The following is a 174657-nucleotide window of genomic DNA, read 5'->3' as shown; positions in this document are numbered from 1 at the left end:
CCCCCCCCCCCCCCCCCCCCCCCTCCTCCTTCCCCCCCCCCCCCCCCTCCCCCCCCCCCCCCTCCCCTCCCCCCCCCCCCCCCCACCAACAGCAGCTGGAATTCACCGCCTTTTACGCGCACAAGACGCTGTTCCACCCGATCTTCCAGGTGATCGACCAGAACAGCGACGACAGCGGCGTCGAGCTGCGCTGGATCAACGGCGCAGCGCTGTTCGGCCGGCCGAACCGGCTGGTGTTCGGCGTGGCGCCGAGCTGGGGACGTCTCGACAACCGCAACTCGGTGAACAACGGCGGCCAGCGCGGCGCGCTGCTCGACGCCGGCCTGCAGAAGGCCGGTAACCTGAACGTCTATCTGGACGATGAATATACCGTGCTGCCCGGCTGGCGCGCGATCGCCGGGGCGCAGTGGAGCAAGGCCAGCCGTCAGCTGGTCGACCGCTTTGTGCCGGCCGGCCAGGCCGACGCCAGTTTCGACCAGAACTACTACGGCTTCAGCCCCAAGCTCGGCGTGCTGACCGAGCTCGCCAACGGCGTGCAGTTCTACGCCAACTGGTCGGGCAGCTTCGAGCCGCCGAGCTTCGCCGAGATGAGCAATCTGGTGATCAACGCCGGCCTCAAGGCGCAGACCGCCAAGACCATCGAGGTCGGCTCGCGCGGCCGCCTCGACGGGCCGCTGCCGCTCGAGTGGGACACCAGCGTGTACGATGCACGGGTGCGCAACGAGCTGCTGTCGCAGACGCTGCCGAACAACGCCACCGCCACGTTCAACGTGCCGCACACGCGCCACCAGGGGCTGGAGCTCGGCTTCACTGTCGAACCGCTGCAGGGGCTGTCCTGGCGCAACTCGCTGCTGCTCAACCGCTTCCGCTTCGACAACGACCCGGTCTATGGCGACAACACGCTGGCCGGCGTGCCCAAGTCCTTCATCAAGACCGAGCTGACCCAGCGTTTCGGCGCCGGCTACTATGTGTCGGCCAACCTGGAGATCTCGCCGCAGGCCTACCCGGTCGACCTGGCGAATTCCTTGTCCGCCGACCGTTATACGCTGGTCGGCGTGAAGCTGGGGCAAGAGGTGCAGAAGGGCCTCGGCTGGTATCTGGAGGGGCGCAACCTGACCAACCGGAAGTACGCCGCGACCACCGGGGTGATCCTCGACGCGAAAGGGCGCGATTCGGCGCAGTTCCTGCCGGGTGACGGGCGGGCTTTCTACGCCGGGCTGGAGTGGCGGCGCTAGGCCCAAGGTTGGCCGAAGCGGTGGCGCAATGAAAACCCCGGACCAAGAGGTCCGGGGTTTTTGCTGGATGGAGCAAGTGGCCAGGCTCAGTGCGCTGCATCGACCTCGCCGCCGCCGGCCGGGCGGAACGGTGGCTTGGCGAACCACACCAGGCCGATCATCATCACGAACAATACTGCCGCGGCAAGGAAGATCTCATTGGCGCCGATGAAGTAGCCCTGCCGGGTCACCTCGCGGGCAAACAGGCCGAGCGTCGACCCCTGGTCGATGCCGGCTTGCGCGAGGCCGTGCAGCGTCTGCTGGGTCACCCCGTCGTACGGGGTGATGTGCTCGACCAGCTGGGTGTGGTGCAACGCCTCGCGGCGGTCCCAGGTGGCGCTGAACAACGAGGCGCCGATCGAACCGGCCAGCGTGCGCAGGAAGTTCGACAGGCTCGACGCGCTCGCCACCTGGTCGGCGCGCAAGCCGGACAGCGACATCGTGGTCAGCGGCATGAAGAAGCACGCCACCGCGATCCCCTGCACGAACTGCGGCATCGCCGCATAGGTGAAGTCCATGCCCGGTTCGAAGGTGGTTCGCCACAGGAAGGTCAGCGCAAACACGAAGAAGCTGATCGTCACCAGCCAGCGCAGGTCGAGACGGTGCGCGTTCTTGCCAATGATCGGCGACAGGATCACCGGCAGGATGCCGACCGGCGCGGTCGCCAGCCCGGCCTGCGTGGCGGTGTAGCCCATCTGCGTCTGCAGCAACAGCGGCATCAGCACCACCGCGCCGAAGTACAGGAAGTAACCGACGCTGATCGACACCACTCCGACGGTGAAATTGCGGCTCTTGAACAGCGACAGGTCGACCACCGGGTGCTTGTCGTACAGTTCCCAGATCACCAGATAGGTCAGCGCGATCACCGCGATCAGGCCCAGCACCACCACCTCGGTCGAATTGAACCAGTCGAGCTCCTTGCCGCGGTCGAGCATCAGCTGCAGCGAACCGACCCCGACCACCAGCAGCGACAGGCCGACCCGATCGATCGGCAGGTGGAGCAGCGGGGTTTCCCTATGCCGCAAGAACTTCCAGACAATGCCGGCGGCGAGGAAGCCGACCGGGATATTGATGTAGAAGATCCAGCTCCAGTGCCAGTTGTCCGAGATCCAGCCGCCCAGGATCGGGCCGAAGATCGGCGCGACGATCACCGTCATCGCCCATAGCGACATCGCCATCGCTTTCTTGTCGTCCGGGTAACTGGCCAAGAGCAGACTCTGCGACAGCGGAATCATCGGGCCGGCCAGCGCGCCCTGCAGCACGCGGAACACGACCAGCAGTTCCAGGTTCGGCGCGAGGCCGCACAACCACGACGAGGCGACGAAGCCGAGCGTGGCGATCAGGAACAGCTTCACCTCGCCCAGGCGCTTGGCCAGCCAACCGGTGATCGGCACCGCGATCGCGTTGGCCACCCCGAACGAGGTGATCACCCAGGTGCCTTGCGAGGTCGACGCGCCGAGGTTGCCCGAAATGGTCGGGATCGCGACGTTGGCGATGGTGGTGTCCAAGACCTGCATGAACACCGCCAGCGACAGGCCCAGCGTCACCCAGGCGCGGGCCGAGCCTTCAAGCGGTTTATGCGCCATGGAACTCTCCGGGCTTAGTGTGTATCACGTTGGTTGGCCGCAATGATGTCGGCGACGACTTTGTCGGCATCCTTCAGCTGAGCCTGGTACACGTCGGACTGCAGCACCGGGGTGGTGCGGGCGGTCTTGGCGAGGATGGCGCCGCCCTGGTTGGCGGTGTCGACGTTCACGGTCATCGACAGGCCCAGACGCAGCGGATGGTCGGCGACCTGTTTGGCATCGAGCTCGATCCGCACCGGTACGCGTTGCACCACCTTGATCCAGTTGCCGGTGGCGTTCTGCGCCGGCAGCAGAGAGAACACGCCGCCGGTGCCGGCCGCGAGGCCGGCGACCTTGCCCCGGTACTTCACCGAGCCGCCGTAGACGTCGGCGGTCAGCTCGACCGGCTGGCCGATGTGCATGTCTGCCAGCTGGCTTTCCTTGAAGTTGGCGTCGACCCACAGGTGATCGAGCGGCACCACGGTCATCAGCGGCGTGCCGGCCTGGATGCGGCCGCCCAGCTGCACGCTACGCTTGGCGACCTGGCCGTTCACCGGCGCGATCACTTCGGTCCGCTTCAGTGCCAGCCAGCTCTCGCGCACCGCGGAGGCGGCCTGCGCCACCGCCGGGTGCTTGGCGGTGGTGTCGGACAGCACCAGCTCGCGGTTGGCGTTCAGCTGTTCCTGCGCCGCGGTAAGGGCGGCGCTGGCGGTGGTGACCGCATCACGGGCGTGTTGCAGTTCCTCGACGCCGATGCCGCCATCGCGGGCGGCGGCTTCGCGACGCGACAGGTCACCCTGTGCCTTGGCGAGCTCGGCCTTGCGGGCGTCTACATTGGCCGCCAGCTGTTTGCCGTTGGTGACGATGGTCGCCGTCTGGCGCACCGCTTGCGCCAGTTGGGCACGGGTGCGGTCGAAGGCGAGCTGGGCGTCGCTCTGGTCGAGCTTGACCAGGAGCTGGCCGGCGTTCACCCGATCGGTTTCATCGGCGACGATGGTGGTCACCGTGCCGCCGACCTGGCTGGTGATGTTGACGATGTTGCCGCCGACGTAGGCGTCGTCGGTTTCCTGGTGGTGACGCAGTACGAAGAACCAGTACAGCAGCGCCAGCACGGCGATCAGGATGATGATCAGCGTCACCCGCACCATCACCTTGCGGCGCGCCTGGCTTTTCTCGGTCAATTGTTTGGTTTCGTCCATCGTTATCGTTCTCTGCTTCAGGCCTTAGGCGTGGGTTCAGCCGCGCCGCCAAGGGCGCGGATCAGGGCAATCTGGGCGGCGATGCGCGCGGCGTGCGCCTCGCTTTCGGCCAACTTGGCGCTGTTGAGCGACTGCTGGCTCTGCAGCAGCGCGTCGCGGCGCACTAGGCCGTTGTTGAAGCGGCTTTGCACGCTCTGGTGGCGGCGCGCCTCGGCCTCGCTGGCGTGCTGCGCGTCGATCTCGGCTTGCTTGGCGGCGTTGAGGTCGGACAGTCGGTCGGCGGCGTCGCGGGCGGCGTCCAGCAGCGTCTGGTTGTAACTGGCCACCGCGGCGTCGTAGTCGGCGGCGCGGCCGGCCAGGTTGGCGTTGAGCGCGCCGGCGTGGAAGATCGGCAGGGTGAACACCGGGCTGAACGCCATCTGGCGCGCGGCGCGGGTGAACAGGTCGCCGACGTTCTGCGCCTCCAGGCCGATGATCGTCGACAGGCTGATGTCCGGATAGAACTCGGCGCGCGCCGCCTTCACCTGCGACGCGGCGGCCTCGGCGCGCCAGCGGCTGGCCAGCACGTCGCCGCGCTGCGCCAACAGACGGGTGCTCAGGCTGCCGGTCGGCAGCGACCACTGCGGCACCGGCTGGACGGTCAGCTTCAGCTGGTTCGGGCCGTGGCCGGTCAGCGCGGCCAGCGCGTGTTCGGCGCGCTCGACGCGGGCGGTGGCCTGGCTCTCGCGCTGGCGCAGGTTCGCCAGGCGCGAATCGGCGTTGGCGCGCACGTCCGGCGCGTTCAGGCCGGCCTGCTGCTGCGCGGCGGCGAGTCGGGCCAGCTGCTGCGCCTGCAGACGGTTGTCGGCGGCGATCTGTTCGGCCGTCTTGGCGGTCTGCCATTCCAGGTACTGGGTGGCGATCGCGGCCTCGAGGAGGTTGCGGGCGTCGCGCTGTTCGGCGATCGCGGCGCGCTGCTGGCCGATCGCCGCTTCGACGTGGCTCTTGGTCTTTCCCCAGAAGTCGAAGCTGTAGCCGGCGTTCAGGCCGATGTCGGTCAGACTGATCCAGCTGCCGCCGATCGGCGGCGGGAACAGGCCGAACTGCGAGAAGCGTTCGCGGGTGAATGAGGCGTTGGCGTCGACGTGCGGGCCGTCGGCCGATTCGGCCAGGCCCTGCGCCGCTTCGGCGGCGCGGATGCGCGCGGCGGCCACCGCCAGCGACGGGCTGTTGGCCAGGCCGTCCTGCATCAGCTGGTTCAGTTGCGCGTCGTTCAGCGCGGTCCACCACTGCGCCGGCGCGGCGACGTCGGCCGAACCGGCCGGCAGGCCGAGCGATTCCGGATTCAGCTGGGTGACCCTGGCGGCGCCGTCCTGCTGGTTGGCGCAGCCGGTCAGGGCGGCGAACGCCGCCGCCAGCGCCAACCAGGTCAGCGCACACCGCGGATGACGATTGAGAGTATTTTGCATGTTATGGTCACCTTGGTGACTATGTCCGACAAAAAACACCCGCTCGGTCGCGGGTGCCGTAAACCAGGGAGCCATACGCCGGCTCCCGCCTCGTGTTGTTGGAAATCAGCCGCCCAGATGGCCCAGCAGCTTGCGCAGCAGGCGCTCGAAGGTGTCCTTCTCGTCCGAGCTGAAGTCATCCCACAGGGTGCGCATCTGGCGATGGCGCTCCGGCAGGATGGAGATGATGAACTGGCGGCCGGTGTCGGTCAGCGCCAGCCGGGTCTTGCGTCGGTCAACCGGGCAGGGGATGCGTTCCACCCAGCCCTGTTCGACCAGGTCGTCGACCACGCGCGTCGCGTTGGTGCGCGAGAACGACAGCGCCTCGGACAGATCGGACGGGAAGATCGTCTCGTTGTCGCGGGTATACAGCACCATCAGCGCCATCCAGATGGTCTCGTTCAGGCCATGCTGTTTCAGCTCGGCGTTGAAGTAGTCGCTCAGGTAGCCCAGCACATGGTAGTACAGCCGCGTGATGATGATTTCTTGACGCGGCAGGTGCGGCAGCTGGCGGGCGATGCGATCGAGCGCTTGCTCGCTGCGGCTGAACGATTCGTTGATGATCGGGGCGTTGAGGTGTTTTTCCATTTTGAAACTATAACGTCGGTTACCACTTCAGTCAACGAGAAGCCATCACGAAGTCGATAGGCGGCGTTGCCAGGTGTCGACCGCGCGGCAGGCCGGTGTGAGCAGGTCGCTATCCTGACAGTTGATCGGCAAGAGCTCGGCCATGCTGCGCATCCAGGTGAGCTGACGCTTGGCCAGCTGCCGCGTCGCGGCCACGCCCTTGTCGAAGAACGCCGCCTCGTCGAGCTCGCCGTCGAGGTACTGCCAGGCCTGCCGGTAGCCGACGCAGCGCATCGACGGCAGCTCCAGCGACAGGCTCGGGTACTTGGCGCGCAGCGCGCGCACCTCGTCGACGAAGCCGGCCTCCAGCATCAGCCGAAAGCGCAGCGCGATCCGTTCGTGCAGCCAGGCGCGGTCGTCGGGCAGCAGCGCCAGTTTCAGCAGGTTCAGCGCCGGCTTGCTGTCGTGTTCGCGCGCCAGCAGTGTCGACATCGGCTCGCCGGACAGCCGGTACACCTCGAGCGCGCGCTGGATGCGCTGCGAGTCGTTCGGTGCCAGCCGCGCCGCGGTGATCGGGTCCACTTCGGCCAACCTCGCGTGCAGCGCCGGCCAGCCGAGTTCGGCTGCCTCGGCATCGAGCGCGGCGCGGGTCGCCGGGTCGGCCTGCGGCAGGTCGGACAGCCCTTCCTCCAGCGCCTTGTAATAGAGCATGGTGCCGCCGGCCAGCACCGCCAGCTTGCCGCGGGCATGGATGTCGGCGATCAGCCGCAGCGCGTCGGCGTGGAACTCGGCCGCGGAATAGGACTGGGTCGGGTCGATGATGTCGATCAGGTGGTGCGGCGCCTGCGCCAGCTCGGCGGCGCTCGGCTTGGCGGTGCCGATGTCCATGTCGCGATAGACCAGCGCCGAGTCGACGCTGACGATCTCCACGTCGTAGCGGCGGGCCAGCTCGAGCGCCAGGCCGGTCTTGCCGGACGCGGTCGGGCCCATCAGGAAAATCGCGGGGAGGGGGGCGGCCATGGCAGGGTGGGTAGCTCAGAATGCGCGCATTGTCGCACCGGCGTGCGTTTCGGCCAACCTTGCAGTGCCGCATCGGCAGTAAGGTTGGCCGAAAGGGGATCGGATCGTTATTCCCTATATAAGGTTGGCAAGGCCGATCAGGCCAGCGCCTCGGCGAACGCGCGCAGCTCGGCGAGGATAGCCCGGCCGCGCTCGTCGGCGTCCGCCTCCAGCGCGGTGATCTCGGTGAGGCACTGCTCCTTGGTGCGTCCGGCCGGCACGCCGTCGAGCAGCTTCTTGCGGCACCACGCCTGCCAGTGGCCGCGTTCCTCGTCGCTGAGCGAAGCCGGGAAGTTGCGCGCTCGGTAGCGCTGCACCAGCCGGCCCAGCTGCACGTCGTCGAACACCGGCTGCTCTGCGGCCAGCTGCGCGGCCGACAGTCCGCGTAGCCGGGTCAGCGTGCGCCGGTCGGCGCCGCTGACGAAGCCGCCGTACAGGTTCTCGTCCACGTCCGGCGTCTCGAGCACCGGCCGGTTGTACACCGCGCGCCAGACGCCGGCGAGGTTCGGCAGCTGCGCCGCGCGCTCGGCGTGGCGCTGGACCAGCTCGAAGTCGACGCCCCAGTGCGCGGCGCGTTCGGCCGTCAGCACCTTCGGGTTGCCGACCACGAACGGCGACTTGTTCAGGTGGATCGTCTTGATCGGCAGCCGCTCCACGCCCTCCGGCAGCTCATCGGCACGGGTGAACATCCGCTCGCGGATCGCCTCCGGCCCGAGACCGACCAATTCCTGCGGGTCGTGCGCCAGGTCCCAGACGATCACCTCGTTCTTGTTGCTCGGGTGTTCGGCCAACGGCCAGATCAGCGCCAGATTGCCGCGTTCCACCCCGTACATCCCCGACACGTGCAGCACCGGCTTCGGCGCATGCAGCGACAGCTGCTGGCGCACCTCGTCCTTCTTGCGCAGCGAGAAGTAATACTCGAACAGCTTCGGCTGCTTGTCGCGAATCAACCGCGCCAGCGCGATGGTCGCGCGCACGTCCGACAAGGCATCGTGCGCCGCCTCGTGCACCAGGCCGTTCGCCTTGGTCAGGTGCTCCAGCTTGAAGCTGGGCCGGCCGTCCTCGTGCGTCGGCCACTCGATCCCCTCCGGGCGCAGCGCGTAGGTGGCGCGCACCAGATCCAGCAAGTCCCAGCGCCCGCAACCGTCGCGCCACTCGCGCGAATACGGGTCGATCAGGTTGCGCCAGAACAGGAAGCGCGTCACCTCGTCGTCGAAACGGATCGAGTTATAACCGACGCCGACCGTATTCGGCTCGGACAGCTCGCGCTCGATCACCCCGGCAAACTCATGCTCGGCCACGCCGTGTTCCAGGCAATGCTGCGGGGTGATCCCGGTCAGCAGGCACGCCACGGGCGAGGGCAGGTAATCCGGCCCTGGCTTGCAGTACATCATCACCGGCTCGCCGATCTCGTTGAGCTCGGCGTCGGTGCGCACGCCGGCAAACTGTGACGGCCGGTCGCGACGCGGCTCGGCGCCGAAGGTCTCGTAGTCGTGCCAGAAGAAGGTGTGGTTGGGCATGTTGTAGAGCGGGGCAGGTGAGGCAATGAGGGATTGTCGCACCGGGGCGGGGTTCGGCCAACCTGGCTAGTGTGGCGTCTTGAGTGGCTTTGCTGTTTCAACCCTTTTGTCATGATGGCTTGTGTGGCAAGCTTTGCATTGGGTCGTCGGGGCCGATCAGGCCTCGTGTCGAATTTTTTTTACGTCTTTTAGGACGTCTAATTCTAGTTAGAAGTCTAGGGAGCCGCAGTGATCTACTCCACGGAACCAGCAGATTGGCGTGACCTTCAAGACAAGGTTGCCTCGATCCTACGTATATGCGGGTGCGAATCAGAGGTCGAGCGCACCATAGAGACAGTAAGGGGGACGGTTGATGTTGACGTTCATGCCGTTGACTTAACAATCAGCCCAAAGCTGACATATCTGTGCGAATGCAAGTACTGGAGTAGTGCCGTTCCTAAGAACGTTGTACACAGTTTCCGCACAGTCGTATCAGACTATGGAGCTCATGTTGGATTCTTGATTTCAAGAAACGGATTTCAGAGCGGCGCGTATGAGGCGGCACAGAACTCAAACATTCGTCTCGTAAATTGGTTTGAGTTTCAAGAGGTCTTTATTGAGCGCTGGAAAGAAGGGCGCTATGCGATGTTGCGGCAGGCATTCGAAGATCTTTTCGAGTTCTACGATTATTTATCTGCACCTATTGGTAATTCCATAAGTGGCAATCCCGAACGCATGAAAGAATACAATGCGTTGTTGAAAAGATTTTCTCCGCAAGCGGACGCTAATCCATGGAGCCAGATGATGGAACCAGGGTGTTTTCCGCCCGTGCTGCCACACCAAGCGGTCGAGACTAGTGCGGATGGAACGGGGATGGAAATGGTCTTTACTGACTATGCCACGTTCTTCGAGTGGCAAGAGCAGCGCACCCGACTTGGGTTCGAAGAGTTTGCCAATTTTGTACAGCGGTATAGAACGGGGCCAGTCGGTGCTTAGACTATTGTTCTCGGTTGACATAGGTTGGGCAAAGCAAAAAATTCGTGGGTTGGTTGCGGCTGGTGGCTCTTGGCAAACGGTTCTAACTCATCGTTGAAGGCGCGCCCTTCGGGCGCTGGGACCTGCTAAAGCAGGCCCCTTAACTCAGGCGTTAGGTTTTACCGCATGAAAACCCAAAAGCTCGAAACAATGAACGCTCTCATTAAGTTGTCCTCCAAGTACTCCTTTCTGCTTATCGCCACACTCCTTTGTTTTTCCTCATTTTCTGCACCCGCTACGGGCTTCAACTGCGCCTACGCGAAAACAAGGGTTGAACACTTGGTATGTAGTGACCCCCAACTGTCAGAGTTAGATTCACAACTTAACATAGTCTTCTCTAAAGCCAAAAAGGAAACGGAAGGAGTTGATGGCGAAACTGGTGAACTCTTAGACCCTGTTGGCAAAGAGCAGAAGAAATGGCTCTCTAGCGTGAGGAATAAATGCAATAACATTACCTGCCTAAAGCACGCCTATCAGGTTCGGATAAAGCAAATACAAACAAACTGGGACGTGGAGAAATAATGAACGCAATGCAAGAAACTCTGAGCGCAGCCGGCTAACTTAACATTAGATGAGGCATTTCGGATGGTGTCGTGGCGTAAGATTGGCCGCAGCGGTTTTGGTCTCGGCCAAGTTCTCCGTCAGTCGCATAACAGGTCGTTCAAGACGCATCCGTGAGCGCTGGGACCTGCTAAAGCAGGCCCCTTAACTCAGGCGCGAGGCAGCTTTTTCCAGGACGATACCGATGTTGAGTCTTCTACGCGGAGTGGCGCTTATCGGCCTCCTGGCCGCGATCCTGTTCGGCTCAGCGGGGCGCTGGGACTTGCCTTTCTTCTGGGCCTATATCGGCCTCAATGCGGCGTTGACGCTGGTGCTGACGCTCACCCTCGACCCGGAGCTGTTGCAAGAGCGCTGGCACCCGCGCTTCGGCAGCCTGGACCTGTGGCCGTGGCTGCTGTTTGGGATTCCGGCGTATCTGGCCCATCTGGTGTTGGCCGGGCTGGATGTGGGCCGGTTCCACTGGTCGGGCCAGGTGCCGAGCGGCATCCAGTTGGCGGGGCTGGCCGTCTGCGCCGCGTCGTGGGCGTGGGTAGGCTGGGCGATGGTCGTCAACCGGTTCTTCGTGCCGACGGTGCGCATCCAGGCGGAGAGGGGGCATCACGTGATCACGACGGGGCCGTACCGGTACGTTCGCCACCCGGGCTATGCCGGCGCGATCGCGGGCCTGCTCAGCAGCCCCGTCGCCTTGGGCTCCTGGTGGGCGTTGCTAACGGTGATGCCGATGGTGCTGTTGGTGATCCGGCGCACGGTTCTGGAGGATCGATTCCTGCACAAGGAACTGCCGGGCTATGCGGAATACGCGGGTCGGGTCCGTCATCGCTTGCTGCCCGGCCTTTGGTGACGGCCACGCTGTGCTGATCGGCTGACGATAGCCGGTCATTTCATTCAAGCGGGCTGTGCTGTTCATGCCATACGCGTACTATGAGCACTTTCGTTCGTACAACAGCCGAGGAAACCCGATGAAATCTGCCCTGATCGTGATCGATGTGCAACGTGGCCTGTTCGACCCCGAGCCGCGCCCGGCCGAGGCCGACGCGGTGGTCGACCGCATCAACGGCCTGCTGGCCCGCGCCCGTTCGGCCAACATACCGGTGCTGTTCGTGCAGCACGAGGCGCCGGGCAGCTTTCTCGCGCACGGCGAGCCCGGCTGGGCGCTGGAGGCGCGGCTGGACGCCCAGCCGCAGGACGTCGTGGTGCGCAAGACCACCCCCGACTCGTTCCTGCGCACCGAGTTGGCCGAACGGCTGGCCGCGCTCGACGTGACGCACCTGGTGCTGTGCGGCTACGCGACCGAGGCCTGCGTCGACACCACCACGCGCCGTGCCGCGGGGCTGGGCTTCACGGTCACGCTCGCGGCCGACGCGCACACCACCCACGACAAGCCGCACGCCAGCGCCGCGCAGATCCGCACTCACCACAACGCCACCCTGTCGAACATCAGGAGCTTCGGCGTGCCGATCCGCGCGCTGCCGTCCGCCGAGGTCGGCTTCGACGCCTGAGTTTTTTTCATCACGACAACCGCAGGAGCCTACCGCGTGTACCAGCTTTATATCGCCAACAAGAACTACTCGTCCTGGTCGCTGCGCCCGTGGGTGCTGATGAGCGAGCTGGCCATTCCCTTCGAAGAGCGCCTGGTGCCGTTCTCTGCCGGCTCGAACTGGGCCGCGTTTCGGGATTTCTCACCCACTGGCCAGGTGCCGTGTCTGCACGACGGCGACACGGTGCTGTGGAACTCGCTGGGCATCGCCGAGTACCTGGCTGACCGGCATGCCGGCGTCTGGCCGGCCGACCCGCAGGCGCGGGCCTGGGCGCGCTGTGCCGCCGCCGAGATGCACTCGGGGTTCGGCGCGTTGCGCGAGCACTGCACGATGAATTGCGGGATCCGGGTCCAACTAGCCGACATGACGCCGGCACTCCAGCGCGACATCGCACGGATCGGCGAGCTGTGGAACGAGGGCCTGCGCCGCTTCGGCGGGCCGTTCCTCGCGGGCAAGACGTTTACGGCGGTCGATGCCTTCTTCGCGCCGGTGGCCTTCCGTGTCCAGACCTACGGCCTGGAGCTCGACGAAGCCGCGGCCGCCTATGCAGCGCGTCTGCTTGCGCTGCCGTCGATGCAGCGCTGGCAGGCCGACGCGCTGCTGGAGACCTGGCGCGAGCCCGGTCACGAGGCCGAAGCCAAGCGGGCCGGCTCCTGGCTCGACGACCGGCGGGTGCAGCCGGCGTGATCGGGTGAGGGCCCGTCCGTGACGGTCGGGCCCTTTGCATGGTGCGGCCTGGGCCTTGTCATGGTTGGCCGAAAGCCGGGTTCGGCCAACGTGTCCGGGTGCCGCACTCTGGTCGTTTCTTTATGAGTAATTCGTATGTCATTATTGGTGCCATGTCCGCTTGCGCCGCTCTAATGACAGGGGAACTCTCGTGGTCAACAGTATCGAATGCCAGTCCATCGACGAAGTCCGCAGCCAGATCGATCGCATCGATCGCCAGATCGTCGCGCTGCTTGCCGAGCGGGGCGGCTACGTCCAGCAGGCGGCCCGTTTCAAGCGCAATACCGACGAGGTGAGGGCGCCGCAGCGGGTCGAGCAGGTGATCGCCAAGGTGACCGCGCTGGCCGGCGAGCTGGGCGCTAACCCGACGGTGGCCGAGCAGGTTTACCGCGCGATGATCGCAGCGTTCATCGAGGCTGAGTTGGCCGAACACGCGCTCCAGCGGGTGGCCGGTCACGATTGAGCGACTCTCTGCCGTCCGTTTACGGCTGCACCAATCCTTTCTCCAATGCCCGGCTCGAGCCGGGCATTGTCGTTGGCGTCGCCGCCTCGACGGCGGTTTTCCCGGTCACGCGTCCCTCCGTAGCCCAGTCATTGGACAACCGTGCACGATCGGCGTCGGCTTGCCGGTTGTGACGCGGCAAAGCTAAGGCGACTGTCACCATGCCACCACAGAAATCTACTTTAAAGGAAGAATCTTCCATAAAAGCATTTATCAATATTGTTTGATTTAAAATAATGACATTAACATTAAGACTCCGTTAAACAAGGGGCGAGGAAGCATCGTGCGAGGCATCTGGAAACAAGGTATCGGCCTGGGAGCCGGCCTGCTGGCGTTGGCCGGCAGCGCGGGGGCCATCGTGGTCAGTGACAGCGTGTTCGTCGCCAACGGCGGCAACGTCAACGACGTGTCGGGCACCATCGCCACGGCGTTCGAGCCGCTGCGTCAGCACAGCCAGTCGCCGCAGTTTCTGGCGGTGGTCGACATCCCGAGTTGTACCGGCAGCTGGATCGGCGATTCGGCCGACGGCAAGTGGTCGTACATCCTGACCGCGGCACACTGCCTGCCGTACAACACCACCACCTCGGGTGCCTACTCGGGCACGATCACCGACTGGGCCGGCCGCACCGTAGCGAAGGGCAGTGGCGACTTCTACGTCCATCCGTATCGTCTGAACAAGCCGGCCGGTTTCGGCGGCGCGTCGACCGATATCGGCCTGATCCGGCTGCCGAAAGTGGCGGCTATCCTCGATCAGCAGGGCAAGGCGATCGCGGCGCCGTGGCTGTACGACGGCGGCAACGAGAACGGCAGGCCGGTTGAGCTGGTCGGCTACGGTTCGTGGGGAATCGGCAGCACCAGCAGCAACGGCGGCTGGTGGCCGACATCGGGGCAGCGGCGCGCCTGGGGCGTCAGCAAGATCACCGGCATCTGGGAAATGGACTACGGCATCGGTGCCGGCTTCAACAAACTGACCGCCGGTGACATGTGGGCGCGCACCGCGCCGGGCGACAGCGGCTCGTCATGGTGGCAGCAGCAGGACGGCTTCTGGACCATCATCGCCACCACCAACGGCGGCGGCGACGCCAGCTCGACCGGTGCACGGGTCAGCAAGTACGCGAGCTGGGTGCGCTCGATCTATCCGGGCGCGCAGCTATACAGCGAGCGGGTGACGCTGACCGAGAAGACTCCGCTGCTGCTGCCCGACCTGAGTCGCGAGGCGCAGAAGGGCACGGTGAGCTACGTGATCCCGTCGCAGGCAGGGGCGCGCGGTCCGGCGGCACCGGTGTGGTCGGGCGCGGCGGCGCCGGCGACGGTGTCGGCGTTCCTGGTCAACCAGAGCACCAAGCTCAGCTACGAGGTGAAGCTGCGCGGCTGGCGCGACTTCGGCTGCGGCCGGAAAGTGGCGATGAACGATGCGGTGCTCTGCGGCACGCTGGTGCCGACCAGCAAGCTGATCCTGACGTACGCGGCGGCCGACAACCCGGGCCTGCCGGCCGGTGTGTATCAGGGTGCTTTCCAGGTGGAGGCGCGCGGCTGGCAAGATGCGGCGTACCGCAAGACGCTGCAGCTGTACGCGTCGATCAATGTCGGTGGCGTGGCCGCCTTGAGGACCAAGCTGGTGCGCTGAGGCCATCGCTCGGCAAACAAAACGGGAACCCAAGGGTTCCCGTTTTTTGCGTTGAGCGAGCAGCTTAGCGCCCGCGCAGGAACAGCGTGTCCAATTCCTTCATGCTTAAGCGCACCCAGGTCGGCCGACCGTGGTTGCACTGGTTGGAGCGCTCAGTCGCCTCCATGTCGCGCAAGAGCGCGTTCATTTCGGCCAAGGTCAGCTGCCGGTTGGCGCGCACCGCGCCGTGGCAGGCCATCGTCGCCAACAGCTCGTTGCGTCGCTCGGTCAGCACCCGGGTCAGGCCGGCCTCGCGCACGTCCTTGATCACCGCGCGCGCCAACTCGACCGGGTCGCCGTCCTTCAGCCAGATCGGCACCGCCCGCACCGCGATCTGGGTGGGGGAGAGCGGCGCCAGGTCCAGGCCGAGGCGCTGCATGCCGGTCGCCTCGTCGTGCACGGTGGCGACTTCCAGCTTGTCGGCGGCGAACGATACCGGCAGCAGCAAGGGTTGCGACGGGATCGCGTCGGCCTCCAGCGCGGTCTTCAGCCGTTCGTAGACGATGCGCTCGTGCGCGGCGTGCATGTCGACCAGGATCAGCCCCTCGACGCACTGCGCCAGGATGTAGACGCCGTGCAGCTGCGCCAGTGCAAAACCGAGCGGCGGCAGCCCATCCGGGTCGGTGGCTGGCAGCGTGGCGGAAGCGGGAGCAAGCGCCGTGGTGTTGGCTAGGTTGGCCGAAGCGCTCGGCAGGGCAGGACTTTCGGCCAACCTTTGCTCGTCGTCGCGCACGCCGGCGAACTGCGCGGCGTAAGCGGCGTTCGCCTCGCGTGCCACGTTCAGCGGCAGCGCCGATTGCTGCTGGTAGACCGGCCGGGCGGTCAGCGTCGGTGCGCTGGCGGCCGGCGCGATGCTCGTGCCGCCGTCTGCCGAAGCTTGGCCGAAGCCGACCTGTTGCGGCGTGCTGCCGGCCACGGTGCTCGCCAGCACCTTGTTGACGCCGTGGAACACGAACTGGTGGATCGCCTGCGACTCGCGGAAACGCACCTCGATCTTGGTCGGGTGCACGTTGACGTCGACGCCCTCAGGCGGCAGCGACAGGAACAGCGCGTAGCAGGGGTGGCGATCGTGGTGCAGCACGTCGCGGAACGCCTGGCGGATCGCGTGCTGCGCCAGCTTGTCGCGCACGAAGCGGCCGTTCACGTAGAAGTACTGCGCGTCGCGGCTGGCCTTGGAATAGGTCGGGCTGGCGACCAGGCCGCGCAGCGTCAGCCCGGCCGCCTCGGCCTCGACGGTGAGCGCGGCGTCGACGAAGTCGCGGCCGAGGATCGCGCCGATCCGGTCGGCCAGGCTGTGCGCCGGCAAGCGCTGCACCACCTTGCCGTTGTGGCGCAGCAGGAACTCGACATGCGGGTGCGCCAGCACGATCCGTTCGAAGGTGGCCGAGCAGTGCGCGTACTCGGTCGCCTCGCTCTTCAGGAATTTGCGCCGCGCCGGGGTGTTGAAGTACAGGTCGACCACCTCGACGCTGGTGCCCTCCGGATGCGCGGCCGGCTCGACTGGGTGCAGCGTGCCGTCGATCGCGACGATCTGGTGCGCGTGCGCGCTGTCGTGCGGCCGGCTGGTCAGCGTCAGCCGCGACACCGACGCGACGCTGGCCAGGCCCTCGCCGCGAAAGCCGAGCGTGGCGACCGACTCCAGGTCGGACAGGCTGTGGATCTTGCTGGTGGCGTGCCGGTCGAGCGCCAGCGGCAGGTCGTCGGCCTCGATGCCGCCGCCGTTGTCGGTGACGCGGATCAGCTTGATGCCGCCCTGCGCCAGGTCGACGGTGATCTTGCCGGCGCCGGCGTCCAGGCTGTTCTCCAGCATCTCCTTCAGCGCCGATGCCGGGCGCTCCACCACCTCGCCGGCGGCGATCTGGTTGACCAGGTGGTCGGGCAGACGGTGGATGCGCTTCATGCGGCGACGCGGGCCTTGCGCTTCTGGCGGACGAACTCGACCAGGCCCGGCAGGATCGATACAAAGATGATGCCGGCGATCAGCAGCGACAGATTGGACTTGATCACCGGCAGGTTGCCGAAGAAGAAGCCGAGGTAGCAGAAGCTGCCCACCCATGCCACCGCGCCGACCACGTTGAAGAACAGGAAGCGGCCGTAGCTCATCTCGCCGGCACCGGCCACGAACGGGGCGAAGGTGCGCACGATCGGCACGAAGCGGGCGAGGATGATGGTCTTGCCGCCGTGGCGCTCGTAGAAGGCGTGGGTCTTCACCAGGTACTCGTGGCGGAAGATCTTCGAGTTCGGGTTGGCGAACAGCTTCAGCCCCAGCTTGCGGCCGATGGTGTAGTTGACCGTGTCGCCGATGATCGCGGCGGCGATCAACAGGCCGACCAGCAGGTGTACGTCCAGCGCGCCGGTGGCCGACAAGGTGCCGGCGACGAACAAGAGCGAATCGCCCGGCAGGAACGGCAGCACCACCAGGCCGGTTTCGCAGAACACAATCAGGAACAGGATGGCGTAGGTCAGCGAGCCGAAAGAGGAGACCAGCTCGGCCAGGTGCTTGTCGATGTGCAGGATGAAGTCGATGAGATAGGTAATGGCTGCCATGGATTCGGTCGGATGACGGTTATAAGGTTGGCCGAAAGGGAGTCGGATGCAAAACTGGCCGGACTAGCCGGCCAGTTGCGGGTACTGCTCAGACAACGGCTTCCTGTTTTTGTTTTGGCGGCTTGATCAGATTTTCGCGCGACAGGCCCAGCCACATCACGATCGGGCTGGCGACCAGCACCGACGAATAGATGCCGAACACGATGCCGATGGTCAGCGCGGTGGCGAAGCCGTGCAGCGCGGCACCGCCGAAGATCAGCATCGACAGCACCATCGCCTCGGTCGAACCGTGGGTGATGATGGTCCGGCTCATCGTCGAGGTGATCGCATTGTCGATCACTTCGGCGACGGTCTTGCCGCGCATCACCGGCTTGCGGAAGTTTTCGCGGATCCGGTCGAATACCACCACCGATTCGTTCACCGAGTAGCCGAGCACCGCCAGCACGCCGGCCAGCACGGTCAGCGAGAACTCCCACTGGAAGAACGCGAAGCAGCCGAGAATGATCACCACGTCGTGCATGTTGGCGATGATCGCCGCCACCGCGAAGCGCCATTCGAAGCGGATTGCCAGGTAGATCATGATGCCGATGCACACCAGGATCACCGCGGTCAGGCCATGGGTGACCAGTTCCTGACCGACCTGCGGGCCGATGAACTCGACCTTGCGCAGCTCGACCCGGCTGTTGCCGTCCTTCAGCACCTGCATCACCTGCTCGGACAGCTGCGCCGAGCTGCGGTCGGCCTTGTTCGGCAGGCGGATCATCACGTCGCGGCTGGTGCCAAGGTTCTGTACAGCGATGTCGCCCATGCCGAGCTTGTCGAGGCGGTGGCGCACGTCGCTCAGTTCGGCGGCCTGGCTGTACTGCACCTCCAGCACCGTGCCGCCGGTGAATTCGACCGAAAAGTTCAGGCCACGGGTGACCAGAAACACCACGGCCAGCACGAAGGTCACCAGCGAGATGATGGTGGTGAGCCGGCCGTAGCTCATGAACGGGATGTCCCGTTTGATGCGGAAAAACTCCATGATGTCCTCTGCGCTAAACCGGGCCGGCGTGGTGCCGGCCCTGTTGGCTTACTGTTGCGGTTTCCAGATCTGGCCGATCGAGATCGAGGCCAGGCGGCGCTTGCGGCCGTACCACAGGTTGACGAGGCCGCGCGACACGAACACCGACGAGAACATCGAGGTCAGGATGCCGAGGCAGTGCACCACGGCAAAGCCACGCACCGGGCCGGAACCGAAGATCAACAGCGCCAGGCCCGCGATCAGCGAGGTGACGTTGGAGTCGATAATGGTCGCCCAGGCGTGCTGATAGCCGGCCTGGATTGCCGACGCCGGCGGGAAGCCGTGGCGCAGCTCCTCGCGGATCCGCTCGTTGATCAGCACGTTCGAGTCGATCGCCATGCCCAGCGTCAGCGCGATCGCCGCGATGCCCGGCAGCGTCAGCGTGGCCTGCAGCATCGACAGGATCGCCACCAGGAACAGCAGGTTGGCACCCAGCGACAGCGCCGAGATCATCCCGAACACGCGGTAGTAGATGAACATGAACACCGCGATCGCCGCGAAGCCCCACATCGTCGAGTGGAAGCCCTTGTCGATGTTGTCCTTGCCGAGGCTCGGGCCGATGGTGCGCTCTTCGATGATCTGCATCGGCGCGGCCAAGGAGCCGGCGCGCAGCAGCAGCGCCACGTCGTTGGCTTCGGCGGCGTTCATGCTGCCGGAGATTTCCACGCGGCCGCCGCCGATTTCGCTGCGGATCACCGGCGCGGTCACCACTTCGCTCTTGCCTTTTTCGACCAGGATCATCGCCATGCGCTTGCCGATGTTTTCGGCTGTGACCTGACGGAAGATCGAGGCGCCGGCCGAGTCGAGGTTGATGCTCACCGCCGGGGCGCCGTTCTGGTCGAAGCTCGGCTGTGCGTCGTTGATGTTGTCGCCGGTCAGCTCGACGTCCTTCTTCACCAGGATCTTGGTCGCGCCGCGCGGGGTCAGCTCGTCGAGCAGGTCGTAGCCCGCCGGCACGTTGCCGGCCATCGCTTCGGCCATCTTGCCCGGATCGTCCTCGACCATGCGCACTTCCAGCGTGGCGGTGCGGCCGAGGATGTCCTTGGCCTTGGCGGTGTCCTGCACGCCCGGCAGCTGGACCACGATGCGGTCGGCGCCGGCCTGCTGGATGATCGGCTCGGCCACGCCCAGCTCGTTCACCCGGTTGTGCAAGGTGGTGATGTTCTGCTTCACCGCGTCGCCCTGCAGGCGGGTGATCTCTTCCGGCTTCAGCGTCAGCGTCAGCTTGTAGCTGCTGTCGTCGCTGCTCTGCGACAGTACCGGCAGCTGGCGGGCGACGATGTCGGCGGCGGCGCTGAGCGTTTCGCTGTCACGCAGCTGCAGCACCAGCGTGTTGCCGGTGCGCGTGATCGTGCCGTAGCGCACCTGCTTGTTCTTCAGTTCGCGACGGATGTCGCCGGCATAGCGCTCCATGGTCTTGTCGAGCGCGGCCTTCATGTCGACCTGCAGCAGGAAGTGCACGCCGCCACGCAGGTCGAGGCCGAGGAACATCGGGTTGGCCTTGATCCGCGACATCCAGGTCGGCGACGCGGCCAGCAGGTTCAGCGCGATGATGTAATTGTCGCCCAGCGTCTGCTGGATCACATCGCGGGCCTTGATCTGGGTGTCGGTGTCTTTGAAGCGCACCTTCAGGCTGGAGCCGTCCAGGTACAGGCCATCCGGCGACAGCTGGTTGGCCTTGAGTGCGGCTTCGATACGGCCCATCAGCGCGGTGTCGACCGGGATCGACTGTCGGGTGCTGGAGATCTGGACCGCCGGGGTTTCGCCAAAGAAGTTCGGTAGCGTGTAGATCGTTGCGACGATCAGCGCCACCGCGATGACGAGGTATTTCCAGAGCGGGTAGCGGTTCATGGATTAGGGATATCCATAAGGCACGGGGCCATCTGCACGATGGCCCCGGCGCGGGTTACAGAGACTTGAGGGTGCCTTTTTCCAGCTTGGCGGTGATAGCGCCACGCTGTACGTTGATTTCAACGCCGTTGGCGATTTCAATGCTGATGAACTGTTCGCCCGACTTGGTGATACGGCCGGCCACGCCGCCCTGGGTGATCACTTCGTCGCCCTTGTTGAGCTCGGACAGCATCTTCTGGTGTTCCTTGGCACGCTTCTGCTGTGGGCGCACCAGCAGGAACCAGAACAGCGCGAAGATCACGACCATCGGCAGGAAGCCCATCAGATCGAAACCACCTACGGTCGTGTTGGCGAATGCCGGGGTAATGAGCATGTTTTGTATCCCTCTCTTATTGATTCGTCGTTGTTGATGCACCGGAGCCCGAGCATTGTAGCGAGCGGCCCCGGGTTTTCCAACCAGCCTGAAGCTTGGCCGAAAGCCTAGTCAGACTTCGGTCAACGGCTTTGGTTCGATAGCCTTTAGGAACCGCGTGCGCGCTTCACCGCAAACTCGGCACGGAAGTCCTCGAAGCGGTCGTCCTCGATCGCCTTGCGGATGTCGCGCATCAACTCCTGGTAGTAGTACAGGTTGTGGATGGTATTGAGGCGCGCGCCAAGAATCTCTCCGACCCGGTGCAGGTGATGCAGGTAGGCGCGGCTGAAGTTCTGGCAGGTGTAGCAGCCGCATGCCTCGTCGAGCGGACGCTTGTCGTCTTTGTGCTTGGCGTTCTTGATCTTGACGTCGCCCCACTGGGTGAAGATCCAGCCGTTGCGCGCGTTGCGGGTCGGCATCACGCAGTCGAACATGTCGATGCCGTTGGCGACGCCGTGCACCAGGTCTTCCGGCGTACCGACGCCCATCAGGTAGTGCGGCTTCTCGGCCGGCAGCATGTCGCGCAGCTCTTCGAGCATGCGGTACATCTCCGGCTTCGGCTCGCCGACCGACAGGCCGCCGATCGCGATGCCGTCGAAGCCGATCTGCATCAGCCCCTCCAGCGACTCCTGGCGCAGGTCGGTATACAGGTTGCCCTGCACGATGCCGAACAGCGCGTTCGGATTTTTCAGGTCGTCGAAGGCGCGGCGCGAGCGTTCGGCCCAGCGCAGGCTCATCCTGAGCGAGTCGCCGGCGGTCCTATGGTCGACCTGACCCGGTGTGCACTCGTCGAGCTGCATCACGATGTCGGAGTTGAGCACGGTCTGGATCTTCATCGAGACCTCCGGAGACAGGAACAGCTTGTCGCCGTTGACCGGGCTCTGGAAGGTGCAGCCTTCCTCGGTGAGCTTGCGCATGTTGGTCAGCGAGAACACCTGGAAGCCGCCCGAGTCGGTCAGGATCGGCTTGTCCCAGCCGATGAACTGGTGCAGGCCGCCGAACTGTTCGACGATCTCCAGGCCTGGGCGCAGCCACAGGTGGAAGGTGTTGCCGAGGATGATCTGCGCGCCAATCTCGTTCAGCTCCAGCGGGCTCATCGCCTTGACCGAGCCGTAGGTGCCCACCGGCTGAAAAACCGGGGTTTCCACTACGCCGTGGTTGAGCACCAGCGTGCCGCGGCGCGCACCGCCGGAGGTCTTGTGTACGGTAAACTGCAGCATGTTTGACGTTAAAATGTTCTGGAATTGGTGAAGAAAATCAGCGCGCTAGTATAACCGAATGCGCCGGGCGTCGCCCGTCTTGCTCAAAAAAGGCTTGCATTCGCCTGGGGGCATGTTTAAGATGGCGTCCTCTGCTGATTGCAGGCACGTAGCTCAGCTGGTTAGAGCACCACCTTGACATGGTGGGGGTCGTTGGTTCGAGTCCAATCGTGCCTACCAAACATTTCGATGGAGCAAGCGGAATGAAGTTCCGAACTACCACTACCCGTATCGCCCGGTAACACGAGCCATGCGGGGCCTTGCTCCAAAGACCCTGACAGACGAAAAGTGCGGCTCGTGCCGCACTTTTTTTTTGCCCTTTGCCCGAGCGCGTGCGACAACGTGCTCATTGATAGCTGGAGTTTGACATGCCCGACATTCGCCTGCCTGACGGTTCTGTCCGATCCTTTGAACAGTCGGTCACCGTTCACGACGTGGCCGCCTCGATCGGGGCCGGCCTGGCCCGCGCCGCACTGGCCGGCAAGGTCGACGGTCAGCTGGTCGATACCTCGTTCCGGATCGAAAACGATGCCGACCTCGCCATCGTGACCGACAGGGACGCGGACGCACTCGGCATCATCCGTCACTCCACCGCCCACCTGCTGGCGTACGCGGTCAAGGAGCTGTTCCCGGAGGCGCAGGTGACCATCGGGCCGGAAATCGAGAACGGCTTCTACTACGACTTCGCCTACAAGCGCCCGTTCACCCCGGAAGACCTGCTGGCGATCGAGAAGAAGATGGCCGAGCTGGCCAAGAAGGACATCCCGGTCGAGCGCTACGAGCTGCCGCGCGACGAGGCGATCGCCTACTTCAAGTCGATCGGCGAGGCGTACAAGGCCGAGATCATCGAGTCGATCCCGCCGGGCGAAGTGCTGTCGCTGTATAGGGAAGGTGACTTCACCGACCTGTGCCGCGGCCCGCACGTGCCGTCCACCGGTAAGCTGAAGGTGTTCAAGCTGATGAAGGTGGCCGGCGCCTACTGGCGTGGCGACAGCAAGAACGAGATGCTGCAGCGCGTCTACGGCACCGCCTGGACCAAGAAGGAAGACCTCGAGCAGTACCTGACCATGCTGGAGGAGGCGGAAAAGCGCGATCACCGCAAGCTTGGCAAGTCGCTCGACCTGTTCCACCTGCAGGACGAGGCGCCGGGCATGGTGTTCTGGCACCCGAAGGGCTGGAGCCTGTGGCAGAGTATCGAACAGTACATGCGCAAGACCCTGACCGAGGCCGGTTACCAGGAAATCCGCACCCCGCTGATGATGGACCGCGGGCTGTGGGAAAAGTCCGGTCACTGGGAAAACTACCGCGAGAACATGTTCACCACCGAGTCGGAGAAGCGCGACTACGCGGTGAAGCCGATGAACTGCCCGGGCCACGTCCAGGTGTTCAACCAGGGGTTGCGCTCCTACCGTGACCTGCCGCTGCGTCTGGCCGAATTCGGCGCTTGCCACCGCAACGAGCCGTCCGGCGCGCTGCACGGCCTGATGCGCGTGCGCGGTTTCGTGCAGGACGATGCGCATATCTTCTGTACCGAAGACCAGATCAACGCCGAGGCGCGTGCGTTCAACGAGCTGACCATGCAGGTCTACGATCACTTCGGCTTCCACGACGTGGCGATCAAGCTCAGCTTGCGCCCGGAGAAGCGCGCCGGTTCCGACGAGGTGTGGGACAGGGCCGAACAGGGGCTGCGCGACGCGCTGGCTGCCTGCGGCGTGGAGTGGGAAGAGCTGCCGGGCGAGGGGGCGTTCTACGGTCCGAAGATCGAATATCACATCAAGGACGCGCTTGGCCGTTCCTGGCAGTGCGGCACCCTGCAGCTCGACTTCGTGCTGCCGGAGCGTCTCGGTGCCGAATACGTGGCCGACGACAACACCCGCAAGCGTCCGGTGATGTTGCATCGTGCCATCGTCGGTTCGATGGAGCGCTTCATCGGCATCCTGATCGAAAACCACGCCGGGGCCTTCCCGCTATGGCTGGCGCCGGTGCAGATGGTGGTGATGAATATCACCGAAGCGCAGGCCGATTACGCGAATGACATTGCGGAAACACTGAAAAAACAAGGCTTCCGCGTCGAGCTCGACTTGAGAAACGAGAAGATCAGCTATAAAATCCGCGAACACAGTCTGCAAAAGCTGCCGTACCAGATTATCGTGGGCGACAAGGAAAAGGCAGGCGGTTTGGTTGCCGTTCGTGCCCGTGGTGAAGACCTCGGGCAGCTCACGCTGGACAACTTTGTCGAGCGTCTCAAGGCAGAATTGCCCGCAGCGTAAGACGGCAGGCTTGATGAATTTGTAATAGGAGATTTGGCTATAGCTCAGGAACGCGAAGCACGGATCAACGGCGAAATTACCGCCCGCGAACTCCGTCTGGTAGGCACGGAAGGCGAGCAGCTCGGTATCGTGAGTCTGCGTGAGGCAATGGCGTTGGCCGAAGAGAAGGATGTCGATCTGGTGGAAATTTCCCCAACCGCACAGCCTCCTGTGGCCAAGCTGATGGACTACGGCAAGTTCAAGTACGAAACGTCCAAGAAAAAGCACGAAGCCAAGCAGAAGCAGAAACAGATTCAGATCAAGGAAGTCAAATTCCGGCCGGGCACTGACGAAGGCGATTACAACGTCAAGATGCGCAATCTGGTTCGTTTCCTGACTGACGGCGATAAGGCCAAGATCACGCTGCGTTTCCGCGGTCGTGAGATGGCGCACCAGGACATCGGTCTGGCGCTGCTTAAGCGCGTGGAAGCGGACCTGGCCGAGATCGGCACGGTCGAGCAGTTCCCGCGCCTGGAAGGTCGTCAGATGGTTATGATGGTTGCCCCGAAGAAGAAATAATCGGGTATAATCATCGACTTGGCACGGCAGGGTGACCTGCCGTGTTGATTTTGTGCCGCTCGATTCGGGTGGCTAAAAGCGTGGTACATGGGTTCCAAGTATCGAAAGATCACCCGGTGCCGAATCTAAGAAAATTCTGCAGGAGCTTTTCCATGCCGAAAATGAAAACCAAGTCGAGCGCGAAAAAACGCTTGAAAGTGTTGGGCAATGGTGGTGTGAAGCGTTCGTTCGCTTTCAAGCGTCATATTCTGACCAAGAAGACCACCAAGACCAAACGCCAACTGCGCGGCACCACCATGGTGAATGCCTGCGACATGGCGTCTGTTAACAAAATGTTGCCCTACGCTTAAGGAGTTAAAGAATGCCTCGTGTTAAACGCGGTGTAACCGCTCGCGCTCGTCACAAGAAAGTTCTGGCCCTGGCGAAGGGCTACCGTGGCCGTCGCAAGAACGTCTATCGCATCGCCAAACAGGCGGTGATGAAAGCCGGCCAGTACGCTTACCGCGACCGTCGTCAGCGCAAGCGTCAGTTCCGCCAACTGTGGATTGCCCGTATCAACGCGGCAGCTCGCGAGTGCGGCCTGAGCTACAGCAAGTTCATGAACGGCCTGAAGAAAGCCGCGATTGCACTCGACCGCAAGGTACTGGCTGACATGGCTGTGTTCGACAAGCCGGCTTTTGCCCTCATCGTGGAAAAAGCCAAAGCGAGCCTCGCCTAATCGCTGGAAATTAAAAAGGGAGGCCTTACGCCTCCCTTTTTTTTGGATTTGCCCCGGATTGACCGAGATGGCTTGCTCGAAGCGCGTGCGCTTGTGGCAAGCCTTCTCCACTATATGGAACGACTCATGCAGAACGTGGACGCAATTGTCGAGGCGGGGCTGGCGGCGCTCGCCGGCGTTACCGACCTTGTCGAACTGGAACAAGTCAAGGCTCGCTTTCTGGGCAAGAGCGGCGAGCTGACCGAACTGCTGAAACAACTGGGCAAGCTGCCGGCCGAGGAGCGCAAGGCCGCCGGTGCCACCATCAACGCCGCCAAGGAGCGCTTTGCCGACGCGCACAACGCCCGTCGCGACGCGATCAATCACGCCAAACTGGAGGCGCAGCTCGCCGCCGAGGCGCTCGACGTGACCCTGCCGGGCCGCGGCAGCCAGCCGGCCGGCCTGCATCCGGTGACGCTGACCTTGGAGCGCGTCAGCGAGCTGTTCCGCTCGATGGGTTTCGAAGTGGCCGACGGTCCGGAAATCGAGACCGACTTCCACAATTTCCAGGCGCTGAACATTCCGGAAAACCACCCGGCGCGCGCGATGGCCGACACCTTCTACGTCGAGGGCGGCAATCTGCTGCGCACGCACACCTCGCCGATCCAGGTGCGCTACATGCTCAACAACGAGCCGCCGATCAAGATCGTCGCGCCGGGCCGCGTCTACCGCGTCGACTCCGACGCGACCCACTCGCCGATGTTCCACCAGATGGAAGGCCTGTGGGTGGAAGAGGGTGTCAGCTTCGCCGACCTGAAGGCGGTGGTCACCGACTGGCTGCGCCGCTTCTTCGAGCGTGACGACCTGCAGGTGCGCTTCCGCCCGTCGTTCTTCCCGTTCACCGAGCCGTCGGCCGAAGTGGACGTGCTCGGCGAGCGCGGCTGGCTGGAAATCGGCGGCTGCGGCATGGTGCACCCGAACGTGCTGCGCAACGTCAACATCGATCCGGAAAAGTACACCGGTTTCGCCTTCGGCTTCGGTCTCGATCGGTTTGCGATGCTGCGCTACGGGGTCAACGACCTGCGCCTGTTCTTCGACAACGATCTCACTTTCCTGAAACAGTTCAACTGAGCGCCGGCAGGGTAAAGAACAATGCAATTTTCCGAACAGTGGCTGAGAAGCTGGGTTAATCCGTCGATCGACAGCGACGCGCTGTCCTACCTGCTGACCATGGCGGGTCTGGAAGTGGAAGAAACCGAAGCCGCCGCGCCGGCCTTTACCGGTGTGGTGGTGGCCGAGGTGAAAGAAGTCGCCAAGCACGAGAACGCCGACCGACTGCGCGTGACCAAGGTAGACGCTGGTACCGGCGAGCTGGTGCAGATCGTCTGCGGTGCGCCGAACGTGGCCGTCGGCCAGAAGGTGCCGTGCGCGCTGCCGGGCGCGGTGCTGCCGGGCGACTTCAAGATCAAGCCGACCAAGATGCGTGGCGTCGAGTCGGGCGGCATGCTGTGTTCCGGCAAGGAACTGGGCGTGCCGGACGACGCGGACGGCCTGCTGGTGCTGCCGGCCGACGCGCCGGTCGGCCAGAGCATCCGTGACTGTCTGTCGTTGGACGACACGCTGTTTACGCTGAAGATCACCCCGAACCGTGCCGACAGCCTGTCGATCAAGGGCATCGCCCGCGAAGTGGCGGCGCTGACCGGCGCGGCGCTGTCGCCGCTGGCGATCCCGCCGGTGACCCCGGTGATCGACGACAAGCTGCCAGTCTCGATCGCCGCGCCGGCCGCCTGCGGCCGCTACGTTGGCCGTATCGTCAAGAACGTCAACGCCGCCGCGCCGACGCCGGAATGGATGCGTCGCCGTCTGGAGCGCTCCGGCCTGCGTTCGATCTCGGCCGCGGTCGACATCACCAACTATGTGCTGCTGGAACTCGGCCAGCCGATGCACGCCTTCGACCTGGCCAAGCTGTCCGGCGGCATCACCGTACGGATGGCCAAGCCGGGCGAGACGCTGGTCTGCCTGAACGAGAAGGAAGTGGCGCTGACCGACGACCTCTTGGTGATCGCCGACGACGCCCGTGCGGTCGGCATCGCCGGCATCATGGGCGGCCTGGACAGCAGCGTGACCGACGCGACTCGCGACGTGTTCCTCGAGAGCGCGTACTTCGCGCCGGAGGCGATCGCCGGCCGTGCCCGCGAGCTCGGCTTCGGCTCCGATTCGTCGTACCGCTTCGAGCGCGGCGTCGACTTCGCGCTGCAGCACGAGGCGATGGAACGCGCCACCCAGCTGCTGATCGAGATCTGCGGCGGCGAAGCCGGCCCGCTGACCGAGACCGTCGGCGAGCTGCCGGCGCGGGACGAGGTGAGCGTGCGCACCGCCCGCGTCGCCAAGGTGCTGGGCGTCGCGCTGTCGGCCGAACAGATCGCCGACATCCTGGGCCGGTTGGGCCTGCCGCACTGCGCCACCGCCGACGGCTTTGCCGTGACCGCGCCGAGCTTCCGCTTCGACATCGCGATCGAGGAAGACCTGATCGAGGAGATCGCCCGGGTCTACGGCTACGACGCGATCCCGTCGGACACGCCGCGCTCGGGCATGCGCATGCTGCCGCTGCCGGAAGAGCGCCGTCCGCGCGAAGCGCTGCGCCATCTGCTGGCCGGCCGCGATTATCAGGAAGTGGTGACCTACGCCTTCGTCGACGAGCAGTGGGAAGCGGACTTTGCCGCCAACACCGACCCGGTGCGCCTGATCAACCCGATCGCCAGCCAGATGAGCGTGATGCGTTCGACGCTGATCGGCGGCCTGGTCGACGTGCTGGTCGGCAACCTCAACCGCAAGCAGCCGCGCGTGCGCGTGTTCGAACTGGCACGGGTGTTCAGCAAGGGCGCCGACGGCTTCGACCAGCCGGAACGCATCGGCGGTCTCGCCTGGGGGCCGAGGTTGGCCGAACAGTGGGGCGCCAAGGCCGAGCGCGTCGACTTCTACGACGTGAAGGCCGACGTCGAGGCGCTGCTGGCGCCGCGCGTCGCCGAGTTCCGCAAGGTGAGCCACCCGTCGCTGCACCCGGGCCGCGCGGCCGAGGTGCTGCTCGACGGCAAGGCGATCGGCGTGATCGGCGAGCTGCATCCGCGCTGGGTGCAGGGCTACGACCTGCCGAGCGCGCCGGTGCTGTTCGAGCTGGACTTCGACGCGGTGCTGTCGGCCAATATGGTCAAGGCCAAACCGGTGTCGAAATTCCAGGCGGTGCGTCGCGACCTCGCGCTGGTGGTCGACGAGGCCGCCAACTACGGCGAGCTGCTGGCCGCGCTGCGTGCCGCGGCGCCGGCGATTGTCACCGACATCGGCCTGTTCGACGTGTACCGCGGCAAGGGTGTGGAAGAGGGCAAGAAGAGCCTGGCGTTCCGCATCCAGCTGCAGGATGCGGCCAAGACGCTGACCGACGAAGACGTCGAACCGGCGATCGCCGCACTGCTGGCCGCCGCCAGCGCACAGGGTGCCGTGCTGCGCGCCTGATTTAATCGCATGAATAGCCGCCCCTTGCTTGTCAGGGGGCGCGCTTTGATTTACTTTCGTTGCTGCAGTAAGGGGAAATCATGACTTTGACGAAAGCCGAGTTGGCCGATCTGTTGTTTGACAGGGTGGGCTTGAACAAGCGCGAAGCCAAGGACACGGTAGAGACGTTCTTCGAAGAAATCCGTACTGCGCTGGAGTCCGGCGACGCGGTCAAGCTGTCGGGCTTCGGCAACTTCCAGTTGCGCGACAAGCCGCAGCGTCCGGGCCGCAACCCGAAGACCGGGGAAGAAATCCCGATCACCGCCCGCCGCGTTGTGACCTTTCACGCGAGTCAGAAACTCAAGGGAATGGTTGAACAATTCCATGCCGACAACTAAGGCCGAACTTCCGCCGATCCCGGTCAAGCGCTACTTCACCCTGGAAGAGGTGAGTGCGCTGGCCGGCGTCAAACCGCATGTGCTGCGCGCCTGGGAAGAAACCTTCGCACCGCTGCGCGATTCCCGTCAGCGCGGCGTTCGCCGTCACTACCAGCACCGCGACGTGCTGATGGTGCGTCGGCTGCGCGACCTGATGTACGACGATGGCTTTGCCGGTCGCCCCGGTCAGGGCCAGGATGCCGCCAACCCGGCGCCGCTGACCGCCCAGCAGGTGCGCAGCGAGCTGGAGGCTATCCTGTCGGGATTAAATAGCGGGATTGGCAAACTCTAGCCGCGTGTTTATAATGCGAGGCTCGACAGTCGGGGTGTAGCGCAGCCTGGTAGCGCACCTGCATGGGGTGCAGGGGGTCGGAAGTTCGAATCTTCTCACCCCGACCAATCGAATAAGTAATAACGTCAAGCGATTCAAAGCCGGTTTCGACCGGCTTTTTTGTTGCCTGTCATTTCTGTCTTATTTAGAAGTTCTTCTAAATACTTTTCTAGCAATAACCGGCCCAAGAGGCCGGCCAGGTCGTAGCGCTTGGTTGTCTCTCCGGCTCGTTTGCTTTACTCTTACGCCCAATCCCCCTCGCTGAACAGCTTAACCCGGCACCATGAAACCGAGGCTTTTGCCCCTCACCGGCCGATATCGTATTTGATACGCATTCGCGGCATTCAGCCGGGTCGGGACCAGGGCGACATCTATCGCTCAACGGTGCTCAGTACCCTTGTCAGGGTCCAGGTCGCGGTCTGGTTGGTCGTGTCTAGCAAGGCATTGACCAGTGATACGGCACGGCCCTGTTCACCGGCGACGACGCTGTTACTCAGTGAAACGGCGGCGCCTTGCTTGCCGAGCAGCGGCGGCCGGTTTCCGGCGAGCGCATCGTCGCTGGCCAGCACGATGCAGACGACCGGGAGAGGGGCTTGACTGCTTCGTTGCTGGCCGTTTGATGTCGGCATTTCAGCCTCGACTCGGGCGATGGGGGGAGCGATGGTTGGTGTGGCGGAGGCGCTGGCCACAGCGGGGCTGATTGGGCTGCCGTCCCAGTTGCGGTCGGTACGGTGCCAGTCATCGCGACCGAACTCGCCGAATGGGCTGCGAGCGTCGTAGGCCTGCGCCAAAACGGAGTAGCACGCACTCGCTAGCACCCATGCGAGCGCGGTCAGTCGGGCTCCGCTGGCGAACAACTTCATTGCCTTTCTCCCAAACCCCTTGGCGTCATGGTGTGGTCGCCACGGCGTACCGGGCCTGGTTGCGGCGGGCTGGGTGCGCCCGCCGGTTTGGTTTGATCAATAAATTTAAACACTTATCATCAGTTTTGGCTTATCTGCTCGTTGTAGTGGATTGATGGCGAATTGTCCAGTCCAGCTTGGATCATGCTGCTGCGTTGACCGGCCCGGACATGAGCGCCGCAGCGATGGGATGCGGCGGGAGCAGGGTCGAACGCGGGGCAGTGTCGATCGGGACAGCTGTGCTTGTGTCATGACTAAGAAGCGCGTCGGTTTTCAGGACCGGCGCGCTTTTTCATTGGGAGATCGCCGGGAACCAGCCTGCATGTCTCGATTCAGAACGGGCGGCTGCCGGCCAGGCTGACGCGCTTCAGCACCCGGCGGTCGTTCGGGTCGAACGCGGTGCGCGAATGCAGGGTGACCTGGTTGTCCCAATAGACCATGTCGCCGACCTGCCAGCGGTGGGTGTAGCGATAACGCGGGTCGGCCAGATGGGCGCGCAGCCGCTCGATCAGCGCCGCACCGGCCACCGGGTCGAAGCCCGGGATTTCCACCTCGACGTGACTGCTCAGGTACAGCGCCTTGCGGCCGCTGTCCGGGTGGGTGCGAACCAGTGGATGCGTGAAGGCGGCGCCGATCGGCTCGCGGTCGGGCGTACGGTAGAGCGGGCGCGGCGAGCCGTCGAACGGGCGCAGGAACGGGTTGTAGGTGATCAGCTGCAAGCGGTCAATCTCATGACGGGTGTCGTCGTCGAGGTCCTCGTAGGCCTGCACCAGGTTGTACCAGCTGGTGTCACCGCCGCTTTGCGGCAGCTCCAGCGCGTACAGCAGCGAGCCGCTCGACGGCAGCGGTGTCCACTGGTGGTCGGCATGCGGCGTCAGTTCGCCGTGGCCGGTGTGGCCGCTGGGCAGGTTGGACACGGCGACCACGTCGGGCGGCAGGCCGGTGGCCTGGGCGCTGGCCAGCACCGGCACGTCCTCGGGCGGGCGGAATACCGAGCCGAAGTAGCTGGCGAACGCCAACTGCTGCTCTTCGGACAGCGTCTGCCGTTTGAAGATCAGGGTCAGATGCTGGTGCAGCGCGGCCTTCAGGCGCAACAGCAGTTCGGCCGACAGCGAGCGGCCGGCGTGCGTCCAGGCCATGAACCTCGGCGCCGAGCGCGCCGCCGGTGGGGACGATGTCGACCGCCTCCGGCGGTTGTGGCGTGGCCAAGGCCTGACCCGGCAGGTAGTGGAGGGCGCGAGAGAGCTGGGTGGTGATTGTCATGGAGAATACTCGTCGGGTTGAAGGCGAGGACTCTCTATGCAGGATGTGTGCCAACGATGCGAAGTGGCAGGGGTTTCACTCAGTACGCTGATTTATCGTGGGTTTGCTGATGGAGGCTAGGATGATGGCGGCGACTGTCGAGTCGTCGGCTGTCGCGATCGCGGCAGTGAGCAGGCGCCGTTTGCCGCAAAGGCATCAATAGGCTTATTTGTTATTTCAAATTGGGCATTAATTATTTTTTGAAATAAAAAACCACGAGTAGAGTGATTTCCCATGACATCTGCCATGCCAGACGGTGGCGGTGTTGGTCCCTTACCCTACCCGAAAGGAAAGCAGCATGAGCATCAAGTCGATCAATGTGCGCAACCAATTCCGCGGCACCATCAAGCAAATCATCGAGGGTCCGGTGCTGTCGGAGATCGACGTCAGCACCCCGGCCGGCGTGGTGACCTCGGTGATCACCACCCGGTCGGTGAAGGAGCTCGATCTCAAGCCGGGCAGCGAGGTGATCGCCTTCGTGAAGTCGACCGAGGTGTCGATCGCCAAGCTGTAAAAAGCGGCAAATCGTCGATCAACAGGAGCCCGCCACCATGCCCCCCGCTACCGTTCTTACCCTGCCACTGGAAGATAAGATCCGCCCGTCGATCCGCGCCAAGGCGCTGCTGTTCGCCGACCCGGCTTCGCAGGCGCTCTTGGCGCAGGCCGAGCGGGTGGCGCCGAGCGACGCGCCGGCGCTGATCTGCGGCGAGACCGGTACCGGCAAGGAGCTGCTGGCGCGCCACCTGCACGAACTGAGCGGTCGGCGTGGCCCGTTTATCGCGGTGAACTGCGGTGCGATTAGTGAAACCTTGGCCGAAAGCGAGTTCTTCGGCCACGAGGCCGGTGCGTTCACCGGCGCCGCCGGCCGACGCGAAGGGTGGTTCGAGGCGGCCAACGGCGGCACGCTGTTCCTCGACGAGGTCGGCGACCTGCCGCTGGCGCTGCAGGTGAAACTGCTGCGGGTGCTGCAGGAGCGCGAGGTGGTGCGGCTTGGCGCGCGCCGGCCGATCCCGCTCGACATCCGGCTGGTGTCGGCGACCAACGTCGACCTGGCCGCCGCGGTGGCCGCCGGCCACTTCCGCCTCGACCTGCTGTACCGCTCAATATCGTCACGCTGCGTCTGCCGCCGCTGCGCGAGCGGCCGGGCGACATCCTGCCGCTGGCGCGGCACTTCCTGAGCCATTACGGCCAGCGGCTGGGGACGCCACGTCCGCAACTGAGCGAGGCGGCCGAAGCGGCCTTGCTCGGCTACGCCTGGCCGGGCAATATCCGTGAACTGGAAAACTCGCTGCACTGCGCGCTCCTGACCGCCGACCACGGCCTGATCGAGCCGCGTCACCTGCCGCTGCGCGGCGCCGTCGTCGGCGGCGTGACGGCACCGGTCGTCTACAACGCCGGCTGGCCAGGCTTGGCCGAACAGTTGGCCGAACTGATCGCGTCGGCCGAACCGGACGTGCATCAGCGAGTCGAACGGCTATTGATCGAGCAGGGACTGTCGGCCAGCCGGGGCAACCAGGTGCAGGCGGCGGCCCGGCTCGGCCTCACCCGCCACGTCCTGCGTACACTGATGAAACGGCACGGCCTGCTGCCGTCGCCGACCGCCGCATTTCACAAGGAGTCTCAATGGAATACCGCCCGCTTGGTGCGACCGACGTCAAGGTCAGCCTGATTACCCTCGGCACGATGACCTGGGGCGAGCAGAACAGCGAGACGGAAGCGCATCGCCAGATCGAGCTGGCGCTCGACTACGGCGTCAACCTGATCGACGTCGCCGAGATGTACCCGGTGCCACCGCGCCCGGAAACCCAGGGCGAGACCGAGCGTATCGTCGGCAGCTGGCTCGGCCGTGCCGCCGGCAACCGTCGGCGGGCGCTGATCGCCACCAAGGCGACCGGCCCGATCCACGACCCGCAGCGCCCGAGCCACATCCGCGGCGGCCGCAACCATTTCGACAAGGCGAGCCTGACCGAGGCGCTCGACGGCAGCCTGGCGCGGCTGGGCACCGACTACGTCGACCTGTATCAGCTGCACTGGCCGGACCGCCGCACCAACTTCTTCGGCCAACTGGGCTACCGCTGGGACGGCGGCGACGACGGCAACGTGCCGATCGAGGAGACGCTGGCGGTGCTGAAGGGCTTCGTCGACGCCGGCAAGGTGCGCTACATCGGCCTGTCCAACGAGACGCCGTGGGGGCTGTCACGGTTCCTCGCCGCCGCCGAACGGCTCGGCCTGCCGCGCGTGGTCAGCATCCAGAACCCGTACAGCCTGCTCAACCGCAGCTTCGAGGTGGGCCTCGCCGAGTTCAGCCAGCGCGACCGGGTCGGCCTGCTGGCCTACTCGCCGCTGGGCATGGGCGTGCTGTCCGGCAAGTATCTGAACGGGGGGCGTCCGGACGGCGCGCGGCTGACGCTGTTCGACCGCTTCATCCGCTACAGCAATCCGCAGGCCCAGGCGGCCACGGCCGAATATGTGGCGCTGGCACGCCGCCACGGGCTGAGCCCGGCGCAGCTGGCGCTGGCCTATGTGAACAGCCGGCCCTTCGTCACCAGCACCATCATCGGTGCGACCACGGTGGAACAGCTGCGGGAGAACCTCGACAGCATCCAGCTGACGCTGTCCGACGAGCTCCTGGCCGAGATCGAGGCGATCCACACCCGTTGGCCGAATCCGGCGCCGTAAACCCGGTGCGATCCGACGACCCCACCCCGCTGCGGCGGGGTTTCTTTTTGCCCGCGTAGCCGGCCTGCCGGCGCCGCCTGATTCCCCCTTGTTGTTGCCGGGCTTCACTGTAGGTTCGGCCAACCTTGAACGACCCCGCCTGTGCGGGGCCTTGTCGTTTTGCCGCCGCCCTTGTCCTGTCGCCATTGCAGCAGTCTGTTGCGGCCGAATGCTGCGATCGCAGCAATCGGGGCTGTTTATAGCGGGTTTTTCTAATAAAACAGACTGGCATGCTTTCTGCTTATATAGGCGGGAAAGCCACGATGAGGCCGGCGGCAACGTTCTGCCGGCCGATGCAATGACACTAAAAACAAGGGACATTCAGCATGACGACATCGACCCCACGCGCGCTGGTGGCGGCGCTCGCATTGGCAGGGATCGCCCCGGCGGCGCTGGCCGCCAGCAATGAAGAGCTGGAACAGCAGGTCAAGGCGCTGCAGCAAGCGGTCGCCGAGCTGCAGGCACAGCTGAAGGCGCAGAAGCCGGCTCCGACCGTCGCCAAGGCGCCGAAGCTGCCGGTCGCCACCGCCGTCGTCAACCCGCCCACCGAGCCGGCGCCGGTGGGCGCGCCGGAAGAGTACGCGACGCGCGACGACATCAACGGCCTGCAGGCCGATCTGGAAAACTTCAAGTACCAGGTGCAGCGCGACCCGACACCAAGACCGCTCAGTCGAGCCGCGCGCTCAACGTCAGCGGTGTGATCCAGACCAAGTTCACCACCAGCGACCAGGGCACTAATGTTTCGGGGGCGACGGGGCAGGGCAACGCGGTCAACAACCGCCACAGTACCTTCGACTTCGGCGCGGTGCAGGTGGCCTTTACCGGCAACCTGTACAAGGACTACGACGAGGGTCGCAACCTCGACTACACGCTGCGCTTCGGTACCTCGCCGCAGCAGGGCACCAACAACAGCTTCCTCAACCTGCTCGATGCCAACCTGACCTACAACTTCCTGCCGACGATCAGCCCCGATACGGCGCGCGCCGGCCTGACGTTCGGCCAACAGCTGTTGCCGTACGCCCAGGAAGTGCAGGCCACCGAAGACCTGAAGCCGACCATCAACAACGCCCAATACACTCTGCCGGGCAATATGGACCTGGCGCGGCGCCAGATCGGCCTGATCCTGCGTGGCGACCTCTCGCCGACCGTCGACTACGGCTACAACTACCGCGCGCCGCTGTTCTCGTACGCGCTCGGCGCGGTCAACGGCAATGGCCCGAACAAGCCGGACGACAACAGCGCCAAGGACTGGATCGGCCGGATCGCGTTCACGCTGCCGTCCGACTACAACTCCTGGCTGCGTCAGCTGACGCTCGGTGCGTCGATCTACAAGGGCACGCAGAACCTGTTCGTCGGCGCGGCCAACAGCCTGGTCGGCACCGGTCGCAAGGACCGCTACGGGCTCGACCTGGCGTACAACCACCACCCGATCGGCATCACCTACGAGTACAACGTCGGCCGCGATGCGACCGCCAGCGGCACCGCGCAGAACTTCAGTATCGGCGAGCGCCGCAGCGTCGCGCACACCGCCACGCTGTTCTACAACATCGGCGAACAGTTCGTGAAGGGCTACCGCGCCCAGGGCCGTTTCGACGACTGGTGGCCGAAGTCCTACCAGCCGTTCTACCGCTTCGACCGCTACGACCCGAACGTGAACGTGGCGCACGACCGTACCGACATCCACACGCTGGGTCTCAACATCTTCTTCGCCGAGACTACCAAGTTCCAGCTCAACCTGAACCACACGATCGACCAGCTCAACAACCGCACCACCAACGACTTGCTGGCCCAGTTCCAGTTCGGCTTCTGATTCAACGATTTTTGAGGACCCCACGATGATTTCACTGACCCGACGCCTGTTTCTCGCCGGCCTGGCGCTGGCCGTTGTCGCCCCGAGCTTCGCCGCCGAGCTGCCCAAGGTGATCCGCCTGGGCTCACCCTTGGTCGGCACCGGCAACCGCCCGGTCGGCGCCGGCAACTCGTTCGCCAACGTGCAGATCAAGGGCCTGCTGGAGCAGGAGTTTCAGAAGGACGGTATCAAGATCGAGTGGAACAATTTCCGCGGTGCCGGCCCGGCGCTGAACGAGGCGGTCGCCAACGGCCTGCTCGACGTGTTCTGGGAGGGGGACCTGCCGGCCATCATCGGCCGTTCCGGCGGCCTGAAGACCAAGTTGCTGCTGGCCAACGGCCGCAGCTCCAACCTGTACCTGGCGGTACCTGCCGACTCGCCGGCCAAGACCCTCGACGACCTGAAGGGCAAGAAGGTGGCGGTGTTCAAGGGTACCGCGGTGCAACTGGCCGCCGGCAAGATCTACGCCAAGCATGGCCTCTCCGAGCGCGACTTCAAGTCGATCAATATGGACACTGCTACGGGTAACGCGGCCTTGACCACCAAGGACGTCGACGCGGTGTGGAGCTCCAGCAGCATCCTGACCCTGGAAGACCGAGGCGTGGCGCGGGTGGTCTACACCACCCGCAAGGACCCGCAGGCGCAGAGCCTGAACATGCAGGACTATGTATTCGCCACCGAGGAATTCGAGAAGAAATACCCGGAAGTGGTGCAGCGCATCGTCAACGTGCTGGTGAAGGAAGCGGCCTGGGCTTCTGACGAGAAGAACCGCAACGCGCTGTTCCAGCTGTGGGCGAAGAGCGGCGTGCCGTTCAGCGCCTTCAAGCGCGATGCCGAGGGCGTGTCGCAGCGGGAGGTGCAGAGCCCGCTGCTTGACGACTACTTCGTCGCGCTGACCCGCAACAACTTCAGCGAGGCGCAGAAGCTCAAGTTGTTGCGCGGCAACCTGGACGTGTCGGCCTGGCTGGAGCCGAAGTACTTGAACAACGCGCTCAAGACTCAGGGGCTCGGGAACTACTGGAAACCGCTGGACGTGAAAGGCAGCGCCAAGCTGTAAACCAGCGCGAGCCTCCGCCGCCGGTTCGGCCAAGCTCGGCCGGACCGCAGCGGTGGCCGGGTCCGACTGTCTTCGTTTCTGTCTAGCTGGAGTGTTTGTCATGACGTCTATTCCCCGCCCTGCCAGCGCACTGCGCCTGCTGCCGGTGCTGATAGGCTACCTGGCGGCGTTGCCGCGTTGCTTGTTGGCCCTGTTGTTGCCGCTGGGGCTGTTGCTGCTGTGGCAGCTGGCGGCCGAGCAGCAGTGGGTCAGTAGCCAGCGCTGCCGCCGCCGGCGCAGGTGCGCGATACCTTGCTCGACCTGTATGCCAGCGGCGAGCTGGCCAGCCACCTCGGCATCAGTCTCGCGCGGGTGCTGTGGGGCTTCGCCGCCGGCGGCGCGGCCGGGCTGCTGCTCGGCTTGGCGATGGGCCTGTCGCCGCGCGTCGAGGCCTATCTGTTTCCCAGCTTCAAGGCGATCAGCCTGGTGCCGGTGATCGGCTGGGTGCCGCTGTTCATCCTGTTCGTCGGCATCGAGGAGTCGCTGAAGGTGCTGGTGATCGCCAAGGCGGTGATGGTGCCGGTGGCGATCAATGCGATGAAGGGCATCCGCAACGTGCCGGTCGGCTTCTTCGAGGTGGCGCGGCTGTACCGATTCAGCCTGTGGCGCACCGTGCGCAAGGTGGTGCTGCCCGCCGCGCTGCCTAGCCTGGCCAACGGTCTGCGCCTCGGCCTGTCGAACGCCTGGATGGCGCTGGTGGCGGTCGAGCTGCTCGCGTCGAGCGAGGGCATCGGCTACCTGATGGTGTATGGCCGCCAGCTGTTCCAGCTGGACCTGGTGATGGCGACGATGGTGGTGATCGGCGTGGTCGGGTTGGCGCTCGATCAGGGCCTGCAACTGCTCGAACGCCGCCTGCTGTCCTGGCGCAACAGCGCGTACTGAGAGGGCTCCACGATGTCGCAAAGCATTAGCAAGTTCGACCCGCGCGGCCTGGTGCTGCCGCTGTTGCTGATCGCGCTGTGGTGGGCGTCGGCGCACTGGAGCTGGGCCGATACCCGGCTGGTGGTGCCGCCGGTCGACGTGGTGGCGTACGCCCGCGAGCAGTTCGTCAGCGGCGAACTGGCGCTGGGCCTGGTGGCGAGCCTGGCGCGTGATCTGGCCGGTTTCGCGATCGGCGCCGGGGCGGGCCTGGTGATCGGTGCACTGCTGGCGTTGTCGCCCTTGGCCGACCGGCTGGCCGGACCATCGCTGCATGCGGTCAAGCAGGTCGCGCTGTTCGCCTGGATCCCGCTGATCTCGGTGTGGTTTGGCTAGGGCGAGCCGGCCAAGCTGGTGTTCATCGCCTTGGCGACGCTCTACCCGGTGCTGTTCAACACCTACGAGGGCATCAAGAGCGTGCGTCGCGAGTTGGCCGAAGTGACGCGGGTGTTCGGCTTCAGCCGCCGTCAGACGCTGGCCCGGCTGATCCTGCCCGGCGCCAGCCCGCAGATCTTCGCCGGCCTGCACCTGGGGCTGATCTTCAGCTGGCTCGGCACCATCGGCGCCGAGTACTACCTGAAGGTGGCACCCGGCGTCTCGACGCCGCTGATCGACGGTCGCGAGCATTTCGAGATGGCTCGCGTGCTGTACGGCATGGTGCTGATCGGTTTGGTCGGCGCGCTGCTCAACGCGGCCGCCACCCGGCTGGAGCAGCGCGTGCTGCGCTGGCGCCCTCGCTAACCGTATTTGGAAGGAAACCGCATGAGCGCCATTGGCACCCTCAGTCTCCAGCATCTGAACAAGTCCTACCCGGTGAAGGGCCAAGCCCTGCCGGTGCTGGAAGACATCAGTCTCGACATCCGACCCGGCGAGTTCATCAGCATCGTCGGCAGCAGCGGCTGCGGCAAGTCGACGCTGCTGCGCTTGCTGATCGGCCTGGAAGACCAGTTCGACGGCGAGATCCTGCTCGACGGCCAGCCGGTGAAGGGGCCGAGCCTGGAGCGCGGCATCGTGTTCCAGGATCACCGGCTGTTCCCGTGGCTGACGGTGGAGCAGAACGTCGCGCTGGCACTGGAAAACCGTCCGCTGTCCGAGACGGACAAGCGCGACACCATCGCCCGGCATATCGAGCTGGTCGGGCTGACCGGTTTCGAGAAGGCCTACCCGCACCAGCTCTCCGGCGGGATGAGCCAGCGAGTGGCGATCGCCCGGGGTCTCGTCAACCGGCCGCGCATCCTGCTGCTCGACGAGCCGTTCGGTGCACTCGATGCCTTGACCCGCGCCCATCTGCAGGTGGAGCTGCAACGCATCTGGCAGGCCGAGGGCATCACCACCGTGCTGGTCACCCACGACGTCGACGAGGCGGTGTTCCTCGGCGACCGGGTGGTGGTGATGCAGCCGCGCCCCGGGCGGATCCGCCGCATCGTGCCGGTTCCACTGCCATACCCGCGGATGCGCGGCGACGCACGGCTGGCGGCGATCCGCGACGACATCCTCGGCGACTTCTCCGACGCGCCGCGCGAGACGCTGGTCGAGCCGGCGCCGCTGCCGCAGCGCTTCGAGGATTTCGTGCTCGCCTGGTAAGGCAGTTTCACCGCACGCTGCCGGGCAGGGCGCGGTCGTGCCGATCAAGGAGTTTCACTATCTGAGTGAGCCGGCGCAGTCCGACGCGATCCGCATTAAGGGACGCTGGCGCGGTTCTTTGAAACGCTCTGCGTCGGCCGTCGTGCTGGCGGTACGCCAACTCGAACGGCAGGCTAGGCTGGTCCGACCGGCAATCGGTCGGGCCATTGGAGGAAGGAAGAAACAAAGACGGGCCGGTGCGCAGTTTGGCACCGGCCCGCTGCTGCCCGCATGGTAAAGCGGGAAGGGCGCTTAACGCCCCTGTCCGGCGCTGTACTGCAGCGTTTCGATCGGCATCGCCAGGTGGAAGCCCTGCGCGTAGTCGCAACCGGCGTGCCGCGCGATGTCGAGCTGCCGGCCGCTTTCGATGCCTTCGCTGATCACCCGCGCGCCGTGCAGGTGCAGGATCTCGACCAGTTGTGCCAGCGTATCGCGTAGGGCCGGGCGCATCAGCGCCAGCCGCATCAGCCGCTTGTCGAGCTTCACATAGTCCGGCTCCAGCAACCAGACCCGCTCCAGGTTGGACGCGCCCTGACCGAAGTCGTCGAGCGCGATCCGAAAGCCGAGCTGACGATAGCTGCGCACCGCTTCCTGCAGCCGCACAGGGTCGCTGACCGCGTCTTCGACCACCTCCAGACAAATCTGCCGGGCCGGCACGCCCAGTGCGTCGAGCACGTCGGCAAAATAGCTGCCGTGGGTTTCGCCGACGTTGACCAGGTGCTGGGCGTTGACGTTGAGGAACAGCGACAGGTTGGACGGCGGCGATTGGCGCAGGAAATTCAACAGGTGCAGGCTACGCAGCAGTCGGTCGAGGAAGACGGTGCGCTTCGGGGAGGTTTCCGCGGCGAATATCAGCGTCGGTGGAAACTGGCTGCCGGAGCGGTCGGCCACCCGCGCCAGTGCTTCGAGCGCGTACGGGGCCAGGGCGTCGCCCTGTAGCGAGAAGATCGGCTGGAACACGCTGCGAAAACGCCAGTCCTCGTGGTGCGCACCGATCCGGTTCGGGTGCTGGGTCAGCGGGGCGCTTTCGAAACCGTGGCGGGCGAGCAAGCGGTTGATGTAGTCGAGCTTCGCCGTGTCGATAACCGGCTGGTCGCTTACCGCGTTGTCGCCGGGCAGCCGGGTGAGGACGTGGTCCATGGCGTGATCCTGCGGCGCTAGGCCGTCTAAAAAATTGGCCGAACGCGGTGTTCGGCCCAAAGTTATCGAGAGGAGAAAAGAAGCTTACCTGTCATCGGATAGAGGGACTCCTTAGCGGTTGGGCTGCGGGGTCAGCCGCAGGTAGGGGTGCACGGCACGGTAGCCGCGCGGAAATTTTTCGCGGATCACCGCCTCGTCCTGCAGCGACGGCACGATCACCACTTCATCACCGTCCTGCCAGTTGGCCGGGGTGGCGACGCTGTGATGGTCGGTCAGCTGCAGCGAGTCGATCACCCGCAGGATCTCGTTGAAGTTGCGACCGGTGCTGGCCGGGTAGGTGAGGGTGAGGCGCACCTTCTTGGCCGGGTCGATCACGAATACCGAGCGCACCGTGTGGGTGCTGCTGGCGTTCGGGTGGATCAGGCCGTAGAGCTCGGACACCTTGCGGTCGGCGTCGGCGATGATCGGGAAATTGACCGTGGTGTTCTGCGTCTCGTTGATGTCGCCGATCCACTTCTTGTGGGCGTCGACCGGGTCGACCGACAGCGCGATCGCCTTGACGTTGCGGCGTGCGAACTCGTCCTTCAGCTTGGCGGTCGCGCCGAGCTCGGTGGTGCACACCGGGGTGAAATCGGCCGGGTGCGAGAACAGCACGCCCCAGTGGTCGCCGAGCCACTCGTAGAAGTGGATCGGGCCCTCACTGGATTCCTGGGTGAAGTCCGGTGCGGTATCGCCAAGTCGCAAACTCATCGTTATCTCCAAGCTGGGTGGAAGAGCCATCGATGGGGCAACTATACGTCATGGTTATTATTTCTTAAAATGATGAAATCTAATCATTAAATAACCATTTGTTCTTATTTGGGGTGTGCTTCAGCCTCGAGAAGTGGCAGCTAGCTTGGTCGAAGATAGGGTCAGATCAGCCGACAAGGCCGGCGGCTCCGCGCCTCATCAGCGCCGAGGAAAGGCCGCGTGACTACTCCGGATCGGGGGGGTGGCGAGACAGCAGGGAGATCCGCAGAGCGGTTGCCGGACGGTGGGCCGGGCTGGGGCATTGCGCCGGGACGTGGCACAATGCGTCGGACTGCAAGAGCGAGTAAGGCGTACGCCTCAGGCCGGGTCGAGGTAGTCGTAGCCGGCCCAGTCGAGCGCGTAGCCGCGCTGGTTGCGGGCCGCCTGAACCAGGCGCACCAAGCCGGTACGCCCCATGTAGTCGAGCTGTTCGAGAATGGTTTCGGTGCTGTATCCGCCGGACGATTCCCGCGTCAGTTCGCGCAGCAATCGGCGTTCGTCGACGAACTGTGTGCTCAGCCGCTTGATCAGTTGCAGTATGCGGAAAATCAGAAACTCGTTGCGGGCCATTGCGAGTTGAACAGACATGAAGAATATGTGACACGTTCGTTATCTGTCATAAACAATCACCCCGTCAAGATTTGTGAACGTAATATTTCATTGTGGATACGATGACGCCATCCCTGTCGGCCAATGATTCGCCGTGCATTGCCCTGTGCTCGACCGCACTGGGCGACAACGTCTGCCGCGGCTGCGGGCGTACCTTCATCGAGGTGGCCGAGTGGAGCGCCTTGTCGGCGGCCGACAAATCGGCGATCTGGGCCAGTCTGCCGGCCCGTTGCCATGCGATCGCGGTGGCGGCCTGTCTGGGGCAGACGCTGGAGCAGTTGGACGTCGACGGCGCCGGTGCCGAGTGGGCGAGGTTGACGCATCCGAGTGCCGGCATCGTGCGCTTCGCGCTACGCGAGGTGGGTGGCTGGCAGCTGTGGGCACGCTGCGCCGATGCGCCGCCTGCCTGCGTGGGCACGGCGCTGCCGGATGACGGGCGTCTGGCCGAGACCGCCGCGCGGCAGCTGGTCGAGTGGTTGCGCGCCGGGCGGGCATCGGTAATGTCTGACTCGGTCTGAAGCTGTCTTTGTCCGTCCACGGCAAAGGGCCGGCGCGAGCGCCGGCCCATTCTTTTTATCCCTGTTAATACTATGGCTATTACGAAGCATCCGGGGTATAAAATGCGCTAGTCATGCTTAAGGAAACCGGTAAGAATGGGCCGGTTGCTCAATATAAAGAAAGCGCTCAGCGCAAACCGGAGGGATGGACGGCATGGAGTGGTTCTGGAAGCTGTATACCTGGGTGGAACGGACGTTCTGGAATTCGCTGACCAAAAAGCTGTGTAGTTTCTTTTTCATCAGCCTGTTCCAGCTGGCGATGGTCGGCTTCATGTACTACCTGCTGCAGGATGTGCGCGGCCTGCTGCACGGCCAGAAGCTCGATGCGGTGACGCTGGCGCAGATCGAGGCGCGCATCGACAGCGGCCTGATCTGGATCGGGGCGCTCTGGCTGCTGTCGTTCCTGTTCATCGCCGGCATGGTGGCCTACCTGCGCTATCTGATCGTGCGGCCGCTCGAGCGCATCATCGCGATCTTCCGCGAGATCGGTGCCGGCCAGGGCGATCTGTCGCGCGACATCCCGGCGATCACGCACGACGAAATCCGCGAGCTGTCCGAGTCGTACAATGTGTTCCTGAAGAAGATGCGCGAGATCATCACCAATGTGCGGCTGATGACGATCCGCATCGCGATGGACTCGACCCGCACCCGACAGAACGTCGGCGAATCGCTCGGTAGTGCCCGCCGTCAGGACGCGCTGGCGAGCGAAGTGCAGTCGTCCAGCGACCAGACCACCCACGGCATCAACCAGGTCAGCGAGCAGACCCAGGCGATTTCTGGCAGCACCGCGGTCAACCTGGAAGTGGCGCGTACCTCGTACGGTGAGTTGCAGGAGGTGACCGAGCGGATCGTGCAGATCAGCGAGCGGGTCGGTCGCTTCAACGTCACCGTCGACGATCTGAACCAGCGGTCGGCCAGCATCAAGACCATCGTCGACCTGATCAAGGACATCTCCGACCAGACCAATCTGCTGGCGCTGAACGCCGCGATCGAGGCGGCCCGGGCCGGCGAGCAGGGGCGCGGCTTCGCGGTGGTGGCGGACGAGGTGCGCAAGTTGGCCGAACGGGTGAAATCGGCGACCAACGAGATTTCCGGCAACATCGACGGCATGCTCTCGCTGGTGTCGGAAACGCAGCGCGAGACCAACCAGATCACCAGCGACACCGAGGTGGCGCGCGACGTGGTCGCCAAGGCCTCGCAGCACTTCGGCAAGATCGTCGGCGACTACGAGCAGACCGTCGACAGCCTGTCCGAGATCGCTCAGACGATGGAGGTGTTCGCGCAGACCAACCGCCAGGTCAACATCAACGTCACCGACATCCACCAGCTCGGCCAGCAGGTGACCGAGCGGCTGATGCGCACCGAGGAGGTGTCGGCCAAGTTGGCCAAAGCGTCCGAGGACGTGCAGGACACGGTGTTCCGTTTCATCGTCGGCGAGGGCGAATTCCACCACATCATGGGCGCGGCACGCCGCACCCGCGACGAGCTGCAGCGCCTCTTGGAGCGCCACGCCGCCAGCGGCCTGAACCTATTCGACCAGGACTTCAAGCCGGTGCAGGGTACCGAGCCGACCAAGTACCGCACCAGCTACGACGCCAAGGTGGAGGGCGAGCTGCAGCCGCTGTTCGACCGACTGGTGCGCGAGGTGGACGGCGGGCGCTTCTGCCTGGCGGTCGACAGCCGTGGCTACGCGCCGACTCACAACAGCTTCCTGTCCAAGTCCCCGACCGGCAACGCCGAGAAGGACCTGGCCGAGAGCCGCGACAAGCGGCTGTTCAACGATCCGGTCAGCCTGCGCGCCGCGGCGAACAGCAAGTCGTTCCTGCTGCAGACCTACGCGCGCGATACCGGCGAGATCCTCACCGAGATCGATCTGCCGATCAGCGTGGGCGGCCGGCATTGGGGTTCGTTGCGCTTCGGCTTCGACCCGACCAAGCTGCTCGAGGGCCTCAAGGGCTGAGCGTTCGGCCAACGTGGCCGCGAAGTCGGGCAAAAGGCGACCGTGCGGTCGCCTTTTTTCATGGATTTACTGCAGCGGCAGCCACAGCGTCGCGACGCCCAGACCGGCGAACAACGCCGCGGCGATGCCGTGCACCAGCCGGGTCGGCAGCGCCTTGGCGGCGCGATCACCGAGGTACACCGCCGGCACGTTGGCCAGCATCATGCCGAGCGTGGTGCCGAGCACCACCAGCGTCAGCGAGTCGAACCGGGCGGCCAGCGCCACGGTGGCGATCTGGGTCTTGTCGCCCATCTCGGCGAGGAAGAACGCGATCACCGTGGTGCCGAACACGCCGAAACGGTCGAACAGCCGGGTGTTTTCGTCGAGCTTGTCCGGGATCATCATCCACGCCGCCATCGCGAAGAACGAGCCGGCCAGGATCCAGCGCATCCAGTGCGGGCCGACGGCGGCCATGATCCACTGACCGACCGCGGCGGCGATGAAATGGTTGAGCACGGTCGACACCAGAATGCCGAGCACGATCGGTACCGGTTTCTTGAAACGAGCGGCCAGGAGCAGGGCCAACAGTTGGGTCTTGTCACCGATTTCGGCGAGCGAGACGATGCCGGCGGAGATGAGCAGGGCTTCCATGAGAGGGTGGGTTTCCTTCGGGGCTGCACTTGACGACACCATGACGCGACCCGCGCGGGCAGCCCCTCGGCAGCGCGGATGCGTCATGGGTCTTGCCAAACCGCGTCGCGGTCGCGTGCACCATGGCCTGGCGGCCAAGTCTGTTGATACACGCCCGGGCTGTCGCGCCCGGAGGCTACTCCCCCAAAGACCGGCGTAGGGTAGCCGAACTGGCCGGGCCGGGCAATCGTTAGAGCGAGTTTGGCTGGCGGGCCGGCGCGGCGCGCGTATCTCAAGGTGAGAGGCGCAATACGCCGCATCCCTTCCGACGCCGGAGGTCCCATGGCCAGACTCGTCCGCCTGCTGACGTTCGTCCTATTGCTGGCCAGCCTGGCCGGCTGCGCACCGCTGACGGTGCTCGACTCGTGCACCCCGTACGGCACCTACCGCAGCGTGCCGAGCCTCGCCTACGGCGACGACCCGCGCCAGCGGCTCGACCTCTATCTGCCGCCGACGCCGCTGCCGGGCCATCCGGTGCTGCTGTTCTTCTACGGCGGCAGCTGGCAGCGCGGCGAACGGGCCGAGTACCGCTTCGTCGGCGAGGCGCTGGCGTCGCACGGCATCCTGACCGCGGTGGCCGACTACCGGCTCTATCCACAGGTGAGGTACCCCGCCTTCCTGCAGGACAGTGCGCTGGCGCTGCACTGGCTGCGCGGACACGCCGCCGACTACGGCGGCAACCCGCAGCGGATCTATCTCGCCGGCCATTCGGCCGGCGCCTACAACGCGCTGATGCTGGCGCTCGACCCGCGCTGGCGGAGCGGGGTGGGCGACAGCGGGGCGCTCGCCGGGGTGATCGGCCTGTCCGGCCCGTACGACTTCCTGCCGCCGACCAGCCCCTTGTTGAGGGCGATCTTCAACCGGCCTCCGGAAGACTGGTCCGCGATGCAACCGGTGGCGTACGTGCGGCCGCAGGTGCCGCCGGCGCTGTTGATCAGCGCGGACGAAGACAAGATCGTCGCGCCGCGCAACAGCACCACCTTGGCCGAACGGTTGCGGGCGGCGGGTAATACGGTGACGCTGCGTTTCTATCCGGGGCTGGGGCATGGACTGACGGTGGCGGTGCTGGGGCGGCCGTTGCGCGACAAGGCGCCGGTGCTCGACGAGGTGCTGCGGTTCGTCGGTGGCGAATCGGTGGGCGCTGTCGAGGCGGCAGGGCGCGGCACAGCGTTACAGCAGGCCGGCCAGACCGTCGGGGTCGCGGGGGCGCCCTGAACGGGGCCGGCGGATGGCGGGCATGGTGGGGCTTCCGAAATGAAAAGGGGCCGGCTTACGGCCAACCCCTGCTGCGTTAAACGCCCTTGCGGATCAACAGACCCTTCAGGTAGTCGCCCTCCGGGAAGGCGAGCGACACCGGGTGGTCGGGCGCCGGGGTGAAGCGCTCGACGATGCGCGCCTCGCAGCGCGCGTCGACCGCTGCGCCGGCGAGGATCTTCTGGAACAGCTCGGCGCTCATCCCGCCCGAACAGGTGAAGGTGGCGAGCAGGCCGCCCGGGCGCAGCAGCTTCAGGGCGAGCAGGTTGATGTCCTTGTAGGCGCGCGCCGCCTTCTCGACGTGTTGCGCGGTCGGCGCGAACTTCGGCGGGTCGAGGATGATCATGTCGAAGCTCTTGCCCTGGTCGCGCAACAGGCGCAGGTACTTGAACACGTCCGCTTCGACCCAGTCGGCACGGGCCTCGTCGAAGCCGTTCAGCGCCATGTTCTCGCGCGCGATCGCCAGCGCGTCGGCCGACGAGTCGACCGAGGTGACGTGCTTGGCGCCGTGGCGCAGCGCGTGCAGCGAGAAGCCGCCGGAGAAGCAGAAGCAGTTGAGCAGCTCGCGGCCGGCGGCGAGGCGGCCGAGCCGGTCGCGGTTGTCGCGCTGGTCGAGGTAGAAGCCGGTCTTCTGGCCGCCGACCACGTCGACCTTGAAGCGGAGGCCGTATTCGTCGAGCACCGGCGCGGCGTCGGGCAGCTTGCCGGCCAATAGGCCGGTGACCGGTGGCAGGCCTTCGAGCTCGCGCACGTCGACGTCGGAGCGCTCGTACACCGCCTGCGCGCCGGTCAGCGCCAGCAGCTGTTCGGCCAGGCTGTGTTTCCACAGCTCGGCGCCGGCCGACAGCGCCTGCATCACCAGCACCTGGTCGAAACGGTCGACCACTAGCCCGGGCAGGCCGTCCGACTCGCCGTGCACCAGGCGAACCCCGTTGCTGCCGGTGACGAGATCGTCGCGCAGCGCGATCGCCGCGGCGAGTCGGCTGTGGAAGAAGTCGGCGTCGATCGTGGCCGTTTCATCGAACGACCAGACGCGGGCGCGGATCTGCGAGGCCGGGCTGTACGCTGCCCAGCCGAGGAAGCGGCCGTCGAGTGCCTTGATCTGCACCGTGTCGCCGGCTTGCGGGTGGCCGTCGATGCGACCGATCGCGCCGGAAAACACCCAGGGGTGGCGGTTGAGCAGCGACTTCTCGCGGCCGGGTTTGATGATCAGCGTGTCCATGCGGCGTCTCGTAACGATAAACGGCCTGCGTAGTGCAGGCCGTTGTGTGTGGATTTGGCGGCGAGCTTAGTCGCGCGTGCCGGGCGCGGTCAAGCTGCTTGGCCGGCTTCCAGTTGCGAGGTGCACTGCGGGCAGCGGCAGGCCTTCAGCGGGATGGTCGACAGGCAGTATTGGCATTCCTTGGTAGTCACTTCGGCCAGTGCCGGTGCCTCTTCGCGCTTGAGGCGGTTGATCACCTTGACCAGCATGAAGATCGCGAACGCGACGATGGTGAAGCTGACTAGCGCGTTGATGAATAGGCCGATGTTCAGCGTCACCGCGCCAGCGGCCTTGGCAGCGGGGACCGATACGTACGGGCCGGCCTGCTTGGCGCCTTCTTTCAGCACGATGAACAGGTTGGAGAAGTCGACGTTGCCGATCAGCATGCCGATCGGCGGCATGATCACGTCGTCGACCAGGGACTTGACGATGGAGCCGAATGCGCCGCCGATCACGACACCGACCGCCAGGTCGATCACATTGCCGCGCATGGCAAATTCTTTGAATTCTTTGAACAGTGCCATCGCTGGAACTCCTTGGTGGGTGGGTGAGGTTGATAAATTATTCAATCTAGCCATGCCGAATGGTAAGCGATTGTTTGAATCACGCAAACCCAGGCGCGGTGAGGGCGGCTCAACCGCCGCCCGGCCCGGCCGATACTCTAGGCAGTGCCCCATGGCAGGGCTACTATCGTGACAGTCGGCGCTTACCCGGCCGGATCATTAAAGAAGCGCCGGGCGTACATCGCCCGGGGCAACAAGGACAACAACGCGTAGATGGACAGTCTGGCTTGTTTGAACGAGGCGGTATGTGCCGCCGTAGGGGAACCGGTCGTCACGATGGCCGGCAGGATTCAGCGATGTCATGGCGGGAGGGCCGCATGAGGTACGCGATGCGCCAGGACGAGGCGTCGCGCTGGTTGGCCGAACGACTGGCCGCGCCGGTGCGGGACGACCAGGCTGGTGCGCTGCCGCCGTCGATCCCGCTGACGGCGCCGCGTCCGGCGGCGGTGCTGATTCCGTTGCTATGGCATCCGGCCGCGCCGACCGTGCTCCTGACCCGGCGCGCCGAAAACCTGACCCAGCACCCGGGGCAGGTAAGTTTCCCCGGCGGCAAGCTCGACCCGCACGACGCCGGTCCGGTGGCGGCGGCGCTGCGCGAGGCGCACGAGGAGGTCGGCCTCGACGGCCGCGTGGTGCAGGTGGTCGGCACGCTGCCGCTCTACAACACCATCACCAATTACGCCGTCACCCCGGTGGTCGGCCTGATCGCGCCGCCGGTGCGGCTGACGCCGGCGCCGGGCGAGGTGGCCGAGGTGTTTGAGCTGCCGCTGGAGCTGGCGCTCGACCTGGCGCGCTACCGGCGCGAGCCGTTCGTGCGCAACGGCGAACAGCGCCACCTGCTGGTGCTCGATTTCGACGACCAGCGGGTGTGGGGCGCGACGGCGGCGATGCTGTACCGGCTGGCGCTGCAGCTGAGCGACTAGGCGCCACTAACAAAACCCTCCCGGCGTTGTTGCCCTGCCTTGCCGTACTACTTGTACTGTCTGCGGCAGCGCGCCTAGCCGGGACCGCTTCGCTGGGTTTTGTTAGCGACTCTAAGCGTCGCGGTCCCACCTAAGGTTGGCCGAACCGCCCGTGCCATACAAAACGCGCCCCGTGGGGCGCGTTGTCGTTTCGGCCAAATTGATTCCGCATCAGACCGCGAAGCGCATCGACAGGTCGATCGCCCGCACATCCTTGGTCAGCTTGCCGACCGAGATGCGGTCGACGCCAGTCTCGGCGATCGCGCGCAAGGTGGAGAGGTCGATGCCGCCGGACGCTTCGAGCTCGGCGCGGCCGGCGCTGCGGCGTACCGCCTCGCGCATCTCGTCGAGGCTCATATTGTCGAGCAGCACCAACTGGGCGCCGGCGGCGAGCGCCTCGTCGAGCTCGGCCAAGGTTTCCACCTCGACCTGCACCGTGACACCTTGCGGCGCCAGCGCGAACGCGGCCTGCAGTGCCGGCGCGATGCCGCCGGCGGCCATGATGTGGTTTTCCTTGATCAGGATGCCGTCGTACAGGCCGACCCGCTGGTTGACGCCGCCGCCGGCCGCCACCGCGTACTTCTGCGCCAGACGCAGGCCCGGCACTGTCTTGCGGGTGTCGAGGATGCGGGCGCGGGTGCCGGTCACCACGTCGACATAGCGGCGCGTCTCGCTCGCCACCGCCGACAGCAGCTGCAGGAAGTTCAGCGCCGTGCGCTCGCCGGTCAACAGCGCGCGCGCCGGGCCGTCGATCTCGCACAGCACGGTGTCGGGGGCGACCTGGCCGCCTTCGGCGACCAGCCAGTGTACCGACACGCTCGGGTCGATCTGGCGGAAGCACTCGTCGAACCAGGCCCGACCGCAGATTACCGCGGCTTCGCGGGCGACCACGGTGGCGTGGCCAACCGTGTCGGCGGCGATCAGCTGGGCGGTCCAGTCGGCTCGGCCGATGTCTTCGGTCAGCGCAAGGCTGACCTGCTGGGCGATCAGGTGGGCGGGCGGCAGGGCGGCGGGCATGGTGGTCTTCCGGGCAAAGCGACAAGGATAACTGCGGCGCGGCAGTGTGTCATTCGTGGCGCTCGGCCGGCTCTGTTATCATTCCGGCATAGCCCGTGCCTACCCTCGCAATGAACTTTACCGCCGCCCTGTTTCCCCCTTCCGTTCTACTGATCGCCGATGTGCTGGCGGGCGGTCTGCTCGGTCTGGCGGCCTGGCGGGTGCGCTGGCGCCAGCTGCCGGTGACTGCGCACAACGCCTGGCTCGGTGCCACCGTGCTGACGATGGTGATCTGGATGGTGCGCGGCGGCTATCTGCCCGGGCTCAGCTACCACCTGCTCGGCGCCACCGTGCTGACGCTGATGATGGGGCCGTGGCTGGCGCTATTGGCGTTGGCGCTGGTGATGCTGGTGCTGACCGGCTATGGCCTGGGCGACTGGCAGGCAGCGGGCCTGAGTTATCTGGTCAGCGTGGTGCCGCCGGTGGCGGTGAGTGCACTGGCGCTGAGGTTGACCGAACGCTTGCTGCCGCCCAATCTGTTCGTCTACATCCTGGGCAACGGCTTTCTCGCCGGTGGCGCCAGCTTCTTCGTCGCCGGTGCCTGCGGGGTGCTGACGCTGGCGCTGGCCGGCGCGTACCAGAGCGACTTCCTGCTCTTTGAGGCCTTGCCGTTCTATTTTCTGCTGTCGTGGTCGGAGGCGTTCACCTCCGGCCTGCTGATCGCGATACTGGTGGTGTACCGGCCGCACTGGGTGGCCACCTTCGACGACGAACGCTACCTTAACGACAAGCCCGACGACTAGGCCGGCCGGGCCGGCCCTTGCCCCCTGTTCGAGGAGACGCGATGCTGCCGCAACTGAGTTGGCGCTTTGTGCCGGTCTGGCGCCGCAACTTCCTGGTGTGGAAGAAGCTGGCGATTCCGTCGATGCTCGGCAACCTGGCCGATCCGATGCTCTACATGCTCGGCTTGGGCTTCGGCATCGGCTCGCTGCTGCCCTCGGTGGGCGGGGTGCCGTATATCCAGTTTCTGGCGGCCGGCACGGTGTGCTACAGCACGATGAACAGCGCCACCTTCGAGGCCTTGTACTCGGCGTTTTCGCGGATGCATGTACAGAAGACCTGGCTCGCGATCATCAACGCGCCGCTGACGGTCGACGACGTGGTGCTCGGCGAATGGCTGTGGGCGGCCAGCAAGAGCGTGCTGTCGGGGCTGGCGATCCTGTTGGTGATGGCGGTGCTCGGCCTGGTGAAGAGCGCGCTGGTGCTGTGGACCATCCCGCTGGTGGCGCTGTCGGGGCTGGCGTTTGCCGGCATGGGGCTGGTGGTCACCGCGGTGAGCCCGAGCTACGACTTCTTCATGTACTACTTCACGCTGGTGATCAGCCCGATGATGCTGCTCTCCGGCGTGTTCTTCCCGACCGAACAACTGCCTCTCTGGCTGCAGCACATCGCGCAGGTGCTGCCGCTGACCCACGTTATCCGGCTGGCGCGACCGCTGGTCAACGGCCAGTGGCCGGTCGGCGTGCTCGGCAGCCTGCTGGTGTTGGTCGGCTACTCGGTGGTGTCGTACACGCTGGCGGTGTGGCTGACCCGGCGTCGGCTGCTGAAATAGCGCGGCTATTTCATCGCCTTGTTGATGATCCGGTCGAGGACGTCGGGGACGAATCTTTCCGCAAAGCCGCTGATAAACGACCAGACCAGTACTTTGGCTGCGGTCATATCCGGCATTTTGGTGATGGGTCGGAACAGTGCATCGATGGAAAGCGTGCTCAAGCTAGGGCCGAGCACAAGGTTTTTATCTTGGTTCGTAGAGGCAGAAAATAGCGCAGAGCCATCGGTGATCAGATTGCTGGCAAAGATCATGTAGAGGACGAACGGGAAGATACAACCGCTGATTAGCGACAAATAGGTCCCCCATTTTCCCCGGTCCAGTTGGACCAGCACCGTTTCCCTATCCAGATCGTCGACCGGCGTCACAATGACCTGTTGCATGCGCCGGGAGATGCTGAAACCGGCTCCAAGCATGCCTGCTACCAGCATCCCAAATGCTAGATAGATGGTCCCCTGTACACCTGGAAGAATGATGGTCAATAGCACCACGGCGGTGAATATGCTACACAGGTATTTTTTCGTGTCGGCGATGAGGCTCTCCCGCCGATCTATGAATCGGTAGTAGCGGAAAATCCAGGTGGAGACAGCCAACACGGCTGAGCGACGTTCCTCAATGTGTAGCGTGGCAGTTGCATCGATTTTCGGTAAATTCTTGCTTGCCTCTTTGGGGAGAATTGCCTGGTAATGGTTGCTTAGGTCGTTCCATATATAGGGTAGTAATGATGGTGGGCAAAGGCCGATTAGTTTTTTTTGTATCTGACACAATGACTCAAAGTCTCCTTTCGATGCATACAGCTCGTTGATAAGTGCCTGGGCACCGAAATTTTTATCCAGCGCCTCCGCCGCACTGATCATATTGAGCAGAGCTAGCCGAAGCTCGTCGTAGATGGCTTTTCTTCTCATGATGGCACCTCATCCTTAGGTGACGGGGTCAGCAAAGCACGGTGCTACCCAGCGCCTGGCAGGTGGTGCCGATACTCAGGTAGTTGTCCAGATTGTGCGGGCGATAGTCGGAGGGTGAGCCGCAAGGGTCGGACATGACTCTGCCGCCTGTGCAGCGGGCCAGCACCGAGCGGCTGACCGACAGGCCGGCGGGAAAGCTGCGTGGCCCGGTCTTGATGCCCGGCAGCGTCCACGGTGGCCGGCTCCAAGGCTGATGCGCTACGCCAAGCGGGTCTGGTGAACAGGGGGTGGGGCTAAGGTGAACACCTTTGGCCGATAGGGTATTGGACATCCATTCCAGTACAAGGTCGGATAATCCGCTTTCATTGTTCATTGCCGGGTAGCCGCCGCCGACATCGGCATGGGCGCCGCAAAACAGCACCTGGGTGACGCGCGGGTCCTGGTCCCACAGGGTCGGGGTGAAATCCACCCGTTGCTCGTCGATCGCAATGGCTTGGAAGCCCTCCTGAACCATGGCGCTCAGCTTCGAGTCGGCGAATTTGAAGGCGTCGATGCGCGTGTCGTTGCTGGCGTATTGAGGAATGCCGAGGGCGCCGACGGTCTCCCATACGGCCACTGCTTGGATCGGTATGTTTTTGACCAGATTGTCCGTCTGCGTCGGCCGAGTGATAAAGGACGGTAAATAAGAAATAATGTTTTCCAGCTTATCTAGCCAGTTTTGATTATTGCCGAGGGCATTTCGTCTGTATTGATACCAAGCGGCGGTGCCCGCTTGATAGGCCTGATCCGGATTGGAGAGGTCGACGCTTTGCGGGTCGAGTAGGCCCTGTGATGAAATCAGCCCGGCCAGGGCTCTGGCCGTGTAAGCGCCGCGGCTGAAGCCGATAATAAATATTCTGTCCCCGGAGAGATAATTTCGGGAGATGAAGGTGTAACCCCTGACGATTCGGATGATGAGACCCGATCCAAACGCCCCGCCAAGCGTCTTGACCAATAAATTGTTTGAATCGCCCACACCATGCAGGTATTTCGCGATCTGTAGGGTTGTCCCGTCGCCGGCTTTTTCTTCTCTTTCCTGTTCGGCGGCGAGGCGATAGCTGTTGAGACTGTCCTGTCCAGACAACCGTAAGAACAGTTTCAGAACATTTGTGGGGTCCGGGATGCCATCGGCGTTTTCATCCTCGCCCGGGCCATTCCAGGTGCCATCGGCGCAGAACAGGATATTCTTCCCCATGACGCTCTCCTTGCCGGTTGTTATTGATCCGATGCCGGAGTTGCATTTTGATTATTAGTATTTCTCGGGTGGTCTATATGCAATGGTGCGATGATCGGCCGCTTTTATCGGCTGGGCGGGGTTGATCTTTATGGTGGTGCCAAAACGGGGAATGGGCTGATAGAGGCCGGGGTGGCTTGCCGTTGTGTTTGTGCGTTGTGAAGACTAAGAAGTGTTATGATTTTGGCATTTTCAACGTAGCGGAGAGCGGGAGATGGAACGGTATTTGGCCCACAGTGAGTGGATCGACTGGCAACACCCGGCGGTAGCCGCCAAGGCGCGCGAACTGGCCGCCGGCGCGCGTGACCCGCAGCAGCTGGCGCAGCGCTGTTTCGAGTTCGTCCGCGACCGCATCCGCCATAGCTGGGACTACTGCGACGATCCGGTCAACCCGGTGACCTGCCGGGCATCCGAGGTGCTGCTGCACGGCACCGGCTATTGCTACGCCAAGAGCCACCTGCTCGCCGCCTTGCTGCGCGCCAACGGCATCCCGGCTGGGCTCTGCTATCAATACCTGTCGCTGGAAGGCGGCGGCGCTCCGTACACCCTGCACGGCCTGAATACCATCCATCTGGAAGGATTCGGCTGGTACCGGATCGATCCGCGCGGCAACAAGCCGGGAGTCGACGCACAGTTCTGTCCGCCGCTGGAGCGGCTGGCTTTTCCGGCTGACGTTAGCGCTGGCGAGCGCGACTTCGCCGCGAACCTGGCCGAACCGCTGCCGGAGGTGGTACGGCTGCTGACCGGCAGTGCAACGGTTCGGGAGGTGTATGCCAATTTGTCCGATCTTGCCGAGACGGCGCGTGAGCCGGCCTGAGTCCCCGCCGCAGATCGCACCGCGGCTAGTGCTGCTGCGCGACCGGCCGGAGCGGCTCGACGAACTGGCCGGTGAGCTGCACGCCGAGTGGGGCGCGTTCGCGCCGTGGGCGTCGCTGGAGATGGTCCGCGCGCGCCTTGCACGCCAGCTCGGCGAGGGCGCAACATTTACCCTGTTGCTGCTCTCAGCACGCGATGAACTGCTCGGCACCGCCAGCGTGAAGTGCCATGAGCTGGACGGCCACCCCGATAAACCCTTCTGGCTCGGTGAAGTCTGGGTGGCGCCGGCGTGGCGTGGTAGCGGCTACGGCCGGGAACTGGTGGTGGCGTGCATCGAACGTGCCCGTCAACTGGGTCTGGCGGCGTTGTATCTCTACACCCCGGATCAGCAGCCGTGGTATCGCCGGTTGGGCTGGCGGGAAACCGAGCAGATCGTGCAGGACGGTGAAACGGTGTCGATCATGCGATTGGAGCTGGCGCCACGCTGAAACCGGCTCGCCACCTCTCAACGCATTCGGCCAACCTTGGCAGCAAGGTTGGCCGAATGTGTTTCGGTGCCGCTCTTTACTAAGGCACTCCTACTTCGGCGGGGCCACGTCGAAGACCAGCAACTGGCTGTTTTCCCCGGCGATGAAGTCGTTGTCGGCGACCAGTATCAGGCTGCGATGGCCGTTGGTCAGGCGCGGCCCCCAGCTCAGCCCTTCGAGGATGCGTGCCGATACGCTGAGCGTGTCGAAGTCGAGCACCAGACGCTTCCTCAGCGGCTGGAAGCTGGCGCCGGCCAGGACGGGGAGGCTGCCGACATCGCTGCCGCTGCGGGTGTCGACCTCATACAGGCGGATGTGGATGCGGTACTGGCCGTTGGCCCCGACCGCCACGCCGCGTTCCAGCACCAGCAGCCGGTTGGTATCGACCGCTAGCACCTCGGAAATCCCGTTCAGGCCGCCCTTGTCGCCGGCCTGCAGGCCGGCGATCGGCTCGATCGGGTAGGCGAACTGGCCGAGCAACTGGCCGTTGCGATCGAGGTGGCTGAGGCGGCTGTAGGTGCCTTGGGTCGCGGTGGGCGGGCTACCGTCCTGATAGAGCGGGCCTTCCATCGCCAGCCATAGCGTCTTGCCGTCGGCCGAAAACGACAGGCCCTCGAACGACAGGTTGTTGCGCACGCCCTGTGTCTGCTGACTCAGATCGACGCGGAACATCGACGGCAACTTCAACTCGCCAAGATAGACGCCGTCGCGGGTGGCGTGGCGCACGAAGGGGTTGAGGGCGATCGCATCCTTGGCCGGCGTGCCGGGCTGGCCGTTGCTGCCCGGTATCGCGGGCGCCGCCGGTTGCCGCAGCCCTTCGCTGCTGTACCAGATGCTGCCGTCTATGGGGTCGATCCGGATCGCTTCGAGATCGGGGATGTCGCCCAGATTGCCGCGCTGCTTGTACTGCGTGGCGTTGGGGTAGGTGGTGCCATCGGCCTGCAGCAAGGCGGTGACGCCGGGCAGGGAGACCGAACCGAACTGTGTGGCGTCGTAACCCAGGTTCAGCGTGTAGAAGCGCGCCGGTGCGAAATCGGACTTGTCGTCGCTGATCGCCAGCCACTGGCCGGTTTTCGGATCGTAGTCGAGGCCGGACAGGCCGCCGACCTGTTGGCCCTGCACCGTCAGGTCGCTGGCGATGCGTTGCTCACCGATCAGCCGCAGTGTGCCGACCGGGCTGCGGTCCTCGATGGTGCTGATGTCGTTGCCCGCACTGCCGCCGCCACTGCCAAGGTCGAGTTGGCAAGCGGAGAGCGATAGTAGCAGTGGCAGGACGAGCACGGATGCCAGGCGGCGGTAGGACATTGTTGAATCGCTTTCTTGTAGGGTGGGCGAGTGGCTAGGATGCTGCGGAAACGGTAGCGATAATGCCAAAGTCATTACAATGGGCGAGTATAAGGAGCGGCGCTTATTTCTATAAATGATCGTTATTGCCATCATTATTTCCGCTTGAACTAAGTGACATCCACAAAACGAGCCATCCACCGCCTGTTTGTCGAAGCTGTCCTGCTGATCGAGCGATTCCCCAGCCGTCTGAAGCCGTTTCGTCGTCTCACCTCCCTATGAGACCCGCCATCCCACTGCTCCAACGCATTCCGCCGCCTTGCTTGTGACCCTGTTGGTCCATGGAAGCACGCGCAGGCACGAAATTGTTCGATAAACGCACTTCATGTCGATTATCGGCATTGACGGTGCTTTTCGCCGAACGGTAAGGTTTATGTAAAGCAGTTATAAGTGCGAACATCGCACACCGATAACAAAGGAGAAGACTGTGTCGTATTGCCTCCCGATTCCCGCGCCGTCCTGACCCGGGGCGGCGGCCGGCCATTCCCTGGCCGGTCCGCTGTGCTTCCCACCCGTTTTTGACCCGTTAGGCCCGTCTAGTCGGACCTAACGATGGCGAACGGCTGCCCGCTTTGTGCCGGCCAGCCGCAGGTGAGGCTGCGCCTGCTTTGACCGATCGGCCGGTTCGCCGACCCCTAGCACCCTCACACAACGACAACGATGCGACGACAAGGAGAAGAGACGATGGGATGGATGGTCAACAAGAGGCCGCTGGCAGCGGCGTGTGCCCTGCTGGCGACACTGGCGCACGCCGACGGCGGCGACGCCGTGGTGATCTACGGCCGGTTTCATCTCGATATCGAGAGCACCCGCGCCGGCAAGGCCGACCAGCCCACCATGAGCAAGGTGCAGAGCGACACGACGCGGATCGGCTTCAAGGGGGCGGAGGACCTGGGCAACGGCCTGAAGGCGATCTGGCAGGTCGAGTCCGGCTTTGCCGCCGATGACGGTTCGAGCGGCCAGCTGGGCAGCCGCGAGACCTTTGTCGGCCTCAGCCACGCCGATCTGGGCATCTTCAAGCTCGGCAACTTCCTGATGCCCTACGACGATCTGCATTACATCGCCGGCAACCTCTTCCAGTACACCACCGGCATCTCGAACGACGGGGCGTTGTGGGCGAACGGCGGCAGCCTCGCCACCGGCGGCTTCGACGCGCGGCTGGGCAACTCGGTCAGCTACCAGACCCCCAGCTGGCGCGGCCTGTCGTCGCGCGTCCAGTACTCGTTCACCACCGGAGCGGGCAGCTCGGAAAGCACCCATGGCGGCGCGTCGGTGGTTTCGGCTAACCTGGTGTACGACAGCGACACCTGGCGCATCGGCTACACGCTGCAGCAGAACCGCGATATGCAGGCGATGTCGGGCAACTACTACCAGAGGGGCTTCGCCAATATGCTGGCGGTCGGCTACAACTTCGGCTCGCTGTACCTGGCCGGGCTGGCCGAGTGGCTGAAGCTTGAGAACATCAACGGCAGCGGCAAGGACAGGACGCGCAATTACGGCAGCGTGCTGGCCAGTTACACGGTCGGCCGCAATGTGTTCTCGGCGCAGTACGGCAAGACCAGCTCCTTCCACGGCGACGCCGGGCTCTCCGACAGCGACGGTCAGCTGGCGTCGGTGGCGTACAACCATGTGCTGAGCAAGACCACGCAGGTCTATCTGCTTTACACGCAGCTGCACAACGGCAGCAACGGCGCCTACGTGCTGGGCGGCAATCCGGGGCTGACGCCGGCGGCAAGCCGCCAGCATTCGGTGGCGCTGGGGATGTGGAAGAACTTCTGACCGCGCCGATCCGAGCCGTCGAGACAAGGCCCGTCGCCGTAGCGACGGGCCTTGTCGTTACCGGCTATTGGCAAGCGGTCAGGCCGTGGCGGTACGGCTCGCGACGGTCTTGATGCCGTTGGCGAGGCAGTGGCGGTTCACCCCGGACAGCACCGCGCGGATCGCCGCGGTGACGATGTCCTTGTCGACGCCGACGCCGAACAGCGTCGCGCCGCCTCGCACGCGCATCTCGATGTAGCAAGCCGCCTGCGCGTCGGCACCGCTGCCGATCGCGTGCTCGTGGTAGTCGAGCACCGTTACCTCGAGCCCCAACACGTTGCTGAGCGCGTTGACGAAGGCGTCGAGCGGGCCGCTGCCGCTGCCCTCGACCGTGCAGCGCATGCCGGCTACCTCCAGTTCGGCGTTGACCATTACCGGTTCGCCGCTGGCACCGCTGACGCGGTGGTGACGGTAGCCGTACGGGGCGCTCTGGTCGAGGTACTCGGACTTGAACAGGCCGTAGATGTCGGCGCCGGTCACCTCCTTGCCGGTCAGGTCGCTGACCCGCTGGATCGCCCGCGAGAACTCGATCTGCAGGCGGCGCGGCAGGTCGAAGCCGTGCTCGTGCTGCAACAGGTAGCTGACGCCGCCCTTGCCGGACTGGCTGTTGACGCGGATCACCGCGTCGTAGCTGCGGCCGACGTCGGCCGGGTCGATCGGCAGGTAGGGCACTTCCCACGGCGCGTCGCTCTTCTGTACCGCCATGCCTTTCTTGATCGCGTCCTGGTGCGAGCCGGAGAAGGCGGTGAACACCAGGTCGCCGGCGTACGGGTGGCGCGGGTGCACCGGCAGGCCGGTGCAGTATTCGGCCACCTGGCGCACCGCGTCGATGTCGGAAAAGTCGAGCCCCGGGTCGATGCCCTGGCTGTACAGGTTGAGCGCCAAGGTCACCAGGTCGACGTTGCCGGTGCGCTCGCCGCTGCCGAACAGGCAGCCTTCCACCCGGTCGGCGCCGGCCATCTGCGCGAGCTCGGCGGCCGCCACCGCTGTGCCGCGGTCGTTGTGCGGGTGTACCGACAGCACGATGCTGTCGCGCCGCGCCAGCTGGCGGTGCATCCACTCGATCTGGTCGGCGTAGGTGTTCGGGGTCGACATCTCGACCGTCGCCGGCAGGTTGAAGATCATCTTGCGCTCCGGCGTCGGCTGCCAGACGGCCGACACCGCGTCGCACACCTCGAGTGCGAAGTCGATTTCGCTCATCGAGAAGGTCTCCGGCGAGTACTCGAACACCCATTCGGTGTCCGGGCGGGCGTCGGTCAACTCCTTGATCAGGCGGGTACCGTTGACGGCCAGCGCTTTCACCTCATCGCGGCTGGCGTGGAACACGATGTCGCGGAAGCTCGGCGCGATCGCGTTATAGAGGTGGACGATGGCGCGGCGGGCGCCACAGAGCGAGTCGACGGTGCGACGGATCAGGTCGTCGCGCGACTGGGTCAGCACCTCGATCGTCACGGCCGCCGGGATGCGGTCTTCCTCGATCAGCTTGCGGACGAAGTCGAAGTCGGTCTGCGAGGCGGACGGGAACGCCACCTCGATTTCCTTCAGGCCGGCGGCGACCAGTGTCTCGAACATTTTCAGTTTCTTGGCGACGCTCATCGGCTCGATCAGCGACTGGTTGCCGTCGCGCAGATCGGTGCTCATCCAGATCGGCGCCTGGGTAATGCGCCGGTTCGGCCACTGGCGGTCGGGCAGGGCGATCGCTTGGAACGCCCGGTACTTGCTGCTGGGGTTAGGGTGCATGCTCATGGTGATTTCCTTGTCTTATGGTTGTGCCGCCACCGTCCGGTTACTGGATCACAGCCACCGGCGATGACCGGTCTTACTTCAGACTGGCGAATTGGAGACAAAACGTCAAAGAAAAATCGTTGCCCATGAGTGAATTGATTGTTAAGAAAGATTTATTGGACAGATTGTCGTAAATTTCGTGGAAAGCAACGACACAATGTCTAATTTTTGATCGATCATGTCGCTTTTGGACAACAGAGGTGGTGGTCGTGGCGGCCCAAAACGCATTCGGCCAACCCTGTGGCACAAGGTTGGCCGAACGCTGGGGTGATGGTGATGAGACGCTCAGAGCACGGTCGGTTCCGGTTCCAGCTCGACGCCATAGCGCGCGCGCACCGTGTCCTGCACGTGCTGCGCCAGTGCGCGGATTTCGCTGCCGCTGGCGCCGCCGTGGTTGACCAGCACCAGCGCCTGTTTCTCGTGCACGCCGGCCGCGCCGCGGCGGTAGCCTTTCAGCCCGGCCTGGTCGATCAGCCACCCGGCGGCGAGCTTCACCTGGCCGTCCGGCGCCGGGTAGTGCGGCAGTGCCGGGAAACGCGCCAGCAGCGCGTCGGCCGAAGCGGCGTCGATTACCGGGTTCTTGAAGAAGCTGCCGGCGTTGCCGAGCACCGCCGGGTCGGGCAGTTTGCTCTGGCGAATCGCGATCACCGCGCGCGCGACGTCCTGCGCGCTCGGGTGGGCGGCCACGCCCCGTGCCTCCAGCTCGCGCTGGATGTCGCCGTAGCCGGTCTTGAGAACGGCATTGCGCGACAGCCGAAACCGCACCGCGGTGACCAGTAGCCGGCCGGCCGCAGCGTGCTTGAACACACTGTCGCGGTAGCCGAAGCGGCAGTCGGCGCCGGTCAGGATCACCGGCTCGCCGCCGCGGGCGAGGTCGGCGCAGACCACGCTGTCCAGCGTATCCTTCACCTCGACGCCGTAGGCGCCGATGTTCTGGATCGGCGCGGCGCCGACCGTGCCGGGGATCAGGCTCAGGTTCTCTAGCCCAGCCCAGCCTTCGGCCAAGGTCTTGCAGACGAAGTCGTGCCAGGTCTCGCCGGCGGCGGCCTCGACCAGCACCCGCTCGCCGTCGTCCTCCAATACCCGCACGCCCTTGAGCGCCACCTGCACCACCAGCCCCGGGTAATCCCGGGTGAACAGCAGGTTGCTGCCGCCGCCCAGCCACAGCACCGGGCCGGCGCGATACGGTTCGCTCGCGAGCAGCGCCGGCAGGTCGCTAAGGTCGCTCAGCGTGGTGAAGTGCCGTGCCCGTACGGCGATGCCGAAGGTGTTGAGCGCGGTCAGCGGGTGATCGGATACGAGGGTGAAGCTCACGGGGTGACAACCTTTTGTTGATGATGCACCAGCCGCTGGCGGCTGGCGTGCGACAGATAACCGACCAGCAGGATCGCCGCGACGGCCAGGCTGATCACCAGCGCGATCCAGAAGCCGTACACGCCTAGTGGCAGCGTCAGGCCGAGAATCGTGCCGTGCGACAGGCCGAGCCAGGTGCCCAGACCCAGTCCTACCCCCCAGAACGACACGGAGTGGATCAGCATAGGAACGGTGGTCAGCTTGTAACCGCGCAGCGCGCCCGAGGCGATGGTCTGGGCGGCGTCGCTGAACTGGAAGAACGCCGCGAAGATCAAGAGTGTCGCGCCGATCGCGATCACCCGCGGGTCGGTCGAGTACATTTCCATGATCGGCGTGCGCAGGATCAGTACCAGGGTGCTGGTCAGCACCGCGGTGGCGAGGCCCACCGCGATGCCGACCGCGCTGATGAGGCGGGCACGGCCGGGGTCTGAGGCGCCGATGCTCTGGCCTACCCGCACCGACAGCGCGACGGCGACGCTCTGCGGCACCATATAGACCAGGCTGCAGAAGTTGATCACCGCCTGCTGGCTCGCCACGTACACCGTGCCGAAGCCGGTGATCAGGAAGGCGATGAAGGTGAACAGGCTGACTTCGACGAAGTACGACAGCCCCATCGGCAGACCGAGGCGCAGGAATTCCTTGAAGCGCGCCGGGCTCGGCCGGCTGAAGCGTTCGGTCAGGCCGAACAGCTTGAAGTAGCGGTTCAGCGCGATGTAGCTAAACAGCGCGATCGCGTTGAACCAGAACACCACCCCGGTCGCCCAACCGCAACCGGCGCCGCCCATCTTCGGCAGGCCGAACAGGCCGTGGATGAAGAGGTAGTTGAGCGGGATGTTGAGTAGCAACGCGGTGATGCTGACGTACATGATCGTCTTGGGCCGGTTCAGGCTCGACGCGTACGCGTGCAGCGCCCGGTGCATCATCGCCGCCGGCATGCCGAGCGCCGCGCCGCTGATGAACAGCATGATCTTGTCTTCGACCTCGTCGGGCAGCGTCAGCCAGTGGCGCAGCAAGGGTTGCAGCGCAAACATCAGCAGCATGCCGAACAGGCCGAGCAGCAGACCGAACCACAGGCCCTGCCGGCCGGTCTCGCCGATGGCCTTCTTGTCGCCGGCGCCGTAGAGCTGCGACAGGATCGGGTTGAGCGAGGTCGCCACGCCCATCAGCGTGACGTAGAGCGTGACGAACACGCCGCTGCCGAGCGCCGCGGCGGCGAGGTCGTTGGTGCTGACCCGGCCGGCCATCACGGTGTCGACGAAACCGGTGCCGACCTGCGCCACCTGTGCGATCAGCATCGGCAAGGCGAGGTGGATCAGGGCGCCTGCTTCGCGCCGGATGTCGGCACGCGGGGCACGCTTGAGCTCGAAGAGCATAAGTCCCGGACTCGAATGAAGAAAAGCCCTCGATTATAGCGTCGAGGGCCTGGCTTTGTCCCGTTGGGGGCGTCTCGGGGAACCTGCCCTCAAAGTGTAGCGAGCGGGTGTCAGCGAGGGGCGGACGGATCGCAGGAACCGGAATGTACTGGAGTACATGAGGATTCCTGATCGCTGAGCGAATCAATAGATTCGCACGCTGACCGCCCAACCCGAGATCACGCCCGCGCAGTAACTTTGAGGGCAGGTTCTCAGTCGTCGAAGCGGATCGGCGGTGTGCGGCGCAGGTCGGCGCTGATCACCAGCGTGGTGCCGAAGCGCGCGTTGATCGCCAGCGCGTCGCCCAGGCCGACTTCGTCGAGCGTCACGGTGTCGTGGTCAAGGTTGGCCGAATAACCCAGTCCGCTGGCGAACTGCACGAGCGCGATCAGCTCGGGCTGTTCGGCCGGGCGGGCGGCGGTGGCGGTTACGCGGCCACACAGCGGGCGCGGGCGTTGCGCGGGGGCGTAGTGGTTCACGGAAAAATCGGTGTAGCGGTCGCTCTGGCAGTCGTACATGGTGGATCCTTTTTGAGTCGGGTAGGCGGTGTTCGCGCGCCCGGCTCGCCGCCAGGCGACGCTTTAGCAGCTTTTGTTTAGGCGCCCTGCAAGTTGTCGATTAAAACGGCGCCGGTGCCACGGCAAGGCCGTGCACCAATACGGTCGATTCGGGAGGGCTGGCGGGATCGAACCGGCATGAAAAAACCCCGCAAGTCAAAACGACGGATGCGGGGTGACCGGTTCCGACGCTTTAGCTGGATTTATTGCCTTCGCGCCCGCAAGCAGTCATCAAATCGGCGCGAGAAAAAGGCTACGCCTCGGGCGAGGGTGCTGTCAAGCGCCGGCAGGGGCCGCCGGCCAGGCGGCCAATAGCGCCTGCCAGCGGGCGTTGCTGTCGGCAGCGAGGCTGTGGCGCAGCGCGCGCAGTGCCTGCTGGCGGTCGGCCGGCGCCAGCTCGCCGCGCAACTGCTCGAAGCACTGTAGCAACTGGTAGAGCGCCAGCGCGTCGGCTTCGGCCAACCCTTCCGGGTGTGCGCCACGACGGCCGGCGAAGCCGCACAGTCGCGCCAACTCGTCGAGCGTGACGCTGCCGTTGGCCGAGTGCGGCGCCAACGCGGCGGCGAGGTCGAGGTGGCCATCGTTGCTACCTGCCAGGCGGCAGAAAGCGGGGGCGACCAGGCCATGCACCAGGGCGCGATGCTGCAGCACCGGCAGCGCGAAACCGACGCCATCCCAGCTGATCAGCTGCGGCTGGTGTTGTTCGATCAGCGCGAACAGGGCGGACAGTTGTGCCGCCTCGTCGCTGCCGTCGCCGGCGAAGCTCGCCAGCGTAAGCTGGCCGTCGGCCTGGCGCAGCACGGCGGCGATCGTCACGACCCGGTGCAGGTGGGGCGGCAGCAGCTCGCCGCCGGTTTCGGCGCGACGACGCTGCAGCGCGAACTCGGCGACGTTCTGATCGCTGATGCTCGCGTCAAAGCCGAACAGACGGCGGAAACCCGGCACGTCGGGGCAGGTTTGCAGAGCAAGGGCAAGAATAGCGGTCACGGTGAGGTGTTCCAAATCGGGCTATCGAATGGCGGCGATTGTAGAGCGAAGTGCCGTCGCGCGCTTGCCGTTGCGCCGCACGGCGGCCGGCACGCTATAACGGATCAGGGCGGCGGCGCCAGGGGGTGCCGGCTGCAGGTGTTTGCCGGCGAGAGATTCAGGCTATAATCTGGCCTTCTTTGCCTTTCTTGCGCATCCTTTCCTTCTTTTTCTTCTCTCAATGATCCGCAAGCTTATCCGACGTGTGCTTAAACTGCCGGCGCTCGGTCGCCGCAGCGTCAAGCCTAAAATCATTCCGTTCAGCCAACACGGCGTGCGCCGCGATGGTCTGAGTTACGCCGCCCGCAAGGTGGTGACCCGCCTGCAGGAAGCCGGCTTCTCCACCTATGTAGTTGGCGGCGCGGTCCGCGACCTGATGCTCGGCGTGCAGCCGAAAGACTTCGATATCGCCACCAGCGCGACGCCCGAGCAGGTGCACCACCTGTTCCGCCGCTCGCGCATCATCGGCCGGCGCTTTCGCATCGTCCACGTGATGGTCGGTCCGGAAACCATCGAGGTGACCACCTTCCGCGGTGGCGAGGTCGGCAGCAAGAGCGATAGCGGCCGGATCATGGCCGACAACACCTACGGCAGCCAGGAAGAGGACGCGCACCGCCGCGACTTCACCGTCAACGCGCTGTTCTACGACCCGTCCGAAGAGACCATCGTCGACTACCATCACGGCGCCAAGGACCTGCACGCCAGGAAGCTGGTGATGATCGGCCCGCCGGCCAAGCGCTACCAGGAAGACCCGGTGCGGATGCTGCGCGCGGTGCGGCTGGCAGCCAAGCTCGGCTTCGAGATCGACGACGCCACCCGCAAGCCGATCGCCGCGCACGCGCACCTGCTGAAGAAGGAACCGCCGGCGCGACTGTTCGATGAGATGTTGAAGCTGTTGCACTCCGGCCACGCCTACGCCTGCCTCAATATGTTGCGCAATGAAGGCCTGTCGCGCGGCGTCTTCCCGCTGCTCGACGCGGTGATGGACGATAGCGGCGGCCAGGCCTTCATCAAGCTGGCATTGGCTTCGACCGACGAGCGCATCCGCGAGGACAAGCCGGTGTCGGTCGGCTTCCTGCTGGCGACGCTGTTGTGGCAGCAGGTCAACCGGCGCTGGCAGACCTTCCAGCAGCAGGGTGACAAGCCGATTCCGGCGCTGATGAGCGCGATGTCCGATATCGAGTCGGAGCAGGACAACGACTTCGCGATCCCGCGCCGTTTCAGCGCGACGATGCGCGAGATCTGGACGCTGCAGCCGCGTTTCGACAGCCGGGTCGGCCAGCGGCCGTTCCGCCTGTTGGAGCAGCCGCGCTTCCGTGCCGCCTACGACTTCCTGATGCTGCGCGCCGAAGTCGGCGAGGTGCCGAAGAGCCTGGCCAAGTGGTGGGGCGACTTCCAGAGCGCCGACGACGACGAGCGGCTCGAGATGATCCGCACCGTCAAGGACGAGCCGGCTGCCGGCACCGCGCAACGCAAGCGCCGTCGCCGTCGCAAGCCTGCTGGGCAGGGCGGAGGCGAGGCATGAGCCGCGCCTATATCGCGCTGGGCAGCAATCTCGAGGCGCCGGCCGAGCAGGTGCGCGCCGCGCTGGCGGCGTTGGCCGAAAGCGCGGGCGTGCGCCTGGTGCGCGCCTCGTCGCTGTACCGCACCGCGCCGGTCGGCTACCTCGACCAGCCCGACTTCATCAACGCGGTGGCCGAGCTCGACACCACGCTCACGCCGCACCAGCTGCTCGACACGCTGATGGCGGTCGAGACCCGCTTCGGCCGGGTGCGCACCTTCCGCAACGCGCCGCGGGTGCTCGACCTCGACGTGTTGCTGTTCGACGACGTGACGCTCGATGACGAACGCCTGACTGTGCCGCACCCGCGCATGCACGAGCGCGCCTTCGTGCTGGTGCCGCTCGCCGAGATCGCGCCGGATATCGCCGTGGGCGAGCATGGTACGGCGGCTCAGCTTGCCGCCGGCTTGGCCTGCGACGACATCCAAAAGCATGACGACGCCGCCTGAAGCGGCGCGCTAGACCAAAACCCGGGGGAAACAGCAAACATGTCCAACCTGCGCTACGTGGTGGTAGAGGGCCCGATCGGGGCCGGTAAATCCGAACTGGCCCGTCGGCTGGCCGACTACTGGGAAGTGAAGCTGGTGGCCGAGGAGCCGGAGGCCAATCCGTTCCTGAGCCGCTTCTACCGCAACGCCACCCAGTACGGTCTGGCGACCCAGTTGTCGTTTCTGCAGCAGCGCGCCGAGAAGGCGCGCGCGATGCTCGACGGCGACCTGCTGGCCGCGCCGCTGGTGTCCGACTTCCTGTTCGAGAAGGACGCGGTGTTCGCCCGCACTCTCCTGAAGGACGACGAGCTGGCGTTATACCGCTACATCGCCGCCAAGCTGATGCCCGAGCACCCGGTGCCGGACCTGGTGATCTACCTGCAGGCCTCGCCCGACGTGGTGCAAAGACGCGTCGCCGCCAAGGACAACGAGTACGAGAAGAGCTTCCCGGAAGGCTTCCTCGACGAGGTGCACGGGGCCTACAGCGAGTTCTTCCACCAGTATGAAAACGCGCCGCTGTTGATCGTGAATACCGACCACCTGAACTTTGTTGATGGTGACGAGGATTTCGAGCTATTGTTGCGCTGCATCACCGAAATGCGCGGCCAGCGCAGCTACTTCAACAAGAGCGCCTGATCGCCGCGCCGTGTTGGCGGACAGCGAATCGCGGCCGCCAGAAGCGGCCCGATAATTCCCAGAGCGTCCGGCCACGACCCGGGCGCCGTCTCCGAAGAACGAGGATTTGTCATGCGTATTACGGTAACCATCCTGCAGAAGATGGTCAGTGAAAGGCACAAGATCGCCATGCTGACCTGCTACGAAGCGAGCCTGGCCAACCTACTGGAAGAAGCGGGGGTCGAGGTGCTGCTGGTGGGCGATTCGCTCGGCATGGTGGTGCAGGGGCAGGACTCCACCCTACCGGTCAGCCTGGACGATATGGCGTACCACACCGCCTGCGTGGCGCGCGGCAGCAAGAGCGCGCTGATCGTGGCCGATCTGCCGTTCGGCAGCTACCAGCAGAGCCGCGAGCAGGCGCTCGCCTCGTCGGTAGCGCTGATGCAGGCCGGCGCGCACATGGTCAAGCTCGAAGGCGGTGCCTTCATGGCCGACACGGTGCGTTTCCTGGTCGAGCGCGGCATCCCGGTGTGTGGCCACATCGGCCTGACGCCGCAGTCGGTGAACACGCTTGGTGGCTATAAGGTGCAGGGCAAGACCGACGCCGCCGCCGAACAGTTGCTGGTCGATGCCAAGGCACTGTCCGACGCCGGCGCTGCGCTGATCGTGCTCGAGTGTGTGCCGGCCGAGCTGGCGCGTCGCGTCACCGACGAGGTCAACGCCGGCACCATCGGCATCGGCGCCGGCGTCGACTGTGACGGCCAGGTGCTGGTGCTGCACGACATGCTCGGCATCTATCCGGGCAAGAAGGCGCGCTTCGTCAAGAATTTCATGGTCGAGGCCGGCAGCATCCAGGGCGCGGTGGGCGCCTACGTGAGCGAGGTGAAGGCGAAGACCTTCCCGGCCGCCGAACACACCTTCTGAGCAGGACGGGGAAAGACAATGCAAGTAATTCGTTCGATTGCCGAGATGCGCGCCTGGCGCAAGAGCGCCGGCAAGATCGCCTTCGTGCCGACGATGGGCAACCTGCACGCCGGCCACCTGGCGCTGGTGCGCGAAGCCCGCCAACGTGCCGACAAGGTGGTGGTGAGCATCTTCGTCAACCGTCTGCAGTTCGGCCAGGGTGAGGATTTCGACGCCTACCCACGCACCTACGACGCCGATGGCGAGAAGCTGCGCGAGGCCGGTGTCGACGTGCTGTTCTACCCGGACGAGCATGAGCTCTATCCGCGCGTGAAGCAGGACTTCAACGTCGAGCCGCCGCACATTCAGAACGAGCTGTGCGGCGCGTTCCGCCCGGGCCACTTCCGCGGCGTGGCCACCGTGGTCACCAAACTGTTCAATATCGTGCAGCCGGACGTCGCCTGTTTCGGCAAGAAGGACTACCAGCAGCTGCACGTGATCCGCGCGATGGTCGACGACCTGAACATGCCGATCGAGATCGTGCCGGTCGACACCGGCCGCGCCGACGACGGCCTGGCGCTGTCCTCGCGCAACGGCTACCTGACCGAGGCGGAGCGCGCCGAGGCGCCGCGCCTCTATCGCAGCCTGCGCCACATCGCCGACGCACTGGCGGCCGGCGAGAACGACTACGCCGCACTTGAGCAGACCGCGATCGACGACCTGACCGCGCACGGTTGGCAGGTCGACTACGTCGAGGTGCGCGACGCCGCCACGCTGGAGATCGGCCATGCCGGCGCGCATCGTCTGGTCGTACTGGCCGCCGCGCGTCTGGGCAAGCCGCGGCTGATCGACAATATCGAAGTGATGCGTTAAGCATCGGAACAAGACAGGAAACCACCATGCAGCGCAGTATGCTGAAAGCCAAGCTCCACCGTGTGACCACCACCCACTCGGAGCTGCACTATATCGGTTCGTGTGCGATCGACGAGAACCTGCTCGAGGCCGCCGACATCCGCGAATACGAAGAGATCCAGATCTGGAATGTGACCAACGGCGAGCGTTTCGCCACCTACGCGATCCGCGCCGAGCGCGGCTCGGGCACCATCTCGGTGAACGGCTCGGCCGCGCGCCGTGCGGCGCCGGGCGACCTGTTGATCATCGCGACCTTCGCGCTCTTCGAGGAGTCGGAGATCGCCGATCACAAGCCGGCGCTGGTGTTCGTCGACGACAAGAACCGGATCACCGAGGTGAAACACGGCGGCACGCCGGTGCAGCAGGGCTGATCAACGCTCGGAATGAACAAGGCGACGGGATCCCGTCGCCTTTTTTGTTGCGTGCGCTTAGGCAAGGTTGGCCGAATAGGGCGGTGCCGCCGATACTGAGCAGAGACAGGGAGGGCGCAGCATGACGACGATGAAGGGCGGCTGCCTGTGCGGCCGGGTGCGTTACCGGCTCAGCGGCGAGCCGCACACCGTCACCCACTGCCATTGCCATAGCTGCCGCAAGGCGAGCGGCGCGGCGTTTGTCAGCTGGTTCACCGTGGCGCTGGAGCAGCTGACCTGGCTCGCCGAGGCGCCGGCGCGTTACGCCAGCTCGGCCGGGGTCGAGCGCGGCTTCTGTCCGCGCTGCGGCACTACGCTCAGCTATCAGAACGTGCAATGGCCCGGTGAGATCGACCTGACCGTGGCGAGCCTCGACGAGCCGGGGCGGTTGACGCCGACCACGCACTGCTGGTGGAGCGAGCATGTCGACTGGGTCGAGGAGCTCGACCACCTGCCGCACTACCCGGCCTGGCTGCCGGATGAAGTGAAGCGTCGGCAGCCGTGAGGGTATAGCCAGCCTGGCTTAACCAAAGACCTCGGTGTGATGTACCCAGCACTCGGTCGCGTATTTTTCCATTCCGTCAGGGATGACGGCCTGGTGCCAGTTTTCACCGGCGAACGCCTCGATGCAGCCCTCGTCCTGCCAGGTGGAGATCATCACGTATTCCTCGGGGCTCCACCTTGCCGGGCGGCCGACGCTGACGCTGAGCAGCCCCCGGTGCGACTTGACCAAGGGCAGCGACACCGCGAGGAAGTCCGCTTCAAACGCTTGATGCAGCGCTTCGGGAACGCGTACCCGAAATATTCTGGTGATCATGGTTGTGAGTTCCGAGGCGATTGAGTAAACAGCGCATCCGGGTCGGACTAGCCCGTCTTACAGCAGCGGCCGGGCCGACACGATGATGCCGTCCTCGTCGGCGTACAGCCATTCGCCCGGCTCGAATGTCACGCCGGCGAAGCTCACCGCGATATCGCGTTGCCCCTCGCCGCGCTTGACCGACTTCCTCGGGTGCGCGGCCAGCGCCTTCACGCCCAGCGGCAGGCTGCCCAGCACCACCGTGTCGCGCACACAGCCGTAGATCAAGACGCCCGCCCAGCCGTTGGCGACGGCCAGTTCGCCGAGCTGATCGCCCAACAGCGCACAGCGTGTCGAGCCGCCGCCGTCGACCACCAGCACCCGTTCATGACCGGTTTCGGCCAGCGTCTCGCGTAGCAGCGCGTTGTCTTCGAACAGCTTTAGCGTGACGATCTGCCCGGAAAAGCGCGAGGCGTCGCCAAAGTCGCGGAACAGCGGTTCGAGCACCCGCACATTGTCATTTTCGTCGCACAGATCGGTGGTGAGGAAGATCATCGGCTTCTCCTTGGGGGCTGTTTATCGTCGACGGCTACCGGTGTCGGAAGTGGCCGGCCCGCCGTCTGGCTGATGCGTAGCGGCTGCTTTCTGATTGTGTTGGTGGGCGATCCGATTTGGCAAGGTATGAAAAAGGCCGCCCGGTTGAGGGCGGCCTGTGTCGTCAGGTCAGTCGAGCCGCAAAGGCACGAACAGGGTATTGTCCTGGCGCCGTACCAAGAGCGCGATATTGTTGTCGGCGGCCGCCAGCGCCTTTTCGAACGACTTGATCGTGCTGATCTCGTTCTGGTTGAGGCCGATGATCACGTCGCCGTGCTGCAGGCCGGCGCGGGCGGCCGGGCCCTGCGCCTTCTGGATCAGCAGGCCGCCCTTGATGCCCAGCTCGCTGCTCTGGCTCGGGGTCAGCTCGGACAGCGTCAGGCCCAGCTTGCCGATCTGGTAGCTCTGCGGCGGCGGCTGGGTGCTCGGCGCGTTCGGCTGCGCGGTCTGCTCGGCGAGCAACTCGCCGAGCACCACGTCGACCGACTTCTCGGTGCCCTTGCGCCAGATACCCAGCTTGACCCGGCTGTTCGGCTGCATCGAGCCGATTATCATCGGCAGGTCTTTCGAGCTTTCCACCACCTTGCCGTTCACCGTCAGCACGATGTCGCCGACCTGTACGCCACCCTTGGCGGCCGGGCCGCTCGGCTCGACGCGCACCACCAGCGCGCCGCGCGGGCGATCGAGGCCGAACGACTGCGCCAGCTCCTGGCTGACTTCCTGGATGTTCACGCCCAGCTGGCCGCGGCTGACCTTGCCCTTTGCCTTGATCTGCTCGGCCACGTTGATCGCGATGTCGATCGGGATGGCGAATGAGATGCCCATGAAGCCGCCGGAGCGGCTGTAGATCTGCGAGTTGATGCCGACCACCTGGCCGCGCAGGTTGAACAGCGGCCCGCCCGAGTTGCCCGGGTTGATCGGCACGTCGGTCTGGATGAACGGCACGTAGTTTTCGTCCGGCAGGCTGCGGCCCTTGGCCGACACGATGCCGGCGGTCACCGAGTTTTCGAAGCCGAACGGTGCGCCGATCGCCGCCACCCATTCGCCGACCTTCAGCGCGCCCGGGTCGCCGGTCTTCACCGTCGGCAGGTTTGTCGCCTGGATCTTCAGCACCGCGACGTCGGCGCGCTTGTCGAGGCCGATCAGCTTGGCCTTGAACTCGCGCTTGTCGGTCAGCATCACCTTGATCTGCGTGCCGCCGTTGACCACGTGCGAGTTGGTCAGGATATAGCCGTCGGCGCTGATGATGAAACCGGAGCCGAACGACACGGTCTCGCTGTCCTGCGGCTCCTGCTGCTGCGGTGGGTTCGGCATGAAGCGGCGGAAGAATTCATAGAACGGATCGTCTTCCGGAATCGGGAACGGCAGGACGTTTGGGCCGGCCGATGCGGTCGGCTGCGCCTCGCGTACCGCCTGGATGTTCACCACGGTCGGGCCTTCGCGCTCGACCAGCTGGGTGAAGTCGGGCAGCAGCATGGCAATCTGCCCGTTTTCTTGCGCCGGGACGGCGACGGTGGAAATCGGTTTTTCGCCCTTGAAGAAATGCTGGATCTTGTCGCAGCCCGACAACAAGGCGATCACGGCCACAGCTGCCAGTAATAAGCGAAGCGTACGGGTCACTGGCGGTTCCTTTCGATTGATGTCTGGGCGTCTACCCCGTGTGAAATATCGGGCAAACTAATTGAATCATACCGGCTTTGCCGGATATTCGCAGAGATCGACGAGCACGCAATGTTCGCAATCCGGTTTGCGCGCCTTGCACACGTAACGGCCATGCAGAATCAGCCAATGATGGGCGTCTTGCATATATTCTTTTGGTATAAATTTTACCAACTTATCCTCCACCTCGCGTACGTCCTTGCCGGGGGCGAGCCGGGTGCGGTTGGCGACGCGGAAGATATGCGTGTCGACCGCCATGGTCGGGTGGCCGAAGGCGGTGTTGAGCACCACGTTGGCGGTCTTGCGGCCGACACCGGGCAGCGCCTCGAGCGCCTCGCGAGTTTGCGGTACCTCGCCGCCGTATTGCTCGGTCAGGATGCGACAGGTCTCGATCGCGTTCTTGGCCTTGGTGCGATAGAGGCCGATGGTCTTGATGTACTCCTCGAGCCCGGCCACGCCGAGCGCCAGCATTTTTTCCGCGGTCGGTGCGACCGGAAACAGCCGGCGCGTCGCCTTGTTGACGCCGACGTCGGTGGCCTGCGCCGACAGCAGCACGGCGATCAAGAGCTGGAACGGCGTGTCGTACTCCAGCTCGGTGGTGGGGTGCGGATTGGCGGCTTGGAGTCGCTCGAAGATGGCACGACGTTTGGCGGCGTTCATTAGGCCTCGGTAACGGGAGTGGCGGTGACGGCCGGCGTGCGCGCGGCGCGGCGCTTGTTGCGCTCATCGAGTAGATTGCGGCCGGCGATCAAAAATCCAAGAGCAAGAAACGCGCCAGGCGGCAGAATCGCCAGCAGGAACTGGTAGTGCATCTCGGCCGGGATGACGTGCAACACCATCATTCGGCCAACGTCGCCGAACACCAGCTCGGCACCGGAGAACAGCATCCCCTTGCCGATCAGCTCGCGCATCGCGCCGAGGATGGCGAGCACCAGCGTCAGCCCCAGGCCCATCATCAGTCCGTCGAGCGCCGACTCGCGCACCGGGTTCTTCGAGGCGAACGCCTCGGCGCGCGCCAGCACGATGCAGTTGGTGGTGATCAGCGGGATGAAGATGCCGAGCACCAGATAGAGTGGGTGCACATAGGCGTTCATCAACAGGTCGACGCAGGTGACCAGCGCCGCGATGATCAGGATGAAGATCGGGTTGCGGATCTCGTTCGGGATGAAGTGGCGGATCGCCGCGACCGCGCCGCTAGCCAGCGCCATCACCGCCGCGGTCGCCAGCCCCAGCGACACGCCGTTGATCACGCTCGAGCTGATCGCCAGTACCGGGCACAGGCCGAGCAGTTGCACCACGCCCGGGTTCTGCTTCCACAGGCCGTTATGGGCGATGGCGCGCCACGGGCGCTCGTCGTTGGCGGCGGGGGAGGTGTGATTCATCGCAGTTCCTTACGGCAGCGTCGCGAGCTGTGTGGCGTGCTCGCGGTAATAGGCAACGACCTTGCCGACCGCACCGGTGACGGCGCGCGCCGAGATGGTCGAGCCGGTCATGTAATCGAAGTCGCCGCCGTCCTTCCTCACCTTCCAGCGCTGATCGGTGCCCCGGCCGCCGAACTGCTGGACCCAGTCGCTCCTAGCCGAATCGATGTAGTCGCCGAGGCCCGGGGTTTCCTTGTGCGCGATCACCCGCACGCCGCTGACGCGGCCATCGGCGTTGATGCCGACCAGCAGGCGGATCTTGCCGCCATAGCCGTTCTGCGCCTGCGCCTCGAACACGTAGGCGGACGGTTTGCCGGCGAGGCGGGCGATGTAAACGTTGGCCGAACCGTCACTGCCGAGTGCGGCGGCGTCTATTGGTGCCAAGGGCACGGCGCTGGCGACCGGGTCGTTGTCGTAGCCGCCTTCCGGCAGCGTCTGCGCGATCAGCGCCAGTTTCGCCGCGTTCTCGTTGGCCTTGACGGTCTTTTCGGTGGCGAGGTAGGTGCCGGCCAGGAGGCCGGTGCAGACCGTCGCAAATACCAGCAGGGTCAGCGCGCTGCGGCGCGCCTGGCGCAGGGCATCGTTCATGCCGAGCCCCGCTTGCGCTTGGCGCCGAACACCGGCGGCTGGGTGCAGTGGTCGATGAACGGCACGGCGATGTTCATGATCAGCACCGCAAACGCCACCGCGTCCGGGAAGCCGCCGAACACCCGGATCACGTAGGTGAGCACGCCGACCAGGAAGCCGAATATCAGCCGGCCGCGCGGCGTGGTCGGGCCGGATACCGGGTCGGTGACGATGAAGAACGCCGCCAGCATCGTCGCGCCGGCTGTCAGGTGGAACAGCGGGTTGGCGTAGTGCACCGGGTCGACCAGCCACAAGGGCAGTGCGAGCGCGCCGACACCGGCCAGCATCGCCAGCGGGCTCTGCCACGGGATCAGCTTCTGCTGCCAGAGGAACAGTCCGCCGGCGAGGTAGCCGAGCGCGATCCATTCGCCGCCGACGCCGGCGACGTGGCCGTACAAGGGGTTGGCGAGCAACTGCGGCACGGCGTGATCGCCGAGCAGCAACTGCGTCTTCATGAAGTCGAGCGGGGTGGCCGACGCCACCGCGTCGAGCGCCGCGCCCGGCGGCAGCTGGCGGGTGAAGATGTAGGTGAGCTGCTGCAGCGCGTCGAGCGGCGCGCTCGGCGAGCCCCACTGCGCCATCTGCGCCGGGAAGGCGACGATCATCACCGCAAAGCCGACCATCGCCGGGTTGAACGGGTTGTTGCCGAGCCCGCCGTACAGCTGCTTGGCGATGACTATGGCAAATGAGGTCGCCACCACGATCATCCACCAGGCGCCCAGCGGCGGCATCGCCAGCGCGAGCAGCCAGGCGGTGACCACCGCGCTGCCGTCGCGCAGGAAGAATGCCACCGGCACGCCGCGCAGCCTCAGCATCGCCGCTTCGGCCGACAGCGCGGTGACGGTCGCGAGCACCAGCTGCACCAGCACGCCGATGCTGTAGAAGTGCACGTACAGAATCAGGCCCGGCAGCAGCGCTGCCAGCACCTTGAACATGATCACCGACACGGTGGTCGGCTTGGCGATATGCGGGGAATGCATGCTTATGAATTGTTGTCCTGTTCGGCGTCGCGGGCGGCCTTCTTGGCGGCGGCGCGCTCCATCGCCGCCTTGATCGCGGCGCGCTTTTCATCGTCTTGGGTGTTGGCGGGCGGAGCCGGCTCGGTAGTGGCTGGTGCGGCTGTCTCGCTGTTTCGGCCGGCCTCGGTCGCTTCGCGGGCGGCTTTCTTCGCGGCGGCACGGTCCATCGCCGTCTTGATCGCGGCCTTCTTCTCGTCGTCGAGCGAGTTTGGGGCGGGAGCGGCGGGCTGGCCGTCCCGGCCGGCTTCGGCCGCTTCGCGTTCTGCCTTCTTTGCGGCAGCGCGCTCCAGCGCCGACTTGATCGCCGCCTTCTTTTCGTCGTCGAGAACATTGTTCGGCACGATAGGCGCCGCCGGGGTTTCGGGCAGGCCGACGCTGGCGGCGGCTTGGGCGGCCTTCTGCGCCGCGGCGCGTTCCATCGCCGCCTGGATCGCGGCCTTCTTGACATCGTCGGATGAGCCGTTGGCCGCAACGGCCGGGGCAGGGTTGACTACGCCGTCGGCATTGGCCGCCTCGCGCGCCGCCTTGCGGGCCGCGGCGCGTTCCATCGCGGCCTGGATCGCCGCCTGCTTCGCCTCCTCGCTCTGCACCACCGGCGCTTCCTTGCCGGCGGCCCTCAGCGCGGCGGCACGTTCCATCGCCGCCTTGATCGCGGCGGCCTTGTCCTCGGCCGGCGCGGCGCTGGCGACCGGGGTGTCGGCGGCCGCGGCCGAGCGTTCGGCCAACCTTTGCGCCTTTTCGGTTTTTTCGCGCTCGATGCGGAACAGCCGGAATTCGTGGCGGGTGCGGGCGCGGTCGGCGGCCTTCTTGTCGCGCTCTGCCGCCCAGATCTCGCTCTTGGCGTAGCGGTAGTAGTCGACCAGCGGCAGCTGGCTCGGGCAGACGTAGCTGCACGCGCCGCACTCGATGCAGTCGAACAGATTCCACTCCTGCGCCTTGCCGAAGTTCTTCGCCTTGGCGAACCAGTAGAGGTCCATCGGCTGCAGCTCGGCCGGACAGGCGCTGGCGCACTCGCCGCAGCGGATGCACGGCATCGCCGGCGGGCGTGGCGGGAACAGCCGGGCCGAACTGCCGATCAGGCAGTTGCTGGCCTTGGTGATGCCGGCGGCGAGGTCGGGCAGCTTGAAGCCCATCATCGGCCCGCCCATGATCACGCCGTCGTTGTCGGGAGCCAGGCCCGCCCAAGCCATCAGCTCGGCCACCGGCGTGCCGAGCAGCGCCTCGACGTTCTGCGGGCGCTCGACCTCGCCGGTCAAGGTGACGATGCGGCTGATCACCGGTTCGCCCAGTTCGACCGCGCGGTAGACGCTGTAGACGGTGCCGACGTTGAAGCACTGCACGCCCAGGTCGGTGTAGCGCATCCCGTGCGGCACCTCGATGCCGGTCAACAGGCGGATCAGCTGCTTGGCGCCGCCGCTCGGGTACTTGGTCGGCACCGTGATGACGCGATACGGCGTGCCGGCGCAGGCGTCGGTCAGCGCGGCGATCGCCTCGGGCTTGTTGTCCTCGATGCCGATCAGCACCTGTCTGGGCTGCATCAGCCGCGCGACGATGGCGATGCCGGACACGATGTCGCGGGTGCGCTCGCGCATCAGCAGGTCGTCGCAGCTGATATACGGTTCGCATTCGGCGCCGTTGATCACCAGCGTGTCGAGCGTTTGACTGGCGAGCTTCAGGCTGGTCGGGAACGCCGCCCCGCCCAGGCCGACCACGCCCATGTCGCGCAGGAAGCGGCGCACCTCGGACGGGTTGGCGCTCTGCCAGTGCGGGAACGGCTGGCGTTCCTGCCACTCGTCGCGGCCGTCGGCCTCGATGATGACGCTGGTCTCGAAGAGGCCCGACGGGTGCGCGTAGGCGTGCGGGCCGATCGCGACCACGGTGCCGGAGGTCGGCGCGTGCAGCGCCACCGACACCGCACCGTCGGCCTCGCCGATCCGCTGGCCCTTCAGCACCCGGTCGCCGACCGCCACGCAGGCCTTGGCCGGGTTGCCGAGGTTCTGGTTCAGCGGCAGGTAGAGCCGCGCCGGTAGCGGCGGCGTGCCGATCGGGCTGTTGGTCGACTGCTGTTTGTTTTCGGGCGGGTGGATGCCGCCGTTGAAGGAATGAAGCGTGCTCATGCGGCCTTGGTCGATACGGGCGTGATCGGGATGACCGGGTAGTCCCATTTCCAGTTCTTGAGGGTGGTGCCGACCGGCGCCATGCTGATGCAGTCGACCGGGCAGGGCGCGATGCACAGCTCGCAGCCGGTGCATTCGCTGGCGATGATCGTGTGCATCTGCTTGGCCGAACCGAGGATGGCGTCGACCGGACAGGCCTGGATGCACAGCGTACAGCCGATGCAGAGCTCCTCGGCTATGATCGCGACCGACTTCGACTTCGGCTTCTGCGGCGCAGCGCCCTCGTCGAACGGTTTGTAGTCGACGCCCAGCAGTTCGGCCAGCTTGTGGATGCCTTCGTCGCCGCCGGGCGGGCAGCGGTTGATGTCGGCCTCGCCCGCGGCGATCGCGGTGGCGTAGGGGCGGCAGCCCGGGTAGCTGCACTGGCCGCACTGGGTCTGCGGCAGCACCGCGTCGATCTCGTCGACCAGCGGGTCGGCCTCGACCTTGAACTTCACCGAGGCGTAGCCGAGCACGGCACCGAGCAGCACGGCGAGCGTGGCCATGATCGCCAGCGCGATCAATAGAGCGCTCATTTAACCAGTCCCCCGAAGCCCATGAACGCCAGGCTCATCAGCCCGGCGGTGATGAAGGCGATCGCCGGGCCGCGGAACGGCGCGGGGATGTCGGCGCCTTCGAGACGTTCGCGCATCGCGCCGAACAGGATCAGGATCAGCGAGAAGCCGACCGCGCTGCCGAAGCCGAATACCAGCGACTCGGCGAAGCTGTGGCCCTCGGCGACGTTGAGCAAGGGCACGCCGAGCACCGCGCAGTTGGTGGTGATCAGCGGCAGATAGATGCCGAGCACCTGGTACAGAGCCGGGCTCGTCTTGTGGATCACCATCTCGGTGAACTGCACGATCGCGGCGATCACCACGATGAACGACAGCGTGCGCAGGTACTCGAGGCCGTAGGCGGCTAGCAGTTCATTGATCAGGTGGCTGGAACCGGCGCCGAGCGTCAGCACGAAGGTGGTGGCGGCGCCCATGCCGATTGACGCTTCCAGCTTCTTGGAAACGCCCATGAACGGGCACAGGCCGAGCACGCGCACCAGCACCACGTTGTTGACGAGCACGGCCGCGACCAGAACGAGCAGGTAATGTCCGAGATCCATGGGATGCCGATACCGGTTGGGCAAACATAGAATTATCTACCCGCGGCGGGACGGCTTCAACCTTGATGCTTATAAGGGTGGGGGGCATCTATCCCGGGGTGGGGTGGACCGGTGGCTTGAGGAAGAAAAACGCGGATGACGACTATGTCGTCTGCGGGCTCGAAAGCTCGGCCAAGCTTTCAAATCCGTCGTCATGGACTTTAAAGGTTGGCCGAGCTTTCAACAGATATTGCTTGTTGGGATCAATAGCTACGCGATCGACATAAGGCGCACCGTCACGGGCAGGCCTTTGTAGGGATTACATCTGACCCAGCTTTGCCAAAGCGTCCGCCAGTTTGTCCGCTCCCTCCACCGGATTGTCATTGAACACCATCATGTATTTGAAGGCACTCCCTGCACGGGCTTCCCACAGCTTGCCAAGCCGGAGCTTCAGTTCCGAGTCCGAGTTGTCGCGGTCGTCGCCCTTCGTTTCCAGCACGACTATCTTGCCTTTTCGGATTTTAACGATGAAATCCGGGTAGTGGTTGAGAAAACCATTGATACGAAAGCCCTTGCCGCGTGACAGGTTGCGGTGCCACCACTGGATGTTTTCCAGATTGGCGATGTCGTTGATGATCTTGCGCTCGAAGTCGCCCATTTCCGCTTCGGTGACGTACAGGCTTTTCGGCAGCGCCGACGCGTTTTTTTTCGGCGCGATCGTTTCGGGCAAGGTGAAGCCCGGACGGATGCCGATCTTGTCGATATCCAGCAGGGTGGAGAATTGCCGGTAGGCATGCTGGTTGGCCAGCGCGTCGATTTTCTGGCGGATTTTACGCACATACGCGACGTCGCGTTCCAGGCAGTCGCGCACCTGGTCGGCATCCATCGCCTCGACGATACGGGTCAGGTAGCGTTTCGCGTCGGCGTCGTCGATGGGGTAGAGGTTACCGATCAGCTCGAAACAGGCGCGCGGTCAGGTTCATCACCTGGTTTTCGCGGGATTGCGCCAGGATGATGTCGTTGAAGCGCTGACGGTGCGCCCGATTCACCTTGAACGGTTTGGGCGCGTACTCTTCCTGGCCGATCTGCTCCAGATCGACGCGATACATCTCGCTATCCACATCTTCAAAGCCGATCGTGGCGTCCAGGTTGGCGAGCCGGAAATCTTTCAGCAACAGATCGCGCTCCAGAAGCTGGTGCGTCTCATCGCCGTCGAACCAGCCGCCGGTTTCCACCTCGATGAAGAACTGCGGCAGCGCCAGTGGCAGCGCCTCGTCGCGGAACAGGTCTTTCATGCGGTGCCGGTTCATTCTGGTTTCCAGTTCCGGAGGAACCGCCGAGCCGCCGGCGGTTTTAGCTTGTGCCTCGTAGGCCTGGTTCAGTTGGCTGGCCCGGACCTTGACCGCCTCGACGAAGGGATGGCCGGCCGAAGCTTGCGTCTCCGGCGCACAGAAGCCGCCCGCCGACGAAGCGGTTTCGGCTGCGGACTGATTCCAGTCGAACGTGACTCGGCTGACATCGATATCGTCGCCGGTCTTGCCGTCGGCGGATAAGGCGTCGGCTACCGGAAGCTGATCGCCGAACAGGTCTCCCGCTACGTTGGCCGAGGGTTGTTCCCCAGCCTCCACGGCGGGATGGGTTTCTTCGGCGGGCAAGGCGCGATAGTCGCGGTCGGAGAAACCCGCCCGGTTCAGCGCTTTCACCACGCTGTCCAGCGTGGTGGCGAAGCGGTTGCTGGCGGTGAATACGTAGCTCATGTTCAGCAGCTCGTGGCCGTGTTGCTGGACATGCGGCATGCGCAATACGCGGCCGAGAATCTGCTCGACATCGACGGCGGAAGACTTGTCGGCCAAGGACGCCAGAATGTAGGCGAACGGGCAGTCCCAGCCTTCTTTCAGCGCATTCACCGTGATGATGTAGCGCACCGGGCAATCCCGGCGCATCAGGTCGATGTCTTTCAGCTCGTCGAGCTTGGCGGTCTTGATCTTGATCTCGTCCGCCGGAATCTTGAGCGCGATCAGCGCTTCCCTGATCTTTTCGAAGGTCGTGTTGTCGTCGGCGGTTTTCGGCTGGGCCTGAAACAACACGATGGGGCGGATGTACTTACCGCCCTTGGCTTCCTCTTGGCTGGCGATCTCTTCGAGCTGGCGGCGCAGGATCAGCGCCGCCTCGATGACCTCGTTCTTGTCCTGCCGGTTGGCCACGATCACCGGCAGCTTCACCATGTGGTGCTGCTTGAGCTGCATGGCGTCGACGAAGCTGAAGATATTGCTGTTGTTTTTCGGCGTGGCGGTCAGGTCGAGGATGAAATGCGGGTTCAGGTTGTGCAGCATCTCCACCGACAGCGCGGTTTCCGCGTTGTGGCTCTCGTCGACCACCACCACCGGGTGCAAGGAGCGGATCACGTTGATCAGCGCCGAGGCGTCGTAATCCGGCAACAGCCAGTCGTCTTGGGCGCCGCTGTCGAGGAAGGACGCCAGATAGCCGTTGTCCTGGAAGATCTTGCGGTCTTCCTTGTTGCGGGCGCGTAAGGAATCGAAGCTCATCACCACGATGGACAATTGCTCACGCACGGTGTCCTGCGAGAATCCCGCACCTTGCAACAGGTCTTTTTTCTCGTAGATTTCCACGCGGTTCTGGAACAGCAGATTCAGCCGCTTGCGGTACGGGTGTTCCGGATTGGCCAATGCCTTGACCGTCTGCTCCAGAATGGTCAGCGACGGCACCAGCCACACCACGAAGGCGGGCCGTTTCGGGTTGCTTCTGCGGAAGGCGTCGAAAATCGGCTTCAGCGCATTCACCGCGATATAGGTCTTGCCGCCCGCCGTCGGCACCTTGGCGCACAGGTGCGGCACCTTCGGCACATTGTTCTTGTAAGGCGCCATGCCGGTGACGCCGCGCTCCGCCCAAAATTCCCTATACGCGGTGTCGATGCGCTGGCTGTCTTCCAGTGTCGCCAGGAATTCGGAGAGATCGTCGATCACGCGCTGCTGATAGCTTTTCAGTTCCATGTTCGTCTCCCTAGAAGCGCGTGATGTCGCGCGGGATCTTCTTGAAGGTGATCCCGTGTCGCGCCATGAAAGCCTTGTCCAGCAGGCAGCGATCGGCGTAGACGATGGCGTGATCGGGCTTGTCGGCACCGAATTTGAGGCTGGCGAGAAAATCCAGGTCGAGCGTGGTGGCGCGATCCGCCTCGTAATAGAACAGCCAGGCCGCCTCGCGGCCCAGGCCCAGCAGATAAGGGGAGTAGGGGTTGTCCTATCCGGTGCGAAGGTCGGCTGAGATGCCCTCGGTGTACGCCACATAGTCGCGCAGCACCGCCACGCCGACCGCCTCGTTCAGATGGCCGCCGTCCAGGAAAATCGGCTCGCCGACGGTGTAGTAGTCGAAACCGCCGCCCAGCCCGGCCACCGCCTTATTGCCCTCGCCGTAGCCATTCATCACGCGGCGCACCCGCTCGGCGGTGATGGTTTCGGCGTAGTCCATCATCTCGATCAGGATGAAACGCCGCTGGCCGCCGTCCCGGGCGTTGAGTTTCAGCACCGCGTGGGCAGTGGTGCCGGAGCCGGCGAAGGAGTCGAGGATGATGGCGTTCTTGTCCACTGCGACATCAAGAACACGGGTCAAAAAATCTACGGCCTTGGGGAAGGCAAACTTTCTTTCCCCTAGAACTTTATCAACCTCGTCGGCTCCTGTTTGTCCGCGCGTATCGGCCCAGAATGTGGAAACTGGCATCCGCTCACTGGTTTCAAACAAGAAGCGCTTCTTCCTTGGCTTTCCTGTTGCAGCGTCTGGCGGCCACCAGATTCGCTCTTCGAGTAGTAGCTTCTCATAACCTTGACGATCCGTAATCCATCCTCGTGCCTGATCTGGTGGATAAGTATCGCCAGTGTTCGGATTGACCATCTCGTAATGAAGATTGGGGCGATCTTCGGCGGTTGCCTTTCCAGTCAAAGGGTCTGTGACGTATGGGCCACGCGAGTCGTTGTCGGGGTTTTTAAAGTCAGAGCGATCAATGACGCGCCCTAGAATACTTTCCCCTTTCGCATATACGAGGATGTACTCATGATCTATCGACAGTCGTGATTTAACGCGATTGTCAGTGTTACGAGTTTTCCAGCAGATTGTTCCCAGGTAGCTGTTGTGGCCAAAGATTTCATCAAGCACTGTTTTCAGAAGGTGATATTCATTCTCGTCGATGCTGCAAAGAAATACTCCATCGATGGATAGCAACTTATGCAGCAACTTCAAGCGCGGATACATCATGCACAGCCATTTGTCGTGGCGCGACAAATCCTCGCCTTCCTTGCCGACGACCTGGCCCAGCCATTTCTTGATCTTGGGGTCGTTGACCGCGTCGTTGTACACCCAGCCTTCGTTGCCGGTGTTGTACGGCGGGTCGATGTAGATGCACTTCACCCGGCCCTCGAATTCGGGCAGCAGGCTTTTCAGCGCTTCGAGATTGTCGCCGTGAATAATCCGGTTGCCGGCGTCACCGTGTGGTGTTTGACTGGGCTGTGGGCTGTGGGCTGTGGGCTGTGGGCTGTGGGCTGTGGGCGCTGAAGCGGTACTGTTTGTCCAGTACGCGGAACGGGACGTCGTGATGGTGGTTGACCACCTTGTCTTTTCCGACCCAGGTGAGTGTTGGCATGGTGACGTTCTGAGTTGAGTTAGCCGGCTATTGTGATTTCGCCGCCGTGGCCTCGTCAATGCAGGGTTGGCCGAGCCTCGGCCAACCTTTGGTCTGAATCGGCACGCAAAAAGGCCGCACCGGAAGGTGCGGCCGAAGTCCCTGCGGGGCGGATCTCGCGAGGGAGTGAGGCGCTTTACTGCACGGGTTCCTGCAGCTGGCTGAGGATCTGCGGATTTTCCAGCGTCGAGACGTCCTGGGTGATCTCCTCGCCCTTGGCGATCGAGCGCAGCAGCCGGCGCATGATCTTGCCCGAGCGGGTCTTCGGCAGGTTCTCGCCGAAGCGGATATCGTCCGGCTGGGCGATCTTGCCGATCTCGTGGGCGACCCAGTTCTTCAGCTCGGTGGCGAGTTTCTTCGCGTCGTCGCCGACCGGGCGGGCGCCCTTCAGCACCACGAACGCGACGACCGCCTCGCCCTTCACGTCGTGCGGCTTGCCGACCACGGCGGCCTCGGCGACCAGCGGGTTGGCGACCAGCGCCGATTCGATCTCCATCGTGCCGAGGCGGTGGCCCGATACGTTCAGCACGTCGTCGATCCGTCCCATGATCCAGAAGTAACCGTTCTCGTCGCGGTGCGCCGAGTCACCCGCCAGGTAGTACTGGCCGTTGAATTCCTCGGGGAAGTAGGTCTTCTTGAAGCGCTCGTCGTCGCCCCAGATGGTGCGTACCAGAGACGGGAACGGACGCTTGATCACCAGGAAGCCGCCGCGGCCGGGTTCGACCGGCGCGCCGGATTCGTCGACGATGTCGGCGATCACGCCCGGCAGCGGCAGCGTGCACGAGCCCGGCTTGGTGGCGACGGCACCCGGCAGCGGCGAGATCTGGATCGAACCGGTTTCGGTCTGCCACCAGGTGTCGACGATCGGGCAGCGGCCGCCGCCGACCACCTCGTAGTACCACATCCACGCCTCGGGGTTGATCGGCTCGCCGACGGTGCCCAACAGGCGCAGGCTGGTCAGGTCGTACTGTTTGGGCAGGTCGGCGCCGAGCTTGATCAGCGAGCGGATCGCGGTCGGCGCGGTATAGAAGGTGCTGACCTTATGCTTCTCGATCATGCTCCAGAAGCGGCCGGCGTTCGGGTAGGTCGGCACGCCCTCGAAGATCAGCTGGGTGGCGCCGTTGGCGAGCGGGCCGTAGCAGATGTAGCTGTGGCCGGTGATCCAGCCCACGTCGGCGGTGCACCAGAACACGTCGTCCGGCTTGTAGTCGAACACCCAGCGGAAGCTGTTGATTGCACCGACCAGGTAGCCGGCGGTGCTGTGCTGGATGCCTTTCGGTTTGCCGGTGGAGCCGGAGGTGTAGAGGATGAACAGCGGGTCTTCGGCGTTCATCCATTCCGGTTCGCACTGTTCCGGCTGGTCGGCTGTGAGCTTGTGCCACCACACGTCGCGGCCCTCGGTCCAGTTGGCGCCGCCGTCGGTGCGCTGGTAGACCACCACTTTTTCCACCGTTTCGCAGCCGCCTAAGCCGAGCGCCTCGTCGACGGTGGCTTTCAGCGGCACCACCTTGCCGCCGCGCACGCTCTCGTTGGCGGTGATCACTAAGCGGGCACCGGTGTCCTGGATGCGGTCACGCACCGCGTTGGCCGAGAAGCCGCCGAAGATCACCGAGTGGATCGCGCCGATGCGGGCGCAGGCCTGCATCGCCACCACCGCCTCGATCACCATCGGCATGTAGATCGCGACGCGGTCGCCTTTCTGTACGCCCAGGCTCTTCAGGCCGTTGGCGAACTGGCAGACGCGGCGGTGCAGTTCGGCATAGGTGACGCGGGTGACGTCGCCGTTGTCGGCTTCGAAGATCAGCGCGATCTTGTTGGCGTTGACCGGCAGGTGCCGGTCTAGGCAGTTGTAGGAGACGTTCAGCACGCCGTCGTCGAACCACTTGAAGAACGGGGCGTTGCTGTCGTCGAGCACGCGCGAGAACGGCTTTTTCCAGATGATCAGCTCGCGGGCCAGGTTACCCCAGAAGGAAAGGTAGTGGTCGTCGGCCTGTTCGCACAACGCGTTGTAGCTTTCCATTCCCGACACCGTCGCCTTGTGGCGGAATTCGTCCGACGGGGCGAAGCTGCGGGTTTCCTTGAGGATGGATTCGAGGGCGGACATGGACTTCTCCTTAAAACTTTTCTGAGACTCGAAGGGCCGCCGCCGAGACGGCGGCCCGGGTGGTTCTTAGTGCTTGGATGCGCCGGTGGCGCCGATGCCGGTCATCGAGCGGACGAACTGCGCGTCGAACTTGGCCTTCTCGTCGCTGGCCGCCTTGGAGCTATCGAGCACCGAGATCAGCCAGGTGAACACGAACGCCAGCGTCATCGAGAAGATCGCCGGGTTCTTGTACGGGAACAGCGCGGCTTCGTGGTGCAGCACGTCCACCCACACCGTCGGGCCGAGCACGATCAGCAGCACCGCCGACACCAGGCCGATGAAGCCGCCGAGCACCGCGCCGCGCGTGGTCAGGCCGCGCCAGAACATCGACAGGAACAGCACCGGGAAGTTGGCCGAAGCGGCCACCGAGAACGCCAGACCCACCATGAACGCGACGTTCTGGTGCTCGAACGCGATGCCGAGCAGGATCGCGACCACCCCCAGACCCAGCGTGGCGATCTTCGAGACGCGGATCTCGTCCTTCTCGTTGGAGCGGCCGCGACGGAACACGTTGGCGTACAGGTCGTGCGACACCGCCGAGGCGCCCGACAGCGTCAGGCCGGCCACCACCGCCAGGATGGTCGCGAACGCCACCGCCGAGATGAAGCCGAGGAACAGGTCGCCGCCGATCGCGTCGGCCAGGTGGATCGCCGCCATATTGTTGCCGCCGATCAGCTGGGTGACTTCCTTGCCGTTCTTCACCACCGTTTCCATCATGCCCGGCTGGTTGAGCACCAGCATGATCGCGCCGAAGCCGATGATGAAGGTCAGGATGTAGAAGTAGCCGATGAAGCCGGTGGCGTAGAACACCGATTTGCGCGCTTCCTTGGCGTCCGCCACGGTGAAGAAGCGCATCAGGATGTGCGGCAGGCCGGCGGTGCCGAACATCAGCGCCACGCCGAGCGAGATCGCGTCGACCGGGTTGGACACGAGGCCGCCCGGCGACATGATCGCGCTACCCTTGGTGTGCACGGTGGTCGCCATCTTGAACATGTTCTCGAAGCTGAAACCGCTGTGGCGCAGCACCATGAACGCCATGAAGGTCGCGCCGCAAAGCAGCATCACCGCCTTGATGATCTGCACCCAGGTGGTGGCGAGCATGCCGCCGAACACCACGTACAGCATCATCAGCACGCCGACGATCAGCACCGCCGAGATGTAGTTCATGCCGAACAGGAGCTGGATCAGCTTGCCGGCGCCGACCATCTGCGCGATCAGGTAGATCGCCACGGTCACCAGCGTGCCGGTGGCGGCGAAGCTGCGCACCGGGGTCTGCTGCAGGCGGTAGGAGGCGACGTCGGCGAAGGTGTACTTGCCGAGGTTGCGCAGCCGCTCGGCGACCAGGAACAGGATGATCGGCCAGCCGACCAAAAAGCCCATCGAGTAGATCAGGCCGTCGTAGCCCTTCTCGTAGACCATCGCCGAGATGCCCAGGAACGACGCGGCCGACATATAGTCGCCGGCGATCGCCAGACCGTTCTGGAAGCCGGAAATGCCGCCGCCGGCCGCGTAGAAGTCGCTGGCCGAACGGGTGCGGCGCGCCGCCCAGTAGGTGATGCCCAGCGTGGCGGCGACGAAGATGAAGAACATCACGATCGCGTGCCAGTTCAGCGGCTGACGCTTCACCTCGCCGGACAGCGCCTCGGCGGCCAGCGCAAGGCCGGGCACGGTCAGCAGACCGGCCGCGGCAAGACGGGGAGAGAGGAATTTCATTGCTTGGCCTCCTCGACGATCTGCTTGTTCAGCGCGTCGAACTCGTTGTTCGCCTTGCGTACGTAGATGCCGGTCAGCACGAACGCGGACAGGATGATGACGATCCCGACCGGAATGCCGATGGTCGTGGTCGCGCCGGCGCCGATCGGAGTGCCGAGGGTCTTCGGCGCGAACGCCAGCATCAGGATGAAGCCGTAGTAGATCACCAACATGATCAGCGTGAGCTTCCACCCCAGGCTGGTCTTCTTATGGACCAGCTCGACGAACTTGGGATTGGACTGCACGCGCTTCAGGATGTCGTCATTCATTATGTCCTCCTTTGCGATGCGGCATGGCTTGCCGCTGTCAGCTAATGTACGGAGGCGATTTTCTGCTAGCTAATCGCTTTTTCTGATTGCGGAAATTTGTTCCAGAAATGGTGCGATGCAAAATGCCATATTTTTCAGTGCTTTGAAGTGGTGTTTTTACTCGATATTCCCTCGTTTTTATGAGGGGCATAAGAATTGCTTATGACATTATGTCCCCCTTGAGCGGCGCGCCGCTTGCACTGACAATAGCGGCAAAGCCTGTGCAACAGGCGGGTAGCGGCGCGCGGGCACGCTGCTACAACCAGAACAAGAGCCTGTTATGAATCTGATCACGGCCGCGTTGGCGGCAAAAAAGTTGCAAGGCAAGGCACGAGTCGCGCCGCTGTGCGAGCACAGCAAGCGAGGAGCAACGCCGCCATGCGGTTTTTTTTTGCCCCAACCCGGAGGGCCAAGCGTCCCGCACGCGGGATGCTTGGCGCGGCTCGCGAGCAGGTTCATAACAGGCTCTAGCCAGGGGACACACCGGATGGAAATCTATCAATTGCGCACCTTCGTCACGGTGGCGCAACAGGGCCACCTGACGCAGGCAGCCGAGCTCTTGCACCTGTCGCAGCCGGCGGTGACCGCGCAGATCAAGGCGCTCGAAGAAGATATCGGCATGCCGCTGTTCGATCGCAGCGCCGGCGGGGTGACGCTGACGCTGGCCGGCCAGGAGCTGCTGCCGCAGGCGCAATCGATCCTCGGCTCGGCGCGCGGCATCCTCAACCGGGCGCGCGAGCTGCGCGGCGAACTGAACGGCAAGGCGCACATCGGCGTCACGCTGTCGGCCGACGCGCTGCGGATCGGCCCGTGGGTGGCCGCCTTGGCCGAAAAGCACCCGCTCTTGGCGCTGAAGCTCGAATACGGCGTGACCGGCAACGTTCTCAACCTGGTGCGCAAGAAGGAGCTCGACGCCGGCTTCTATCTGGGCAAGAACCCCTACGCCAACGTCAACACCGTGTTTCTGGCGCGGATCGACTATCGGGTGGTGCTGCCGCCGGCCTGGGCGGCGCGGGTGGAGCAGGGGGGCTTGCGCGAGCTGGGCAAGCTGCCGTGGATCGGCATCTCGCAGTTTTCCAGCCTGTCGAAGATCAGCACCGAGCTGTGGCGCGAGCTGAACATCTCGCCGCGCAAGGTCACCGAGTGCGACCACCTGGAGACGGTGATCGAGCTCGTTAGCGCCGGGGTCGGCGTGGCGCTGGTGCGCGACGAGGACGCGCAGGCGTATGCGGCGCAGGGCAAGGTCGCTATCGTGCCCGAGCTGGTGAAGCCGGCCGACCTGCAGCTGGTCTACCCGGCCGATAGGGTCGGCGACCCGATCCTGACCGCGTTGCTCACCGAGCTCGCACCGGTATGGGGGCTGGATCCGGCGGCGCTCGGCGTCTGATTCCCAGTAGTGAGCGGGAATAGCCCTACCGGCCGGTCGTGTTTGTCGCGGCCGCCACCCGCTAGAATGCGGGTATGGAAACCCTGACCCTGCCGGCGTTCGGCCAACGCATCACCGAACTGCCCTCCGTCCTGCACCGCCGGGTGGCGAGTACGCCGCTGCCCCAGCCGCATCTTGTCCACCTCAACCGCACCTTGGCCGAACAGCTCGGCCTCGACCCGGACTGGCTCGCGTCCGGGGAAGGCATCGCGCTGTTCACCGGCAACCTGCCGGACGCCTTGCCGACCATTGCCACCGCCTACTCCGGCCATCAATTCGGCGTCTGGGCCGGCCAGCTCGGCGACGGCCGGGCGCTGATGCTCGGCGATCTGCCCGGCCCGAACGGGCTGCGGATGGAGGTGCAGATCAAGGGCGCCGGCCAGACGCCGTTTTCGCGCCGCGCCGACGGCCGGGCGGTGCTGCGTTCGAGCATCCGCGAATACCTGTGCTCCGAGGCGATGGCCGCGCTCGGCATCCCGACCACCCGTGCGCTGCTGGTGACCGGCTCGCCGGCGCCGGTGTACCGCGAGACGGTGGAAACGTCGGCGGTGGTCACCCGCGTGTCGGAAAGCTTCGTGCGCTTCGGCCACTTCGAGCACCTGTACCACCGCGGCGACCACGAGGCGCTGAAGGCACTGGCTGACTTCGCCTTGCGCCATCACTTCCCGGAACAGGCCGAGTCGGCTACCCCGTACGCCGCGCTGATAGCCGAGGCGATCGCCCGCACCGCGCGGCTGATCGCCGACTGGCAGGCGGTCGGCTTCTGCCACGGGGTGATGAACACCGACAATATGTCGCTGCTCGGCCTGACCATCGACTACGGCCCGTACGGCTTCCTCGACGGCTTCGACCTCGCGCACATCTGCAACCACTCCGATCACGCCGGCCGCTACGCGTACAACCAGCAGCCGCAGGTGGCGCTGTGGAATCTGCATTGCCTGGCGTCGACCTTCCTGCCGATGGTCAGCGAGGAAGAGCTGATCGCGCTGCTGCGCGGCTTCCAGGCGCAGTACGAGACGGCGTATCTGGCGAAGATGGGCATGAAGCTCGGCCTCACGTCGCTGGAAGAGGGCGACGGCACCTTGCTCGAGAAGCTGTTGATGGCGATGCACGGCGACCGGGTCGACTACACGATCTTCTTCCGCCGCCTCGCCGACTTCGACGCGGTCGACACACTCAACGCGCCGCTGCGCGACCTGTTCCTCGAGCGCGAGCTGTTCGATGCTTGGGCGTTCGACTACCGGCAGCGGCTGGCGCGCGAGCCGCGAACGTCGGCCGAACGCGCCGCGGCGATGCGCGCGGTGAACCCGAAGTACGTGCTGCGCAACCACCTGGCCGAGCTGGCGATCCGCAAGGCGCGCGACGAGGGGGACTTCGGCGAGGTCGACCGGGTGTTCCGTTGTCTGGCGCGGCCGTTCGATGAGCAGCCGGAATTCGAGGACTTGGCGGGCTTCCCGCCGGAGTGGGCGGATCAGCTGTCGGTGAGCTGTTCGAGCTGAGCCGCCGCCGCCCCGCACTAACAGCAACGCCCACCGTGTCAGGTGGGCGTTGTTGTTTGAGCCAGTTGTCAGGCCGCAATCAGAAAGCCGTGGCGCCCACCGAGCCCCTCAGCTTCGGCCACGCCAAGGTCAGCATCAGACTGCGCATCCCCATCAAGATCAGCATCGCCGCCCACACGCCGTGGTTGCCCAGCCAACCGGACAGGCCGAACAGCGCCGGCACGTAGACGACGAAGCTCGCGATCATCGCGTTGCGCAGCGTGCGCGTCTGCACCGCACCCATGAACACCCCGTCCCAGAAGAACGCCCAGATGCAGACCAGCGGCAGTGCCACCAGCCACGGCCAGAAGCGCAGCGCCTCGTGCTGCAGGCCGGGGTCGGTGGTCATCAGCGGCAGGAACCATGGCGCGCTCAGCGCCAGCAGGCTCGCGAGGATCAGGCTCCAGGCGAGCGACAGCCAAGCGCCACGCCGCACCGTGGTGACCAGCGCGGCGCGGGCGTTGGCGCCGATCGCGCGGGCGCCGTACACCTCGGCGGCGGTGGCGAAGCCGTCGAGCAGGTTGGCGCAGACCATGAACGCCTGCAGCAGGATCTGGTTGGCGGCCAGCTCCAGCGTGCCCAGCTGCGCGCCGCGCTGCGTCATCAGCGCGAATGCACCGGTCAAGAGCAGCGTGCGGATCATGATGTCGAGGTTGGCCGAAAAGAGGCGCTTCCAGGCGCTGCCATGGAAACAGTGCGCGAACGCGGTCCGCCAGCGCGGCAAGGGCACGATGCGCAGGATCAGCAGGCTGGTGGCGACGCCGGTCAGCGCCTCGCTCAGCACCGTCGCCCAGGCGGCGCCGGCGATGCCCCAGCCGAAGCCGAGCACGAACAGGATAGCCAGACCGGCGTTGAGCGCGTTCATCGCCAGCTGCAGCAGCATCACGGTGCGCGAGCGCCCCAGGCCCATCAGCCAGGCGAACTGGGCGTAGCCGAGCAGGGTGAACGGCGCCGACCAGATGCGCGCGTCGAAATACTGTTTGGCAAACGGTGTCACTTCGGCCGGCGGCGAGAGCAGCAACAGGGCGACGTGGCCGATCGGCCATTGCAGCAGCCACAGCCCGAGGCCGCCGGCCACCGCCGCGAGCATCGGTCGCAAGCCGGCCAGCGCGACCTCGGTGTCGTCCTGCCGGCCGACCGCCTGCGCCACCAGCCCGGTGGTGGTGAAGCGCAGGAAGCTGAAACACCAGTAGATCACCGTGAAGATGGTGGCGCCGATGCCGGCGGCCGCGATCACCGCCGGGTCGCCGAGCCGGCCGAGCACCGCGGTGTCGACCAGGCCCATCAGCGGGGTGGCGATCGCGGCGAACATCACCGGGATGGCGAAACGGATCAGGGTGACGAACGACGGCGGCTGGTTGGGGCGGTGTGGGTCGGGTTGGTTCATCGGGTCGGCAGAGGAAGGAGGCAAGCACAACGGCCGGGTGGGCCCGGCCGTTGCGAAGGTCAAACAGGGCGGCGGCTCAGCCCAGCGGGTGGGCGCTGACGCCGGTCTCGCCGAGGCGCAGATAGCCGCCCTTGCCGTCGTGCCAGTCGGCGATCACCCAGCGTTGGGTGGCGTGGCCGTCGACGGCCACGTCGTGACAGGCCGGGCGATGGGTGTGGCCGTGGATCATCAGCGGCGGCTGGCCGCCTTGCGCCTGTTCGGCCAACGTCGCCTGTACCGCCGTCTCGGTGACGTCGCTGATCGCGGTCAGGCCGTTTTCCTGCTTGCCGGTTTCGCTCATCGCGCGGATCTGCCGGGCGATCACATGGCGCTCGGCCAGTGACTTGGCGAGGATGCCGGCCTGCCACAGCGGGTTGCGCGCCATCGCGCGGAACTGCTGGTAGGGCAGATCGTCGGTACACATCGCGTCGCCGTGGCTCAAGAGCACACGTTGGCCGAACGCCTCGATCACTGTCGGGTCGGCCAGCAGCGTGGCACCGGTGGCGGCGGCAAAGCCCTCGCCGAGCAGGAAGTCGCGGTTGCCGCGCATCACGTAGAGCGGCGTCACCGCGGCGAAGTCGCGCATCGCGGCCAGCATCGCGTCGATGAACGGCGAGCTGTCGTCGTCGCCGACCCAGACCTCGAACAGGTCGCCGAGGATGTAGAGCGCGTCGATCTTGTCGCGCCAGGCGTCCAGTGTGTCGGTGAACAGGGTGTTGAGCACCGGCGTGTCGTCGGCCAGGTGCAGGTCGGAAATGAAGTGGATGGCCATGGGTGCGTCCGGTAAGTGGGCGGGGGCGTTTCTGCCATGAAAGCCGGCACAGCATCGCTGGATTGGCTTTCGTGGCAAAAAAGCCCGGCGCGTGGCCGGGCCCTTGCTATCGAAATGCCCAAGAGCCTGTCGGCAAAGCGTAGCGAGCGGGCGTCAGCGAGGGGCGGACAGCGCGCAGGAACCGGAATGTACTGGAGTACATGAGGATTCCGAGCACTGCCCAACCCGAGATCACGCCCGCGCAGTAGCTTTGAGGGCAGGTTCTTAGATGATTTCCGCTTTTTCGATCACCACGGCCTCTTTCGGCACATCCTGGTGCATGCCGCTGCGGCCGGTCTTCACGTCCTTGATGCGGTCGACCACGTCCTGGCCTTCGGTCACCTTGCCGAACACACAGTAGCCGTAGCCGTTGGCGTCGGCCGACTTGAAGTTCAGGAAGCCGTTGTCGGCGACGTTGATGAAGAACTGCGCGGTCGCCGAGTGCGGCTGCATGGTGCGGGCCATGGCGAGGGTGTACGGCTCGTTCTTCAGGCCGTTGCCGGCTTCGTTCTCGATCGGGTCGAGGGTCGGTTTCTGTTCCATGTCGGCGGTGAAGCCGCCGCCCTGGATCATGAAGCCGTTGATCACGCGGTGGAAGATGGTGCCGTCGTAGTGGCCGCTCTTCACGTACGCTTCGAAGTTGGCGGCGGTTTTCGGGGCCTTCTCGTGGTCGAGTTCGATCACGATGTCGCCGAAGTTGGTGGTCAGTTTGATCATGGTGGTGTGTCCTGTGCTCAGGGTTTCAGGGTGGCTTTCTTGATCACGACCGCTTCGGTCGGAACGTCGGCCATGCCTTTCTGGTTGCCGGTGCGGACCTTGGCGATGCTGTTCACCACGTCCATCCCCTTGGTGATCTTGCCGAACACCGCGTAGCCGATGCCCTGCGGGCTCGGGTTGCGGTAGTTCAGGAAGTCGTTATTGGCCACGTTGATGAAGAACTGCGCGGTGGCCGAGTTCGGGTCCATGGTGCGGGCCATCGCCACGGTGCCGACGTTGTTCTTCAGGCCGTTGCTCGCTTCGTTGGCGATCGGCGCGCGGGTCGGTTTCTCGTTCAGCTGGGCGTCGAAGCCGCCGCCCTGGATCATGAAGCCGTCGATCACGCGGTGGAACACGGTGCCGTTGTAGTGGCCGGCCTTCACGTATTGGATGAAGTTGGCAACGGTTTTCGGCGCCTTGGCGTCGTCCAGCGTGATCTCGATCGGACCTTTATTGGTGTCGAGGGTGACGACCGGGGAGGCCAGCACCATCAGCGGAGCGGCAGACAGGGCCAAGGTGGCCAGGAAGCGTTTCATCATGGGCAGAGTCACATCCAGGGTGGCGATAGGCTCGCATTTTAGCACTTTTCCGGCGCGGGTCTGCCCCGGAGGCGCCCGGCCGCAAGCCGGGGATACACTCGCGCCGATGCCTATTCCCGCCGCCCTTTTCGCGCTGGCGCGCTCGTTCCGCCGCGACCGGCTGTTGCACGGCCTGCTGATCGCCGGCGTGCTGCTGGCGCTGTTCGCCCCGCTACCGTTGTCGCCGCTGTCGGCCAGCATCGACTACGCCACGCTCGCCACCCTGGCCGGCCTGATGGTGTTGATCAAGGGCATCGAGGCGAGCGGTTATCTCGACCATCTGGGGGTGACCATCATCGCGCGGCTGCGCTTTGAGCGTTCGTTGGCGCTGTTCCTGGTCGGCGCGGCGGCGTTGCTGTCCACGGTGCTGACCAACGACATCGCGCTGTTCATCATCGTGCCGCTGACCGTCGGGCTGAGCGGCGTCGCCAGCCTGCCGATCGGCCGGCTGGTGGTGTTCGAGGCGCTGGCGGTCAACGCCGGGTCGATGCTGACGCCGATCGGCAACCCGCAGAACATCCTGGTCTGGCAGAAGTCCGGGCTGTCGTTCGCCGCGTTCACCGCCCAGATGGCGCCGCTGGCGCTCGGCGTGTGTCTGTTGTTGCTGCTGTTGACCGCCCGGGCGTTTTCGGCGCGGGTCATCGCCGCGACCAGCCATGAGCGCTGGCGCGCCTGCAGTCGCGGGCTGCTGTTCGCCTGCGTGCTGTTGTATCTGGTCTTCATCGCGCTGATCGAGGCCGGTCGGCCGGGCTACGGTCTGTTGCTGGTGCTGGCCGGTGCGCTGCTGCTGTTCCGGCGCGTGCTGCTCGACGTCGACTGGAGCCTGATCGCGGTGTTCGCGCTGATGTTCGTCGACATCCGCCTCTTGACCGGACTGCCGCTGCTGCAAGGCTGGCTGGCGGGCCTGGCACACACCGGTGCCGGCGGTCTGTTTCTCGCCGGGGTGGCCGCGTCGCAGCTGATCAGCAACGTGCCGGCGGCGATCCTCTTGACCGAATATTCCGCCGCCTATCGGCTGATCGGCTACGCGGTCAACGTCGGCAGCTTCGGCTTTGCGCTCGGCTCGCTCGCCAACCTGATCGCGCTGCGCATGGCCGGCACGCCGGGCATCTGGCGCGAGTTTCACCGCGTGTCGGTGCCGTTCCTGCTGGTGGTGACGCTGGCGGGCTGGGCGGCGCTGCGCTGGCTATAAGCTAGTCTGAATGGGGGCTGTGTCGCCGCGGCCGTCACCTACGTGCTCAATATTTATTAAGTACTACGTAGCGTACAAGCTGCAGCTGACGATCAAGAACGCGCAGCAGGCTACCCGGGCGAAGTTGATGCCCAAGCCGGTGAAGTAAGCGCTAGATCAGCAGCTCCAGCAGGTCAAACAGCTCGCGATCGGCCGGGTTGGCCGAACGGGCGCGGCGGCGGATCACCTGCAACAGGCAGTCGACGAAGCACTGCGCGGCGCTGCTGCGCATCGCGCTGCGGCGGCTGACGATGCCGAGCCGGCTGGTCTCGAAGCGTTCGGCCAACGTCAAGGGCTGCACCCAGTCGCGCAGCGGCTCGGTGACCAGCAGCGGCTCCGGGCAGTAGCTCAGCATGTCGGCGTGGCGGATCAGCTCGATCAACAGCGACAGCGAGTGCGCGCTGTGCAGCCGGCTCGCGGCGATGCGCGCGCCGTGCTGCCAGAACAGGTTCTGCATCAGCGCATCGTAGCTGGCTGCGGTGTAGTTGACCACCCAGTCCTCCTCGAGCAACTCGTGCAGCGACGTCGCGTCTGCGCGGCGGTGGCCGCGCCTGGCGATCACCCGCGATTGGTAGGCCAGCAGCACCTCGTAGTCGAATTCCTGCGTCGGCATCGCCGGGATCAGCGGCCCGATCGCAAAGTCCATCTCGCCGTCGCGCAGCCGCGGCAGCGCCACCGCCATCAGCCCCTCGAAGAATTCCAGCCGCACCCCGGGCATCCGTTCGCGAAACCGCCGCACCGCCTCGGGCAGGAAGGTCGGCATGACCCACGGCGTGACGCCGATGCTGAGCCGCCCCTCGACCTCGCCGCGCAACTGTGCGAGTTCGGCGTTGGCGCGCTCCAGCTGGCCGACCACCAGCCGCGCGTGCGAGAGCAGCGTCTTGCCGTAGTCGGTGAAGCTGACGCCGCTGGCGGTGCGCAGCAGCAGCGGTAATTGCTGCTCGGCCTCCAGTTCGCGCAGCGCCTTGGTGACGGCGGCCTGCGACACGTCGAGCGCGCGCGCGGCGGCGCGGATGCTGCCGGCGTCGCTGATCGCGACCAGTGCCTGTAGCTGGTGCAGTTTCATCGGTGCTCCAGAGTGACAACCACGGGTTGTCAGGATAACAAGATTGCGGCTCCCCGATGCGGTTCCGGCTGGCTAACATCGAGTCACTGCCTGCAGAGCGGGGGCGCAAGGCTGGGCACAGAACCCGGCCGCGCCGCCCGGGTGATAGAGAAAAAACTAGAGGAGAGATCCGAATGAAGAGTAACGCCATCCTGCCCGGCATCCGCGCCATCCAGGACGAGATGATCGAACTGCGCCACCGCATCCATGCCCACCCCGAACTGGGGTACGAGGAATTCGTCACCAGCGACCAGGTCGCCGAGTGCCTGAGCGGCTGGGGTTACCAGGTGCACCGCGGCCTCGGCGGCACCGGCGTGGTCGGCACCCTGACGGTCGGCGACGGCGAGAAGCGGCTCGGCCTGCGCGCCGACATGGACGCGCTGCCGATCCACGAGGCGACCGGTCTGCCGTACGCCAGCCGGATCGACGGCAAGATGCACGCCTGTGGCCACGACGGCCACACCGCGACGCTGCTGGCGGCGGCGCGTTACCTCGCCGAATCGCGTTTGTTCAGCGGCACGCTGAACCTGATCTTCCAGCCGGCCGAGGAGGGCATGGGCGGCGCGCGCAAGATGCTCGAGGACGGGCTGTTCGAGTTGTTCCCCTGCGATGCGGTGTTCGCGATGCACAATATGCCCGGCCACCCGGTCGGCCAATTCGGCTTCCTGTCCGGCCCGTTCATGGCCTCGTCCGACACGGTGACGATCCGCGTCATCGGTAACGGCGGCCATGGCGCGATGCCGCACAAGGCGGTCGACCCGGTGGTGGTGTGCGCTTCGCTGGTGATGGCGCTGCAGAGCATCGTGTCACGCAACGTCAATCCGCTCGACATGGCGATCGTCACCGTCGGCGCGATCCATGCTGGCGCCGCGTCCAACGTGATCCCGGACAGCGCCGAGATGCGCCTGTCGGTGCGGGCGCTCAAACCCGAAGTGCGCGACCTCCTGCAACAGCGCATCACCGCGCTGGCGCACGCCCAGGCCGACAGCTTCGGCGCCCGCGCCGAGGTCGACTACGACCGCCGCTACCCGGTGCTGGTCAACCACCCGGCCGAGACCGAACTGGCGCGCGCGGTGGCGCGCGACTGGCTGGGCGACGAGGGGCTGATCGAACAGATGGCGCCGCTGACCGGCAGCGAGGACTTCTCGTTCCTGCTGGAAAAATGTCCGGGCAGCTACCTGATCATCGGCAACGGGGACGGCGAGGGCGGCTGCATGGTGCACAACCCCGGCTACGACTTCAACGACGCCTGCCTGCCGCTCGGGGCGAGCTACTGGGTCAAGTTGGCCGAACGCTTCCTCGCCTGAGGAGAGTCGGCCACCTGTCGTCCTGGGCAGTGCTGCCAGTGCCGCCCGACCGCCCCAACGCCTCGGATCTAAGGAGACTGCCATGTCGTCCACCACCACGTCGCAAGCCATCCCCGCTGCGACCGGCACTGCCGCGCCGGTTCGCAAACAGGCCTCCGCCCGCGCCATCGCCGCGATCACCGTCGGCAATGGGCTCGAGTTCTTCGATTTCACCGTGTACAGCTTCTTCGCCACCTTGATCGGCCGGCTGTATTTCCCGGTCGGCGACAGTTTCGGCCAACTGATGCTGTCGCTCGCCACCTTCGGCGTCGGCTTCGTGATGCGCCCGCTCGGCGGCGTGCTGATCGGCGCCTACGCCGACCGGGTCGGCCGCAAGCCGGCGATGATGCTGACCTTGTGGCTGATGGCGCTCGGTTCGCTGCTGTTCGTCGTCACGCCGACCTATGCGCAGATCGGCCTGGCCGCGCCGTTGCTGATCGTATTGGCTCGCTTGATCCAGGGCTTCGCGATCGGTGGCGAACTGGGCGCTTCAACCTCGCTGCTGATGGAGTACGCCGACGACCACTCGCGCGGCTACTACGGCAGCTGGCAGCTGTTCAGCCAGGCGTTGAGTACCTTGTTCGGCTCGCTGTGCGGGCTGCTGTTGACCCATGGCTTGTCCGATACCGCCTTGGAGAGCTGGGGCTGGCGCCTGCCGTTCGTGGTCGGCATGCTGGTGGTGCCGCTCGGCCTGTACATTCGCCGCCACCTCGACGAGACCGCCGAGGCGGTGAGCGACGAGCAGGCGTTCAGCAGTGTGTCCACCGTGTTCGGCGCCTACCGCCGCCAACTGGTAGCCGGGGTGCTGCTGGTGATCGGCGGCACGTCGGCCAACTACATCGTGCTCAACTACATGACCAACTACGCGGTGACGGTGCTGCACATGCCGCTCGGCACCGGTATCTGGGCCGGGGTGGCCGCCGCCAGTGTGCAGATGTTGCTGGCCGCGCTGGCCGGGCGGCTGAGCGACCGGGTCGGCCGCAAGCCGGCGATCCTGTGGTCGCGGCTGCCGATGCTGTTGCTGATCTATCCGGCCTTCATGCTGATGAACGCCCAGCCGTCGCTGGGCATGCTGCTGGCCGTGGTGGGGGTGCTCGCGGTGCTACTGGTGTTCAACTCGGTGCCGTCGGTGGTGATACTGCCCGAGCTGTTTCCACGCCGCGCCCGCGCCACCGGCATGTCGGTGGTCTACTGCATCGGCGTGCTGGTGTTCGGCGGCTTTGCGCAGTTCTTCGCCACCTGGCTGATCCGGCTTACCGGCAACCCGAACGCCCCGGCACTGTACGTGATCGGCTGCGGGCTGGTGTCGCTGATTGGTCTGGCGATGGTGCACGAAACCGCCGGACGGCGGCTCGACTGAGCCGTCTCGTTTCGGCCAAGCTCGCCGCCGTCTTCCCGAGGGGCGGCGGCGTTTTCATGGTGGCCGGACCGGTCGCTCACCGGTGAGCCGCGCGCACTGCTTGGCCGAAGCCGGGCGGCGCGCAGGACATTTGACTACACTGGCAGCATCGCGTCCGTGGAGTCCGCTCGATGATCACGCTCTATACCTTCGGCCCGCAGTTTGGCCTGCCCGACCCGAGCCCGTTCGTGATGAAGGCCGAGGTGCTGTTGAAAATGAGCGACCTGCCATACCAAATCGACCACCACGGCCTGCGCGGCGCGCCCAAGGGCAAGCTGCCGTACATCGACGACAACGGCCGGAAGGTGGCCGATTCGACGCTGATCCGCTTTCATCTCGAGCGCCAGTACGGCGTCGACTTCGACGCCGGCTACGCGCCGGAGGAGCGCGCGCTCGCCTGGGCGGTGGAGAAGATGCTCGAGGAGCACCTGTACTTCGCGATGGTGTACACCCGCTGGATGATCGACGCCAACTTCCAGCGAGGCCCAGTCCACTTCTTCGACCGGGTGCCGGCGCCGCTGCGCCCGCTGGTGGTGGCGCTGATCCGCCGCAAGGTCCGGCAGATGCTGCACGGCCAGGGTCTCGGCCGCCATAGCGAGGACGAGATCGTCGAGCTGGCCGGGCGCGATCTGGACGCGCTCGCCGCGCTGCTCGGCGATAAGCCCTACCTGCTCGGCGATACGCCGTGCGGGGCCGACGCCAGCGTCTACGCCTTTATCGTCGGCATGCTCTGCCCAACCTTCGAGACGCCGATCCGCCGCTGGGGCGAACGTCACGCCAATCTGCGCGACTACGCCGAGCGGCTGCACGCGCGCTATTACCCCGATCTAGAACCGGTCGGCTGAGTCCCTATGCTGAGTCCCTATATAGAAACAGCCCAACCATTGCCGGCTGGGCTGTATTGCCTTTCGAGTGTTTCTGCTGCCTTGCTACCGTTTCGACTACCTCGGCCGGGTTGTCAGTCCGCCCGCGTAGCCTCCACCGGCGGCGTGCCATCTTTGAACAACTGCCTCAACTGGGTTCGTAACTCAGGCGTGTCCTGATGCTGATGCACCGCCACCGCATGCTGTATCGCCGCTTCCAACAGCTCCTCTTCGCTATCTGCGCATAGCGCTACAGTGCAATGACTTGCGCTCGGATACTCACGACAGTCGATGTACTTGCGCGTCATCGAAACTCTCCTCGAAAGGAAGGCGGGCGGGGTCTACAACTCGGCGATGACGGAACGCTGGCAGCTTAGTACACGGCGTGACTCCGGCCTAGTGCCATGGAGCGTTGCGCCCGGCTCGTCCGACCGGATCCCAAACCCGCACTTAACAATAGACCCCGTAGTTCATGCCGGAAGCGTATCTGCAAGCCGGCCGACGAAGGGTTGCTGCGTGAAGGGAACCGAACCGGATGGATCGACCTAGGCTGTGGTTCAGTTCTGTAAATTCCAAATAGAAATATTGATAATGTTTTAGATAATTTCTAATTATTATGCTGTGTAGCTATCATGACCCTGTCTTGATTTGAACCTAAGCAAACCAGCGCTCCGCCCGGTCCGGCACGGCCCAGAAGGCCGGCACACCGGATCGCGATGGACGCTACCTAGAGAGGGAGTTATTGATGAAACGCGGTCTCTTGTTCCTTGCGCTGTTGTCCACTTTTGCAACCCATGCCTACGCCGACAAGCTCGACGACATCAAGAAAGCCGGCGTGCTGCGCGTCGCCGTGTTCGACAGCAACCCGCCGTTCGGCTTCGTCGACGCCGCCAACAAGCAGCAGGGCCTCGACATCGACTACGCCCAGGCGATCGCCAAGAAGCTCGGCGTGAAGCTGGAACTGCGCCCGACCAACCCGGCCAACCGCATCCCGCTCTTGGTGTCGAACAAGGTCGACCTGGTCGCCGCCAACTTCACCATCACCGACGAGCGCGCCAAGCAGCTTGACTTCAGCACCCCGTACTTCGCCACCGGCCAGTAATTCATCGCCAAGAAGGGCCTGCTGAAGCAGCCGGCCGACATCGGCAAGCTGCGCATCGGCGCCGACAAGGGCACCACCCAGGAAATCACGCTGCGCGAGAAATTCCCGAGCGCCAAAGTGATCGCCTACGACGACACTCCGCTGGCGCTGGCCGCGCTGCGCAACGGCAACGTGCAGGCGATCACCCAGGACGACGCCAAGCTGGTCGCGCTGTTGGCCAAGGTGCCGGACAAGGACAAGTACGAACTGGCGCCGTTCCACCTGACCCGCGAGTATCAGGGCATCGGCGTCGCGAAGGGCGAGACCCGGCTGTTGAAAGAAGTCAACGCCACGCTGACCGAACTGGAAAAGAACGGCCAGGCCAAGACCATCTACGAGCGCTGGTTCGGCCCGAGCACCCCGGCGCCGCTGCCGCGCACCTTCAAGATCGGCGACAAGGCCTGATCGTCCCACCGTTGTGACCGGCAGCGCAGGGTAAATCCTGCGCTGCCTTTTTCCGTTTTGCTTTCCCCTTGGTCGTAATCGAGTCATGCCACATCTTGTCGCTGTCGACTGGCTCGCTCCCAAGTATCTGACCTGGATGCTGTGGGGCGTGCTGGAAACGCTGTTCCTGTCTCTATTGGTGGCGCTGCTCGCCACCCTGATCGGCCTGCTGTTCGCGGCATTGCGCGACAGCCGCCACCGCGCGCTGCAATTACCGGCGCTCGCCTACCTGACCGTGTTCCGCAACACCCCGCTGCTGGTGCAGCTGCTGTTCTGGTACTTCGGCGCCGCCCGGCTGCTGCCCGACGGCGCGGTCGCGTGGCTCAATGCGCCGCACGCGCTGACGCTGGCGGCCGGCTGGACGCTGCCGTGGCCGAGCTACGAGTTCATCGCCGGGCTGTTCGGCCTCTCCCTCTATTCGGCCAGCTTCATCGCCGAGGAAATCCGCGCTGGCATCTGCGGCGTGGCGTCCGGCCAGCGTGATGCGGCGGCGGCGCTGGGGCTGTCCAACTGGCAGGCGCTGCGCTGGGTGATCCTGCCGCAGGCCTTGCGCATCGCCTTGCCACCCCTGTTCGGCCAGTATATGAACGTGGTGAAGAACACCTCTCTGACGATGGCGATCGGCGTGGTCGAGCTGTCGTATACCTCGCGCCAGGTCGAGACCGAAACGCTCAAGACCTTCCAGGCCTTCGGCGTGGCGACACTGTTCTATATCGCGATCATCGTGGCGCTGGAGCTGGCCTTGCAGCAGCTGCGCCAGGGCCGCTTGGCGCCGGTCGGGGAGGGGCGGCGATGAATGGCGCGGTGATTCTCGACAATCTGCCCACGCTGCTGTGGGGGGGCTACCCGCACGGCCCGCTCGGCGGCCTGGCGCTGACCTTGTTGCTGGCGGGCCTGGCCGGGCTCGGTTCGGCGCTGCTCGGCGTGACGGGCGGGGTGGCATTGACGATGAGCCGGGGTTGGCCGAAGCGGCTGCTCGTGCTCGCGATCGGCTTCCTGCGTGCGATTCCGGTGCTGATGCTGATCTTCTGGGCCTATTTCCTGCTGCCTATCCTATTCGGCGTCGACATTCCCGAGATCACCACCGTGGTCGCGGCGCTGGCGTTGATCGGTGGCGCGTACCTGGCGCACGGGGTGGCGGCGGGGCTGGCGGCGATCGGTCGCGGCCAGTGGGAGGCGGGGCTGTCGCTCGGCCTGAACCGCTGGCAGACGCTGCGGCTGATCGCGCTGCCGCAGGCGCTGCGGATGATGCTGCCGTCGTTCGTCAACCAGTGGGTGGCGCTGATCAAGGACACCTCGCTCGCCTATATCGTCGGCGTGGCCGAGCTGACCTACGTTGCCACCCAGCTCAATAACCGCATGCTGGTCTACTCGACCGAGGTGTTTCTGTTCGTCGGGTTGATGTATTTCGTGCTGTGCAGCGCGCTGCAGCTGACGGCGTCGCGCTGGACAGGGCGGCTCACGCCGGTATGACTTTCGCAAGCGGCCGGCTCGGCAGCGGCCGGCCGCTTGCGGTACAATCGTCCGATTACTCTTTTCGCCTACATTTTTGACGATGAGCACGGAAAACAACGCGCCGGTAATCAGCAACTTCATTCGCAACATCATCGACGAAGATCTCGCCTCGGGTAAGCACCAGAGCATCGTCACCCGCTTCCCGCCGGAGCCGAACGGCTACCTGCACATCGGTCACGTCAAGGCGATCTGCATCAACTTCGGGCTGGCCGAAGACTACCAAGGCCTGTGCAATCTGCGCTTTGACGATACCAACCCGGAAAAAGAGTCGGACGAGTACGTCCAGGCCATCCAGGAAGACATCCACTGGCTGCAGTTCGAGTGGAATCAGGACGTGCGTTTCGCCTCGAATTACTTCGACGCGCTGTACGACTTCGCCGTCGAGCTGATCCGTGCCGGCAAGGCCTACGTCGACGACCTGACCGCCGAAGAGATGCGCGCTTACCGCGGCAGCCTGACCGAGCCGGGCAAGAACAGCCCGTTCCGCGACCGTAGTGTCGAGGAAAACCTCGACCTGTTCACCCGGATGAAGGACGGCGAGTTCCCGGACGGCAGCAAGACGCTGCGCCTGAAGATCGACATGGCGTCGGGTAACATCAACCTGCGCGACCCGGCGATCTACCGTATCCGCCGTGCCCATCACCACCGTACCGGCGACAAGTGGTGCATCTACCCGATGTACGACTACACCCACTGCATCTCGGACGCGCTGGAAGGCATCACCCACTCGCTGTGTTCGCTCGAATTCGAAGACCACCGTCCGCTGTACGACTGGGTGCTCGACAACATCACCATCCCGTGCCACCCGCGCCAATACGAGTTCTCGCGTCTGCACCTGCTGTACACGATCACCTCGAAGCGCAAGCTCAACCGTCTGGTCGCCGAAGGCCTGGTGAGCGGCTGGGACGACCCGCGCATGCCGACCGTGACGGGCATGCGTCGCCGCGGCTATACCCCGTCGGGCCTGAAGCTGTTCGCACAGCGCATCGGCGTGTCCAAGTCGGAAAACATCATCGACATGAGCGTGCTGGAGGGCGCGGTGCGGGAAGAGCTGGAAGCCGGCAGCCCGCGCGTGATGGCGGTGCTCGACCCGATCAAGGTCACGCTGACCAACTACGAGGCCGGCGTCACCGCCAGCCGCAGCGCGCCGTTCCACCCGCACCATCCGGAATTCGGCGAGCGCGACGTGCCGATCGCCCGCGAGATCTACATCGAGCGCGACGACTTCGCCGAAGTGCCGCCGCCGAAGTGGCAGCGCCTGACCGCCGGCGGCGAAGTGCGGCTGCGCTACTCGTACGTGATCAAGTGCATTGATGTGATCAAGGACGCCGACGGCCGTGTCGTGGAGCTGAAGTGCTCGATCGACCACGACACCCTGGGCAAGAACCCGGAAGGCCGCAAGGTGAAGGGCGTGATCCACTGGGTGTCGGCCGAACATGCGGTCGAGGCCGAGGTGCGACTGTATGACCGACTGTTCACCGAAGCGCGTCCGGACGCGGTGCGCGGCGACGACGGCGAGTACGTCGACTTCGTGCAGTTCCTCAATCCGGAGTCGCTGAAGGTGGTGACTGGCTACATCGAGCCGGTGGTGCTGGATCTGGCACCGGAATCGCGTTATCAGTTCGAGCGGATCGGCTACTTCGTCACCGACCGTCGCGATCACCAGCCGGGCAAGAAGGTGGTGTTCAACCGCACGGTGGGTCTGAAAGACAACTGGAGCAAGTAATCCGGATCGGGTAAAAAAGCGGGCGCGATGCCCGCTTTTTTCATGCCTGAAACGAAGGGCGGGCACGATCTCGACCCCGGGGCCGTGTTGGCCGCCCTGGGTTTGGGGGGAGACGTCGCTAGCCTCGAGCCGGCGCGGCCGGTTTCGGCCGCTTGACAAGCTCTGTTAGAATATTCTTTTACCGACCGATAACAGACTGTTCACCATGCTGACCCTGTTCAACACCCTGTCCCGACAGAAAGAAGTCTTCAAACCGATCGAGCCCGGCAAAGTACGCATGTACGTTTGCGGCATGACGGTGTACGACTACTGTCACCTGGGGCATGCACGGATGATCGTGGTGTTCGACATGGTCAGTCGCTGGTTGCGCGCCGAAGGTTACGACCTGACCTATGTGCGCAACATCACCGACATCGACGACAAGATCATCCGGCGCGCTGCCGAGAACGACGAGCCGATCGAGGCGCTGACCGGTCGTTTCATCGCCGCGATGAACGAGGACTTCGAGCGGCTGGGCGCTCTGAAACCGGATCACGAGCCGCGTGCCACCGCCTATGTGCCGGGCATGATCGCGATGATCGAGCAGCTGATCGCCAACGACAAGGCCTACCCGGCCGCCAACGGCGACGTCTACTACGCGGTGCGCGAGTTCAAGGGCTACGGCAAGCTGTCGGGCAAGACGCTCGACGACCTGCGTGCCGGCGAGCGCGTCGACGTCGACCCGTACAAGCGCGACCCGCTCGATTTCGTGCTGTGGAAATCGGCGAAGCTCGGTGAACCGTCCTGGACCAGTCCGTGGGGCGAGGGCCGTCCGGGCTGGCACATCGAGTGCTCGGTGATGAGCGAACAGCTGCTCGGCGATCACTTCGACATCCACGGCGGCGGTGCCGACCTGCAGTTCCCGCACCACGAGAACGAGATCGCGCAGTCCGAAGGCGCGCACGATCATCAATTTGTAAATTACTGGCTGCACAACGGCTTCATCCGCGTCGACAACGAGAAGATGTCCAAGAGCTTGGGCAACTTCTTTACCATCCGCGAGGTGTTGGAAAAGTACGATGCCGAAGTGGTGCGCTTCTTTATCCTGCGTGCTCACTACCGCAGCCCGCTGAACTACTCGGACGCGCACCTAGACGATGCCAAGGGCTCGCTGACCCGGCTCTATACCGCGCTGAAGGGGGTGCCGGTGGCGGGCGAGGTGAGGGTCGACTGGGACGCGCCGCACGCGCAGTGCTTCAAGACGGCGATGGACGACGACTTCAATACCGTCGAAGCGATGGCGGTGCTATTCGAGCTGGCCGGCGAAGTGAACCGGACCCACTCGGTGGAGCTGGCGGCGCAGCTGAAGGCGCTCGGCGGTGTGCTCGGCCTGTTGCAGCGCGACCCGGTGGCGTTCCTGCAGGGCGGCGTCGGCGAGAGCGAACTGTCGGCCGACGCGATCGAAGCGCTGATCCAGGCCCGCAAGGACGCGCGTGCCGCGAAGAACTGGGCCGAATCGGACCGGATCCGCGACGAGCTGCACAACGCTGGCGTGATCCTGGAAGACGGCCCGCAGGGAACCACCTGGCGTCGTGCCTAAGGGCGGCGCTTGCCAAGAGCAGGCAGGCCGAGCATAATACTTCGCTCTTAGCGGTATAGGCACAACCCCTGTACCCGTTTACTAAAGGAACCCAAAATGAAAACTGGTATTCACCCGGATTACACCGAAGTTGCCGTGACCTGCTCGTGCGGCAACCAGTTCACCACCAAGTCGACGATGGCCAAAGACAGCTTCCACATCGAAGTGTGCTCGCTGTGCCACCCGTTCTACACCGGTAAGCAGAAGATCGTTGACACCGCCGGTCGCGTGGACAAGTTCAAGCAAAAATACGGCAACATGTTCAAGCGCTAATCCCGCGGACATGGACCGAAAAAGGCAGCTGCGGCTGCCTTTTTTGTTTTTCGCGCGGCCGAACCAAGCGGCGATGGTCGCGTCTTAGAGCGGCTAACAAAACCCAGCGAAGCGGTTCCGGCTAGGCACGCTGCCGCAGACAGTGCAAGTAGTACGGCAAGGCAGCGCAACAACGCCGGGAGGGTTTTGTTGGTCGCTCTTAGTGCGTATCGTTTGCGCTGCCGGTATCCTTACTCCCATGCTCACTTATACCCCTCCGCAGGACCCCAACCTCGCCAAGCCGACCGAGAAGCCTTGGCTGTTGTTGCTGTTGACCTTCATCTGGCTGTGGCCGGGCATCATCGGCCACGACCCGTGGAAACCGGTCGAGCCGTTCGCCACCGCGGTGGTCGAGGGCATGCTCAGCAGCCACAACTGGCTGCTGCCGACCACCCAGGGCGTGCCGCACCTGGAGTCGCCGCCGCTCTACTACTGGGTGGCCGCCGGTTTCGTGAAACTGTTCTCTCCATGGCTGTTGCCGATGCCCGACGCGGCGCGTCTCGCCACGCCGTTCTTCATGGCGATCGCGCTGACGCTGATGGGTGGGGCGGGGCGGCTGCTGATCGGCCGCCGGCACGGCCGCAGCGTGGTGCTGATCCTGATCGGCTGCATCGGCCTGATCGCCACCGGCCACCAGATGAACCCGATCGTCGCCGGTTTCGCCGGTTTCGCCGCGGCGTTCTACGCGCTGGCGCTGGCGCTGACCTCGCCGGGCCTGGCCGGGGCGATCCTGGGCATCGGCCTGCTGGTGACCTTCCTGTCGACCAGCCTGCTGGAGGTGGTGCTGATCGCCAGCGTGGCGGCGCTGCTGCCGGCGTTCTCGGCCTGGCGCAACAAGAGCTACGCGATCACGCTGATCCTGGCGCTGCTGATCGCGGTGCCGCTGGCGCTGATCTGGCCGATGGCGTTCGCCAAGGCGCACCCGGCCGAGTTCCAGCAGTGGTGGAATTATTACGCGCTCGGGCCGCTCAACGGCGTCGGCCATGTCCAGATGTTCCACCAGTTCGGTTATTTCCCGCAGGTGGTGTTCTGGTACTGCTTCCCGGCCTGGCCACTGGCCGCCTGGACGATCTACCGCCGGCGCGACCTGAACAGCCCGATGCTGCAGCTGCCGCTGATATTCTTCGCGGTGGTGCTGATCCTATTGACGCTGTCCGACCGCCAGGCGCCCGAGTACGCGATACCGCTGCTCCTGCCGATGGCGCTGCTGGCGGCGATCGAGATCGACACCCTGAAGCGCGGCGCCGCGGCGCTGTTCAACTGGTTCGGGCTGATGACCTTCGGGTTCTTCGGCATCCTGGTGTGGCTCGGTTGGCTGGCGATGAACTACGGCTGGCCGGCCAAGTTGGCCGAACGCTCCGCCTACTTCAGCCCGTACTATCAGCCGCAGGTGTCAACCTTCGGCGCGGTGTGCGCGTTGATCGCCACACTGGTATGGATCTGGGCGGTGACCCGCCGCAACCTGCGCGGCCGCCAGGCGGTGACCAACTGGGCGGCCGGCATCACGCTGCTGTGGGGGCTGGGGCTGACCTTGTGGCTGCCGTGGCTCGACGCGGCGAAGAGCTTCCGGCCGGTGGTTGAGCAGATGGTCGACGCGCTGCCGCCGGACGTCGGCTGCGTCGCCACCGAGGACAGCAACCGGCTCACAAGGCTGAGCTGGGAGATGTTCGGCAATATGAAGCTCAAGACCTTTCCGAGCGGCAACATCGACGTGCCGTGCAACTGGCGGCTGATGGTGCGCGACAAGGACGACGGCCTGGCCGAACCGGGCTGGACCTTGGTCTGGACCGGCAGCCGACCGCGCGACGATACCCAGTTCGGGCTGTACCGGCGCACCCCGAGCGCCACGGCCCGCTGACACGGACAGAACAACGCCACCCTCGGGTGGCGTTTTGCATTGCCGGGCCGGACGGCTCAGTGGCTCAGCTCGTCGCGGTTCTCGAACTGTTTCAGCGCCTCGGGGTTGGCCAGTGCTGACACATTGCTGACCGGCTCGCCGTGGATCACGTTGCGCACCGCCAGCTCGACGATCTTGCCCGACAGGGTGCGCGGGATGTCGGTGACCTGCACGATGCGCGCCGGCACGTGGCGCGGGCTGGCGCCGTGGCGGATCTTGTCCTTGATCCGCGTGATCAGCGCCTCGTCGAGCGTCAGCCCCTCGCGCAGCCGCACGAACAGCACCACCCGCTCGTCGTCCTGCCAGTGCTGGCCGACCGCCAGCGCTTCGAGGATTTCGTCGAACACCTCGACCTGGCGGTAGATCTCGGCGGTGCCGATCCGCACCCCGCCGGGGTTGAGCACCGCGTCGGAGCGGCCGTGGATGATCAGCCCGTCGTGTTCGGTGATCTCGGCGAAGTCGCCGTGGCACCAGACGTTGGGATAGCGGTCGAAGTAGGCCTTGCGGTACTTCTCGCCATCCGGGTCGCGCCAGAAGCCGACCGGCATCGACGGGAACGGCTTGGTGCAGACTAGCTCGCCTTTCTTGCCGCGCACGGCGTGGCCGCGCTCGTCCCATACCTCGACGGCCATCCCCAGGCCCCGGCACTGCAGCTCGCCGGCCCAGACCGGCAGGTTGGCGTTGCCGAGCGCGAAGCACGAGACGATGTCGGTGCCGCCCGAGATCGACGCCAGGCTGATGTCGGCCTTGATCGCCCGATAGACCCAGTCGAAACTCTCGGCGACCAGCGGCGAGCCGGTCGACAGCACCGCGCGCAGGTCGCCGAGCCGCCAGTGTCGGCGCGGCTCCAGGCCGAGCTTGTGCAGGCCATCGATGTATTTGGCCGAGGTGCCGAAATGGGTGCAGCGGTACGCTTCGGCGTAGTCCCACAGCACCCGGCCGTCGGCGGAGAGCGGCGAGCCGTCGTAGAGCAGCAGTGTCGCGCCGCTTGCCAGCCCCGAGACCAGCCAGTTCCACATCATCCAGCCGCAGGTGGTGAAGTAGAACAGCGCATCGCCGCGGTGCAGGTCGGCGTGCAACTGGTGCTCCTTCAGGTGCTGCAGCAGCGTGCCGCCGTGGCCGTGCACGATGCATTTCGGTTTGCCAGTGGTGCCGCTCGAATAGAGGATGAACAGCGGGTGGTTGAACGGCAGCCGCTCGAACCGTAGCGGTTGCGGCACGAACGGCGCGACGAAGGCGTCGAGCGTGACCGCGCCGGCGAGCCGGGCGGCGATGGCGTCGGCGCGGCCGAGGTAGGGCACCACCACGGTCTTTTGCAGCGACGGCAGGCCGGCGTTGATCGCGGCGAGCTTGTCGGCGACGTCGATGTCCTTGCCGTTGTACCAGTAGCCGTCCGGGCAGAACAGCACGGTCGGTTCGGTCTGGCCGAAGCGGTCGAGCGCGCCGTCGATGCCGAAATCGGGCGAGCAGCTGGTCCAGACCGCGCCGAGGCTGGTCGCGGCGAGCATCGCCGCCAGTGTCTCGGGCATGTTCGGCATGAAGCCGGCGATCCGGTCGCCGCTCTTCACCCCGGTGGCGGTGAGCGCCTGCTGCAGCCGTGACACCCGTTCGGTCAACTCGCGCCAGCTCCACTCGCGCTTGACCTTGTCCTCGCCCCAGAACACCACGGCGCGCCCGTCGTCGCAGCGGCGCAGTAGGTTTTCCGCGTAGTTGAGCCGGGCATCGGGGAAGAAACGCGCCTGGAGCAGCTTGTCACCATCGACGAGCACCGTCTCGCCGCGCTCGCCGATCACGCCGGTATAGCTCCAGACCAGCGCCCAGAACCGCTCCGGCTCGTCGACGCTGGCCTGCCACAGGCTGTGGTAGTCGGGGAAACGTTGGCCGAAGGCGGTCTCGGCCGCGTGGGTGAAGGCGGTCAGGTGGGTGCCGGCCACGCGGGCCGGCGAGGGTTGCCAGAGGGGCCGGGTGGTATCGCTCATGTGCGTGCTCCCTGTTGCGGGATCACCGACACACGGCGTAGCGGCGCTTAGGCGTGGTGGTCGGCGACCCTTATTGGCGCGCCTGCGCCACACGCGACGGCGCCCGGTCTAGCCGGGCGGCGATGCGGCGAGCGCAGGCGACGAGCTTGTTCAGGTCGACCCCGGTGTCGTAGCCAAGACCGGCCAGCAGGTAGACCACGTCTTCGCTGGCGACGTTGCCGGAGGCTCCTTGAGCATAGGGGCAGCCACCCAGCCCGGCAACCGAGGCGTCGAAGGTGCGCAGGCCGAACTCGAGCGACGCGCAGATATTGGCGATCGCCATGCCGTAGGTGTCGTGGTAGTGACCGGCCAACTGGCTGACCGGTACCTTGTGCGCGACCGCGTCGAGCATCGCCAGCACCTGGCGCGGCGTGCCGACGCCGATGGTGTCGCCGAGCGAGATCTCGTAACAGCCCATTTCGACCAGCGCCTGCGCCACCTCGGCCACCGCGGCAGGTTTGATCGGCCCCTCGTACGGGCAGGCCACTACGCAGGACACGTAGCCGCGCACCGCCACGCCGGCGTCGCGGGCGCGGCGGATCACCGGCGCGAAGCGCGCCAGGCTCTCGGCGATGCTGCAGTTGATGTTCTTCTGGCTGAACGATTCGCTCGCCGCGCCGAACACCGCGATCTCGCGCGCGCCGGCGGCCAGCGCGGCGTCGAGGCCCTTCTCGTTGGGCACCAGCACCGGGTAGTGGGTGGTACTGGCGAGGTCCAGGCCGGCCAGCACCGCGGCGGTGTCGGCCATCTGCGGTACCCACTTGGGCGAGACGAAGGCGCCGGCCTCGATATGGGTCAGCCCCGCGTCGGCGAGCTCGGCGATCAGCGCCAGCTTCTCGACCACCGACAGCTGCTGTTTCTCGTTCTGCAGCCCGTCGCGCGGGCCGACTTCGACGATCTTGACCTGTTGCATGGTGAAGTCCTTGTGTGGGTATGCGCATGCCGCCGTTGGAAAATGCAGCGAAGCGGCCCCGGCCAGGCGTGCTGCCGCAGAAAACGAGGCATGGCCGAAGTTTCTGCATAGCTACAGTACAAGTCGTACGGCAGTACAACGTCGCCGGGGGCCAGTGGCGCTCAGGCGGCCTCGAAGTCGACCAAGTCGGCCCCGTCGTCCACCTGTTCGCCCGGCGCGTAATAGAACGCCGCCACCTTGCCGTCGCTCGGCGCCGACAGGGTGTGCTCCATCTTCATCGCCTCTAGGATCATCAGCGGCGTGCCCTTGCTGACGGTCGCGCCCGGTTCGGCCAACCAGGCCACCACCCGGCCCGGCATCGGTGCACGCAGGTGTGCCTCGCCGTGCGCGCCGCCGGCTTCGACCGCCAGCGGGTCGAGCCAGGTCACCGTCAGTCGCTCGCCCTGGCAGAACAGCGTGCGCTCGGCGCCATGCCGGACCAGATCGGCGGCCAGCTGTCGGCCGTTCAGGTTGGCCGAAAGCGCTGTGTCGTCGAGACGGCCACGGGCGGCGAAGCATTGGCCGGCGACGCACAGGTTCAGCGCGTCGCCGCAATACTCGACCTCGACCGGGTAGTCGGTCTCGCCGTGGCGATAATGGCGGCTGCGGCGCAGGCTACCGTTGAGCCGCCAGCCGGGCAGGGCGGTCCAGGCCGAGTCGCCGGCCGGCTGTTCGGCCAAGGTGTCGGCCAGCGCGACCAGCGCCAGCTGCTCGGCGCTCGGCGCGGCCGGCGGCGGCAGCAGTTCGGCGGCGTGGCGGGCGATCAGGCCGGTGTCGAGGTCGGCGTTGGCAAAGGCCGGGTGCGCGGCCAGTCGGCGCAGGAAGGGCAGGTTGGTGACGAGGCCGGCCACCTGGTAGTCGGCTAGCGCCGCATCGAGCCGCGCCAGGGCGCTGGCACGGTCTTTACCCCAGACGATCAGCTTGGCGATCATCGGGTCGTAGAACGGCGTGATCGTGTCGCCCTCGGCGACGCCGGTGTCGACGCGTACCGTGCCCGATTCCTGCGGCGCGCTCAGGTGCACGAGCTTGCCGGTGGCGGGCAGGAAGTCGTTGTCCGGGTCTTCGGCGTAGACGCGCGCCTCTATCGCGTGGCCAGTCAGTGACAGCTGCTCCTGCGCCAGCGGCAGTGCATCGCCTGCCGCGACCTTCAGCTGCCACTCGACCAGGTCCTGGCCGGTGATGTACTCGGTGACCGGGTGTTCGACCTGCAGGCGGGTGTTCATCTCCATGAAGTAGAACGCGTCGCTCGCGGTGTCGACGATGAACTCGACGGTGCCGGCGCCAACGTAGCCGACCGCGCGCGCCGCGGCGCAGGCCGCCTCGCCCATCGCGCGGCGGCGCTCGGCCGTCATGCCGGGGGCCGGCGCCTCCTCCAGCACCTTCTGGTGGCGGCGCTGCACCGAGCAGTCGCGCTCGAACAGGTAGACGACCCGGCCGTGCGTGTCTGCGAACAGCTGGATCTCGATGTGGCGCGGGCGGGTCAGGTATTTCTCGACCAGCACCTTGTCGTCGCCGAAGCTCGCCTTCGCCTCGCGGCGGCAGGCGGCCAGCTCGGCGAGGAAATCCGCGCTCTGGGCGACGATGCGCATGCCCTTGCCGCCGCCGCCGGCGCTGGCCTTGATCAGCACCGGGTAGCCGATCGCGTCGGCCTGGGTCTTCAGGAACGCCTCGTCCTGCTCGTCGCCGTGGTAGCCCGGCACCAGCGGCACACCGGCGCCCTCCATCAGCGTCTTGGCGGCCGACTTGCTGCCCATCGCGGCGATCGCGGCGGCCGGCGGGCCGATGAAGGCGATGCCGGCGGCGGCGCACGCCTCGGCGAAGCCGGCGTTCTCGGACAGGAAGCCGTAGCCGGGGTGGATCGCCTCGGCGCCGCTTGCCTTGGCGATCTCGAGGATGCGTTCGGCCTTCAGGTACGAATCGGCCACCGGCGCCGGGCCGAGCCGCCAGGCTTCGTCGGCCTGCTTGACGAACAGCGACTCGGCGTCGGCGTCCGAATACACCGCCACGGTGCGGATGCCGAGGCGGCGGGCGGTGCGGATCACGCGGCAGGCGATTTCGCCACGGTTGGCGATCAGTATCTTTTTGAACATGGTTACTCCGTGGCGAAATCGGCCACGCGCGCTGCGCACGCGAGGCGGTTTGACTTTGTCGCTGTGCCGCTTCGCGGCTGGTCACCGCGGTTCGCTATCAGGATCTTCTTGAACATATCGTCATTCCACGCGACAGGGGCGGGCGTTCGGCCAACGTTGGCCGAAGCGGTCAGAGCTTATGGCCAGTGCGGACGGCGCTTGTCGAGGAACGCCGACAGTCCCTCCTGGCCCTCGGCGCTGCCGCGAAGCCGGGCGATGCGCCGCGCCGTGTCGTTGAGCAGTGCGCTGTCCGCCTCGCGGTACGCGACGTCGGCGATCAGCTTCTTCGCCTCACGCATCGCCTGCGGGCCGTTGTTGAGCAGGTCGCCGACCAGACCGTCGACCACGTCGTCGAGCAGCTCGTCCGAGGTGACCTCGTGCACCAGGCCGAGCCGGCAGGCGGTGTCGGCGTCGAAGCGCTCGGCGGTGAGGAAGTAGCGTCGCGCCGCCGAGGCGCCGATCTTGGCGACCACGTAGGGGCTGATCGTCGCCGGGGTCAGGCCGAGCTTCACTTCCGACAGGCAGAAGCTGGCGTTGTCGCTCGCGATCACCACATCGCAGCAGGCGACCAGACCGACGCCGCCGCCGAACGCCGCGCCCTGCACCCGCGCCACGGTCGGCTTGGGCAGGGTGTCGAGCGTGTGCATCAGCGTGGCCAGCGTCATCGCGTCGAGGACGTTTTCCTCCTCGCTGTAGCCGGCGACGCGGCGCATCCAGTTCAGGTCGGCGCCGGCCGAGAAGCTGCGTCCCTCGGCGCCGAGCACCACCACCCGCACCGCCGGGTCGGCGGCCAGCGCTTCGAGGTGGGTGGTCAGCGCGGCGATCAGCTTGTCGTCGAAGGCGTTGTGCAGCTCCGGGCGGGCTAGCGTGATGGTGGCGACGCCACGGCTGTCGAGAGCGGTCTTCAGTGTCATGGTGGCTTTCCTCGTGTTGTTCTTGCTTTTCAGGCTCAGGGAACCGGGCCGGTGCATTACATCCGGAACACGCCAAATTTCGTTGCTTCGATCGGCGCGTTCAGGCTCGCCTCCAGCGCCAGCGCGAGCACCGCGCGGGTGTCCTTCGGGTCGATCACGCCGTCGTCCCACAGCCGCGCGCTGGCGTAGTAGGGGTGGCCCTGGTGCTCGTACTGCTCGCGGATCGGCGCCTTGAACGCTTCCTCTTCTTCTTTCGGCCAGCTGTCGCCTAACTGATCGCGTTTCACCTGCGCCAGCACCCCGGCCGCCTGTTCGCCGCCCATCACCGAGATGCGCGCGTTCGGCCACATCCACAGGAAGCGCGGCGAGTACGCCCGGCCGCACATGCCGTAGTTGCCGGCGCCGAAGCTGCCGCCGATCAGCACGGTGAACTTGGGCACTCGGGCGCAGGCGACCGCGGTGACCAATTTCGCGCCGTCCTTGGCGATGCCGCCGTTTTCGTACTTCTTGCCGACCATGAAGCCGGTGATGTTCTGCAGGAAGATCAACGGGATGCCGCGCTGGCTGCACAGCTCGACGAAGTGCGCGCCCTTCAGTGCCGACTCGGAGAACAGGATGCCGTTGTTGGCGACGAGGCCGACCCGGTAGCCGTTCAGCCGGGCGAAGCCGGTGACCAAGGTCGCGCCGTAGTTCTGCTTGAATTCGTCGAAGGCCGAGTCGTCGACCAGACGCAGGATGATCTCGCGCACGTCGAACGGCTTCTTCGCGTCGGCCGGGATCACGCCATACAGCTCCTCGCTGGCGTAGCGCGGCAGCTTCGGCTCGGCGCGGTCGAGCACACCGTGTTTCTGCCAGTTGAGCCCGCCGACGATGCGCCGGGCGATGCCCAGCGCGTGCGCGTCGTTCTCGGCCAGATGGTCGACCACGCCGGAAATGCGCGCGTGGACGTCACCGCCGCCCAGCTCCTCGGCGTCGACCACCTCGCCAGTGGCGGCTTTGACCAGCGGTGGACCGCCGAGGAAGATCGTTCCCTGGTTGCGCACGATTACCGACTCGTCCGACATCGCCGGCACGTAGGCGCCGCCGGCGGTGCAGCTGCCCATCACCACCGCGATCTGCGGGATGCCGGCGGCCGACAGCGTGGCCTGGTTGTAGAAGATCCGGCCGAAGTGGTCGCGATCGGGAAACACCTCGTCCTGCAGGGGCAGGAAGGCGCCACCGGAGTCGACCAGGTAGACGCAGGGCAGGCGGTTTTCGCGGGCGATCTCCTGCGCGCGCAGGTGCTTCTTCACCGTCATCGGGTAGTAGGTGCCACCCTTGACGGTGGCGTCGTTGGCGACGATCAGACACTCGATGCCGCTGATCCGGCCGATGCCGGCGATCAGCCCGGCGCCGGGCGCCGCGTCGTCGTACATGCCGTAGGCGGCCAGCTGCGACAGCTCGAGAAACGGCGAGCCGGCGTCGAGCAGCAGGTCGATGCGCTCGCGCGGCAACAGCTTGCCGCGGGCGGTGTGCTTGGCGCGGGCGCTGTCGCCGCCGCCCTGGGCGATTCGGCCGACCTTGTCCTGCAGGTCGGCGACCAGCATGCGCATCTTGTCGCTGTTGGCGATAAAGTCGGCCGAACGCGGGGAAAGGGTGGATTCCAGTATCGGCATGGGGTGTCCTTGCGGGCGGCTCAGTGGGCGTCGACGAACCAGACGGTCTGGATCAGGTCGTCGACCACCTGGTAGATCACGATCGCGTCGATCGCCGCGTCGCCGACGCCGCTGACCACCTCGCGGTCGATCACCGTGTTGCCGAGCCCCATGCGGCTGATCAGCTCGGCGTTGAGCGCCGGCCGGTTGAAACGGTTCTCGGCGTAGTGCTCGGCGAGCGCGGCCTTGCCGTCGATCAGCAGCCGTTGTGACGGGAAGCCGTACGCCTTGACGGTGTCGGCGTAGCAGGCGATGAAGCGGTCGAGATCGCGGGCGTTGTACGCGTCCAACTGGGTCTGGACGATGCGTTCGGCGTCATGCATGGCAAGCTCCTTTGCGGCCGCCGGGCCTGCGGTGGCAGGGCCCGGCGGCGCGGTGATTAGCGGGTTTCGGCCATCAGCTCGCGGCCAATCAGCCAGCGGCGGATTTCGCTGGTGCCGGCGCCGATCTCGTACAGCTTGGCGTCGCGCAGCAGCCGGCCGGTCGGGTACTCATTAATGTAGCCGTTGCCACCCAGGCACTGGATAGCGTCCAGCGCCATCTTGGTGGCGTTTTCGGCGGCGTACAGGATGGCGCCGGCGGCGTCCTTGCGGGTGTTGCGGCCCGCTTCGCCGCGGTCGAGCGCCTGTCCCACCGCGTAAACATAGGCGCGGCTCGCCGACAGCGTCACGTACATGTCGGCGAGCTTGCCCTGCATCAGCTGGAAGTCGCCGATAGGCTGGCCGAACTGGGTGCGGTCGGTCAGGTACGGCACCACTACGTCCAGGCACGCCTGCATGATGCCGAGCGGGCCGGCGGCCAGCACCGCACGTTCGTAGTCTAGGCCGCTCATCAGCACGTTGACGCCTTCGCCGACGTTGCCCAGCACGTTCTCGGCCGGCACTTCGCAGTCGTCGAAGAAGATCGGGTAGGTGTTGGAGCCGCGCATGCCGAGCTTGTCGAGCTTGCTGCCGGCCGAGAAGCCTTTGAAACCCTTCTCGACGATGAAGGCGGTGATGCCGCGCGGGCCGGCGTCGACGTCGGTCTTGGCGTACACCACCAGCACGTCCGCGTCGCCGCCGTTGGTGATCCACATCTTGCTGCCGTTGAGCACGTAGTGGTCGCCCTGTTTGTCGGCGCGCAGCTTCATGCTGACCACGTCCGAGCCGGCGTTCGGCTCCGACATTGCCAGCGCGCCGACGTGCTCGCCCGAGATCAGCTTGGGCAGGTAGCGGGCCTTCTGTTCGGCGGTGCCGTTCTTGTTGATCTGGTTCACGCACAGATTGGAGTGTGCGCCGTAGGAGAGGCCGACCGAGGCGCTGGCGCGGCTGATTTCCTCCATCGCGATCATGTGCGCGAGATAGCCCAGATTGGCGCCGCCGTATTCTTCCTCGGCGGTGATGCCGAGCAGGCCCAGCTCACCGAATTTGCGCCACAGGTCGGCCGGAAACAGGTTGTCGCGGTCGATGTCGGCAGCGCGCGGGGCGATTTCGCTGTCGGCGAAGTCCTTGATGGTGTCGCGCAGCAGCTCGTAGCTGTCGCCGTGGCCGAAATTCAGGCGGGTGAACATGGGGCTTCTCCTCGTAGACTTGGGCGTGTTGTGCTTCTATCTTTAATTACGCTTACGTAAACGTCAACTATATGGCGTAAAAAACCGCCTCAGGCGGTCTGCGGATGCTGGGTCAGTTCGTCGATCACGCTGCGGCAGTGCACTTCCAGCGAGTCGATCTCGGACAGCACCGCGTCGATGTCGCGGCGTTGCTCCTCGAGCTGCTGGCGCCGTTCGGTCAACAGCTGCAGCAGTTTCAGCGACTGGCTGGCCTCGTCGCGCGCCAGCTCGTACAGGTCGAGAATCTCGCGGATTTCCGACAGCGCGAGGCCGATGCGCTTGCCGCGCAGGATCAGCTTCAGCCGGGCGCGGTCGCGATGCGTATAGACGCGCTGGCGCCCCTGGCGGGCGGGCAGGATCAGGCCCTGCTCCTCGTAGAAACGGATGGTGCGCAGCGTCACGTCGCATTCGCTGGCAAGATCCGAGATGCTGTACTCCGCTTGCTCGGCCATGATGGAATCGTCCTGTATCGAATGCAGCATTGTAGCGTTTTTCCCGCGGAGGCCAACAGTTGCCGTGACTTACGTTTACGTAATAGTCATTATTGTCGGCGGCAACAAGCCCCGGCCACGCTAACGACTCACGATAACAACGAGGAGGATCACCCATGCCCCAGTCGAGTTACGTCCACGGCGCCAGCGCTACGCCCCTTATCGGTGAGACGCTGGGCGCCTACTTCGACGCCGCCTGCCGGCGCTACGCCGAGCGCGACGCGCTGATCGTTCGGCAGCAGGGCACGCGCTGGAGCTACGCCGAGCTGCGCGAGCAGGTCGACCGGCTCGCGTGTGGGCTGTTGCGGCTGGGCCTGGTTCCCGGCGACCGGGTCGGCATCTGGTCGCCGAATAACACCGAATGGGTGCTGGCCCAGTTTGCCAGCGCCAAGGCCGGCCTGGTGCTGGTCAACATCAACCCGGCGTACCGCCGCGCCGAGCTGGAGTACGCGCTGAACAAGGTCGGCTGCCGGGCCTTGATCGTCGCGCCCAGCTTCAAGAGCAGCGACTACCTGGCGATGATCAACGATCTGGCGCCGGAGCTGCCGGGCTGCCCGGCGGGGCAATTGCGTTCGGCGGCACTGCCGACGCTGGAGGTGGTGATCCGGCTCGGCGACGAGGCGGCGCCGGGCATGCTCAACTTCCCGGCGCTGCTCACCGAACCGAGCGCGGCCGAACGCGCAAGCCTCGCCGAGATCGGCGCCAGCCTGCAGTTCGACGAGCCGATCAATATCCAGTTTACCTCCGGCACCACCGGCAGCCCGAAGGGCGCCACGCTCAGCCATCACAACATCCTCAACAACGGCTTCTTCGTCGGCGAGGCGATGCGCCTGGTGCCGGGCGATAGGCTCTGCATCCCGGTGCCGCTCTATCACTGCTTCGGCATGGTGCTCGGCAATCTCGCCTGCCTGAGCCACGGCGCGACGATGATCTACCCGTCCGAGGCGTTCGAGCCGCTGGCGGTGCTGGAAACGGTGGCCGCCGAGCGCTGTACCGCCTTGCACGGCGTGCCGACGATGTTTATCGCGCTGCTCGACCATCCGCGCTTCGGCGAATTCGACCTGTCTTCCTTACGCACCGGCATCATGGCCGGCAGCCCGTGCCCGATCGAGGTGATGCGTCGGGTGGTCGAGCGGATGCACATGGCCGAGGTCACGATCGCCTACGGCATGACCGAGACCAGCCCGGTCAGCTTCCAGAGCGCCACCGACACGCCGATCGACAAGAAGGTCGGCACGGTCGGGCGCATCCATCCGCACCTGGAGGTGAAGCTGGTCGACGTCGACGGCCGCATCGTGCCGCGCGGCGAAACCGGCGAGCTCTTGACCCGCGGCTACTCGGTGATGCTCGGCTACTGGGGCGACGAGGAGAAGACCCGCGAGGCGATCGACGCCGCCGGCTGGATGCATACCGGCGACCTGGCGGTGATCGACGAGGACGGCTACTGCAATATCGTCGGCCGCTCCAAGGACATGGTGATCCGCGGCGGCGAGAACGTCTATCCGCGCGAGATCGAGGAATTCCTCTACCGCCACCCGAAGATCCAGGACGTGCAGGTGATCGGCGTGCCGGACGAGCGCTACGGCGAGGAGCTGTGTGCGTGGATCCGGCTGCGCGACGGCGAGACCGCCACCGAGGACGAGATCCGCGCCTTCTGCCAGGGCCAGATCGCGCATTACAAGATTCCGCGCTATATCCTGTTCGTCGAAGCGTTTCCGATGACGGTGACCGGCAAGATCCAGAAATATCTGATGCGTCAGGCCAGTAAGGACAAGCTGGGGCTGACCGAGCAGCGCACCGCCTGAACCGTTCGGCCAACCTAAAGGAGCTCATCATGAAATACACCGGCCAGATCGAATTCACCCTCATCGAACAGACGCCGGCGCGAGTGGTCGCCGAGATGCCGGTGCTAGCCGGCATCCTCAACCCGCACGGCATCGCCAACGCCGGCGCCATCGTCTGGTTTGCCGACGTCGCCGCGTCGGTGCTGGCGTTCGGCGGCAGCGACTTCGACGAGAGCCGCGGCGCGTTTCCGCTGGCGATCAACCTGAACGCGAGTTTCCTCGGCAATCAGCAAGACGGGGTGTTCACGGCCATCTCGGTGTTCGTCAAGAAAGGGCGGCGGTTGTCGGTGGTGCGCACCACCGTCACCGGCGACGGTGGCCGGCTGATCGCCGAGATCACCACCAGCCACCTGCCGGCCGGTTGACGCCGTTCGGCTTCCCGCTCATGGCCGGCCGGCCCGAAAACAGGCACAATCCGTGCCGTTAACCGAATACTGTAAGGATGCACGAGATGACCGCAATGAGCGCCGAAGCGATCGACCGCCTGGAAACCCTGCTGTCCGGCCGCGCCGAAGACGGCGACACGATGCGCCTGGACGAAGTCCAGGGCTTCTTCGTGGCGCTGGCCAGCGGCCCGGATGCGCTGGATGAGGCCGAGTGGATGCCGCATGTGCTGGGCACCAAACACGGCTACAGCGAAGCAGAACTGACCGAGCTGCAACAGCTGCTGCGCACCATGATGGCCGACGTCCAGCAGACGATGGCCGAAGGCCGCGAGATCGACCTCACCCTGTACGAGGGCGACGACGGCGAGGCCGACTACCTGCCGTGGTGTAACGCTTACCTGTTCGCGCTCGACGTGGTCGATACCGACTGGTTCGAGGTCGAGGACGAAGGCTTCGAAGACCTGCTCTACCCGATGATGGCGCTCGGCGGCATGTTCGAGCAGGACGGCGAGGTGCTGGTCGAGCTGTCCGAGGAGGACCTGGACGAGCTGAAGGACGAGCTGACCGTGTCGCTGCAGGCGGTCTACAACTACTGGCAGGCCAAGAAGGCCGCGCCGACCACCGTCCGTCGCGACGGCGACAAGGTCGGCCGCAACGATCCATGTCCGTGCGGCAGCGGCAAGAAGTACAAGGCCTGCTGCGGCAAGAGCTGAGCCGGTCTGGTGACGAAAAACCCACGCTTGAGAGCGTGGGTTTTTTTTCATGTCCGACAGGGTTCGGCCAAGCTTGGCAGATCGCGGTAGCTCCAGGCCAAACCGGTGACGGGGAAGTGTTAGAGGAGAGTCAGATCAACTGCTGGCGGAGGCTGGCCCGCGCCCCGGTCACGCTGACGGTGGCCAGAGCGCCATTGACCAGCAGCCATTGCGGCGGAAGATGGCCAATGTCGGCATCGAGCAGCACCGGGCAGGGCAGGTCGCCGAGTGCACTCGTAACGGCATCAAGATAAGCGAGCCGGTCCGGAGCCGCGGCATCCGGCCCGCTGTTGCGCCCCAGCAGCACGCCGGAGAGCCCATTGAACCAGCCGTTCAGGCGCAGTCCCCACAGGGCCCGGGCCAGTTCGCACGGCGCCATCTCGGCGTTCTCCAGATATAGGATCACGCCGTCCTGGTGATGCCGGGCGATGAAGCTCGGCACGTCGCCGTAGCGGCTGCCGGCCAGCCGACCGATGGTGTCGAGACAGCCGCCGATCAGCCGGCCGGAGAACTGCTGTGCAGCAGCGGGGTCGGCCGATGAATGCAGCAGGCGCACCGAAGCCGGTTCGGCCAACTGCAGCGGCGCGTCCGGCTGCACGGCCCACGACGGGCCGTGGCGGTGATGCGCCGGCGACGACGGCTGGCTAAACGCGCTGCCGGCCGGTAGCGCCAGCCGATCCAGTGCGCCGGCGGTCAGCGGTTCGACCTCGCCCGGCACCAGTTGCATCAGGTTGGCTCCGTGCGCGCTGGCCCAGCCGGCACCCAAGATCAACGGCAGCAGCACGGTGCTGACGTCGGAAAAGCCCAGTAGCCACTTGGGCGGCAAGGCGGTCAGCCGTTCGAAGTCGAGCAGCGGCAGTAATTCGATCGCCAGTTCGCCACCCCACGGCGGCAGCACCGCGGCGATGCTCGGGTCGATCAGCGTCGCCATCAGTTCTTCGGCGCGTTCTGCCGGCGGTGCGCTGGCGTCCTTATATTGGCGACGCAGGCTGCGGCCCTCGACCACCTGATAGCCTCTGGAGCGTAGCCCGTCGAGAACCAGTTCGAGTCGGGGGGGGGGGTAACGGTGCGGCGACACCGGAAGAGAAGGCGACGACGGCGATGCGGTCGCCGGCTTGCAGCGGGCGGGGGTAACGGATCATAGCGGGGAAGTGTGGGGAGGGCGGCCAATCTACTATTAATAGGTTGGCCGAAGGAGACTCAGGCGGCGCAGGGCTGGGTCGGTTGGATCTGCAGGTTGACCGCGTAGTCGGCGAAGCCGATGCGTTTCCAGAAGCACAGGCCGCCGGTATTGCGCGACTGGACCGTCACCGTCAGCTTGCGGTTGCGCGGCAGCTGTTTGCGCAGCAGGTTGAACGCGGTACGGCCGTGGCCGCAGCGGCGGCGTTCGGGGGCGACGAAGAACGGCTGCAGCACCAGTTCGTCGCCTTGTTCATGCAGCAAGGCATAACCGAGGTCGCCTTCCGCATCGCGGAACATATACAAGCGGCTGTCGCCGTCGTGCAGCAGCGTCTGGCGCTGCAGAATGGCCAGCAGTTCCTCGAGGGTGGGGCTCTTCCCCTGTTCTTCCTGGAGCTGGCGGGTCCAGCGGGTGAGTAGGGCGGCGTCGGCCAGGGTGGCGGTGCGGATTTCCATTGTTGTCTCCTTTGCTACTTTTGTGCTCGGTCTTTATGCCGATAGAATCATTTTGCTACGCGGTTCGGTGTTTTATCAATATCTTGACGTAAAAATAAAAGCGGCCCACCTGGGCCGCTTTGGAAATGACTTCCGTTTTGTGCTTACTGGAAAGCGAAATGCTCGGCGTCCAGCGCCATCAGCGGTGTCGCGCCACTCTTGATGCTGGCCATTAGCCCATACACTTCCGGCAGCAGTTTGGCGAAGTAGAAGCGCGCGGTGGTGATCTTGGCATGGTAAAACGGCTCGGCCGTATCGCCCCGGTCAAGCGCGACGCGCACCATCCGTGCCCACAGCCAGGCGTAGGTGAGGTGGCCGATCACGCGCAGGTAATCGGTGGCGGCGGCGCCGGCCTCGTCGCGGTTCTTCATCGCCGCCATGCCGATGTGCATGGTCAGCTCGCCGGTCTCCTTCAACAGCTTCATCAGCGGCTCGACGAATTCGCGCATCCGCTCGTCGCCTTCCTGCTCCTTGCAGAACGCCACTACCATGCCGCTGAACTTGCGCAGCTTCTGTCCCTGGTCGAGCAGCACCTTGCGACCGATCAGGTCGAGCGCCTGGATGCCGTTGGTGCCCTCGTAGATCTGCGAGATGCGGCAGTCGCGCACCAGCTGCTCCATGCCCCATTCGCGGATGAAGCCGTGGCCGCCGAGCACCTGCATGCCGAGGTTGGTCGCGATATAGCCGTTGTCGGTCATGAAGGCCTTGGCCACCGGGGTGAGCAGGGCGACCAGGTCGGCCGCCTCCTGGCGCTGGTCGGCGTCCGGATGCTTTTCCTCGATGTCGAGTTGCAGCGCCAACAGCGCGGTCAGCGCGCGGCCGGCCTCGGTGTAGGCCTTCTGCGTCAGCAGCATGCGGCGCACGTCCGGGTGCACGATGATCGGGTCGGCGGCCTTGTCCGGGAAGGCCGGGCCGTTGGCCGCGCGCATCTGCAGGCGATCCTTGGCATACGCCAACGCGCCCTGGAACGACGCTTCGCCGAGGCCCAGCCCCTGCATGCCGCAACCGAGGCGCGCCGCGTTCATCATGGTGAACATGCAGGCCAGGCCCTTGTTCGGCTCGCCGATCAGATAGCCCTTCGCGCCGTCGAAGTTGAGCACCGCGGTGGCGTTGGCCTTGATGCCCATCTTGTGTTCCAGGCTGCCGCAGAACACGCCATTGCGGCTGCCGTCGGCGTGGAACTTCGGCACGATGAACAGCGAAATGCCCTTCACGTCCTTCGGCGCGTCCGGCAGGCGCGCCAGCACCAGATGGATGATGTTGTCGGCCAGATCGTGCTCGCCGGCCGAGATGAAGATCTTGGTGCCGCTGATCGCGTAGCTGCCGTCGCCGTTCGGTTCCGCGCGGCTCTTCAACAGGCCCAGGTCGGTGCCGCAGTGCGGCTCGGTCAGACACATGGTGCCGGTCCATTCGCCCGACACCAGTTTCGGCAGGTAGGTGTCTTTCTGCTCGGCGGTGCCGTGCGCGTGGATCGCCGCGTACGCGCCGTGCGACAGGCCCGGGTACATCGACCAGGCGACGTTGCTCGAGGTCAGCATTTCCATCACCGGGAACGCCAGCGTCTTCGGCATGCCCTGGCCGCCGTAGGCCGGGTCGCAGTCCAGGCCCGGGAAGCCCAGCTCGCAGTATTGCTGATAAGCTGCGGCGAAGCCCTCCGGCGTGGTCACGCTATGGTCGGCCGGGTTGAAGATGCAGCCGGTCTCGTCGCCGCTGCGGTTGATCGGGGCGAGCTCGTTTTCGCAGAACTTGGCCGCGGCCTCCAGGTAGGAGGCGTACACGTCTTCGGTGGCGTCGGCGTAGCCGGGCAGCGTCGGAATGATCTCCTGGACCTTGATCAACTCGTTGAGTACGAAGGCAAAGTCACGCAGCGGGGCGGTGTAGGCAGGCATGCTGAAATCTCCGTTGTGTAGGCCGTGGCGAGGCACGACGCGGGTATAAGGTGCCGGTTGCCGACGCGGCAATCGGTGAACTATCAAACGCTTGTTTAAATTATTTGTCCGGCTTTGGCAAGGCAAAGTTGCAGCGCCGTGCAATTGCTGCCATGCAATATCCAACGTTGGCCGAAGCGTCGCCAGCCGGACACCGTTCATCTGTCAGAAAGGAAATCCGTGGAGCTTGTCGAAACCCCACTCGAGGAAGTCGTCTCCTACCGGGGGAAATTTCTCACCCTGCGCCGCGACAAGGTGCGCCTGCCCGACGGCCAGCAGGCCGAGCGCGAGTACCTGCTGCACCCCGGCGCGGTCGCGGTGCTGGCGCTGACCGAAGATCGCCAGCTGGTGATGGAACGTCAGTATCGCTATCCGGTCGGCCAGGAGTTTATTGAGATCCCGGCTGGCAAGAGCGATCCGGACGAGTCGCCGGTCGTCACCGGCGAGCGCGAACTCTATGAGGAAACCGGCTACCAGGCGGCACGCTGGACCTTCCTCGGCACCGCCCACCCCTGCATCGGCTACTCGAATGAGGTGATCCACTACTTTCTCGCCGAAGAGCTAAGCCTGACCGAACGGCAGCTGGACGACGGTGAATTCCTCGAGGTGCTGACCTTGCCGCTGGTCCAGGTGCAGACCATGTCACTCGACGGGCGGATTACCGACAGCAAGACGATTGTTGGCCTACACTGGTTAACAGCGTATCTCTCGGGCTCGCTCAAAGGTGAACTACTCCTTCCTGCCGCGTGAACTGCGTTCGGCGCGTCGAATCCCGCTCGGGTGCAAGGCACGCATCAAGTCCCTGTTCAGTGGCCAAATCTCTTACGGCCACTGCGTCGACTTGTCGGTCGACGGCATCGCCCTGCGTTCGTCGTTCGTTCCCCAGCAGGGGGAACGGTTGAGCGTCGTGCTGCTGCCGCTGTCGGTCGTGGGCGAGTTGGTGCAGCCGTTCTACCTGGATATCGAGGTGTGCCGCTGCAGCGAAATCGTCAGCGGGGTGCTGTACGAGATCGGCGCGGTGATCGTCGAGCGAGAGATCTGAGCGCGGTTTTTTCCCGCCTGGCCACGGCATTTTGAATCCCCGAATTTTTTTTGTGGATTGCCGTTGGCATGGGGGGGCTGTGTGCTATACCCAAATCAAAGAAGAACCGTCACAGTAGCAAACACTCTAATTCAACAAGGGGATCGCGAGATGCGTGGCGCAACTCGTGCGCTCCCCTGTATGAGCCAGGAGGCGAGCCATGCAATCGGATATCTTCAGCCACTACTCTGCCCGCTACGACCGCACCCGCGAAGAGGAATTCACCGTCCAGGAATACCTGGAACTGTGCAAGCGCGAGCCTGCGGCCTACGCCACGGCGGCGGAACGCATGTTGATGGCGATCGGTGATCCGGAGCTCATCGACACCCGGCACGACTCCCGCCTGTCCCGCCTGTTCTCCAACAAAGTGATCAAGGTCTACCCGGCCTTCCGTGAGTTCTACGGTACCGAAGAGGTGATCGAGCAGGTGGTGGCGTTCTTCCGCCACGCCGCGCAGGGCCTTGAGGAGAAAAAGCAGATTCTCTACCTGCTCGGCCCGGTCGGTGGCGGTAAATCGTCGATTGCCGAAAAGCTCAAGGAGCTGATGGAGCGGGTGCCGTTCTATTGCCTGAAGGGTAGCCCGGTCAACGACTCGCCGCTGTGCCTGTTCCACCACGACGAGGATGGCAGCATCCTCGAAGAGGAATACGGCATTCCGCGTCGTTATCTGCGCGCCATCCCCAGCCCGTGGGCGGCGAAACGCCTGCAGGAATTCAACGGTGACATCAGTCAGTTCCGCGTGGTCAGACGCTATCCATCTGTGCTCAAACAGATCGCAGTATCCAAGACCGAACCGGGTGATGAGAACAACCAGGACATCAGCTCGCTGGTCGGCAAGGTCGACATCCGCAAGCTGGAAAAATACGCGCAGGACGATCCCGACGCCTACAGCTATTCCGGTGGCCTGTGCCTGGCCAACCAGGGCATGCTCGAATTCGTCGAAATGTTCAAGGCCCCGATCAAGGTGCTGCACCCGCTGTTGACCGCCACGCAGGAGGGCAACTTCAAGGGGACCGAGGGCTTCGGCGCGATTCCATTCGAGGGCATCATCCTCGCTCACTCGAACGAGTCGGAATGGAAGCAGTTCAAGAACAACAAGAACAACGAAGCCTTCCTCGACCGTATCTATATCGTGAAGGTGCCGTATTGCTTGCGCGTCTCCGACGAGATCCGTATCTACGACAAGCTGATTCGTAACTCGTCGCTGGCCAAGGCGCCGTGCGCCCCGGGAACGATGAAAATGATGGCGCAATTCGCGGTGTTGTCGCGAATCAAGGAGCCGGAAAACTCCAGCATCTACAGCAAGATGCAGGTCTACGACGGCGAAAACCTCAAGGACACCGACCCGAAAGCCAAGTCGATCCAGGAGTACCGCGACTTTGCCGGAGTGGACGAGGGGATGAACGGCCTGTCGACCCGTTTCTCCTACAAGATCCTGTCGCGGGTGTTCAACTTCGATCACAGCGAGGTGGCGGCCAACCCGGTGCACCTGCTGTACGTGCTCGAGCAGCAGGTCGAACGCGAGCAGTTTCCGCAGGAGATTGAACAGAGATATCTGACCTTCATCAAGGAATACCTGGCGCCGAAGTATGTCGATTTTATCGGCAAGGAAATCCAGACGGCCTATCTTGAAAGCTACTCCGAGTATGGCCAGAACATCTTCGATCGCTATGTGACCTTCGCCGATTACTGGATCCAGGATCAGGAATATCGCGATCAGGACACCGGTGAAATCTTCGACCGTACGTCACTCAATGCCGAACTGGAGAAAATCGAGAAGCCGGCGGGTATTTCCAACCCGAAAGACTTCCGTAACGAGATCGTCAACTTCGTGCTGCGTGCCCGAGCCAACAACGCCGGCAAGAATCCGGCCTGGACCAGTTACGAGAAGCTGCGCACGGTGATCGAGAAGAAAATGTTCTCGAACACCGAAGAGCTGCTGCCGGTGATCTCGTTCAATGCCAAGGCCAGTGTCGACGACTCGAAGAAACACGAGGATTTCGTCAATCGCATGGTGGAAAAAGGCTATACGCCGAAGCAGGTGCGGCTGCTGTGCGAATGGTATTTGCGTGTCAGAAAGTCTTCCTGACCCCGCCGTTTGGCCGCAGGCCGCGCTGCAAGGCGTTCGGCCAACCTCGGGGACGGGGTTGGCCGAACGGTCCCGACCATAACGGGAGCATACAGATAGAGGCGAGGTGAGCATGTCGCACATCATTGACCGGCGTCTCAACGGTAAAAATAAGTCGACGGTGAACCGTGAGCGCTTCCTGCGCCGCTTCAAGGCCCAGATCAAGGAGGCCGTGTCCAAAGCGATCAAGGGGCGCAGCATCACCGATATCGAAAGCGGGGAGAAGGTCTCCATCCCCGTGAAGGATATTGCTGAGCCGGTTTTCCACCACGGCAAGGGCGGCGTTTGGGATCACATCCACCCGGGTAACGAAGAGTTCATCAAGGGCGACCGGATCAATCGCCCACAGGGCGGTTCTGGCAGTGGTGGCGGTGGCAGAGCGAGCAAGGATGGCGAGGGCGAGGACGACTTCGCCTTCGAGCTGAGCCATGAAGAGTTCATGAACGTGTTTTTCGACGATCTGGCCTTGCCCAATCTGGTGAAGAGCCAGCTTATGGGCATCGATGAGCTCAAGAGTGTCCGTGCCGGTTTCACCAACGACGGCACGCCGGCCAATATCAATATCGTCCGCTCCCTGCGCGGGGCACTGGCGCGTCGCGTCGCCATGGCAGCACCGACACTGGAGCAGATCAACGAGGCCGAGGAGGAACTCGACACCCTGCTCGAGTCGGACGAGGACAGCGACTTCGAAGTGCGCGAGCGCCGTCGCCATCTGCACCTGCTGCGCGAGCGGCTGGGCAGCATCCCGTTCATCGACCCGTTCGACCTGCGCTACAACAACAGGGTGAAACAGCTCAAGCCGACCAGCCAGGCGGTGATGTTCTGCCTGATGGACGTGTCAGGCTCGATGGACGAAGCCAAGAAAGATATGGCCAAGCGCTTCTTCATCCTGCTCTACCTGTTCCTGCAGCGCAATTACGAGAAGATCGATCTGGTGTTCATTCGTCACCATACCAGTGCGGTCGAGGTCAACGAGCACGACTTCTTCCATTCGCGCGAGTCGGGCGGCACCGTGGTGTCGTCGGCGCTCAACCTGATGAAGGAGATCCTCGTCAAGCGCTACCCGAGCGATGTGTGGAATGTGTACGCCGCACAGGCGTCGGACGGTGACAACTGGGACAGCGATTCGGCCAATTGTGCGCACATTCTGGACGAGGCGATCCTGCCGGCCTGCCAGTACTACGCCTACATTGAAATCACTGAGGGCGAGCCGCAGAATCTCTGGTACGAGTACCTGAAGGTTCAGGAACGGCAGCGCCATTTCGCGATGCAGAAGATCCATTCGGCGGGTGACATCTATCCGGTGTTCCGCGAGCTCTTCAAACGGCAGCCGACCAGTACCCGTTAGCCAATAGTCCAGGGGGACGGCCATGACGACGATTTCCACCGGGTCCGAATGGACCTTCGACCTGATCGAAGAGTACGAACGGGCGATCCGCGAGATCGCGGTCGACGAATTCAAGCTCGACGTCTATCCGATCCAGCTCGAGGTGATCAGCGCCGAGCAGATGATGGACGCCTATTCCTCGGTCGGCATGCCGGTGAACTATCACCATTGGTCGTTTGGCAAGCATTTCGTCGCGACCGAAAAAAGCTACAAGCGCGGTCACATGGGGCTCGCCTACGAGATCGTGATCAATTCCAACCCCTGCATCGCCTATCTGATGGAAGAAAACTCCATGACGATGCAGGCGCTGGTCACCGCGCACGCCGCCTACGGTCACAACTCATTCTTCAAGGGCAATTACCTGTTCCGCGCCTGGACCGACGCCTCGGCGATCATCGATTACTTGGTCTTCGCCAAAAAATACCTGGCTCAGTGCGAGGAACGCTACGGCATCGATGCGGTGGAAGAGCTGCTCGATTCCTGCCACGCCTTGATGAACTACGGTGTCGATCGCTACAAGCGTCCACAGAAGTTGTCGATGGCGAAGGAGCAGGCGCGTCAGTCGGAACGCGAGCACTATCTTCAGCTGCAGGTGAACGACCTGTGGCGCACCATTCCGAAGCGTGAAAAGGGCGATGGCGGGCAGGCGGCACTGCGCTTTCCGTCCGAACCGCAGGAGAACCTGCTGTACTTCATCGAAAAATCGGCGCCGTTGCTCGAGCCGTGGCAGCGCGAGGTGGTGCGCATCGTGCGCAAGGTAGCGCAGTATTTCTACCCGCAGCGGCAGACCCAAGTGATGAACGAAGGCTGGGCGACGTTCTGGCATTACACCATCCTCAACCGCTTGTACGAGAAGCAGCTGGTCACCGACGGTTTCATGATGGAATTTCTGCAAAGCCACACCAATGTGGTGCACCAGCCACCGGTCAGCGCGCCGTGGTACCGTGGCATGAACCCCTACGCGCTGGGGTTTTCGATGTATCAGGACATTCGCCGCGTCTGCGAGGCGCCGACCGACGAGGATCGTGCCTGGTTTCCCGATATCGCCGGTACGCCGTGGCGCGATGCCTTGGAATTCGCGATGCGGAACTTCAAGGATGAGAGCTTCATTTCGCAATACCTGTCGCCCAAGTTGATCCGCGACTTCCGTCTCTTCGCGATCCGCGATGACGATCAGGACGACAAGCTGGAAGTCGAGGCGATTCACGACGAGGACGGGTATCGCGAGATCCGCCAGTTGTTGGCCGAACAGTACAACCTCGGTTCGCGCGAGCCGAACATCCAGGTCTGGTCGGTCAACGTGCGTGGCGACCGCAGCCTGATACTGCGCCACAGCATGCATAACCGCCGGCCGCTCGAGCCGGAGAGTGCGGAAGAAGTGCTGCGCCACGTCGCGCGGCTATGGGGCTTCGACGTGCGGCTGGAAAGCGTCGATGACCAGGGCAAGGTCCGGCAGACCTTCTCCTGCCAGGCGGGCCATCGCGAGGTTCAGTTATCGTGAGGGGGAAGCGGCACGAAGGCGCGTAGGTCTTCGTGCTCGTCGTGAATCAGCTCGGCAAGCCGGACGCCGTAGACGGCTTCTAAGCGCGTCCGTTGCATTACCTCGGCGGTGGGGCCGCACGCCACCAGCCGGCCGTTGTCGAGTAAGGCCACACGGTCGGCGTGGCGTAGCGCCAGGTTGATGTCGTGTACCACGGCCAATACGCCGATCCCGTGTTGCCGGGCGATGCGGCCAACCTGGGCCATCAATCCGTCGGCCATGCCGATATCGAGTGCCGCCGTTGGTTCGTCGAGCAGCAGATAGCGCTCATCCTCCTGGGATCCCAGTAGTTGGGCCAACGCGCGCGCCAGCAACACCCGCTGCGTCTCGCCGCCGGATAAGGTGCCGAGGCGCCGCTCCAGTAATTCAGCTACGCAGGCCGACGTCACCGCTTGAGCGGTGGCGTCGGCTTGTCCATGCAAGTAGCCTCCCATCGCGATCACTTCCCGTGCGGTAAATCCAGGAGCAACCACCGTCTGCTGCTCCAGCACCGCGCGGTGCCTGGCCAGCCGGCCGGCGCTCAGTCCTTGCAATGGTGTGCCGCCCAGTAGCGCCTGGCCGTGCTCTGGGGTGACCAGGCCGGACAACAGCGACAGCAGGCTGCTCTTGCCGGCGCCATTTGGCCCGATCAATACCAATACCTCGCCGGGCTGCACTTGCAGGCTGATATCTTCGAGCCGACCGCCCAGCGAGGCGTGCTCAAGCGCGAGCATGATTCGCTCCGGACAAGGCTCGGCGCAGTAGCCATAGGAAGAATGGGGCACCGGCAAGGCTGGTGATCACCCCGACCGGCAGTTCGGCCGGCGCGATGGCCAGCCGAGATACGGTATCGGCGACGACGGCGAGCAAGGCACCGAGCAGGGGGGCGAGCAGCAGTACCCGACGTGCGTCGGCGCCGGTGATCAGCCGTGCCAGATGCGGCGCCATCAGCCCGACGAAGCCGATCATGCCGCAGTTGGCAACAACCAGGCTGGCCGCCAGCGCCGTCAGCGCGACGATCTGGCGCCGGCCGCGGGTCAGTGGGTAGCCGGCGTGAAAGGTGGCTGCATCGCCCAGTTGTAGCAGGTTGAGGTAGCGCCAGCGCCGCCACAGCAGCAACCAGATCGGCGGCAGCGCCAGCAGCAGGATCGATACCTGGCGCCAGTCGACGCTGGCGAAACTGCCCATCAGCCAAAACGTGACGGTGCGCAGCGAGCCATCGGGCAGGGTGGCGATCAGCAACGTCAGCAGGCTGCCGGTCAGGGCGTTAATCGCGACCCCGGCCAGGATCAGGTGACTGGCAGGGCTACGTGGGCCGGCCAGCCGCCAGGTCAGCCACAATGCGGATAGTCCGCCGACGAAGGCTATCAGGGCCACCAAACCGCTACCCAGCCCGGCTTCCAGCGCCAGAGCCGCCGCCAGTGCGGCACCACCGGAGACGCCGATCAGGCCGGGCTCGGCCAGGGCGTTGCGGAACTGGTACTGGATCGCAGCACCGGAGCAGGCGAGCAAGGCGCCGCTGGCGGCCGCGCTCAGCACGCGTGGCAGTCGCAACTCCAGCAACAGCTGGCGGGCGAACGGGTCTTGCACGTGGCCGACCAGCCCATGCAGAGTGTGGCCGAGCGGAGTGTCCAGCAGCAGACCGGCGAGCAACGCCAGGGTCAGCAGCAACAGGGAGAGGGTGACGGGACGGTAGGGCATCGCAAAAGAAAAAGGCCGGCGTAGTAGCCGGCCTTGGGCTCAGCGCAGGCCGAGCACGTCCTGCATGTCATAGAGTCCGACCGGTTGGTCGGTAAGCCAGCGGGCAGCGCGGACGGCCCCGTTGGCGAAGGTGGCGCGGCTGGAGGCCTTGTGGGTGATTTCGACGCGTTCACCGTTGGTGGCGAACAGCGCGGTGTGGTCGCCGACCACGTCGCCGGCGCGCACCGTGGCAAAGCCGATGGTGCCCGGGTCGCGTTCGCCGGTCACGCCTTCACGACCGTAGACCGCACATTCCTTCAGGTCGCGACCGAGTGCGTTGGCGATCACCTCGCCCATCCGCAAAGCAGTGCCCGACGGGGCGTCGACCTTGTGGCGGTGGTGAGCCTCGATGATCTCGATGTCGTAGTCTTCGGCCAACACGCGCGAAGCGATGTCGAGCAGTTTGAAGGTCAGATTAACGCCGACACTGTAGTTGGCGGCGAAGACGATGCGGGTCTTCTCGGCGGCGGCGTTGATCGCGGCCTTGCCCGCGTCGTCGAAGCCGGTGGTGCCGATGATCATGTTGACGCCCCGGGGTGCGCAGGCGGCCAGATAGTCGAGCGTCGCTTCCGGGCGGGTGAAATCGATCAGCACGTCGGCACCGTCGAGCGCCGCCTCAAGGTCGGCCGAAACCGTCACGCCGGTTTTCTGGCCGAGAAACAGGCCGGCATCCTGGCCGATGAAATCGGAGCCTTGGCGATCGATTGCCGCGTGCAGACGGGTGTTCGGAGCGGACAGTACCGACTCGATCAGCGTACGGCCCATCCGGCCGCCGGCGCCGACGATCACGACATTAAGCGGTTTGCTCATTGTTTGATTTCCTGGGCAGGGGCAGAGGTGGTAACCGGTGCACTGGCGTTACCGGTCGGCAGAATGGCGCGCTCGGCCGGCAGTACCTCGCCTTCGTAGCGGGTCATTTTGTCGCCGTCAAAGTAAACGGTCAGGTGCTTGCGTTCAACAAGCTTGCCACCCTTGGACACTTCGTACACATAGTCCCAGCGGTTGGCGTGGAACGGGTCGGTCAAGAGCGGCGTGCCCAGCACGAAGCGCACCTGGGCGCGGGTCATGCCCGGTTTCAGGTTGGCGACAGCGTCTTCGGTGACCGCGTTGCCTTGCGGGATATCCATTCGGTAGGACGGCACCCAGTGGGCGGGGTTGAGGCTGCCGCAGCCGGTGAGAATCACGGCGGCGGCTATAATCAGAGCTCGCATACTTTTGGGATGTGTACTCGGGGTAGTGAGTGGCTGTCGAATTAGGCAAAGCCATTAAAAGGCTTTATCATAACCCTGCAAAAACTTGCCCACTTTATAACATGATGAACAAAGCCAGTCACCTCAAAGATATTGGTCTCAAGGCCACCGGACCGCGCCTGAAAATCCTCGATCTGTTCGAGCACAGCGAGGTTCGTCACCTGTCGGCCGAAGACGTCTACCGCAAGTTGTCGGCCGAGCACATCGACATCGGCCTCGCCACCATTTACCGCGTGCTCACCCAATTCGAGCAAGCGGGCATTCTAGTGCGTCACCACTTCGAGTCGGGTAAGGCGATTTATGAGCTGAACGAAGGCGGACATCATGACCACATGGTGTGCATCAGTTGCGGCAAGGTGGTCGAGTTCTTCGATCCGGAAATCGAGGCGCTGCAGGATCGCATTGCCGAGCAGCACGGTTTCCGTATCATCGACCACGCACTTTATATGTACGGCGAGTGCCCCGACTGTGCCGGCAAGAAAACCCGCAAATAAGCCGTGATCCCCTGGCTCGGTCCCGAGCCGGTGTTTCCGCCGGCCGAGCTTGCTCTGGTCGACCCCGACGGTCTGCTCGCCGCCGGGGGGGACCTGTCCGAGCGGCGTTTGCTTGCCGCCTATTCTCACGGCATTTTTCCGTGGTTCAGCGAGGGCGACCCGATTCTGTGGTGGTCGCCAGCCGAGCGGATGGTGCTGTTTCCCGCCGCGCTGAAGGTCAGCCGCTCGCTGGCCAAGACGTTGCGCAATCGTCCCTATGAAATCCGAACCGACAGTGCATTTCGCGCGGTGATGGAAGCGTGTGGCGGCCCGCGAGCCGGCCAGCCGGGTACCTGGATCGTGCCGGCGATGGTCGACGCCTATTGCCGGCTGCATCAGCACGGCTATGCCCATTCGTTCGAAGTGTGGGAAGGCGGCGAGCTGGTCGGCGGCCTGTACGGCGTGGCACTAGGCCGGATGTTCTTTGGCGAGTCGATGTTTTCGCGCCGCCGCGACGCGTCGAAGCTCGCCTTCGTGCACATGGCACGCCATCTGGCGAGCTGCGGTGTGCGGATGATCGACTGCCAGATGCACACCGCGCATCTCGAAAGCCTGGGTGCGCAACTGATCCCGCGCGAGCGTTTTCTTGCTACGCTAAGAGAACAGATTGTCCAGCCGCAGCCGGACGCCATGTGGACCTATCGGCACCAGAATGAGCCATCGTGACCCGAACCAGCAGGCGGTCGCCATCCATTTCTACGCGACCGCACTCTATCCGTGCAGCTATCTGCCCGGCTTGCAGGCGCGCTCGCAGGTGGCAATCCCGGCCGATACGATCGATGCTCAGGTCTATAGCCAGTTGGTGCGGCTCGGTTTCCGTCGTAGTGGGCTGTACACGTATCGCCCGTATTGTGATAGCTGCAAGGCCTGCGTGCCGGTACGGGTGCCGGTGACCCGCTTCCAACCGAACCGCAGTCAGCGACGTGCGCAGCGCCGGCACGCCGACCTGACGACCCGACTGCTGCCGTTGCAATTTCAGGACGATCATTACCAGCTTTACCGGCGCTATCAGCGCTCGCGTCATGCCGGCGGTGGCATGGCCGAAGACGACCCGCAGCAATACACGGAGTTCATTCTGAAAAGCGGGGTGGAAAGCTCGTTGATCGAGTTTCGCCAAGGCGAAGCGCTGAAGATGGTCAGCCTGGTCGATCACCTGTCCGACGGCCTGTCGGCGGTCTACACCTTCTACGAACCGGACGAGCCGCACGCCAGTTACGGGGTCTACAACGTGCTCTGGCAGCTGGGTTTGGCCGAACGGCTGGGGCTGCCGTACCTCTATCTGGGCTACTGGATCGAGGAGTGCCGCAAGATGACCTACAAGTCGGCGTACCGGCCGCTGGAGGCGCTGATCGACGGCCGCTGGCAGCCGTTCCGTCACGAATGAGGCCAGAATCGGCAAAAGCCGGCGCGTGTGGGCAATGAAAAAGGGGCGATGCGCCCCTTTTGATTTTGCTGCTTGACCGAACACATCCGGTTCGGCCGATGTCCACTGGCTTACAGCGGTACCACGCGGTCGTTGCCGCCGCCGGTCAACACGCGCACGCGCTGGCCTGTCGCCAGCGGGATGTCGGCGTCCTGAACGATCGAGACCATGCGGCCGGTGCGGTCGAGCTTGACAGTCACTTCCAGCGCCGCCTTGCTGCCTGCACCGCGCTGTACTGCTTCGGTACCGAAGCCGCCGGCCAGCGCGCCGACGATCGCGCCGGCGATCGCCCCATTGCCCTGACCGACCTTGCTGCCGGCCAAGCCGCCGAGTGCGGCGCCGCCGAGGGTCAGCAGTTCGTTGTTCTTGCCTTCCATCTTGACGTTCTGTACCGACACCACGGTGCCGAGTTCGACGTTCTGCGCTTGGCGCATTTGGCCCTTGGAGTAGACGGCCGCCGAGTCGGACGTGGCGCAGCCGGCCAGCAAGCCAAGGCTGGTGACGCCGACTAGGGCAATACGGGTGGCCAGTTTGAGCATGTTTTGATCTCCTAATACATGCGGGGCAAGCCGCTCGGGCTTGCCGCTTTTATCGTTGAGCGTTGGCCAGTGCTTGGGCACATTCGGCAACCAGTGCCGGTCCACGGTAAATCAGGCCGCTATAGAGTTGCACTAGTTTAGCACCGGCCTGTTGCTTTTCTACAGCATCCGCGCCTTGCAGGATGCCGCCGACCCCTATGATCGGCAGCGCTCCGTCGAGTTCCTTGGCGAGCTGCCGGATCACCTTGGTGGCGCGTTCGCGCACCGGCCTGCCGGACAGGCCGCCGGCTTCGCCGGCGAGCGGGTGGCCGGCGATTTCCTCGCGCGACAGGGTGGTGTTGGTGGCGATCACGCCGTCGATCTTCTGAGTGGTGAGGGTCCGGGCTACCGCGGCGATCTGCTCGGCGTCGAGGTCGGGGGCGATCTTCACCGCCAGTGGCACATAGCGGCCGTGCTTTTCGGTCAACTCGGTCTGGCGCTGTTTCAGCGTTGACAGGAGGGCCGTCAATTCGTCCTCACCCTGCAGCTGGCGCAGGTTCTTGGTGTTCGGCGACGAGATGTTGACGGTGATGTAGCTCGAGTAGGCGTAGACCTTGTCGAGACAGATCAGGTAGTCGTCGACCGCGTTCTCGATCGGCGTGGTGGCATTCTTGCCGATATTGATGCCGAGGATGCCCTTGAAGCGGCAGTTGCGGACGTTCTCCAGCAGCTCGTCGACGCCGCGGTTGTTGAAGCCCATCCGGTTGATGATGCCCTGGTGCGCCGGCACCCGGAACAGTCGCGGTTTGGGGTTGCCGGCCTGCGGGCGTGGCGTCACCGTGCCGATCTCGATGAAGCCGAAACCGAGCGCGGCCAGCGCGTCGATGTGTGCGCCGTTCTTGTCGAGGCCGGCGGCCAGGCCGACCGGGTTGGGGAAGGTTAACCCCATTGCATCTACCGGCTGGCGCGGGATCGAGCGGCTCAGCAGGCCGTCGAGTTTCAGCGCGTGGACCTGATCCAGCAGTTTCAGGGTGGCCTCGTGAGCGGCCTCGGCATCGAGGCTGAACAGCAGGGGGCGCAACAGCGGGTAGAGCATTGGTGGATTCTCTTCACAAAAAATGACCCGGCAGTATACCGGGCCTGGCGGGTTCGGTTGACGGCTTACAGTACCTGGCAGACGTCGGCAAAGGCAAAGCGCGGCGAACGCCCGTGCAGCTTGCTGGCGTCGCCATAGCCGAGGTTGACCAGGAAGTTGGCCTTGAAACGGCCGTCGGGGAAGAAGGTTTCATTGAGCCGGGAAGCATCGAAACCGGACATCGGGCCGCAGTCGAGACCTAGCGAACGGGCGGCCAGGATCAGGTAGGCGCCCTGCAGCGAGCTGTTGCGGAACGCGGTGGCATCGATCACCGGCTGGTTGCCTTCGAACCAGCTGCGCGCATCGGCGTGCGGGAACAGGGTGTGCATGTGCTCGTAGAAACGGGTATCCATCGCCACGATCACCGTCACGGGCGCCGCCATGGTCTTCTCGATATTGCCTTCGGCCAAGCAGCCCTTGAGCCGCGCCTTGGCTTCCTGGCCTTGTACGAATACGAACCGTGCCGGCGAGGAGTTGGCGCTGGTCGGGCACTGTTTCAGCAGGTCGAACAGCTGGTGCAGCGTTTCCTCGGTGACCGGACGCGACTGCCAGTGGCTGAAGGAGCGGGCGTTGTGGAACAGCTGGTCAAGTGCCGCGGCGTGAATCGGGGTGGTCATGGGGTCTCCTCAGCAATGCATGTGGTCGGCAGGCTCACTGGCCGGCCATGATTTCGTCGGCGCTACGCGTGGTGATCGGATCCTTGTGGGTCAGCACGCTGATCGCCACGCGGCGGTTCTGGGCGCGGCCCTCCGGCTGGCCGTTGTCGGCGATCGGCAGGTTCTCGGCGCGGCCGATCGCGACCAGCCGCCGCGGCACGATACCGCTTTCCTGGAAAAGACGCACTACGCTGCCGGCACGGGCGGCCGACAGCTCCCAGTTGGACGGGTAGGTGGCGGTCTTGATCGGCACGTTATCGCTGAAACCCTCGACCCGGATCGGGTTGTCGACCGACGACAGCACCTTGGCCACCTGCGCCAGCACCGTCACCGACTGCGGCGACGGAGTAGCCTGGCCGGTCTGGAACAGCGCGCTGTCCTTGATCTGGATCGCGACACCCTGTTCGGTCTGGGCAATCTGCACCTGGCCGCCGGCCACCAGCGGCTGCAGCACCTTGTTCAGGTCGGTGACCAGGCTCGTCATCTTGGCCTGTTCCTGAGCCTTCAGGTCCTTGATTGTCTTGGCGACCGGCTTGGGCTTGGGAACCTGAATCAGGGTATTGGCGCCGCCGGTGGGCGGCGTCTCGCCGATCGAGAGATTGCCGATCGGCCGAAACGCGTTCAGGATCGCCGACGACAGTACCTTGTACTTACCCTCGTTGACCGAGGAGATCGCGTACATCACCACGAAGAAGGCAAACAGCAGGGTGATGAAGTCGGCGTACGAGACCAGCCAGCGCTCGTGGTTGTCCGGTTCTTCCTGGTAACGTCTGCGTTGAGCCATGAGGCGCTTCCTTGCTTAGCCGGTGGGGGCGATCTAGAGCAGCCGGGTTTCGAACAGGCTGCGGAAACCCTCGCCCAGCGATACGCCGAAGCGACGGGCCACGCGGCGGGTGATGTCGTCTTCCGGGGTGACGTCGACCAGCTTGTCGGCCTTGATCACGTCGCGGGCGACCGAGCGCACGCTGCCCAGGCCGTCGGCCAGGCCCAGAGGCACGCCCTGTTCACCGATCCAGATCCGGCCCGAGAACATGTCCGGGTCTGTCTTCAACCGGTTGCCGCGGCCCTGTTTCACCGCCGTGATGAACTGCTGGTGGATGTCGTCGAGCAGGGTCTTGACGATTACCTGCTGCTTCGGATTGACTGGCGAGAACGGATCGCCCATCGCCTTGTTTTTACCCGCGGTCAGCAGGCGGCGTTCGACACCGAGCTTCTCCATCGCGCCGGTAAAGCCGAAGCCGTCCTGCAGGACGCCGATCGAGCCGACGATGCTGGCCTTGTCGACATAAATCTTGTCGGCCGCCGCGGCGATGTAATAGCAGCCCGAGGCGCAGACATCCTCGACCACCACGTAGACCGGAACGGTCGGGTGCAGTTTGCGCAGCCGGCGGATCTCGTCGTAGGCGAGGCCGGACAGCACCGGCGAGCCGCCCGGGCTGTTGGCGCGGATGATCACGCCCTTAGTGCCACTGTCCTTGTACGCCGCTTCGAGGCCGTCGATCAGCTTGGTGGCGATGTCGCTCTGGTTGTCGATCACCCCTTCCAGATTGATCAGCGCGGTATGGTCCCTGCTGGTGAGGCCATCGGCCTTCTCGCTCTCGCGGGAAAGGATCGTCCACATCAGCGTCAGGATCAGCAATAGCCAGATCAGCCGGAAGAAGATCTTCCACTGCCGGGCACGGCGCTGTTCAGTCAGCGCGGACATGGCCAGTTTTTCGATGACGCTGCGTTCCCAGTCGGGTTGTTCGTTCACGCGATGATCTCCAACAGTCTGAATGTTACCGAGTCTAGCAAATTGCTTGTCATGCGCCGAGCCAGACCTGGCCGTCGACCTCGCTGACCGGCACCGCGATCAGCCGGGCTCCCCGACAGGGACCGGCCACGCACAGCCCGCTGTCAGGTTGATAGAGCGCGCCGTGCATGCTGCAGACCAGGTGCTGTCCGTCGGCATCGAAGAACACGCCGTCCTTCCAGTCGAGCTGCGCCGGCTGATGGCGGCAGGCGTTGAGCCAGCCGTAGACGGTGCCCTGGTGACGGATCACGAACGCCGGCGCTTCGCGGCCTTCGGCCAACGTGACGGTGAAGCGTACCCCCTTGCCACCGTCGGCCAGCGTCCCGGAGTAGCAGATCAGCCCAGTTGCGGTTGCAGCCATGCGTGGAAGCTCCGGAAGCTGTCGAAGATCGCCAGTGGATTGCAGGCGAGCAAGGCCTCGACGGGGTGGGCGCCGTAGCTGACGCCGACGCCGCGGGTGCCGGCGTTGTTCGCCATATTGAGGTCGTGACTGGTGTCGCCGACCATCAGCGTGCGGCGGTTTTCCACGCCTAGTTCGTCGGTCAGCGACAGCAGCATCTCCGGGTCGGGCTTGGACGCGCATTCGTTGACGGTGCGGGTGGCATCGAACAGGCTGCTCAGGCCGGTGCGCGCCAGCGCGTCGTCGAGCCCAGGCCGGCCCTTGCCGGTGGCCACGGCGAGGAACACGCCGCTGGCCTTCAGTTCGGCCAACCCTTCGAGGACGCCGTCGAACAGCTCGATCGTTTCGGTACCGTGCACGTAGTTGCGGCGGTAGGCGTCGGCCATCTCCTCGTAGCGGGACGGCGGCAGGCCCGGGCAGACGTAACGCATCGCGTCGACCAGTCCCAGGCCGATCACGTGACTGGCGCGCTCGCGCTCCGGAATCGGCAGGCCCAGGTCGGCGCAGGCGGCCTGGATGGTGCGGACGATGTGGGCGGTGGAGTCCATCAGCGTGCCGTCCCAGTCGAACACGATCAGGTCAAACGGTTTATCCATGGCGGCGTTGCTTTTCCAGGTACGAGGTCAGGTCGGCGGGGAGCGGGGCGGTCAGCTCCAGCGGTTCGCCGGTCAGCGGATGCGGCAGTTTCAGGCTAGCGGCGTGCAGGAACATCCGCTTCAGGCCGTCGCGCGCCAGTTCACGGTTGGCCGAAAAGTCGCCGTAACGCTCATCGCCGGCAATCGGGCAGCCGATCGTCTGCATATGCACGCGGATCTGATGGGTGCGGCCGGTCTTGAGCAGCGCTTCCACCAGGGTAAGGTCGGCAAAACGCTCGATGACTTTAAAAACGGTATGCGCGTACTGGCCGCCTTCCTGCACCCGAACGCGCTTTTCGCCCTCCGGGGTGTGCCACTTGAACAGCGGCAACCGCACGTGGTTCACCTCGCTCGGCCAGGCGCCCAGACCCAGTGCGAAGTAGCGCTTCTGCGGCACGTCGTTGCGGATCATCTCGTGCAGCTTCACCAGCGCGGAACGTTTCTTCGCCACCATCAACAGACCGGAGGTCTCGCGGTCGAGGCGGTGCACCAGCTCCAGGTAGCGGGCCTCCGGGCGGGCGCGGCGCAGCTGCTCGATCACACCGAACGACACGCCGCTGCCGCCGTGCACGGCGACGCCGGCCGGCTTGTTGATTACCAGCAGCGCCTCGTCTTCGAACACGATCGGGAAGTGGCCGGCCGGCACGATTTTTTCGGCTCGCTCGGCGACACGCACCGGTGGGAGGCGCAACTCGTCGCCATTTTCCAGGCGATAGGAGGCGTCGATGCGTCCCTTGTTCACCCGGACTTCGCCGGAGCGCAGAATGCGGTAGAGATGGCTCTTGGGAACGCCTTTTAGCAGGCGCATCAGGAAGTTGTCGATGCGTTGCCCGGCTTCGTCATCTGTCACCGTGTGGAACGTGACAGAATCTTTGCGGTAATCAGTCATATTGCTTATACTTTCGGCGCTCAACGCCCTATTTTTGAGCGATTGACGCGACCTTCAGGCAAAAACGGTTGCACGCCGAAAACAGCGTGCAGCGCCGCTGCGGAGATGCCAGTTCGGCCGGCAGGGCTCGCCCCTGACCTGACGCCGTGCTACCAGGCCGCAGCCACGGTTGTCTCGCTCACCGAAAAGCAGCGATGGTAATGCATTTGTACGCACAACGCACTCACCAGCTTTCGTCTCCTGATGCCAAGCCAGTCGGGGGATTTAGCAGCAAAGTTTGACCCGGCACGACCGCCTGCCGGGCATTCGCCAACCGCGACAAGGTTGGCCGAATCCCGGGTCTCCAGCCCCATAGAGGCAAGACCACCCGGGCGGTACGTGGAACCTACACAGGAAGTCGGCTTGAGCTTTAACCATACGAATTCTTGCGATCTTTACCCGGATACTTCTGACGGATAGCGCCCATCTTAGACACTGGGCCGTCAAATACTTGCTGCTTCCTTAGCGTGAGTGCCGCGCGGGGAACATTAATGAAACGCATGCTGTTTAATGCAACGCAGGCTGAAGAGCTGCGCGTTGCCATCGTCGACGGGCAGAAACTCGTCGACCTCGACATCGAGACCGTCGGCAAAGAGCAGCGCAAGGGCAACATCTACAAGGGTGTGATCACCCGGATCGAGCCGTCGCTGGAAGCCTGCTTTGTCGATTACGGAACCGAACGCCACGGCTTCCTCCCGTTCAAGGAGGTGGCCCGTTCCTATTTCCAGGGCTACGAAGGCGGCCGTCCTCGCATTCAGGATGTGCTGCGCGAGGGCATGGAAGTCGTCGTGCAGGTGGAAAAGGACGAGCGCGGGAATAAAGGCGCCGCACTGACCACCTACATCAGCCTGGCCGGTCGTTACGTGGTGCTGATGCCGAACAACCCGCGTGGTGGTGGTGTGTCGCGCCGCATCGAGGGTGAAGAGCGTCAGGAGCTGAAAGAGCTGATGAGTCAGCTCGAAGTGCCGAACGGCATGAGCCTGATCGCTCGTACCGCCGGCATCGGCCGCTCGCTCGAAGAGCTGCAGTGGGACCTCAACTACCTGATGCAGCTGTGGCGCGCCATCGAAGGCGCCGCCGGCGCCCAGAACGCCCCGTTCCTGATCTTGCAGGAAGGCAGCCTGGTGATCCGTGCGATCCGCGACTACTTCCAGCCGGACATCGGCGAGGTGCTGATCGACACCGAGGAAATCTACGAGCAGGCTCGCCAGTTCATGAGCCACGTGATGCCGAACAACGTCAATCGCGTGAAACTCTATAAGGATCACGTGCCGCTGTTCTCGCGCTTCCAGATCGAGCACCAGATCGAAACCGCGTTCTCGCGCAGCGTGCAGCTGCCGTCCGGTGGCGCGATCGTGATCGACCACACCGAAGCGCTGGTCTCGATCGACGTCAACTCGGCGCGCGCCACCAAGGGTGCCGACATCGAGGAAACCGCGCTCAAGACCAACGTCGAGGCGGCCGAAGAGATCGCCCGTCAGTTGCGCCTGCGCGACCTGGGCGGCCTGATCGTGATTGACTTCATCGATATGGAAAACCCGAAGAACCAGCGCGAGGTGGAAAACACCCTGCGCGAGGTTCTGAAGCACGACCGTGCCCGCGTCCAGATGGGCAAGCTGTCGCGCTTCGGCCTGCTCGAACTGTCGCGTCAGCGCCTGCAGCCTAGCCTCGGCGAAACCAGCCACATCGCCTGCCCGCGCTGCCACGGCATCGGCTTCATCCGCGGTACCGAATCGTCCGCCCTGCACATCCTGCGCATCATTCAGGAAGAGGCGATGAAGGAAAACACCGGCGCGGTGCACGCGCAGGTGCCGGTCGATGTGGCCACCTTCCTGCTCAACGAGAAGCGCATCGAGCTCTACTCGCTGGAAGAGCGCCTCGGCGTCAGCATCGTGCTGATCCCGAACGTGCATCTGGAAACGCCGAACCACAACATCATCCGCGTCCGCATCGACGATCAGCTGGAGACCGAAGACCAGCCGAGCTACCGCCGTGTCGAGATGCCGGAAGCCGACGAGAGCAAGCTGACGTTCGGTCTCGAGAAACCGAAAGTCGAACGCCAGGAGCCGGCCGTCAAGGGCATCACCCCGCAGCAGCCGGCCCCGGTTGCCGTCGAGAAGGCGCCGGTGGTGCAGGTGCAGCCGCAGGCCCAGCCTGGCTTGATCGAGCGCATCGTCGGCTGGTTCAAGGGTTTGGTTGGCGAGCCGGTGGCGGTAACCGAAGCGAAAGTCGAGCATCCGGTCAAGCCGGCTCGTCGTGAAGCGCCGCAAAGCAAGCCGCGCCAGGGTGGTGGTGATAATCGCCGTAACGCCCCGGGCCAGCGTCGCGAACGCGAGCGGGACCGCGAAGACCAGCAGCGTCGCGGCAGCGGCCAGGAAGAGCGTGGTGGCTCTCGTCGCCAGCAGGGCGAGTCCGCTGCGGCTGGCGAGGGTGGCCGACGCGATGGCCGTCAGGACAACCGCGAGCGTCAGGAGCAGCGTCGCGAGCGTAGCAAGGAACGCGATAGCAGCCGTGATGGTGCCACCCGCGAGCCGCGTGAAGAACGCCAACCGCGTAGCAACGAGCCGCGCCAGCAGCCGTCCGCTCAGCAGGAGGCGCCGCGTCGTGAGCCCCAGCAGGACCGTCGTCGTGGCGTGCAGATCGCTGCCGAGGTAGCCGAGGCCGAGGCCCGGGCCCGTTCCGAACAGCTGAAAGCGGAAGGCGAGGCGGTGCAAAACGCACCGGCAACCGAACCGGTTGCTGAAGGCCGTGAGCGTAACGAACGTCGTCGCCGCCGCAACCGTCGCGACCGTCGTCCGGAAGAGGGTGGCGCGGTGCAGGGTGTAGAGGCGGGTGAGGTAGCCGCTGCCGCGGCAGTCGTGGCTGCTGGTGCGGCGGTTGCTGAACAGGCCGAGTCCGAGCCGGTTGCACAGCAAGCGATCGAGCCGCGTGCTGACGCACAGGAAGTCGTTGCCGAAGCCGTGGAGAAAGTCGAAGCGGTCACCCCTGCCAAGGTGGAGGAGGTAATGGCCGCAGAAGTTGCCCAGGCTCAACCGGAAGTGGTGGCTGTGCCGGCGGTCGAAGTGAGCGGGCCGGCGGTGGAAACGGTTCCAGAGAAGGTAACCGAAGCTGTAGCTGTCGAGGCGGTGCTTGCTGAGCAGCCGGAAGTACTTGAGCCGGCGCCTGTGGTGGAAGAAGTCGCCAAGCTGCAGCCCGCCCCTGTTGTTGAAGCTATTCCGGCCAAGGCCGAGGTAGTGGCGGAGGTTGAAGTGCCGGCCGCCGCCGAGAGCGCCCTGTTGGCGACCGCCGTGCAGCCTTCGGAATCGGTTGTGGCGGACATCCCGGTAGCCGCGGTCGTGCCGGTCGATGTGCCGGCCGAACCGGTGGCTAAGCCGGTTGTGGCTGCCGAGCCGAAGGAACTCGACCTTGGCGGTTTGGTGATGGTGACAACCACTAGCTCCTCAGAGGTTGTTTTGGAGCCGGTGGTGGAAGTGCCGTCTGGTCCGCGTCGTCGTGATGCCGCCCGTCAGGCCTCGGCTGGCGAGGCCGCTGGCGAGCCGCTGGTGCAGGTGGAAACCCGCCGCTAAGCATTAAAGCCCGCCGGTAATTCGGCGGGCTTTAATGTATTTGAAAAAATCTAAACAAAAGGCTTGACGCATTAAATACCCGTTTATATAATGTGTCCACTCTCAAACGAGAGATGTTCCCTGATAGCTCAGTTGGTAGAGCGACGGACTGTTAATCCGCAGGTCGCAGGTTCGAGCCCTGCTCGGGGAGCCAAGATTTAGCGCTATGAACCATGTGTTCATAGCGCTTTTCGCTTATGATCCGGTCGGATCGATACTCCACAGTCAGCTCGGTCTCGCCGAGAGCAATGTTCTCGATGAAGGCCCCCATCAGCTGGCGTAGCTTCTTCTTGTCTTGGGTGTTGCGCACGGTTTCGGCCAATGTGTCCGTGGCCTGCTGAATATCATGCGCAGTTAGCTCGATCTTCGGTGGTGTTTCTGCATCAGCTTCCTGCGGTTTTGATTCAAGCGACTTCACCCGGCTGTTTGGTTCCCATAGTCGAGTCGTCAGGTCGCCCAAGTTAGGAGCATCCGTTCCGTGTAGTTCGAGAATGTCGAACAAGTTATAGCGGCGTTTTCTGTTTCCTTGAGCTTATTGGCGGCTGCTTTGCGGCGTCGTTGGTGCTCGTCTTTCCGGTTGCTTTGCAATAGGGGTCAATTACCCGGTGACTGCTACACACGTTCAGGCGTCAGGGCTCTTTCATTGAATAGCCCTTGAGCACGGTCGAAATGTTCCTGAGGAATGATAGTTGGGTGTGATGGCCATGCTTATACAATCCGTTTTTATTGAATGCTACGGCGATGTCTTTCACGCCATGCCCTTTCAAGTAGAGAGGGTAGATGTCTCGAACCACCGATGCCTCGGTGTCGACCGGTTGTAACCAGCGGCGGTGGGTGTCGGCCTCGACTGCCTCGTAGCCGTAGGGAACGTGGCCGCTATTCTAGTGGCCATCTCTGGTTTGTTCTGAAGTCTTGGTGGCTGGAGTCGGACACGAGCCGACACACTTTTGGGTGGAAGATTTTGAGTATGCCGTGTCTACCAATTCCGCCATCCTGGCGATGGAATTGAGGGAACATTCTCTCGAGCGTACTTCCTTGCCCCTCCGGCCAAATTTAAGATCTGCGTGGAAAAGGCATAAAATTTGCGTGCAGATTTCATTCGGTTCCAAAAATTCCCTTGTATGGCAATGATTTAAGGTGATGGAGCCTTGTAGGTGCGACGACTTTTGAGTCCCCAGAAACTCCCGCCAGTGGTTGAAAGATTGTTTGAGTTAGCAGAATGACATCATTTAGAACCGCTAAAGCGTTATTTATTCGCTGTGACGCGGCCGGGTCTCGCCAGCCATCTCATCAGAAAGTCCCGCCAATCGCCATTTCAAAGAAATTCCGCGGCATAGAATCGGAACTTCGCCAGCGCTGAAAAAGCGCACAATGATGCACTCAGAGAAGAATCTGCCGATAGCGGGTGAAAGAATAGGCATGCGACAAGTGGGCAATCGTCGTCTAAGGCCATGGCTTGTACTGATGCTAGCGGCTAGCAATGTGGAATAAAGTAGAGTGGCGTAACTGCCGGCCGCTTTGTTAAACTCACATAACAGTTGCGTAGCCGCTACTCCTAACAGCGAGCGCCAAGCAAACCGTCGCCTGCAAGAGCGACATCGAAACGGGAACGGGGGGGGGGGCATGAAGGGGATAGTCTTCAATTTGCTGGAAGAGGTGGTCATCCGGCACCATGGTGAGGATGCTTGGGATGCGCTGCTTGAGGGCGCGGACCTGGGTGGCGTGTACACCTCCCTCGGCAGCTATCCGGACGACGATATCTACAAGCTGGTCGGCATCGCCTCCCAGACACTGGATATGACACCTTTCGACACTCTGCGCTGGTTCGGACGCGAAGCGATGCCTTTGCTTGCCACCCGATATCCCGCGTACTTCAGCTCCCACTCGACGACACGTCCGTTCGTGCTCAGCGTCAACAACATCATCCATCCCGAAGTACGCAAAGTCTATCCGGGCGCGGACGTCCCGACCTTCGGATTTCGCGACGAACCTGACGGTTCTCTACTCATGGACTACCGTTCGGCGCGGCGCCTGTGTGCTCTTGCACAAGGCTTCATCGAGGGGGCTGCTGACCAGTTCGGCGAGACCCTGAGCTTCGACCATCTGCAATGCATGCATAAAGGCGACCTAAGCTGTGTGTGCCGCATTACGTTCACCGGTGCGAGGGCAGTCTGAGTGGAAGCCGCCCGGCTGCAGGAACTTGAGGCCGAGGTCGAAAAGCTGCGCCGGCGGTTGCGGCGCGAACGTGAGGCACGCATCGAAGCGGAAGTCATCGCTGAAAGAGGCCTCCGCGAACTTTACGACAAGCAGCAGCAACTGCAGCTGTTGGAAGCCGTTGCCGCCGCCGCCAACCAGGCGATTTCTGTCGGCGATGCGCTTCAGTTTGCCGTGCGCACGGTGTGCCAGTTCACGGGCTGGCCGGTTGGACACGCGTATTTGGTGGATAGCGCCGATGGAGAGCCGCGTCTGCTCTCGACTACCATCTGGCACGGCGTGGACGGCGAGCATCTCCGCGATTTCTACCAGGTCACGGAGGCTGTAAATTTCCGTTCCGGCGTCGGCCTGCCCGGCAGGGTACTCGCGAGCTCAGCCCCGGCTTGGGTAAGGGACGTTACTTGTGACCCGGATTTTCCCAGGGCTGGCGCGGCGGAGCGAGCCGGGCTGAAGGCGGCGCTTGCCTTTCCGGTGCTGCTGGGGAGTGAAGTGACGGCCGTCGTGGAGTTCTTTGCCGATCGCGTGCTGGAGCCCGATGAAACGCTGCTGAACCTGATGGCGCAAATTGGCAATCAGCTGGGCCGGGTGGTTGAACGCACGCGTGCCGAAGACCAGTTGATTCACGATGCATTCCACGACCCGCTCACCGGCCTGCCCAATCGCGCCCTGTTTGCCGACCGGCTGGCTCGTGCCGTCGCGCGCAGCCGTCACCACCACGAGATGGCCTTTGCGGTGCTTTTCATCGATTTGGACCGCTTCAAGCTGGTCAACGATAGCCTAGGCCATCTCGCTGGCGACGCTCTCATCACCCAGGTGGCGAGTCGATTGGGAAGCTGCCTGCGTGAAGACGATACGCTGGCACGGATGGGGGGCGATGAATTCACCGTGCTACTGGACAGCATTGACGACGTGAATGACGCGGTACGTATCACCGACCGCCTCATGCGCGCACTCGAATCCCCTTTCGTGATAGACGGCGAGCAACTCTATGCCAGCGCCAGCATCGGCATCGCCGCCAGTACCTTGGGCTACGAATCAGCAGAGGAAATCCTCCGTCATGCGGACCTGGCCATGTATCGAGCCAAAACGCTCGGTAAGAGTCGCTACGAAATCTACGACCACACCATGCACGAGCGGGCTGTGACTCGCTTCGCGTTGGAAACCAGCTTGCGGCGTGCGCTGCAGAATGACGAGTTCGTCCTGCATTACCAGCCCATTGTCTCCTTGGATAGTGAGGAGATTGTGGGCGTGGAGGCGTTGGTACGCTGGCGAAAATCAGAATCTGAACTGGTCTATCCCGCCGATTTCATCGATGTGGTCGAGGACAACGGGATGATTCTGTTCCTCGGCATGTGGGTCCTGCGCGAGGCTTGCAAGACGATGGCCTGTTGGCACAGGGAATTTCCACGGACGCCACCGCTGGCCGTCAGCATCAATCTCTCGGCCCGCCAGTTTGCCCAGCACGACCTTGTCCAGCAAGTCGGCAGAATCATTGCCGAAACAGGCATCCTTCCTGAATCGGTCAGGCTGGAAATAACGGAAAGCGTGACCATGGCGGATTCCGAGCGGACGGTCGCCGTGCTCAGGCAGCTACGTGAACTGGGCGTGCGTATCAGTATCGACGATTTCGGTACGGGTTACTCCTCGCTCAGTTACCTGCACCGTTTCCCGCTGGATATTCTGAAAATTGACCGTTCCTTTGTTGCTCAGCTTGACCGTGGCCATGAGGGCCTACAAATTGTACAGACCATCATGAGCCTGGCCCGCAACCTCGGCATCGAGGTTGTCGCCGAGGGCACCGAGACACAGAGACACGTAGCACACTTGAAGTCCATGGGCTGCGACTTCGGGCAGGGATTCTTCTTCTCCAAACCGCTGGAATCCTCTTCCTTTGCCGCTTTACTGGAACAGACCGCTCGAGTATCGACGCATTAGCCCTAGAGCCTTTCTCTAGATTCAGGCTTATAAGTACTCTTGCTTCGATAGAAGCACCGGCAGGAGCAACCCCCAACCCATCTCTGGCTCGTTTTATCTCCTTCTCATCCGCCCCTCCGCCTGGGCACTGAGCGCCAGTCTCACCAGTGTCCTACGGGATGGCCGACAGATAGGCCAAAGGAAATTTGCTGACCCTTGCTGGAGGGCTATCACGGACAGTAGCTAGCGGTTACTGACCGTGCAGCTTTGGCCGTGCCGGCTGCGTTTTCTCGGTGAGCTGGCCAGTCTCACTGATTCAGACCTTGCTGGATAGCGCCAGCCGGCATGGCGAACTGCCAGCGAGGACGTGATGCAGGCAGCCGGTGGTGCAGAGGAAATGGTTCGCTTGCTGCGAGGGTCGCGATGGGAGCAGTTGCTGGGTGTGACGGCTCGCTTAGCGGCAAGGAGTTGCTTTCGTGTGTAACTATTTGATTTTTAATGATTGTTTTGAGTCATTGTTGGGTGTGGTGACTTGGGATGCACTGTTGCTCCGCAGGTCGCAGGTTCGAGTCCTGCTCGGGAAGTCGCAATTTCAAAGGCCAGACTCTATGTCTGGCCTTTTTGTTCTTCCGTCTACGCCTATCTGCTTCTGCCCTAGCTCGTCTTAGTTGTAAAAAATTCTCTTTCCCGTTTTGACCTTTCTATCCCGTCTGCGCAGAGGTTGGAGCTTGACCATGCATTTGCACTAGCATAGAGCTTGAACTATACAAAATCAGTAGTGCATGACATTTGCTCTGCAAAGTTGCTTAACGTAAGCATATCGGGTCCCATGGGAAGTTTCGGCATGCCCATACCGTGCAGTGATGTGCTTCATGCATTCACTAGTTTGGCAGTTGAAGAGGTACCTGGAATCCTGTCATGGCGATTAACTTAACAGGTTAGCAGCTTCCGATGCGATTGCTGCTGTTTTCTAGACCTGTCGATTGATCTTCCTTGTAGGGAAATTCAGCGCAACCTGATAAAAATAATATTGCCAAGTCTGTATTGAGCAATCAGTCAGGGCTGTTTGACTGGAGCTTGGGTAATTTCACGGAGAATCGGGAGGGTTTTATGAAAGAAATGCTGAAGCAGTTTATTCGTGATGAGCGCGGTGTGTCAGCAATTGAGTATGGCTTGATTGCTGGCTTAATTGCAGCTGGTTTGGTTGCTACTCTTACCACCTTGGGGACTGACTTAAAAACCATGTTTTCAGCCATAGCGGCAAAACTACCGGCTGCTACTTCCTAAATCACAGAGCTGAAGTTTGATGGTTGTAGGCGGGAAAGCTAGTTAGTGTAATGGAGCTTGTATGTCTAACCTTGCTATTGGTTCCCAGGCTTGTTTTATTACCTTTATTGGCTCGATCGCTGCTTTCGATGCCTTGCAAAGACGGGTACCTAATAGTTTGATTTTGACCGGCATGCTCTTTGCCTTGGTAGCCCTGTTGCTCGGCAAGCAGTTGGAAGGGGTTAGTTGGGCTTCTTCGCTGCTTGGGCTGACCGTAGGTTTGCTAGCTTTCTTGCCTTTATATCTGCTTGAGCTCATGGGGGCTGGTGATGTCAAATTTTTTTCCATAATTGGCCTTTGGCTTGGTGTCTATGCCTTACTGCCTGTATGGTTGGTGGCTAGTATCATAGCCGGATTGCAAGCCATGCTTTGGTTTGTGCTATCCGCAAAAAACGGAAAAAGTGGAAGTGTTGCGGCACTGTCAGATGCCTTGAGGTTAAAAGAAACTCCCTACGCTAGTTATCTTGCAGTTGGGGCCGCTCTGATGGTGTTTTTTCCCGAGTTGTTAAGCCGATTCACACCGGGATGAGAAATGCTGAAGAATTCTTGGGTAGAGCGAAAATCAGTTTGGCTGACTCAAAGAACTTTTCCCGCAGCCATTCGCCGCCATAGGGGGGCGACAGCCATTGAGTTTGCTCTAATCTTTCCAATATTTTTCACCATATTTTACGCCATTGTGTCGTATGGCCTAATTCTAGCTGCTCAACAAAGCCTAACGCTGGCCGCGGAAGAGGGTGCTCGTGCCGCATTGAGATATCAGCCCGCAGCGAGCCAAGATGCAGCGCTGACTGCTCGCGCTGCTGCAGCTTGCCAGACTGCACAATCGATAATCAACTGGTTGCCAGCTAGCTATTTGTCTGGAGGGTGTGCATCTTCAGTTGCACCTTGTAATTATGATGGCACTTTGCAATGCATAAAGGTGACCATGAATTACAATTATGCTCAAAATCCTTTGGTTCCCCCTTTGCCGTTTTTCGGGGTGTTGCTACCAAGTAATCTTGTGGGCATTGCCACTATTCAATTGAATCCGTCAACCATCTTGTCTGGTTGATTTTTTGCAAGAATATCAAAACAAGAATACTAATAATAATCGGCACATATCTGCCGATCAGAACAAGCGCGGAGGGGGCATGGCGAATGTAACGAAAATCATCGCGGCGATTCTGGTGCTACTGGCGTTGCTGATCGCCCTCTACGCCTGGAATCTGGGTCGACATCCCGCACCTCTCGCGAAGCCCGTATCTGGGGTTGTCGCGCTCTATCCCATCGTAGTCGCCGCTAAGTTGCTGCCCGCTGGCCATCCCATTGCATCGGATGCTGTGCGGGTGGAAAGACTGCCGATCAATCCTGAAGGTGCCTTCAAGAATGCCGACGATGTAGTGGGACAGGCCCCGAGTGTCGACTTGGTCGCAGGAAGCCCAGTACTGGCGCCGCATATGGCAACCGGCCTCGCAACCAAGATCCAGATTGGCGAGCGGGCGGTAGCGGTTCGGGTGGATGAAACAAATGCGGTGGGGGATAGGGTCGCGCCTGGCGATTATGTCGACCTGTTTGTTTTTTTGAAGCGAGACAGCGGCGAGGTAGACCAGACTCAGGCAAGGTTGCTGCTGTCGAAGCTGCGGGTACTGGCTTATGGCAGCGCATCCGTGGATGGGCCTGTGCAAGTGGCAAAAACAGAAGGAGCGAGTGTCGTTCCGCAGCGGCAGGAGCTTGCCAGAACAGCCGTGCTGGCTGTGCCCGTCAATCAGGTCGACCGGCTCACGTTGGCCGAAACCGCGGGACGATTGATGTTGGCGCTAAGAAATCCCCAGGATAGCGAAGTGCTTGATGAGGGTCTCTTTGTGCCGTTGCCAGCGATTCTCAAGGCTCGGGATGGCGGCAAGGATCCCATTAACGGTTCCACGCGAGCTGCAGCTGGGCTCGGCCTGCAAGGCTTGTCCGGGGCGTCGAGCGAGAAAAAGCACGCAACCGTGATGGCAGCTCCACCATTAGCTCTTTCATCCGGTTATAGCAAACCCGCGGCTTCGGGGATTGAGGTGATTCGAGGAGGGAAACGTGAAGCGGTCATTAACTGACCATGGCGACGCCTTGTAAAACCCGAATGAAGACATGAGCCATGAACAATAAAAAAGCGTTGATCGTTACTTTAGGGGTGTTTGTTCCGGTTGCCATGATCCAGGCGGCTGACCGGGCAGGGATGGATATCAGCATTGCGGCTGGTATGCAGCGTCAGATTTCTGTCAGTCAGGGTCTGCAGCGAGTCGCCATCGGCGACCCCACTGTCGCCGATGTGCTGGTCACCAAAAAGTCGGGTCTGTTGCTGGTTGCCAAAGCACCGGGGCAAACCAACCTGATGGTTTGGGAGCATGGCCAGAGCGAGCCAAAAACCTACTCGATTACGGTGACCGACCCGGTTTTAGGCCTATTGCAGGACGGTAGCAGCATGAAGACCGTTTCACGCGGCGGCACGACCGTGGTTACCGGCAATGCGCCTGACTTGCTTGCGCATCGAAATGCGGCTAGTTGGCCGTATGGATCGGTAGGCAAGAGTGGTACGGTTATTGATAAATCTACGGTAGCCAGCGGCGGGGTCGTACAGGTCGACGTTAAGGTGGTCGAGTTCAGCAAGACCGTCTTGAAAGATGCCGGGTTCAATTTGTTTACTACCCGGGCATCGGGCTTTGCTTTTGGGCTTTTCTCGCCATCGTCGCTGCAGTCGGTGTCCTTTCCTCCCATTACTTTCCATTCGACGCCTCCGGTTGCCGCGGCGTTCAACATCGTTGCCGGCTCGAATAGTCGCGGCGTGTTTGGTAACTTGGGGATTCTCGAGAGCAACGGCATGGCACGAGTACTGGCTGAGCCTTCACTGGTGGCTCTGTCGGGGCAGAGTGCGAGCTTTCTTGCCGGGGGCGAGATCCCGGTTCCGGTTCCGCAGAGTCTGGGCACCGTTACCATCCAATACAAACCCTTCGGTATTGGCCTGACCCTGACGCCAACGGTATTGAGTCGTGACCGGATAGCATTGAAAGTGGCCCCAGAGGTCAGCGACCTTGATTTCGCCCGGGCCATCAATATCAACGGGGTGGCCGTGCCGGGCATTATCACGCGCCGGGCCGATACAACGGTCGAGCTGGGCGAAGGGGAGAGTTTCGTGATTGGTGGTCTCGTCAGCCGAGAGACCATTTCGAATGTCGAAAAAGTGCCGTTGCTGGGCGATTTGCCGATTATTGGGGCTTTCTTCAAGAGCCTGAATTATCAGCAGAACGATAAAGAGCTGGTGATCATCGTCACGCCTCATCTGGTTTCGGCCCTTGGCAAGGGCGTGCCGTTGCCCCCGCTGCCGGGCGAAAACAGCGAGCAACGCGATGGGCCTGTGTGGCGCTCATTCCTGAAGGGGCCGCTGTCCTCGGATGCGGTACCGGGGTTTTCCCGCTAGTACCACGATAAGTTGCCGGGATTCGGCTGCATAACTTCTCTATCTGGCGGTGACGCTGATGAATGCAAGAGTCCAGACTCCACCTGATCAGGCGACCAGCGATTATTTCGTTTTCGGATCGTTGTCGACCGAACGATCGCAATGGCTCCAGCACGCGCTCGGCTCCTTGGGTGTGATTGAGGCCGCCTCGTTGGAACTGGCGGCGCTGTTGCAACGGATCGCGATCATTAACCCGTCGCTGGTTTTCATCGATTTTGCCGGGGAAGGGATTGCCAAGGCGGTTGAGGCCGTCGCCGCAGTAAGGCAGTCTTTCGAGGCGCTGCCTATCGTGGCGGTGGGCCTGGCTTCCGAGGGCGGTGGTGCGCTTGCAGCGTTGCGAGCCGGGGTGCGCAACTTCATTGATATCCAGGCCCCTGTCGAAGACGCGGAAAACATTGTTGGCGAACTCTTGGCCGATCTGTCCCATGCGCCGGTGCGACATGGCAAGCTGACCGTTCTTCTGGGCGCCAGGGTCGGCATGGGGGTTAGCACTTTGGCCGCTAATTTGGCGTTGAAGACGCAGCGGCGCGAGCGGCGTATCAACAAGCAGGCGATCCTGATCGATCTGGGATTGCCCGCCGCCGATGGCTTGCTTTACCTCAACAGCCAAGCCGATTTCCACTTTGTGTCGGCGGTGCGGAATCTGCGCCGCTTCGATCAGACCTTCGTTCACACCGCGATTATCCGCCACAGCGGCGGCTTGGCGCTGCTGCCACTCCCTCCTGACCTTGGCGAAATGCGCGAGATCTCGTATTCGGGCGCCATTGGGCTCTTGGGGCGGCTTCGTTCGTTTTTCGACAACCAGTTGATCGATCTTGGCGGATTTACCAATCTGGACTTCATCGCCCAGCTGGTCAGGGCGGCGGATGAGAGCTGGCTGGTCTGCGACCAGAATGTGGCGTCCGTCGTGTCTGCGGTGGAGCTTCTCGAAGCGCTGAAAGAGCGGGAGGTCGACCTGGAAACCCTTCAGCTACTGGTCAACAAATACGATTCGCGGCTTGGTCTTGGGGCCGACCAGATCGCTAAGCGAGTGAACCTGCCCTTGCTTGGTTTGATTCCTGACCGTCGCCAGGCCATTAGCCACGCGGCCAATCAGGGGACAACGTTGGCCGAGATGGCACCTCGGGATCCGTACATCAGGGCGCTCGAGCCATTGCTGTCCCGTCTAATGGTGAGCAAAGAAGTGACCAACGTGTCGAACAAGGAAGTGACCAACGTGCCTCCGGTAGAGAGGCGCTCCCTGATGTCGAGAGTCGGACGATTCATTGCCAAGAAGAGTAGGGGGTAAACCATGGCGAAAGATATCCAGTTTGCCGACGACGCCCTGTCGTTCTCCAATTCGCAGCAATTCCAAGACATCAAGGTCGCTGCTCATGACCATCTACTCAGTCGTATCGAGGAATTGGGTGCGGAGTTTGGGCGGTGGACACGAGGGGAAATCAAGCATTTCGTTGATCAGGAGGTAGGCAACTTTGTCCGGTCTCGCAAGGTGCCGATCAACGAGAGCGAAGTCGGCCTGATTGCTGATGCACTGACCAAGGAATTGGCTGGCTTTGGTCCGTTGGAAGACCTGCTCAACGATGTAGCCGTCGAGGACATTCTGATCAACGGCTACCACGACATCTACGTGTCACGGCATGGCATGCTGCAGCGCGCGGTGGTCCGGTTTAGTGATGATGCACATCTGCTGCGTATCGTCCGTCGGATTCTGGCGCCGCTCGGGCGACGGCTCGATGAGTCGAACCCCATGGTGGATGCCCGGCTGCCCGACGGCGGGCGGCTGAATGTGGTGATCTCGCCGTTATCGATCGATGGGCCAGTGGTCTCGATTCGTAAGTTCCGCAAGGATCCTCTCAAGCCGGCGGATCTTATCCGCTTGGGAACCTTCCACCAGGAAATTGCCGACCTACTGGAGGCGGCGGTGCAGAGCCGTTGCAATATCTTGATCAGTGGCGGGACCAGTTCCGGGAAAACCTCGCTGCTCAACGTACTGGCCGGCTACATTCCGGAGACTGAACGGGTCATTACCATCGAGGATACGGCCGAGCTGTCGCTCAATCACCCGCACGTCGTGCGCCTGGAAAGTCGCCCCGGCGGGTTCGACGGTAACGGGGTTGTCACGATCCGCGATCTGCTCAGGAACAGCTTGCGGATGCGGCCGGATCGCATCGTGGTGGGCGAGGTACGAGGGGGGGAGGTCTTGGAGTTGCTGCAGGCGATGAACACCGGCCACGACGGCTCGATGGGGACCATCCATGCGAGTTCACCGCGCGAATGTCTCTATCGACTCGAAATGCTGGCAGGCTTTGCCGGTTTCCAAGGGAGTGAGTCCAGTCTGCGGCGGCAGATTGCCAATGCGATCGACTTCATCGTCCAGATCGGGCGGCTTCCCAATGGACGCCGGCGCATCTTGTCGATTACCGAGGTCAACGGGATGAGCGACAACATCATCGCCACGCAGGAGTTGTACCGCTACGAGGCGATGGAAGACGTTGAGCACGTCGAGCAGGACAACTGGGTGTCGCTGGGTCTACATCCCCACTCGCCGAAATTGGCGCGTTATCGGCCGACCCCCTCTTTCACCGGCGGCATCCATGTCTAAGCTGGCGCTGCTTGCCGTTAGTGCGGCCTTGTTGCTGGTCGCGCTGGGGATTCTGCTATGGAAACACGCCGCCGAGCGTGCGGTAGAGGATGTGGCGCGGCGCTTCGTCGACAGCCGGCTTGAGCCGGTGGCGGCTCAGCCAAAGGCGGCTGGGGCTGCTGCCGGTACTGGGCCTGTGGCCCCACGGGCGGTGGAGAATTGGCTCAGTCTGCAGCTGAATCGCGCCGGCGTGGTGCGCCCCCGAACCTTCCTGCGAACAGCAGGGTTCGCATTGGGCATTTTTGCGTTGGCCGGTTTTGTGGTTGCGGGCTTTGTGGGTTTGGGCATCGCGCTGCTGGTCGGCGGAGGGCTTGGTGCTTTCGCGTTGTGGCTGCGGATCGCCAAGCGTCACCGCCGGATGGTGCGGCAGTTGCCCAATTACCTTGATGCGATCGTGCGCTTGATCACCATCGGCAACAGCATCCAGTCCGCCTTCCAATCCGCGGTTGCCAACACCGAAGCCCCTCTGCGCGATTGTCTGGAGCAGGTCAATCGCATGCTGCGCTCAGGGCTCGACGTCGACAAAGCGTTGGCACAAGCCGCACAGGCCTACGGGGTGAATGAATTCGTGCTGTTGGCCTCGGTGATGCGCTTGAGTATCAAGTATGGCGGCAGAGCGGACGTGGTGCTCGAGCGGATGGCCGGTTTCATGCGCGACCGCGAACAGGCCGAACGCGAGCTGGTGGCGTTGTCTGCCGAAGTGCGGCTCTCGGCCTGGGTGCTCGGCCTGCTTCCCTTGTTGATGGCCACCTTCATCCTGGCAACCAACGCGAGCTACTTCGCCACCATGTGGCACGATGATTCCGGCAGAAAACTACTGATGGGCGCTTTTGGCCTGCAAGTGTTCGGTAGTTTTCTGCTGTACCGTCTAGCCAAGCTGTGACAAGGGAGGATAGGCGATGAGGTCCGATCTGCTTTTTGTCGTCAGCCTGGTCTTGTTGGCGGTAGCTCTATTGCTGGTCGCGAGCCTGATGCTGTCCAAATCGCGAGTGCATGACAAGGCGGAACGGCTGATCGTACGCGCGGTGGCCGCTCGGGCCGAGCAGCGGCAGCGGGATGGGGGTGTGACTGTCGACGCTCTGGACGAGCCCGGACTGAGGGGGCTGCTTGACCGGCTGGTCAAGCAAGCGGGCCGCTGGCTCGATAACCGTTTGGGGCGAGCGCTGGTCGCGCCCGAAGACCAGCGTCTGATCGAGCTCTGCGGTTTTGTCGACACTCGCAGCCGTGCGGTCTTTTTCTGTGCCCGTCTGGTGTCGGCCTTGTTCATCCCCTTGCTGTGGCTGGCCACGGTGGGACAGGGGCTGCACGGTTCAGGCTTCTGGTTGTGGCTGTTTGCCGTGTTTGCCATCGGTTTTATGTTGCCGAAGTGGCTACTGATACGGGTCGGCAGCCGGCGCAAGGAGGGGATTGCCGACGAGCTGCCACTGTTTGTCGATCTGTTGCGACTGTTGCAGGGGGTGGGCCTTGGCATCGATCAGAGCCTGTTGGTGATCAGCGCTGATTTCCGGACCATCTTGCCGGTGCTGGCCAGCGAATTGGAGATTGCCAATCGGCAGTTTGCGACCGGTCGCTCGCGTGAGCAGTCGTTCCAGCGCCTGGCGACGATTTTTCAGAACGACGACTTGGTCGCAATCACCCGCCTGATCTTGCAGGTTGACCGGCATGGCGGCGCGGTACAAGAGCCGTTGCGGCAGTTCAGCGAACGGTTGCGTGAGAACCGGCGCAGCAATATGAAAGAACGGATCGGCAAGTTGACGGTGAAAATGACCACGGTGATGGTTACAACGCTCTTGCCGGCCTTGCTGATCGTGACCGCCGGGCCAGGGTTCCTGGCGGTGATCCGGTCTTTGGCCAGCCTAGGGGGAAAAGGATGAACGCACGATGGCTACTCGCAGTGGTGTGGAGCAGTTTGCTGCTGGCCGGTTGCGCGAGCAAGTCGGTGAACGGTTATGGGTTTGCGGAGCAGGCCGAGCAGGAAGTCGCACGGCAGCAGGCGGCGGAAAGGACGGCTCCCCCCAATCAGCCGGGCGTCTATCTCTCGCTGATCCAGCAGATGCAGCAGAAGGGGCTGTATTTTGCCTCGCTGGCGCATATCGATGCCTATGAACGGCAGTGGGGCGTCTCTCCGCAGTCGACGCTGTTCCGGGCCGAGGCGCTGCGCTTAACCACACAGCCGGAGCGCAGTGCCGAGTACTACACGAAGCTGCTGAAGACGCCGCTTGGCGCAAGCGGCTACCGTGGCCTGGGTCTGCTGGCCGGGGAGCGGGGCAATTTCGCGGCGGCGGAAAAATCCTTGCAACTGGCGGTCGAACTGGATCCGACCAGTCCCTTGCTGCAGAGCGATCTTGGCTACGCCAGGCTGCGCCTGGGAGACGTGGCGGGCGCACGGGTGCCGATCATGCAGGCGGCCGAGCTGGATCGCAATAACCCGAAAATTCTGAGCAATCTGGCGCTGTTCTTCATGGTGGCGGGGCAGCAGGTCGAGGCCAACCAGTTGATCGAGCGCACCAAGCTGTCACTGGATACCCGGCAGGCCATCTACAAGGAGGCGGCGCTGATTGAAAATAGCACGCGCACCCGAGCCAAGCCGGGACCGACCGCCGCGGTGTTGCCGGGTCCGCTGGTGTCCGATGGTGCGCTGGCGGCCAGCCAGATCGTGGCGCCGCTAGGCGTGCAGCAACATGGGGTTCTCAATGGTTTTCTGGCCCGGATGGGGCAGTAGTGCCGGCCAGTGTCCACCTTGGCCGAAGTCAGTAATCGTTCGTATGAGCCCGTTCAGAATCTGTCGCGAGCGGTCCTCCGCGGGGTGAAGAGCAGCGCAGAAACCGGAGTTTACGTGGGTAAATGAGCGTTTCGAGCCGCGCATAAGCCCCGATCAGGGCCGCGCAGCAAGATTATGAACAGGCTCTAAGGAGTGGCGCTATGTCAGTGATTATGAAGGCTGGATTCGTGATGGCGACGCTGGGTGTCCTGCTTGTCTCATCGTTGGTGCGCGCGGAAGAGCCCCCGGCCGCTAACGTGCCGGCAACAGCGGAGCACCCCGAAGCGGCGCCGGCCAACGATGTTGCATCACAACAAGTGGGCAGTGCCACGGCGGCGTTGCTGGCCTTGCAGCGGGAGGGGGCGGCTAGTCCCAACCGTCTCCCCATGCTCGGCGACGAGGCAACGGCGGCCTATGCACGTTACCTGGACAGCTTTAGCCACAAGATTCCGGCGTTTTTCAGCTCGTGGATGACGAGCGGGGGTGGGAATGCCGGCTCCTCGGGCGGTAGCTACTGAGATGGCGTCGGCCCACCCCCCTGCTGCCGCGCCGTCGCGTCCCCAGGGTGGTGCGGTGGCCGTCATGGCCGTGATCTGGCTGAGCGTGGCGGTCATCCTGCTTGGATCGATCGATATCGGCAATGTGTTTATGGCGCGGCGTGAGTTGCAACGCACTACAGACATGGCGGCGCTGGCCGGGGTGCAGCTGATGGACAGCAGCTGCAGCTTGCCCACCAGCAATGCGACGGCAAACGCCAAGCAGCACGGTTTTGCCACGCAGAGCGGGGACCAGATTACCGTTACCTGCGGACGCTGGGACCCCGCGGTGTATGCCGCTCCCACCTATTTTGCCGCGCAGAACAATGCGTCGTCGAACGCCGTTCAGGTGCATCTGCAGCGCAGTGTGCCGTTCTTCTTTGCGTTTGGCTCGCGCGTGATTACGGCCGATGCCACGGCCAAGGTGACCAACACCGATGCGTTTACGCTCGGTACCGGGGTGGCGAATCTGAGTGGCGGGCTACTGAACTCGCTGTTGAGCTCGCTGGTCGGCGGGAATGTCAATCTCAGCTTGGCCTCCTACAACGGTCTGGCCAACGCTCGCATCAACCTGGCCAGCTTGATGACGCAGTTAAACGTCGGTACCGTCCAGGACTTGCTAGCGACCAATATCAGTATTCAGGACTTTACTCTGGCGATGGCCAAGGTGCTGTCACAGACCGATACCACCTATGTCGGTGCCTTGCAAAGCTTGGCGCTCAGCATTCCCAAGGGGCTGACGGTGAATCTGGGCAACACCTCGGCGGTGCCAGGGGTGTTACAAGTGGACGCTTCGAATCCGAATGCCGCATTGAGTGCGTCGATCGGGGTGCTGGATGCGGTGATGGTGGCCGCCGAAGTGGCACAGGCAGGCAAATCGCCTGTCACTCTCGATTCGAACCTTATCAATTTGAGCCCGCTGGCTTCGGTGACGGTGAAGGCAAAAATCATTCAGCCGCCGGTGTTGGCGGCGGGGGAGCCCGGGCTTGATGCACATGGGGTGCCACGGACTAGCGCGCATGCCGCCCAGGTTCGCCTTTTTCTTGGTGTTCAACTGTTAGGCGCGGGGCCCTCTGCCGGCGGGTACTCTTTCTCGGCGCTCAACCTCCCCCTGGCACTCGAAGCCGGACAAGGGACGGCCTGGCTGCAGAGTATCCAGTGCACCACTGATCCAAAGACCAGTGTGGCTAAAATCAGCGTTCAGCCCGGCATCGCGGCCGCGTGCATAGGCGATGATGCGGAAGCCAGCCTGACGAACAATACGGCCAAGTTGTCTTGTAACCAACCCGCCACGATCACGTCCGTGCCCGGACTGATCACTATCCAGGTGAAGTCGCCGACCGGGCAGGGGCTCAACCTTAGCATTGACACCGGCTCCCCCGATTTGCTGAGCTTCAATGCGGTAGTCGGTGATGCAGATGATTACCAGACGGCGAACTCGAACAATGTCGGCCAAGTGCTGAGCAATGTGACCAGCCAGCTGCTCAGTGGCGTACTCAGCTCCCTGCATCTCAATCTGCTGTTCGTTGATATTTTGGGGCTGACCAATGGTCTGCTGGGTCTCCTGAAGCCGATTTTGCAGACTGCTCTGACCCCTGTGTTCAACTTGCTATCGGCGGCACTCGTTCCACTGCTGCAGCTACTGGGTGTGCAACTTGGCTACAGCACGGTGCATAACCTCTCGCTCAGCTGCGGCCAGGGGCAGCTGGTGTATTGAGGGCGGGGCGGCGTGCTGCTCATTGCGCGACAATGACATTTTGTGTGAGGCAAAGGCTCTTTTCAGATGTGATGGGCAAAAGACGCGGGGAACCACAAGATTCAGTGTCGGAGTTGCCGCAATTATGGAAAAATAGCGCTCAGCAGACGGTTGTTAATGACAAGAAAATGGTGCATAAACCCAGGTGGGATTGCCGCTACCATAAACAGAACGAGCGTTGGAGCCTGGAATACGGAATGGAACAGAAGACCTACAAAGCGGGAGCTGCGCTGGCCTTGGCCGCGCTGTTGATGGTTGGGGGAGTAGGGAAGGCCTTGGCCGATGATGTCGTGTCGGAGGCTCCGCCCACGGTGTCCTCGGGCGCCAATGCCGGCTCGACGGTGCTGTTCGGCCAACAGGTGCCGCCGTCTACGCAGCGACAGCCGCCAGCATCGGCGATGGCGGGCAGCACGGTACAGGAATTGCAGCAGCTGGTGAAGTCCAACGCACTATTCGAGCTGCGCACCTCCTATAACGGCAGCTTCGGGGCGAGCCTGCTGTTCTACCCACGCGAGATGAGCTACTACGTGGCGATGTTCCAGCAGAAGAACTTCTGGCGCGTGGTAAAGACGCAGAACGAAGCGCGGGCCGAGGCGATCTTCGCCGGCTTCACCAAGGAAACCCAGTCGCTGGCCGAGGTGGAGATTCGCCGCGCCAAGCTGGAGGCGCAGAAGGAGTACACCGAGCGGATGCTCACGTCGACTGAAGGGCGCTTGAACCAGCTGTGGGCCGATCAGACGATCCAGCGCCAGAGCCAGCAGCAGGCCGCGGCCAAGCAGAAGGTCGCGCGTGAACAGGCGGCGGCGCTCGACAGTGAACGCCGTACAGCACAGACCAAGCTCGACAGCATGCGTCGTCAGATTCGCCTGCTGGAAGAGCAGAACGCCCAGGGCCTACCGCCCGCTCCCTGATCGTCCTTTTCTTCAAAAGCCAACGGCACCGATACGGTGCCGTTGGCTTTTTGTCGTTTTGCGTGTGTAGTCAGGGCGCTCGGTTTGCTCCGTCATGCAGTCGACGGCCAGCAAGGCCGTGGACATAGAGGGAGCGCTGGGCGAGCGCCGCCATTATCCATCAGTCATCGCGTGCCGCACCGCGTCGCGCAACGCCGGCAATGTCTCTTCGGCAAACCACGGGTTGCGGGCGAACCAGCCGGCATTGCGCGGGCTGGGGTGGGGCAGCACGAACTGCGCTGGCAGGTAGTCACTCCAGGCGCGCACCGTGTCGGTCAGGGTTTTCTCTCGCCGCTCTCCCAAGTGCCAGGCCTGGGCGTACTGGCCGATCAGCAAGGTCAGTCGCACCTCGGGCAGCTCGGCCAACAGGCGCCGGCGCCATAGGGCGGCGCATTCCGGGCGGGGCGGGGCGTCGCCGCTGCCTTTCTTGCCGGGGTAGCAGAAGCCCATCGGGACGATGGCGACCCGGGCCGGGTCGTAAAAGGTGGCGCGGTCGATGCCGAGCCAGTCGCGCAGCCGGTCGCCGGAAGGGTCGTTGAATGGAATGCCGGTGGCGTGCACCCGGGTCCCCGGGGCCTGGCCGACGATCAGTAGCCGGGCGGTTCGGCCGGCCTGCACGACAGGCCGGGGGCCGAGCGGCAGAACGGCCTCGCAGTGGCGGCAGGCGCGTATAGCGTTGAGAAGCAGGTCGAGTGTGGAGGCCATGCATGAGCAGACGGTGGACGGGACGGGCAGTTCCGCCGTTCGGCGCGTAGGGTGACGCGGGGAACATGCTAGACTGCCGGCCATTTTGCGAACGGGTATCCGATGCATTTTACGATTTTTGACACGCCGCTGCTGGGCGGGCTGCTGGCCGCGTTGGCGCGGGCCTTGCTGCGCTGGCGTGGTTGGCAGATCAGCGGCCACTTTCCGGCACTGCCCAAGTACGTGCTGATCGGCGCGCCGCATACCAGCAACTGGGATTTTCCATTGACGCTGGGCATCTGCTTCGCGCTGCGTGCGAAGATCTACTGGATGGGTAAGGACAACCTGTTTCGCGGGCCGCTCGGGCCGGTGATGCGCTGGTTGGGTGGCATTCCGGTGTCGCGCAGCCGCTCGAGCAGCCTGGTGCAGCAGATGGTCGAGGTGTACCAGCGCAATCGCGAGCTGGTGGTGGCGATCGCGCCGGAGGGGACGCGCGGCCACGTTACCGAATGGAAAACCGGCTTCTACCACATCGCCCGTGGTGCCGGCGTGCCGGTGGTGCTGGGCTTTCTCGACTACCGACGCAAGACCGGCGGCATCGGCCCGGTGTTCTATCCGAGCGGTGATCTGGAGCGCGATCTCGCCGAGATCCGCGCGTTCTACGACGGCATCGAGGGGCGACACCCGGTGCGTAATGTCGACTAGAGTGTGGGCAACATGGTGACGGCGCGGACTAAACTCCGCGCCGTTTTGCCGTCTGGCGGCGGATCCGACAGGGGCTATGTCGGGAGGCGGCCGGGATTGGGCTTGCCAAAAGCATCGAAAGGGCCAATGAGCGCCGTCAGGCGGGTGACTTTCAAGTAGATGGTGAGCTACAACAAATAAGTAAACCGGTTTCAGAAAAGGCCGGGAGTAGTTATTTGTCAAAGAGGGCGGGCGCTCGTTGACCTACGGCGCCGGCGCTTGCCGACTTTCTTGAAAGGGTTCCCGTCCATGACCTGGCGCAGCGAGTTGGTGCCGCAAGCCCCCCTGTCGCTTCCCGGCTTGTCGTTCCCGCGCATCCTGACCGTGGCGCTCGCCTACTGCGGGGCGGCGCACGTCGGCCTGACGCTGTCCTATTACGGCTCGGCGGTGACGCTGGTGTGGCCGCCATCGGGCATCGCGGTGGCGGCGCTCTTGGTGTGGGGGCGACGTTACGGCCTGGGGGTGTACCTGGGTGGGTTACTGACCAATCTGTCGATAGGGTACGCCTTGCCGCTGGCGTTTGTGTTGCCGCTGGGCGGCATGACCGGTGCGGTGGTCGCGGTGACGCTGTTGCAGCGCATGGCGTTTCGGCCAACCTTTTCGCGCATCACCGACGTGCTGGCGCTGTTGTTGGCCAGCGGGGTGGGGACGGTGGTGCCGGCGAGCTTCGGCATCGGCGTCTTGGAAGAGGTCGGCATTCTGACGCCGGCACAGTGGGTCGCGAGCTGGCAGAGCTGGTGGGTGGGCGATGTGGTCGGCATCTTGCTGGTGACGCCGTGGCTGCTGACCTTGCGTCATAGCCAGGTCGGCCGCAAGGTGCGGACGATGCTGCTCGAGGCGTTGCTGCTGGGGTTGGCGCTGCTGACCTTGCTGGCCGGGCTGTTTGCCGGCCTGGCCGAGCCGTCGGAGCAGCGCTTCTTTCTGGTGCTGCTGTATTTTCCGCTGCTGGTGTGGGGGGCGATCCGCTTTGGCGGCTGGGTGACCACCACGATGACCATGCTGGTGTCGGCGTTGGCGATCCTGGCGGTGTCGTTGGCGATCGGGCCGTTTTACCAGGAAGATCAGCAACAAGGGCTGTTGTTGCTGTCGGCCTTCCTGCTGGCTTCGTCGTTGGTCGGCCTGGTGGTGATGGCGCTGCAGGCCAAGCTGGAGCAGTTCGTCAGCGAGCTGCGTCGCCAGTCGGACATCATCACCCGCTCGCCGGCGGTGGCACTATTGGGGCGGCCGGCGCAGGGAGTCAGTTACATCAGCGACAACATTCGTTCCTGGGGCTATCTGCCGACGCAGTTGCTGGCCGGTCAGCCGAGTTACGAGGCGCTGGTCCACCCCGACGACCGGCGCCATTTTCGCGCTATCCGCGAGCGGCACCTGTCGGTCGGGCCGGACGAGTTCGCCCAGGAATACCGTATCCGCCACGTCGACGGCCACTGGCTGTGGGTGGACGATCGCACCTGGCTGGAGCGCAACGCGCGCGGCGAGGTGGTCGGCCTCTACAGCACGGTGCTTGACATCACCGAGCGCAAGGAGCAGGAAGCGCGACGCCACGAGATGGACTTGCGCCTGCAGAAGCTGACCGCACAGCTGCCCGGTACAGTCTATCAGTTCCGCCTGCTGGCGGACGGCCGGGCCTGTGTGCCCTACGTCAGCGAGGGCATCGCCGAGCTGTGCGGGGTGACGCCGGATGAGGTCCGCGAAGACGCGCGGGTGTTGTTCCGCATGGTGCACCCCGAGGACAAGGGGGCGGTGATCGGCTCGCTGCGCGAGTCGGGCGACAGCCTGCAGCAGTGGCGCCACGAATACCGGATCTGCTGGCCGAAAGGCTTCACTCGCTGGCTGTACGCCTGCGCCAACCCGGAGCGCAGCGACGATGGCAGCATCCTGTGGCACGGCTTCATCACCGACATCACCGAACGCAAGCAGGTGGAAAGCATGCTGCGCCAATCGGCGGCGGTGATCGACAGCATGCGCGACAGCGTGGTGATCTTCGATCTCGACGGTACCGTACTGGCGGTGAACCGGGCGTTTACCGACATCACCGGCTACCGCGAGCGCGAAGTGCTCGGCCAGGCCGCCGGGCAGCTGTTGCAGACCGACCTGCACGACCGGGATTTCTTCCGCCGGCTGTGGCGGGGGCTCAAGCGCCGCGGCAGCTGGCAGGGCGAAATCTGGAACCGGCGCAAGAATGGCGAGGTGTTCCCCTGCTGGCTGACCGTCACCACCGTGTTCAACCAACAGGGCGCGCCGTTGCGCTATGTCGGCGTGTGCGCCGACATCAGCCTGGCCAAGCAGTCCGAAGCCAGCCTGAAGCAGTTGGCGCACTTCGACCCGCTGACCGCGCTGCCCAACCGCGTGCTGGTGCGTGCCCGGCTGGAAGAGGCGCTCGGCCGGGCCGAGCGCAGCGTCAGCCAGGTCGGCGTGCTGTTCATCGACCTCGACCGCTTCAAGATCGTCAACGACAGCCTCGGCCACACGGTGGGCGACGAGCTGCTGGTCGAGGTGACCAAGCGGCTGAAGGTGCGGCTGCGCAGCGGCGACACGCTCGGCCGGCTGGGCGGCGACGAGTTCTTGCTGGTGATGGAGCCGCTCGGCACACCGCAGGACGCCGCTACGTTGGCCGAAAGCCTGATTGAGATTCTCCAGACGCCGTTCCAGCTGGGCGGCGGCCACGAGGTGTTCATCGGCGCCAGCATCGGCATCAGCGTCTACCCGAGCGACGGCCTCAACCCCACCGACTTGCTGCGCAACGCCGACACGGCGATGTACCAAGCCAAGGACGGCGGGCGCAACCGCTTCTGCTTCTACACCGCCGACATGAACGACGATGCGGTGGCCAAGCTGGACATGGAAAAGGCGCTGCGCCAAGCCATCGCCCGCGAGCAGCTGGTGCTGTACTACCAGCCCAAGGTCGATCTGAAGACCGGCCGGGTGGCCGGTGCCGAGGCGCTGCTGCGCTGGCAGCGCGATGACGGCGAGCTGGTCGCGCCCGGCCAGTTCATTCCCTTGGCCGAAAAGTCCGGGCTGATCCTGCCGATCGGCAGCTGGGTGATCGACAGCGCCTGCCGCCAGATTCGCCGCTGGATCGAGCAGGGCGTCGGCGAAGTCAAGGTGGCGGTCAACGTGTCGGCGCGGCAGTTCCACAACGGCGACCTGGTCGAGCAAGTGGCGGAGGCGCTGCGTCAGCACGCGGTGCCGGCGCGCTGCCTGGAGCTGGAACTGACCGAAAGCATGCTGATGGAGGCGCCCGACAAGGCGGTGAAGCTGCTGGTCGCCCTGAAGAAGCTCGGCGTGCAGTTGTCGCTCGACGACTTCGGCACCGGCTATTCGAGCCTGGCCTATCTGAGCCGTTTTCCGTTCGACCAGCTCAAGATCGACCGCTCGTTCGTGGTCGATCTCGACAACAAGCCCGAAGCCGTAGCGATCGCCACCACCATCATCGTGCTGGCGCACCGGATGGGCCTGCTGGTGGTGGCCGAAGGGGTGGAAAGCGAGGCGCAGCTCGAGTTTATGCGGCTGCACGATTGCGACCTGATCCAGGGCTACTGCTTCAGCCGGCCGGTGCTGCCGGCCGCGCTGGTGCGGCTGATGCAGGAGCCGCGGCTGGAGCCGTTTTCGGCCAACGTTTGAGGTTGGATCAGCCCTGTTGTCTGGGCGAAAGAAAAGGCGTCCCGCTCGGGACGCCTTTTTCCATTGCGCGGTGGGCGGTGGCGTCAGGCCGGCACCAGGAAGCGTGCCTGCAGCGCGGTGCGGTCGATGCCCAGCCCTTCGTCGAGATAGCGGCCGAGATTGCCCCAGCGCACCTCGATCTCGGCAAACGCCGCCTGCAGATAGCCGGCGCGCACCGTCAGCAGCGGTTCGAGCTGGGCCAGCGTGACGCCGTAGGGGGCGAAGCGCGCGGCGATGCGCTCGTTCAGCGTGGCGAGCGAGGCATTTGATGCCAGGTAGTCCTGCTCGATGACGTCGGCCGGCACCTGCAGCGCGGCGAGCAGCAGCGCGGCGGCGAGGCCGGTGCGGTCTTTGCCGGCGGTGCAGTGGAACAGCACGCCGTCCGGTGCGGCGGCCAGCCCCTGGAAGAATTGGCGGTAGTGCAGGGTGAAGTCGGCGACCAGCGAGCGGTAGATCGCCGGCATCAGCGCGTCGAGCGCCGCGGTGTCGCCGCTTTTGAGCTGCTGCAGGATCGCGGTCGGATCGAAGCTGCCCTGCAGGATCGGGATGGCGTGCAGCCGGGTTGCCGCAGACAGCCGGTCCGGCGCCTGCTGCTGTTCCGACTCGGCGCGCAGGTCGAACACGGTGTGGATGCCGAGCGCCTCGAGCGTCTGCCTGTCGCGGTCGGACAGTTGGGACAGCTCGCCGGAGCGGAACAGCACGCCGCGCTTCACCCGACGGCCCAGTAGCGTCGGCAGCCCGCCGAGGTCACGGAAATGGGTTTGTCCGTCGAGGACGAAGGCAGGAGCAGTAGATTGGCCGAAGGGCATCGTGTTGGTCGTGGCGGGCGAAGGAAAGCATCAAGAGTAAGCCAAGGCGCGGCGTTTGACGACCGACGCGCGGATACTGGCGGCGGGGGTGTCGCGGCGCGGCGTCAACTGGATAGGGTTCGACGGTTAAAGAGGAGACGGCCAGCAGGCCGATATCGATGACTCACTTCGGGAGTCGTGCATGAATTTTCCGGCATGGCTGCCGTACGCATGCGGCTCGGCCTTGTTCGCCGGGATGACGGCGATCCTCGGCAAGCTGGGCGTGGCGGGGATGAACCGCAACCTGGCCACCTTCATACGCACCATCGTCATCCTGTCCGTCACCGCGGCGATCCTGTCGCTGCGCCGCGAATGGCAGTTGCCGGACAACCTGCCGCCCAAGCCGCTGACCTTCCTGGTGCTGTCCGGCGTCGCCACCGGCTTGTCCTGGCTGTGCTACTACCGCGCGCTGCAGCTGGCGCCGGTGGACAAGCTGAGCGTGGTGTTCGCCATCGTGCTGGGCGTGATGTTGCTCGGCGCGGCGCTGATCGTGGCCGGCGTGATGGTGCTGGCGTTCTAAACGATTCGGCCAACCTTGCGGGTTGGCCGAAAGCATGTGGTGGCACCTGTGGCGATCAGGCGAGGGCGGCGAAGCGATTCACCACCCGGCAGCGCGACGGCCGGCCCGATTCGACCTTGCGCAGCAGCCAGTAGCCGTACGCCTGCGTGACGAAGAAGAAAAACTCGAAGCCGGCAAACAGCCACACCACCGGGCTGTTGCCGTGACCGAGCAGGTAATAGAGTTGCCAGGTGAAGAACAGCGCCCGGCCGATCGCATCGAACAGACCGTAGACAGGCTCCGGTCGCCAGATGCGCAGCAGCGACCACACCACCACGATGCTGCCGAGCAGGTTGGCGAACAGCACGTGGATCGGTTGGAACGGCGGCAGCGGGGAAATCTGGCTGAGCATCTGGTGCACCAGCGCGAAGGTCCACGGGGTGGCAAACGGCGCGGTGACGAGCAGGTCGTAGATCGCGCTGCCGCGTACCAGCTGGCGATAGCGTTGGTCGAGCATGGTGTTCCTTTCAGTCGGCAAAGGTCTCTATTAGGTAGAGCGAAATCAGGGTGAGTCTGGCTCTGCGGCGCTTACTTGAGCGGAATCTTCTGGCCGGTGACCGGCACGGCGGTGATCGCGTTGTCGGGGCTGCCCTCGACCAGCTTGTCCGAATAGGTGACGTAGGCGAGGGTGTTGCGCTTGCTATCGACCAGCCGTACCACCCGCACATGCTTGAAGACCAGCGAGGCGCTCTGCTTGAACACCTCTTCCTGCTTCGGCAACGGCTTGGCGAAGCTGATCGGGCCTATCTGGCGACAGGCCACCGAGAAGCGCGACGGGTCCTTGGCCAGGCCGACCGCGCCCTTGTAGCCGCCGGTCTTGGCGCGCGACACATAACAGGCCACACCCGCCACCGACGGGTCGTCGAACGCCTCGACCACCACCTTGTCGTTCGGGCTGAGCAGATGGAAGGTGGTCGACACCTCGCCGATCTCTTCGGCGTGGGCCGGCAGGGCAAGCGCGAGCAACAGCAGGCTGAGAGCGGCTTTCATGATGAATCCTTGAGCGACTGAGAGTGACGGGGCGAGCCACCGATCCGGCAGTGTGCCTTCGTTGAATGACGATACCATGGTGTGGCGACGATTTCAGCCGGTTCGGCCGACGTCTGTCGGCATGCACGAAGCCCCTGGTTCCGGTCGGAACCAGGGGCTTCGTCGCGATGTGATCCGGTCAGCCGCTCAGGCCGCCGCGCCGCTGCAGCTCCGGGATCACCCGATCGACGAATGCCTCGAGTCCGTGCGGCAGCGTCGGGGGCGAGGATGTTGAAGCCGTCGGCGGCCTCGTCGTCGAACCAGTGCTGCAGCTGGTCGGCGATGCTCTGTGGCGTGCCGATCACGGTACGGTGGCCACGCGCCGCGGCGACGCGCTGGTAGAGCTCGCGCAGCGTCAGGTTTTCGCGGCGGGCCAAGTCGACGAACAACTGCTGGCGGCTCTGCCAGCCTTCGGTCGGAGGCAGATCCGGCAGCGGGCCGTCGAGCGGGCAGCCAGACAGGTCGTGGCCGACCAGGCCGGACAACAGGCCGATACCGACCGCCGGGTCGATCAGCGCCTGCAGTTCTTCAAATTTCTCCTGCGCTTCCTGTTCGGTTCGCCCCACCACCGGCAGCACGCCCGGCAGGATCTTGACGCTGTCGGCGGCGCGGCCGTGGGCGACGACGCGTGCCTTCAGGCCGCGGTAGAACGTCTGCGCGCCTTCCAGCGTCTGCTGGGCGGTGAACACCAGTTCGGCGGTAGCGGCCGCTAGCTCCTGGCCGTCTTCCGACGAGCCGGCCTGCACGATCACCGGGTAGCCCTGCACAGGCCGGCCGGTCTGCAGCGGGCCGCGCACCGAGAAGAACTCGCCTTCGTGATTGAGCGGGTGCAGCTTGGCCGGGTCGAAGAACTGGCCGTTCTCTTTGTCGAACAGATACGGCTCGTCTTCCCAGCTGTCCCATAGGCCCTTGACCACGTCGACGTATTCGGCGGCGCGCCGGTAGCGCTCCTGGTGCGGCAGTTGCTCTTTCAGGCCGAAATTCTGCGCCTCCCAGTCGGTGCCCGAGGTGACCAGGTTCCAGCCGGTGCGCCCGCCGGACAGGTGGTCGAGCGTGGCGAACTTGCGTGCCAGGTGGTAGGGCGGCAGGTAGGTCGCCGACACGGTCGCGACCAGGCAGATCCGCTCAGTGACGCCGGCGAGCGCCGCGAGCAGGGCCAGCGGTTCAAAATGGTAGGACAGGCCGCCACGGCTCAACTGGCTGGACAGGGCGGCCGGCAAGCCGACGTTGTCGGCGAAGAACAGCGCATCGAACAGCCCGCGTTCGGCCAACTGCGCCAACTGTTTGAAGTGAGTAAAGCGGACCGCGCCACTCGGGCCGACGTCGGGGTGGCGCCAGGCGGCCAGATGGTGGCCGACCCCCATCAGGAAGGCGCCGAGGTGGAGTTGTCGTGGTGATTGGCTCATGCCGTAGATCCTGTCGATAAGTAATCCCGGTGGTACTCGTTCGGGTGGGCTATTAATGCGGGTGGAATAACAGTAGCAGAGCCGTTAGGTAGCCAAAAATGATGTAAATCTATTTGAATAATCGATATCGATCTAATGGGTGGAGGGAGGCTTAGGCTAATCCCTCGGTGAGTGAAAAAAATAATGCCTATTTCCGTAAATAATCCTTAAAAATCCATCGACTCATGCCATGAACTGCACCGATCTCGCCGTTGTGTCGGCTGCTATAGTCAGTGCTAGAACTTCCTTCCTAATTGCCGCCGAGAAAATCAAGGCAATGCCGCGATTTGTTCACGACGCTAAATTAGGAAATCGAGGCGGTAGGTTTTCAAACCTGGATAGATCGAGCGATCGCATGGACAAGCGATTGGGTCAGTGGCTTATGTGGATCGGCATCGGCTCTCAGCTGCTGCCGGTGCTGGGCATCGGTGCTCCGCTACGCGTCCTGTTCGGAGACGGTCAGGCCGCGGTCGGCGTGCTGATGTCGGTGCTTGGCGGCTTCCTGTCCGGGCTGGGCGCGGTGAAGGCGCAAACCGCCCCGGCGCAAGCCGCGGAGCCGCCCCGCCACGATGTCGCCGTAACACCGACGCCGCCCCCACGGCCCACCCCGACTGCGGAGAAAAAGCCCGTTACACGGCAGCCTGCCCCCGTTGAGAAACCGCCGAAGAAACCGACCGCTCGGCCAAGTGCGAAAACGCAGTACCGCATCGTCCTGGTGAACGCTGGGCTGCGCAAGATCCAGGTGGTTCGGGAGGTGCGAGCGTTGACCGGCTTGGGGCTGATCGAGGTGATCGATCTTGTGGACGCAGCGCCCACGGCGATCATTAAGGAAAACGTTTCGGCAACGGAAGCCGGTGCGATCAAGGCCCGGCTAGAGGCACTGGGGGCTACCGTCGAGCTGCGATAGCGGGTTGAGCAAGACCCGGCGGGGCCGCGCATCGGCTTTGACGCGAAAGCGGAGTTTGAGGAGCTCAAATTGAGCCGGATTGGACCGATCGTCAGGCTAGTGGCCTTCGTGGCGATGTGGCTCGTGCTGCTCACCGGCAGCCCGAGCTTATTCGCGCAGAGCATAGACGCCTGCTCGCTGGTACCACCCAGTGACGTCCTGGCTATCCCGCGGGTGCGCATGGACAGCCGGTATTTGGCTGACATGGGAGCCAGCGCGGCCAAGGAGGGATGTGGTACGACATACTCGGGGCCTTCGACACGGTTATTTGGCCTAGGCCTAAATCTATACGTTTTTTCGGATGCAAATTCCGCGAATCAACTACTGGTCGAGCGGCGCAACCCGACTCTGAGCAACTCGCTTCATACCAACTGCTCCAGTTGGAGCCCAGAGGCCAATCTAGGCCAGGCGGGAGGTGGTTTCAGGGGCACGTGCCCTAGCCCACAATACAACGGCGAGCAAACCACCTACCTCCTATTCGCGCGTGGTGTGTGTGTAGGGGAGGGGGTGGGCCTGGCGGTTGATGCCTCTGCGCTTCAGTCGAAGGCGCAGCAGTTGGACCAGGCCATGCAAGGAGCTGCGTTTTGCAAGGCCCCGTCCGC

The 174657-nt window shown here is 64.1% G+C and carries 169 protein-coding genes, 3 tRNA genes, 2 other RNA genes, 2 pseudogenes and 1 riboswitch; of the genes and pseudogenes, 92 read left to right on the top strand and 84 right to left on the bottom strand.

Annotated elements, in window-relative coordinates; all coding sequences use genetic code 11:
* Positions 1-1235 (top strand): TonB-dependent receptor domain-containing protein (locus tag ACZ2IA_RS11030; RefSeq protein WP_470292628.1); only part of this gene is annotated, 1235 nt, incomplete at its 5' end.
* Positions 1236-1321: 86 nt separating this feature from the next.
* Here ACZ2IA_RS11030 and ACZ2IA_RS11025 read toward each other — a convergent pair.
* The 6 genes from ACZ2IA_RS11025 to sbcB form a co-directional block, all read right to left on the bottom strand.
* A complete protein-coding gene (locus ACZ2IA_RS11025; protein WP_470292627.1) occupies positions 1322-2860 on the bottom strand; it encodes a DHA2 family efflux MFS transporter permease subunit in 1539 nt (512 codons plus the stop codon).
* 14 nt (positions 2861-2874) lie between these two features.
* A complete protein-coding gene (locus ACZ2IA_RS11020) occupies positions 2875-4038 on the bottom strand; it encodes an HlyD family secretion protein (RefSeq protein ID WP_470292626.1) in 1164 nt (387 codons plus the stop codon).
* A 17-nt stretch (positions 4039-4055) separates the two neighbouring features.
* Positions 4056-5486, bottom strand: coding sequence for an efflux transporter outer membrane subunit (locus ACZ2IA_RS11015; protein ID WP_470292625.1), 1431 nt, complete (start codon positions 5484-5486; stop codon positions 4056-4058).
* A gap of 105 nt (positions 5487-5591) precedes the next feature.
* Complete coding sequence (locus ACZ2IA_RS11010) at positions 5592-6113, bottom strand: MarR family transcriptional regulator (RefSeq protein ID WP_470292624.1); 522 nt, start codon at positions 6111-6113, stop codon at positions 5592-5594.
* Between the two features lie 45 nt (positions 6114-6158).
* The gene (gene miaA / locus ACZ2IA_RS11005; RefSeq protein WP_470292623.1) at positions 6159-7112 is read right to left on the bottom strand and encodes a tRNA (adenosine(37)-N6)-dimethylallyltransferase MiaA; all 954 of its coding nucleotides are present in this window, start codon (positions 7110-7112) and stop codon (positions 6159-6161) included.
* Between the two features lie 137 nt (positions 7113-7249).
* Positions 7250-8671, bottom strand: a complete 1422-nt coding sequence (sbcB, locus tag ACZ2IA_RS11000; RefSeq protein ID WP_470292622.1) for an exodeoxyribonuclease I — start codon at positions 8669-8671, stop codon at positions 7250-7252.
* Positions 8672-8899: 228 nt separating this feature from the next.
* Between sbcB and ACZ2IA_RS10995 the strand changes: the two genes are divergently transcribed.
* From ACZ2IA_RS10995 to ACZ2IA_RS10965, 7 genes are all read left to right on the top strand, one after another.
* Entirely contained in the window at positions 8900-9646 is a 747-nt protein-coding gene (locus ACZ2IA_RS10995) for a restriction endonuclease (protein WP_470292621.1), read from the top strand.
* Between the two features lie 165 nt (positions 9647-9811).
* Positions 9812-10207 carry a lysozyme inhibitor LprI family protein gene (locus ACZ2IA_RS10990; protein ID WP_470292620.1) on the top strand — a complete coding sequence of 132 codons (396 nt, stop codon included), beginning with the start codon at positions 9812-9814 and terminating at the stop codon, positions 10205-10207.
* Between the two features lie 223 nt (positions 10208-10430).
* On the top strand, positions 10431-11087 hold the full coding sequence (locus ACZ2IA_RS10985; RefSeq protein WP_470292619.1) for a methyltransferase family protein: 657 nt from the start codon (positions 10431-10433) through the stop codon (positions 11085-11087).
* A gap of 118 nt (positions 11088-11205) precedes the next feature.
* The gene (locus ACZ2IA_RS10980; RefSeq protein WP_470292618.1) at positions 11206-11745 is read left to right on the top strand and encodes a cysteine hydrolase family protein; all 540 of its coding nucleotides are present in this window, start codon (positions 11206-11208) and stop codon (positions 11743-11745) included.
* 36 nt (positions 11746-11781) lie between these two features.
* Positions 11782-12471 (top strand): glutathione S-transferase family protein, encoded by a 690-nt coding sequence (locus ACZ2IA_RS10975; protein WP_470292617.1) that lies wholly within the window; start codon positions 11782-11784, stop codon positions 12469-12471.
* 190 nt (positions 12472-12661) lie between these two features.
* Positions 12662-12973 carry a chorismate mutase gene (locus ACZ2IA_RS10970; RefSeq protein ID WP_470292616.1) on the top strand — a complete coding sequence of 104 codons (312 nt, stop codon included), beginning with the start codon at positions 12662-12664 and terminating at the stop codon, positions 12971-12973.
* A 322-nt stretch (positions 12974-13295) separates the two neighbouring features.
* Positions 13296-14639, top strand: a complete 1344-nt coding sequence (locus tag ACZ2IA_RS10965) for a trypsin-like serine peptidase (protein ID WP_470292615.1) — start codon at positions 13296-13298, stop codon at positions 14637-14639.
* Positions 14640-14703: 64 nt separating this feature from the next.
* Here the strand turns inward: ACZ2IA_RS10965 and mutL are convergent, their stop codons facing one another.
* The 6 genes from mutL to tgt all read right to left on the bottom strand — a co-directional run bounded on the left by mutL (position 14704) and on the right by tgt (position 21771).
* Positions 14704-16578 (bottom strand): DNA mismatch repair endonuclease MutL, encoded by a 1875-nt coding sequence (gene mutL / locus ACZ2IA_RS10960; RefSeq protein WP_470292614.1) that lies wholly within the window; start codon positions 16576-16578, stop codon positions 14704-14706.
* A complete protein-coding gene (locus ACZ2IA_RS10955) occupies positions 16575-17225 on the bottom strand; it encodes a DedA family protein (RefSeq protein ID WP_470292613.1) in 651 nt (216 codons plus the stop codon). The genes mutL and ACZ2IA_RS10955 overlap by 4 nt, the downstream gene beginning before the upstream one ends.
* Positions 17226-17313: 88 nt before the next feature.
* Entirely contained in the window at positions 17314-18249 is a 936-nt protein-coding gene (gene secF, locus ACZ2IA_RS10950; protein WP_470292612.1) for a protein translocase subunit SecF, read from the bottom strand.
* 48 nt (positions 18250-18297) lie between these two features.
* Positions 18298-20139, bottom strand: a complete 1842-nt coding sequence (secD, locus tag ACZ2IA_RS10945) for a protein translocase subunit SecD (RefSeq protein WP_470292611.1) — start codon at positions 20137-20139, stop codon at positions 18298-18300.
* Between the two features lie 55 nt (positions 20140-20194).
* A complete protein-coding gene (yajC, locus tag ACZ2IA_RS10940; protein WP_470292610.1) occupies positions 20195-20512 on the bottom strand; it encodes a preprotein translocase subunit YajC in 318 nt (105 codons plus the stop codon).
* A 146-nt stretch (positions 20513-20658) separates the two neighbouring features.
* Complete coding sequence (tgt, locus tag ACZ2IA_RS10935; RefSeq protein ID WP_470292609.1) at positions 20659-21771, bottom strand: tRNA guanosine(34) transglycosylase Tgt; 1113 nt, start codon at positions 21769-21771, stop codon at positions 20659-20661.
* A gap of 142 nt (positions 21772-21913) precedes the next feature.
* Here tgt and ACZ2IA_RS10930 point away from each other — a divergent pair.
* The 10 genes from ACZ2IA_RS10930 (at position 21914) to ACZ2IA_RS10885 (ending at position 29660) form a co-directional block, all read left to right on the top strand.
* A tRNA-Val gene (locus ACZ2IA_RS10930) sits at positions 21914-21990 on the top strand.
* Positions 21991-22178: 188 nt separating this feature from the next.
* A complete protein-coding gene (thrS, locus tag ACZ2IA_RS10925) occupies positions 22179-24080 on the top strand; it encodes a threonine--tRNA ligase (RefSeq protein ID WP_470292608.1) in 1902 nt (633 codons plus the stop codon).
* 33 nt (positions 24081-24113) lie between these two features.
* Entirely contained in the window at positions 24114-24638 is a 525-nt protein-coding gene (gene infC / locus ACZ2IA_RS10920; protein ID WP_470292607.1) for a translation initiation factor IF-3, read from the top strand.
* Positions 24639-24790: 152 nt separating this feature from the next.
* Positions 24791-24988: a 50S ribosomal protein L35 gene (rpmI, locus tag ACZ2IA_RS10915; RefSeq protein WP_470292606.1), complete on the top strand. Its 198-nt coding sequence runs from the start codon at positions 24791-24793 to the stop codon at positions 24986-24988.
* Positions 24989-24999: 11 nt separating this feature from the next.
* Positions 25000-25356 carry a 50S ribosomal protein L20 gene (gene rplT / locus ACZ2IA_RS10910; protein ID WP_470292605.1) on the top strand — a complete coding sequence of 119 codons (357 nt, stop codon included), beginning with the start codon at positions 25000-25002 and terminating at the stop codon, positions 25354-25356.
* Positions 25357-25482: 126 nt separating this feature from the next.
* The gene (pheS, locus tag ACZ2IA_RS10905) at positions 25483-26466 is read left to right on the top strand and encodes a phenylalanine--tRNA ligase subunit alpha (protein WP_470292604.1); all 984 of its coding nucleotides are present in this window, start codon (positions 25483-25485) and stop codon (positions 26464-26466) included.
* Positions 26467-26487: 21 nt separating this feature from the next.
* A complete protein-coding gene (pheT, locus tag ACZ2IA_RS10900; RefSeq protein ID WP_470292603.1) occupies positions 26488-28845 on the top strand; it encodes a phenylalanine--tRNA ligase subunit beta in 2358 nt (785 codons plus the stop codon).
* Positions 28846-28925: 80 nt separating this feature from the next.
* Positions 28926-29222, top strand: a complete 297-nt coding sequence (locus ACZ2IA_RS10895) for an integration host factor subunit alpha (RefSeq protein ID WP_470292602.1) — start codon at positions 28926-28928, stop codon at positions 29220-29222.
* Entirely contained in the window at positions 29209-29553 is a 345-nt protein-coding gene (locus ACZ2IA_RS10890; protein WP_470292601.1) for a MerR family transcriptional regulator, read from the top strand. Before ACZ2IA_RS10895 ends, ACZ2IA_RS10890 begins: the two co-directional genes overlap by 14 nt.
* Positions 29554-29583: 30 nt before the next feature.
* Positions 29584-29660 (top strand) — tRNA-Pro (locus tag ACZ2IA_RS10885).
* Between the two features lie 303 nt (positions 29661-29963).
* Here the strand turns inward: ACZ2IA_RS10885 and ACZ2IA_RS10880 are convergent.
* Both ACZ2IA_RS10880 and ACZ2IA_RS10875 read right to left on the bottom strand, forming a co-directional pair.
* Entirely contained in the window at positions 29964-30455 is a 492-nt protein-coding gene (locus ACZ2IA_RS10880; RefSeq protein WP_470292600.1) for a hypothetical protein, read from the bottom strand.
* A gap of 371 nt (positions 30456-30826) precedes the next feature.
* Positions 30827-31633 carry a TauD/TfdA dioxygenase family protein gene (locus ACZ2IA_RS10875; protein ID WP_470292599.1) on the bottom strand — a complete coding sequence of 269 codons (807 nt, stop codon included), beginning with the start codon at positions 31631-31633 and terminating at the stop codon, positions 30827-30829.
* 461 nt (positions 31634-32094) lie between these two features.
* Between ACZ2IA_RS10875 and ACZ2IA_RS10870 the strand changes: the two genes are divergently transcribed.
* The 11 genes from ACZ2IA_RS10870 to ACZ2IA_RS10820 all read left to right on the top strand — a co-directional run bounded on the left by ACZ2IA_RS10870 (position 32095) and on the right by ACZ2IA_RS10820 (position 39961).
* The gene (locus ACZ2IA_RS10870) at positions 32095-32310 is read left to right on the top strand and encodes a TOBE domain-containing protein (protein WP_470292598.1); all 216 of its coding nucleotides are present in this window, start codon (positions 32095-32097) and stop codon (positions 32308-32310) included.
* A gap of 37 nt (positions 32311-32347) precedes the next feature.
* Positions 32348-32974 carry a sigma-54 factor interaction domain-containing protein gene (locus ACZ2IA_RS10865; RefSeq protein ID WP_470292597.1) on the top strand — a complete coding sequence of 209 codons (627 nt, stop codon included), beginning with the start codon at positions 32348-32350 and terminating at the stop codon, positions 32972-32974.
* Positions 32902-33465: an AAA-type ATPase lid domain-containing protein gene (locus tag ACZ2IA_RS10860; RefSeq protein WP_470292632.1), complete on the top strand. Its 564-nt coding sequence runs from the start codon at positions 32902-32904 to the stop codon at positions 33463-33465. Before ACZ2IA_RS10865 ends, ACZ2IA_RS10860 begins: the two co-directional genes overlap by 73 nt.
* Positions 33420-34475 carry an NADP(H)-dependent aldo-keto reductase gene (locus ACZ2IA_RS10855; RefSeq protein ID WP_470292596.1) on the top strand — a complete coding sequence of 352 codons (1056 nt, stop codon included), beginning with the start codon at positions 33420-33422 and terminating at the stop codon, positions 34473-34475. The genes ACZ2IA_RS10860 and ACZ2IA_RS10855 overlap by 46 nt, the downstream gene beginning before the upstream one ends.
* Before the next feature lie 365 nt (positions 34476-34840).
* Entirely contained in the window at positions 34841-35215 is a 375-nt protein-coding gene (locus ACZ2IA_RS10850; RefSeq protein ID WP_470292595.1) for a hypothetical protein, read from the top strand.
* A complete protein-coding gene (locus tag ACZ2IA_RS10845; RefSeq protein WP_470292594.1) occupies positions 35212-36324 on the top strand; it encodes a putative porin in 1113 nt (370 codons plus the stop codon). Before ACZ2IA_RS10850 ends, ACZ2IA_RS10845 begins: the two co-directional genes overlap by 4 nt.
* Before the next feature lie 25 nt (positions 36325-36349).
* On the top strand, positions 36350-37420 hold the full coding sequence (locus ACZ2IA_RS10840) for an ABC transporter substrate-binding protein (protein ID WP_470292593.1): 1071 nt from the start codon (positions 36350-36352) through the stop codon (positions 37418-37420).
* A gap of 291 nt (positions 37421-37711) precedes the next feature.
* Positions 37712-38341, top strand: a complete 630-nt coding sequence (locus ACZ2IA_RS10835) for an ABC transporter permease (protein WP_470292592.1) — start codon at positions 37712-37714, stop codon at positions 38339-38341.
* A 12-nt stretch (positions 38342-38353) separates the two neighbouring features.
* Positions 38354-38713 carry an ABC transporter permease family protein gene (locus ACZ2IA_RS10830; RefSeq protein WP_470292591.1) on the top strand — a complete coding sequence of 120 codons (360 nt, stop codon included), beginning with the start codon at positions 38354-38356 and terminating at the stop codon, positions 38711-38713.
* A gap of 18 nt (positions 38714-38731) precedes the next feature.
* A complete protein-coding gene (locus tag ACZ2IA_RS10825; RefSeq protein ID WP_470292590.1) occupies positions 38732-39118 on the top strand; it encodes an ABC transporter permease in 387 nt (128 codons plus the stop codon).
* Positions 39119-39139: 21 nt separating this feature from the next.
* On the top strand, positions 39140-39961 hold the full coding sequence (locus ACZ2IA_RS10820) for an ABC transporter ATP-binding protein (protein ID WP_470292589.1): 822 nt from the start codon (positions 39140-39142) through the stop codon (positions 39959-39961).
* A 291-nt stretch (positions 39962-40252) separates the two neighbouring features.
* On the opposite strand, the gene ACZ2IA_RS10815 is transcribed toward ACZ2IA_RS10820, so the two are convergent.
* The 3 genes from ACZ2IA_RS10815 to ACZ2IA_RS10805 all read right to left on the bottom strand — a co-directional run bounded on the left by ACZ2IA_RS10815 (position 40253) and on the right by ACZ2IA_RS10805 (position 42517).
* Positions 40253-41140: an EAL domain-containing protein gene (locus ACZ2IA_RS10815; RefSeq protein ID WP_470292588.1), complete on the bottom strand. Its 888-nt coding sequence runs from the start codon at positions 41138-41140 to the stop codon at positions 40253-40255.
* Positions 41141-41251: 111 nt separating this feature from the next.
* Entirely contained in the window at positions 41252-41890 is a 639-nt protein-coding gene (locus tag ACZ2IA_RS10810) for a peroxiredoxin (protein WP_470292587.1), read from the bottom strand.
* Positions 41891-42247: 357 nt separating this feature from the next.
* Positions 42248-42517 carry a hypothetical protein gene (locus ACZ2IA_RS10805; protein WP_470292586.1) on the bottom strand — a complete coding sequence of 90 codons (270 nt, stop codon included), beginning with the start codon at positions 42515-42517 and terminating at the stop codon, positions 42248-42250.
* A gap of 83 nt (positions 42518-42600) precedes the next feature.
* Here ACZ2IA_RS10805 and ACZ2IA_RS10800 point away from each other — a divergent pair, with 83 nt between their 5' ends.
* Together ACZ2IA_RS10800 and ACZ2IA_RS10795 are read left to right on the top strand one after the other, a co-directional pair.
* On the top strand, positions 42601-43056 hold the full coding sequence (locus ACZ2IA_RS10800) for a DUF1289 domain-containing protein (RefSeq protein ID WP_470292585.1): 456 nt from the start codon (positions 42601-42603) through the stop codon (positions 43054-43056).
* A gap of 193 nt (positions 43057-43249) precedes the next feature.
* Positions 43250-45055: a methyl-accepting chemotaxis protein gene (locus ACZ2IA_RS10795; RefSeq protein WP_470292584.1), complete on the top strand. Its 1806-nt coding sequence runs from the start codon at positions 43250-43252 to the stop codon at positions 45053-45055.
* 66 nt (positions 45056-45121) lie between these two features.
* On the opposite strand, the gene ACZ2IA_RS10790 is transcribed toward ACZ2IA_RS10795, so the two are convergent.
* Positions 45122-45685, bottom strand: coding sequence for a TMEM165/GDT1 family protein (locus ACZ2IA_RS10790; RefSeq protein ID WP_470292583.1), 564 nt, complete (start codon positions 45683-45685; stop codon positions 45122-45124).
* A 97-nt stretch (positions 45686-45782) separates the two neighbouring features.
* A riboswitch (yybP-ykoY riboswitch) is annotated at positions 45783-45882 on the bottom strand.
* 124 nt (positions 45883-46006) lie between these two features.
* Between ACZ2IA_RS10790 and ACZ2IA_RS10785 the strand changes: the two genes are divergently transcribed.
* Positions 46007-46939, top strand: coding sequence for an alpha/beta hydrolase (locus ACZ2IA_RS10785; protein WP_470292582.1), 933 nt, complete (start codon positions 46007-46009; stop codon positions 46937-46939).
* Positions 46940-47015: 76 nt separating this feature from the next.
* On the opposite strand, the gene ACZ2IA_RS10780 is transcribed toward ACZ2IA_RS10785, so the two are convergent.
* Together ACZ2IA_RS10780 and mscL are read right to left on the bottom strand one after the other, a co-directional pair.
* Positions 47016-48200 (bottom strand): class I SAM-dependent rRNA methyltransferase, encoded by a 1185-nt coding sequence (locus ACZ2IA_RS10780; protein ID WP_470292581.1) that lies wholly within the window; start codon positions 48198-48200, stop codon positions 47016-47018.
* Positions 48201-48289: 89 nt separating this feature from the next.
* Positions 48290-48763: a large-conductance mechanosensitive channel protein MscL gene (gene mscL / locus ACZ2IA_RS10775; RefSeq protein ID WP_470292580.1), complete on the bottom strand. Its 474-nt coding sequence runs from the start codon at positions 48761-48763 to the stop codon at positions 48290-48292.
* A gap of 356 nt (positions 48764-49119) precedes the next feature.
* On the opposite strand from mscL, the gene ACZ2IA_RS10770 reads away from it, so the two are divergent.
* Entirely contained in the window at positions 49120-49725 is a 606-nt protein-coding gene (locus ACZ2IA_RS10770; protein WP_470292579.1) for a CoA pyrophosphatase, read from the top strand.
* A gap of 210 nt (positions 49726-49935) precedes the next feature.
* Here ACZ2IA_RS10770 and nadC read toward each other — a convergent pair whose 3' ends face one another.
* Positions 49936-50781 (bottom strand): carboxylating nicotinate-nucleotide diphosphorylase, encoded by an 846-nt coding sequence (nadC, locus tag ACZ2IA_RS10765; protein ID WP_470292578.1) that lies wholly within the window; start codon positions 50779-50781, stop codon positions 49936-49938.
* 95 nt (positions 50782-50876) lie between these two features.
* Here nadC and ACZ2IA_RS10760 point away from each other — a divergent pair, with 95 nt between their 5' ends.
* Positions 50877-51563, top strand: a complete 687-nt coding sequence (locus tag ACZ2IA_RS10760) for an energy-coupling factor ABC transporter permease (protein WP_470292577.1) — start codon at positions 50877-50879, stop codon at positions 51561-51563.
* Positions 51564-51604: 41 nt separating this feature from the next.
* A complete protein-coding gene (locus tag ACZ2IA_RS10755; RefSeq protein ID WP_470292576.1) occupies positions 51605-52372 on the top strand; it encodes an ABC transporter permease in 768 nt (255 codons plus the stop codon).
* A 5-nt stretch (positions 52373-52377) separates the two neighbouring features.
* On the opposite strand, the gene ACZ2IA_RS10750 is transcribed toward ACZ2IA_RS10755, so the two are convergent.
* Both ACZ2IA_RS10750 and ACZ2IA_RS10745 read right to left on the bottom strand, forming a co-directional pair.
* Positions 52378-53274, bottom strand: a complete 897-nt coding sequence (locus ACZ2IA_RS10750; RefSeq protein WP_470292575.1) for a hypothetical protein — start codon at positions 53272-53274, stop codon at positions 52378-52380.
* A gap of 28 nt (positions 53275-53302) precedes the next feature.
* The gene (locus ACZ2IA_RS10745) at positions 53303-54508 is read right to left on the bottom strand and encodes a T6SS phospholipase effector Tle1-like catalytic domain-containing protein (protein ID WP_470292574.1); all 1206 of its coding nucleotides are present in this window, start codon (positions 54506-54508) and stop codon (positions 53303-53305) included.
* A gap of 253 nt (positions 54509-54761) precedes the next feature.
* Here ACZ2IA_RS10745 and ACZ2IA_RS10740 point away from each other — a divergent pair, with 253 nt between their 5' ends.
* The gene (locus tag ACZ2IA_RS10740) at positions 54762-55364 is read left to right on the top strand and encodes a transglutaminase-like domain-containing protein (protein ID WP_470292573.1); all 603 of its coding nucleotides are present in this window, start codon (positions 54762-54764) and stop codon (positions 55362-55364) included.
* The gene (locus tag ACZ2IA_RS10735; protein ID WP_470292572.1) at positions 55351-55851 is read left to right on the top strand and encodes a GNAT family N-acetyltransferase; all 501 of its coding nucleotides are present in this window, start codon (positions 55351-55353) and stop codon (positions 55849-55851) included. Before ACZ2IA_RS10740 ends, ACZ2IA_RS10735 begins: the two co-directional genes overlap by 14 nt.
* 90 nt (positions 55852-55941) lie before the next feature.
* On the opposite strand, the gene ACZ2IA_RS10730 is transcribed toward ACZ2IA_RS10735, so the two are convergent.
* A complete protein-coding gene (locus ACZ2IA_RS10730) occupies positions 55942-57195 on the bottom strand; it encodes an esterase-like activity of phytase family protein (RefSeq protein ID WP_470292571.1) in 1254 nt (417 codons plus the stop codon).
* A 723-nt stretch (positions 57196-57918) separates the two neighbouring features.
* Here ACZ2IA_RS10730 and ACZ2IA_RS10725 point away from each other — a divergent pair.
* The gene (locus tag ACZ2IA_RS10725) at positions 57919-59013 is read left to right on the top strand and encodes a porin (protein WP_470292570.1); all 1095 of its coding nucleotides are present in this window, start codon (positions 57919-57921) and stop codon (positions 59011-59013) included.
* Positions 59014-59091: 78 nt separating this feature from the next.
* Here the strand turns inward: ACZ2IA_RS10725 and leuA are convergent, their stop codons facing one another.
* From leuA to ACZ2IA_RS10695, 6 genes are all read right to left on the bottom strand, one after another.
* Positions 59092-60798 carry a 2-isopropylmalate synthase gene (gene leuA, locus ACZ2IA_RS10720; protein ID WP_470292569.1) on the bottom strand — a complete coding sequence of 569 codons (1707 nt, stop codon included), beginning with the start codon at positions 60796-60798 and terminating at the stop codon, positions 59092-59094.
* Positions 60799-61122: 324 nt separating this feature from the next.
* On the bottom strand, positions 61123-62151 hold the full coding sequence (gene murB / locus ACZ2IA_RS10715; RefSeq protein WP_470292568.1) for a UDP-N-acetylmuramate dehydrogenase: 1029 nt from the start codon (positions 62149-62151) through the stop codon (positions 61123-61125).
* Positions 62148-63563 (bottom strand): MATE family efflux transporter, encoded by a 1416-nt coding sequence (locus ACZ2IA_RS10710; protein ID WP_470292567.1) that lies wholly within the window; start codon positions 63561-63563, stop codon positions 62148-62150. Before ACZ2IA_RS10710 ends, murB begins: the two co-directional genes overlap by 4 nt.
* Before the next feature lie 84 nt (positions 63564-63647).
* A non-coding RNA gene (locus tag ACZ2IA_RS10705) (sX9 sRNA) lies at positions 63648-63722 on the bottom strand.
* A 92-nt stretch (positions 63723-63814) separates the two neighbouring features.
* The gene (locus tag ACZ2IA_RS10700) at positions 63815-64120 is read right to left on the bottom strand and encodes a hypothetical protein (protein WP_470292566.1); all 306 of its coding nucleotides are present in this window, start codon (positions 64118-64120) and stop codon (positions 63815-63817) included.
* A gap of 315 nt (positions 64121-64435) precedes the next feature.
* Positions 64436-65146 carry a ribonuclease H-like domain-containing protein gene (locus tag ACZ2IA_RS10695; protein WP_470292565.1) on the bottom strand — a complete coding sequence of 237 codons (711 nt, stop codon included), beginning with the start codon at positions 65144-65146 and terminating at the stop codon, positions 64436-64438.
* A gap of 220 nt (positions 65147-65366) precedes the next feature.
* Between ACZ2IA_RS10695 and pcnB the strand changes: the two genes are divergently transcribed.
* From pcnB to ACZ2IA_RS10660, 7 genes are all read left to right on the top strand, one after another.
* Positions 65367-66710, top strand: coding sequence for a polynucleotide adenylyltransferase PcnB (pcnB, locus tag ACZ2IA_RS10690; RefSeq protein ID WP_470292564.1), 1344 nt, complete (start codon positions 65367-65369; stop codon positions 66708-66710).
* A complete protein-coding gene (gene folK / locus ACZ2IA_RS10685) occupies positions 66707-67195 on the top strand; it encodes a 2-amino-4-hydroxy-6-hydroxymethyldihydropteridine diphosphokinase (RefSeq protein WP_470292563.1) in 489 nt (162 codons plus the stop codon). Before pcnB ends, folK begins: the two co-directional genes overlap by 4 nt.
* 39 nt (positions 67196-67234) lie before the next feature.
* Positions 67235-67870, top strand: a complete 636-nt coding sequence (locus ACZ2IA_RS10680; RefSeq protein WP_470292562.1) for a deoxynucleoside kinase — start codon at positions 67235-67237, stop codon at positions 67868-67870.
* A 111-nt stretch (positions 67871-67981) separates the two neighbouring features.
* Positions 67982-68773 (top strand): 3-methyl-2-oxobutanoate hydroxymethyltransferase, encoded by a 792-nt coding sequence (gene panB, locus ACZ2IA_RS10675; protein WP_470292561.1) that lies wholly within the window; start codon positions 67982-67984, stop codon positions 68771-68773.
* 18 nt (positions 68774-68791) lie between these two features.
* Positions 68792-69625 (top strand): pantoate--beta-alanine ligase, encoded by an 834-nt coding sequence (panC, locus tag ACZ2IA_RS10670; protein ID WP_470292560.1) that lies wholly within the window; start codon positions 68792-68794, stop codon positions 69623-69625.
* Positions 69626-69651: 26 nt separating this feature from the next.
* A complete protein-coding gene (panD, locus tag ACZ2IA_RS10665) occupies positions 69652-70035 on the top strand; it encodes an aspartate 1-decarboxylase (RefSeq protein ID WP_470292559.1) in 384 nt (127 codons plus the stop codon).
* A 121-nt stretch (positions 70036-70156) separates the two neighbouring features.
* Positions 70157-70579, top strand: a complete 423-nt coding sequence (locus tag ACZ2IA_RS10660) for a GFA family protein (RefSeq protein ID WP_470292558.1) — start codon at positions 70157-70159, stop codon at positions 70577-70579.
* 18 nt (positions 70580-70597) lie between these two features.
* Here ACZ2IA_RS10660 and ACZ2IA_RS10655 read toward each other — a convergent pair whose 3' ends face one another.
* From ACZ2IA_RS10655 to ACZ2IA_RS10600, 12 genes are all read right to left on the bottom strand, one after another.
* On the bottom strand, positions 70598-70891 hold the full coding sequence (locus tag ACZ2IA_RS10655; protein WP_470292557.1) for an antibiotic biosynthesis monooxygenase family protein: 294 nt from the start codon (positions 70889-70891) through the stop codon (positions 70598-70600).
* A 57-nt stretch (positions 70892-70948) separates the two neighbouring features.
* Positions 70949-71425 carry a ribonuclease E activity regulator RraA gene (gene rraA, locus ACZ2IA_RS10650; RefSeq protein ID WP_470292556.1) on the bottom strand — a complete coding sequence of 159 codons (477 nt, stop codon included), beginning with the start codon at positions 71423-71425 and terminating at the stop codon, positions 70949-70951.
* A gap of 168 nt (positions 71426-71593) precedes the next feature.
* Positions 71594-73084, bottom strand: coding sequence for a DegQ family serine endoprotease (locus ACZ2IA_RS10645; RefSeq protein WP_470292555.1), 1491 nt, complete (start codon positions 73082-73084; stop codon positions 71594-71596).
* A gap of 66 nt (positions 73085-73150) precedes the next feature.
* Entirely contained in the window at positions 73151-73783 is a 633-nt protein-coding gene (nth, locus tag ACZ2IA_RS10640) for an endonuclease III (protein ID WP_470292554.1), read from the bottom strand.
* On the bottom strand, positions 73783-74505 hold the full coding sequence (locus ACZ2IA_RS10635) for an electron transport complex subunit E (RefSeq protein WP_470292553.1): 723 nt from the start codon (positions 74503-74505) through the stop codon (positions 73783-73785). The genes nth and ACZ2IA_RS10635 overlap by 1 nt, the downstream gene beginning before the upstream one ends.
* 9 nt (positions 74506-74514) lie before the next feature.
* Positions 74515-75132, bottom strand: coding sequence for an electron transport complex subunit RsxG (gene rsxG, locus ACZ2IA_RS10630; RefSeq protein WP_470292552.1), 618 nt, complete (start codon positions 75130-75132; stop codon positions 74515-74517).
* Positions 75129-76151: an RnfABCDGE type electron transport complex subunit D gene (locus tag ACZ2IA_RS10625; RefSeq protein WP_470292551.1), complete on the bottom strand. Its 1023-nt coding sequence runs from the start codon at positions 76149-76151 to the stop codon at positions 75129-75131. Before ACZ2IA_RS10625 ends, rsxG begins: the two co-directional genes overlap by 4 nt.
* Positions 76152-76153: 2 nt before the next feature.
* Positions 76154-78307 (bottom strand): electron transport complex subunit RsxC, encoded by a 2154-nt coding sequence (gene rsxC / locus ACZ2IA_RS10620; protein WP_470292550.1) that lies wholly within the window; start codon positions 78305-78307, stop codon positions 76154-76156.
* Positions 78304-78882 (bottom strand): electron transport complex subunit RsxB, encoded by a 579-nt coding sequence (rsxB, locus tag ACZ2IA_RS10615; RefSeq protein ID WP_470292549.1) that lies wholly within the window; start codon positions 78880-78882, stop codon positions 78304-78306. The genes rsxC and rsxB overlap by 4 nt, the downstream gene beginning before the upstream one ends.
* Positions 78879-79460 (bottom strand): electron transport complex subunit RsxA, encoded by a 582-nt coding sequence (gene rsxA / locus ACZ2IA_RS10610; RefSeq protein WP_470292548.1) that lies wholly within the window; start codon positions 79458-79460, stop codon positions 78879-78881. Before rsxA ends, rsxB begins: the two co-directional genes overlap by 4 nt.
* A 298-nt stretch (positions 79461-79758) precedes the next feature.
* The gene (locus ACZ2IA_RS10605; RefSeq protein WP_470292547.1) at positions 79759-80325 is read right to left on the bottom strand and encodes a hypothetical protein; all 567 of its coding nucleotides are present in this window, start codon (positions 80323-80325) and stop codon (positions 79759-79761) included.
* Positions 80326-80383: 58 nt separating this feature from the next.
* On the bottom strand, positions 80384-82450 hold the full coding sequence (locus ACZ2IA_RS10600) for a DEAD/DEAH box helicase (protein WP_470292546.1): 2067 nt from the start codon (positions 82448-82450) through the stop codon (positions 80384-80386).
* On the opposite strand from ACZ2IA_RS10600, the gene ACZ2IA_RS10595 reads away from it, so the two are divergent.
* On the top strand, positions 82449-82721 hold the full coding sequence (locus ACZ2IA_RS10595; RefSeq protein WP_470292545.1) for a hypothetical protein: 273 nt from the start codon (positions 82449-82451) through the stop codon (positions 82719-82721). The two genes, ACZ2IA_RS10600 and ACZ2IA_RS10595, sit on opposite strands and share 2 nt — an antisense overlap.
* Here the strand turns inward: ACZ2IA_RS10595 and ACZ2IA_RS10590 are convergent.
* The 4 genes from ACZ2IA_RS10590 to ACZ2IA_RS10575 form a co-directional block, all read right to left on the bottom strand.
* Positions 82698-83858 (bottom strand): site-specific DNA-methyltransferase, encoded by a 1161-nt coding sequence (locus ACZ2IA_RS10590; protein ID WP_470292544.1) that lies wholly within the window; start codon positions 83856-83858, stop codon positions 82698-82700. The genes ACZ2IA_RS10595 and ACZ2IA_RS10590 overlap by 24 nt on opposite strands.
* Positions 83859-84265: 407 nt before the next feature.
* Entirely contained in the window at positions 84266-86233 is a 1968-nt protein-coding gene (gene acs, locus ACZ2IA_RS10585; protein WP_470292543.1) for an acetate--CoA ligase, read from the bottom strand.
* 66 nt (positions 86234-86299) lie between these two features.
* On the bottom strand, positions 86300-87985 hold the full coding sequence (locus ACZ2IA_RS10580; RefSeq protein ID WP_470292542.1) for a cation acetate symporter: 1686 nt from the start codon (positions 87983-87985) through the stop codon (positions 86300-86302).
* Entirely contained in the window at positions 87982-88293 is a 312-nt protein-coding gene (locus ACZ2IA_RS10575; RefSeq protein ID WP_470292541.1) for a DUF485 domain-containing protein, read from the bottom strand. The genes ACZ2IA_RS10580 and ACZ2IA_RS10575 overlap by 4 nt, the downstream gene beginning before the upstream one ends.
* Before the next feature lie 526 nt (positions 88294-88819).
* Here ACZ2IA_RS10575 and ACZ2IA_RS10570 point away from each other — a divergent pair.
* Positions 88820-89719, top strand: a complete 900-nt coding sequence (locus tag ACZ2IA_RS10570) for a LysR family transcriptional regulator (protein WP_470292540.1) — start codon at positions 88820-88822, stop codon at positions 89717-89719.
* Between the two features lie 74 nt (positions 89720-89793).
* Positions 89794-91257, top strand: a complete 1464-nt coding sequence (locus ACZ2IA_RS10565) for a protein adenylyltransferase SelO (RefSeq protein WP_470292539.1) — start codon at positions 89794-89796, stop codon at positions 91255-91257.
* 79 nt (positions 91258-91336) lie between these two features.
* Here ACZ2IA_RS10565 and ACZ2IA_RS10560 read toward each other — a convergent pair whose 3' ends face one another.
* From ACZ2IA_RS10560 to ACZ2IA_RS10540, 5 genes are all read right to left on the bottom strand, one after another.
* On the bottom strand, positions 91337-92683 hold the full coding sequence (locus tag ACZ2IA_RS10560) for an MATE family efflux transporter (RefSeq protein ID WP_470292538.1): 1347 nt from the start codon (positions 92681-92683) through the stop codon (positions 91337-91339).
* Positions 92684-92759: 76 nt separating this feature from the next.
* Positions 92760-93494, bottom strand: coding sequence for a UDP-2,3-diacylglucosamine diphosphatase (locus ACZ2IA_RS10555; protein ID WP_470292537.1), 735 nt, complete (start codon positions 93492-93494; stop codon positions 92760-92762).
* A gap of 127 nt (positions 93495-93621) precedes the next feature.
* A non-coding RNA gene (locus tag ACZ2IA_RS10550) (sX9 sRNA) lies at positions 93622-93696 on the bottom strand.
* Between the two features lie 62 nt (positions 93697-93758).
* Positions 93759-94250 carry a peptidylprolyl isomerase gene (locus ACZ2IA_RS10545; RefSeq protein WP_470292536.1) on the bottom strand — a complete coding sequence of 164 codons (492 nt, stop codon included), beginning with the start codon at positions 94248-94250 and terminating at the stop codon, positions 93759-93761.
* Between the two features lie 17 nt (positions 94251-94267).
* On the bottom strand, positions 94268-94828 hold the full coding sequence (locus ACZ2IA_RS10540) for a peptidylprolyl isomerase (protein ID WP_470292535.1): 561 nt from the start codon (positions 94826-94828) through the stop codon (positions 94268-94270).
* 106 nt (positions 94829-94934) lie between these two features.
* Between ACZ2IA_RS10540 and ACZ2IA_RS10535 the strand changes: the two genes are divergently transcribed.
* The gene (locus ACZ2IA_RS10535) at positions 94935-96059 is read left to right on the top strand and encodes an SLC13 family permease (protein ID WP_470292534.1); all 1125 of its coding nucleotides are present in this window, start codon (positions 94935-94937) and stop codon (positions 96057-96059) included.
* Between the two features lie 151 nt (positions 96060-96210).
* Here ACZ2IA_RS10535 and ACZ2IA_RS10530 read toward each other — a convergent pair whose 3' ends face one another.
* Positions 96211-97164: a LysR substrate-binding domain-containing protein gene (locus ACZ2IA_RS10530; RefSeq protein ID WP_470292533.1), complete on the bottom strand. Its 954-nt coding sequence runs from the start codon at positions 97162-97164 to the stop codon at positions 96211-96213.
* 173 nt (positions 97165-97337) lie between these two features.
* Here ACZ2IA_RS10530 and ACZ2IA_RS10525 point away from each other — a divergent pair, with 173 nt between their 5' ends.
* The 3 genes from ACZ2IA_RS10525 to ACZ2IA_RS10515 all read left to right on the top strand — a co-directional run bounded on the left by ACZ2IA_RS10525 (position 97338) and on the right by ACZ2IA_RS10515 (position 100793).
* The gene (locus tag ACZ2IA_RS10525) at positions 97338-98510 is read left to right on the top strand and encodes a M20 aminoacylase family protein (RefSeq protein WP_470292532.1); all 1173 of its coding nucleotides are present in this window, start codon (positions 97338-97340) and stop codon (positions 98508-98510) included.
* 82 nt (positions 98511-98592) lie between these two features.
* On the top strand, positions 98593-99909 hold the full coding sequence (locus tag ACZ2IA_RS10520; RefSeq protein ID WP_470292531.1) for an MFS transporter: 1317 nt from the start codon (positions 98593-98595) through the stop codon (positions 99907-99909).
* A gap of 170 nt (positions 99910-100079) precedes the next feature.
* Entirely contained in the window at positions 100080-100793 is a 714-nt protein-coding gene (locus tag ACZ2IA_RS10515) for a glutathione S-transferase family protein (RefSeq protein ID WP_470292530.1), read from the top strand.
* A gap of 113 nt (positions 100794-100906) precedes the next feature.
* On the opposite strand, the gene ACZ2IA_RS10510 is transcribed toward ACZ2IA_RS10515, so the two are convergent.
* Positions 100907-101119 (bottom strand): DUF1059 domain-containing protein, encoded by a 213-nt coding sequence (locus ACZ2IA_RS10510; protein ID WP_470292529.1) that lies wholly within the window; start codon positions 101117-101119, stop codon positions 100907-100909.
* A gap of 437 nt (positions 101120-101556) precedes the next feature.
* Here ACZ2IA_RS10510 and ACZ2IA_RS10505 point away from each other — a divergent pair, with 437 nt between their 5' ends.
* From ACZ2IA_RS10505 to ACZ2IA_RS10470, 8 genes are all read left to right on the top strand, one after another.
* Positions 101557-101913: a transporter substrate-binding domain-containing protein gene (locus ACZ2IA_RS10505; RefSeq protein WP_470292528.1), complete on the top strand. Its 357-nt coding sequence runs from the start codon at positions 101557-101559 to the stop codon at positions 101911-101913.
* 117 nt (positions 101914-102030) lie between these two features.
* A complete protein-coding gene (locus tag ACZ2IA_RS10500; RefSeq protein ID WP_470292527.1) occupies positions 102031-102357 on the top strand; it encodes a transporter substrate-binding domain-containing protein in 327 nt (108 codons plus the stop codon).
* Positions 102358-102442: 85 nt separating this feature from the next.
* Complete coding sequence (locus ACZ2IA_RS10495; protein WP_470292526.1) at positions 102443-103192, top strand: amino acid ABC transporter permease; 750 nt, start codon at positions 102443-102445, stop codon at positions 103190-103192.
* A complete protein-coding gene (locus tag ACZ2IA_RS10490; RefSeq protein ID WP_470292525.1) occupies positions 103189-103869 on the top strand; it encodes an amino acid ABC transporter permease in 681 nt (226 codons plus the stop codon). The genes ACZ2IA_RS10495 and ACZ2IA_RS10490 overlap by 4 nt, the downstream gene beginning before the upstream one ends.
* Positions 103870-103951: 82 nt before the next feature.
* Positions 103952-105637 carry a glutamine--tRNA ligase/YqeY domain fusion protein gene (locus ACZ2IA_RS10485; protein WP_470292524.1) on the top strand — a complete coding sequence of 562 codons (1686 nt, stop codon included), beginning with the start codon at positions 103952-103954 and terminating at the stop codon, positions 105635-105637.
* A gap of 205 nt (positions 105638-105842) precedes the next feature.
* A complete protein-coding gene (cysS, locus tag ACZ2IA_RS10480) occupies positions 105843-107216 on the top strand; it encodes a cysteine--tRNA ligase (RefSeq protein ID WP_470292523.1) in 1374 nt (457 codons plus the stop codon).
* A 96-nt stretch (positions 107217-107312) separates the two neighbouring features.
* The gene (gene rpmE, locus ACZ2IA_RS10475; RefSeq protein WP_470292522.1) at positions 107313-107528 is read left to right on the top strand and encodes a 50S ribosomal protein L31; all 216 of its coding nucleotides are present in this window, start codon (positions 107313-107315) and stop codon (positions 107526-107528) included.
* 238 nt (positions 107529-107766) lie between these two features.
* Entirely contained in the window at positions 107767-109425 is a 1659-nt protein-coding gene (locus ACZ2IA_RS10470) for an ArnT family glycosyltransferase (RefSeq protein WP_470292521.1), read from the top strand.
* Between the two features lie 56 nt (positions 109426-109481).
* Here the strand turns inward: ACZ2IA_RS10470 and ACZ2IA_RS10465 are convergent, their stop codons facing one another.
* The 9 genes and pseudogenes from ACZ2IA_RS10465 to ACZ2IA_RS10425 all read right to left on the bottom strand — a co-directional run bounded on the left by ACZ2IA_RS10465 (position 109482) and on the right by ACZ2IA_RS10425 (position 119241).
* Positions 109482-111443 (bottom strand): acetoacetate--CoA ligase, encoded by a 1962-nt coding sequence (locus ACZ2IA_RS10465; protein ID WP_470292520.1) that lies wholly within the window; start codon positions 111441-111443, stop codon positions 109482-109484.
* A 70-nt stretch (positions 111444-111513) separates the two neighbouring features.
* Entirely contained in the window at positions 111514-112395 is an 882-nt protein-coding gene (locus ACZ2IA_RS10460) for a hydroxymethylglutaryl-CoA lyase (RefSeq protein WP_470292519.1), read from the bottom strand.
* Positions 112396-112556: 161 nt separating this feature from the next.
* Complete coding sequence (locus tag ACZ2IA_RS10455; protein ID WP_470292631.1) at positions 112557-113135, bottom strand: acyl-CoA carboxylase biotin carboxyl carrier protein subunit; 579 nt, start codon at positions 113133-113135, stop codon at positions 112557-112559.
* Between the two features lie 42 nt (positions 113136-113177).
* Positions 113178-114524, bottom strand: a pseudogene (locus ACZ2IA_RS10450) (acetyl-CoA carboxylase biotin carboxylase subunit); the annotation flags it as partial.
* A 176-nt stretch (positions 114525-114700) separates the two neighbouring features.
* Entirely contained in the window at positions 114701-115477 is a 777-nt protein-coding gene (locus ACZ2IA_RS10445) for an enoyl-CoA hydratase/isomerase family protein (RefSeq protein WP_470292518.1), read from the bottom strand.
* A gap of 56 nt (positions 115478-115533) precedes the next feature.
* The gene (locus ACZ2IA_RS10440; protein ID WP_470292517.1) at positions 115534-117132 is read right to left on the bottom strand and encodes a carboxyl transferase domain-containing protein; all 1599 of its coding nucleotides are present in this window, start codon (positions 117130-117132) and stop codon (positions 115534-115536) included.
* Between the two features lie 20 nt (positions 117133-117152).
* Positions 117153-117494, bottom strand: a complete 342-nt coding sequence (locus ACZ2IA_RS10435; RefSeq protein WP_470292516.1) for a nuclear transport factor 2 family protein — start codon at positions 117492-117494, stop codon at positions 117153-117155.
* A gap of 56 nt (positions 117495-117550) precedes the next feature.
* A complete protein-coding gene (locus ACZ2IA_RS10430) occupies positions 117551-118720 on the bottom strand; it encodes an isovaleryl-CoA dehydrogenase (RefSeq protein ID WP_470292515.1) in 1170 nt (389 codons plus the stop codon).
* An 89-nt stretch (positions 118721-118809) separates the two neighbouring features.
* On the bottom strand, positions 118810-119241 hold the full coding sequence (locus tag ACZ2IA_RS10425) for a MerR family transcriptional regulator (protein ID WP_470292514.1): 432 nt from the start codon (positions 119239-119241) through the stop codon (positions 118810-118812).
* 125 nt (positions 119242-119366) lie between these two features.
* Here ACZ2IA_RS10425 and ACZ2IA_RS10420 point away from each other — a divergent pair, with 125 nt between their 5' ends.
* The 3 genes from ACZ2IA_RS10420 (at position 119367) to ACZ2IA_RS10410 (ending at position 122193) form a co-directional block, all read left to right on the top strand.
* Positions 119367-121055 (top strand): AMP-binding protein, encoded by a 1689-nt coding sequence (locus ACZ2IA_RS10420; protein ID WP_470292513.1) that lies wholly within the window; start codon positions 119367-119369, stop codon positions 121053-121055.
* 29 nt (positions 121056-121084) lie between these two features.
* Positions 121085-121459: a PaaI family thioesterase gene (locus ACZ2IA_RS10415; RefSeq protein ID WP_470292512.1), complete on the top strand. Its 375-nt coding sequence runs from the start codon at positions 121085-121087 to the stop codon at positions 121457-121459.
* A gap of 86 nt (positions 121460-121545) precedes the next feature.
* Entirely contained in the window at positions 121546-122193 is a 648-nt protein-coding gene (locus ACZ2IA_RS10410; protein WP_470292511.1) for a UPF0149 family protein, read from the top strand.
* Positions 122194-122323: 130 nt separating this feature from the next.
* On the opposite strand, the gene ACZ2IA_RS10405 is transcribed toward ACZ2IA_RS10410, so the two are convergent.
* The 4 genes and pseudogenes from ACZ2IA_RS10405 to ACZ2IA_RS10390 all read right to left on the bottom strand — a co-directional run bounded on the left by ACZ2IA_RS10405 (position 122324) and on the right by ACZ2IA_RS10390 (position 125795).
* Positions 122324-123004, bottom strand: a complete 681-nt coding sequence (locus ACZ2IA_RS10405) for a S66 peptidase family protein (RefSeq protein WP_470292630.1) — start codon at positions 123002-123004, stop codon at positions 122324-122326.
* Positions 122981-123313 (bottom strand): annotated as a pseudogene (locus tag ACZ2IA_RS10400) (LD-carboxypeptidase); the annotation flags it as partial. The gene ACZ2IA_RS10405 and the pseudogene ACZ2IA_RS10400, both read right to left, overlap by 24 nt.
* A gap of 119 nt (positions 123314-123432) precedes the next feature.
* A complete protein-coding gene (locus ACZ2IA_RS10395) occupies positions 123433-123867 on the bottom strand; it encodes a GNAT family N-acetyltransferase (protein WP_470292510.1) in 435 nt (144 codons plus the stop codon).
* A gap of 143 nt (positions 123868-124010) precedes the next feature.
* The gene (locus ACZ2IA_RS10390; protein ID WP_470292509.1) at positions 124011-125795 is read right to left on the bottom strand and encodes an acyl-CoA dehydrogenase C-terminal domain-containing protein; all 1785 of its coding nucleotides are present in this window, start codon (positions 125793-125795) and stop codon (positions 124011-124013) included.
* 219 nt (positions 125796-126014) lie between these two features.
* On the opposite strand from ACZ2IA_RS10390, the gene ACZ2IA_RS10385 reads away from it, so the two are divergent.
* The 5 genes from ACZ2IA_RS10385 to ACZ2IA_RS10365 all read left to right on the top strand — a co-directional run bounded on the left by ACZ2IA_RS10385 (position 126015) and on the right by ACZ2IA_RS10365 (position 131931).
* Positions 126015-126584: an NUDIX domain-containing protein gene (locus tag ACZ2IA_RS10385; RefSeq protein WP_470292508.1), complete on the top strand. Its 570-nt coding sequence runs from the start codon at positions 126015-126017 to the stop codon at positions 126582-126584.
* A complete protein-coding gene (locus ACZ2IA_RS10380; RefSeq protein WP_470292507.1) occupies positions 126559-126876 on the top strand; it encodes a PilZ domain-containing protein in 318 nt (105 codons plus the stop codon). The genes ACZ2IA_RS10385 and ACZ2IA_RS10380 overlap by 26 nt, the downstream gene beginning before the upstream one ends.
* A 199-nt stretch (positions 126877-127075) precedes the next feature.
* Positions 127076-129004, top strand: a complete 1929-nt coding sequence (locus ACZ2IA_RS10375; protein WP_470292506.1) for a PrkA family serine protein kinase — start codon at positions 127076-127078, stop codon at positions 129002-129004.
* Positions 129005-129116: 112 nt separating this feature from the next.
* Complete coding sequence (locus ACZ2IA_RS10370; RefSeq protein ID WP_470292505.1) at positions 129117-130391, top strand: YeaH/YhbH family protein; 1275 nt, start codon at positions 129117-129119, stop codon at positions 130389-130391.
* Positions 130392-130413: 22 nt separating this feature from the next.
* The gene (locus ACZ2IA_RS10365; RefSeq protein ID WP_470292504.1) at positions 130414-131931 is read left to right on the top strand and encodes a SpoVR family protein; all 1518 of its coding nucleotides are present in this window, start codon (positions 130414-130416) and stop codon (positions 131929-131931) included.
* On the opposite strand, the gene ACZ2IA_RS10360 is transcribed toward ACZ2IA_RS10365, so the two are convergent.
* The 4 genes from ACZ2IA_RS10360 to ACZ2IA_RS10345 are packed head-to-tail and all read right to left on the bottom strand — an operon-like array spanning position 131919 to position 134900.
* Complete coding sequence (locus tag ACZ2IA_RS10360) at positions 131919-132683, bottom strand: ATP-binding cassette domain-containing protein (RefSeq protein ID WP_470292503.1); 765 nt, start codon at positions 132681-132683, stop codon at positions 131919-131921. The two genes, ACZ2IA_RS10365 and ACZ2IA_RS10360, sit on opposite strands and share 13 nt — an antisense overlap.
* Positions 132670-133650 carry a FecCD family ABC transporter permease gene (locus ACZ2IA_RS10355; RefSeq protein WP_470292502.1) on the bottom strand — a complete coding sequence of 327 codons (981 nt, stop codon included), beginning with the start codon at positions 133648-133650 and terminating at the stop codon, positions 132670-132672. Before ACZ2IA_RS10355 ends, ACZ2IA_RS10360 begins: the two co-directional genes overlap by 14 nt.
* A gap of 39 nt (positions 133651-133689) precedes the next feature.
* On the bottom strand, positions 133690-134499 hold the full coding sequence (dapB, locus tag ACZ2IA_RS10350) for a 4-hydroxy-tetrahydrodipicolinate reductase (protein WP_470292501.1): 810 nt from the start codon (positions 134497-134499) through the stop codon (positions 133690-133692).
* Entirely contained in the window at positions 134496-134900 is a 405-nt protein-coding gene (locus ACZ2IA_RS10345) for an outer membrane protein assembly factor BamE (RefSeq protein WP_470292500.1), read from the bottom strand. Before ACZ2IA_RS10345 ends, dapB begins: the two co-directional genes overlap by 4 nt.
* Before the next feature lie 101 nt (positions 134901-135001).
* On the opposite strand from ACZ2IA_RS10345, the gene fur reads away from it, so the two are divergent.
* Genes fur through ACZ2IA_RS10330 form a run of 3 tightly spaced genes read left to right on the top strand, consistent with a single transcriptional unit; the run spans position 135002 to position 136856 of the window.
* Positions 135002-135433: a ferric iron uptake transcriptional regulator gene (fur, locus tag ACZ2IA_RS10340; protein WP_470292629.1), complete on the top strand. Its 432-nt coding sequence runs from the start codon at positions 135002-135004 to the stop codon at positions 135431-135433.
* 3 nt (positions 135434-135436) lie between these two features.
* A complete protein-coding gene (aat, locus tag ACZ2IA_RS10335; protein ID WP_470292499.1) occupies positions 135437-136138 on the top strand; it encodes a leucyl/phenylalanyl-tRNA--protein transferase in 702 nt (233 codons plus the stop codon).
* Positions 136125-136856: an arginyltransferase gene (locus ACZ2IA_RS10330; protein ID WP_470292498.1), complete on the top strand. Its 732-nt coding sequence runs from the start codon at positions 136125-136127 to the stop codon at positions 136854-136856. The genes aat and ACZ2IA_RS10330 overlap by 14 nt, the downstream gene beginning before the upstream one ends.
* A 110-nt stretch (positions 136857-136966) precedes the next feature.
* Here ACZ2IA_RS10330 and ACZ2IA_RS10325 read toward each other — a convergent pair whose 3' ends face one another.
* The 8 genes from ACZ2IA_RS10325 to rluC form a co-directional block, all read right to left on the bottom strand.
* The gene (locus tag ACZ2IA_RS10325; RefSeq protein ID WP_470292497.1) at positions 136967-137434 is read right to left on the bottom strand and encodes an outer membrane lipoprotein; all 468 of its coding nucleotides are present in this window, start codon (positions 137432-137434) and stop codon (positions 136967-136969) included.
* A gap of 49 nt (positions 137435-137483) precedes the next feature.
* Positions 137484-138509 (bottom strand): quinone-dependent dihydroorotate dehydrogenase, encoded by a 1026-nt coding sequence (locus ACZ2IA_RS10320; protein ID WP_470292496.1) that lies wholly within the window; start codon positions 138507-138509, stop codon positions 137484-137486.
* Positions 138510-138574: 65 nt separating this feature from the next.
* The gene (locus ACZ2IA_RS10315; protein ID WP_470292495.1) at positions 138575-139165 is read right to left on the bottom strand and encodes a malonic semialdehyde reductase; all 591 of its coding nucleotides are present in this window, start codon (positions 139163-139165) and stop codon (positions 138575-138577) included.
* Positions 139166-139199: 34 nt separating this feature from the next.
* Positions 139200-139988, bottom strand: a complete 789-nt coding sequence (gene motD, locus ACZ2IA_RS10310) for a flagellar motor protein MotD (protein ID WP_470292494.1) — start codon at positions 139986-139988, stop codon at positions 139200-139202.
* A gap of 33 nt (positions 139989-140021) precedes the next feature.
* Positions 140022-140957, bottom strand: a complete 936-nt coding sequence (locus tag ACZ2IA_RS10305) for a S49 family peptidase (protein WP_470292493.1) — start codon at positions 140955-140957, stop codon at positions 140022-140024.
* Positions 140958-141006: 49 nt separating this feature from the next.
* Positions 141007-141357, bottom strand: coding sequence for a Rieske (2Fe-2S) protein (locus ACZ2IA_RS10300; RefSeq protein WP_470292492.1), 351 nt, complete (start codon positions 141355-141357; stop codon positions 141007-141009).
* On the bottom strand, positions 141333-141992 hold the full coding sequence (locus ACZ2IA_RS10295) for an HAD-IA family hydrolase (protein WP_470292491.1): 660 nt from the start codon (positions 141990-141992) through the stop codon (positions 141333-141335). The genes ACZ2IA_RS10300 and ACZ2IA_RS10295 overlap by 25 nt, the downstream gene beginning before the upstream one ends.
* Positions 141985-142920 (bottom strand): 23S rRNA pseudouridine(955/2504/2580) synthase RluC, encoded by a 936-nt coding sequence (rluC, locus tag ACZ2IA_RS10290; RefSeq protein WP_470292490.1) that lies wholly within the window; start codon positions 142918-142920, stop codon positions 141985-141987. The genes ACZ2IA_RS10295 and rluC overlap by 8 nt, the downstream gene beginning before the upstream one ends.
* 530 nt (positions 142921-143450) lie before the next feature.
* Here rluC and ACZ2IA_RS10285 point away from each other — a divergent pair.
* Positions 143451-146525 carry an Rne/Rng family ribonuclease gene (locus ACZ2IA_RS10285; protein WP_470292489.1) on the top strand — a complete coding sequence of 1025 codons (3075 nt, stop codon included), beginning with the start codon at positions 143451-143453 and terminating at the stop codon, positions 146523-146525.
* Between the two features lie 117 nt (positions 146526-146642).
* Positions 146643-146718: transfer RNA gene (locus ACZ2IA_RS10280), tRNA-Asn, on the top strand.
* 475 nt (positions 146719-147193) lie between these two features.
* Here the strand turns inward: ACZ2IA_RS10280 and ACZ2IA_RS10275 are convergent.
* Entirely contained in the window at positions 147194-147358 is a 165-nt protein-coding gene (locus tag ACZ2IA_RS10275; protein WP_470292488.1) for a hypothetical protein, read from the bottom strand.
* Positions 147359-148187: 829 nt separating this feature from the next.
* Here ACZ2IA_RS10275 and ACZ2IA_RS10270 point away from each other — a divergent pair.
* The 15 genes from ACZ2IA_RS10270 to ACZ2IA_RS10200 all read left to right on the top strand — a co-directional run bounded on the left by ACZ2IA_RS10270 (position 148188) and on the right by ACZ2IA_RS10200 (position 164098).
* Positions 148188-148739, top strand: a complete 552-nt coding sequence (locus ACZ2IA_RS10270; RefSeq protein ID WP_470292487.1) for a heme NO-binding domain-containing protein — start codon at positions 148188-148190, stop codon at positions 148737-148739.
* Complete coding sequence (locus ACZ2IA_RS10265; protein ID WP_470292486.1) at positions 148740-150713, top strand: putative bifunctional diguanylate cyclase/phosphodiesterase; 1974 nt, start codon at positions 148740-148742, stop codon at positions 150711-150713.
* A 1089-nt stretch (positions 150714-151802) separates the two neighbouring features.
* Complete coding sequence (locus tag ACZ2IA_RS10260) at positions 151803-151979, top strand: Flp family type IVb pilin (RefSeq protein ID WP_470292485.1); 177 nt, start codon at positions 151803-151805, stop codon at positions 151977-151979.
* A gap of 61 nt (positions 151980-152040) precedes the next feature.
* Complete coding sequence (locus ACZ2IA_RS10255) at positions 152041-152547, top strand: A24 family peptidase (protein ID WP_470292484.1); 507 nt, start codon at positions 152041-152043, stop codon at positions 152545-152547.
* Between the two features lie 3 nt (positions 152548-152550).
* On the top strand, positions 152551-153069 hold the full coding sequence (locus ACZ2IA_RS10250; RefSeq protein WP_470292483.1) for a TadE/TadG family type IV pilus assembly protein: 519 nt from the start codon (positions 152551-152553) through the stop codon (positions 153067-153069).
* A 79-nt stretch (positions 153070-153148) separates the two neighbouring features.
* Entirely contained in the window at positions 153149-154093 is a 945-nt protein-coding gene (cpaB, locus tag ACZ2IA_RS10245; protein ID WP_470292482.1) for a Flp pilus assembly protein CpaB, read from the top strand.
* A 41-nt stretch (positions 154094-154134) separates the two neighbouring features.
* On the top strand, positions 154135-155454 hold the full coding sequence (locus ACZ2IA_RS10240) for a type II and III secretion system protein family protein (protein WP_470292481.1): 1320 nt from the start codon (positions 154135-154137) through the stop codon (positions 155452-155454).
* A gap of 58 nt (positions 155455-155512) precedes the next feature.
* A complete protein-coding gene (locus ACZ2IA_RS10235; protein ID WP_470292480.1) occupies positions 155513-156781 on the top strand; it encodes a P-loop NTPase family protein in 1269 nt (422 codons plus the stop codon).
* Positions 156782-156784: 3 nt separating this feature from the next.
* Positions 156785-158095, top strand: coding sequence for a TadA family conjugal transfer-associated ATPase (locus ACZ2IA_RS10230; RefSeq protein ID WP_470292479.1), 1311 nt, complete (start codon positions 156785-156787; stop codon positions 158093-158095).
* Entirely contained in the window at positions 158088-159017 is a 930-nt protein-coding gene (locus ACZ2IA_RS10225; protein WP_470292478.1) for a type II secretion system F family protein, read from the top strand. Before ACZ2IA_RS10230 ends, ACZ2IA_RS10225 begins: the two co-directional genes overlap by 8 nt.
* A gap of 16 nt (positions 159018-159033) precedes the next feature.
* Positions 159034-160008, top strand: a complete 975-nt coding sequence (locus tag ACZ2IA_RS10220) for a type II secretion system F family protein (RefSeq protein WP_470292477.1) — start codon at positions 159034-159036, stop codon at positions 160006-160008.
* Positions 160005-160856 carry a tetratricopeptide repeat protein gene (locus ACZ2IA_RS10215; protein ID WP_470292476.1) on the top strand — a complete coding sequence of 284 codons (852 nt, stop codon included), beginning with the start codon at positions 160005-160007 and terminating at the stop codon, positions 160854-160856. The genes ACZ2IA_RS10220 and ACZ2IA_RS10215 overlap by 4 nt, the downstream gene beginning before the upstream one ends.
* 200 nt (positions 160857-161056) lie before the next feature.
* Positions 161057-161413 (top strand): DUF3613 domain-containing protein, encoded by a 357-nt coding sequence (locus ACZ2IA_RS10210; RefSeq protein WP_470292475.1) that lies wholly within the window; start codon positions 161057-161059, stop codon positions 161411-161413.
* Positions 161385-163148 (top strand): TadG family pilus assembly protein, encoded by a 1764-nt coding sequence (locus ACZ2IA_RS10205; RefSeq protein WP_470292474.1) that lies wholly within the window; start codon positions 161385-161387, stop codon positions 163146-163148. The genes ACZ2IA_RS10210 and ACZ2IA_RS10205 overlap by 29 nt, the downstream gene beginning before the upstream one ends.
* Positions 163149-163384: 236 nt before the next feature.
* On the top strand, positions 163385-164098 hold the full coding sequence (locus tag ACZ2IA_RS10200) for a DUF2968 domain-containing protein (RefSeq protein ID WP_470292473.1): 714 nt from the start codon (positions 163385-163387) through the stop codon (positions 164096-164098).
* 153 nt (positions 164099-164251) lie between these two features.
* Here ACZ2IA_RS10200 and ACZ2IA_RS10195 read toward each other — a convergent pair whose 3' ends face one another.
* Entirely contained in the window at positions 164252-164842 is a 591-nt protein-coding gene (locus ACZ2IA_RS10195) for a uracil-DNA glycosylase family protein (RefSeq protein ID WP_470292472.1), read from the bottom strand.
* A 102-nt stretch (positions 164843-164944) separates the two neighbouring features.
* Between ACZ2IA_RS10195 and ACZ2IA_RS10190 the strand changes: the two genes are divergently transcribed.
* Positions 164945-165526: a lysophospholipid acyltransferase family protein gene (locus ACZ2IA_RS10190; RefSeq protein ID WP_470292471.1), complete on the top strand. Its 582-nt coding sequence runs from the start codon at positions 164945-164947 to the stop codon at positions 165524-165526.
* Positions 165527-165814: 288 nt separating this feature from the next.
* The gene (locus ACZ2IA_RS10185) at positions 165815-169189 is read left to right on the top strand and encodes a bifunctional diguanylate cyclase/phosphodiesterase (protein ID WP_470292470.1); all 3375 of its coding nucleotides are present in this window, start codon (positions 165815-165817) and stop codon (positions 169187-169189) included.
* A gap of 83 nt (positions 169190-169272) precedes the next feature.
* Here ACZ2IA_RS10185 and ACZ2IA_RS10180 read toward each other — a convergent pair whose 3' ends face one another.
* Positions 169273-170037 carry a tyrosine-protein phosphatase gene (locus tag ACZ2IA_RS10180; RefSeq protein WP_470292469.1) on the bottom strand — a complete coding sequence of 255 codons (765 nt, stop codon included), beginning with the start codon at positions 170035-170037 and terminating at the stop codon, positions 169273-169275.
* A 181-nt stretch (positions 170038-170218) separates the two neighbouring features.
* Between ACZ2IA_RS10180 and ACZ2IA_RS10175 the strand changes: the two genes are divergently transcribed.
* Positions 170219-170596, top strand: coding sequence for an EamA family transporter (locus tag ACZ2IA_RS10175; protein WP_470292468.1), 378 nt, complete (start codon positions 170219-170221; stop codon positions 170594-170596).
* Between the two features lie 55 nt (positions 170597-170651).
* On the opposite strand, the gene ACZ2IA_RS10170 is transcribed toward ACZ2IA_RS10175, so the two are convergent.
* The 3 genes from ACZ2IA_RS10170 to ACZ2IA_RS10160 form a co-directional block, all read right to left on the bottom strand.
* Positions 170652-171092: a hypothetical protein gene (locus tag ACZ2IA_RS10170; RefSeq protein ID WP_470292467.1), complete on the bottom strand. Its 441-nt coding sequence runs from the start codon at positions 171090-171092 to the stop codon at positions 170652-170654.
* 71 nt (positions 171093-171163) lie between these two features.
* A complete protein-coding gene (locus ACZ2IA_RS10165; RefSeq protein WP_470292466.1) occupies positions 171164-171625 on the bottom strand; it encodes a CreA family protein in 462 nt (153 codons plus the stop codon).
* Positions 171622-173070: an LLM class flavin-dependent oxidoreductase gene (locus ACZ2IA_RS10160; protein ID WP_470292465.1), complete on the bottom strand. Its 1449-nt coding sequence runs from the start codon at positions 173068-173070 to the stop codon at positions 171622-171624. Before ACZ2IA_RS10160 ends, ACZ2IA_RS10165 begins: the two co-directional genes overlap by 4 nt.
* A gap of 229 nt (positions 173071-173299) precedes the next feature.
* On the opposite strand from ACZ2IA_RS10160, the gene ACZ2IA_RS10155 reads away from it, so the two are divergent.
* Positions 173300-174016 (top strand): ribosomal protein bL12, encoded by a 717-nt coding sequence (locus ACZ2IA_RS10155; protein ID WP_470292464.1) that lies wholly within the window; start codon positions 173300-173302, stop codon positions 174014-174016.
* The last annotated feature ends 641 nt before the right edge of the window (positions 174017-174657 follow it).

The sequence above is a fragment of the Crenobacter sp. CS_VA4 genome, assembly GCF_055597485.1.
Note: the sequence above shows the minus strand (reverse complement) of the source record. Positions and strands in the feature narration are given on the sequence as shown.

Bases quoted from the DNA above. Each gene is read 5' to 3' on its own strand.
- ACZ2IA_RS11025 (WP_470292627.1), bottom strand. From the start codon at position 2,860: ATGGCGCATAAACCGCTTGAAGGCTCGGCCCGCGCCTGGGTGACGCTG.
- ACZ2IA_RS11020 (WP_470292626.1), bottom strand. From the start codon at position 4,038: ATGGACGAAACCAAACAATTGACCGAGAAAAGCCAGGCGCGCCGCAAG.
- ACZ2IA_RS11015 (WP_470292625.1), bottom strand. From the start codon at position 5,486: ATGCAAAATACTCTCAATCGTCATCCGCGGTGTGCGCTGACCTGGTTG.
- ACZ2IA_RS11010 (WP_470292624.1), bottom strand. From the start codon at position 6,113: ATGGAAAAACACCTCAACGCCCCGATCATCAACGAATCGTTCAGCCGC.
- miaA (WP_470292623.1), bottom strand. From the start codon at position 7,112: ATGGCCGCCCCCCTCCCCGCGATTTTCCTGATGGGCCCGACCGCGTCC.
- sbcB (WP_470292622.1), bottom strand. From the start codon at position 8,671: ATGCCCAACCACACCTTCTTCTGGCACGACTACGAGACCTTCGGCGCC.
- ACZ2IA_RS10990 (WP_470292620.1), top strand. From the start codon at position 9,812: ATGAAAACCCAAAAGCTCGAAACAATGAACGCTCTCATTAAGTTGTCC.
- ACZ2IA_RS10985 (WP_470292619.1), top strand. From the start codon at position 10,431: ATGTTGAGTCTTCTACGCGGAGTGGCGCTTATCGGCCTCCTGGCCGCG.
- ACZ2IA_RS10980 (WP_470292618.1), top strand. From the start codon at position 11,206: ATGAAATCTGCCCTGATCGTGATCGATGTGCAACGTGGCCTGTTCGAC.
- mutL (WP_470292614.1), bottom strand. From the start codon at position 16,578: ATGAAGCGCATCCACCGTCTGCCCGACCACCTGGTCAACCAGATCGCC.
- ACZ2IA_RS10955 (WP_470292613.1), bottom strand. From the start codon at position 17,225: ATGGCAGCCATTACCTATCTCATCGACTTCATCCTGCACATCGACAAG.
- secF (WP_470292612.1), bottom strand. From the start codon at position 18,249: ATGGAGTTTTTCCGCATCAAACGGGACATCCCGTTCATGAGCTACGGC.
- secD (WP_470292611.1), bottom strand. From the start codon at position 20,139: ATGAACCGCTACCCGCTCTGGAAATACCTCGTCATCGCGGTGGCGCTG.
- yajC (WP_470292610.1), bottom strand. From the start codon at position 20,512: ATGCTCATTACCCCGGCATTCGCCAACACGACCGTAGGTGGTTTCGAT.
- tgt (WP_470292609.1), bottom strand. From the start codon at position 21,771: ATGCTGCAGTTTACCGTACACAAGACCTCCGGCGGTGCGCGCCGCGGC.
- thrS (WP_470292608.1), top strand. From the start codon at position 22,179: ATGCCCGACATTCGCCTGCCTGACGGTTCTGTCCGATCCTTTGAACAG.
- rpmI (WP_470292606.1), top strand. From the start codon at position 24,791: ATGCCGAAAATGAAAACCAAGTCGAGCGCGAAAAAACGCTTGAAAGTG.
- rplT (WP_470292605.1), top strand. From the start codon at position 25,000: ATGCCTCGTGTTAAACGCGGTGTAACCGCTCGCGCTCGTCACAAGAAA.
- pheS (WP_470292604.1), top strand. From the start codon at position 25,483: ATGCAGAACGTGGACGCAATTGTCGAGGCGGGGCTGGCGGCGCTCGCC.
- pheT (WP_470292603.1), top strand. From the start codon at position 26,488: ATGCAATTTTCCGAACAGTGGCTGAGAAGCTGGGTTAATCCGTCGATC.
- ACZ2IA_RS10895 (WP_470292602.1), top strand. From the start codon at position 28,926: ATGACTTTGACGAAAGCCGAGTTGGCCGATCTGTTGTTTGACAGGGTG.
- ACZ2IA_RS10890 (WP_470292601.1), top strand. From the start codon at position 29,209: ATGCCGACAACTAAGGCCGAACTTCCGCCGATCCCGGTCAAGCGCTAC.
- ACZ2IA_RS10880 (WP_470292600.1), bottom strand. From the start codon at position 30,455: ATGAAGTTGTTCGCCAGCGGAGCCCGACTGACCGCGCTCGCATGGGTG.
- ACZ2IA_RS10875 (WP_470292599.1), bottom strand. From the start codon at position 31,633: ATGGCCTGGACGCACGCCGGCCGCTCGCTGTCGGCCGAACTGCTGTTG.
- ACZ2IA_RS10870 (WP_470292598.1), top strand. From the start codon at position 32,095: ATGAGCATCAAGTCGATCAATGTGCGCAACCAATTCCGCGGCACCATC.
- ACZ2IA_RS10865 (WP_470292597.1), top strand. From the start codon at position 32,348: ATGCCCCCCGCTACCGTTCTTACCCTGCCACTGGAAGATAAGATCCGC.
- ACZ2IA_RS10855 (WP_470292596.1), top strand. From the start codon at position 33,420: ATGGAATACCGCCCGCTTGGTGCGACCGACGTCAAGGTCAGCCTGATT.
- ACZ2IA_RS10850 (WP_470292595.1), top strand. From the start codon at position 34,841: ATGACGACATCGACCCCACGCGCGCTGGTGGCGGCGCTCGCATTGGCA.
- ACZ2IA_RS10840 (WP_470292593.1), top strand. From the start codon at position 36,350: ATGATTTCACTGACCCGACGCCTGTTTCTCGCCGGCCTGGCGCTGGCC.
- ACZ2IA_RS10830 (WP_470292591.1), top strand. From the start codon at position 38,354: ATGTCGCAAAGCATTAGCAAGTTCGACCCGCGCGGCCTGGTGCTGCCG.
- ACZ2IA_RS10820 (WP_470292589.1), top strand. From the start codon at position 39,140: ATGAGCGCCATTGGCACCCTCAGTCTCCAGCATCTGAACAAGTCCTAC.
- ACZ2IA_RS10815 (WP_470292588.1), bottom strand. From the start codon at position 41,140: ATGGACCACGTCCTCACCCGGCTGCCCGGCGACAACGCGGTAAGCGAC.
- ACZ2IA_RS10810 (WP_470292587.1), bottom strand. From the start codon at position 41,890: ATGAGTTTGCGACTTGGCGATACCGCACCGGACTTCACCCAGGAATCC.
- ACZ2IA_RS10805 (WP_470292586.1), bottom strand. From the start codon at position 42,517: ATGTCTGTTCAACTCGCAATGGCCCGCAACGAGTTTCTGATTTTCCGC.
- ACZ2IA_RS10800 (WP_470292585.1), top strand. From the start codon at position 42,601: ATGACGCCATCCCTGTCGGCCAATGATTCGCCGTGCATTGCCCTGTGC.
- ACZ2IA_RS10795 (WP_470292584.1), top strand. From the start codon at position 43,250: ATGGAGTGGTTCTGGAAGCTGTATACCTGGGTGGAACGGACGTTCTGG.
- ACZ2IA_RS10790 (WP_470292583.1), bottom strand. From the start codon at position 45,685: ATGGAAGCCCTGCTCATCTCCGCCGGCATCGTCTCGCTCGCCGAAATC.
- ACZ2IA_RS10785 (WP_470292582.1), top strand. From the start codon at position 46,007: ATGGCCAGACTCGTCCGCCTGCTGACGTTCGTCCTATTGCTGGCCAGC.
- ACZ2IA_RS10780 (WP_470292581.1), bottom strand. From the start codon at position 48,200: ATGGACACGCTGATCATCAAACCCGGCCGCGAGAAGTCGCTGCTCAAC.
- mscL (WP_470292580.1), bottom strand. From the start codon at position 48,763: ATGGCACTGTTCAAAGAATTCAAAGAATTTGCCATGCGCGGCAATGTG.
- ACZ2IA_RS10770 (WP_470292579.1), top strand. From the start codon at position 49,120: ATGAGGTACGCGATGCGCCAGGACGAGGCGTCGCGCTGGTTGGCCGAA.
- nadC (WP_470292578.1), bottom strand. From the start codon at position 50,781: ATGCCCGCCGCCCTGCCGCCCGCCCACCTGATCGCCCAGCAGGTCAGC.
- ACZ2IA_RS10755 (WP_470292576.1), top strand. From the start codon at position 51,605: ATGCTGCCGCAACTGAGTTGGCGCTTTGTGCCGGTCTGGCGCCGCAAC.
- ACZ2IA_RS10750 (WP_470292575.1), bottom strand. From the start codon at position 53,274: ATGAGAAGAAAAGCCATCTACGACGAGCTTCGGCTAGCTCTGCTCAAT.
- ACZ2IA_RS10745 (WP_470292574.1), bottom strand. From the start codon at position 54,508: ATGGGGAAGAATATCCTGTTCTGCGCCGATGGCACCTGGAATGGCCCG.
- ACZ2IA_RS10740 (WP_470292573.1), top strand. From the start codon at position 54,762: ATGGAACGGTATTTGGCCCACAGTGAGTGGATCGACTGGCAACACCCG.
- ACZ2IA_RS10730 (WP_470292571.1), bottom strand. From the start codon at position 57,195: ATGTCCTACCGCCGCCTGGCATCCGTGCTCGTCCTGCCACTGCTACTA.
- ACZ2IA_RS10725 (WP_470292570.1), top strand. From the start codon at position 57,919: ATGGGATGGATGGTCAACAAGAGGCCGCTGGCAGCGGCGTGTGCCCTG.
- leuA (WP_470292569.1), bottom strand. From the start codon at position 60,798: ATGAGCATGCACCCTAACCCCAGCAGCAAGTACCGGGCGTTCCAAGCG.
- ACZ2IA_RS10710 (WP_470292567.1), bottom strand. From the start codon at position 63,563: ATGCTCTTCGAGCTCAAGCGTGCCCCGCGTGCCGACATCCGGCGCGAA.
- ACZ2IA_RS10700 (WP_470292566.1), bottom strand. From the start codon at position 64,120: ATGTACGACTGCCAGAGCGACCGCTACACCGATTTTTCCGTGAACCAC.
- pcnB (WP_470292564.1), top strand. From the start codon at position 65,367: ATGATCCGCAAGCTTATCCGACGTGTGCTTAAACTGCCGGCGCTCGGT.
- folK (WP_470292563.1), top strand. From the start codon at position 66,707: ATGAGCCGCGCCTATATCGCGCTGGGCAGCAATCTCGAGGCGCCGGCC.
- ACZ2IA_RS10680 (WP_470292562.1), top strand. From the start codon at position 67,235: ATGTCCAACCTGCGCTACGTGGTGGTAGAGGGCCCGATCGGGGCCGGT.
- panB (WP_470292561.1), top strand. From the start codon at position 67,982: ATGCGTATTACGGTAACCATCCTGCAGAAGATGGTCAGTGAAAGGCAC.
- panC (WP_470292560.1), top strand. From the start codon at position 68,792: ATGCAAGTAATTCGTTCGATTGCCGAGATGCGCGCCTGGCGCAAGAGC.
- panD (WP_470292559.1), top strand. From the start codon at position 69,652: ATGCAGCGCAGTATGCTGAAAGCCAAGCTCCACCGTGTGACCACCACC.
- ACZ2IA_RS10660 (WP_470292558.1), top strand. From the start codon at position 70,157: ATGACGACGATGAAGGGCGGCTGCCTGTGCGGCCGGGTGCGTTACCGG.
- ACZ2IA_RS10655 (WP_470292557.1), bottom strand. From the start codon at position 70,891: ATGATCACCAGAATATTTCGGGTACGCGTTCCCGAAGCGCTGCATCAA.
- rraA (WP_470292556.1), bottom strand. From the start codon at position 71,425: ATGATCTTCCTCACCACCGATCTGTGCGACGAAAATGACAATGTGCGG.
- nth (WP_470292554.1), bottom strand. From the start codon at position 73,783: ATGAACGCCGCCAAACGTCGTGCCATCTTCGAGCGACTCCAAGCCGCC.
- ACZ2IA_RS10635 (WP_470292553.1), bottom strand. From the start codon at position 74,505: ATGAATCACACCTCCCCCGCCGCCAACGACGAGCGCCCGTGGCGCGCC.
- rsxG (WP_470292552.1), bottom strand. From the start codon at position 75,132: ATGAACGATGCCCTGCGCCAGGCGCGCCGCAGCGCGCTGACCCTGCTG.
- ACZ2IA_RS10625 (WP_470292551.1), bottom strand. From the start codon at position 76,151: ATGCATTCCCCGCATATCGCCAAGCCGACCACCGTGTCGGTGATCATG.
- rsxC (WP_470292550.1), bottom strand. From the start codon at position 78,307: ATGAGCACGCTTCATTCCTTCAACGGCGGCATCCACCCGCCCGAAAAC.
- rsxB (WP_470292549.1), bottom strand. From the start codon at position 78,882: ATGAGCGCTCTATTGATCGCGCTGGCGATCATGGCCACGCTCGCCGTG.
- rsxA (WP_470292548.1), bottom strand. From the start codon at position 79,460: ATGGATCTCGGACATTACCTGCTCGTTCTGGTCGCGGCCGTGCTCGTC.
- ACZ2IA_RS10605 (WP_470292547.1), bottom strand. From the start codon at position 80,325: ATGGATGCCGACCAGGTGCGCGACTGCCTGGAACGCGACGTCGCGTAT.
- ACZ2IA_RS10595 (WP_470292545.1), top strand. From the start codon at position 82,449: ATGTTCGTCTCCCTAGAAGCGCGTGATGTCGCGCGGGATCTTCTTGAA.
- ACZ2IA_RS10600 (WP_470292546.1), bottom strand. From the start codon at position 82,450: ATGGAACTGAAAAGCTATCAGCAGCGCGTGATCGACGATCTCTCCGAA.
- acs (WP_470292543.1), bottom strand. From the start codon at position 86,233: ATGTCCGCCCTCGAATCCATCCTCAAGGAAACCCGCAGCTTCGCCCCG.
- ACZ2IA_RS10580 (WP_470292542.1), bottom strand. From the start codon at position 87,985: ATGAAATTCCTCTCTCCCCGTCTTGCCGCGGCCGGTCTGCTGACCGTG.
- ACZ2IA_RS10575 (WP_470292541.1), bottom strand. From the start codon at position 88,293: ATGAATGACGACATCCTGAAGCGCGTGCAGTCCAATCCCAAGTTCGTC.
- ACZ2IA_RS10570 (WP_470292540.1), top strand. From the start codon at position 88,820: ATGGAAATCTATCAATTGCGCACCTTCGTCACGGTGGCGCAACAGGGC.
- ACZ2IA_RS10565 (WP_470292539.1), top strand. From the start codon at position 89,794: ATGGAAACCCTGACCCTGCCGGCGTTCGGCCAACGCATCACCGAACTG.
- ACZ2IA_RS10560 (WP_470292538.1), bottom strand. From the start codon at position 92,683: ATGAACCAACCCGACCCACACCGCCCCAACCAGCCGCCGTCGTTCGTC.
- ACZ2IA_RS10555 (WP_470292537.1), bottom strand. From the start codon at position 93,494: ATGGCCATCCACTTCATTTCCGACCTGCACCTGGCCGACGACACGCCG.
- ACZ2IA_RS10545 (WP_470292536.1), bottom strand. From the start codon at position 94,250: ATGATCAAACTGACCACCAACTTCGGCGACATCGTGATCGAACTCGAC.
- ACZ2IA_RS10540 (WP_470292535.1), bottom strand. From the start codon at position 94,828: ATGATGAAACGCTTCCTGGCCACCTTGGCCCTGTCTGCCGCTCCGCTG.
- ACZ2IA_RS10535 (WP_470292534.1), top strand. From the start codon at position 94,935: ATGCCTATTCCCGCCGCCCTTTTCGCGCTGGCGCGCTCGTTCCGCCGC.
- ACZ2IA_RS10530 (WP_470292533.1), bottom strand. From the start codon at position 97,164: ATGAAACTGCACCAGCTACAGGCACTGGTCGCGATCAGCGACGCCGGC.
- ACZ2IA_RS10525 (WP_470292532.1), top strand. From the start codon at position 97,338: ATGAAGAGTAACGCCATCCTGCCCGGCATCCGCGCCATCCAGGACGAG.
- ACZ2IA_RS10520 (WP_470292531.1), top strand. From the start codon at position 98,593: ATGTCGTCCACCACCACGTCGCAAGCCATCCCCGCTGCGACCGGCACT.
- ACZ2IA_RS10515 (WP_470292530.1), top strand. From the start codon at position 100,080: ATGATCACGCTCTATACCTTCGGCCCGCAGTTTGGCCTGCCCGACCCG.
- ACZ2IA_RS10510 (WP_470292529.1), bottom strand. From the start codon at position 101,119: ATGACGCGCAAGTACATCGACTGTCGTGAGTATCCGAGCGCAAGTCAT.
- ACZ2IA_RS10505 (WP_470292528.1), top strand. From the start codon at position 101,557: ATGAAACGCGGTCTCTTGTTCCTTGCGCTGTTGTCCACTTTTGCAACC.
- ACZ2IA_RS10495 (WP_470292526.1), top strand. From the start codon at position 102,443: ATGCCACATCTTGTCGCTGTCGACTGGCTCGCTCCCAAGTATCTGACC.
- ACZ2IA_RS10490 (WP_470292525.1), top strand. From the start codon at position 103,189: ATGAATGGCGCGGTGATTCTCGACAATCTGCCCACGCTGCTGTGGGGG.
- ACZ2IA_RS10485 (WP_470292524.1), top strand. From the start codon at position 103,952: ATGAGCACGGAAAACAACGCGCCGGTAATCAGCAACTTCATTCGCAAC.
- cysS (WP_470292523.1), top strand. From the start codon at position 105,843: ATGCTGACCCTGTTCAACACCCTGTCCCGACAGAAAGAAGTCTTCAAA.
- rpmE (WP_470292522.1), top strand. From the start codon at position 107,313: ATGAAAACTGGTATTCACCCGGATTACACCGAAGTTGCCGTGACCTGC.
- ACZ2IA_RS10470 (WP_470292521.1), top strand. From the start codon at position 107,767: ATGCTCACTTATACCCCTCCGCAGGACCCCAACCTCGCCAAGCCGACC.
- ACZ2IA_RS10465 (WP_470292520.1), bottom strand. From the start codon at position 111,443: ATGAGCGATACCACCCGGCCCCTCTGGCAACCCTCGCCGGCCCGCGTG.
- ACZ2IA_RS10460 (WP_470292519.1), bottom strand. From the start codon at position 112,395: ATGCAACAGGTCAAGATCGTCGAAGTCGGCCCGCGCGACGGGCTGCAG.
- ACZ2IA_RS10445 (WP_470292518.1), bottom strand. From the start codon at position 115,477: ATGACACTGAAGACCGCTCTCGACAGCCGTGGCGTCGCCACCATCACG.
- ACZ2IA_RS10440 (WP_470292517.1), bottom strand. From the start codon at position 117,132: ATGCCGATACTGGAATCCACCCTTTCCCCGCGTTCGGCCGACTTTATC.
- ACZ2IA_RS10435 (WP_470292516.1), bottom strand. From the start codon at position 117,494: ATGCATGACGCCGAACGCATCGTCCAGACCCAGTTGGACGCGTACAAC.
- ACZ2IA_RS10430 (WP_470292515.1), bottom strand. From the start codon at position 118,720: ATGTTCACCCGCCTGAATTTCGGCCACGGCGACAGCTACGAGCTGCTG.
- ACZ2IA_RS10425 (WP_470292514.1), bottom strand. From the start codon at position 119,241: ATGCTGCATTCGATACAGGACGATTCCATCATGGCCGAGCAAGCGGAG.
- ACZ2IA_RS10420 (WP_470292513.1), top strand. From the start codon at position 119,367: ATGCCCCAGTCGAGTTACGTCCACGGCGCCAGCGCTACGCCCCTTATC.
- ACZ2IA_RS10415 (WP_470292512.1), top strand. From the start codon at position 121,085: ATGAAATACACCGGCCAGATCGAATTCACCCTCATCGAACAGACGCCG.
- ACZ2IA_RS10410 (WP_470292511.1), top strand. From the start codon at position 121,546: ATGACCGCAATGAGCGCCGAAGCGATCGACCGCCTGGAAACCCTGCTG.
- ACZ2IA_RS10395 (WP_470292510.1), bottom strand. From the start codon at position 123,867: ATGGAAATCCGCACCGCCACCCTGGCCGACGCCGCCCTACTCACCCGC.
- ACZ2IA_RS10390 (WP_470292509.1), bottom strand. From the start codon at position 125,795: ATGCCTGCCTACACCGCCCCGCTGCGTGACTTTGCCTTCGTACTCAAC.
- ACZ2IA_RS10375 (WP_470292506.1), top strand. From the start codon at position 127,076: ATGCAATCGGATATCTTCAGCCACTACTCTGCCCGCTACGACCGCACC.
- ACZ2IA_RS10370 (WP_470292505.1), top strand. From the start codon at position 129,117: ATGTCGCACATCATTGACCGGCGTCTCAACGGTAAAAATAAGTCGACG.
- ACZ2IA_RS10365 (WP_470292504.1), top strand. From the start codon at position 130,414: ATGACGACGATTTCCACCGGGTCCGAATGGACCTTCGACCTGATCGAA.
- ACZ2IA_RS10360 (WP_470292503.1), bottom strand. From the start codon at position 132,683: ATGCTCGCGCTTGAGCACGCCTCGCTGGGCGGTCGGCTCGAAGATATC.
- ACZ2IA_RS10355 (WP_470292502.1), bottom strand. From the start codon at position 133,650: ATGCCCTACCGTCCCGTCACCCTCTCCCTGTTGCTGCTGACCCTGGCG.
- dapB (WP_470292501.1), bottom strand. From the start codon at position 134,499: ATGAGCAAACCGCTTAATGTCGTGATCGTCGGCGCCGGCGGCCGGATG.
- ACZ2IA_RS10345 (WP_470292500.1), bottom strand. From the start codon at position 134,900: ATGCGAGCTCTGATTATAGCCGCCGCCGTGATTCTCACCGGCTGCGGC.
- fur (WP_470292629.1), top strand. From the start codon at position 135,002: ATGATGAACAAAGCCAGTCACCTCAAAGATATTGGTCTCAAGGCCACC.
- ACZ2IA_RS10330 (WP_470292498.1), top strand. From the start codon at position 136,125: ATGAGCCATCGTGACCCGAACCAGCAGGCGGTCGCCATCCATTTCTAC.
- ACZ2IA_RS10325 (WP_470292497.1), bottom strand. From the start codon at position 137,434: ATGCTCAAACTGGCCACCCGTATTGCCCTAGTCGGCGTCACCAGCCTT.
- ACZ2IA_RS10320 (WP_470292496.1), bottom strand. From the start codon at position 138,509: ATGCTCTACCCGCTGTTGCGCCCCCTGCTGTTCAGCCTCGATGCCGAG.
- ACZ2IA_RS10315 (WP_470292495.1), bottom strand. From the start codon at position 139,165: ATGACCACCCCGATTCACGCCGCGGCACTTGACCAGCTGTTCCACAAC.
- motD (WP_470292494.1), bottom strand. From the start codon at position 139,988: ATGGCTCAACGCAGACGTTACCAGGAAGAACCGGACAACCACGAGCGC.
- ACZ2IA_RS10300 (WP_470292492.1), bottom strand. From the start codon at position 141,357: ATGGCTGCAACCGCAACTGGGCTGATCTGCTACTCCGGGACGCTGGCC.
- ACZ2IA_RS10295 (WP_470292491.1), bottom strand. From the start codon at position 141,992: ATGGATAAACCGTTTGACCTGATCGTGTTCGACTGGGACGGCACGCTG.
- rluC (WP_470292490.1), bottom strand. From the start codon at position 142,920: ATGACTGATTACCGCAAAGATTCTGTCACGTTCCACACGGTGACAGAT.
- ACZ2IA_RS10285 (WP_470292489.1), top strand. From the start codon at position 143,451: ATGAAACGCATGCTGTTTAATGCAACGCAGGCTGAAGAGCTGCGCGTT.
- ACZ2IA_RS10270 (WP_470292487.1), top strand. From the start codon at position 148,188: ATGAAGGGGATAGTCTTCAATTTGCTGGAAGAGGTGGTCATCCGGCAC.
- ACZ2IA_RS10260 (WP_470292485.1), top strand. From the start codon at position 151,803: ATGAAAGAAATGCTGAAGCAGTTTATTCGTGATGAGCGCGGTGTGTCA.
- ACZ2IA_RS10255 (WP_470292484.1), top strand. From the start codon at position 152,041: ATGTCTAACCTTGCTATTGGTTCCCAGGCTTGTTTTATTACCTTTATT.
- ACZ2IA_RS10250 (WP_470292483.1), top strand. From the start codon at position 152,551: ATGCTGAAGAATTCTTGGGTAGAGCGAAAATCAGTTTGGCTGACTCAA.
- cpaB (WP_470292482.1), top strand. From the start codon at position 153,149: ATGGCGAATGTAACGAAAATCATCGCGGCGATTCTGGTGCTACTGGCG.
- ACZ2IA_RS10240 (WP_470292481.1), top strand. From the start codon at position 154,135: ATGAACAATAAAAAAGCGTTGATCGTTACTTTAGGGGTGTTTGTTCCG.
- ACZ2IA_RS10235 (WP_470292480.1), top strand. From the start codon at position 155,513: ATGAATGCAAGAGTCCAGACTCCACCTGATCAGGCGACCAGCGATTAT.
- ACZ2IA_RS10230 (WP_470292479.1), top strand. From the start codon at position 156,785: ATGGCGAAAGATATCCAGTTTGCCGACGACGCCCTGTCGTTCTCCAAT.
- ACZ2IA_RS10225 (WP_470292478.1), top strand. From the start codon at position 158,088: ATGTCTAAGCTGGCGCTGCTTGCCGTTAGTGCGGCCTTGTTGCTGGTC.
- ACZ2IA_RS10220 (WP_470292477.1), top strand. From the start codon at position 159,034: ATGAGGTCCGATCTGCTTTTTGTCGTCAGCCTGGTCTTGTTGGCGGTA.
- ACZ2IA_RS10215 (WP_470292476.1), top strand. From the start codon at position 160,005: ATGAACGCACGATGGCTACTCGCAGTGGTGTGGAGCAGTTTGCTGCTG.
- ACZ2IA_RS10210 (WP_470292475.1), top strand. From the start codon at position 161,057: ATGTCAGTGATTATGAAGGCTGGATTCGTGATGGCGACGCTGGGTGTC.
- ACZ2IA_RS10205 (WP_470292474.1), top strand. From the start codon at position 161,385: ATGCCGGCTCCTCGGGCGGTAGCTACTGAGATGGCGTCGGCCCACCCC.
- ACZ2IA_RS10200 (WP_470292473.1), top strand. From the start codon at position 163,385: ATGGAACAGAAGACCTACAAAGCGGGAGCTGCGCTGGCCTTGGCCGCG.
- ACZ2IA_RS10195 (WP_470292472.1), bottom strand. From the start codon at position 164,842: ATGGCCTCCACACTCGACCTGCTTCTCAACGCTATACGCGCCTGCCGC.
- ACZ2IA_RS10190 (WP_470292471.1), top strand. From the start codon at position 164,945: ATGCATTTTACGATTTTTGACACGCCGCTGCTGGGCGGGCTGCTGGCC.
- ACZ2IA_RS10185 (WP_470292470.1), top strand. From the start codon at position 165,815: ATGACCTGGCGCAGCGAGTTGGTGCCGCAAGCCCCCCTGTCGCTTCCC.
- ACZ2IA_RS10180 (WP_470292469.1), bottom strand. From the start codon at position 170,037: ATGCCCTTCGGCCAATCTACTGCTCCTGCCTTCGTCCTCGACGGACAA.
- ACZ2IA_RS10175 (WP_470292468.1), top strand. From the start codon at position 170,219: ATGAATTTTCCGGCATGGCTGCCGTACGCATGCGGCTCGGCCTTGTTC.
- ACZ2IA_RS10170 (WP_470292467.1), bottom strand. From the start codon at position 171,092: ATGCTCGACCAACGCTATCGCCAGCTGGTACGCGGCAGCGCGATCTAC.
- ACZ2IA_RS10165 (WP_470292466.1), bottom strand. From the start codon at position 171,625: ATGAAAGCCGCTCTCAGCCTGCTGTTGCTCGCGCTTGCCCTGCCGGCC.
- ACZ2IA_RS10160 (WP_470292465.1), bottom strand. From the start codon at position 173,070: ATGAGCCAATCACCACGACAACTCCACCTCGGCGCCTTCCTGATGGGG.
- ACZ2IA_RS10155 (WP_470292464.1), top strand. From the start codon at position 173,300: ATGAACTGCACCGATCTCGCCGTTGTGTCGGCTGCTATAGTCAGTGCT.